Annotated in this window: 190 protein-coding genes, 5 pseudogenes, 2 riboswitches and 1 other annotated feature (1 of these 198 only partly in view); of the genes and pseudogenes, 155 read left to right on the top strand and 40 right to left on the bottom strand. The window is 46.9% G+C overall.

Going from position 1 to position 230,686, the window contains the following annotated elements; genetic code table 11:
- On the bottom strand, window positions 1-389 hold the start of the coding sequence (locus tag C8268_RS09155) for an ROK family protein (protein ID WP_106767377.1). It extends 829 nt beyond the left edge of the window; the window shows 389 of its 1,218 coding nt (coding positions 1-389); the start codon lies at window positions 387-389; its stop codon lies beyond the left edge, outside the window.
- 297 nt (window positions 390-686) lie between these two features.
- On the opposite strand from C8268_RS09155, the gene C8268_RS09150 reads away from it, so the two are divergent.
- Together C8268_RS09150 and C8268_RS09145 are read left to right on the top strand one after the other, a co-directional pair.
- Window positions 687-1,187, top strand: a complete 501-nt coding sequence (locus C8268_RS09150) for a DUF2243 domain-containing protein (protein ID WP_106767376.1) — start codon at window positions 687-689, stop codon at window positions 1,185-1,187.
- A complete protein-coding gene (locus C8268_RS09145; RefSeq protein ID WP_106767375.1) occupies window positions 1,184-1,966 on the top strand; it encodes a cytochrome c oxidase assembly protein in 783 nt (260 codons plus the stop codon). The genes C8268_RS09150 and C8268_RS09145 overlap by 4 nt, the downstream gene beginning before the upstream one ends.
- Before the next feature lie 260 nt (window positions 1,967-2,226).
- Here the strand turns inward: C8268_RS09145 and C8268_RS09140 are convergent, their stop codons facing one another.
- The 6 genes from C8268_RS09140 to C8268_RS09115 form a co-directional block, all read right to left on the bottom strand.
- Window positions 2,227-3,474: an alpha-L-fucosidase gene (locus tag C8268_RS09140; RefSeq protein ID WP_106767374.1), complete on the bottom strand. Its 1,248-nt coding sequence runs from the start codon at window positions 3,472-3,474 to the stop codon at window positions 2,227-2,229.
- Between the two features lie 91 nt (window positions 3,475-3,565).
- Window positions 3,566-4,387, bottom strand: a complete 822-nt coding sequence (locus C8268_RS09135; protein WP_106767373.1) for a carbohydrate ABC transporter permease — start codon at window positions 4,385-4,387, stop codon at window positions 3,566-3,568.
- On the bottom strand, window positions 4,387-5,265 hold the full coding sequence (locus C8268_RS09130) for a carbohydrate ABC transporter permease (RefSeq protein ID WP_106767372.1): 879 nt from the start codon (window positions 5,263-5,265) through the stop codon (window positions 4,387-4,389). Before C8268_RS09130 ends, C8268_RS09135 begins: the two co-directional genes overlap by 1 nt.
- A gap of 95 nt (window positions 5,266-5,360) precedes the next feature.
- Window positions 5,361-6,704 carry an ABC transporter substrate-binding protein gene (locus C8268_RS09125; RefSeq protein WP_106767371.1) on the bottom strand — a complete coding sequence of 448 codons (1,344 nt, stop codon included), beginning with the start codon at window positions 6,702-6,704 and terminating at the stop codon, window positions 5,361-5,363.
- A 232-nt stretch (window positions 6,705-6,936) separates the two neighbouring features.
- The gene (locus tag C8268_RS09120; RefSeq protein ID WP_106767370.1) at window positions 6,937-8,493 is read right to left on the bottom strand and encodes a response regulator; all 1,557 of its coding nucleotides are present in this window, start codon (window positions 8,491-8,493) and stop codon (window positions 6,937-6,939) included.
- The gene (locus tag C8268_RS09115; protein WP_106767369.1) at window positions 8,417-10,306 is read right to left on the bottom strand and encodes a sensor histidine kinase; all 1,890 of its coding nucleotides are present in this window, start codon (window positions 10,304-10,306) and stop codon (window positions 8,417-8,419) included. Before C8268_RS09115 ends, C8268_RS09120 begins: the two co-directional genes overlap by 77 nt.
- 235 nt (window positions 10,307-10,541) lie before the next feature.
- On the opposite strand from C8268_RS09115, the gene C8268_RS09110 reads away from it, so the two are divergent.
- Window positions 10,542-12,149 carry a multicopper oxidase family protein gene (locus C8268_RS09110; protein ID WP_106767368.1) on the top strand — a complete coding sequence of 536 codons (1,608 nt, stop codon included), beginning with the start codon at window positions 10,542-10,544 and terminating at the stop codon, window positions 12,147-12,149.
- On the opposite strand, the gene C8268_RS09105 is transcribed toward C8268_RS09110, so the two are convergent.
- Together C8268_RS09105 and C8268_RS09100 are read right to left on the bottom strand one after the other, a co-directional pair.
- A complete protein-coding gene (locus tag C8268_RS09105; RefSeq protein ID WP_234032712.1) occupies window positions 12,087-13,811 on the bottom strand; it encodes an IS1182 family transposase in 1,725 nt (574 codons plus the stop codon). The two genes, C8268_RS09110 and C8268_RS09105, sit on opposite strands and share 63 nt — an antisense overlap.
- Entirely contained in the window at window positions 13,756-14,802 is a 1,047-nt protein-coding gene (locus C8268_RS09100) for a transposase (protein ID WP_474646569.1), read from the bottom strand. Before C8268_RS09100 ends, C8268_RS09105 begins: the two co-directional genes overlap by 56 nt.
- 532 nt (window positions 14,803-15,334) lie before the next feature.
- Between C8268_RS09100 and C8268_RS09095 the strand changes: the two genes are divergently transcribed.
- On the top strand, window positions 15,335-15,859 hold the full coding sequence (locus C8268_RS09095) for an IS110 family transposase (protein WP_106767366.1): 525 nt from the start codon (window positions 15,335-15,337) through the stop codon (window positions 15,857-15,859).
- Between the two features lie 221 nt (window positions 15,860-16,080).
- On the opposite strand, the gene C8268_RS09090 is transcribed toward C8268_RS09095, so the two are convergent.
- Window positions 16,081-16,698, bottom strand: a complete 618-nt coding sequence (locus C8268_RS09090) for an MFS transporter (protein WP_106767365.1) — start codon at window positions 16,696-16,698, stop codon at window positions 16,081-16,083.
- 253 nt (window positions 16,699-16,951) lie between these two features.
- Window positions 16,952-17,053, top strand: a riboswitch (purine riboswitch).
- A 198-nt stretch (window positions 17,054-17,251) separates the two neighbouring features.
- On the opposite strand from C8268_RS09090, the gene ade reads away from it, so the two are divergent.
- From ade to C8268_RS09055, 7 genes are all read left to right on the top strand, one after another.
- Window positions 17,252-19,057 (top strand): adenine deaminase, encoded by a 1,806-nt coding sequence (ade, locus tag C8268_RS09085; RefSeq protein ID WP_106767364.1) that lies wholly within the window; start codon window positions 17,252-17,254, stop codon window positions 19,055-19,057.
- Between the two features lie 241 nt (window positions 19,058-19,298).
- Window positions 19,299-20,702 (top strand): cytochrome ubiquinol oxidase subunit I, encoded by a 1,404-nt coding sequence (locus C8268_RS09080; RefSeq protein ID WP_106767363.1) that lies wholly within the window; start codon window positions 19,299-19,301, stop codon window positions 20,700-20,702.
- Window positions 20,692-21,705: a cytochrome d ubiquinol oxidase subunit II gene (gene cydB / locus C8268_RS09075; protein ID WP_234032710.1), complete on the top strand. Its 1,014-nt coding sequence runs from the start codon at window positions 20,692-20,694 to the stop codon at window positions 21,703-21,705. Before C8268_RS09080 ends, cydB begins: the two co-directional genes overlap by 11 nt.
- Window positions 21,705-23,456 carry a thiol reductant ABC exporter subunit CydD gene (gene cydD / locus C8268_RS09070; RefSeq protein ID WP_106767361.1) on the top strand — a complete coding sequence of 584 codons (1,752 nt, stop codon included), beginning with the start codon at window positions 21,705-21,707 and terminating at the stop codon, window positions 23,454-23,456. The genes cydB and cydD overlap by 1 nt, the downstream gene beginning before the upstream one ends.
- On the top strand, window positions 23,453-25,219 hold the full coding sequence (gene cydC, locus C8268_RS09065) for a thiol reductant ABC exporter subunit CydC (RefSeq protein ID WP_106767360.1): 1,767 nt from the start codon (window positions 23,453-23,455) through the stop codon (window positions 25,217-25,219). Before cydD ends, cydC begins: the two co-directional genes overlap by 4 nt.
- Window positions 25,220-25,421: 202 nt before the next feature.
- Window positions 25,422-26,810, top strand: a complete 1,389-nt coding sequence (gene fumC / locus C8268_RS09060) for a class II fumarate hydratase (RefSeq protein WP_106767359.1) — start codon at window positions 25,422-25,424, stop codon at window positions 26,808-26,810.
- A 327-nt stretch (window positions 26,811-27,137) separates the two neighbouring features.
- Window positions 27,138-28,196 (top strand): hypothetical protein, encoded by a 1,059-nt coding sequence (locus tag C8268_RS09055; protein WP_106767358.1) that lies wholly within the window; start codon window positions 27,138-27,140, stop codon window positions 28,194-28,196.
- Window positions 28,197-28,271: 75 nt separating this feature from the next.
- Here the strand turns inward: C8268_RS09055 and C8268_RS09050 are convergent, their stop codons facing one another.
- From C8268_RS09050 to C8268_RS09030, 5 genes are all read right to left on the bottom strand, one after another.
- Window positions 28,272-29,612: a hemolysin family protein gene (locus tag C8268_RS09050; RefSeq protein WP_106767357.1), complete on the bottom strand. Its 1,341-nt coding sequence runs from the start codon at window positions 29,610-29,612 to the stop codon at window positions 28,272-28,274.
- 46 nt (window positions 29,613-29,658) lie between these two features.
- Window positions 29,659-29,982, bottom strand: coding sequence for a hypothetical protein (locus tag C8268_RS09045; protein WP_106767356.1), 324 nt, complete (start codon window positions 29,980-29,982; stop codon window positions 29,659-29,661).
- Between the two features lie 378 nt (window positions 29,983-30,360).
- Window positions 30,361-32,229, bottom strand: coding sequence for an LTA synthase family protein (locus C8268_RS09040; protein WP_106767355.1), 1,869 nt, complete (start codon window positions 32,227-32,229; stop codon window positions 30,361-30,363).
- A 278-nt stretch (window positions 32,230-32,507) separates the two neighbouring features.
- Entirely contained in the window at window positions 32,508-33,197 is a 690-nt protein-coding gene (locus C8268_RS09035) for a CidB/LrgB family autolysis modulator (protein WP_420094273.1), read from the bottom strand.
- Window positions 33,197-33,565, bottom strand: coding sequence for a CidA/LrgA family protein (locus C8268_RS09030; RefSeq protein WP_106767353.1), 369 nt, complete (start codon window positions 33,563-33,565; stop codon window positions 33,197-33,199). The genes C8268_RS09035 and C8268_RS09030 overlap by 1 nt, the downstream gene beginning before the upstream one ends.
- A gap of 129 nt (window positions 33,566-33,694) precedes the next feature.
- Between C8268_RS09030 and cidR the strand changes: the two genes are divergently transcribed.
- From cidR to rsgA, 5 genes are all read left to right on the top strand, one after another.
- Complete coding sequence (cidR, locus tag C8268_RS09025) at window positions 33,695-34,585, top strand: cidABC operon transcriptional activator CidR (RefSeq protein ID WP_106767352.1); 891 nt, start codon at window positions 33,695-33,697, stop codon at window positions 34,583-34,585.
- A gap of 118 nt (window positions 34,586-34,703) precedes the next feature.
- A complete protein-coding gene (locus C8268_RS09020) occupies window positions 34,704-35,744 on the top strand; it encodes an oxidoreductase (protein ID WP_106767351.1) in 1,041 nt (346 codons plus the stop codon).
- A gap of 222 nt (window positions 35,745-35,966) precedes the next feature.
- Window positions 35,967-36,707 (top strand): delta-lactam-biosynthetic de-N-acetylase, encoded by a 741-nt coding sequence (gene pdaA, locus C8268_RS09015; RefSeq protein ID WP_420094272.1) that lies wholly within the window; start codon window positions 35,967-35,969, stop codon window positions 36,705-36,707.
- 496 nt (window positions 36,708-37,203) lie between these two features.
- The gene (locus C8268_RS09005) at window positions 37,204-39,516 is read left to right on the top strand and encodes an ATP-dependent DNA helicase (RefSeq protein WP_106767348.1); all 2,313 of its coding nucleotides are present in this window, start codon (window positions 37,204-37,206) and stop codon (window positions 39,514-39,516) included.
- A 386-nt stretch (window positions 39,517-39,902) separates the two neighbouring features.
- Window positions 39,903-40,991 (top strand): ribosome small subunit-dependent GTPase A, encoded by a 1,089-nt coding sequence (gene rsgA / locus C8268_RS09000; protein ID WP_234032967.1) that lies wholly within the window; start codon window positions 39,903-39,905, stop codon window positions 40,989-40,991.
- A gap of 59 nt (window positions 40,992-41,050) precedes the next feature.
- Here rsgA and C8268_RS08995 read toward each other — a convergent pair whose 3' ends face one another.
- On the bottom strand, window positions 41,051-41,482 hold the full coding sequence (locus C8268_RS08995) for a ferritin-like domain-containing protein (RefSeq protein ID WP_420094238.1): 432 nt from the start codon (window positions 41,480-41,482) through the stop codon (window positions 41,051-41,053).
- Between the two features lie 209 nt (window positions 41,483-41,691).
- On the opposite strand from C8268_RS08995, the gene C8268_RS08990 reads away from it, so the two are divergent.
- Window positions 41,692-42,990 (top strand): NCS2 family permease, encoded by a 1,299-nt coding sequence (locus C8268_RS08990; protein WP_106767346.1) that lies wholly within the window; start codon window positions 41,692-41,694, stop codon window positions 42,988-42,990.
- Between the two features lie 143 nt (window positions 42,991-43,133).
- Window positions 43,134-43,586 carry a hypothetical protein gene (locus C8268_RS08985; protein WP_106767345.1) on the top strand — a complete coding sequence of 151 codons (453 nt, stop codon included), beginning with the start codon at window positions 43,134-43,136 and terminating at the stop codon, window positions 43,584-43,586.
- A gap of 59 nt (window positions 43,587-43,645) precedes the next feature.
- Here the strand turns inward: C8268_RS08985 and C8268_RS08980 are convergent, their stop codons facing one another.
- Window positions 43,646-45,199: an FAD-dependent oxidoreductase gene (locus C8268_RS08980; RefSeq protein WP_106767344.1), complete on the bottom strand. Its 1,554-nt coding sequence runs from the start codon at window positions 45,197-45,199 to the stop codon at window positions 43,646-43,648.
- Window positions 45,200-45,555: 356 nt separating this feature from the next.
- Here C8268_RS08980 and C8268_RS08975 point away from each other — a divergent pair, with 356 nt between their 5' ends.
- Window positions 45,556-46,494 (top strand): aldo/keto reductase family protein, encoded by a 939-nt coding sequence (locus C8268_RS08975; protein ID WP_106767343.1) that lies wholly within the window; start codon window positions 45,556-45,558, stop codon window positions 46,492-46,494.
- Window positions 46,495-46,560: 66 nt separating this feature from the next.
- Here C8268_RS08975 and C8268_RS08970 read toward each other — a convergent pair whose 3' ends face one another.
- Window positions 46,561-47,487 (bottom strand): D-alanyl-D-alanine carboxypeptidase family protein, encoded by a 927-nt coding sequence (locus C8268_RS08970; protein WP_106767342.1) that lies wholly within the window; start codon window positions 47,485-47,487, stop codon window positions 46,561-46,563.
- Between the two features lie 192 nt (window positions 47,488-47,679).
- Here C8268_RS08970 and C8268_RS08965 point away from each other — a divergent pair, with 192 nt between their 5' ends.
- From C8268_RS08965 to C8268_RS08940, 6 genes are all read left to right on the top strand, one after another.
- Complete coding sequence (locus C8268_RS08965) at window positions 47,680-48,075, top strand: Fur family transcriptional regulator (RefSeq protein WP_106767341.1); 396 nt, start codon at window positions 47,680-47,682, stop codon at window positions 48,073-48,075.
- Window positions 48,051-48,881, top strand: coding sequence for a winged helix family transcriptional regulator (locus tag C8268_RS08960; RefSeq protein WP_106767340.1), 831 nt, complete (start codon window positions 48,051-48,053; stop codon window positions 48,879-48,881). Before C8268_RS08965 ends, C8268_RS08960 begins: the two co-directional genes overlap by 25 nt.
- Before the next feature lie 147 nt (window positions 48,882-49,028).
- Window positions 49,029-49,850 (top strand): uroporphyrinogen-III synthase, encoded by an 822-nt coding sequence (locus C8268_RS08955; RefSeq protein WP_106769889.1) that lies wholly within the window; start codon window positions 49,029-49,031, stop codon window positions 49,848-49,850.
- A 42-nt stretch (window positions 49,851-49,892) separates the two neighbouring features.
- On the top strand, window positions 49,893-50,531 hold the full coding sequence (locus C8268_RS08950; protein ID WP_106767339.1) for a ThuA domain-containing protein: 639 nt from the start codon (window positions 49,893-49,895) through the stop codon (window positions 50,529-50,531).
- A 124-nt stretch (window positions 50,532-50,655) separates the two neighbouring features.
- On the top strand, window positions 50,656-50,973 hold the full coding sequence (locus C8268_RS08945; protein WP_106767338.1) for a phasin family protein: 318 nt from the start codon (window positions 50,656-50,658) through the stop codon (window positions 50,971-50,973).
- Window positions 50,974-52,644 carry an ABC1 kinase family protein gene (locus C8268_RS08940; RefSeq protein ID WP_106767337.1) on the top strand — a complete coding sequence of 557 codons (1,671 nt, stop codon included), beginning with the start codon at window positions 50,974-50,976 and terminating at the stop codon, window positions 52,642-52,644.
- Here C8268_RS08940 and C8268_RS08935 read toward each other — a convergent pair.
- Window positions 52,549-53,205, bottom strand: coding sequence for a hypothetical protein (locus C8268_RS08935; RefSeq protein ID WP_199794827.1), 657 nt, complete (start codon window positions 53,203-53,205; stop codon window positions 52,549-52,551). The genes C8268_RS08940 and C8268_RS08935 overlap by 96 nt on opposite strands.
- A gap of 167 nt (window positions 53,206-53,372) precedes the next feature.
- Here C8268_RS08935 and C8268_RS08930 point away from each other — a divergent pair, with 167 nt between their 5' ends.
- The 7 genes from C8268_RS08930 (at window position 53,373) to C8268_RS08900 (ending at window position 59,444) form a co-directional block, all read left to right on the top strand.
- Complete coding sequence (locus C8268_RS08930) at window positions 53,373-53,969, top strand: hypothetical protein (protein WP_106767336.1); 597 nt, start codon at window positions 53,373-53,375, stop codon at window positions 53,967-53,969.
- A gap of 132 nt (window positions 53,970-54,101) precedes the next feature.
- Window positions 54,102-54,452, top strand: a complete 351-nt coding sequence (locus C8268_RS08925; RefSeq protein WP_106767335.1) for a DUF3243 domain-containing protein — start codon at window positions 54,102-54,104, stop codon at window positions 54,450-54,452.
- Between the two features lie 239 nt (window positions 54,453-54,691).
- Window positions 54,692-54,991, top strand: a complete 300-nt coding sequence (locus C8268_RS08920; RefSeq protein ID WP_106767334.1) for an antibiotic biosynthesis monooxygenase family protein — start codon at window positions 54,692-54,694, stop codon at window positions 54,989-54,991.
- 21 nt (window positions 54,992-55,012) lie between these two features.
- The gene (locus C8268_RS08915; protein WP_106767333.1) at window positions 55,013-56,077 is read left to right on the top strand and encodes a cobalamin B12-binding domain-containing protein; all 1,065 of its coding nucleotides are present in this window, start codon (window positions 55,013-55,015) and stop codon (window positions 56,075-56,077) included.
- A 44-nt stretch (window positions 56,078-56,121) separates the two neighbouring features.
- Window positions 56,122-57,843, top strand: a complete 1,722-nt coding sequence (locus C8268_RS08910) for an ATP-binding protein (protein WP_234032709.1) — start codon at window positions 56,122-56,124, stop codon at window positions 57,841-57,843.
- A gap of 339 nt (window positions 57,844-58,182) precedes the next feature.
- A complete protein-coding gene (locus C8268_RS08905) occupies window positions 58,183-58,509 on the top strand; it encodes a helix-turn-helix domain-containing protein (RefSeq protein WP_158702701.1) in 327 nt (108 codons plus the stop codon).
- Between the two features lie 38 nt (window positions 58,510-58,547).
- A complete protein-coding gene (locus C8268_RS08900) occupies window positions 58,548-59,444 on the top strand; it encodes an IS3 family transposase (protein ID WP_158702700.1) in 897 nt (298 codons plus the stop codon).
- Window positions 59,445-59,663: 219 nt separating this feature from the next.
- Here the strand turns inward: C8268_RS08900 and C8268_RS08895 are convergent, their stop codons facing one another.
- Window positions 59,664-60,323 (bottom strand): SDR family oxidoreductase, encoded by a 660-nt coding sequence (locus tag C8268_RS08895; protein ID WP_106767332.1) that lies wholly within the window; start codon window positions 60,321-60,323, stop codon window positions 59,664-59,666.
- 371 nt (window positions 60,324-60,694) lie between these two features.
- Here C8268_RS08895 and C8268_RS08890 point away from each other — a divergent pair, with 371 nt between their 5' ends.
- A complete protein-coding gene (locus C8268_RS08890; RefSeq protein ID WP_106767331.1) occupies window positions 60,695-62,056 on the top strand; it encodes an FAD-dependent oxidoreductase in 1,362 nt (453 codons plus the stop codon).
- A gap of 45 nt (window positions 62,057-62,101) precedes the next feature.
- On the opposite strand, the gene C8268_RS08885 is transcribed toward C8268_RS08890, so the two are convergent.
- Complete coding sequence (locus C8268_RS08885; protein ID WP_106767330.1) at window positions 62,102-62,437, bottom strand: DUF4181 domain-containing protein; 336 nt, start codon at window positions 62,435-62,437, stop codon at window positions 62,102-62,104.
- A 120-nt stretch (window positions 62,438-62,557) separates the two neighbouring features.
- Between C8268_RS08885 and C8268_RS08880 the strand changes: the two genes are divergently transcribed.
- From C8268_RS08880 to C8268_RS08865, 4 genes are all read left to right on the top strand, one after another.
- Window positions 62,558-63,169, top strand: coding sequence for a DUF4352 domain-containing protein (locus tag C8268_RS08880; RefSeq protein WP_158702702.1), 612 nt, complete (start codon window positions 62,558-62,560; stop codon window positions 63,167-63,169).
- A gap of 142 nt (window positions 63,170-63,311) precedes the next feature.
- Window positions 63,312-63,911 carry a TetR/AcrR family transcriptional regulator gene (locus tag C8268_RS08875; RefSeq protein WP_106767328.1) on the top strand — a complete coding sequence of 200 codons (600 nt, stop codon included), beginning with the start codon at window positions 63,312-63,314 and terminating at the stop codon, window positions 63,909-63,911.
- Window positions 63,912-64,014: 103 nt separating this feature from the next.
- Window positions 64,015-65,250, top strand: a complete 1,236-nt coding sequence (locus C8268_RS08870) for an MFS transporter (protein WP_106767327.1) — start codon at window positions 64,015-64,017, stop codon at window positions 65,248-65,250.
- A 230-nt stretch (window positions 65,251-65,480) separates the two neighbouring features.
- Window positions 65,481-66,314 (top strand): formate/nitrite transporter family protein, encoded by an 834-nt coding sequence (locus C8268_RS08865; RefSeq protein WP_106767326.1) that lies wholly within the window; start codon window positions 65,481-65,483, stop codon window positions 66,312-66,314.
- A 230-nt stretch (window positions 66,315-66,544) separates the two neighbouring features.
- On the opposite strand, the gene C8268_RS08860 is transcribed toward C8268_RS08865, so the two are convergent.
- Complete coding sequence (locus C8268_RS08860; RefSeq protein WP_106767325.1) at window positions 66,545-67,462, bottom strand: aldo/keto reductase; 918 nt, start codon at window positions 67,460-67,462, stop codon at window positions 66,545-66,547.
- Window positions 67,463-67,775: 313 nt separating this feature from the next.
- Here C8268_RS08860 and C8268_RS08855 point away from each other — a divergent pair, with 313 nt between their 5' ends.
- The 14 genes from C8268_RS08855 to C8268_RS08790 all read left to right on the top strand — a co-directional run bounded on the left by C8268_RS08855 (window position 67,776) and on the right by C8268_RS08790 (window position 88,245).
- Complete coding sequence (locus C8268_RS08855) at window positions 67,776-68,753, top strand: ABC transporter permease (RefSeq protein ID WP_106767324.1); 978 nt, start codon at window positions 67,776-67,778, stop codon at window positions 68,751-68,753.
- A gap of 29 nt (window positions 68,754-68,782) precedes the next feature.
- A complete protein-coding gene (locus C8268_RS08850) occupies window positions 68,783-69,682 on the top strand; it encodes a carbohydrate ABC transporter permease (RefSeq protein WP_106767323.1) in 900 nt (299 codons plus the stop codon).
- A gap of 66 nt (window positions 69,683-69,748) precedes the next feature.
- Window positions 69,749-71,434, top strand: a complete 1,686-nt coding sequence (locus tag C8268_RS08845) for an extracellular solute-binding protein (protein WP_106767322.1) — start codon at window positions 69,749-69,751, stop codon at window positions 71,432-71,434.
- Window positions 71,435-71,614: 180 nt separating this feature from the next.
- Entirely contained in the window at window positions 71,615-73,192 is a 1,578-nt protein-coding gene (locus C8268_RS08840) for a response regulator (protein ID WP_106767321.1), read from the top strand.
- Window positions 73,189-75,033, top strand: a complete 1,845-nt coding sequence (locus C8268_RS08835; protein WP_234032707.1) for a cache domain-containing sensor histidine kinase — start codon at window positions 73,189-73,191, stop codon at window positions 75,031-75,033. The genes C8268_RS08840 and C8268_RS08835 overlap by 4 nt, the downstream gene beginning before the upstream one ends.
- A 203-nt stretch (window positions 75,034-75,236) precedes the next feature.
- On the top strand, window positions 75,237-76,469 hold the full coding sequence (locus tag C8268_RS08830; RefSeq protein ID WP_106767320.1) for an MFS transporter: 1,233 nt from the start codon (window positions 75,237-75,239) through the stop codon (window positions 76,467-76,469).
- Between the two features lie 460 nt (window positions 76,470-76,929).
- The gene (locus tag C8268_RS08825) at window positions 76,930-78,177 is read left to right on the top strand and encodes a sugar ABC transporter substrate-binding protein (protein ID WP_106767319.1); all 1,248 of its coding nucleotides are present in this window, start codon (window positions 76,930-76,932) and stop codon (window positions 78,175-78,177) included.
- Between the two features lie 107 nt (window positions 78,178-78,284).
- The gene (locus C8268_RS08820; RefSeq protein ID WP_199794826.1) at window positions 78,285-79,190 is read left to right on the top strand and encodes a carbohydrate ABC transporter permease; all 906 of its coding nucleotides are present in this window, start codon (window positions 78,285-78,287) and stop codon (window positions 79,188-79,190) included.
- Window positions 79,191-79,231: 41 nt separating this feature from the next.
- Window positions 79,232-80,050: a carbohydrate ABC transporter permease gene (locus tag C8268_RS08815; RefSeq protein WP_106767317.1), complete on the top strand. Its 819-nt coding sequence runs from the start codon at window positions 79,232-79,234 to the stop codon at window positions 80,048-80,050.
- 55 nt (window positions 80,051-80,105) lie between these two features.
- Window positions 80,106-81,110, top strand: coding sequence for a LacI family DNA-binding transcriptional regulator (locus tag C8268_RS08810; protein ID WP_106767316.1), 1,005 nt, complete (start codon window positions 80,106-80,108; stop codon window positions 81,108-81,110).
- A 37-nt stretch (window positions 81,111-81,147) separates the two neighbouring features.
- A complete protein-coding gene (locus C8268_RS08805) occupies window positions 81,148-81,909 on the top strand; it encodes an alpha/beta hydrolase (RefSeq protein ID WP_106767315.1) in 762 nt (253 codons plus the stop codon).
- A 202-nt stretch (window positions 81,910-82,111) separates the two neighbouring features.
- Window positions 82,112-84,277 carry a glycoside hydrolase family 3 N-terminal domain-containing protein gene (locus C8268_RS08800; protein ID WP_106767314.1) on the top strand — a complete coding sequence of 722 codons (2,166 nt, stop codon included), beginning with the start codon at window positions 82,112-82,114 and terminating at the stop codon, window positions 84,275-84,277.
- 37 nt (window positions 84,278-84,314) lie between these two features.
- Window positions 84,315-87,692, top strand: a complete 3,378-nt coding sequence (locus C8268_RS08795; RefSeq protein ID WP_106767313.1) for a GH36-type glycosyl hydrolase domain-containing protein — start codon at window positions 84,315-84,317, stop codon at window positions 87,690-87,692.
- A 52-nt stretch (window positions 87,693-87,744) separates the two neighbouring features.
- On the top strand, window positions 87,745-88,245 hold the full coding sequence (locus C8268_RS08790) for a GNAT family N-acetyltransferase (RefSeq protein WP_106769886.1): 501 nt from the start codon (window positions 87,745-87,747) through the stop codon (window positions 88,243-88,245).
- A gap of 166 nt (window positions 88,246-88,411) precedes the next feature.
- Here the strand turns inward: C8268_RS08790 and C8268_RS08785 are convergent, their stop codons facing one another.
- Window positions 88,412-88,960 (bottom strand): GNAT family N-acetyltransferase, encoded by a 549-nt coding sequence (locus C8268_RS08785; protein ID WP_106767312.1) that lies wholly within the window; start codon window positions 88,958-88,960, stop codon window positions 88,412-88,414.
- Window positions 88,961-89,009: 49 nt separating this feature from the next.
- Window positions 89,010-89,264, bottom strand: coding sequence for a DUF2164 domain-containing protein (locus C8268_RS08780; RefSeq protein ID WP_106767311.1), 255 nt, complete (start codon window positions 89,262-89,264; stop codon window positions 89,010-89,012).
- A 303-nt stretch (window positions 89,265-89,567) separates the two neighbouring features.
- Here C8268_RS08780 and C8268_RS08775 point away from each other — a divergent pair, with 303 nt between their 5' ends.
- Window positions 89,568-91,244, top strand: a complete 1,677-nt coding sequence (locus C8268_RS08775; protein ID WP_234032966.1) for a glutamine--tRNA ligase/YqeY domain fusion protein — start codon at window positions 89,568-89,570, stop codon at window positions 91,242-91,244.
- Window positions 91,245-91,314: 70 nt separating this feature from the next.
- Here the strand turns inward: C8268_RS08775 and C8268_RS08770 are convergent, their stop codons facing one another.
- Both C8268_RS08770 and moaA read right to left on the bottom strand, forming a co-directional pair.
- A complete protein-coding gene (locus C8268_RS08770) occupies window positions 91,315-92,553 on the bottom strand; it encodes an MFS transporter (RefSeq protein WP_420094237.1) in 1,239 nt (412 codons plus the stop codon).
- Between the two features lie 330 nt (window positions 92,554-92,883).
- Window positions 92,884-93,897: a GTP 3',8-cyclase MoaA gene (gene moaA / locus C8268_RS08765; protein ID WP_106767309.1), complete on the bottom strand. Its 1,014-nt coding sequence runs from the start codon at window positions 93,895-93,897 to the stop codon at window positions 92,884-92,886.
- A gap of 384 nt (window positions 93,898-94,281) precedes the next feature.
- Between moaA and C8268_RS08760 the strand changes: the two genes are divergently transcribed.
- Window positions 94,282-94,983: a TorD/DmsD family molecular chaperone gene (locus C8268_RS08760; protein WP_106767308.1), complete on the top strand. Its 702-nt coding sequence runs from the start codon at window positions 94,282-94,284 to the stop codon at window positions 94,981-94,983.
- A gap of 98 nt (window positions 94,984-95,081) precedes the next feature.
- Here C8268_RS08760 and C8268_RS08755 read toward each other — a convergent pair whose 3' ends face one another.
- The 5 genes from C8268_RS08755 to C8268_RS08735 form a co-directional block, all read right to left on the bottom strand.
- The gene (locus C8268_RS08755; protein ID WP_106767307.1) at window positions 95,082-98,357 is read right to left on the bottom strand and encodes an efflux RND transporter permease subunit; all 3,276 of its coding nucleotides are present in this window, start codon (window positions 98,355-98,357) and stop codon (window positions 95,082-95,084) included.
- 40 nt (window positions 98,358-98,397) lie between these two features.
- Window positions 98,398-99,348, bottom strand: coding sequence for a TetR/AcrR family transcriptional regulator (locus C8268_RS08750; protein WP_106767306.1), 951 nt, complete (start codon window positions 99,346-99,348; stop codon window positions 98,398-98,400).
- 167 nt (window positions 99,349-99,515) lie between these two features.
- Window positions 99,516-99,830 carry a DMT family transporter gene (locus C8268_RS08745; RefSeq protein ID WP_106767305.1) on the bottom strand — a complete coding sequence of 105 codons (315 nt, stop codon included), beginning with the start codon at window positions 99,828-99,830 and terminating at the stop codon, window positions 99,516-99,518.
- Window positions 99,830-100,183 (bottom strand): DMT family transporter, encoded by a 354-nt coding sequence (locus C8268_RS08740; protein WP_106767304.1) that lies wholly within the window; start codon window positions 100,181-100,183, stop codon window positions 99,830-99,832. The genes C8268_RS08745 and C8268_RS08740 overlap by 1 nt, the downstream gene beginning before the upstream one ends.
- A gap of 34 nt (window positions 100,184-100,217) precedes the next feature.
- The gene (locus tag C8268_RS08735) at window positions 100,218-100,799 is read right to left on the bottom strand and encodes a TetR/AcrR family transcriptional regulator (RefSeq protein WP_106767303.1); all 582 of its coding nucleotides are present in this window, start codon (window positions 100,797-100,799) and stop codon (window positions 100,218-100,220) included.
- Between the two features lie 251 nt (window positions 100,800-101,050).
- Here C8268_RS08735 and fni point away from each other — a divergent pair.
- From fni to C8268_RS08405, 65 genes and pseudogenes are all read left to right on the top strand, one after another.
- Window positions 101,051-102,115: pseudogene (fni, locus tag C8268_RS08730) on the top strand (type 2 isopentenyl-diphosphate Delta-isomerase); the annotation flags it as partial.
- A gap of 16 nt (window positions 102,116-102,131) precedes the next feature.
- Window positions 102,132-102,404: pseudogene (locus C8268_RS08725) on the top strand (alpha-hydroxy-acid oxidizing protein); the annotation flags it as partial.
- 149 nt (window positions 102,405-102,553) lie between these two features.
- Window positions 102,554-103,654, top strand: a complete 1,101-nt coding sequence (ychF, locus tag C8268_RS08720; RefSeq protein WP_106767302.1) for a redox-regulated ATPase YchF — start codon at window positions 102,554-102,556, stop codon at window positions 103,652-103,654.
- 314 nt (window positions 103,655-103,968) lie between these two features.
- Entirely contained in the window at window positions 103,969-105,036 is a 1,068-nt protein-coding gene (prfA, locus tag C8268_RS08715; protein WP_106767301.1) for a peptide chain release factor 1, read from the top strand.
- Window positions 105,037-105,040: 4 nt separating this feature from the next.
- The gene (prmC, locus tag C8268_RS08710) at window positions 105,041-105,931 is read left to right on the top strand and encodes a peptide chain release factor N(5)-glutamine methyltransferase (protein ID WP_106767300.1); all 891 of its coding nucleotides are present in this window, start codon (window positions 105,041-105,043) and stop codon (window positions 105,929-105,931) included.
- A gap of 99 nt (window positions 105,932-106,030) precedes the next feature.
- Complete coding sequence (locus C8268_RS08705; protein WP_106767299.1) at window positions 106,031-107,224, top strand: FtsW/RodA/SpoVE family cell cycle protein; 1,194 nt, start codon at window positions 106,031-106,033, stop codon at window positions 107,222-107,224.
- A 203-nt stretch (window positions 107,225-107,427) separates the two neighbouring features.
- A complete protein-coding gene (spoIIR, locus tag C8268_RS08700) occupies window positions 107,428-108,099 on the top strand; it encodes a stage II sporulation protein R (RefSeq protein WP_106767298.1) in 672 nt (223 codons plus the stop codon).
- A 480-nt stretch (window positions 108,100-108,579) separates the two neighbouring features.
- Window positions 108,580-109,344 (top strand): L-threonylcarbamoyladenylate synthase, encoded by a 765-nt coding sequence (locus C8268_RS08690; RefSeq protein ID WP_106769884.1) that lies wholly within the window; start codon window positions 108,580-108,582, stop codon window positions 109,342-109,344.
- A 91-nt stretch (window positions 109,345-109,435) separates the two neighbouring features.
- Window positions 109,436-109,996: a manganese efflux pump MntP gene (locus tag C8268_RS08685; RefSeq protein WP_106767296.1), complete on the top strand. Its 561-nt coding sequence runs from the start codon at window positions 109,436-109,438 to the stop codon at window positions 109,994-109,996.
- Between the two features lie 55 nt (window positions 109,997-110,051).
- Complete coding sequence (locus tag C8268_RS08680) at window positions 110,052-110,633, top strand: low molecular weight protein arginine phosphatase (RefSeq protein ID WP_106767295.1); 582 nt, start codon at window positions 110,052-110,054, stop codon at window positions 110,631-110,633.
- Window positions 110,634-110,672: 39 nt separating this feature from the next.
- A riboswitch (ZMP/ZTP riboswitch) is annotated at window positions 110,673-110,754 on the top strand.
- 143 nt (window positions 110,755-110,897) lie between these two features.
- On the top strand, window positions 110,898-111,353 hold the full coding sequence (gene rpiB, locus C8268_RS08675; protein WP_106767294.1) for a ribose 5-phosphate isomerase B: 456 nt from the start codon (window positions 110,898-110,900) through the stop codon (window positions 111,351-111,353).
- Between the two features lie 58 nt (window positions 111,354-111,411).
- The gene (locus C8268_RS08670; protein ID WP_106767293.1) at window positions 111,412-111,999 is read left to right on the top strand and encodes a TIGR01440 family protein; all 588 of its coding nucleotides are present in this window, start codon (window positions 111,412-111,414) and stop codon (window positions 111,997-111,999) included.
- Between the two features lie 67 nt (window positions 112,000-112,066).
- The gene (locus C8268_RS08665) at window positions 112,067-113,317 is read left to right on the top strand and encodes a serine hydroxymethyltransferase (RefSeq protein WP_106767292.1); all 1,251 of its coding nucleotides are present in this window, start codon (window positions 112,067-112,069) and stop codon (window positions 113,315-113,317) included.
- A gap of 388 nt (window positions 113,318-113,705) precedes the next feature.
- Window positions 113,706-114,335, top strand: a complete 630-nt coding sequence (gene upp / locus C8268_RS08660; RefSeq protein ID WP_106767291.1) for a uracil phosphoribosyltransferase — start codon at window positions 113,706-113,708, stop codon at window positions 114,333-114,335.
- Between the two features lie 48 nt (window positions 114,336-114,383).
- Window positions 114,384-115,539: pseudogene (wecB, locus tag C8268_RS08655) on the top strand (non-hydrolyzing UDP-N-acetylglucosamine 2-epimerase).
- A gap of 179 nt (window positions 115,540-115,718) precedes the next feature.
- Window positions 115,719-115,952 (top strand): AtpZ/AtpI family protein, encoded by a 234-nt coding sequence (locus tag C8268_RS08650; protein WP_106767289.1) that lies wholly within the window; start codon window positions 115,719-115,721, stop codon window positions 115,950-115,952.
- On the top strand, window positions 115,945-116,325 hold the full coding sequence (locus C8268_RS08645; RefSeq protein ID WP_106767288.1) for an ATP synthase subunit I: 381 nt from the start codon (window positions 115,945-115,947) through the stop codon (window positions 116,323-116,325). The genes C8268_RS08650 and C8268_RS08645 overlap by 8 nt, the downstream gene beginning before the upstream one ends.
- Before the next feature lie 34 nt (window positions 116,326-116,359).
- Entirely contained in the window at window positions 116,360-117,127 is a 768-nt protein-coding gene (atpB, locus tag C8268_RS08640; RefSeq protein WP_106767287.1) for a F0F1 ATP synthase subunit A, read from the top strand.
- A gap of 97 nt (window positions 117,128-117,224) precedes the next feature.
- Entirely contained in the window at window positions 117,225-117,437 is a 213-nt protein-coding gene (gene atpE, locus C8268_RS08635) for a F0F1 ATP synthase subunit C (protein WP_106767286.1), read from the top strand.
- 94 nt (window positions 117,438-117,531) lie between these two features.
- The gene (gene atpF, locus C8268_RS08630; protein ID WP_106767285.1) at window positions 117,532-118,020 is read left to right on the top strand and encodes a F0F1 ATP synthase subunit B; all 489 of its coding nucleotides are present in this window, start codon (window positions 117,532-117,534) and stop codon (window positions 118,018-118,020) included.
- On the top strand, window positions 118,017-118,562 hold the full coding sequence (locus C8268_RS08625; RefSeq protein WP_106767284.1) for a F0F1 ATP synthase subunit delta: 546 nt from the start codon (window positions 118,017-118,019) through the stop codon (window positions 118,560-118,562). The genes atpF and C8268_RS08625 overlap by 4 nt, the downstream gene beginning before the upstream one ends.
- Before the next feature lie 18 nt (window positions 118,563-118,580).
- The gene (gene atpA, locus C8268_RS08620; protein WP_106767283.1) at window positions 118,581-120,095 is read left to right on the top strand and encodes a F0F1 ATP synthase subunit alpha; all 1,515 of its coding nucleotides are present in this window, start codon (window positions 118,581-118,583) and stop codon (window positions 120,093-120,095) included.
- Window positions 120,096-120,363: 268 nt separating this feature from the next.
- A complete protein-coding gene (gene atpG / locus C8268_RS08615) occupies window positions 120,364-121,221 on the top strand; it encodes an ATP synthase F1 subunit gamma (RefSeq protein WP_106767282.1) in 858 nt (285 codons plus the stop codon).
- Window positions 121,222-121,322: 101 nt separating this feature from the next.
- The gene (gene atpD, locus C8268_RS08610; RefSeq protein WP_106767281.1) at window positions 121,323-122,723 is read left to right on the top strand and encodes a F0F1 ATP synthase subunit beta; all 1,401 of its coding nucleotides are present in this window, start codon (window positions 121,323-121,325) and stop codon (window positions 122,721-122,723) included.
- 92 nt (window positions 122,724-122,815) lie between these two features.
- Window positions 122,816-123,232 carry a F0F1 ATP synthase subunit epsilon gene (locus C8268_RS08605; protein WP_106767280.1) on the top strand — a complete coding sequence of 139 codons (417 nt, stop codon included), beginning with the start codon at window positions 122,816-122,818 and terminating at the stop codon, window positions 123,230-123,232.
- Between the two features lie 1,082 nt (window positions 123,233-124,314).
- On the top strand, window positions 124,315-124,566 hold the full coding sequence (locus C8268_RS08600) for a DUF1146 family protein (protein ID WP_106769883.1): 252 nt from the start codon (window positions 124,315-124,317) through the stop codon (window positions 124,564-124,566).
- Window positions 124,567-125,001: 435 nt separating this feature from the next.
- Window positions 125,002-126,342 carry a UDP-N-acetylglucosamine 1-carboxyvinyltransferase gene (gene murA, locus C8268_RS08595; RefSeq protein ID WP_199794941.1) on the top strand — a complete coding sequence of 447 codons (1,341 nt, stop codon included), beginning with the start codon at window positions 125,002-125,004 and terminating at the stop codon, window positions 126,340-126,342.
- A 580-nt stretch (window positions 126,343-126,922) separates the two neighbouring features.
- On the top strand, window positions 126,923-127,249 hold the full coding sequence (locus C8268_RS08590) for a helix-turn-helix domain-containing protein (protein ID WP_158702701.1): 327 nt from the start codon (window positions 126,923-126,925) through the stop codon (window positions 127,247-127,249).
- Window positions 127,250-127,287: 38 nt separating this feature from the next.
- On the top strand, window positions 127,288-128,184 hold the full coding sequence (locus C8268_RS08585) for an IS3 family transposase (protein WP_158702700.1): 897 nt from the start codon (window positions 127,288-127,290) through the stop codon (window positions 128,182-128,184).
- Window positions 128,185-129,079: 895 nt separating this feature from the next.
- The gene (gene spoIID / locus C8268_RS08580; protein WP_106769882.1) at window positions 129,080-130,039 is read left to right on the top strand and encodes a stage II sporulation protein D; all 960 of its coding nucleotides are present in this window, start codon (window positions 129,080-129,082) and stop codon (window positions 130,037-130,039) included.
- Between the two features lie 59 nt (window positions 130,040-130,098).
- Window positions 130,099-130,833, top strand: a complete 735-nt coding sequence (locus C8268_RS08575; RefSeq protein WP_106767276.1) for a M23 family metallopeptidase — start codon at window positions 130,099-130,101, stop codon at window positions 130,831-130,833.
- A 260-nt stretch (window positions 130,834-131,093) separates the two neighbouring features.
- Window positions 131,094-131,381 (top strand): sporulation transcriptional regulator SpoIIID, encoded by a 288-nt coding sequence (spoIIID, locus tag C8268_RS08570; RefSeq protein WP_106767275.1) that lies wholly within the window; start codon window positions 131,094-131,096, stop codon window positions 131,379-131,381.
- Window positions 131,382-131,677: 296 nt separating this feature from the next.
- Window positions 131,678-132,676, top strand: a complete 999-nt coding sequence (gene mreB / locus C8268_RS08565) for a rod shape-determining protein (RefSeq protein ID WP_199794939.1) — start codon at window positions 131,678-131,680, stop codon at window positions 132,674-132,676.
- A gap of 72 nt (window positions 132,677-132,748) precedes the next feature.
- Complete coding sequence (locus C8268_RS08560; protein WP_106767273.1) at window positions 132,749-133,633, top strand: flagellar hook-basal body protein; 885 nt, start codon at window positions 132,749-132,751, stop codon at window positions 133,631-133,633.
- A gap of 31 nt (window positions 133,634-133,664) precedes the next feature.
- A complete protein-coding gene (locus C8268_RS08555) occupies window positions 133,665-134,480 on the top strand; it encodes a flagellar hook-basal body protein (RefSeq protein WP_106767272.1) in 816 nt (271 codons plus the stop codon).
- A 12-nt stretch (window positions 134,481-134,492) separates the two neighbouring features.
- A complete protein-coding gene (locus C8268_RS08550; protein ID WP_106767271.1) occupies window positions 134,493-134,693 on the top strand; it encodes a DNA-directed RNA polymerase subunit beta in 201 nt (66 codons plus the stop codon).
- Between the two features lie 389 nt (window positions 134,694-135,082).
- Window positions 135,083-135,514, top strand: coding sequence for a 3-hydroxyacyl-ACP dehydratase FabZ (gene fabZ, locus C8268_RS08545; RefSeq protein WP_106767270.1), 432 nt, complete (start codon window positions 135,083-135,085; stop codon window positions 135,512-135,514).
- A 50-nt stretch (window positions 135,515-135,564) separates the two neighbouring features.
- Complete coding sequence (locus tag C8268_RS08540; RefSeq protein ID WP_106767269.1) at window positions 135,565-137,283, top strand: phospho-sugar mutase; 1,719 nt, start codon at window positions 135,565-135,567, stop codon at window positions 137,281-137,283.
- Window positions 137,284-137,568: 285 nt separating this feature from the next.
- Window positions 137,569-139,587: a DUF5693 family protein gene (locus tag C8268_RS08535; protein ID WP_106767268.1), complete on the top strand. Its 2,019-nt coding sequence runs from the start codon at window positions 137,569-137,571 to the stop codon at window positions 139,585-139,587.
- Complete coding sequence (csaB, locus tag C8268_RS08530; protein ID WP_106767267.1) at window positions 139,563-140,840, top strand: polysaccharide pyruvyl transferase CsaB; 1,278 nt, start codon at window positions 139,563-139,565, stop codon at window positions 140,838-140,840. Before C8268_RS08535 ends, csaB begins: the two co-directional genes overlap by 25 nt.
- A gap of 64 nt (window positions 140,841-140,904) precedes the next feature.
- Window positions 140,905-141,600: a WecB/TagA/CpsF family glycosyltransferase gene (locus tag C8268_RS08525; protein WP_106769881.1), complete on the top strand. Its 696-nt coding sequence runs from the start codon at window positions 140,905-140,907 to the stop codon at window positions 141,598-141,600.
- 115 nt (window positions 141,601-141,715) lie between these two features.
- The gene (locus tag C8268_RS08520) at window positions 141,716-142,840 is read left to right on the top strand and encodes a glycosyltransferase family 4 protein (RefSeq protein WP_106767266.1); all 1,125 of its coding nucleotides are present in this window, start codon (window positions 141,716-141,718) and stop codon (window positions 142,838-142,840) included.
- 174 nt (window positions 142,841-143,014) lie between these two features.
- Window positions 143,015-146,902 (top strand): S-layer homology domain-containing protein, encoded by a 3,888-nt coding sequence (locus tag C8268_RS08515; RefSeq protein WP_106767265.1) that lies wholly within the window; start codon window positions 143,015-143,017, stop codon window positions 146,900-146,902.
- 152 nt (window positions 146,903-147,054) lie between these two features.
- Window positions 147,055-147,399 carry a hypothetical protein gene (locus C8268_RS08510; RefSeq protein WP_106767264.1) on the top strand — a complete coding sequence of 115 codons (345 nt, stop codon included), beginning with the start codon at window positions 147,055-147,057 and terminating at the stop codon, window positions 147,397-147,399.
- 381 nt (window positions 147,400-147,780) lie between these two features.
- The gene (locus C8268_RS08505) at window positions 147,781-151,299 is read left to right on the top strand and encodes an Ig-like domain-containing protein (protein ID WP_106767263.1); all 3,519 of its coding nucleotides are present in this window, start codon (window positions 147,781-147,783) and stop codon (window positions 151,297-151,299) included.
- A 151-nt stretch (window positions 151,300-151,450) separates the two neighbouring features.
- On the top strand, window positions 151,451-151,966 hold the full coding sequence (locus C8268_RS08500; RefSeq protein WP_106767262.1) for a hypothetical protein: 516 nt from the start codon (window positions 151,451-151,453) through the stop codon (window positions 151,964-151,966).
- Window positions 151,967-152,072: 106 nt separating this feature from the next.
- The gene (locus C8268_RS08495) at window positions 152,073-152,360 is read left to right on the top strand and encodes an alpha/beta-type small acid-soluble spore protein (RefSeq protein ID WP_106767261.1); all 288 of its coding nucleotides are present in this window, start codon (window positions 152,073-152,075) and stop codon (window positions 152,358-152,360) included.
- Between the two features lie 334 nt (window positions 152,361-152,694).
- Entirely contained in the window at window positions 152,695-153,897 is a 1,203-nt protein-coding gene (metK, locus tag C8268_RS08490) for a methionine adenosyltransferase (protein ID WP_106767260.1), read from the top strand.
- Between the two features lie 385 nt (window positions 153,898-154,282).
- Window positions 154,283-156,982, top strand: a complete 2,700-nt coding sequence (locus C8268_RS08485) for a stalk domain-containing protein (RefSeq protein ID WP_106767259.1) — start codon at window positions 154,283-154,285, stop codon at window positions 156,980-156,982.
- A 44-nt stretch (window positions 156,983-157,026) separates the two neighbouring features.
- Entirely contained in the window at window positions 157,027-158,181 is a 1,155-nt protein-coding gene (locus C8268_RS08480) for a sensor histidine kinase (protein ID WP_106767258.1), read from the top strand.
- A 4-nt stretch (window positions 158,182-158,185) separates the two neighbouring features.
- Window positions 158,186-158,908 (top strand): response regulator, encoded by a 723-nt coding sequence (locus C8268_RS08475; RefSeq protein WP_106767257.1) that lies wholly within the window; start codon window positions 158,186-158,188, stop codon window positions 158,906-158,908.
- A gap of 471 nt (window positions 158,909-159,379) precedes the next feature.
- A complete protein-coding gene (locus tag C8268_RS08470) occupies window positions 159,380-159,808 on the top strand; it encodes a hypothetical protein (RefSeq protein WP_106767256.1) in 429 nt (142 codons plus the stop codon).
- 708 nt (window positions 159,809-160,516) lie between these two features.
- Window positions 160,517-160,843 carry a helix-turn-helix domain-containing protein gene (locus tag C8268_RS08465; RefSeq protein WP_158702676.1) on the top strand — a complete coding sequence of 109 codons (327 nt, stop codon included), beginning with the start codon at window positions 160,517-160,519 and terminating at the stop codon, window positions 160,841-160,843.
- A gap of 38 nt (window positions 160,844-160,881) precedes the next feature.
- Complete coding sequence (locus tag C8268_RS08460) at window positions 160,882-161,778, top strand: IS3 family transposase (protein WP_158702677.1); 897 nt, start codon at window positions 160,882-160,884, stop codon at window positions 161,776-161,778.
- A gap of 1,212 nt (window positions 161,779-162,990) precedes the next feature.
- Window positions 162,991-163,998: pseudogene (locus C8268_RS23605) on the top strand (helicase-related protein); the annotation flags it as partial.
- A 49-nt stretch (window positions 163,999-164,047) separates the two neighbouring features.
- The gene (locus C8268_RS08450) at window positions 164,048-164,929 is read left to right on the top strand and encodes a ComF family protein (RefSeq protein ID WP_106767255.1); all 882 of its coding nucleotides are present in this window, start codon (window positions 164,048-164,050) and stop codon (window positions 164,927-164,929) included.
- A gap of 109 nt (window positions 164,930-165,038) precedes the next feature.
- Complete coding sequence (locus C8268_RS08445; RefSeq protein WP_106767254.1) at window positions 165,039-165,449, top strand: TIGR03826 family flagellar region protein; 411 nt, start codon at window positions 165,039-165,041, stop codon at window positions 165,447-165,449.
- Between the two features lie 92 nt (window positions 165,450-165,541).
- The gene (gene flgM / locus C8268_RS08440; RefSeq protein ID WP_106767253.1) at window positions 165,542-165,826 is read left to right on the top strand and encodes a flagellar biosynthesis anti-sigma factor FlgM; all 285 of its coding nucleotides are present in this window, start codon (window positions 165,542-165,544) and stop codon (window positions 165,824-165,826) included.
- Window positions 165,827-165,837: 11 nt separating this feature from the next.
- Entirely contained in the window at window positions 165,838-166,341 is a 504-nt protein-coding gene (locus tag C8268_RS08435) for a flagellar protein FlgN (RefSeq protein ID WP_106767252.1), read from the top strand.
- Window positions 166,342-166,358: 17 nt separating this feature from the next.
- Window positions 166,359-167,948: a flagellar hook-associated protein FlgK gene (flgK, locus tag C8268_RS08430; RefSeq protein ID WP_106767251.1), complete on the top strand. Its 1,590-nt coding sequence runs from the start codon at window positions 166,359-166,361 to the stop codon at window positions 167,946-167,948.
- Window positions 167,949-167,961: 13 nt separating this feature from the next.
- Complete coding sequence (gene flgL / locus C8268_RS08425; RefSeq protein ID WP_106767250.1) at window positions 167,962-168,891, top strand: flagellar hook-associated protein FlgL; 930 nt, start codon at window positions 167,962-167,964, stop codon at window positions 168,889-168,891.
- A 13-nt stretch (window positions 168,892-168,904) separates the two neighbouring features.
- Window positions 168,905-169,468 (top strand): DUF6470 family protein, encoded by a 564-nt coding sequence (locus C8268_RS08420; protein ID WP_106767249.1) that lies wholly within the window; start codon window positions 168,905-168,907, stop codon window positions 169,466-169,468.
- 92 nt (window positions 169,469-169,560) lie between these two features.
- Complete coding sequence (fliW, locus tag C8268_RS08415; protein ID WP_106767248.1) at window positions 169,561-170,013, top strand: flagellar assembly protein FliW; 453 nt, start codon at window positions 169,561-169,563, stop codon at window positions 170,011-170,013.
- Between the two features lies 1 nt (window position 170,014).
- On the top strand, window positions 170,015-170,248 hold the full coding sequence (gene csrA / locus C8268_RS08410; RefSeq protein WP_106767247.1) for a carbon storage regulator CsrA: 234 nt from the start codon (window positions 170,015-170,017) through the stop codon (window positions 170,246-170,248).
- A 152-nt stretch (window positions 170,249-170,400) separates the two neighbouring features.
- Entirely contained in the window at window positions 170,401-171,558 is a 1,158-nt protein-coding gene (locus tag C8268_RS08405) for a flagellin N-terminal helical domain-containing protein (RefSeq protein ID WP_106767246.1), read from the top strand.
- Window positions 171,559-172,238: 680 nt separating this feature from the next.
- Here C8268_RS08405 and C8268_RS08400 read toward each other — a convergent pair.
- Entirely contained in the window at window positions 172,239-172,586 is a 348-nt protein-coding gene (locus tag C8268_RS08400) for a DUF4181 domain-containing protein (protein WP_106767245.1), read from the bottom strand.
- A gap of 312 nt (window positions 172,587-172,898) precedes the next feature.
- Here C8268_RS08400 and C8268_RS08395 point away from each other — a divergent pair, with 312 nt between their 5' ends.
- The 17 genes from C8268_RS08395 to argH all read left to right on the top strand — a co-directional run bounded on the left by C8268_RS08395 (window position 172,899) and on the right by argH (window position 192,445).
- The gene (locus C8268_RS08395; RefSeq protein WP_234032701.1) at window positions 172,899-173,276 is read left to right on the top strand and encodes a flagellar protein FlaG; all 378 of its coding nucleotides are present in this window, start codon (window positions 172,899-172,901) and stop codon (window positions 173,274-173,276) included.
- 14 nt (window positions 173,277-173,290) lie between these two features.
- Window positions 173,291-174,799 (top strand): flagellar filament capping protein FliD, encoded by a 1,509-nt coding sequence (gene fliD, locus C8268_RS08390; protein ID WP_106767243.1) that lies wholly within the window; start codon window positions 173,291-173,293, stop codon window positions 174,797-174,799.
- A 23-nt stretch (window positions 174,800-174,822) separates the two neighbouring features.
- Window positions 174,823-175,218, top strand: a complete 396-nt coding sequence (gene fliS / locus C8268_RS08385; RefSeq protein WP_106767242.1) for a flagellar export chaperone FliS — start codon at window positions 174,823-174,825, stop codon at window positions 175,216-175,218.
- Window positions 175,211-175,546, top strand: a complete 336-nt coding sequence (locus tag C8268_RS08380) for a hypothetical protein (protein WP_106767241.1) — start codon at window positions 175,211-175,213, stop codon at window positions 175,544-175,546. The genes fliS and C8268_RS08380 overlap by 8 nt, the downstream gene beginning before the upstream one ends.
- 229 nt (window positions 175,547-175,775) lie before the next feature.
- A complete protein-coding gene (locus tag C8268_RS08375; protein WP_009594275.1) occupies window positions 175,776-175,973 on the top strand; it encodes a cold shock domain-containing protein in 198 nt (65 codons plus the stop codon).
- Window positions 175,974-176,345: 372 nt separating this feature from the next.
- Complete coding sequence (gene hpf / locus C8268_RS08370; RefSeq protein WP_106767240.1) at window positions 176,346-176,900, top strand: ribosome hibernation-promoting factor, HPF/YfiA family; 555 nt, start codon at window positions 176,346-176,348, stop codon at window positions 176,898-176,900.
- A gap of 325 nt (window positions 176,901-177,225) precedes the next feature.
- Window positions 177,226-179,733, top strand: coding sequence for a preprotein translocase subunit SecA (secA, locus tag C8268_RS08365; RefSeq protein ID WP_106767239.1), 2,508 nt, complete (start codon window positions 177,226-177,228; stop codon window positions 179,731-179,733).
- A 389-nt stretch (window positions 179,734-180,122) separates the two neighbouring features.
- Window positions 180,123-181,236 (top strand): peptide chain release factor 2 gene (prfB, locus tag C8268_RS08360; protein ID WP_106767238.1). Its coding sequence is split into 2 segments (ribosomal slippage): window positions 180,123-180,194 and window positions 180,196-181,236, totalling 1,113 coding nucleotides; the frame shifts between segments, so codons are not numbered across the junction.
- A gap of 17 nt (window positions 181,237-181,253) precedes the next feature.
- Window positions 181,254-182,147 carry a YitT family protein gene (locus tag C8268_RS08355; protein ID WP_106767237.1) on the top strand — a complete coding sequence of 298 codons (894 nt, stop codon included), beginning with the start codon at window positions 181,254-181,256 and terminating at the stop codon, window positions 182,145-182,147.
- Window positions 182,148-182,814: 667 nt separating this feature from the next.
- Window positions 182,815-183,384, top strand: a complete 570-nt coding sequence (locus tag C8268_RS08350) for a GNAT family N-acetyltransferase (RefSeq protein WP_106767236.1) — start codon at window positions 182,815-182,817, stop codon at window positions 183,382-183,384.
- Between the two features lie 305 nt (window positions 183,385-183,689).
- Entirely contained in the window at window positions 183,690-184,745 is a 1,056-nt protein-coding gene (gene argC, locus C8268_RS08345; RefSeq protein WP_106769879.1) for an N-acetyl-gamma-glutamyl-phosphate reductase, read from the top strand.
- Between the two features lie 16 nt (window positions 184,746-184,761).
- Window positions 184,762-185,988 carry a bifunctional glutamate N-acetyltransferase/amino-acid acetyltransferase ArgJ gene (gene argJ / locus C8268_RS08340; RefSeq protein WP_106769878.1) on the top strand — a complete coding sequence of 409 codons (1,227 nt, stop codon included), beginning with the start codon at window positions 184,762-184,764 and terminating at the stop codon, window positions 185,986-185,988.
- Between the two features lie 194 nt (window positions 185,989-186,182).
- On the top strand, window positions 186,183-187,019 hold the full coding sequence (argB, locus tag C8268_RS08335) for an acetylglutamate kinase (protein ID WP_106767235.1): 837 nt from the start codon (window positions 186,183-186,185) through the stop codon (window positions 187,017-187,019).
- A 96-nt stretch (window positions 187,020-187,115) separates the two neighbouring features.
- The gene (locus tag C8268_RS08330; protein ID WP_106767234.1) at window positions 187,116-188,372 is read left to right on the top strand and encodes an acetylornithine transaminase; all 1,257 of its coding nucleotides are present in this window, start codon (window positions 187,116-187,118) and stop codon (window positions 188,370-188,372) included.
- A gap of 101 nt (window positions 188,373-188,473) precedes the next feature.
- Entirely contained in the window at window positions 188,474-189,430 is a 957-nt protein-coding gene (argF, locus tag C8268_RS08325; protein WP_106767233.1) for an ornithine carbamoyltransferase, read from the top strand.
- Between the two features lie 235 nt (window positions 189,431-189,665).
- The gene (locus C8268_RS08320; RefSeq protein WP_106767232.1) at window positions 189,666-190,898 is read left to right on the top strand and encodes an argininosuccinate synthase; all 1,233 of its coding nucleotides are present in this window, start codon (window positions 189,666-189,668) and stop codon (window positions 190,896-190,898) included.
- 134 nt (window positions 190,899-191,032) lie between these two features.
- Window positions 191,033-192,445: an argininosuccinate lyase gene (argH, locus tag C8268_RS08315; RefSeq protein ID WP_106767231.1), complete on the top strand. Its 1,413-nt coding sequence runs from the start codon at window positions 191,033-191,035 to the stop codon at window positions 192,443-192,445.
- 93 nt (window positions 192,446-192,538) lie between these two features.
- Here the strand turns inward: argH and C8268_RS08310 are convergent, their stop codons facing one another.
- On the bottom strand, window positions 192,539-193,315 hold the full coding sequence (locus C8268_RS08310; RefSeq protein WP_106767230.1) for an alpha/beta hydrolase: 777 nt from the start codon (window positions 193,313-193,315) through the stop codon (window positions 192,539-192,541).
- Between the two features lie 222 nt (window positions 193,316-193,537).
- On the opposite strand from C8268_RS08310, the gene C8268_RS08305 reads away from it, so the two are divergent.
- Window positions 193,538-194,263, top strand: coding sequence for a polymer-forming cytoskeletal protein (locus tag C8268_RS08305; RefSeq protein WP_106767229.1), 726 nt, complete (start codon window positions 193,538-193,540; stop codon window positions 194,261-194,263).
- Between the two features lie 91 nt (window positions 194,264-194,354).
- Here the strand turns inward: C8268_RS08305 and C8268_RS08300 are convergent, their stop codons facing one another.
- Window positions 194,355-195,785 (bottom strand): VanW family protein, encoded by a 1,431-nt coding sequence (locus tag C8268_RS08300; RefSeq protein WP_106767228.1) that lies wholly within the window; start codon window positions 195,783-195,785, stop codon window positions 194,355-194,357.
- Between the two features lie 206 nt (window positions 195,786-195,991).
- Between C8268_RS08300 and ftsE the strand changes: the two genes are divergently transcribed.
- The 6 genes from ftsE (at window position 195,992) to C8268_RS08270 (ending at window position 202,549) form a co-directional block, all read left to right on the top strand.
- Window positions 195,992-196,678, top strand: a complete 687-nt coding sequence (ftsE, locus tag C8268_RS08295; RefSeq protein WP_106769877.1) for a cell division ATP-binding protein FtsE — start codon at window positions 195,992-195,994, stop codon at window positions 196,676-196,678.
- Complete coding sequence (gene ftsX / locus C8268_RS08290) at window positions 196,668-197,585, top strand: permease-like cell division protein FtsX (protein ID WP_106767227.1); 918 nt, start codon at window positions 196,668-196,670, stop codon at window positions 197,583-197,585. Before ftsE ends, ftsX begins: the two co-directional genes overlap by 11 nt.
- Window positions 197,586-197,665: 80 nt before the next feature.
- Entirely contained in the window at window positions 197,666-198,970 is a 1,305-nt protein-coding gene (locus C8268_RS08285) for a murein hydrolase activator EnvC family protein (RefSeq protein ID WP_106767226.1), read from the top strand.
- Between the two features lie 119 nt (window positions 198,971-199,089).
- Window positions 199,090-200,562: a S41 family peptidase gene (locus C8268_RS08280; RefSeq protein WP_106769876.1), complete on the top strand. Its 1,473-nt coding sequence runs from the start codon at window positions 199,090-199,092 to the stop codon at window positions 200,560-200,562.
- A gap of 75 nt (window positions 200,563-200,637) precedes the next feature.
- Complete coding sequence (locus C8268_RS08275; protein WP_106767225.1) at window positions 200,638-201,957, top strand: PDZ domain-containing protein; 1,320 nt, start codon at window positions 200,638-200,640, stop codon at window positions 201,955-201,957.
- A 184-nt stretch (window positions 201,958-202,141) separates the two neighbouring features.
- Window positions 202,142-202,549 (top strand): hypothetical protein, encoded by a 408-nt coding sequence (locus C8268_RS08270; RefSeq protein ID WP_106767224.1) that lies wholly within the window; start codon window positions 202,142-202,144, stop codon window positions 202,547-202,549.
- A 132-nt stretch (window positions 202,550-202,681) separates the two neighbouring features.
- Here the strand turns inward: C8268_RS08270 and C8268_RS08265 are convergent, their stop codons facing one another.
- Window positions 202,682-203,464 (bottom strand): OmpA/MotB family protein, encoded by a 783-nt coding sequence (locus C8268_RS08265; protein ID WP_106767223.1) that lies wholly within the window; start codon window positions 203,462-203,464, stop codon window positions 202,682-202,684.
- Window positions 203,448-204,245 carry a flagellar motor protein gene (locus C8268_RS08260; RefSeq protein WP_106767222.1) on the bottom strand — a complete coding sequence of 266 codons (798 nt, stop codon included), beginning with the start codon at window positions 204,243-204,245 and terminating at the stop codon, window positions 203,448-203,450. Before C8268_RS08260 ends, C8268_RS08265 begins: the two co-directional genes overlap by 17 nt.
- A gap of 201 nt (window positions 204,246-204,446) precedes the next feature.
- Between C8268_RS08260 and uvrB the strand changes: the two genes are divergently transcribed.
- Window positions 204,447-206,438: an excinuclease ABC subunit UvrB gene (gene uvrB, locus C8268_RS08255; RefSeq protein ID WP_106767221.1), complete on the top strand. Its 1,992-nt coding sequence runs from the start codon at window positions 204,447-204,449 to the stop codon at window positions 206,436-206,438.
- 134 nt (window positions 206,439-206,572) lie between these two features.
- Window positions 206,573-209,458, top strand: a complete 2,886-nt coding sequence (gene uvrA, locus C8268_RS08250; protein WP_106767220.1) for an excinuclease ABC subunit UvrA — start codon at window positions 206,573-206,575, stop codon at window positions 209,456-209,458.
- A 131-nt stretch (window positions 209,459-209,589) separates the two neighbouring features.
- Here the strand turns inward: uvrA and C8268_RS08245 are convergent, their stop codons facing one another.
- The gene (locus C8268_RS08245) at window positions 209,590-211,218 is read right to left on the bottom strand and encodes a nitrite/sulfite reductase (protein ID WP_106767219.1); all 1,629 of its coding nucleotides are present in this window, start codon (window positions 211,216-211,218) and stop codon (window positions 209,590-209,592) included.
- Window positions 211,219-211,599: 381 nt separating this feature from the next.
- On the opposite strand from C8268_RS08245, the gene C8268_RS08240 reads away from it, so the two are divergent.
- The 4 genes from C8268_RS08240 (at window position 211,600) to C8268_RS08225 (ending at window position 217,863) form a co-directional block, all read left to right on the top strand.
- Complete coding sequence (locus tag C8268_RS08240; protein WP_106767218.1) at window positions 211,600-211,815, top strand: DUF2759 family protein; 216 nt, start codon at window positions 211,600-211,602, stop codon at window positions 211,813-211,815.
- Window positions 211,816-212,030: 215 nt separating this feature from the next.
- Window positions 212,031-213,128, top strand: coding sequence for a S1C family serine protease (locus C8268_RS08235; RefSeq protein WP_106767217.1), 1,098 nt, complete (start codon window positions 212,031-212,033; stop codon window positions 213,126-213,128).
- The gene (locus tag C8268_RS08230) at window positions 213,125-215,062 is read left to right on the top strand and encodes a stalk domain-containing protein (RefSeq protein ID WP_106767216.1); all 1,938 of its coding nucleotides are present in this window, start codon (window positions 213,125-213,127) and stop codon (window positions 215,060-215,062) included. Before C8268_RS08235 ends, C8268_RS08230 begins: the two co-directional genes overlap by 4 nt.
- 287 nt (window positions 215,063-215,349) lie before the next feature.
- Window positions 215,350-217,863, top strand: coding sequence for a U32 family peptidase (locus C8268_RS08225; protein WP_106767215.1), 2,514 nt, complete (start codon window positions 215,350-215,352; stop codon window positions 217,861-217,863).
- A 140-nt stretch (window positions 217,864-218,003) separates the two neighbouring features.
- Here the strand turns inward: C8268_RS08225 and C8268_RS08220 are convergent, their stop codons facing one another.
- Window positions 218,004-218,744: a MerR family transcriptional regulator gene (locus C8268_RS08220; protein WP_106767214.1), complete on the bottom strand. Its 741-nt coding sequence runs from the start codon at window positions 218,742-218,744 to the stop codon at window positions 218,004-218,006.
- Between the two features lie 254 nt (window positions 218,745-218,998).
- Here C8268_RS08220 and rfbC point away from each other — a divergent pair, with 254 nt between their 5' ends.
- The 7 genes and pseudogenes from rfbC to C8268_RS23115 form a co-directional block, all read left to right on the top strand.
- Entirely contained in the window at window positions 218,999-219,547 is a 549-nt protein-coding gene (gene rfbC, locus C8268_RS08215) for a dTDP-4-dehydrorhamnose 3,5-epimerase (RefSeq protein WP_106767213.1), read from the top strand.
- A gap of 13 nt (window positions 219,548-219,560) precedes the next feature.
- Window positions 219,561-220,583, top strand: coding sequence for a dTDP-glucose 4,6-dehydratase (rfbB, locus tag C8268_RS08210; RefSeq protein ID WP_106767212.1), 1,023 nt, complete (start codon window positions 219,561-219,563; stop codon window positions 220,581-220,583).
- Window positions 220,580-221,449 carry a dTDP-4-dehydrorhamnose reductase gene (rfbD, locus tag C8268_RS08205; RefSeq protein WP_106767211.1) on the top strand — a complete coding sequence of 290 codons (870 nt, stop codon included), beginning with the start codon at window positions 220,580-220,582 and terminating at the stop codon, window positions 221,447-221,449. The genes rfbB and rfbD overlap by 4 nt, the downstream gene beginning before the upstream one ends.
- Window positions 221,450-221,667: 218 nt before the next feature.
- Entirely contained in the window at window positions 221,668-222,357 is a 690-nt protein-coding gene (gene pcrB, locus C8268_RS08200; RefSeq protein WP_106767210.1) for a heptaprenylglyceryl phosphate synthase, read from the top strand.
- A 58-nt stretch (window positions 222,358-222,415) separates the two neighbouring features.
- Window positions 222,416-224,743: a DNA helicase PcrA gene (gene pcrA / locus C8268_RS08195; protein WP_106767209.1), complete on the top strand. Its 2,328-nt coding sequence runs from the start codon at window positions 222,416-222,418 to the stop codon at window positions 224,741-224,743.
- A gap of 52 nt (window positions 224,744-224,795) precedes the next feature.
- Window positions 224,796-226,808: an NAD-dependent DNA ligase LigA gene (gene ligA / locus C8268_RS08190; RefSeq protein WP_106767208.1), complete on the top strand. Its 2,013-nt coding sequence runs from the start codon at window positions 224,796-224,798 to the stop codon at window positions 226,806-226,808.
- 238 nt (window positions 226,809-227,046) lie between these two features.
- Window positions 227,047-227,172: pseudogene (locus C8268_RS23115) on the top strand (MFS transporter); the annotation flags it as partial.
- 180 nt (window positions 227,173-227,352) lie between these two features.
- On the opposite strand, the gene C8268_RS08180 reads toward C8268_RS23115, so the two are convergent.
- Together C8268_RS08180 and C8268_RS08175 are read right to left on the bottom strand one after the other, a co-directional pair.
- On the bottom strand, window positions 227,353-228,111 hold the full coding sequence (locus C8268_RS08180; RefSeq protein WP_106767207.1) for a DeoR/GlpR family DNA-binding transcription regulator: 759 nt from the start codon (window positions 228,109-228,111) through the stop codon (window positions 227,353-227,355).
- 137 nt (window positions 228,112-228,248) lie between these two features.
- On the bottom strand, window positions 228,249-229,484 hold the full coding sequence (locus tag C8268_RS08175; RefSeq protein WP_199794937.1) for an MFS transporter: 1,236 nt from the start codon (window positions 229,482-229,484) through the stop codon (window positions 228,249-228,251).
- Between the two features lie 710 nt (window positions 229,485-230,194).
- Window positions 230,195-230,686, top strand: a sequence feature (23S ribosomal RNA rRNA prediction is too short).

Below are 230,686 nucleotides of genomic sequence, written 5' to 3'. Positions count from 1 at the left end.
GATAAAATCTCAGCTATGACAGCCTCTGAATCCAACGTATTTTTTAAAATTTGCGTTCTTTTGATGATCGGCTTTCCTTGTAAATTGATGACGGCAGTTCTGATTGAAGTAGCACTGATATGTACACCGATCGTATAAAGTCCGCCAGGATTTAAACTGATTAGCATCGGTTTTCTCCCCCGGCTCGAATCATCCAAATAACCTGCTTCCACAATATAACGGTCCTTCATTAAATCATCCACCAGGTTGTTCACTGCCGTAAACGTTAGATTCATCTTGCCCGCAATGTCAGCTTTCGTCAGGCTGCCGAAGTCACGAAGCAGTGCAATAATTCCATTCTTATTGTTTTTTCTAACATCCCTGTTGTTTTTGGCTACTGATTTTTTCATAATCAAACCCCATCTTGTCATAATCTTCTTTAGCATCTGTTATTGCGGATCAGATCATAATTTTATAAACCGCTGAATAATCATTCGAAATTACAGCATACCACATCATCCTTTATTATGGATGTCTTTCCCCATCCTAACCATATCATATAAATCCTGGGTTGCGGTTACAATCGTATACAACATGTAATTCTTTCGTTTTAAGTGTTTTACATATTTTTAACAGAGGGAACACTAAGAAAAAAACGCATTTAAGACATTATATGAAGCCTCCGGCGAATATGAAAGGAGCACACGATGACTAACCATCCTCCAAAAAACAATACAGCTGCACAAAGAAAATATGCTAAACGTAATTTATGGACCGGGATTTTATTCGGTTTTGGTCTCGTAGCCTTTATTGATGAGGTCGTATTTCACCAGCTGCTTCATTGGCACCATTTCTATGACAAGTCCACAAAAGATATCGGGCTGGTATCGGATGGACTATTTCACGCGTTCAGCTGGTTCGCAACTATTGGATCTTCATTTATGCTTGCTGATCTTCATCGCCGACATGCCTTCTGGCCAGCCAAGTGGTTGGCAGGCATTCTGCTGGGGGCAGGCTCTTTTCAGCTGTATGACGGTATTATTCAGCACAAGCTCATGCGGCTGCACCAAATTCGTTATAATGTGAATATTGCGCCGTACGACTGGACCTGGAATTTAATAGCTCTGGGATTGATCATTGCCGGAGTTCTCTTGATGATGCAAACGAAAACAAAGACTTCGTCTTCCAAAAGGAGTACCGCTGAATGATCAATCATCATATGAATCATGAAAACAGCGGCAATATCCACTTTATTTTGATATCAGCTTCTTTAATTGCAATTTATGTTTATATACACGCTGCACAGTTATCCAGTAAAATTTATCGAAAGTGGCCGATTTACCGCTATGGATGTTTTATGGCTGGTATCCTTTGTGTGACTTTAACGATTACCGATCCGCTTGCTGGCCTGTCACATATGGATTTCAGGGCACATATGATCAGTCATTTGCTATTGGGTATGTTAGGTCCGCTGCTTATTGCTTTATCATCACCTCTGACTCTTTTCCTTCGATCCATACATATTTCATGGGCAAGACGAATTTCTCGAGTGCTAAAAAGCAGGTTCTTTCAATTCCTCACTCACCCTGTGACAACAAGTACACTAAATATCGGAGGATTGTGGGTCCTTTATACGACAAATTTATATGTAGCCATGCAGCATCATTTCCTTCTGCACATCATTGTGCATTTTCACATCTTTACTGCAGGCTATCTCTTCACGATTTCTATGATTTATACAGAACCGACACCACACAAACACAGCTTCATGGACCGAGCTGTTGTGATGGTACTGGCATTTGCAGGTCATGGCATACTGTCAAAATATATTTATGCTCATCCTCCAGACGGGGTTTCTCCAGTTCAGGGACAGATTGGAAGTTTGATGATGTATTACGGAGGAGATGTTATCGATCTAGCACTTATTTTCGTGTTCTGCCTTCAATGGTTCTATGCCACACGCCCTCGTTCTTTAATGACAACTTAATTAAAGATCAAGCAAGCCGAATTTGCCTTTCCGGCTTCCTTAACACCTCTGAAGGCGTCTGATCGATCTCAATCAACATTTTGAAAAATGTTTGAATCCTGGGTTGCAATTACAATCGTAACCTGTTGATATATCGGCAAAACGATCCAATTTCAATACAAACAGGCCGCCCGAGAGTTCAACCCTCAGACAGCCTTTTATGACAAACAGATTAAGATTCCCTTCAATCCGTCATGCCGCTTGCTTCACCCTTGTCACTTCTACGTAAACACAGCTTTCGCAACCCGAACGACATAATGGGCGCCGTAAGGATAAGGAGTAGCCTTAAAGTTGAATCGCCCTGAAGAAATATCGTGCGAGAATTCAAGGGATTCCCCGTTATCAAGCCAACGAATATCCGCGATATTCTCATGGGTGCCAGCAAAATGTTTCCAGCCTCCATCCCCGCCATGAACCGTTACATTTTCATTTCCCTTAATCGGAAGATCATGAATGAACAGATATGTTGATCCATCGGGTGCATCCAATGCAAAATCTTTCTCTGATTCACTTTTCAACACACTAGGCTTGCCTTCATATATCGCCTCTCCATTCATTGCCATCCATTCACCCAAGATGTCTAGAAGGGCTTTTTGCATGATCGGAACGCCTCCTTCTGCGGAAGGGCCAATATTTAGCAAATAGTTAGCCCCTACTTTGCGACAGGCACATAAGTTCTCGATCAATTCCTTCGACGACTTATACATCAGATCTCCATACCCTACTCCCCAATGCACATTCATCGTCTCGCACATTTCCGCGGCCACGTATTTGCTCATGCCTTCGCGATTCATCGGCTCCGGACGTCCTTGCTCAAACGTCACGCTGTCGATTTCCGGATGGGCAATCTCCCCTCTGTGATGGATGCCTGAATTATTGATGATCATCGCCTCCGGCTGATGCTTGCGAATGAGACCGTATAGCCGATCATGCTCCCAGTCCGCATCCGGTTTGTCCCAATCGCCGTCGAACCAGAAACCACCGATTTTGCCGTATCGGGTGCATAATATTTCGATCGATTGACGTAAATAATCCAGGTATGCCGGGAAGTCCGTCTTGTAGCTTTCTTGATGCCAATCCAGTGTCGTATGGTAAAATACAGGCAATATATCTTCTGCCTTGCAAGCTTTAACAAACTCAGCGATTAAATCCCGGCCGGCAGGGCTATGCATAACATCAAAATCGCTAAGTCCCCTCGTATCATAAAGCGAAAAACCCTCGTGGTGTCTGGTTGTTATTGTGATATATTTCATGCCAGCCTTCTTGGCCAATTTCACGATTTCTTCCGCATTAAAGTCGGAGGCGGTGAAAGTTTGCTGCAAGGAGGCATATTCCGATTTCGGAATCCCCTCCACAAGCTGAGTCCATTCCCCTCGGCCTAGCTGAGAATACAGCCCCCAGTGAATGAACATGCCAAAAGCCATCTTTTCAAAACGGGCGATTCTTGCCTCAGGTACCGGTGTAGCCATCTGTACATCGACTCCTTCTAATCATGATTTCAAGCGTTGCCCTGCCTCACTCATACCGTCCTGCCGACTGGAGGTGGTAATGGTGGTAATATCAGCCTTTCACAGCACCAGCGGTCATTCCCGATACGATGTACTTCTGTCCCCAGAAGTACACGAGAACGACCGGCAAAGCCGTCAATACAAGATCCGCAAACACAAGATTCCATTCCGACGCATACTGTCCAAAAAAATTATATACGGTTAGCGGAAGTGTCCACTTCGATACAGAATTAAAGAAATAGAGCGGGATCATAAAATCGTTCCAAATCGCCATCGTCACAATAATGACATTGGTGACGAGCACCGGCTGCAAAAGCGGGAGAATGACCCGGATAAACATCCGGTACGGACCACAGCCATCCACAATCGCGGCTTCATCCAATTCACGCGGAACCGATTTGATAAACCCGGTAAATATAAACGTGCTGTAAGAAACATTAATTCCAACGTAAATGAATATGACCCCGATATATGTACCGGACAGGTTAAGCATCTGAATCAGGCTGATGGTAGGCACAACCGAAAACGGTGCAATCATGCCCAGCAGCATAAATCCATAAAGACCTTTTGTAAATCGGGTGCTTTTTCTGGCAAGAACGAATGAGCATAAAGCCGCCATCATCACCGTTAATGCGACACCGAGGATGGTGACAATCAGACTGTTTTTAAATGCCGTGCCCATACCGCCTTCCTTGAACACTGTCACGTAATTTTCAAACTGCCACACTTTCGGCAACTGCAGATTAAAGCTTTGAGCTTCGCCCGACGTTTTAAACGAACCGAGAATCATAATCAGGAGCGGAATCAAAATCAACAAAGATACTAGCAGCATAACAGCTTCTAGAACGAGAAGTTTTGATCTTGACATTTTCATTACATTTCAACCTCCTTTTTCCGCAAAAAGGAGTTCACGCTGATCGCAATGACGGCAATAAAAATGAACAAAGTCAGAGCCATCGCGCTGGAACGCCCGTACAAGCCGTTGGAAAATGCCCGAAACACCTGGGTGTTGATGACTTCCGTACCCGACTGACCATTCGTCAATACGTACACCTGATCGAACACTTTGAATCCGCCAATCAGATTTAAAGTCACGTTGATCGTCAGCGCAGGCATGAGCATCGGCAACGTAATACTGAAAAACCGACGCAAGGTGGAAGCCCCATCGATCATAGCAGCTTCATAATAATCTTTCGGGATCGCCTGCAGTCCGGAAAGGAAGATGATCATCGTAAAGCCGCTCCACTTCCAAATTTCCAGCAAGTTGACAATACTGAAAGCGGTGCGCTCATCGCCAAGCCAGTTAATGGCGAGCTGTTCCAGGCCAATCGCATTCAATAATTGGTTGACGATCCCCTCCATATTAAAAATGGCCGAGAACAACAATCCAATGACGGTAATACTGATCACCGCAGGTACATAGAAGATCGATCGCAAGTAATTCCGGCTATATAAGGGTTGATTCAGCCCGAGCGCCAGAAGCAAGCCGAACAATAGCTTGAAAAAACTTGTTACAACCGCAAAGACCAGCGTGTTTTTCAAAGCTAACATAAAATCTTCGTCCTGGAATAAGTAGGTAAAGTTATCCAGGCCCGTAAACTTGATCGTTGACCAATTCGTCAAATTTTCCGTGTTCCAATTAGTGAATGCGAAATAAAAGCCGAGCAGCGTAGGAAGCACAAAAAACACAGAGTAAAACAGCAATGCGGGAAAAGTAAAGGAATTCGGATATAGCGTTTTGAATTGTCTCATGCAGAACCTCTCTTTCTAAGACGAAGGCGCCAAGCCGTAACGGATGCTGCAAAGACTTGGGTCGGCTGAAGCAAATCTCTGCACAAAATGATTGTTTAGAACCCCGGCTGATCTATCTGATTCATGAAGTCCTCGTATTTCTTGTCCCATGCCTTGACGACATCGTCAGGCGTTTTACTTCCTGCCGCCATATCGACATAAAGCGTCCATAGATCAGGGAAGATCGAACTGGCCGCCGCCATTGGATCGTTAAGCTGATACACATACTTGTTTGTTTTAATGTAGTTATCTTCCAAGGCTTTGATCGCAGGGTGAACGTCTCCCCCGTCAACGTCCGTAAAGCCAGGGAAGCCTGGATTCTCCGCAAAGTATATGTTCATGTAGTCAGGCTGGGACCACAATTCCAGCACTTTTTTCGCACCCTCTACGTTCTTCGCATCCTTTGGTACCATAAACCCTTGTACATATGCACCTGTAGCGATGATGTCCTGATCACCGAACGGAAGTACGAATGCACCGATTTCATCCGGATTCATTTCATTTTTGTTAATCAGATCGCCAACGGTCCATTCTCCATTAAACACCATCGCGGCTTTTCCCTCTGCCAACGCCGCTTTCGCATTATCAAATGTTTGCGTTACATGGTCCTTATTGGTATAGCCTTTTACATAAAGCTCTTGAAACAACTCCATGGCTTGCTTGAACTCCGGGATGTCAGCCCATTTCAGCTTATTGCTCAGCAGCCCTTCCCAAGTCTCTTCCGCCTTGTCGCCAAGCAAAACCGGCAGTGCGGCCGTCACGAAAATCTGCGTTGTCCATGAATCTTTGTTCGACATATAGATCGGAGTAATGCCGTCCCCTTTGCTCTTGATCGTTTCAAGCAGACTCAGAAATTCGGCATAAGTTTTCGGCTCGCTTAAACCGAGATCCTCGAATACTTTTTTGTTATAATAGATCGCTGCATAGAAGCTGGACGACTCTTGCGGCATCGCATATATTTTGCCGTCCTCTGCCTTTAGTAGATTCGGATTGGACAAGCGTTCAACCCATGGCTCGTTGCTCAAATCCTCCATATTTTTCTGAGCGTTCACCGTAACGTATTCCGAAGGAGCATTATGCATAATAATATCGGGAACTTCCTTCATGGATATTTTGGTTTTAACGAGATTGTAGTATTGATCATCAGGTACAACCTGGATTTCTAAAGTGATGTTTTCTTCCGTTTTTAATTTTTCGGCAATCTTCTTATAAGTCTCTTTATATTTGCCTTGCGACGTCATCATCGACACCGTCATCGCCTTCTTCTCATCCGTCTGTGCAGACTCAGATGCTGAATTGTCGCCAGGCTCCGCTTGTCCGTCATTGGAACCGCTTCCACAAGCGACCGTCAATAACATGACCAGTGCCATCGTAACGATCAAAAACTTGTTTCTTTTCATTTCAGTACCCTCCTGTTTGTTCGTAATATTCGATATATCTTCAGTATAGTTAACCAAGAAAATAAGCAAATGGATAAGTTGAAACGCTTCGTTTGGATATTATTAAAAAAGATAACAGATGCTGAAATGTGCATGCCATGTAAACAGCACAAAATAAGCGGCCCTGGTCCTGAAATGTTATAGGATTAAAAGCCGCGAATGTGTCTGCAAACACTCATATGATGAAATTATGCTAGCAACCTTCCGATCCGCCTTTCTCTTTAAATTCAGAAGGATACATCCCCGTTTCTTTTTTGAAAACTCTGCTGAAGTGATGCGGGTCCGGGTAACCGACCATCACGCCGATGTCTTTAAACAACATCTCTGGCTGCTCAATCAGCATTTCTTTTGCTTTCTCAATCCGCAAGTAAACCAAGTATCTCGCCGGAGACATTCCCTTGTAATTGGTAAACAGCTTGCTGAGATAAGAGGGCACAAGACCGAATGTATGGGAAAGCGTTTGTGTATTAATAGCATCCGCCAGATGGGTTCGCAAATAAGTGTCGATTCTTTCCATTAATGAATTCATTCCTGATTTATCGCGCATTCCCCCGGAAATCAATATAAAAAGCAAATCTATAATCTTGCATAAATAAACATATAATTCATCATATGACCGTGAATATGAAATCGCTTTATAAATATCTATTTCTAAAATACTGAAAGAGTAATCCGTTGCAGCAGACAGAGCACTGCGGCAGCTCTGGAACAACTGCTTGACAAGACGCTCCATCGAAACTTGTAGCGGCCTCGTTTCCTTCCATTTCGAAATCAAACTCTGCAGCTCCTCCTTGAATATTTCCGGATTTTTCTGTTCAACCGCAAACTCCAGCTTCCTGAGCATGTGAGAAGGAAGTACGGTTTCGGTAACAGGAGGTTCCTGATGTTGGGCAAGGGAAATTAACTGCGAGACGCCAAAACGAATATTTTTGTACAGCACTGTCCTCATCATAAGCACCTTCAAACCGGTGACCTGAAAATCAGAATATGAGGCCCCGTACACGATCGTAACCATCACTTGCTCTCGCCAAGCCATAAACAGCTTCTCTGCCAGCAGCCGAGGATCGGGAATATTCGAGTTCGTACCTAAAAAAGAAATTTCGACCCATTTTTCCGAATTGGATTTGCCATCTACGACACTGATGATGCATTCTACATTAAGCAAACGTGTTACATAGGCATGTAAGTCAATTTCGTCCCAGAACTCCCCGACCGGATTATCCTCATCCATACTCAACGAATTGAAAGCGCCTACATATAACAAAAAAAGTTGATGTATCGAATAGGTATTCAGAAGCGGTAACTTCGCATCTGGCGAAGCAGCACCTCTATAGATAGACAACCGCACTTCTTCCCTAAGCCGTTGTTCCTGACTGAGTCTCCATTCCTGATATAACTTATCAAGCAATTCCTTGATTTGCAGCGGGGAGATCGGCTTCAGCAAATAATCCTCTACCCCGTATCGCATCGCTTCTCTCGCATACTCAAATTCCTGATATCCGCTAATAACGACAAGCTTAATATCTGGATATTCTTTTTTTACAGCAGATATCAGTTCTAAACCGTTCATCACCGGCATGCGAATATCCGTGAACAGAATGTCCGGTCTCTCCTTGGTCAACAGATCCATCGCAACTACACCATTGAACGCCGTTGCAACAACCTTAAAAGCGCTATGTGTTTCCTCGATCATCATCTTGATGCTTCTCATAATAGGCATTTCGTCTTCTGCGATCATGACATGAATCATCTAGTGCACCCCCTATTGTGACTATCGTTCCCTGAGGAGAACGAGGTTCAATGGCAACAATGGCTTTGTCTGCATACAGCAGTTTTAACCGAACGATCGTATTTGTCAATCCAACTCCACTCGCCGTCCCATCATCCGTTTGAGCCGAGAAGCCTTTGTCCAGTTGATTGGTTTGAGCAAGAAGCCGCTTCAATACAACCGCATCAAATCCGCTGCCGTTATCTTCGATTCTCATCACCCATTGATTCGCGGGTTCCGGAGCCTGTCCGATCTGAACACGAATCTTCCAAGGAGGGGAAACGGATTGAAAGGCGTGGTGAAAACAATTTTCAATCAATGGCTGTAAAATCAAGCGAGGAACTTCGACATGCTTAACCGCTTCATCGATAACCAAATCATATTCGAAATAATCTTCATATCGCTCTTTCATCAGTTCCAGGTAAAGCTCCGCATATTCACATTCATCCTGAATGGTTACATTGCCGCTTTTGTATGATGTAATATAACGAAGCATCATGGATAACTTGTGACAGAGCTCCATCACCTTTGTCACTCCCGCTTGTTGACCCGCCGCACTGATGACGGAAAGAACATTGTACAAAAAGTGTGGATTCATCTGTGACTGAAGCGCATGGAAACGCGCATCAGCTTCAGCGGACTTGGCTTCAATGACCTGATCCACCGACATTCGAAGCCGCTCAAACATTTTATAAAATGCTCTGTTGAGCAGAATCAACTCGTTATGTCCTGCGTCTTTCCCTAAATCGATCGACAAATTGTTTATACTGACTGAACGAACGGAGTTACGAAGCTTCTTCAAGGGCAGCGTCAGCTGTCTCGTAATGATGAACACGACAAACAAAGCAGAAAAAAACAAGCCCAAACTAAGAAAGATTAACAATTTTCCGAGCGATCTTATCGGTTCCAGAAGCTTGTTCTCGTCTGTAATCAAATAAATCATCCAATTGATGTTGGACAATTCCCGAAACGTAACTAACTGATCCGACATCCCATTAGATGGTTCCAATTTGAAATACACGTCGTCAACGGCTTTTGCTTCATCGGTCTTTTCCGTCAATTCAGCCGTATTTAGCATGAGGTCTGTATTGCCGTATACCGTCTCCCCCTTTTCGTTGAGCAGAAGAACTTCAGTATCGGGCAGATTTTCCATATTTAACGTTTTCGCCAATAAGCTGTAAGGCTGCTGCACTTCAATCATCCCGTATGAATCGTATACGTTTCGAAATTCCCGAATCAAGGAAAACAGCTTGTCAGACTCGCCTGACCAATAATCATCATGTGGTAAAGAAAGAAAAACACGGCCTTCGTACTCCTTCATATGATTATAATCGGTTTGAAAAACCTCAGACTGTAACCGCTTTCGAATAACGTCTTCATTTTCCGGTATGGTACCACTGCTTAAATAGTCTCCATAGGAATTAAACAAACTGATTCGGGAAACCGTCAGATTCGGGCCGTTAATCGATGCCAAGATGTCTCTTGCCTGCCGTCCGATATCAAGATGCTGTTCAAAATAATTGCCACTTCGATCTTTATCGTGAAATGCATCTTCGATCATCTGAGTAAGCAACGGGTTGTATACGATTTGCAGCGAAATTTTGTCCATCTCTCGGATCAAGGCATCTACTTGTTCCGAGGTTTTAACCGTAAGCTGACTCTGATTATCCACTGCAGTTTTCTCCATACTTTTCGACTGGAACCAATAGAACGTATAAAACGATATGAAAATCAACAGTGCGATAAATACAGAATAAGCCGCGAATAATTTTGTTTGAAATCCATATTTGCTCACTTCGCTACCTCTCCAATAGGATCAAATTACTATGAAGTATAGATTCAAGATCATGAGAATACAAGGAAAGGGATGCCAAAATAACTGGTTAAATCTAGCAACACAAAGCGAAAATGATAAAAGAACAACCCCTCTGTGAAAAGAATGCGATTTTCATGAACTTTGAAAACCCCATAATTTCTACATATATTTCATTTATTGTAATTTATATCACAGAATATTGGAGGGAAATGATATGAAAGGCATGTTGTTAAAAAGTCTCATTATTGTTGGTTCTATAGCTGCTATAACCGCCGGCTGCGCGAATGGTAGCAGTGATAGCATGGAGAGTATGGATCATTCTACAATGAATTCTGAACCTCCATCAACGACGCAGCCCGATCCTAAATCCATCAAACTTACCTCAGCTTCTGAAGTAACAGATGGCAAAGAATTTACGATCACAGCCCAAGAGAGCAACTTGGAAGTGTCTCCTAATCAGGTACTCCCTGTATGGACGTTTAATAACTCTGTGCCCGGGCCAGAAATACGAGTTAAGCTTGGTGACACGGTTAAAATCAACTTAAAAAACGAGTTGAAAGAACCCGTGTCCATTCATTGGCACGGCTATCCGGTTCCCAATGATATGGACGGGATTCCTGGGGTAACTCAGGATGCGGTTGTTCCAGGTAAAACGTTTACTTATGAGTTTAAAGCAACCGTACCAGGCACTTATTGGTATCACTCTCATCAAGACAGTGTGAATCAGCTTGATAAAGGCTTGTACGGTGCGTTGATTGTTGAAGACCCAAATGAACAATATGACCGTGACTACACACTCATTATGGACGAATGGATAAACCCAGGTGATATGGACAATCAAGAAAATAACAGCACAGACGAAAATACAAATATGGAAGATATGGATCATAGCAATATGAATATGGACGACATGGACCATTCCAATATGGGTGGAATGAATATGGGCGGACATGACATGAGCATGTATAACATTTATACAATCAACGGTAAAACAGGTGATGCCATCGAGAAACTGACGGTAAAGGAAGGCGAAAAAGTAAGAATCCGACTCATAAATGCAGGTTACCTTACACATAATATGCACCTTCACGGCCATGATTTTAAAGTGATGTCCACCGACGGCCAAGTCATTAATGACCCCCAAGTCATCAAAGACCAATTGATAGCCATCGCGCCAGGTGAGCGCTATGATATCGAGTTTACAGCTAACAATCCGGGGTCTTGGCTGCTGGAAGAGCATGGAACCCAAGCCGGGACAGAAAATATGAAAGCCGTTATCCAATATGAAGGGGAAGAACCACAAAGTGATGCTTCAAATGCATCTGAAACTTTGCCAATCTTTGATCTGGCCCAATACGGCACTGTTGCCAAAACTGGATTTTCACTGGATGAAAAATTCGACCAGGACGTTAAGATGGATTTGAATACGGAAATGAAAGACGGCAAAATGGTCTATACGATCAACGGAAAAATATATCCTGAAACCGAAAAAATAAACGTTGAAAAAGGTGAAAAAGTAAAAGTAACTTTTGTTAACAAATCGATGATGGATGATCATCCAATGCACTTGCATGGTCACTTTTTTCAAGTACTAAGCAAGAACGGAAAACCGCTTGAAGGCACGCCTGTCATAAAAGATACACTGAATGTGAAACCTGGGGAAGAATATGTCATCGCATTCGAAGCCGATAATCCCGGTGACTGGATGTTCCACTGCCATGACCTGCATCATGCTTCAGACGGCATGGTAACGGAAATGCTATATACCGATTATAAGAAAAATTATACTCCTGACCCCAATGTCGATAACAAGCCGGAATAAAATATATACGACAAAAATAGAAGGGGCTGTCCAATAAGTCCTCAAAATAAAAAGTTGGACGGAGAAACGCAATGTTTTCCGTCCAACTTTTTGGTGTGTCTGTTTTTGCAGGAAGGTAGCGAGGCGAATGCCTGCTACTTTCAGCAGATTGTGGACTAAGGCCACAACCCCAAATTCCACATGCACCTTTTCCAAGCCACGCAAGGAAAAGCGGCGGAACGAACGATTGCCCTTGATGTGACCAAACACGCTTTCTACCTCCACTTTACGCCGAGCATAAATCGCGGATTTTTCGTCATCCTCAAGGGCTTTTTTGGCCTTTGCCTTTAGTTCTTCCCCTATGGTATTCCAGTGCACTTGGCGGTTTCCTTTTGCTTTCGTACACAAGGACTTGAGCGGGCAATCGCTGCAATCTTCACATTCATAAATCTTGAAGCTTTGCTCCAAGCTAGAAGCTGTTTTTTTCGTTTGGTATTTCTTAAAGCGGACGTACCGGCCATTCGGGCACACAAAGCGATCGTCTTGCTCTTCATACGCCCAGTTGGAAGCATGCCGGATGTCCTTCTTGTAACGCCGAGTTTGCTCCTTCATGTAGTTGCCGTAAGGAATGAGAAAATCAAAGCGCGACTCCTTTTCTTCACCCACTGCATACAAGTAATTTTCCTCGCTGCCATAGCCCGCATCGGCGATCACCGTTTTGGGCATCGGCAAAGAAGACGCTGCAAGTCGCTCCATATGCGGAATGAAGCAGCGCGTATCCGTAGGACGTTGATGGATGCTGTAAAACAAAATGAATTGGTTTTCCGTGGCCATTTGCACATTGTAACCCGGCTTCAACTGCCCGTTTTTCATGTGGTCTTCCTTCATGCGCATAAACGTGGCGTCCGTATCGGTTTTAGAATAGCTGTGGCGATCGCCAAAGCACGCTCTCTGCTGCTCATACTTGGCTAAGCGAGGAAGAAAGTCTTCCCGAATTTGTTTCAGCGGCTTCTTCAAGGCGCTGCGCTCTTTGCGTAAGGCTTGCTGCTGTTGGCTGTCGCTTGCCTGAGCGATCTGTTCGCTTAAGTCTTCGATCTTCTCCCCTAGCTCAGCTGCTGCTTCTTCGAGCTTGGCAGGGAATTCGTCGGGATCTGCCCCCGCGTATTCGCCAGCTTCTTGCTGCGTCAGCGTATGAATATGTGCAAGGGTCGCCTGTACCTTTTCCTTGAGCTTCTCCTCAAAGCGCAGCGTCGCTTTTTTCCACACAAACGAGTACTTGTTAGCGTCAGCTTCGATCTTCGTGCCGTCTAAAAAGTACTGTTCCATCGTGATGTAGTTGTCCGCGATGAGCTTTTGAATCATGGTTTCAAACAGTTCGTCCATGAACGCCTTCATGCGTACCCCGCGAAAGTCGTTCAAGGTCCGGAAGTCAGGCTGTTGCATCGCCGCCAGCCACATAGCCGGGATGTTTTCCTGCAGCAGCTTTTCGATGCCGCGGCAGGAGTAAACCTTTTGCGAGTAGCCGTAAAGGATTGCTTTGAGCATCATTTTGGGATGGTAGGAACTGCGGCCTCCGCCTGTGTAGTGAGCAAACAACTGCTCGTCTGGAATAGCTTCAATCATCTCATCAATGACACGAGCCACATGATGAGTGGGAACATACATCTCCAAATCCAGAATCATCTGAGCCTGTTTGTTGTCGTAAGGTTTGAAGGTAGGGGCAAGATTTCGTTTGGAAGCCGTCNGACGCTGCAAGTCGCTCCATATGCGGAATGAAGCAGCGCGTATCCGTAGGACGTTGATGGATGCTGTAAAACAAAATGAATTGGTTTTCCGTGGCCATTTGCACATTGTAACCCGGCTTCAACTGCCCGTTTTTCATGTGATCTTCCTTCATGCGCATAAACGTGGCGTCCGTGTCGGTTTTAGAATAGCTGTTGCGATCGCCAAAGCACGCTCTCTGCTGCTCATACTTGGCTAAGCGAGGAAGAAAGTCTTCCCGAATTTGTTTCAGCGGCTTCTTCAAGGCGCTGCGCTCTTTGCGTAAGGCTTGCCGCTGTTGGCTGTCGCTTGCCTGAGCGATCTGTTCGCTTAAGTCTTCGATCTTCTCCCCTAGCTCAGCTGCTGCTTCTTCGAGCTTGGCAGGGAATTCGTCGGGATCTGCCCCCGCGTATTCGCCAGCTTCTTGCTGCGTCAGCGTATGAATATGTGCAAGGGTCGCCTGTACCTTTTCCTTGAGCTTCTCCTCAAAGCACAGCGTCGCTTTTTTCCACACAAACGAGTACTTGTTAGCGTCAGCTTCGATCTTCGTGCCGTCTAAAAAGTACTGTTCCATCGTGATGTAGTTGTCCGCGATGAGCTTTTGAATCATGGTTTCAAACAGCTCGTCCATGAACGCCTTCATGCGTACCCCGCGAAAGTCGTTCAAGGTCCGGAAGTCAGGCTGTTGCATCGCCGCCAGCCACATAGCCGGGATGTTTTCCTGCAGCAGCTTTTCGATGCCGCGGCAGGAGTAAACCTTTTGCGAGTAGCCGTAAAGGATTGCTTTGAGCATCATTTTGGGATGGTAGGAACTGCGGCCTCCGCCTGTGTAGTGAGCAAACAACTGCTCGTCTGGAATAGCTTCAATCATCTCATCAATGACACGAGCCACATGATGAGTGGGAACATACATCTCCAAATCCAGAATCATCTGAGCCTGTTTGTTGTCGTAAGGTTTGAAGGTAGGGGCAAGATTTCGTTTGGAAGCCGTCTTTTCTTCCAAATCCCCTAGAGGAAGTGTCATTTGCATGGTATACTGTTCCGTAGTAGTCGTCAGATTACGCATAAAAACCGTCCTTTCTGTAGGTGTGGTTGTGGTGACTTTCATTTTACAGGAAAAGACGGTTTTTTTGTGCACATTTTTAACATTCAACAAAAACGGGGCGTCCAGAAGTCAGCTTTCACTGACTTTCTGGACAGCCCCTTCGTATTATTAGGTCAACCAGAGTTTACTGGTTGGTCTTTTTTATTGGTTGTTTTACGATGGTGGTAGCCGGGAGAACGTGACAGCCCCTGGGGGGGGACCCCGTACAAAAAACAGTTCTCTCACTATCGCCTTCTACCATGTTTGAGCTGGTTGAGGCAAATGACCTCGTATAACAAGCGAAGCTGTGGAGTTGGAACCATTGTGGGATTACCGGCAAATATAATGCGGGAGGAGAAAAATGAAACCTGTTATAGGAATTGATGTAGCAAAAGGAAAATCAGTTATTCAAGCATTTTTAAAGCGAAATGTTCCCTATGGCCGAGATCAATTGATTTTGCATTCACCAAAAGGATTTGAACGATTATTTCAAACTTTAGTGGAATTAGAAGTTAAGACAAATCGGAAGCCCGTTGTTATCTTGGAACCAACAGGGCACTACCATCGTGTCCTTGTTAACTATTTACAAAGCGTAGGATATGAGACCATTCTCGTTAATCCCCTGCAGGCACAACGTGCTCGAAGAACGAATCTACGTAAAGTGAAAACGGATGCATCAGACGCTTGGCATCTGGGGGATTTATACTACCAGGAGGAGAGTTGGCTTGTTCATCCGAGTCCTAAAGAATCGTTAATGGACTTACAGTTCATAACAAGACAACACGAGTTTATTACTAGCCTTTACGTTCAAGCCAAGTTGAATACGCGGACGCTAATCGATCAGGTATTTCCAAACTATGAAGGTGTATTTAANACTGTTCCGTAGTAGTCGTCAGATTACGCATAAAAACCGTCCTTTCTGTAGGTGTGGTTGTGGTGACTTTCATTTTACAGGAAAAGACGGTTTTTTTGTGCACATTTTTAACATTCAACAAAAACGGGGCGTCCAGAAGTTAGCTTTCACTGACTTTCTGGACAGCCCCTTTATTTGACTATAATAAATGGTATCCACAGTTTTAAATTCCCCCGAATATCTTCGCTTTAAGCTCATTTATGGGAATGAATCTGGTTCTCTATCATAACCACTGGACGATCCGGTTCGTCTTTTGGGAGCATAGCTAACAGGAGTGGAACAAATAGAGCCATACTTACTGCAAAAATAATATAAGGAATAGTAGGACCATATGTATCAAACAAAAAGCCACCCAATGCAGGCCCCATGATCATTCCAAGGTTTGAGCCGATTGAATATTTGCCATAGGCATTCCCAGTATGCTCTTCTGCAATCTTCTTAAAAAACATGGCATCGAGAGAAAGATTAAACGTTGAATAGGAGAGGCTAAAAATCATCCACAGCAAAGCAAAAATGCTTAGTCTGAAAGAAAATACAATAGTCGTAATGGTTACTATGGATATAACTACTGAAAAAGTAATAGCCTTACGATAACCTATACGATCCCCAAATTTACCTAAAAGGGAACCTGAAAAAGACGAGACAAGCATCGGCAAGAAAAAAGTAATGGCAATCTCTTTAATGTCCGCATTAAATCTTGCTTGTAGATAGGGTATTAATAAAACGACAATCATACTGGATAACAAACAGTAAAGTACATTAACCAACCAGATTTTTCGCTTTTCCGGAGATAAAACAAATTTATAATCCATGATAACTCTCCTCTATTTTTTAAGAGATTGTTCTATGACGGATTGTCACGCTAAGTACGACAGCTCTTCCATGATTTGGAGTTCACTATAAAATTACTATAATTTTAAATTTTTATCAAAAAAATTTTCTCTCGTAACTTTTTGGGATAAAAGGTGCAATTTCACACATTATTTCACCTGTTTACTGTATGGGGAGTATATGAAAAATCTACCGCTCTATTGACTTACGATGTCAAAGGATTATAATGCTTACAACAACTGAAAAGATTTTTTATGTATATGCCAGAGAATATGGCTCCGGCGTCTCTACCAGGTTACCGTAAATGACTTGACTACATAAAAGATGAGAGAATCGTACTTTAGAACACCGAGATGATACAATACGTTCGCACATGTGCTGAAAATGTATTGATTAGATATGGTTTATTTTGGGGTCTCTTTTCCTTTATGTATAGTAACCCGGGCAGAACGCTGTCCGGGTTTTTCATGTCTTGTCACAAATGAATCTGGGATAAAACCAGTTTTTTATCATCGCGATGGGAGAGTGCTATAAATGAGTTCACAGAAAAGACAGAAGCTTTACGAGGTCAGCTATCCGCTTGGACAAATTGCCATGGGAAAGGCAGCCGCGGAAACGGTGATCAAGGACGGTACACTTGTGAATGTGTTTACGGGAGAGCTGTTGGAGCATGTTGATGTAGCGATAGCTTTCGGAAGAATTGCATATATTGGACAAGCCGATCATACGATCGATGAGCATACAAATGTGATCCAGGCAAATGGTCGGTACATTGCGCCAGGTCTGGTAGACGGGCATATGCATGTGGAAAGCACGATGCTGACGGTAACAGAATTCGCTAAAGCGGCCATGGCAACAGGCACGACTTCTATTTTTATGGACCCGCATGAAATTGCGAACGTATTTGGTTCCGAGGGCGTGCGTTGGATGCACGAAGAGGGGCAGCAGCTGCCGCTGAAAGTATTTACAACCTTCCCGTCCTGCGTTCCGTCTACAACCGATCTTGAAGACGCAGGTGCGGCACTTGGTGTAGCCGATATTGAAGCCGGGTTGAAGTGGCCGGGCGTAGAAGGTCTGGGCGAAGTTATGAACTTTCCCGGGGTCGTATTTGGTGACCCGACGATGTGCGGAGAAGTTGCTGCAACCTTAAAGGCTGGAAAAACGGTGACTGGTCATTTTCCTTCTGATGATGAACGTATGCTGCAGGCTTATATCGCTTCAGGGGCCAACTCCTGCCACGAAACGGTAACGAGGGAGCAGGGCTTGCAGAAGGTTAGACTCGGTATGCATCTGATGATCCGTGAAGGTTCCGCTTGGCATGATGTGAAAGAAGTCATCAAAGTAGTTACGGAAGATAACGTATGTACCGATAATATTTCTTTGGTAACCGATGACGTTTATCCGATGACACTGCTGAATCTTGGCCATTTGAATCATGTGGTACGCCGGGCCATTGAAGAAGGTGTTGATCCGGTGAAAGCCATTCAGATGGGGACGATTAACGTCGCACGGTACTTCGGGCTGGATCAGGAAATCGGAAGCATTGCACCGGGGAAAGCTGCAGATATTCTGCTGATCGATGATTTGAAGCAAATGATTCCGTCGCTTGTTATGGCTGATGGTGAGGTCATTGCGAAATCCGGAAAGATCGTGAAGGAGTTCCCGGTATATGTATATCCGGAGAAAGCTCGCAACTCGGTCCGGCTTCAACGCGCTCTGACCGCTGATGATTTCCTGCTCCATAGCAAAGGAAACGACGGACAGACAAAAGTAAACGTAATACAGGTGATTGAGAACAGTGCCCGGACGGCCAAAATCGTTGCAGACCTTCAAGTGAAGGAGGACATCATCCAGCCGGATATAGCGCAGGACGTTATTCAGCTCGCTTGCATTGAGCGCCATAAAGGAACAGGGCAAATTTCACTGGGCTTCGCAAGCGGATTTCAGTTGAAATCCGGTGCAGTTGCCTCTACGGTTGCCCACGATAGCCACAATCTGCTCGTTATGGGCACCAATCCGGAAGATATGGCCTATGCCGCCAATGAGCTTGCCGCTTGCGGTGGGGGCATGATCGTGGTGCGTGACGGCAAGGTGCTTGCCAAGGTGGAGATGCCGGTAGCCGGATTAATGTCAGATCGACCGCTTGAGACGGTAGCTGCTGAAGTGGTATCCATGGAGAAGGCATGGAAGGAGCTGGGCTGCATGATGAATGCGCCGTTTATGACTTTCTCTCTGATCGCTCTGCCGGTTATTCCGGACATCCGGATTACGAACCGGGGCTTGGCTGATGTATCTGAATTCAAATTAATCGAAACGGAATTGGATGCCGTCACCGTTTAAAAAGTTAAAAAAAAGAGACACTTATCATTGCGAAAAACAGGGTCACCCGTTGAGGTGTGCCCTGTTTTTTTCTATATTTTTCTGGAAACGTGATTTTCGTCACAAATTTATAACTATTTAGCCCCATACACCTCGCTTAAATGTGATAAATATCACAATCCATGTGAGGTTTGTTTGGGAAAATAATTAAAGATCAATTTTAAAAAGTTTCAATATGTGAAGTAAAAGAAAGGGGTATATTATGGATCCGGTTATGCTCGCACGTATCCAATTCGCTTCGACAACCATCTTTCATTTCATCTTTGTTCCGTTGTCCATTGGTCTGGCATTTCTGATTGCCATCATGGAGACGATGTACGTTGTCAAGGGTAATGAAACCTACAAGAAAATGGCTAAATTTTGGGGTAAACTGTTTCTCATTAACTTTGCAGTCGGGGTTGTTACCGGTATTCTGCAGGAATTCCAGTTCGGTATGAACTGGTCCGAGTACTCCCGATTTGTCGGGGATGTGTTCGGAGCACCGCTGGCGGTTGAAGCACTGCTCGCATTTTTCCTGGAGTCTACATTTATCGGATTGTGGATTTTTGGCTGGGATCGCTTATCCAAGAAGGTTCACCTTCTCTGTATCTGGCTCGTATCCATAGGTACATTGATTTCGGCATTCTGGATTTTGGTTGCCAACTCGTTCATGCAGCGTCCTGTCGGATTCGAGATGGTGAACGGTCGGGCTGAGATGAATGACTTTTGGGCGCTGATCACGAATGGTCAGCTGTTGGTTGAATTCCCGCATACAATTTTCGGGGCATTGGCAACAGGTGCTTTCCTAGTTGCTGGGGTTAGTGGATACAAACTGATGAAGAAATTGGACATCGATTTCTTTAAAAAATCGTTTAACATCGCCATCGTGGTTGCTATGATTTCCTCCATTCTTGTTGCTCTCTTTGGTCACCAGCAAGCACAATATTTGGTGGACACACAGCCTATGAAAATGGCTGCGGCCGAGAGTTTATGGGAAACGAGTGAAGATCCGGCTCCATGGACGGTCATTGCCGGAATCGATCCGGATAATCAGACCAATACATTTGAACTGAAAATTCCTTATTTGCTCAGCTTCTTATCTTACAGTAAATTTTCCGGTGAAGTTGTCGGCATGAAGGAGCTTCAGGCGCAATATGAAGAGCAGTATGGTCCTGGTGATTACATTCCACCGGTTCGAACCACATTCTGGAGTTTCCGCATCATGGTTGTTGCTGGTAGCATCATGATTTTGCTCGGATTGTATGGTACATGGTTGACTATGCGCAAGAAAGTAGAGAATGCTGGAAAGTGGTTCATGAAAGCACTTCTGTTCAGTATTTCGCTGCCATTTATCGCTAATACGTCGGGATGGATCATGACAGAGATCGGGCGTCAGCCATGGACGGTATTCGGGTTGTATCAAACACAGGACAGCATTTCGCCAAACGTAGGCGCAGGCTCCATCCTGTTCTCATTGATTGCATTCAGTACGATTTATGCGGTATTGGCTGCTATAACGGCTTATCTGTTCGTTAAAGTTATCAAGAAAGGGCCAAATGCGGAGGAAAAAGAAGATCACCTCGCAGCTGACCCATTCAACAAGGAGGGAATCAGCAGTGTCTCTTAATGAGCTTTGGTTTATACTGATTGCCGTTCTGTTTATCGGATTCTTCTTTTTGGAAGGATTTGACTTTGGTGTAGGTATGTCCACCCAATTCCTGGCCAAGAATGATAGCCAGCGGCGGGTGTTGATCAACTCGATCGGCCCGTTCTGGGATGCGAATGAGGTGTGGCTGATTACGGCGGGCGGAGCGATGTTCGCGGCCTTCCCGAACTGGTACGCTACACTGTTCAGCGGATTTTATATTCCGTTCGTTTTCTTGCTGCTAGCGTTGATTGGACGCGGGGTTGCATTTGAATTTCGCGGTAAAGTCGAGAATACACGCTGGAAAAAGACCTGGGATTTTGCAATTTTCGCAGGAAGCATCCTGCCGCCGTTCCTTTTTGGCGTAGTGTTTGCCGGGCTTATGAAAGGTCTGCCGATTGATGAATCGATGCATCTTCGTGCCGGATTCTTTGATGTCGTCAATCTGTATACGGTGGTAGGCGGGATCACCGTGGTTATGCTATGCTTGTTGCACGGACTTGTGTTTACAACACTGCGCACTACCGAAGATTTGCAGGAGCGTGCCCGGGTGATGGCCCAGCGTCTGTTGATCCCGGTTGCAGCGCTGCTCGTACTGTTCGGAGCGATGACGTATTTCATGACGGATATGTTTGAAGCTCGGGGCGGCATTTTGTCCGTATTATTGATCCTTGGCGTTGCTGCATTTTTGGCCGCCGGTTACTTTATGAAAGTTAAAAAAGACGGCTGGGCATTTGGAATGACCGGCGCTGTCATCATCATTGGGTTTATGTCTGTATTCATCGGGTTATTCCCACGTGTTATGATCAGCTCGATCAACAATGCGTTTGATCTGACGATTCACAACGCTGCATCAGGGCAGTATTCCCTGAAGGTGATGACGATTGTGGCGGTGACGCTGCTGCCGTTTGTATTAGGATATCAAATATGGAGCTACTTCGTTTTCCACAAACGGGTACATGAGAAGGAGCATTTAGAATACTGATGGGTAAAGATCTGCTGGGATACAAAGGAGTTAAGACGGTATTTTTCGTCGTTGCCGTATGTACCCTGGCACAAAGCATGGCCATCATATTGCAGGCAAAATGGCTGGCGGAGGTCATCTCCGCCCTGTTTGCCGGATTCTCCCTGCAGGAACAATACAGCACAATGGTATTGTTCCTGCTTGCATTTCTGGCAAGGCACGCCATTGGTCTGCTGCAGCAGGGTATAGCACAGCGGTTTGCCGAAGAGACGGGCACGGACCTGAGAAAGCAGCTGATGGATAAGCTGTTCCATATGGGACCGAGATTTGTCCGGTCTGAAGGAACGGGCAATGTGGTTACGCTTGTGCTGGATGGCATCGCAAAGTTTCGGAAATATGCAGAGCTGACTATACCGCGTATGATGGGTGTAGCGATCACTCCTGCATTGATATGGCTGTATGTGTTTTATATTGATCGTCTTTCGGCCATTATACTGCTCGTAACGATGCCGATTCTAATCGTGTTTCTCATTTTGGTCGGCTTGGCGGCTCGGACGCAGACGCAGCGACAGCTGCATACGTATCGGATATTATCCAACCATTTCGTAGATTCACTGCGCGGTTTGGAAACATTGAAGTTTTTGGGCCAGAGCCGTAAGCATAGCGAGAGCATTGGGGAGGTTAGCGAAAGCTACCGTAAGGCAACGATGCGTACACTTCGAGTTGCTTTTCTGTCATCTTTTGCCCTCGATTTCTTTACGATGTTGTCTGTTGCTGTTGTGGCAGTCAATTTAGGTTTGCGCTTGATTAACGGCAATTTGGAGCTGCTGCCTTCGCTGACGATTCTCATTCTGGCACCGGAGTATTTCTTACCGGTACGTATGGTGGGAGCTGATTTTCATGCGACTCTGGATGGAAAGCAGGCGGGTGAGGCGATTCAGGAGATCATCCACGATGAGCCGAAGAGTAGTATTGCAAAAGATAAGACGAATGAAGAAGGCTCTAGACCAGAGCCTGTGCTGAAATGGCAAGATCACAGTGTGCTAGAGTTGTCCGGTATCGGAATGCGCCATGATGAGAACGGACCTGCCTCATTGTCTGATGTTAGCTTCAGGCTACAAGGAAAGGGTCGAGTTGGCATTGTGGGCGAGAGCGGTGCAGGTAAATCGACATTGATTGACATTTTGGGGGGATTCCTTGCGTCAACGAGCGGCGAAATAACGCTGGATGGGGTAACGTTGGAGAACACAGCCTCTGAAACCTGGCGTAAAAACATGACCTACATTCCACAGCATCCATATCTTTTTAGCACCACACTTGAAGATAATGTTAGGTTCTATGCTCCGGACGCTTCACGAGCTGAGGTAAAGCGAGCGGTAGAAGCTGCTGGGCTAAGCGATTTGGCGGCATCTTTGCCAAATGGTTTGGATGAATTGATCGGTGGGGGTGGCCGAAGTTTAAGCGGAGGACAGGCACAGCGGGTTGCCATCGCAAGAGCGTTTTTAAGCAAGCGCCCTGTTCTGCTGTTGGATGAGCCCACCGCACATCTGGATATCGAGACGGAATATGAGCTGAAGGAAACGCTCATTTCGCTGTTTGAAGATAAATGGGTGTTCCTTGCCACACATCGCCTGCACTGGATGACGGAAATGGACTTCATTCTGGTCATGGACCAAGGTCGTCTAGCTGAATCAGGTACACATGAACAGCTTATGGCGCGTAAAGGAGTATATTACGGCTTGATCACATCGCAAATGGAGGGAGTGCTTTGAGACAGGAACAGTGGTTTCGCCCGTATGTAACTGTTTATTTCTGGCGTTTTCTACTCATCGTGCTCCTGGGTGCGCTGACGATTTTGTCAGCATCGATGCTTATGTTTACTTCCGGCTATCTGATCTCTAAATCTGCACTTCGGCCGGAGAACATATTGATGGTATATGTGCCGACAGTCGGTGTTCGCACGTTCGGGATCAGCCGGGCGGTTATGCACTATGTCGAGCGATTGGTAGGGCATGACACCATTCTGCGCATATTATCCAAAATGCGTCTGCGTCTTTATCAGCTGCTTGAGCCGCAGGCACTTCGGTTTTCCTCACGCTTCAAGACGGGGGATCTGCTCGGAGTACTGGCCGATGACATTGAATACTTGCAGGATGTATACATTCGCACGGTGTTCCCGGCCATTGTCGCTTTAGTATTGTATGCTGGTGTAATTATCGTCATTGGCGTGTTTGACCCGATATTTGCCTTGTTGATGGCAGCATATATATTTCTGCTCGTGTTCGTACTGCCGATCGTATCGCTGCTGCTTACCAAGCGCAACAATCGTAAAGTTAAGAATGAACGAGCTGCTCTGTACCAGAAGCTGACCGATGCGGTGCTTGGTATGGGAGAATGGTTTATCAGCGGCCGTCAAAAGGATTTTCTTACAGGATATGAACAGGATGAAGCCAGTGTCGACCGTACGGATCGGTCATTGAAACGTTGGGGACGGTTTCGTGGTTTTCTAAGCCAGCTCATCGTAGGTGCTATTGTCATATCCATAATCTATTGGTCAGGACAGCAGTATGCAGATGGTCAAATCGAGGTGACGCTCATCGCAGCATTTGTCCTCGTTGTATTTCCACTTATGGATGCATTCCTCCCGGTTTCCGAAGCCATCGAACGTATTCCACAGTATGAGCAGTCTTTCATCCGGCTGAACGCAATCACGGAGGAGACGCCCGAACAAGTGGATGGGGAAGATCAAGCCGGCATGACGAGAGAGGAAGCTGCTGCTACGGCTCTTGAAGGTGTTTATTTGAAAGTGGACAATGTACGCTTTGATTACGGAGAGCGGGGGGCGAGTGATCGCCCTACAGTAAGCAATCTGTCGCTGGACATTCCGCAAGGAGCGAAGGTGGCTGTCATCGGACGTTCAGGAGCTGGTAAATCGACGCTGCTGAATTTGATCCAAGGTGTGATTACTCCAATGGAAGGCAGGGTCACCATAAACGGTATAGATGCCTGCCAATTCGGTGATGGCATGCCTTCGGTCGTATCTGTATTAAATCAGAAGCCGCATCTGTTCGACACAACACTGGCGAACAATATCCGGCTTGGACGGATGGACGCGTCTGATGAGGAGCTTCAGGCTGCTGTTCAAAAAGCCCGGTTGGGGGAGCTTGTGAACGCTCTGCCAGAGGGTTTGGAAACCCGGATGCAGGAAACCGGGCAGCGCTTTTCCGGCGGGGAGCGCCAGCGTGTGGCGCTCGCTCGTATTTTGCTGCAGGACACACCGGTTGTTATTCTCGACGAGCCGACGGTAGGGCTTGATCCGAAGACGGAGCGCGATCTGCTGTCGACGATGTTCGCAAGCCTGGAGGGTAAGTCATTGATCTGGGTAACGCATCATCTGGTTGGTGTGGAAAAAATGGATGAGATCGTGTTTATGGAAGAGGGCCGCATTGTCATGCGCGGTACTCATGCTGAATTGATGGAGCGTTATCCGCGATATCGCAGCTTGTACGGGCTGGACCGTCCGGTTCAGGTGTAATCCATTGCAGTCGGCTGTTTTTATGTAATTGAAGCCGGGATGGCCAGAGGAAACTCAGGTGGTCCCGGCTTTTTGATGCTTTTTTGAGAATAAATAGATCGACAGTCGGCATTTTCCTTTCCTCAGCCAATTATGCGATAATAAGAGAATATGGAATATAAAGCGCTTTAAAAGCACGTATTGCAAAAGGAGGACAATGAAAATGGACTACCGTATTGAAAAAGATACCCTGGGTGAAATCAAGGTGCCAGCGGATAAGCTATGGGCGGCGCAAACCCAGCGCAGCCTTGAAAATTTTCGAATCGGAACAGAGAAGATGCCCATCGAGATTATCCGGGCTTTTGCCATTCTGAAGAAAAGTGCAGCCATTGCCAACGCCAAGCTTGGCAAGCTGGATCAGATTAAAGCAGATGCAATAGTAGAAGCGGCAGATGAAATCTTGACCGGGGAGCGGGATGATCATTTTCCGCTTGTTGTCTGGCAGACAGGCAGCGGTACCCAGTCCAACATGAATATGAATGAGGTTATTGCCAATCGTGCTAATCAGCTTTTAAAAGAAAAAGGTATAGAACAATCCATTCACCCGAATGATGATGTTAATAAATCACAAAGCTCGAATGACACCTTTCCAACAGCTATGCATATGGCTGCATTGATTGCGATGGAGGATCAGCTATTGCCAGCTTTACAGCGGCTGAAGCATACGCTTGCCGTGAAGAGCGAGGAGTATATGGACTTGATCAAAATCGGCCGTACGCACCTGCAGGATGCGACTCCTTTGACGCTCGGACAGGAAATCAGCGGCTGGCATCGGATGCTGGAGAAGTGTGAGCTGATGATTGCTGCAGCGGTAGAGCCGCTGCGGGAGCTGGCTATTGGAGGTACAGCTGTCGGGACGGGGATTAACGCTCATCCGAAATTCGGTGAAATGACAGCAGCCGAGATCAGTGCTGAAACCGGAAAAAGCTTCTCCACTGCAAGCAACAAGTTCCATGCGCTGACAAGCCACGATGAACTGGTGTATGCCCATGGGGCGTTGAAGGCATTAGCCGCCGATCTGATGAAAATTGCAAACGATGTGCGTTGGCTGGCCAGCGGTCCCCGCTCGGGTATTGGCGAGTTGACGATTCCGGCGAATGAGCCGGGCAGCTCGATCATGCCGGGTAAAGTCAACCCGACCCAGAGCGAAGCGCTGACGATGGTTGTCTGCCAGGTGATGGGCAATGATGCATCTATCGGCTTTGCGGCAAGCCAGGGCAACTTTGAACTGAACGTGTTCAAACCAGTCATTATCTATAACTTCTTGCAGTCGGTACGGTTGCTGGCGGATGGGATGGATTCATTTGACCGAAACTGTGCTTCCGGAATCGAAGCTAATATGGACGTCATTCGCACGAACATGGAGCGCTCCCTCATGCTTGTTACGGCATTGAATCCGCATATCGGTTATGAAAATGCGGCGTTTATTGCGAAGAAGGCACATAAAGAAGGCTCGACTCTGCGGGAGGCGGCTATTCAGAGCGGACTGCTCTCCGGTGAGGAGTTTGATCGGTTTGTGGTTCCTGCAGAAATGATTCGGCCGAAGGAGTAACGAATTGACAGCATGAAGAAACGTTTGATTTTACAATAAAATGTGGCAAGCGTACGTGGAAGACTGGTGTGGTCACTCCCAAAGTGACGAAGCTGTTATGCCTGGTTTTTCTATCATCGCTTAAGAGGGATGTCTTAAAAGGTCTATTGTCTATTGACCTAAAGACATCCCTTCTGTTTTGTTGAAATCAGTCTTGCCTTAAAGAAGAATTGTTGGCCCACTGCATTACCATGCGTTTTGTTCTTTGATTCTATGAAGTCCACTGCTATAATGGGTTTTGGAAAATAGGACATCATTTTCTAGGATTTATAAGGAAGGATGCTAATCTTGAAAAAACATCGGTGGATTGCAGCGTTTTTATCTTTGATCTGTACCGGTCTGGGCATGTTTTACATCGGCACAGCGGGGATGATTGCAGGGGGAACTGTGCTTATGGTTATGCAGGGGACCCTACTTTTTTTGTTTTTTATAACATTGGGTTTTTTGGGACTTGTTTTGGCTCCCTTGGCACTCGGATTACATATCGTTGGATTTATTATCACTATGATCTATTTCAACAACAGAGCAGTCCAAAATCCGCTTCTTGCCCAGAAGAAACAGCGGCGGTTCGCTTCTCCAGGGAAAATCATCGTAAGAACAGCGATGGGGGTAGCCATTTTCATAGGGTCGTTGTATGTAGGCTATACATGGGGGACGGAGCCTTTTACCAAAAGCATAGCAGAGAAGCGGGCAGTCAAGGAAGCAGCTGAAAGCTATCTTGAAGAGAAATACAATGAACCGTTTAAAGTAACAAATGTGAAATACACTTGGGCGGTAGGTACTTACACTATAGAAGCTCATCCGAAGCAAAATCCCGATCTGGTTTTTACTTTAGAGAGCGATAGTGGAAATCCTTCAGTCATTTCAAATGATAATTATCTAAACGAGTTATGGGCAGTGCAGCTTAAGGAGATTCTGACACCTTTGGTCGATGAGTTGTATCCAGATACCGCGGTTTTTAGAGTATGGGTAAATGCCGGGCATAATGAAACACCTGTGAAAAATTATAGCGATTTAACAAATGAGGCGGCAGCGTCGGTCGGCATGCAGCATGTCAGTTTAACCGTGTTTGCTGATCTGGCGGCAAATGATCTTTCCATGGAGCAGGAGCGTGTGATGGAGCTGATTCAGAGAATGCCAGAAGTGATGGCAGAAGGTGAGACGGGGTTGGAAGTAAATTACTATCCGTCTGAGCTGAATACCCCTGGCAACGTAGAGCTGGCGAACAAGGGCAGTTTTAATGAGGATTTTAACATAAATACAAAGACATATATGTTCAGAACGGATAACATAAGTCAAATTACTTCCCCGAATGACATTGAGATCAGGGAGCTTGGAAAGGATTAAAAACGGGATCTACAAAAAATGCTGCAATCAAAAAAGCCCTGCAGAGAAGCTATTCTCTACAGGGCGTCGTTATGTCTAGGATTCAACTTCTTCGGCAACAGCCTCGGTTTCCTGCTGCTCTGCGTCTTCTTTCACAATTTGCAGCTTGGTGTAGCGGTGTGTTTTCTTCTCCAGCACCGTAAAGGTTAATTCACCATAGGTCCAGCTGTCACCTTTAATGAGCTCGGGATTATGTCCGTACAACCATCCGCCGATCGTATCCAGCTCTTCTGTGTCCAGATCGCTGTTCAACAGATCATTCACCCGACTGATCGCTACCTTTCCGTTGACGATAAGACGATTCGGTTCTGGTTGAATCAGATCGCGCTCTTCGTCATTGTCGAACTCGTCGCGGATTTCTCCGACGATTTCCTCCAGAATGTCCTCAATTGTAATCATCCCGGAAGTACCGCCATACTCATCAATCAAAATGGCCATATGTGTGCCTTCCTGCTGCATTTTTTTCAGCAGCTTCTTGATCGGCATCGCTTCAGATACCGTCATGGCCGGATGGATGAGCTTGGAAAGATCCATATTTGAGTTGTCATCGAACTCCAGGAAGAACTGTTTCGTATTCACCATACCGACGACCTGGTCCTTATCCCCGCGAACGACCGGGAAACGGGTATATTGTTCTCTTTTAATAATCTGCAGGTTTGCTGCTAGAGATTTATCCACATAAAGACAGACCATATCGGTACGGGGTACCATAATTTCCTTGGCGAGCAGATCGTCAAAGGCAAAAATACGGCTAACGTAGCCATATTCGCTTTGGTTGATCTTGCCGCTCTCGTAGCTTTCGCTAAGGATCATCCGCAGCTCTTCTTCGGAGTGAGCTTCTTCATGCTCGCTGGCAGGATGAAGGCCGAACAAACGGACAAGTCCGTTGGCAGAGCCGTTCAAGAGCCAGATAAACGGATACATGAGGCGGTAGAACCATATAATGGGATTGGCTGTGATGAGTGTGATTTGCTCCGCTTTTTGAATAGCAAGTGTTTTAGGGGCAAGCTCACCGATCACCACGTGAATAAATGTCATGAAAAGAAATGCAAACAAGAATGACATGGCCCCTGCGAGATCAACAGGGAGTCCGATTGCGTCAAATATGGGATGAAATAGAGCCTCGAATGTGCTTTCCCCCAAATAACCGAGACCCAGGGCCGTAATCGTTATACCCAGCTGACAGGCAGATAGATATCCGTCAAGATTGGACACAACTTTTTTTGCAGCCAAGGAGTTTTTGCGTCCTTCAAGCACCAATTGATCGATTCGACTGGTCCGAATTTTTACAATCGCAAATTCCGTCATAACGAAAAAAGCCGTAAACGCAATAAGTAATGCTACTAAAAATAAATTAAAGCCTATACTGCCAACCAATCAAAACACATCCTTTTTTTTCTGGTCCGAATTTGTTTTCAATAGCTTACTGCAAAGCAAGAGGCAAATATGCATCAGCTCTAACATAATTCGACCTGAACTTCAAAGGTTCGAGAAGCATGTGCTTTAAAATGAGAATAATATGGGCGGTCTTAACGCTGAATTCGGTCATACGGGTGGATATCAGATGCATTACACGTGTTACAACAGATGGAATCTGTTCCGGCAAGGGAGCAGCAGGTAAGGCTGGTGCAGCACGGTTGCTCTTAGCTAGAAGCAATTCCTGAGATGGAATGGAGTTTTTGGACTTAACCTCCCCGTTAACGGGTGTAGTTGATGCCAGAAAACTTAAGCCAAGTGCCAAGTACATGAATCTGCTTATCCTTCGAATGGGGTCCAATTCGTCTATCTCACTCCTATAAAATGTAATGATGTGGCATTGTTGACCTTAATTTGTTATTACTCTGTATTAAACAAAAATATGATGATTGACTATATACTTTTGTAAAGAAAAAACAGGTATATGTTAACTATAATAAGAAAAAGTAAGTGCACATGTCAAATGGAGGCATAGGAAGTGGCTCAAAATAAGCCAGCTGCGGCATAGGAATGATTCCCACTGAAAGAACCGGGATTGTACAAGCCAGGCGAGGTCAAAGTTTCAAATGAAGCAAGAAATGTAATTCCAGCAAAAATAAAGGGCATCTTTCCGAAGATCGAAATGATCTTGGAGATGCCCTTGCTCTTTTTATTGGCTGCTGGTATGTTCCGGCAACTGCATTAAATAGCTGTTCGATAGATGAAGCAGTTTAAGCGCCCGGTCAAACTCGTCTTTAGTCGCTTCTGTCGCCTCCTGTGTCGTATGTGGAAGCGGGTGAAGAGTACCATCATCAAAAGAGTTGCCCGGGATAAACAGGGTCGTGCTGTTAATAAACGAACCTGAAGGCAGATAATAACGTTCCGGCAGCAGGTTGTAATCTTTCTGATTGATCAGGTCCTGACCGAAATGAAGTTGATTTTCCAAGGAAATGCCTGTCAGATTAGCGATTGTTGGTAAAATATCAATTTGCCCGCCGACTTGCTCCATAACCATAGGTTCAATATATCCTTCTCCATAGATCATGAGCGGAATGTTGATCATGTCGGAAGAAACATATTCACGGCCGTATATTTCTTTCATCAGTTCTTTATCGTCATTGTCCAGTGAATAAATCGGCAGACCCAAATGGTCTCCGTATATGATAACGAGACTGTCATCCCATATGCCGTCTTTTTTCAGTTGTTCAATAAACTGACCAAGCGCATAGTCTGCATAGTTTTGAGAGCGGATATAATCGCCCGCAAAAGTTCCTTCATATCTCTCCGGCAGCGTCATCTTGTGCTTGGATTCCGGAATCGTGTATGGATGATGAGCGGTCATGGAGAGGACATGGGCATAAAACGGTTTTCCCGACTCGTTCATCTTTTTCAGTTCTTCTGCCGTTTTTGAATACAGCACCTCATCGGATGAGCCGAAAAATATTTTATCAGGCTCGCCAAAGAAGGATTTGTCGTAATACTTATCAAATCCGATCGCTGTATAAAGCTCCTTGCGGTTCCAGAACTCTACAACATTCGTATGGAATGTGGCAGATTGGTAGCCATCCTGTTTTAACATTTTAGGTAGGCTTGGTACTTGCTTGTCTGCATATTGCTGCGCGGCTGCACCACGCGGCGGGATATAGAAAGATGTGTTTACAACAAATTCAGCATCGGACGTATTGCCTTGACCGACGTTTTGATAGAAGTTCGGGAAATAAAGGCTCTCTTTCGCGAGCTTATTCATTACCGGTGTAACTTCTTGACCGTCCAGCTCCAGATTGATTAAAAATTGCTGGAAGGATTCCATCTGGATCATAATGATGTTTTTACCTTTGGCAACACCCTGATATTTAGGATCAGATACGGGGGTAATGCCTTTCAGTTTATTGATTTCCTCCTGGGTGATGGACTCGGGATCTGCCAGCACTGTATTATCTTGCTCGAAGATAGTGTAAGCCTCGTAATTCAGTATTCCCATCTCCTGAGCTTTGACCGTCTCATTCATGCTGGCACGGTTCGGAATAATTTGAAACAGACAGACGATCAGGGAAATGACAAAGACCATCGATGCAAACGAGCGCTTGCCTCTTGTCGAGTGCTTCTGTTTCCAGGTCTTAAATCGGTCGCTTCTCCAGAAGAGTATGAATAATACGATGATGTCTGTAAAAATCAGTAGAAAATAAGGGTCCATCAGTGAAAAGACGCTGTTGCTTACAGCAGTCACCTGATTTACCTGCTCTAGAGCATGGTAGGTTGGTATGACACCGTAATATTTATGATACATAATAGCTGCGAAAAAAATTGCGGTAACGAGCAGGTTAACAGTCATATAAGCTGCCATCTTGCGCTTGGATGCAAACCATTCAATCAGGCTGAATACCAGCCAGATGAAAGGGATCTCTGTAATAAGCAAACGCCAAGGCATTACATTATCAAAAATGACCATCCAAGCCAAATAACCTTTAAGCAGTAAAATGACGGAGAAAAAGATAAATGGTTTCGTAATGCTCAATCGAAACCTGTTCCTTGCGAACACCAGTACCGCCTTCCTTTCAAGTCGCAAGAGGGTTAGGACAAAACCCTGACCTTACGATTTTTTATAATTTTTGTAAAAGGATGAACAAAGTTATTATGCCTTCTATTGTACACGCTTGTCAAAGAGAGTGTGCATAGTTTCGAATATTTTTCAAAGAATAGATTCATTCATTATAGTTTCTTGCCGTCATACTTTTAGAATATAAGATGGAAACGATCATTGTATGCCATAAAAAAAACCGGCCCAAAAGAGCCGGTGGAGGAAACCCGTGTTTATCGTTAGAACAGAAAAGACATTAAGATCGGTGCAGCACCGAGCGTAAACAATGCGGCAAGGATCATGGAAATGCTGGAAATCGTCCCTGAAAGGGAGCTGAACTCAAATGCTTTGGAAGTCCCTGTACCGTGAGCGCTCGTCCCAAACAATATGCCGCGAGGAATGTCACCTTTAATCTTGAAGAGCTTCATGACAGAAGGGCCAACCATAGATCCGAGAATACCGGTTATAATGACAAATACTGCTGTTATGCTCGGAACCCCGCCGATGACTTGGGAAACGTCCATAGCAATTGGGGTGGTGATCGATCTTGGTATAAGACTGGTCACCAGAGAACTGTCCAAATGAAGCCATTTGGCAAGTATAGCTGATGATAGAATTGCCATGACCGACCCGGAGATGACACTGACCATAATTTCGGCCGCATGTTTTTTTAGGGTTTGAAAATTTTTATATAGCGGTACGGCAAAAGCAACCGTTGCCGGCTGCAGCAGATCGCTGAGCCATTTGGCTCCTTCATTATATGCTTCATAGGATGTTCCGGTTTGCGTCAAAATGACAATAATGACGATCGGAGTAATAAGAAGCGGTGATAAATAAACTTTTGATTTATGATGATACAGTTTTTTAGCTGCCCAATAAATGATTACCGTAAGGGGCAGACCAAACCAAGCAAGCCAGGATAACGTCATCATCCCCTACGCTCCTTCCGTTTTGATATAAATGTAGCCATCAGTCCGGAGCTGACCATAACGATCACCGTACTGAGCAATACAACAATTAATATTTGTATCCCGTCACTCTTGAGCATCGGGAAATAGTTCATAACACCTACAGCAGCCGGAATGAAGAACAATAACAGCTCAGCAAGCAGCCAGTTGGCTCCAAGCTCAATCCATTCCAGTCGGATGATTTTGGTTTCAAGTAGAATAAATACGAGGGCAATACCTAGAATACTGCCGGGTATGCTTAAATGAAGCAGTTCAGCCAATTTATCCATAAGGATGGAAATGAGCATGAAACCGGCCACTTGGAGACTTCCTTTAACAAGTTGTTTCAAGACCGGTCACTCCTTTTCTTTCATCTTTAATGAAAATTTTACATCAATAGCTTTCATAAGTAAAATGAATATATAGAATGATTGTTATTCCGATTTGGAATGTTTGATGCAGGGAAGGAGGATTTTGAAATGGACATTCGGCATTTTCAATATTTTCTGGAAGTCGCTCGTCTTGGCAGCTTTACTAAGGCGGCCGAGATGCTGTACATCACGCAGCCGACGATCAGCAAGATGATCAAGAACATGGAGGAGGAATGGGGAGTAATTCTCTTTCATCGACAAGGTAAGGGAATCGAGCTTACCGATGCCGGGCGGATCATGTACCAGCAGGCACAACAAATGGTGGAAGCTTTTGACCAGGTTTCGAATGAGCTTGAGGACTTAAAGGAGCTAAAGCGCGGGCATATCCGAATCGGGTTGCCGCCGATGATCGGTTCCAGCTTTTTCCCGCAGGTGATTGGACAGTTTCATGATAAATATCCGCAGATTACAATTCAGCTTTTTGAAGACGGGGCCAAAAAAGTGGAGGCAGATGTGGAGAGCGGACAAACTGATATTGGAGTCGCTGTGCTGCCTGTAAACGAGGAAGTGTTTCATTATTATTCGTTCGTAAAAGAAAATTTACAGCTGCTGCTTCACCCGTCTCATCCATTGGCAGGACGTGATTCGGTTTCCCTTGCAGAGTTGGCTGAAGAGCCGTTTGTACTGTTTCGAGAGGATTTTACACTGCATGACCGAATTATTCGGGAGTGTATCGGGGCCGGTTTTGAACCTCGCATCGTATACGAAAGCTCGCAGTGGGACCTGATCAGCGGCATGGTTGCCGCAAACCTCGGTATTGCACTGTTGCCGGAAACGATATGTCGTGAGATCGATGCTTCCAGAGTCACTATCCTTGCGCTGGACAATCCCTCCATACCATGGCAGCTTGGCATGATCTGGCGTAAAGATCGCTATCTGTCTTTTGCCGCCAGAGAATGGATTTCATTCACTCGATCGTTGCTTGGGGAGAAGAAGTAAGGGATTTTGTATTTCTTTGCTGATAGCGGAGCTGTAATGCTAAAATGTGGTAAAGAGGTTATGACAAACTTTGTATACAAGCAGCACAACATACCTTGAAGAAAGTGGTGGTCGATAGATGACAATCCAAGTTGGCATTATCGGTTACGGATTATCCGGTTCTACTTTTCATGCACCTTTTCTTGCTAACCTTCCAGACTATAACATCTACGCTGTCGTATCTTCCAATTCCGATAAAGTTAAGAAAGACTTGCCCCGCGCCAAGGTCGTTGATTCCGTGAATCAGCTGCTGCTCGATGAAGAAATTTCTGTTGTAGTGGTCGCTACTCCGAATGCCACGCATTTTGAATATGCGAAAAAGGCAATCGAAGCCGGAAAGCATGTCGTTGTAGACAAACCGTTCACCGTTACGACGGAGGAAGCGGATGCGCTGATTCGTCTTGCCCGGGAAAAAGAGGTCCTCTTGACCGTGTATCACAATCGCCGCTGGGATAATGACTTTCTAACGGTGCGCAATCTGCTTGAAACGAAAGCATTGGGTAGGCTTTCCTTATATCAAGTGCATTTTAATAGATACCGTCCGCTCGTTCAGCACAGCTGGAAAGAACGGCAAGGACCGGGGGCAGGAGAATTATACAATCTCGGTTCTCATCTGATCGATCAGGCTATACTGCTGTTCGGCAAGCCGAAGACGGTATGGGCAGATATGGGGGCTGAGCGGGATGGCTCGGAAGTGACGGACTACTTTCATCTTGTATTTGGATATGAAAGTCACCGCGTTATTCTCCATGCAGGTTCGCTTGTACGGCAGGCAGGGCCCCGGTTTGAACTGCATGGGGATAAAGGCAGTTTCTTGAAGTATGGACTGGACCCACAGGAGGCACAGCTGAAGCAGGGGATGCTCCCGGGAGATACCGGCTGGGGGGAGGACCATCCGGATCAGTACGGAGAGCTGGTTACGGAGCTTAGCGGGTTGACCGTTCAAGGAGAGATTGAAACCTTGCCGGGAAGATACCAAGCGTTTTATCAGGGGCTTGCAGAAGCGATATTGGAAGGAGCCGAGGTTCCGGTAAAGCCGGAGGATGCGCGTGATACCATTTCCATGATCGAATATGCCATAGAAAGCTACCGCAGGGGCTGTGTTGTTTCGGTCTCCTGATTTTAGACCGCTGTCATGTGGGCATTATACCGCATGCTGAGAACTTCTGTGGGTAAACTTCAGCGGGATACATAACTTTCCTTTATCCGTGGGATAGTATGCTGTAATAGCCCTGTCATAATTAATGATACTAGGGCGACTACACTACGGAGAAGGAGTTACAACGATATGAACAAACGTCGCGTTCTTCAAGTGACGACAATCACTACACTATGTTTAGCAATGCTGCTGGCATTTTCGCTCCCCGCTTTCGCGTCAGGCAGCGGACCGTTTCATTTCGGTTTCAAGCGAAGTGTAAACGGGAAGCTTCCGTCTATTGACGAAGAGGGCTTTAAGGAGCTTTTGAAGAAGCATGGTGCTATTTTTATGGGAGACTCCAGCAAGAAAGAGCTGTATCTAACGTTTGATAACGGTTATGAAAATGGCTTTACTTCCCAAATATTGGATACGCTCAAAGAAAAGAAAGTGCCTGCGACCTTTTTTGTCACCGGTCATTATGTGAAGACACAGACCGAGCTGATGAAGCGAATGGTGGCTGAGGGGCATATCATCGGCAACCACTCCTGGAGTCATCCGGATGTGTCTACGATTTCGGCGGAGAAGCTGAAAGAGGAGCTTGATCGGGTGAAGATTGAGGTAGCCAAGGTAACTGGGCAGAAGGAGATGAAATATTTACGGACGCCGCGAGGGATTTTTGACGAACGTTCACTTGCGGTGAGCAAGGAGCTTGGTTATACGAATGTGTTTTGGTCGCTTGCTTACAAAGACTGGGATGTCAACGCCCAGCGCGGTTCCCAGTATGCATATGAGAAAGTAACGGCACAGCTCCATCCGGGGGCGGTGCTGCTGCTGCACTCCATCTCCCGCGACAATACGGAAGCGCTCGGCCGTATTATTGACGAAGCCCGGAGACAGGGCTATGAATTCAAGAGCCTGGATGATATGGAGATCAAAGCGCCGTAACAGCCAGCTTATAGGAAAAGGCACATTTCATGGTGAAGGAACATCATGGAATGTGCTTATTTTTTTTGTAGTATATCTAAGAAAAAAGCAACTTTTTACACAAAACCATTGTTCATAATAATGTAACTTCCGAAAAATGATGTCTGGAGGTGGTGGCAATTACCTTAATTGATATTTTCACCCCGGCTCTAATAGCCTCTATTATTGTCGTGTTTATCATTACAAAATTTTTTCCTAGAAAACCAATGAAAATGTTCTATTTAAGTATACAGAGTACATTATTAGGCATCAGTTTATTGATTTTAGAAATCATTGCACAAGGCAGTGAGTACTTGCTGATATATTCCGGAATCTTTTTTATTTTTATAGGTTGTTTATTGAGTGCTTTTACTTATTTCTTCAAAATGGATGATTGATATCCCCCATGCCACCTCACCCTTCGGAACGGATGTTTGGTATAATACGGACCAGAAGATTGTTCAAAGGAGACCGACTTATGCCTCATACCATTCAAATATCCGTCAGGCCGTTGGTGGAATATGTCTTTCGCAGCGGAAGCATTACTTCCGGCTTTCGGACTGTGGCAGCACTTACTGAAGGGACGAGAGCGCATCAGCAGATTCAGCGGGAATACGGAGAACAGGATCAAAAAGAGGTTCTGCTGGAGGCTGAAATTCCTTGTGGGGATTTGATGTTTGCTGTAGAGGGACGCTGTGACGGCATCATTAACGGGGAGGGGCCGGTAATGATCGATGAGATCAAGTCCACATCCGGCAACCTTGATGATATCGAGGAGGACACCTATCCGGTTCACTGGGCCCAGGCCAAAATGTATGCGTACATGTATGCGGAGCAGCACGGAGATGAAGAAATGGCCGTTCAGCTGACTTATGTTCAAAACCCAAGCGGGGTTACAAAAAGGTTCCGGCGCACGTTTCGTTTTGAGGAGCTCGAATGTTTTGTACAAGAAGTTGTTGAGGCCTATGCCCCTTATGCCATCCTTTTGCGTCAACATGCTGAGCGAAGGGACAAGAGCATACGTGAGCTTGCATTTCCGTTTCCCGCCTACCGGACAGGCCAGCGCAAGCTGATGGGCGCTGTATACAAAAGTATCGGGGAAGGACGCCGTTTGTTCGCCAAGGCTCCCACGGGCATCGGCAAAACGATTTCTACGCTGTTTCCATCGATTAAGGCGATGGAGGAAGGAACCGTTCAGCGAATTTTTTATCTGACCGCCAAAACGATTACCCGAACGGCAGCGGAAGAGGCGGTTGCACGGATGCAGTCGAAAGGACTGCATATGCACACCGTGACACTGACTGCGAAAGATAAAATTTGTTTCGGTGAGGGAGAAGGATGCGGACAAGAAGCGTGTATTTTTTCGGAAGGGTATTATGACCGGATCAACGGGGCGATTCTTGATCTTCTACAGCACGAGACGATGATCACGCGTCCAGTTATTGAGGCCTATGCACGCAAGCATCAGGTATGCCCGTTCGAATTTTCATTGGATGTCGCTTATGCCGCCGACGCCGTTATCTGTGACTATAATTACGTGTTTGACCCGCGAGTCTCGTTCAAACGGATGCCGGAAGAGATAAAGAAGCGCAGTGTTCTGCTGGTAGACGAAGCTCATAATTTGGTCGATCGGGCGCGGGCGATGTTCTCGGCTGAGCTTAAAAAATCGATGTTTTTGGAAGTGCAGCGGGCTTATAAGGAAACGAATCCCGGATTATATCAGGCTGCGAAGACCGTAAACAACCGCTTTATTGTGTTCCGCAAGGTTAGCGGCGGGGAAGAACGAATGGTTGGTTCGCATCAGCCGGAGCTGATGGATGAACTGTTAGAGAATTTCGTTCTGCAAGCTGAAGCCGAGCTGATGACCGGAAAAAGCGGGGAAGAGGTGGAGCAGCTGCTGGAATGTTATTTTGCCTCTCAGGCTTATTTACGGATTTCCAAGCTGTATGACGAGCGGTTTGTCACCTATGCGGAGATCGAGGGCAGCGAGGTGTTCCTGAAACTATTTTGCCTGGACCCTTCACATTTGCTCCAGCAGGCCGGGAAGAACTACCGCAGTACGGTGCTGTTCTCAGCGACGTTAACCCCGTTAATGTATTACCGGGATATGCTTGGGGCAGAGGAAGAGGACTACAGTCTTTCCATACCGTCACCGTTCTCCCGTGAGCAGCTGGATGTTCGGCTGATGCCTGTTTCCACCCGTTACAAGGATCGGGACCGCACCAAGGATGCTATTGTTCGCATGCTCGATCAGCTCGTTAAGGAAAAACCGGTGAATACGCTCGTGTTTTTGCCCTCATATTCGTACATGCAGGCTGTGTATGATGGCTTCACAGAATTAAGCCCGGATACGCGGACGCTGCTTCAAGGTCATATTATGCGGGAGGACGAGCGGGAGTCGTTTCTGGACTCTTTCCAGGCGGACGCCGAAGAGCCGCTGACCGGCTTCGCCGTAATGGGAGGTATTTTTTCGGAGGGCATTGACCTGAAAGGGGATCGATTGTCCAGCGTTGTTGTTGTCGGTGTCGGACTGCCGCAGTTATCGTTCGAGAATGATATTATCAAGGATTATTTCGATCGCAATGAGAAGAACGGTTACGACTATGCTTATGTTTACCCTGGTATGAACAAGGTGCTTCAGGCCGGGGGCAGACTGATTCGCTCCGAGCAGGATCAAGGAACGCTTGTACTGGTAGATGATCGTTTTCAGAATCGGCAGTATCAAGCTCTGTTGCCAGAGGAATGGAGGCATTATCGAAAGATTTCGCCTGATTTTCATGGAAAATGTTGACACATGGAGATGGCGGTCCTATAATACGAGTATACTTTTAGCAAAAGGAGGCTGATGTCATATGAAAAATGCAATGAAGACTTTTTACATGTTGACGTTGGTCTCTACGGATGAAAGAAAAACAGTCGTTTAATCCATAACCTTAGCATTTGCTCAGGGGTTGTGATTACGGTTGGCCGCAGGAGACCTTATATGGTTTCTTGCGGTTATTTTTGTTGTATAGAGGTTCTCTTTGATATTTCGGACTTGGACTTTCCACGAATGACAAGGGGATAACTTCTAGATGAGAGCTGACCGCAGAACATGTTCTGCGGTTTTTCTAATTTTTTAACAAATTTAATTGGATAAAGGGGTTAATCGATTTAAATATGGAGCATACAAAATTGATGAAATATGGATGGAATGAGCGCTGGCAATCTATAATGGACAGTATGAAGGATCATGGTAAGCCGCTTGTTCCCGCGCGCGTCACCGCCCAGTATTCAAAGCAGTATCGCATTATTACGGAAACAGGAGAGAGAATCGCCGCTGTAACCGGAAAATATGAATTTGAGGCGACGAGCCGCAGCGATTTCCCGGCGGTTGGTGACTGGATACTCGTTGAGCTTCTGCAGGGGGAGCCGAGGGCAGTCATTCATAAGCTGCTTCCGCGCACAACGGCCATGACTCGCAAAGAAGCGGGAGCTGTGCCGGACGAACAGGTTATTGCGGCCAATACAGATACCGTATTTATCGTTGTTGCGCTGAATCAGGATTTTAACGTGCGAAAAATTGAACGATATTTGATTGCGGTGTGGGAAAGTGGATCACAGCCCGTCGTGTTGCTGACCAAAGCAGATGTGTGTGATGATCCGGAACCGTATGTATCACAGGTGATGTCCTCAGCGCCAGGGGTGTCTGTACATGCTGTCAGCTCTGTGATGGATCAGGGAAAGGAAGCGATCTTACCATACCTCATCCCGGGTCATACGGTGGCGATTACGGGTTCCTCCGGCGCCGGAAAATCTACATTGCTCAACTGGCTTTCCGGGGAGGAAATTCAGCGTGTTCAAAGTATTCGGGAGGAAGATGCCCGCGGCAGACATACGACAACACATCGGGAGTTGTTCCTTCTGCCGGAGGGCGCCATTATGGTGGATACCCCGGGGATGAGGGAGCTTCAATTGTGGGAATCGGAGGACGGCTGGGGTGAGGCGTTCTCCGATATTGAAGAGCTGGCGCAGCAGTGCCGCTTCCATGATTGCCGGCATGAATCCGAGGCCGGGTGTGCCGTTCAGCTGGCCTTAACGGAGGGAACACTGGATCAAGGGCGCTTTGCCAATTATAAGAAGACGGAAAGAGAGCTTGCATATTTGGCAAGGAAGGAGAACAGCGCTGCTAAGCGCCAGAAAGACCGCAGCCGGGCCCGCCAATCCAAATCCAGACGAGATAGGAGGGCAAACGGCTACCATTTCTCGTATGATGGAGACGATTAGCCCAGCTTGTTGCAAGCCGTTCTTCTGTTGGAAATATGACGGGTAGCGACGGGTAACGGTTAAGGCAATGTTAAGAACGACAAAAACCATACCGCATGCTGCTGCTCATCTGCTGCGGCCCGTCTGAATAAATCCCGTGTGTTAATGTCGGGTGCGATATCGGACAATCCAAGGTAGAAGTCGACTGTTTTCTGCTCGTCTTGAAATGCAAAATACAATCCTGCCCGGTACTCATTAGGGCAGGATTCCGTAATTTGCGGTGTATGCTGCCGTCCTGTCAGCGACACATACAACTGCGAGAACAAGCGGTAATGTCTGATTTCATCCTGCCGGATTTCATGTATGATGTTCCGCTGCTCGGCCGATGGAGACATTCGTCCAAGCTGCTCATAGCACAATATGGCACTGTATTCACCGTTAATCGCTTGTTCCAGTCCCCGGATGAACTCAGGACTGACGCTTGGTTGAGTATAGGGCATATGAGAATACACTTTAGAAATAACCTCCTTGGTTTCGTCTATATGCTTTCGTTTCAATATCGTATGCAGGATAGACGCCTATGTTCCAACTCAAGCCTGGCCTTTAACGGAGTAGATTGATTATTTTGTGGGAAAATAGGATGGTAAAGCTTTGAAAGTCGTTGTATGTTCTATCCTTTGTGCTCTACAATGGAAAAATCACAGCAAGAAGGGATGTTAACATGTTTAAGTTGAAAGAACGCAATACAACGATAAAAACAGAGGTTCTGGCGGGGTTCACGGTCTTTTTAACCGTAGCCTATATCATCATCGTCAATCCGATGATTCTGAAAGACGCCGGTGTACCTTTTGATCAAAGCTTTACTGCAACGATTGCAGCCTCGGTAATCGGTACCTTGTTTATGGCGCTGTTTGCCAATTATCCGATCGTCATTGCACCCGCTATGGGGCTGAACGCTTATTTTACTTATTCGGTTATTGCAGGACATGATATTCCATATACGGTAGGGTTCTCGGCTGTATTTATTTCGGGCCTTATTTTTTTGTTAATCTCCTTAACGTCATTTCGTACGAAGCTGATCCAAGCGATTCCCGAGAATCTGAAGCATGCCATTGCGGCAGGGATCGGGTTGTTTATCGCTTTTATTGGCATGCGGTTATCCGGTATTATCGCAGATCATGAGACCAACCTTGTTACACTTGGTGACTTTACCGATCCCGGCGTAGCTTTAACATTGATCGGGATTGTTATAACGATCGCGCTGCTTGCCCTGAATGTAAAAGGAGCGTTGTTCGTCGGTATGATTGTTACCGGAGCGATTGCCTGGCTGACCGGGCAGCTGCATTTTGACCAGGGTATTGTTTCCATTCCTAAACTGCCTGAGGGCATTTTGGTGTACAACCCGATCACTTCGATCAGCGAGATTGTTGAATATGGGCTGTACAGTGTTGTGTTCTCCTTCCTGCTCGTCATGCTGTTTGATACGACAGGCGCCATGCTCGCTATCTTGAAGCAAGCAGGTCTGCTCAAAGACGGCAAGCTGGAGCGTGCCGGCAGTGCTTTCGCGGCAGACTCTGTCGGAACGATTCTAGGTTCCATGTTCGGGACAAGCCCAACTGCAGCAACGGTGGAATCGGCAGCGGGCGTTGGTGCAGGCGGTAAAACAGGTTTGACGGGTATCACGGTAGTCGTACTGTTTATTTTGGCGGCGTTTTTCAGCCCTTTGATTGGCTCGTTGTCTGGCGTGGCTGCTATAACAGCACCGAGTCTTATCGTTGTAGGATGCATGATGATCCGCAGCGTTTCGGATATCGAGTGGAATGATTTTGAAGAGGCGTTTCCGGCGTTTCTTGTTATTATCAGCATGCCCTTGACGTCGAGCATCGCAAACGGTATCGCGCTTGGATTTATCTCATATCCGGTGATGAAGATCGCCAAGCGAAAGTTCCGTGATGTACATCCGCTCGTGTATATATTTGCGGTGCTGTTCTTGATTCAGCTTATATTTTTTGCACATTAACAAGTTTGGAAAAGAGACTTAGAAAGACGGTTAGCTACGCAAAACTTTCACATTTTCTGTAAATAACCATCTATTTTCGTTGCATATTTTCAAACGCTTCTCTTATAATGTGAATGTACATTGGATAAGGGAGCCATGATGAATTGAACAAGTCTGTACTGAACCGAATCGTTACAGAATTGCTACGTCGGTCGGGCAGCGGAGTCACGGTGAAGCTGGAAAGGTATTTTCCCGGGGGACGGTTAATTGGCGGAAAATATTCACTCCATACGCACAGCGTGACAATGTATACCGAGGTCATTAAACAACAATGTTTACAGCTGTTTGGTTCTCTAGAGTCTGTTCATGATTATTTTGCCGTTGTGTTTGCACATGAGTTGGGTCATGCGGCTGATCCTCACCTTCAGAAGCTGAGTGATGAACTGGACGGCACTGAAGATGACACGAGACGAAGAGAGATACAGCTTCAAATTGAGGAAAATGCATGGAATTATGCTATGCCATGGATGATCGATATCCATCCGGCATTAGTGAATGTTATTGTAGATTGCTCGCTTGAAGCCTATCGTGAGCAGCTGGAATCGGTCACGGCTTAAGATTAAAAAAGGCAAGCTCATGGGGGTATGAAAGCCCCTTTAGAGCTTGCCTCTTTTTGTTATTCGTGAGGGTCCAGCTTTTTAAGCGGATCGATTGCAGGTCCTTCCAGCACTTCACCCTTATAGCTGTATCGGGAGCCGTGGCATGGACAGTCCCAGGATCGTTCGCCTTCATTCCACTGTGTTTCACAGCCGAGGTGCGTACAAGTCGTATCGAGCAGGTACAGATTGCCCTCCTCGTCCTTGTAAGCACCGGCCCTCTGGCCGTTATGACGGACAACCGCTCCTTCACCAGCCTGCAAATGTTCAATTTTATGATAGGTCATTTCTGTTTTGCCAGAGATGAACTCTTTGGCAACTCCTGCATTTTGAACAATAAATGTTTTTAAAGCCGGGTCAGCCTTGAACCGGGATGGTGTGTACAGCTCGGAATAACGGTTGTCTTTACCCAGAATATAATCTGTCATAACATGTGCGGCAGCCGTACTGTTTGTCATGCCCCATTTCCGATACCCGGTTGCCACCAGAATCCGATCCTGATTGGAAGTTATAGGGCCGATGTAAGGCAGATTATCCAAGGTGATTAAATCCTGTGTGGACCAGCGGTAAGGGATATGACGAGCACCAAGCAGCTCTCCTGCAAACTTCTCTAAGTTCTCGTAATGGGTATGGGTGGATTCACTTTTACCGGTCGGATGATTCTCGCCGCCAGCAATGACGAGTTCCTCGCCGTTATACGTTACAGATCGCAAAGAGCGGCTAGGTTTGTCAACACTCAGATACATCCCGCCCGGATAAGCGGTTTCCGGTTTCACGGCCAAGGCATAAGAACGCTCCACATGAAGTCTGGTGAAATAAAGCCCTTTTCCGTCACAGAAGGGAAAATGGGATGCGGACACGGCGTATTGGCATGTGATGCTATGGTTGCCCCGCTCGGCTTTGATCGTTAGTGGCCCTTTTGTTTCCACTTCTTCTCCGATCGTGGTATTCTCGTAAATTTCGCCGCCCATCTTGAGAAATTCCTCGACCATCCGTTTTAAATAGGCCAGAGGATGGAAACGGTGCTGTCCCGGCATTTTAATCGCTCCGTGAACCGACATGGGAAGGGGAACCGATTCCAACCATTCTCCGGGAATGCCCAGCTTCTCATAAGCCTTGTACTCATTTTTTAATTGCGAGAGCGTGTTGCTCTCATCCTGTGTGTAAATATAGGCATCTTCCTGTTTCCAGTCACAGTCGACGTTCCATTCTTTGATCTGATTTCCAATAAAATTCATCGCTTTATGGTTAACCTCATAATAGAAACGCGCTTTTTCTTCGCCAAAATGGTTGATGAGCTCGTCATAAATCATCCCATGCTGTGCCGTTACTTTGGCGGTTGTAAATCCGGTAGTTCCGTTCATAATTCGCCCGGCATCCAATAAAACGACCTGCTTGCCAGCCTTCGCCAGCAAATAGGCAGTGGTAATACCTGTAATTCCGGCGCCTACTACAGCGACATCGGTCTTTATATTCTTTTTCAGTCTTGGAAAAGTAGGGAGCTCTGTTGTCGCTCTCCACAAAGATTGCGGGTACTTTGGAAGTCCCTGCTCCTTCTGAATATGTTCACCCATTCTATCATGGCCTCCTAAGGTACAAGATTTGCCTCGCCTCATCTGTATGACATTCATTATTACCACGATTGAAAAAAAAGAAACGAGGGTAGGGGATATAGAAAAGACAGGTGCATCTACTTGTTTTAGCTTGATTCGGATCATGGATGAGGGAGTGTGAAAATAGGATATTTAGAGTTTTGCTCATAATTTGAGGGATACATGCATACAACCCCGAAATTTTAACGATGTAAATTACACTTCATACAAGAATCAGATTTTCCGGTTACACACGTTGACGTTAAGCACTATGAATTAGGGAAGATGATGCTAAAATAAAAGGAGGCATCTATCTTGCACAAGGAGGTTGACGAATTGTGGAATTCAGAAGGTTAGGCGGCAGTGGACTTAAGGTAAGCAGCATCAGTTTGGGGAGCTGGTTGACGTATGGCGGTTATGTGGAAAAGGAAAATGCCGTGAAGTCAATCCAGACAGCCTATGGCCTTGGTGTAAATTTCTTTGATACGGCCAATGTTTATGAGCAAGGCGCTGCTGAGATTGTTGTCGGAGAAACATTGAGAGCATTTCCACGGGAATCTTATGTACTGGCCACCAAAGTTTTTGGCAAAATGGGTGACGGACCTAATGATCAGGGGCTGTCCCGCAAGCATATGATGGAGCAATGTCATGCCAGCTTAAAGCGCCTTGGCACGGATTATGTAGATATTTATTACTGCCATCGCTTCAGCTCAGAAACGCCAATTGAAGAAACCCTTCGCGCACTGGATGATCTGGTTCGCCAGGGGAAAGTGCTTTATGTCGGGGTCAGTATGTGGACGGCAGCCCAGATGCAAGAAGCTTTGGCGGTGGCGGATCGTTACCTCCTTGACCGAATTGTCGTCAACCAGCCGCTGTATAATATGTTTGAGCGCAGCATTGAGGAAGAAATTATTCCGCTTGGCGAGAAGAAGGGTATCGGTCAAGTTGTATATTCACCGCTGGCTCAAGGTGTGCTGACTGGCAAGTATGCATCCGTGAAGGATATACCAGCGAACAGCCGCGCGTCTAAACTTGGGGCAGATCGATTGAAAATTAACGAAGATCGTATTAAAAAAGTACAGGCCTTGGGAGGCATCGCCAGCGAGCTGGGGATCAGTGTCTCACAGCTGGCGCTCGCCTGGGTGTTGCGTAAGGACAATGTGGCGAGTGCCCTTGTCGGTGCAAGCCGCCCGGAACAAGTTGAAGAGAATGTACAAGCATCCGGTATCAAGCTATCACCGGACACGCTGACAGCTATTGAGGAGATTTTGGCCTAATATAATCAGAAACGGATCATCCGTAAGGCGATGGGTCCGTTTCTTTTTTTATTTGTTCCTTCGTACTTATCTGCGAAAACCGTAATCCATCAATTTCCGGGTTTCGGTAAATCGTTTGTTGGAATCTTCTGCGCCCATGATGACAGAAATCAGTCTAGTGCCTCCGCGTTCGGCTGTTCCGGTGAAACAGTAGCCTGCCTGCGGCGTATACCCTGTTTTGAACCCGTTGCTACCTTCATATTCGTGAGTTTCGCCCGGAAGCATCAGATTGGTTGTATGCAGAGATATCTCCTTTTGAGGGATATACATATCCTTTTGCTTGGTTACCTCCAGCACTTCCGGGTATTGTTGAATAAGTGTTTTTGTTAAAAGGGCCGTGTCTCTTGCGGTCATCATCGTGTCTACGGAAGAGGCTGCTTCAGGAAATTCTTGAAGATCGTCAGCCGAAAGGCCTGAGGCGTTACCGTATACGGTTTGGAGTGATAGGCCGATATCTGTCGCTTTCTCGTTCATCAGATGTACAAATTCCGTCTCAGTACCGCTCAGATGCTCCGCGATCGCTACAGCGGCATCATTGGCGGAATGAATAACGAGCGCGTCAAACATTTGCTTTAAGCTGTATATTTCACCCGTCTCTATACCGACTTGAGATCCCGGCACTCTTGCGGCGTAGTCACTGACCCTTACCTCATCGTCCCAAGTGTAATTTCCCGAATGAACGGCTTCTAAAACGATAAGTTCCGTCATGATCTTTGACATGCTGGCAGGAGGCAGTGCCTGATCGGCGTTGTGGGAATACAGAACTTTACCGTTGTCGGCGTTAATAAGCACGGCAGCTTGTACCTCCAGTTGGGGCGGGATAAATATTTTAATGATATATAAAGCAACAATAATAACGCTCAGGGAGAGGAACACAAGGTGAAGTTTGAAACGCGATCTTCTATTTTTTCGTCGGGTCCGAGGTGGTATGTTTTCTTTGGATTCTGGCTTCATAGTTGGCGATTCTCCTTTCCTTTGTCTTGGTGATATCTACTAGTGTAGGCAAACAGAATTAAGTGTTTATAAATTGATTCTTAAGAAAAGTTAAAGATTGGCGAAAGGGCGTTTGGAACGGGAATGATTGACGTTATTAAGATTAAGATTTATACTTGATCTAAATATTAAGTTAAAAAAGGGGTGAATTTATTGAAGGCATTAAATTTAACGACACAGCGTCAGGCCGTTTATGATGTGATCAAGCAGTCAAATGATCATCCGACAGCTGCGGAAGTGATGAATCGTCTGATGGAAAAAGGATATAATCTGGCATACGGTACGGTGTATAACTCTCTTCGTTACTTGACTGATAAACAGCTTATTCGGGAGTTAAAGCTAGGCGAAAGTGCGAGCCGTTACGATGCCCGTACCGATGAGCATCAACATATCATATGTGAGGTCTGTGGTCAGGTGGATGAGGTGATGACAGAGGTCCCCAAGGATTGGGAGAAAGCTGTTGCAACAGAGACGGGGTACGCTGTACATCATGCTCATGTCGTGTTCGGGGGGGTGTGTCCGGATTGTCAAACCAAACGCAACAAATGATGGAACGATTAAGCGAAATCGTCCCGTTAAAGGGCTGGCAGACCGCCGCCCCATATGGAAGGCCTGCGTCGGAGACGTCTGCTGTGGATTCTTGTCCGGTCTCTTTATTCCAGGCTGCGATGATCAGCCGTTCTCCAGGCCGAATTCATGAGCTGGTTCGTATTTTGTCAGAGAACTGCTTTGATGTTATGGTATTGCGGAAATGGGAGCCGCGCCTGCAGTCAGCGCTGGATACGGGATTGATCGTAGCTGATATGACTGAATGCAGAGACATAGATCAATTTGAAGCGGAGCGGAATATGCTCATTCCGTCTGCTGCTGGTCTGAATATTCCTGTGATGTATCTCGTAAGTGAAGAGCTGATGAGCTTTGCCAGCAGCAGGCTGCTGCAGGAGGAGATCATGGTATGGCCTCCGCGTTCCAAGGAAACGCTGCTTTATCAGGTACAACGAACGATTCGTGTGCATTCTATGTCGGCTGCTCCCTCTCAAGACTTGGCGGATGCCAGCCAGAACCGGTATAAGGATTTATGGATCGACCGGGATAAAATGCTGGTACAGCGCGGACAAACACCGATACATTTGACAAAGACAGAATATAGCCTATTGGTCCTTCTTCTGGACAATGAAGGTGCGGTGCTCACGCGTGAGGAGCTGATGAGTGAAATCTGGGAGACCGATTTTCTCGGAAGCAGCAATGTGGTTGACGTTCATATCAAAAGCTTGCGGAAAAAGCTCGGTGACAGTGCAAACTCACCGCGTTATATCGCAACAGTTAGAGGAGTCGGATACCGCCTGGCGGATTGAGTCCTCTTTTTTTTGTTTGGATTTATACATTTTTTGCAAGAATGCTTTTTATCCTTTGCTTTATATTCATCGACCGGGCCAGTATACTGTATTAAAATAACAAAACACCAGCAGGAAGAGAAGATGGAAAGCATGGGAGGCGAATTTATGGCAGAAACGATGAAGGGAAAAGTGATTGCGTTGGCTGGTCCCCGCAAGGCAGAGGATATGGCAAAGCTTGTGATAAAAATGGGCGGCACGCCAGTGCTGCGTCCGGCTCAGGGAACGGTATTCCTTGATCATGAGTCGTTGAGTGACTCGATCAAGCTCTGGCTGAGTGAACCGCCGGCCTGGAATGTATTCACGACGGGAATTGGCTTTGAAGCGATCATGTCAGCAGCAGAGCAGATGGGATTGAAGGACAGGTTGCTTGAAGTTATAAAAGGTGCATCGATTGCTGCTAGAGGGTATAAAACAGTAAATGCATTGAAAAAACACGGTCTTTCGCCGATCGTAAGAGACGATGACGGGAGCACGGCAGGGCTGATTCGCTCATTTAAATCACATGATTTGTCTGGAAAACGTGTTATGCTTCAGCTGCATGGAGAATCGGCACCTGTGCTCGTGTCCTGGCTGGAGGAAAACGGAGCCGAGGTCACATCAATTTTGCCTTACAAGCATATCCCGCCTGAAGAGCAGGAACTTGAGCGGCTTATGAATGAGATTATCGCAGCTAAGGTTGACGCGGTCGCGTTTACTAGCGCACCTCAGTTTCGATTCCTGTCAGAATTTGCCCGGAAGCAGGATAAATTTGAGGAACTTGTCCAAGCTTTTAACGGCAGGGTTATCGCGGCAGCTGTCGGTAAAGTAACAGCTCAGGGGTTGCGGGAAGAGGGTGTTGATGTAAAGGTTGTGCCAGAAGAGGAAAGGATGGGCAGTATGATGGTTGAGCTTGGACGGTATTTTGCTCGAACAGATCAGCTCCTATAACAAAATTGCGATTAACATCAATACGTTAGGAGGATGTGAAGAATGGAAAGGAAAAAAGCGCTTCTAATCGGCAGTTATACTCACCCGAAACTTCATCCATTGCAGGGAATTGACTCACAGATCACCTATTTGCTTAACGAGATGTTCACGGTCCAATGTACTGAAAATCATAAAATGTTAAAGGAAAGCAATCTGTATCCTTATGACCTTTGTATTGCTTATAGTGATCTTTGGGACGAAAAAGTATCGCCGCAGCAAACAGCAGGTTTGCTCTCTTATGTGAGTGGAGGCGGCGGATTGCTCGTACTTCATAACGGAATCTCATTGGCCAATCGTTATGAATTGGCCCAGCTTATTGGAGGCCGCTTTAAAGGACATCCACCGATCCGAAAATTAATGTTTACTCCGGCAGCTCCGGAGCATGACATCATGAATGGCATTGAGCCATTCGAGCTGGAAGAGGAACCTTACCGGTTTATCTTTGACCCGTTTACAGACAAAACCGTGCTTCTTGAATACGAATATGAGGGCGAAGTTTTGCCAGCAGCCTGGTGTCATACGTATGGCATTGGAAGGGTTGTGTTTCTCATGCCTGGGCATCATGAGCCTTCGTTTATGCAGCCTCCATTTCGGACCCTGGTCACACAGGCTGCCAAGTGGGCCGCGCGCTTTCCAGGTTAACGCCAGCAGGCAAGGTTGAGTCGTTGCTTTTTTGGTAATGATTGTTTTAGAACCGTTTTTTGTGGAATGTATTCGGGGTATAATGGTGTTTAAACAAAAAGATAACGATCGGGAGGTAAATGTGATGGGTGATCTTTTTAAGAAAGCAATCTCGCTGGGATTAGGCCTTACCGTAGTTAGCAAGGAAAAAGTTGAGAAAGTCGTTGATGATCTGGTCAAACGGGGAGAGCTGGCTCCTGAACAATCCAAGGCATTGGTCAATCGTCTTATTGAGCGGGGAGAGGAAGAACAGTCTCAGATCAAATCATTCATATATGAGCAAGTGAAACGGATTCTAAACGAAATGGACATTCCTTCAAAGGATGATATTTCCAGTCTGGAACAGCGCATTAAAGCTCTGGAGGCGAAAATGACAGAGCTGGAAGGGACACGGTCCGAATAAATGGCCGTCCTCATCAGAAATGCCGGCCGTTACCGGGAAATCGCCATGGCGCTTATGCGTCATGGCTTTGGTTATATGGTGGAGGAACTGGGGCTGTTTCATGTTCTCTCCCTGCCTGTCAGATGGATATCACGGGAGGAACCGGAGAGCATTAAGCTGGGGGAGAGAATTCGCAGAGTACTTGAAGACCTCGGACCGGCCTTTGTTAAATTCGGTCAATTGGCCAGCACACGCTCCGATTTGCTGCCTGATCATATTATCCAGGAATTGGTGAAGCTGCAGGAGCGTGTTCCGCCCTTTTCCTCAGAGAGTGCCAGGGCATTGATTGAGGAGGAGTGGGGTGTTCCTATCGAGCAAGTGCTGCAAACATTCGATGATCGTCCGCTTGCCGCAGCCTCCATTGGTCAGGTTCATGCCGGGGTGTTGAAGAGCGGAGAAGCCGTAGCGATCAAAGTCCAGCGTCCCGGAGTGGAGGCGATGATTGGACGGGATCTTGAAATTCTGAAGGATATCGTTTCTTTGGCTGAGAAACATTGGGATTGGGTAAAACAGTACCGGATCGATCAGATGGTGGATGAGTTTACCCGAGCCGTGATGACCGAAATGGACTATAGTCATGAAGCGAGAAATGCGGAGAAGATCGCTGCTCAGTTCAGCGATAGTGAAGTGATTGGAGTACCGGCCATTCATTGGGAGTTTACAACATCCCGCGTATTGATGATGGAATATGTAGAGGGTATTACGCTTAGCCGCACCAAAGAGTTGGCAGCTAAAGGTCATGATCTAAAGGTGGTTGCCAAGAACTTGATTGAAGGCATGCTGCATCAGATGTTTATCGAAGGCTTTTTCCATGCTGATCCTCATCCGGGCAATTTGCTCGTCAAGGATGATGGGAAGCTGATATTTTTGGATTTTGGTCTTGTCGGTTATTTAAGCGAGGATATGAAGGATCAATTATCAGGTCTTATTATTGCGCTGATGAGGCGGAACACAGAAGGAATGATTCGTGCGGTGCTTCGCATGGGAATTGTGCCGGACGATTGCGATCTTGAGCGGTTAAGGGCTGATCTGGAACGGCTGAGAAGTGAATATTATGATGTACCTTTTGCACAAGTGCGTGTCGGGAAAGCACTTAGCGATCTGTTTGGCGTAACTCAGCGGCACCGGATTGCACTGCCTCCTGATCTGACATTGCTTGGAAAGGCGATGTTAACGCTTGAAGGTGTCATTGAGACACTTGATCCGAAGATCAGCATTTTTGACATGGCAGAACCGTTTGGAAGAAGGCTGCTGAAGGAACGATTCAGCTCGCGGCGCATCGGCCGAAAAGTGTTTCTTGGAGCCACCAATTTTGCGGAGAGTTTGCTTGATTTGCCTGAGCAGGCAAGGCAGTTGTCGTCGCTGATCAGCAAGGGCAAGCTGAAGGTGGAGATCAGTGTGCCGGAGTTGAAGCAGCTTATGCGCAAGCTGGATCAGATCACCAACCGGATTTCGTTCAGCATCGCCCTCCTTGCTTTCAGCATTATTATCGTTGGTTTGATCATCGGTGCATCTATCAATCGTAAATCGACGATGTTATGGAGTTATCCGACGATTGAGATCGGGTTCATCGTGGCATTGCTCATGATCGTGTGGCTGCTGTACTCCATTTTTAAATCGGGAAGGTTCTAACTGGGAATCAGTCATGGAGCGGGTGTGTTTGCGGTGTTGAATCCATGTCTGTACACCGATAAGAATCCATTCGATCATAAGATAGAATATCGCAATGCAGAGAGCCTCAAGCAGTCCATGTATATGAACACCGGGAATAAGCGAGATGACGTACAGAATGATGGTGTCCATGAATAGGGTGACCGATTGCTTGACATATACGGGTACATCCCGCCGTATCAAAAGACGGAGAAAAGCGATGCTGACGGGATGAACAAAGCTTTCGAACAGAATAAATCCGAGCAGCACCAACAGGGCAAAGTGGATCAGGTTCCCTAGATTTTCATAAATTATCATTTGCCCGATATTACCGGGAGCATGAAAAATAAGTTTAAATCCAATGGAAAACAGTACGGTCGGTACAATAATAAATGCGGACAGGGCAGGGATCAGCCACCATTTTAACCGCAGGGGAACAGGCCCCTCACCATCGCGCCGGGTTGTGTAATTGATGGCCATATTGATCATGCCGAACAGAATCATCAGTACGAAGAAGGCGAGTGTAAAGTGATATGCACTCATATCTGAACCTCCTTGAACCCAATAATGAGTATACATTGACATTACCAGATACGGGGGTATTTGTCATACTCGTTTAGGATCCAAGTTACTTTTTTTGTATTTTATATAACTTTTCTGGGTTACATGCGTTTATGTATAGAGAAGAATTAATCCGTGAGGGATGGGTTATGATGAAAAAATATAAAAAAATGTTGCTTGCTTTAGGGATCTTGCTAACGGGAGCTCTTACAGTTGGTGTAATATCATCTTCTGCCACGAAAACGGAAGACAAGGTACTGGTTCAGGTCGGTTCAGACGAAATTACAAATGTTGAACTTTTGACATTCAAAAAAATGAACAGCTTTTCATCGACTGACCTATCTGACTCGGAAATTGTTGAATATATGGTTAAGGAAAAGTTGGTTCTGCAGTTAGCGAAGCAAGTAGGTGTATCGGCAACGTTGGAAGAAGGAAAAATGGAAGCACAAAAACATAGAGAAATACTAGATCAACAACCAAAAGAAGTACAGGACACCCACAAGAAAATCGTTAAGGCGATGGGAATTACAGAAGAAGAGTATTGGGAGGATTATACTCCTTCACAATATCAGGATCTTTTATCCATGCAGAACTTATTTGATAAAATGCAAACAGATAAGGACCTTGCTCAGAAATATGCTATCGATGCGATTCCAAGTGCAAACCAAGTCCTAGAGCAACTATACAAAATGTCACTTTCGAATGGCACCGTCAAAGTGAAGGATGACGCGATTCGTTTGGATTAACGGCGGTGCATTTTACGCCAAAAGTCTTGCGTTGTATTCTAAAGTGTTTATACCGGAAATAATATGTGGAAGGTGACGCTTTTTAGTAAAGTAAAAAAGCTTGCTATTGTCAAAACATTAGGAGGACCTGTCATGTCAGAGCATAATCATGTTGTGAAAAAAGACGGTAAACTGGATATAAGCAAGATGGGGGATGCAATCGGCCGGATTGACGATGGGGAGAAGGATCGGATACTCAGTGATTTTGATTCTTTTAAATCGTATTTGCATAAACGCATTCATCTTGCACAGCGCATTGGTTTGAGCGAAGAGCAGCTGGCTCAAGCGGCCGAGAAAGTTGCCGGATATTTGGCAGCGAATGAAAAGCCACGGAACCGTGAGGAAAAGCTGTTGCAGGAATTGTGGAATGCAGGCACGCAGGAAGAGCAGCAGCATTTGGCTCGTATGCTTGTGAAATTGGCTTCGAAAAGCAATATACAATGAAATATGAACGGTAATCCTTCTTCGGCTAAGTCCGAAAGAAGGATTTTTTGTTTTTTTTTGGCAAGTCTATATCCATTGAGCTCACGCGGGTTTGAGCGATTATATGAAGCTTGTATTTGTTATTTTTTAGCGTTTATTGTTCGAAACCTGAACCAGAATACGTTATAATACAAAAAACGATTAACTTTTAATTTTCTTTTGTCCAAATTTAGTTAAAAATAGGAGGTATCTCCAATTGTATAGTGCAGTCCGTCGTACAGGTACCGGTTGAGAAAACGGAAGAAGTGATAGGGCTGTATAGAAATCGAAGCCGGTCTGTAGATAAACAGCCCGGTTTTCTGTCTTTTCAGCTGTTGCAGAATGAGGTGAAGCCAGGCGAACTGATTGTACACATGACGTGGACAAACAAAGAGAGCTATCTTTCATGGGTTACGAGCGATGATTTCAAGCGTATTCATGAACTCGAAAAGAAGTACCCTGATCAGGAACTGGCCAATATTAAACCGATCGTTAGACGATATACGGTTCGTGCGGATTAAAGCAGCACAGGAGGGACGTATTTGAGTATACAATTCCGTACCGCAGGCGAGACACTTTTGAAACAGGCGGGTGAACTGGCAGAATGGATTACGGACAGGCAGTATGCCCGGCAGCCAGACTTGCTCCAAAGATTTGGGCCGTCTGGAAGAATAAGAACAAAACAGGATACTTTATATAGTTTGAATTATCTAGCGGAAAGTGTACTCGTAAACAGTCCGGCACTTTTCATCCACTATGTATCCTGGTTGAAGGCTTTGCTGGAGGGATACCATGTTACTGCCGAAGATGTAAGAGTGAATCTCGGAGCACTGCGGGAGGCGATTGTTCTCAAGCTTGATCATCCGGATAAAGCCATTGTTTTGGAGTATTTGGATCTGGGGATGAAGGAGCCAGCTTCTTCTATACCTTCTTATATAGACAGTAGTAATCCCCTAGCCATGGAAGCAGAGGCCTATCTCTCAGCATTGCTGGATGGAGACCGGAGACGAGCTTCAACGTTGATCCATGCACTTTTGAATCAGGGAACGGATATTAAATCGCTATATCAGTATATTTTTCAGGTAACACAATATGAAATTGGACGCTTATGGCATAAAGGCTCGATTAGTGTTGCACAGGAGCATTACTGTACGGCTGTCACACAGTCCATTATTTCCGGGCTATACCCGCACTGGATTGGGAAAGGCAATAAAGGGCTGCGTATGGTAGCGGCGTGTGTGGGCAGCGAGCTGCATGAAATCGGACTTCGGATGGTTGCGGATACGTTTGAAATGGAAGGGTGGGATACGTATTACTTGGGAGCCAACGTTCCTGATGATAGTTTGATTCAGGCTATAAATGATCACAAAGCGCATATCATTGCTATATCGGTGACGATGACATTTCATATTCATTTGGCAAAAGAACTTATAACCAAGATAAAGGCTGAACGAGTTGTTAGTGGTGTGAAAATCATGGTCGGGGGCCTGCCGTTTAATTTGGACCCTAACCTATGGAAAGAAATAGGTGCAGATGGGTATGCACCTGATGCTGAAACGACCGTCATTTTAGCGGAGCAGCTGATCGCTTCTTCGACCACTGGTTGATTAGAAATGATGCTTTATTCCGTTACAGGGAAGGGGGAAGACCCTTGCAGAAATCAAGTATTGAGACGGGAAATGATCTACGGAAAATGATTGAATATTTGTCGGATCAGATTGTGCGTTTTCGAGCTCAGGAAGAAAAAGTGTTGAGTGAATTTTCGGCTATGAACAACGAAATGGTTACACTTCAGCGTCAGCTTGCCAAAAGCAACGCTGAACTGAAGGAAGCGCGGTTGGAGGCGGAGCGGGCTAACGAGGCCAAGAGCTCGCTTTTGGCCATGATCAGCCATGAAATAAGAACGCCGATGACCGGAATCATGGGGATGGCGGAACTTATGGATGGACCGGACCTGCCTGCCAAGCACCGGGAATCGGTTAAGGTTATTCATGAATCATCAGCCTTATTGTTAAATATGATTAACGATCTGTTGGATATGTCCAAGATTGACGCCGGTAAAATGGACTTGAAATTAGAGCCGGTTGGTATCCATCATATGATCAATCATATTTCTAAACTGCTGGATAGCAAAATTAAAGATAACGGCAATCGGTTATTCGCTCACGTAGATGACAGAATAGATCGACATCTGATTGGTGACTCTGCTCGCATCAACCAAGTGGTGCTTAATCTATTGAACAATGCGAATAAATTTACGAGCGGCGGTCAATTGAATATTCGGGTGCTTTTGCTCGAAGATTCAAGCCAATATCAGCTGCTGCGATTTGAAATAGAGGACAACGGTATCGGCATTTCATCAGAGGACCAGAAGAAGCTGTTCCAGCCTTATGTACAGACCGATGAGGGAAGCTCCTCGCAGTATGGAGGTACAGGATTAGGGCTTTCGATATGCAAATCGTTCATTGAGCTGATGGAGGGAGTTATCGGATTAGACAGTGAAGAGGGGCAGGGCTCCTGCTTCTGGTTCGAAATCAAGCTTCACAAAGGAGACGTGCATAGTATCGGGACATCGATGAGGACAGCGAACCACAGAACAGGACAAGGTACAGGGACACTGAACGGGCAATGTCTTCATTTGGAGGCTCCCGTGCTTATCGCAGAGGACAATCCGATCAATCGTCAGGTGCTTCTGATGCAGCTTCGGCGGCTAGGCATTGATAATGTGGATGTGGCCTTCAATGGGGAAGAAGCTGTTCTTGCTGCTCAACAAAAACAATACTCACTCATTTTTATGGATAATATCATGCCGAAACAAAGCGGGTTGGAGGCAGCAGCAACGATCCGAAGACTTGAGCAGGAACAGGGTTGCTCACCTGTTACGATCATCGCCCTAACAGGGGATACGAAAGAGAGCAACCCTGAGCGCTTCTTGGCAGCTGGGATGGACGATTATTTAACCAAACCGGTAAATCTCGATTCTTTGTCTGAAGCACTATATAAGTGGCTTCCGAAGGCAGAAGCGCATCAGGTGCTGGATGAATCCGTTCTTCATGATATTCAAGAGCTGAATGATGAAGAGGGGCCGGATTTATTATCTGTTTTGCTTGAAATGTATAAAGAGGAAACCCCATTTAAAATTGCTAAGCTTAAACAGTTCATACAAGCAGGTGATCTGGATGAGATTGCGCTTCTAGCTCATAACCTGAAATCGAGCAGCTTGAGTCTTGGGATCGATAGGTTTTCCAGACTGTTATCCCGAATCGAGACCGCTGCTAAGGATGGCCTTCTGGAACCTATACTTGCTGAGACGGATTCGCTGCTTCCGTTATATGAAGAAGCATGCAGAGAATTGGAAGCATATTTGAAATAAGATGGAACAACCACCGGGAGATAGCTTAGGCTACAATCCGGTGGTTTTGTTTAAATCTAAGAAAGTATAAGTTTGGCACGAACTCTAGTCTTTAACTGCAAAAGAACATTTAAACGAGCTATTTTTTCTCGGTTGGGCAGTTTACCTGCAAAAATACATTTAAATCAGCGATATATTCTCTTTTGGGGCAGTTTACCTGCAAAAATACATTTGATTCCGCACGAAACAAGCTTTTTGGCGAAAAGTTTGAATTTTAACTGTGCTTTCTCCACGGCCCCCTAATTGAATTGGAGTCCACCCCAACAATATATTATTGTATTTCTAGGGGGGATGAACAGGATGAGACGGTCAAGCAAGTTGTACGAGGAAGTGCGTCTCGAGGTGGTGCGCGAAGCCATGTCCGGGATCAAAGTGGGGGTACTCGCCCGAAAGTACAACCTCCACCCGGAAACGATTCGTACCTGGATTCGAACGTATCGGGATCAAGTAGATATTCACGAACTGCCGCCAGCGGATCATCAGTTGCAAGAACTGAAGCGGCTTCAGGTCGTGGAAGAGAAGTACGAAAAAGCGGTGAAGATGCTTGGCGAAAAGGAACTTGAAATTGAAATTCTGCGTGAATTGCTAAAAAAGAAGAACCCTGCTTATCCGAAAAATTCGAAATAGCCGACCACTTTATTAAGCAGGGAAATGCAGCAGTCCTTGTGCTGGGTATCTTAGGCCTGGCAGAATCCACTTACTATGAACGCCTCAAACGCTCGAAGCAGCCCGCAGAGGCTGCTGGTACCATCAGAAGAGGACGTCCTTGTCCCGGGTACTCCCTTACGCTGCAAGGTCACAAGGTAAGTGACGAGCAGATCAAGGAGTGGCTGCTGGAGCTTGTGGAAGGCGAAGAGCACATCTACGGCTACAAGTTGCTGGCTCAGTGTTTGCGCAATGAGCATGACTTGATACTCGGTAAGTCGAAAGCATATCGTCTCTGCAAGGAGTTAGGCATCCTTCAGCAGCAGCGAAAGCCAACGTCCAAGCACCCGAGGAGACTGGCTCGAAACCGACTCGTCACCGGTCCGAATCAGCTGTGGCAAGCGGACATTAAGTATGGATATGTTGCCGGCCGCGACCGCTTCTTTTTCGTTTTCAGCGTGATCGATGTGTTCGACCGCGTCATTGTCGCCTACTACAGAGGCGCCGTTTGCGAGGCCAAGCATGTGTGTCAGGCTTTAGGACGGGCGATAGAGAGTCGATGGCGACCGGGGAAGGAGATGCCCGCGATCCGCACCGACAACGGTCCTCAGTTTGTGAGTGTGCTGTTCGGCGATACTTGTGAAAGCTGGGGAATGCTCCATGAGCGTATCCCGCCGAAGACACCAAACATGAATGCCTACATCGAGTCGTTCCATAGTTTGATGGAGCGCGACCTATTGACCAAGGAAACATTTGAGACCATGGATGATGCGTATGCCGCCGTTGATCGTTACATGGATTTTTACAACAACCGTAGAATGCATGGCAGTTTGAAACGCAAGGCGCCCATAGTATTCAGCAGTTGGGTGATGCAACAGAAGGAAGAAGATCGGGCCAAGTTCCATCGAACGTTGTAAGAATTTGAAAAAATGAGTGTTCATACGACAAACATTATTTTTACGGTGTAGACTCCGGAATTAGGGGGCCTAGCCGCTTTTACAGTTAATTTCTCCCAAAACGGAAATACCCACTTTTTTAATGTACTTTTGCAGTTAAGCATGGCAGGCGACTTCCTATTGAATATACAATCCTGCTCATTGTAGATTAATCTTGGATTTCTTTCGCAAAACGGAAGGCTATTCGTCAAAGACGGTAGAGCTGTTTACGCTTGTTATACGTAATAGCGCCTGTTCAATCGGAATATCACCCTGTATTAGATCAAATGATTCGTTTTCCATCTCCGGCATTGTGAGTGAAAGTACAGCTGCTCGCGCTACATCGTCCCGGGAAATTTCTCCGAAATGTTTCAAATGTCTTGCTGCTTCAACCAAGCCTGTAGGCTTATCATCCGTCAACCTTCCAGGACGAATGATCGTATGCACCAGTGTGCTTTCTTCCAATATCGTTTCTGTTTTTTGTTTAGCAATGAGGGTCGGTTTGAGATCAGGAATACTGCTCTGGTGATTCGTGCCCATGGAGCTGATCATAATAAAGCGCTGAATGCCTTCAATGACACACTGCTCAATGAGTCGTACAGTCCCGACATGGTCAACCTCCTCTGGATCATCATCAATACCGGCTCCGGCTGCGCAGATAACCGCATCGACCCCCTTAAGACAGTCAGAGATATTCCCGTTTAAATCCCCGGATACACTTTTTACTCCCGTGACTTGAAAATCAGGTTGGGGAGCTTCTTGGCGAATGAGACAAATCACTTCATATCCATCCTTGGCCAGAAGCTTTGTGATTTTCTCTCCTGTACGTCCATTGGCCCCGGCCACGAACACGGTTTTCATGACAAAGCCCTCCTCTCTGTGTAAGCGAACTGGACTTTTCAGCCATATTTCAGCTAGAGTCTGTTATCTTTTTTTACCCTTGGAAAGCATAATAAAAACATGTCGATAAAGCGCTAAAAGTCAGAAATGTTGATAAACGCTATTGCGTTATTACGCCGTTGTTAAAAAGGCAATATCTTTTTGCTCACCAAATAAGTGAAAATATGAACAAAGTATGTCGAATATGGCAAAGCTATTGAAATGTAAAATAAATCACACTAAAATAGAAAACAACTCTAAGGTGAAATATTTCACATATCGCCAGGCATGATTTTAGATCAAAAAGATCATCTTAATCAGATAGAGATTCATTTTGAGGAGGAACCTATTTCATGAAAGTCGCAGTCATCGGATGTACCCATGCCGGAACGGCAGCTATTGTAAATACAGCTAAGCTTTATCCTGATGCCGAGATCACCGTTTATGAACGTAATGATAATATTTCCTTTTTATCCTGTGGTATCGCCCTTTATGTAGGAGGCGTTGTTAAAGATCCCGATGGATTATTCTATTCATCACCCGGGAAGCTGGATGAGCTTGGTGTCAAAACGAAGATGCTTCATGAAGTGTTGTCGGTTGATACAGATGCTAAGACGATGAAGGTACGCAATATGGAATCAGGCGAAAGCTTTGAGGATTCTTTTGACAAATTGATTGTTACAACGGGTTCCTGGCCGATTGTTCCAAAGCTGGATGGAATAAAACTTGATAATATATTGCTCTGTAAGAACTATAACCATTCCAATACCATTATTGAAAAGGCGAAAAATGCAAAACATATTACAGTTGTAGGTGCAGGCTATATTGGTGTTGAGCTTGTCGAGGCGTTTCAGATGAACGGCAAGCAGGTGACGCTTATAGACAGTGAGGAGCGAATACTGAATAAATATTTGGACCCGGAATTTAGCGGGAAAATTGAGGAAGCTTTCCGTAACCATGGCATTGAGCTGGCATTGAATCAAACGGTTCAATCTTTCCAGGGGAAGGATGGTAAGGTCAGCAGGGTCATAACGGACAAAGGGGAGATCGAAACCGATCTGGTGATTCTGTGCATTGGTTTCCGCCCCAACACCGAGCTGCTCAAGGGACAGGTCGATATGCTCCCGAACGGAGCAATCATCGTAGACAACTATATGCAGACCAGTAAAAAGGATGTTTTCGCCGCTGGGGACAACTGCTCGGTACACTACAATCCAACAGGAAAGACAGCCTATATTCCGTTGGCGACCAACGCCGTACGCATGGGGACACTGGTGGCGCGTAATCTTGTGACTCCAACGACTGAGTATATGGGGACCCAGGGAACGTCTGGACTCAAAATATATGGGCTCAACATCGGTTCTACCGGTTTGACAGAAGGGGCCTGTGCTGCTGAGAAAATGAATGTGGATACAGTGACGATCACCGATCATTATCGTCCGGAGTTTATGCCGACTTTTGAGTCGGTCATGGTTAAGGTTGTTTTTGAAAAAGACAGCCGCCGGATCTTGGGCGCTCAAATCATTTCTGAGGCCGATCTGACCCAGTCCATTAACACCTTGTCCGTATGTATTCAAAACGGAATGACAATTGACCAGCTTGCATTTATGGATTTTTTCTTCCAGCCGCATTTCAACAAGCCATGGAATTTTCTGAATACAGCTGGACTTGCCGCACTTCCAGAGGTGAAGGCAGGAGAGCCTATTCACTCTTAAGTTCATACAGCCCGTTCTTCATAGAGAAGGCGGGCTTATATTTTTTTAAAGTATAAGCAAAATACAGGTAAATATTAGTGAAGTAGCAGCTGAAATGATTGAAACGATATGGCGTTTTGTTTCCCTGATGTATCTCCATTCCATATAGGCACGAAAGATAAAAGCTAACATAAACAAAAATAAAATAAATGGCTGTGACTGCTCCAGATCTAAAGTCCAAATCGAAACAATCATTGGTATGATTATGATCCATGAACCCAAAAGGTACCATCTATATACAGTTGTATCCGACATTTCTCTTTCATCTCCAACGATAACTTTATTCAGGATAAATTGAAGGAGAATTAAAAAAATCATCGTAAAAAAGTAAAAACCGGTCATGATAACCTCCTTTATTAATGAGTATACATTGCAAATATGGATAATTGGACAAAAAATTCTAATTTTGGTAGTATAACAGCGCGTGTTTTCATTAATGAAAGAATGGAGGATGAGAGAACGATGTCTATTCGAAAATTCATGATTTTGACAGTAGCTTTGAGCAGTCTTCTGCTGATTGCGGCATGTACCAATGATAAAGAACAGGAAGAGGTCACGGATACACTCTCTACAACAGTAGAACAGGACCAAGGTACTGCTGCTGAAAATGAACCGGAAAGCAAACCGGAGAACGAGCCGGAAAAAGAGGCTGAGGAACCTTCAGAAAAGCCAGCTGCCAAGGCCGCTTCCGATCAGCCAGCAAGCATTGGAGAAACGCTGGATTATCACGGCATGATCGTTACCGTTCATTCCGTCAGGGAATCGAAAGGCGATGATTATCTTAAGCCCCAGCCAGGTAACACGATAAAAGTTCTTGATGTTAGCGTAGAGAATACGAGCGATGAAGAACAGGTCATATCCTCTGCACTTTCTTTCAAATTATCAGATGACAGCCAAGAGATGTACATGCCTGTTGTAACTTCAGATATCAAGCAAAGTCTTGACGGCAACTTGGCCCCGGGAGAGACTCTGCGAGGTGAGCTTCCATATGAAGTGAGCCAGAATTCCAAGGATCTGAAGCTAACATTTATGATTCCGCTGAAGGATGGAGAAGCGGTATGGTCGATCGAATAAGGGTGTTTTTCTAGTTAAGGATACCGGATTTACCGGTATCCTTAGTTTCAGTTCTTTACATAGCGATCTGTATCCACTAAAATTAAACCGTACAGTCGGTTTTTTATGGTAAAATGGTTTTTCTTGTAAGGGAGGTTGGCATTTGACTACTGATAAAGCACTCAAAAAACGGGACCTGATCCTTGATAAAGCAAAGGAGCTGTTTATCCAGCGTGGCTACGCAGCGACCTCTATGGATGAGCTTGTTCGCTACATCGGTGTTAGTAAAGGTAGCATCTACTACCATTTTAAAAGTAAAGATGAGCTGTTTATCCAGCTCCTTGCGCGGCAGAATCGGGAGTGGATGGATGCATGGATGGAAAAGAAGAGCCATTTTGCAAGCTTTGAGGCGAAGGTTTATGGCATAGCTGATCATATGGTCGACGACTTTCAGAATCCGCTTGTCAAAGTGGGACAGGAATTTTATATAAGCAACCCGGATAAACAGGCTTTGTTGGCTCAGATTATCGAGATTTTGCAAGCGCCGCGAAAGCTCTATCGTGATATTTTTGCAGAAGGAGCGCGAGAAGGACTCTTGCCTGAAAGTGAAATTGATGAGGTTGCTGTCATTTTTTCCTCTTTGCTGGATGGCCTTTCGACTTCTTATTATGAGCGTTCTGCTGATGAAATGCGTTTATTGTATCGTCGAGGTGTAGAGTATTTTTTGCATGGCGTATTCGGGCATAAAGGGCCTGAAAGCTAACAATTTGATGGAAACAGTATTTCGTTAATACCGGCATACTGTTTCGTCAACGCGAATAAACTGACTAGTCAGTTTAAAATGATGTTTTGAAAGGGGAAGGTTTATGAAGTTATTGCTGACGAATCGTTCATTCGTACTGCTGATGCTGTCTGATTTGTTGCAAAATGCAGGTATCTGGATTCGTAATATGGCGCTGCTGTATTTTGTTATGGAGAAGAGCGACAGTGATCCGGTAGCAGTATCTTTGCTAACTGTAATTGAGTATGCCCCCATATTTCTGTTCTCCATTATAGGAGGCGTTCTTGCGGACCGCTGGCGGCCCAAACGAACGATGCTTTGGGGGGATATTCTGAGCTTTGCCTCTATTCTTCTTGTCTTTCTTGTCGTGATGTCGGGGTATTGGCAAGCTGTATTCGCTGTTACCCTGATTTCAGCAATCGTCTCCCAATTCTCACAGCCCTCTTCTATGAAAATCATTAAACGCTGCTTGCCGGATGAGCATGTTTCATCTGCGATGGCATTGTCACAGACGATGATGTCCCTCTTTATTATCGGAGGTCCGGTTGTGGGAACGGCGATTTATCAGGCTTTTGGACTGGAGGCATCACTGATCGGTTTGCTAGTCATATTCGGTATGTCCGCTATATGCATCAGCTTCATCCCATCCTCCGTGGATCAATCAACAGGTCCGGTGCTTCCATCCGAAAACTCCTTTACGAAAGAACTCCGTGAAGGCTTCATTTATATGAAGGCAAACCGTCTGATTAAAATTATGCTGCTTGTGTATATCATTTTGGCACTCGGTTCCGGATTCGTTCAGCCGCTCGATATTTTTGTCATTACCGAACGTTTGCAGCTGGATATGACGAGTGTACAATGGTTCACTGCATTAGAAGGCTTCGGTATGTTGATTGGTGGTGTTATTGCTGCATTGGCTGCCGGAAAACTAAAGGGCTCGGTAATGATGTTCATCGGACTTGCTTTTCTCGGAACATCTACGTTTGTTGAAGTATTATCCACATGGCCAGTTTTGACAGGAACGATGCGTTTCTTGACTGGATTGCTTCTGGCAATGGCTCAAACCGTCTTGATGGCAGCTATGATCCGTCAAGTCGATGAGAAGTTTGTTGGCAGGCTGAACGGATTTATAACGCCGGTCTTCACAGCCATGCTGCTAATTGGATCAGGGACTACCGGTATGTACATGGCATCCACTTCAATTTTTGTCGTATATTTTACGGCCGGTACTTTGTTTTTAGTTGCTTCTATCGTTAGCTTAAGATTTCCTGTTTCGGCGGAGCCGATGTCATCTGTACCAGATTTGGCCAAGGAAGTGTAAGAAAACCATGCAGCTGTAAACTCTAGCAAGAAGGACCATCAAGCACTTCATCGGTGCTTTAGGATGGTCCTTTTGTACAAAAGGACAAATATTTGTTTGTACTGTCTTCCTCCCTCTGCATCAGAACTGAAACGTGACATATTTTACGTTCGAAAATTTATACTTACGTTACAATTAAATAAAAATAGATCAGTTTTTAGATAAATAGTACAAAGAGATGGGGTAGAGGAATGGCATACTACAAGCCGCAGCAGATTGCGGAGATTACAGTGGAAAATGGGGTTAAGAAAGCGACTAATCCGCTTTTGACCGTGTTGATCCTTGGCTTTTTGGCCGGTGCATTTATTGCTCTAGGTTATTTGCTGGACATACGCGTCATTGCCGGGGCACCTCAGGAATGGTCCGGTGTGGTCAATTTTATCGGAGCGGCTTTGTTCCCGGTTGGATTGATTCTTGTTTTGCTGGCGGGCGGGGAGCTGCTTACTGGTAATATGATGGCGATCTCGCTCGCTAAAGTAGCGAAACGAATCACTTGGGGACAAGCGCTTAAAAATTTGGCGCTCATTACGCTCAGCAATTTTTTGGGCGGCGTCTTTGTAGCCTACTTTTTCGGGCATGTGGTGGGACTGACAGGCAGCGGTATCTATTTAGATAAAGTGGTGGAGCTCGCGGGACATAAACTGGATGCCAGCTTCCTTCAGGCATTTGTTTCGGGGATTGGTTGTAACTGGCTAGTTGCACTGGCTGTATGGCTATGCTATGGCTCTGACCATATGAGCGGTAAAATTCTCGGAATCTGGTTCCCGACGATGGCGTTTGTCGCTATCGGATTTCAGCACGTGGTCGCGAACATGTTCTTGATTCCAGCGGCGATTTTCGAAGGTTATTACAGCTGGGGCGAGTACATCATAAACTTTATTCCTGTTTGGCTTGGCAATATGGTCGGCGGCGGGATATTTGTAGCTGTTGCATACTGGGCTGCCTATTTGAAGGATGGTAACAAGGCGGAGATTAGCGGGCCTAAGGCTTCTAGCCAAAAAGTTCGTGCTAAGAAGCATGCTTAGTCTAGAAATAGCCTAAAACAAGTACAACAAGTGTAAACAGTCTTTATTATATAAACAAATTCGCCATGCCGGTTTCGGGGGAAGAAACAGGGCATGGCGAATTTTTTTGGGAGTGGTCCATGATACGGCAAGAAGAGAAAGGGTCTGGGATTCTCTTTCATGCTCTCGATACGAACTTACCCCGTAATTTGAAGGCTGAAACAGCTAAATAGAAAAAAATTTACAAAACCTTACGGAAGCACATTACCTGCTGCACGATAAATTTCGTACCATTCTTGCCGCGTTAAATAAATATCGCTGGCTTTGCAGCAATCTTTCAGCCGGTCGATATTCATCGTACCGATGACAGGCTGCATCCGTGCCGGATGACGCAGAAGCCATGCGATCGCGATCGTTGTATTGCTGACTTCATATTTTTCCGCAATAGTATCAATCGTTTGATTCAGCTCCGGAAATTTTTCGTTCCCAAGGAATACCCCTTCAAAGAAACCATATTGGAAAGGCGACCAAGGCTGAATGGTAATGTCTTGAAGCCTGCAATAATCCAGAACACCGCCATCGCGGTTTATCGCGGCATCGTTCTCCATGTTTACATTAAACCCGCTTGTAATCATGGTGGAGTTGGTGATGCTTAATTGCAGCTGATTTGCTACAAGCGGCTGCTTCACCGATTTCTTGAGCAGTTCCATTTGAAATGGATTTTGGTTGGAAACGCCAAAGTGGCGAACCTTGCCTGAGGTTTCAAGTATGTCAAAAGCTTCTGCCACCTCTTCAGGTTCAACCAGTGTATCCGGGCGATGCAGGAGCAGCACGTCCAAATAATCCGTTTTCAATCGTTTCAAAATTCCGTCCACCGATTCCAAAATATGCTCTTTGGAAAAGTCGAACATTCCCTGCCGAATTCCGCATTTGGATTGAAGAATGATTTTTTCACGGATATCATCGTTCATATGTACTGCGTCCGCAAATATTTCTTCACAAGCTCCGCCGCCGTATATATCGGCATGGTCAAAGAAGTTCGCACCTTCTTCAAGGGCTGACTGAACAAATCGTTCAGCCTCGGTGTTGTTCAATGAGTTTATACGCATACAGCCGACGGCAACAACAGGCACCTCTAGGGAACTGGTTCCAAGCTTCATCGTTCTCATCGCTTCGTTCCTCCTCATATCAAATTCATGTATATTCATACATATCAATTTTGACATCAAATGAAGGGCTTTACAAGATAAGGCCGTTTGGCTCATCGGATTTTTAAATGTTTTTTTATAATTTTTCGGACGTGTTGATTTATAAACATCCTGTGGAAGTATAAAAAATCGCGGTTTTATTATATAGTTTCAATAATATGGCCGGAGTAGAATGTTCTTAAGTCCAGTGCAAGCGGTTACGCGCAGATGAATGAAGACGTCTTCTATAAGTAACCGCTAGAAATTTATAATTCTTGAACACGGGAGGAAGAACATGCCGCAAGCGACTACAGAACAGCAGCAGCCGCCAGTGTCCCCGCAGCCCAAGCCTCGCAGCAAAAACATATTCATACGCTTTTTTAGGCAATGGGATGTCCAGCTTATGGTTATTCCCGGGATCATTCTGGTTTTCATCTTTTCTTACTTACCTATGTACGGGGTGGTAACCGGATTTATGGATTACAACCTGTTCACAGGCTCAAGGATATGGGAAAATCCCTGGGTTGGATTCAAGCATTTTGAAGCTTTTTTTGCAGCACCAGAGTTTGAGAGACTGATTCGAAACACCATAGTGATCAGCTTATTGAAATTCCTGATTGGATTTCCGGCACCTATCATACTTGCGCTTATGCTGAATGAGGTGCGCCATATGTTTTTCAAGAGAGTAGTTCAGACGATCACTTATCTGCCTCACTTCCTCTCTTGGGTTATCGTAGCGGGGCTTACAATGGCTATGCTTTCTACGGAAAATGGAAGCGTGAACATGATTCTGCAGTCCGTGGGGGCTATAGATGAGCCGATCAACTTCCTTTCGATCAAAGAATACTTTTGGTCTATCCTTGTTTCGGTCAATGTGTGGAAGGAAATCGGATTCGGTTCGATCGTATTTCTTGCGGCAATCGCCGGGGTAGATCCCCATTTGTATGAGGCGGCTGATATTGACGGGGCGAGCAAATTCAAGCAAATCTATCTCATCACACTGCCTTCCATCATGCCGGTCGTTGCCATTTTCATGATTCTTGCGATTGGAAATCTGCTTAACGCCGGATTCGAGGATATCCTTCTCTTGGCTTCAAACCCAGTACTCAGGCCGGTTTCAGATGTAATAGATACTTATGTTTACCGCGTGGGTCTGGGAACACATAGATATTCCTATGCGGTCGCGATTGGATTATTCAAGGCGATTATCAGTATTATGCTGCTTACGATTGCAAACTATATAGCCCGCAAATCCGGTAACAGCTTATGGTAAGGCCGTTTTAGCCCGCAGGAGGTGCATTTATGTTAAAAAGAATCAGCTTTAGCGACAGAATCATGCTTGTCGTCATATATACTTTGCTTGGTTTACTGGCCTTTTCAGCGCTCTACCCATTCTGGAATGCGGTTGCCGTATCGTTCAACGTAGGCGTAGACACCGCTAAGGGCGGAATCACCTTCTGGCCGAGAGAATTCACCCTTGAAAATTACCAAATCATTTTGCAAGATAATCGATTGATCACCGGCTTTATGGTATCTGTTGCCCGTGTTATTGTCGGAACGGCGAGCTCCATATTTATGACTGCTCTATTGGCGTTTGGTATGACACGGACGTACCTGATTGGCCGAAACTACTACATGGTGTTCTTTGTGTTCACAATGTACTTCGGCGGGGGATTGATTCCGACTTATCTGTTGATACGCTCACTTGGCATGATGGATACGTTTGCTGTATTTATCGTCCCTTCCATGATTAGTGTGTGGAACATGATCATTTTCCGGACCTTCTTTAAGGGGCTGCCGGTTGGATTGGAGGAATCGGCTCATATTGATGGTTGCAGTACCTGGGGGATATTCTTCCGAATTATTCTTCCTCTGTCCGGTCCGGTTATCGCAACATTATCTCTTCTGACAGCTGTGGGCCACTGGAATGACTGGTTCTTGCCAAGTATTTATATTACCAACGAAGAATTGATGCCGATCCAGACGATACTGCGTCAAACGTTGAATGCCAACATTGTAAGCGGACAGAGTGCTGTGCTGGATAGTGCATCGGCCGCACTCGTTGAACAGACAAAGCAAGTCACTTCGAAGTCGCTTACGATGGCGATGATGATTGTTGTTACGCTGCCGATTATTCTTGTATATCCATTCGTGCAGAAATATTTTGTTAAAGGCGTGCTGGTAGGCTCGCTGAAAGAGTAGAAATGGGTACGGTTTAAGGCGAATAGCTTTGAACATATATATTCAGGGATGAAAGGGGTTTCGCGAATGAGAAGGATGAGAAGGCCGCTCCTGGTGATCGTGTCATTGTTTCTGGCGATGACGATGGTACTGGCTGGGTGCAGCAAGTCAGAAGAAGGCAGCCCGCCGAATTCTGGAACCGTGAATAACGAGACAGATAAGGATAACAAAGAGCAACCGAATGAAAAATCAGACAGCAAGTGGGTACTTGGTGAAAAGCCATTGGAGTTTTCAGCATATGCTCACTATAACAACACTGATTTTCCTAAGTGGGAAAGCACGCCAATCGGTAAATATCTTAGTGAGGAAAAACAGGTTAAAATCAACATGATCGCAGCATCGGGGGCCCATACTCAAAAATTGAGTGCACTGATGGCTTCAGATGATCTGCCAGATATGATCTGGACGGATCGTAACCATCCGGACATGGAGAGGCTGTATAAAGCTGGAAAACTCGTTGCGTTTGATGATTATCTAGATAAGTACCCTAATCTGAAAGAGTGGATGGGCGAAGACCTGAACATGCTTCGTCATGATGACGGCAAGCTGTATATGTTCCCGAACTGGTATTCGTCGAATCCTTTCGGAAATGCAGGTTACGTCGTTAACAAAAAAATCTACGATGAGTTAGGAAAACCTGCTTTGAAAACAACCGATGATCTTTATGACTATCTCGTCAAAGTAAAAGAAAAGTACGGCGACAGCATCATTCCGTTTGAGCCGCATCGTGCGCAAGATATGCAGGGACTGGGTGTTCTCTATACAGCATTTGGTGAAGGTGCGCTTTATACTTATCTCAATAGCGGGTTACGAGCTATACCGAAGGATGGAAAGCTCACGCCAGTATTCACCGATCCGGTATTTCGCGAAGCTCAGAAATATATAGCCAAGCTTTACAGAGAGAAACTCATCTCTCAAGATGCCTTCAACCAAACGGAAGACCAGGTATTAGAAAAAGTAATGACCGGAAGAGTAGCCGTATTTGCCGGATCTAGTCCGACAACATTTGCTGGTGAAGCTCATCCGGAATTGATCAAGGAAGATCCGGATGGCGGCTATTTCATGATCTGGCCTATCCACAAACCAGGCCTGGATAAGAATAAAATTTATCCAGGTACGTACACGAGCTTTGGATGGAATGCAGCATATATTACAACCGCTGCGGAAGACCCTGAAGCGATCTTTGCTTTCCTTGACTGGTATACAGGTCCTGAAGGCATGAATGTCCAATACTTCGGCCCAGAGGGTAAAAACTGGGAAGGATTTGACGAAGAAGGAAAACCGAACTTTACTGAAAATTACGATCCAAAGGAAGTTGCCGATATTCAAACTAAAAATGAGCCGGTAATGTTTGTAGGAAACACAAGCTATATTGATCCTGCCAAATACAAGTATATGGAAAATCTTCCGTTCGAAGAGCAGGATTGGAGAACAAAATATCAACAAACGATCACTTGGCCTACTCAATATAACGTTACGGAATTTATTAATCTGAACCCAGACCCTGAATCCGAAGAAGGCGTAATTAAGGCTTCCATAGACGAAATGTTCCTGGAGGTTTATGCTAAATCCGTCATGGCTGGAAGTGATGAAGAAGTTGAGCAAATTCTCGACCAGGGCCATAAGGATTTGATGGCGCTTGGTTACGATAAACTCTTGGAGTGGCGTACTGTTAAATGGCAGGAAAACCTGGCTAAAATGAAGCAGAAGTAAAATAGATCATACCTTACGTTTTATCCGATCCCAAAGAATCCGTCTGGATTCTTTGGGATATCTCTATTTATCTAAAATTTTCTAATTTTACAGTTCCTGATATGTGAATAGTCGAGTATTATATTGATAGAATCACGCATGATGAATAGGTTTCCCGACTATAATTTTAGGAGGAGTTCCATGTACAAGGTGCTGCTGGTGGATGATGAGGAGCTTGATTTGGAAGGGATGAAGAGGTTCATTCCCTGGTCTGATCTGGGCATGGAAGTGAAGGGAAGCGTAAATAATGCACTTTCAGCTTGTGAAATTATAGATAAGGAAAACATCGATATTTTAGTGAGTGACGTCAATATGCCTTATATGTCAGGCCTTGAGCTTGCCCGTATCGCGCTGGAGCGAAAGCCTAACATACGGATCATATTCGTTAGCGGATATCAGGAATTCAGCTATGTTCAGCAAGCTTTGTCGTTAAAGGCGTACAACTATGTGTTAAAGCCGATGAATGACCGAGAGCTGGTTTCTTCATTGCTCAAAGTGAAACGTGACTTGGATGAAGAGAACAAACAGCGTGAAGTGGAGCTCGCGTATCAAGAGATGATTCCCATCGTCAAAAGCGATATTCTTATTCGCCTGCTCGAAAGCGAAGGGGAATCGGAAGAGTCCTTATCCCGGTTGGCGAAGTCCTACGGATTCGACCAGATGAATTGGCCGATTCGTGTAGCGGTAATGGAGCTGGACAATTTGCCATGGAGACAAGCTGGAGACTTTACTTCACAGCGTAAAATGTCGAGGATGTTCCTGCAACAAATTCATGAAGCAGTCACAGCACTTGGCATGTTCCACTACTGCAAACTCTCTTCACAGCGAATCGCATTGTTGCTTGAAGACGACCGTACGAATCGCATCGTTCGCCTATTAACTGAAAAAGTGAAGGAACATTTACCGGCATCGATTACAACGGGAATCGGAGAGCCGGTATATGCGATTGATCAGCTGCAGGCTTCTTATCGGCAGGCTGTAGAGGCCGTGGAAGGGAAAATGTTTCTGGGCAAAGGAAGTGTGATTAAGTACGAGGATGTAAGTGCAGAACCGGAGATGCTGGATGCGCGAATGCTTGAGGAGCCAATGCAAGCCCTTCTGCATGCGATGGAGGGGTATGAGCTTGTTCGAATCTGTGATGAGCTTGAGAAGCTATTCGGGTCTATAACGAACCTGCGCTCCCGGTTTACCGTCCATAATATGTCCAACTATATTATTTGGAAGCTGGATCAATATTTAAGCAGCAGAAATGAAGATTTATTTGAGCTGCTGGGCATGGAAATTCATCATTTGGATATTTTGATGCAATTCGACACGGTTAACGACATTCGTTCGTGGTTTTTACAGCGAATGTTTGAAATATCCGAGAGACTGTACGAGAAAACAAATTCGAAGGATAGCAAGTTTATACGAAATGTCATCAGCTTCATGAAAGAGCGAATGAGCGATAATATCACGATTAAAGATATTGCGCAGCATTTTTCTTTTTCACCGGGCCATCTTGGTTTTCTGATTAAAGAGAGGTCGGGAAAGACCTTTAATGAATTGCTTGTACAGCTTCGTATGGAAAAAGCATGCGAGCTGTTAACACAGCCCGGAATGAAAATCTATGAAGTAGCCGATCAGGTAGGATACCGATACCTTCCTTATTTCAGCAGGCAGTTTAAGGAGAAGTTTGGCATGACTCCGATGGAATATCGAAAGAGAGTAAATGAATGAGCAAGCTTTGGGTACTGTTAGGTTTAGCTGACCGAAAGAGGTTGGGGTATTTACCGATCGGATACAAATTGATGCTTACCTTTCTGCTGTTTATTCTATTGCTGGTATCGGCTAACTTCTATATATCGCAGACGATGTATGATGATACCATGCGTAAGCAGACCCGTGTGACCATTCAAGGAACTTTGATACAGATTCGTGATAACGTCGCCTATAAAGTTGATGATATCGTCCAGACATCTGCTACACTTTATGATGATCCTACCTTGATTCAAAGCTTGCGCCGAAAGGAAGACAGCATAAATAAATATAATCGATTGGAAAAGGTGATCATACCGAAACTTGAGAGCGCTTCAAAAGCAATTGGGCTTAACTTAAGACTGTCAGTTTACTTTCATAATGAAACGGTAGGCGAAAGCTACCGGATCTGGGAGCCTGAGAATAATCTCGATTTTACCGAGCAAACGTTTAATATCTATCATATCAGTCATATTCACAACAAGTTCTGGTACTTCACGCTGCCGAAAGAAAGATACAATGTGACGATGCAGTGGAAGCAGGTGGAAGAGGATGAGCGGGACGAGCGAATATCGATGGTCCGCCGGATCGTAGATATGAAAAATCCGCTTGAAATCAAGGAAGTCGGGATTATGAGATTCAGTGTACGGATATCGGAACTGTTCGAAAGCGTGGATTATACGAAGCTTGGAAAAGGCAGTCTGCTATCGGTTGTAGATCCATACGGCAATATCGTATTTCGTTCGGGCAAGCTGGATGAGCAGGATGAAGGCCAAGCCAAAGCAGATAAGGGCTTGAGATCAATGGAATATGATAGACCCCATTTTTTGACGATTGAGGAGGATTTGCCTCAGAAAAACTGGAAGATTGTCGCACAGGTTCCGTTAAATATTATTGAACAGGAAGCCAAACGGGTACGTACGGTTTTTATTATCATTGGTATCCTGTGTGTCGTGCTGTTTACATATGCCGGATTTTTAATCTCTCAATATTTATCGAAACGAATTTTGAAAATCATATCGGTGCTTAATTCATTCCGGGAAGGAAATCTGCATAAACGTATTGCGTATCGCGGGAAAGGGGAGTTCTCTCAAATTGCCAATGCCTTGAACGCTATGGGTGAGGAGATCGAAGCTCTGATCAATAAGGTGTATCTGACCCAGCTGCAAAAAAAAGAAGCGGAGCTTGAAATGCTGCAATCGCAGATTAACCCTCATTTTTTATACAATACGTTATCGTCGATTAACCAGCTTGCCAAATTTGGCGAAAACGAAAAGCTTCAGGACATGGTTGTTCAGCTGGCGCAATTTTATCGTTTAACCTTAAATTCAGGGCGAACGATGATTCCAATCGCGATGGAGATCGAGCAGGCCCAGGCTTATCTGGATATCCAAAAGGTAAAGTACGGCCGCCGTATGGAAGTTGACTTTGATATGGATGTGGACATTTGGCCGTATGAAACGGTGAAGCTGATTTTGCAGCCGTTTATTGAAAATGTGCTAAAACATGCATGGAGCGGTGATCGGATTCACATTCGAGTTTCAGTCAGGAAGGAAGGGGACTCCATTATGTATCGGATTATTGATGATGGCCTGGGCATGAAGCAGGAGAGGATTGATGAAATATTGGATTCGCAGGATGACAGCCATATGGGCTGTGGCATTCGAAATATCGATCAACGTGTAAAACTGCATTACGGTAAAGAATACGGGGTGTCTATTTTTAGCCGGGTCGGGATTGGTACTTCTGTGCAAATTCGTATACCGGCAAAAAGGCGAAAACAACAAGGCGAAAAGCAACGGGTAAACAGACCGGACTTTTGACTTGATATGAAAGTATCCGATGGAGCAATGTGTTTTGGGAAAAACGTCTTCTCCCTTAAAACCAGGGCAGGAAGGCGTTTCTTTTTTATGCTTGTTAATGATCTTTCATCGTTATGGTGAAGCGGCAATAAAAGTGCTTGCCAAAAGACGCTCAATTGAGCAATACTGAAGTTCGAAGTCAGGACGAGTAACGGGAGTGTCAGATGAAATTATTACAGCAATATCCCAAAGAAGTTAAAGGATTTTTGATCGCAAGCCTTGTCAATTCTGCGGGCGGATCATTGATGTGGCCGCTAACAACGATGTATGTATTCGACGAGCTCGGACGCAGTATGCAGGATGCCGGGTTTGTTATTTTGCTTCAATCTGTGGGCGGTATAGCCGGACAATTGTTCGGTGGTGCGCTGTATCATCGAATCGGTGTAAAAAGATTGATTGTCGGTTCTCTGCTGCTGAATGCACTCGGTTTATTTTCGTTGCCCTTTATTAATGGTTACTGGCCGCTGCTGCTTCCCATGATGCTGTTTATCGGCTTCTGCAATGCGGTATCTTTGCCGGCGATCCAGGCCTTTATCGGCTTTCGGTTTTCCGACCGCCGTGGAGAGCTGTTTAACGTTATTTATGTAGCCAATAATATCGGAATTGCTCTGGGGACTGCCATGAGCGGGTTTCTGGCGGAAATTTCATATCATTTAAGCTTTGTGGCGAACGGATTGACCTCCATGGGCTTTGCCATTTTCTTCTTATCCTATTTGTCCCGGCTTGATCAGCCTGGAGATATTATGAAGGAAGATCACCGTCCGAAAGTGAAGACTCCGCTGCCAGCCGGACCTGGTGCATGGGTGCTCTTGGGAAATATTCGGATATACTTGTTCCTGGGATTCGGGTCGCTGTTTATGTGGTTCGGGATGTCGATATGGAATACTGGCGTATCACCTCATATCATTTCAGAGGGGATGTCCAAGGCAGCATTTAGTTATTTATGGACGCTAAACGGCATTCTCATCTTCGCTGCCCAGCCATTAACCACATGGATCAAGCGTTGGTTCGCCCGTACCGAAACGATGCAAATGACGATCAGTGCCGTATTTTATATCGCTGCATATATGGTCGTTGTTTTGATGAACAATTACCCGGGCTTTGTGCTAGCCATGGCGCTGGCAACACTCGGTGAAATGCTGATCTCGCCAGCGATCCCATCATTTATAGCAGATCGTGCGGGAGATGCTGCTCCGTTCTATATCGGAGTCGCGGGAGGTATGGGTTCTGCCGGTAGGGTAATCGGACCGTATGCGATGGGTACGCTTTATGATGGCGGCGGGTTGACACCAGTCGCATGGTTGGCCGTGGGGACGGCAGTGATGTCCTTTTTGTCTTTTGTTATCCATGCCAAGCTTAGCAAAAGCGTTCCCGTTCACGAAAGTATTTCTGCGTAGAAGTACAAATGATTTTCATATAAGAGAGCAATCTATGGAAAAGATATACTGGCTTATGAAGCAGCAAGCGGTTTTTGAAGCGTGCTGCTTTTTTTGTGATTTTTGTGCAAATGATTGAACTGGTTATGCCAGAAAAAGACTGAAAATATTTTAAAAAAGAATATTGAAATCGCTCTCAAGGGGAGCTATAATGAACCTGTCGAAACGTTTCAAAATAATATGCAATTATTTAAGTAATCAAGCTAACAACTAGAATTTAGCATCATTTCCATACGAACTTATATACACGATTTAAGCTTGTTAAGGTGCTTGATACAGGCAATAATTGGACTAAAGGGCTTTGGATCAATTGATTATTCCATGTCTTTATTTTTTCGAAAAAAATCGAAACGTTTCGAAGTAAGTGCTTTCAATTTTCGTTTTACAGGTAAGTAAACATTAAAAACGGGGTGAATGTACAATGAGGAAGAAATCGTTATCACTGATCTTGGCGACACTGCTTGTATTTTCGGTTATTTTGGCCGGATGCGGTTCCAATGAATCCGAAAGTTCAGGCGGAGACAGCGAAGGCGGAACAAAGGAATTGAAGGTTTGGCTTATGGGGGATGAGACAGACAAAACCTTGATCAACGAATTTGAGGAGAAAAACCCAGGAATTAAGGTAAGCGTTCAATCTATTCCTTGGGCCAACGCTCATGACAAGCTTCTTACGGCAGTCGCATCCAAGAGCGGACCTGACGTGGTACAGATGGGTACGACCTGGATTCCAGAATTTGCAGAAGCCGGAGCTTTGCTCGATTTGACGCCATATCTGGATAAGTATCCAAGTTTGAAACCGGAAAATTACTTTGATGGTGCTATAGAGACGATGAGTTTTAATGACAAGGTTGTCGGTATTCCTTGGTATGTAGAAACGCGGGTGCTGTTCTATCGTACCGATATTTTAGCTGACGTAGGCTATCCTGAAGGTCCGAAAACTTGGGACGAAATGAAGGATGCGGGCAAGAAGCTTGCAGCCAGAGGAGAAGGCAACTATGCGATCACAATTGATGCTAAAGATATGAACTATCTGTCCATGTTCGCTTGGCAGAATGGAAGCGAAATCATCGACAAAGATCGCACGCCTCGCTTTAATGAACCGGAGTTTATGGGAGCGATGGAATACTTGAAGAGTTTCTATGACGATGGTTTGACACCGCTTCACAGCGACCTGGAGTTGTTTGCTGCATTTAAAGATGGACAGTTTCCGATGTTTATCAGCGGCCCTTGGATGATTTCGGGTGTGAAGGAGAAAGCGCCTGAGATCGAAGGAAAGTGGGCGACTGCAACGCTGCCAGCCAAAGAAAACAATGCATCCTTCCTTGGTGGCGCTAACATGTCCGTGTTCAGCACGTCGAAGAACCCGGAAGAGGCCGTTAAATTTATCGATTTCATGAGTCAAAAAGAAACGCAGCTGAAGAATTACGATGTGTCTAAAAACCTGCCTGCTGTCAAGAGTGCATGGGATGATGCACGATTTGATGATCCGATCATCGCTACGTTTGGTGAGCAATTGGAAAGCGCAAGACCAGTTCCATTTATTAAAGAGTGGGACGCTGTTTCCCAGGAGGCCATTGGTGCTTTTGAAAGAATTACCGTTGGCGGTGCTGACATCAAGACAGAAATGGATCAGTTAAACACGAAGGCTACCGAGATTCTGACGAAATAATATGAGTTTTCATGCAGTCCCCGGCTTGCTTCGTTAATGACGTAAGCAAGCCTGGCTGCATCGAAAAGAGCTTCGTTTGACTGAAATCATACACTAACAGGAGGTGAATGACAGTGCAGAACTTTATCAAGCGTTTTAACCGCTATAAGTATCCATATATGTTTGTTGCACCTGCGATGCTGCTGCTTATTACGTTCTCGATTATTCCAATCTTTGTTGCGCTTGTCATCAGCTTCACCGACATCGACCTTGCCGGTCTGGCGAATTATTCGAATATTGAAGCTGTTGGATTTGAGAATTACATGAATATATTTAAAGATCCGGTTTTTCTGAAGTCTATGTACAACACTTTGTTCTATGTTATCATCGGGGTGCCGCTCGTCGTGCTGTTTGCCATGGGCGCTGCGCTGCTTCTTAATTATGGTACGGGATGGCTATTCAAGACGTTCCGTATTGTATACTATATGCCTTCTATCACCAATATCGTAGCGGTAGCGGTCGTTTGGGGCTATCTTTATAACAGCCATTATGGCCTGTTTAATTATATTTTGTCCCTGTTTGGAATTCCGGCGCAGCAGTGGCTGACCGACCCAGCACTTGCGAAGCTGTCCCTCATATTACTGGCTGTGTGGAAAGCGATTGGCTTGAATATGATCATTTTTCTGGCAGCGTTGCAGGGTATTCCACGCTCATATTATGAAGCGGCGGAAATCGATGGCGCAAGCAAGCGGCAGAAGCTTATGTACATTACCGTTCCTCTCCTTAGCTTTGCAACCTTCTTCGTTACGATTACAACGTTGATCGGCTGGATTCAGTTTTTCGAAGAGCCGCTGGTCATGACCAAAGGCGGTCCGCTCAACGAAACGATGTCGATGGCGCTCTTTATATACAACAACGGCTTCCAGCTTAGCAATTTCGGCTATGCGGCCGCAGGATCGTTTGTGCTCTTCATCATTATTATCATTGCGACGATCGCACAATTCGCCTTGAAGAAAAGAGATGTAGAGTATTAAGTTCAAGCGAGAAACCCGTATAACTGAAGGAGGTATAGAGCATGGCAGCTAAAAAAATTGAAAAAGCATTCATGACGGCTTTGCTCGTTGCAGGGGGATTGTTAATGATGATTCCATTTATATGGATGATCACTTCCTCATTCAAGCCGGAAAATGAATTTACGGCAATTCCGCCGACGCTCCTTCCGGAGCAGTTTACCATTCAGAATTATGTCGATTTGTTTGTAAGACTGGACTTTTTGATTTATTTTAAAAATACACTGATTATTGTGTTTTTCGGATTTATTGGCTTGTTCCTTAACGCGCTTGCGGGGTATGCATTTGCCAAGTTTGAGTTTCCAGGCAATAAAAAAATGTTCTATCTTGTACTTGCAACGATGATGATACCGGGGCAAGTAACGATGATACCCGTATACTTGATTATTAACAGTATCGGTTTAACGAACACGATGGCAGGTATTGTGCTGCCGGGTTTGGTAGGAGCCTTCGGTATTTTCCTGTTCCGCCAGTTTATGACGACGATCCCGATGGACTTGATCGAGGCGGCACGTCTGGATGGGGCAGGGGAACTAAGGATATTCTTCCAGCTGGTTATGCCGATCACCAAGCCGGTATTTGCGGTACAAGGGATATTGACGTTCATCGGCGGCTGGAACAGCTTTTTGTGGCCCCTTATTATGGCGAACGATCAGGATCTTTACACGCTTTCCGTCGGCCTGCAGCTTCTGAAGGGGCAGCATGGAACAGATTATGGATTGCAGATGGCGGGCGCGGCATTTATGGTCGTTCCGATTATTATTATATTTTCTTTCTTCCAAAAGCACATCATTGAAGGATATACGATCTCTGGTATGAAATAGAAATAGGTAGAGTTTTTTTGAAATTAAAGAAAGTACAGTAGGAGCGAAGATTAAAATGGCAACGATAAAAGATGTGGCGAAGCTCGCTGGGGTTGCATTGTCCACTGCTTCGTATGCGTTAAGCGGCGACAGCAGGGTGAGCGCCAAGACAAGAGCAAAGGTGCTGGAGGCGGCAAGGCAATTGAATTATCGAAAAAACGGCTTTGCCATGGATTTGAAACGGAGCCGCACAAATACAATCGCCCTTATTTTGACCGATCTTTCCGGACCGTATTACTCAGAGCTTATCCGCAGTGTGCAGGAGGTAGCGCTGGACAATGGCTATGACTTGATCGCATGTAGTTCTGTTGGCGGCAGGGATTCCACGGCAGTAAAGTTTTTGCGGGAGAAGCGGACAGATGGTGCAATTATACTCGCGCCTAATATTCGTGATGAAGTACTGATCGAGACCGCTGGCCCTCGTTTTCCGATTGTTATCATGGATCGGAAAATATCCAGCGAATATTTGGTCAATGTGCTTGTTGATGGTGAGCAAGGCGGATATACAGCGACTCGTTATCTGATTGAATCCGGTCATCGAAGTATTGCTTATATCAGCGGCCCGAATGACTCCTATGACAGTCAGCTTCGTTATCAAGGGTATTTGCGGGCACTGTCGGAGGCTGGACTGGAAGAGCAGTCGAAATGGCGACTTAGCGGAAACTTCGTGCGCGAAGGCGGCTATAACGCTACGAAGATGATGATTGTTCAGGGGTCTCTTCCAGAAGCGGTGTTTTACGGTAATGATGAGATGGCGATCGGAGGACTGAAGGCATTTGAGGAAAGCGGCATATCGGTACCGGAGGATATATCGGTGATCGGCTTTGACGATATTCAGATTGCTGAGTATGTGAGCCCGCCGCTCACGACGATCCGTCAACCGAAGAGTGAAGCGGGTTCACTTGCTGCACATTTGCTTTTTCAGATATTGAGCGGCGAAGAGGTAAAACGGGAGTATATGCTGACAACGGAAATGGTAGAGCGCAGCTCTGTGAAAAACATCTCTGTTATTAGGAAATAACGTTCATTAAGAAGTGCCGAATAGGAGGTGAAGAAGTATGGCGTGGATAGCTTGTGATTTTTATGCGGAGACTCTGGGGCTTTCTACGAGTATATACGTATTTTTACCGCAGTCCAGCTTAGGGCGATCCAGCTATCCTTCCAAGCTGCCGGTGCTTTATTTGCTGCATGGCCGGGGAGCGGACCATACGGAGTGGTGGCGTCACTCATCCATTGAAAGGTATGCTGAGCATAAAGGCATCGCATTGGTCATGCCAGGGGCTGGACGAAGCTATTACATGGATATGGCCAATGGATTACCATACTTTACGTTTCTGAGTGAAGAACTTCCCGGGGTTGTTCAGTCATTCTTTCCGATTTCGGATAGAAGAGAGGATACTTTTGTAGCTGGAATCTCGATGGGAGGGTACGGCGCGTTCAAGTTGGCTATGCGTTTTCCGGAGCGTTATGCGGCAGGTGCAAGTCTGTCGGGCGGTATGGATCTTGCCAGTCGTGCAGCCGGACCGGCATTTCAGGAGCATGAAGTCCGTGCGCTTTTTGGCAGTGTGGATCGATTGAAAGGGAGCCGGGATGATCTGTTGTTTCTGGCCGAAACATTTGCAGCTTATGAAGGGCCTAAACCGAAATTGTATCAATGCTGTGGAACGGAGGACTTTTTATACAGAGATAATCAAACCTTCCGCGAGCATGCCAAGAAACTGGGGCTTGATCTGACGTATGAGGAAGAGCCGGGTGGACATGAGTGGGGATATTGGGACTGTAAAATCAAGCGTGTGCTGGATTGGTTACCCTTGCCCTAATTTTTTTATGCATATCTTTTGAAACGTTTCGATTTATGGCTTGTTTCGTGGCGGTTTCTCATATGCAGGAAAAGATATTGAATATTGAATTTTTCTTTGATAAGTATATAATTTTATCGTGTTTTTGAAGTTGGATGATTACAATAAAAACGTTTCGATTTGTAAACGGTAAGTCCGTGCAAGGACAAGAGGAGGTTTAGGAATGGCAGATCAACAACTGATTTCTCTGGTGGAGCGAATGACGCTGGAAGAAAAAATTGCACAGCTTATGCAGCTGGCCGTTCCTTTTTTTGAGGGAGCTGAACAATCCGGGCAAATTACTGGACCGATGGAATCACTCGGGATTACGGAGGAAATCGTTCATAATGCTGGCTCTGTGCTCGGTTTGGCGGGAGCGAAGGAAGCCATCGCTGTTCAGGAAGCTCATCTTCGCAGCAATCGACTAGGTATTCCGCTGCTTCTTATGGCAGACATCGTGCATGGGTTCAAGACGATTTTTCCTGTGCCGCTAGCTATGGGATGCTCCTGGGACATGGAGCTTGCAGAGCAGAGTGCAAAAATCGCTGCCCGTGAAGCTTCCGTATCCGGCATTCATGTCACGTTTGCGCCGATGGTTGATCTGGTGCGCGATCCTAGGTGGGGCCGAGTTATGGAGTCTACCGGAGAAGATCCTTATTTGAACAGTGAATTTGCCCGTGCCTTTGTTCGGGGATTTCAAGGGGACGATCTCAGCGGTGATGTGCACCGGGTGGCGGCTTGTGTCAAGCATTTTGCCGCTTATGGAGCAGGTGAAGGCGGACGCGATTACAATACGGTGGATATGTCGGAGCGGCAGCTGCGGGAGTACTACTTGCCTGCATATAAAGCAGCGCTGGAAGAGGGCTGTGAGATGGTGATGACGTCCTTTAATACGGTCCACGGCGTGCCGGCTACAGGCAATAAACGATTGATGCGTGACTTATTGCGTGGTGAATGGGGCTTTGATGGTGTGTTGATTTCCGACTGGGGAGCGGTTAAAGAGATGATTCCCCACGGGGTTGCTGAAGATGAGGAAGAGGCGGCGCTGAAGGCGATTTTGGCAGGAGTGGACATTGAGATGATGACGCCTTGTTATGTTCATCACCTGCAAGATCTTGTACGTGAAGGAAAAGTGGAAGAGAGACTTATAGATGAAGCCGTGCTGCGTATTCTGTCGTTGAAAAAACGGCTAGGGCTGTTCGAGCGTCCTGTGCGGGGAGCTGATCCGGCATTGGAGCAGGAAATTGTGTTCTGCGATGAGCATCGGCAGGCGGCTCGTGAAGCTGCTGTCAAGTCTTGTGTTTTATTAAAAAACAACTCGGTTTTGCCGCTGAAGTCTGAGAAGCGCGTTGCGCTGATCGGTCCTTTCGCCGCAAGTGGAGATATTCTTGGTCCATGGTCATGGACCGGTTCGAAAGAAGACGCGATAACCGTGGAGCAGGGGCTTCGCTCCAAACTCGCTTCTGACATGCTCCTAACAGCCGAAGGCTGTGATGTGACCTCGGTGACCGAGCAGCAGCTCGATGAGGCGTTGAAGGTTGCCAATGAGGCTGATGTAATCGTGCTGGCGCTGGGCGAAGATTCCGAGATGAGCGGAGAAGCGGGCAGCCGTGCATTCATTACACTGCCGGAGCCGCAGCTTGAATTAATTCAGCATCTCAAACCGCTGCAAAAGCCGATCGTTGTCGTTCTGTTCAACGGCAGACCGCTGGATTTACACGGTGTTTTGGACGAGGCGGATGCCGTATTGGAAGCCTGGTATCCGGGCAGTGAAGGCGGTGCAGCTATTGCGGAGCTGTTGACAGGAGAAGCAAACCCATCGGGTCGCCTTAGCATGTCGTTTCCGTATTCGGTAGGTCAGATTCCGGTATACTACAATCATTTCAACACCGGACGTCCGAAGGATGCTCCCGATGCTCAGGAGCGATATGTGTCGCAATATTTGGACATTCCAAACGAGCCGCTGCTTCCGTTTGGGTTTGGCCTGAGCTACACGGAATTTCAATACGGGAAGATGATGTTGTCAGCTGAGGAAATGACAGCAAAGAGTCCTCTTGAAATTACAGTCTCTGTTACCAATGTTGGAGAAATGGCTGGGGAAGAGGTAGTGCAGCTGTATATCCGGGATATGTCCGGTGAGGTGGTAAGGCCAGTTCAGGAGCTGAAAGATTTTCGCAAGGTTTTGCTTCAGCCGGGTGAACAACAGGATATCACTTTTATTCTGACGGAGGAGCAGCTTCGGTATCACCATTCGGACTTGACCTATAGCAGCGATGCAGGAGAGTTTTGCGTGATGGTTGGTGGAAGCAGTAAGGATACAGAGATTCGGCGTTTTCGACTCAAGAAATAATATATAGATAGTATTTTTACAGATAGGACGTGAGATGATGACAGCCAAGATTGAGAAGAGAAATTCTAAACTAGTTCTCCAGTCGGGTAAGTTGATGTTTTCATTTTTGCCAAGTGGTGATCTTTATCAGGCGACATCCGGCGACATCATGATCAACCAGCTGCTTACCAATTCGATTGACGGGGCCATCAGCAACTTGTTTTTAAGAATTCATACCCCGGGCGGCATTGAAGCCTATCCACTTCTCGGTGTGCAATCAAACAGCGTGGTCACGGTTTCGGAAAACCAGATGATATGGGAAGGAAACGCAAGCGGTGTTGCCTACAAGGTTTTGTTCACACTGACAGATCGTGGGATATGGTTCTGGGATGTTGAGCTTCAAGGTCAAGGGATTCGGGCCGATCTCATGTACGGGCAGGATATCGGGATCGCACATCCGGGTGCTGTCCGAACCAATGAGGCATATCTGTCCCAGTATATTGATCATGCCGTATTTGAAAAGGAAGAGGGCGGATTCGTTATCTGCTCCCGCCAGAATCAGCCGCAGGGAGGTGCATTTCCATACCTGCAGCAAGGTTCGCTTACTCGTGCGGTCGGTTATTCGACAGACGGTTTCCAGTTTTTTGGCCTTTCTTATAAAGAGACGAACAAGGCGGAGGCTCTCTATAAGGAGAATTTGGCTAACGAAGTGTATCAATATGAGTTTGCCTATACTGCTTTACAATCCCCATGTGTAAATCTGGATGGTTCAGCCCGCTTCGTATTTTATGGAATGTACAAAGAGGATCATCCGGATGCGGTCAGTTCCCTGGAGTTTCAGGAGGAGCTTCAAGCTGCATGGAAGCAGGTTGAAACAATGCCTGCACCAGTTACTGGCGAGAAGCTTCCGCGGGTGGAACGTTCCCGGGATCTGGGGGATCTGCTGCGTACCTTGCCGATGACGGAAGAGGAGCTAAATGTGCTGTTTCCGGTGCGTCGTCAGGAGGAGCGCGACGGGCAGAAGCTGCTCTCATTTTTTACAGATACCTACGAACATATCGTTTTGAAGGAAAAGGAACTGCGTGTAGAACGTCCGCATGGCCATATACTGATGAGCGGTAATAACGTCTCGTTTAGAACTCCTGTTGTTACAACAACCTCTTATATGTACGGTCTGTTTAATTCCCAGCTCGTCATCGGTAATACCAATTTCAATAAAATGATGAGCAACGCTCGCAATGCGCTGAATGTGCATAAAACATCCGGTCAACGGATCTATATTGAGATCGACGGGAAATATCGTCTGCTGGGCATGCCATCCATGTTCGAGATCGGTTTCAACTATGTACGGTGGTATTACAAGACTGAAAGCGACATGTTCATTATTACAAACTTTACAGCTGCGTCTGCACCGGAAGTTACGCTGCAGGTTCGTTCCGAAAGCGGAAGACCTTATCGCTATTTGGTGACGCATCAGAACACGATGAATGTGAATGAATATGAAGTTCCTTATCATATGGTTCAGGAAGATGGCGTCCTCATATTCCGGGCAGATCATACTTCACTGAGTGCATCCGTCTACCCGGAGCTTCATTATCGTCTACAAGTGACAGGAGCGGATATGGATGTTGCGGATGAGACCCGGCTGGCGAGCTATGTACGTCCGGGCAGTGCATCTTTAACGGTATTGGAGCTCGGTCCAAGTGCCGACTGGTCCATGACGATCCAGGGAAGTCTTGACAAAGCGGAAGCTCCTTTACAAGTGCGCGATGCAGATGAGGAAATATCAAGCTACCGAGCGTTCTATTCTTCTGTCATGAATGAATTCAACCTGAGCTTTAAGGATAGTCCAAGTGACAGCCTGTTCAAAGTGAATGCTCTCGCTTGGTGGTATACGCACAACATGCTTGTTCATTACTCGGTACCGCACGGGTTGGAGCAATACGGCGGTGCGGCTTGGGGAACGCGAGATGTATGTCAGGGACCGGTGGAATACTTTATGGCCACACATCAATATGAGCAGGTACGGAATATTTTATTGGAAGTATACGCTCACCAGTATGAAGATGAAGGAAACTGGCCGCAGTGGTTCATGTTTGACAAATACGCTCATATTCAGCAGGAAGAAAGTCATGGTGATATTATCGTATGGCCGCTGAAGGTGCTTGCCGATTATTTGGCAGTTACCCATGACTACAGCATCTTGGAGCAAGAAGTTCCTTATACAAGAAGACATCACTTTGATTATACGGACGAATCGTTTACTGTGCTTGAGCATGTGAAGAAACAGCTTGCATATATCCAAACTCATTTTCTTCATGATACACATCTATCTTCTTATGGGGACGGAGACTGGGATGACACGCTTCAGCCTGCCAATGCCCAGTTGAAGAAGTATATGGTCAGCAGCTGGACGGTCGCCTTGACATACCAGACTTTGAATCAGTTCTCGCACGTCATGGAGCGGGTAAATCCGGATATGGCTCAGCATTTGCGAAGCCTGACGGAAGGAATTCAGCGTGATTTCAATCGTTATATTCTGAATTCGGAAGTGATTCCCGGTTTTGTATATATGGAAGATCCGGAACAGAGCAAGTTTCTTCTTCACCCGACCGATCAGGAGACGGGAATCCAGTATCGTCTGCTGCCAATGACGCGCAGTATGATCAGCGAGCTCTTGACACCGGAACAGGCGGAGCGTCATTACAAGATCATCCGTGAACAGCTGTTCTGTCCGGATGGCGTAAGACTGATGAACCGTCCTGCTCAGTATACAGGTGGCGTTAGCACCCACTTTAAGCGGGCCGAGCAGGCGGCGAATTTTGGCCGTGAAGTTGGTTTGCAATATGTACATGCGCATATCCGTTTTGTCGAAGCGATGGCAAAGCTCGGCAAAAGCAGTGAGGTATGGAGCGGACTTGAGCGGATTAACCCGATTGGCATAACCGACGTGGTGCCAAATGCGGAGCTGCGCCAAAGCAATGCTTACTTCAGCAGCTCTGATGGGAAGTTCAATACTCGTTATGAAGCTCAGGAGTCATTTGAAAAACTGCGCAGTGGCCTCGTTCCAGTAAAAGGCGGATGGAGAATTTACTCCAGCGGACCGGGAATCTATATGAACCAGCTGATCTCTAATGCGCTGGGCATCCGTGAAGAGGGAGGAGATCTTATCATTGATCCGGTATTGCCTTCATCCCTGGATGGTCTTCAGTTCCGCTTCCGTTTCTCCGGTATTCCGGTAACGTTCAGCTACCATGTGGACAGCGCAGATCAACCGTTCGTTTCGATTAACGGGCAGCAGGTGTACACCGAGACTCTTCAAAACCGTTACCGTGCAGGAGGCATGCGCATTTCAAGAGCTGACTTTGATCGGTTAGCTAAAGATAGCGAAAATGGCTGCACAGTTGAAATATATTGTGTGTCGGCGCAAAAATAAATGACAAGTTGATATAATAAGGGGGATGGTTATCGAAACGAGGGGTGTGACGATGAAGATCAGTCAACAAACCGTGACGATCCGATTCTCCGAAATGAAGGATGCAGCTCAGCTTATGGAGCTGGACGAACTTGTATGGGACAGATATACGGCGCCTGAGCCGCTTCACTGGACTTCAAGGGAAAGCTATTTGCTGAATTGTCCGCCGGGAACTCAGCTTGTGGCTGTCTGCGGGGATGTCATCTGCGGATATGTTGGATTCTGTCCACCGACAGGACTTGAGAGCAACAGCCATGTGTATGAGCTGAATATAGCTGTACATCCTTTATATCAACGAAACGGGATTGGAAGGCGGCTCATACAAGCGGTAAAGGACTTGGCCCGGCTGGAAGGCAAGACCAAGCTCAGACTGCGGGTTCTCTCGTGTAACCCTGGAGCTATTGCCTTTTACAAAGCTTGCGGATTTCAGGAAGAAGGCCGGCTGGCTCAGGAATTTTATGTGGATGGTCGTTACGTGGACGATATTTTAATGAGTTATTTCATATCAAGATGAAATATATCCTTTATAAATATGATGAGAATAGCCCGGCATATTGCCGGGCTATTTACCAATCTAATAAAGTATAAGTATGGCACGTTTCCTTTAATCTTATATTTTTACGCGAAACGTATGCTGTGCCCGTCAGAAGACGTCAAAGCTGTTTATGCTTGGCGCTTCCCTACCTTATCTTCTTCCATTCGCTTTGAATCATGCCGTATACGGCATGATTGACAAATCCGGCTGGGAGCTTTTCTGCCTCACGAATGACGCCTTCAAGGACAAAGCCGAGTCGCTCCGGAATGGCCCGGCTGCGGCGGTTGGTCGTCGCGCAGCGGATTTCAACACGGTTCAAACCCATACGCATCAGGGCGTGGTCTGTCAAAGCTCGGCAGGCACTTGTCATGATCCCCTGTCCTTGAAACTGTTTATCCAGCCAATAACCGATACCGACAGAGCGGTTGTTCCAATCGATTTCATGATAGGATATTACACCTGCCAGCTCTTCTTTTACCCAAATGCCGGCAGAGAATCCGCCGTTATCCGCAGCCTGTTTCATGGCTGCTGTGATATAGTTGGCGCTGTGTTCCACTTCCGTGACGGAATCCACCCATGGAAGCCACTGGCGAAGACGGTCCCGTGATCGGTCTGTAAGTTCAAAGAGGGCACGGGCATGTTCAGGGGCCAGCGGCCTTAGTTCCACATGATCATCCAAGGTGTAGGTAAACATGATACAACTCCTTTGTCTTTAAGAATATGCGAAAGCACCAGATAAATCCCTAGCGTACCGTTCCCACTGGCTGCTCAAGAGCGTAAATATCGTCCTCCAAGGAGAGCATCCGCTGGGCGACTAACTGTCTGCAGTCCTCCAGGGCTTGGTTATATATGTATGGACTGATCCGGGTCATGAAAAACTCCAGCATGTTGTCCGCAGCCAGATGCCCGAGCGATGCATCGTGTTCTTCTTCAAAATAATCCTGAATTTGCTGGATGATCCTCTCACGCTCTTCTTTTGGGAATTTTATCGGCTTCATTGGTAAAACGGACCTCCTCAATGCTGTTTTCTTCCATGCTACCTTATAAAAAAGACCTAGTCAAAGCTGTTTTTGCCAGTCAGCACACGATTATTTTTACATAGAATTAAACTTTGGGAGTATAGATGGCAGGGGCAATTCTCAAGTGAGGCTGAATCTCTGCAGATTCCTTGAACAATCGCGGAGTAACAGGTATATTTAAGAGAAACACGTTTATACAGGAATAGAGAGAATAAACAGGATGAAAGGTTGATTGACGTGGAGAACCGACCAGCTACACCCTCCAATTTTATAAAAAATATTATGATCGATGACCTTGAATCGGGCAAAGTGAAAGAAGTTGTTACCCGATTTCCGCCAGAACCGAATGGCTACTTGCATATCGGTCATGCCAAGGCGATCTGGATCAATTTCACATTAGCCGATGAATTTGGCGGCAAGACGAACCTTCGTTTCGATGATACGAATCCGGTTAAGGAAGATGCGGAATATGTCAATGCCATCAAGGAGGATGTGAAATGGCTCGGTTTCGATTGGGAGCAGCTGCGGTTTGCTTCGGATTATTTTGAAGAGATGTATAATCGGGCCGTCCTTTTAATCAAGAAAGGAAAAGCGTATGTCGATGATCAATCCCCAGAGGAAATTCGCGCGAACCGCGGCACGCTGACCGAGCCTGGCAAGAATAGTCCTTATCGTGATCGAAGCGTGGAAGAGAACCTGGATTTGTTTGAACGGATGCGCGCGGGAGAGTTCGCTAACGGAGAGCGTGTTCTTCGCGCCAAGATCGATATGGCCTCACCAAATATTAACCTACGTGATCCGGTCATTTACCGTATTTCACATGCGCATCATCACAACACGGGGGATAAATGGTGTATTTACCCGATGTATGCTTTTGCACATCCGCTTGAGGATGCGATTGAGGGCATAACGCATTCGCTGTGCTCGCTGGAGTTCGAGGATCAGCGTCCATTTTATGACTGGGTTATTGCGGAATGCGAAATGCCGAACACTCCGCGCCAGTACGAATTCGGCCGTTTGAATGTGACGCAGACCGTAACGAGCAAGCGTAAGCTGAAGCAGCTTGTTGATGCGAAGGTTGTGGATGGCTGGGACGATCCGCGCATGCCGACGATTTCCGGTCTCCGCCGTCTCGGGTATACGCCAGAAGCGCTTCGAAATTTCGTATATGAGACAGGGATTTCGAAAGCTTATGGACAAGTTGATCGCCAGGTATTGGAACATTTTATTCGTGAGGATCTAAAGTTGAAGGCTCCTCGTACCATGGCTGTACTGGACCCGATCAAAGTTGTCATCACCAACTATCCGGAAGGACAAGTGGAATGGCTTGAGGCGGAGAACAACAGTGAAAATCCGGAAATGGGCGTGCGTCAAATTCCATTCTCCCGTGAAATTTATATTGAACAGGAAGACTTTATGGAGAATCCGCCGAAAAAGTATTTCCGTTTGTTCCCGGGTAACGAGGTTCGTTTGAAGCATGCATACTTTATTAAATGCAACGAGGTCATTAAGGACGAGAACGGCAAAGTGATTGAGCTTCGGTGTACCTATGATCCGGAGACCAAGAGCGGAAGTGGGTTTACAGGCCGCAAAGTAAAGGGTACGATTCACTGGGTTGAAGCGACCCAGGCTGTCCCTGCTGAATTCCGATTGTTTGAACCGCTGTTCAAGGATGAGGAGTCGGATGAGGAAGTGAAGCAGATGGTTGCAGGAGAAGCAGAATCCGAGGAAGCTGGCGATACTTCCGAGAAATCGTTCCTGGATGATGTGAATCCTAATTCATTGCAAATTGCACACGGTTTTGTGGAGCCGAATATGAAAGATGCCAAGCCACAGGATAAATTTCAGTTCTTCCGACATGGATACTTTAACGTAGATTATAAGTATTCCGAGCCGGGACGTCCGGTATTTAACCGGGTTGTATCTTTGAAAAGCTCTTTCCAGCTGCCGAAATCTTAACGAAATAAAGGCCCGAAAGCGGTCGCCTGAGGCGATTCTTTCGGGCCTTTTCTATTCTCTTTGGTGCTTGTTATTTGTCCGGGAATAACTCTTCCCCTATATTCTCATCTGCTTCATGAGCTGACGTTAATGTATATTCCTGCTTGCGCAGCATGTACCACATCCATCCGAAGCCAAGCACACCGACAAGCGCCAGCATCATACCGATCTGATACATCGTCTGAGCGCCAAAATTTTGGAACAGCCAGCCGCCGACGATGCCGCCAATAATACCGGAAATGCCGCTCCAGGAAAGAGTGTAGATAGCTTGTCCAGAAGCTCGGTACTGCTGTGGGACGAACAGCATGGTCAGCTGGGTGCCGACATAGAAATAACCGCCGAAAGTCACGAAATGAAGAGTCTGGATAAAGACGACTTCCAGTGGAGTCGTTGCTTGAGCCATCAGCAGCCAGCGCAAAGAGAAGAGCAAGCTTACAATGGTCAGACAGGCGATCATAACGTTGATCTTGCGCTTCAGGTAACGATCAAACAGCAGGAAGATGACGACTTCAAAGATAGAGGCGAAGAAAATTGCCAATCCGACCATCTGTTTGGTGCCGCCGAGATCAAGTATATATAGGGACATGAAAGTATTGTTCATCGTATTCGGAATGGATACCACAATGCCGAGCAGAATAAAGCAAACGAAATATGGATTCAGAAACAGCTTGCTAAACCCGCGCAGGTTGACTGTGGCCGAGGCTGTCGACTTCTGACTTTGCGGAAGGGACAAGGTAAACACAATCGCGATAACCATCATAATGGAAAAGACCATCGAAATCCGTCCTGATCCTAACCGATCGATGACAGGTCCGGCCACAATAGCTGTCAATGCCCAGCCAAGTGAACCCCACATACGGAAAGCGCCGAACTTTTGCTGTGTACCTTCGATATACCCTAAAATAAGTGTGTTCGTCTGAGTAAACATAGGTGTCTGGAAGAAATAAAATATAATCATCGACATATAAATCATGGCATATGTGCTCGCCTGAAATACGAACTGGACAAGCAATAAAGTCCCCATCATCATAATGAGAAGGATGCGTTTGACATTTTGGGAACGATCAGCCCAATATCCCCAAAAAGGGTTGGCAAAAACGGAGACGAAAGGCGCGATCGCCATCAGGCTGCCGATCTCCACCTTGTCCATGCCGATATCTTGTAAATATAGTTGAAAGAACCCGGTGAATATAACCATGGTTCCATAAATGAAAAAATTAAAAAGTTTTAGTGACTTCAATGATAATGATTCGTTGTTCATATCCTGCAAGTGGGTGTCATCCCTTTCAAACTAAATGCATATAGGCAGCTTATAAAAGCCGAATATCCTCTCTCAATGTATCACGCATTGAAAAGGGATACAAACCATCTTCTAAGTTTTTATCCATATAATTACTATTTTAATAGAAGTGTAATATAGGAAGGGATGATGGCTGAGAACGGCACGAAGCAGCACTATATAGAAGGGAAATTTATGACAGCATCTATTTGAGAGGAAAAGGACGACCCTAAAAAACTTCAACAAAACAGGCTGTACAGACGTGTTGCATTAGCAGAAATGATATAGGCCAGAGCGCTTACGATAGATTTCATTGAGTCATTACCCGCCGATTTGTGACATGCGCCGGCTGGTGGGGATATGGCTTTGTGCTTTCTTCTCGAGAGCCCGTGCCATTTCATGGTTTTGCGGCTTGCTGCCAAGCGCTTTTCGGAACAAGGAAGCTATAGCTTCAGGATCGTGGATCACGCGGCGAACATTCAATTCATCGGACCAGTACAGACATGCTTTAATATGTCCGTCAGCGGTTAGACGCAATCGGTTGCAGGAGTCACAAAAGTGGTCGCTGACCGGATGGATGAGTCCAAAAGTGCCTGCAGCATTTTTGATCTTCATATTGCGGGAAGGACCGTTGCCCGCAGGCCCCTGATCATCCTGGATGCTCCAGCCTGCTTCATGGCAAACTTCCATCACCTGACTGAGCGGGATGTATGTTTTGCGCCATTCGTCTGAAGCCTGCCCGATCGGCATATATTCGATAAAGCGGACGTGCAGCGGACGCTTGATCGTCAGCGCTATAAAGTCCTCGATTTCATCTTCGTTAAAGCCGTTCATCAGAACCATATTCAGCTTGATGGGATCAAGTCCGGCTTCATATGCTGCCTCGATGCCTTCAAGCACTTTTCGCACATCTCCACCCCGTGTAATCTGGGCGTAGCGTTCTTTCTGCAGCGAATCAAGGCTGATATTGATTCGGGTCAACCCTGCTTCTTTTAAAAGGCGGGCCTTAGAAGATAGAAGGAGTCCGTTTGTTGTCAGTGAAATATCTTCAATCCCCTGAATGTCTGAAATCATGGAAACCAATATCTCCAGATCTTTACGGACGAGCGGTTCACCGCCGGTCAGCCGTACTTTGGTTACGCCCATAGGTGCGAGCACTTTCAGCACAGCAGCGATCTCTTCGTAGCTCATGATCTCATCATGCGGCTGAAATACCATACCTTCCTCCGGCATGCAGTATACACAACGCAAATTACACCGATCCGTTACCGATATTCGAATATAGTCATGAATTCGTCCAAAGGAGTCCGTTAAAGGCTCAACCTTCCCATTCATAAGTATTAGCCCCCTTCCAGCTTGACATGGTCACATTGTAGCGATTGCTATAACGGGAGTCAATGGAAGGAGATAATAAATTAAATTTTGAACAATAAAAATTTCAATAAAATACAAGGATTTGTGAACTGTGTCACAGTAAACGTTTTCAACCTTCGTTATACTTTATCTAAAAGGCACATACTCTCCCCTTCAAAGCGTGCCGCCAATAGAAAGGCTGTCCATCTGCAAATAGATGGCAAGCAAGTTTTCATAATGATTTCCGAAATTTTCCGAAACTTTGGAAATCATTTTTTCATAAAATGACCCCATCCTAGAATCTTTTACGATATAATGTGAAGGATATCAACATCCAACAAAGAGATGACCATTAGGAGGTTCGACATGGAGATATCATCTGATCGAACATTGGAGGTACCTGACGTTTGTCACAGGTGGCTGGAAAATCGGGGGATGATTTATCAGCTGCTCACTGAGTTTTTAGGCCATTGGCCTACGCTATCTTTAGTTGCACATTGGAGCCGCAGCAGCGGAATCGGTAAAGCGGCGGAACTGACCTGTGGAGGTCGCGAGTTGATGCAGTATTTAACCGGCCGTTCACCAGAGGAGCTTGTTCGAATTTGCGAAAGAGAAGGAGCAGAGTACCGAAAATTACAGCAGTACTCGAAACAGAGACCGTTTGCGGAATCCAGCTATTCTTCTTATTCTTGCCGTGAACAAGATTTGTCTGATTTTTATGCTTCTGCTGGCATTGCATTTAAAAAGGTTAACGGAGAGCCTGACGATCACATTTCGATCGAGCTTGAATTTATGACGATACTGCATGATCGTATGCTGAACTGTGCTTACAGTGAGGACACGACGCTTCATCTAATAGATAGACAGATAAAATTTCTCGAAGAACACTTGCTTTCCTGGACTCCAGAGATGTGCAGAGTGCTGAGTACTATAACAACGAGTCCACTGTACTTGGCGGTTTCGAGCATGCTGGAGCAATTTTTGGAATATGACTTGTCTATGCTTCGCACCTGGAGGCAGTCTTGTCAGACGGAAGATGAGTCACTCCGTGAAGTTGTGTTGGTGTAGCGGTTCATAATAAAAAAAAGAGGGGCTGTCTTTCACAAGGTCAATTTGATCTTGGAAAGGCAGCCCTTTTCATTTACATATTAGCTGGAGTGTTCGGTTTAATCTTCTATGTGATTTTTCCGGAATTTCATCAGGAACTCGTACACAACAGGCACAACGACCAGTGTAAGCAATGTTGAACTGATCAAGCCGCCGATCACCGTGATGCCGAGTCCGCGAGAAATGATACCAGCGCTGTTTTCCCATCCAAGTACGAGTGGAATGAGAGCTCCGATCGTAGCAAATGCGGTCATCAGAATCGGACGAAGACGTGTTGCCCCGGCTTCGAGCAGCGCATCGCGGGTAGATAAGCCTTCGCGCTCTTTGTGAATAACACGGTCGATCAGTACGATCGCATTGGTTACAACGATACCGATCAGCATCAGCACACCCATAAGTGCGGATACGTCCAGTGTTACCCCTGTAATGAGCAGGGCGATAATGACACCGATGATGATGAACGGAAGCGAGAACAGAATCGCAAATGGTGCGAGCGCACCGCCGAATGTGACAACAAGAATGAAGTACACGATGGCGATAGCTGCGAGCATAGCGAGACCAAGCTGTCCAAACGTTTCATTGATCTGTTCAGTAACCCCGCCGAAGCTGACAGATACGCCTTCCGGAAGTTTCATATCATCCACTTTAGCTTGCAGATTTTTTGAGGCAGTACCGACGTCGTCAGTAATAATATCCGCATCAACGGATACGACCATCTTGCCGTCAATACGCATAATGGAATCAGGAGATGTACCTTTTTCCACCTTGGCGACATCTTTGATTGGAACCTCTATACCAAGCGGTGAAGTGACGGTTTCATTTTGGATGTCCTCGATGCTTTTATACGTTTGACTATCCGCTTCGATATACACTTTGTATGATTTATCGTCGATCTCCACTTCTGTCAATACCGGGCGTTCCCGCACCGGGCTGAGCTTCATGGCCAACTGTCCGGCAGTCAGGCCAAGCGAGCTGAGCTTCTCTTGATCAGCCACAAGCGTGTACTGTTCATACGCTTCAGACAAGCTTGTTTCCGCATTGGCAAAGTTTTCAGTATCCTCACTAATCATATTTTTGACATCTTCAGCTACAGGCTTGATTTGGTCAAGCGTATCACCGAAAACATTAACAGTCAGCTGGCTTCCGCCAAAACCGCCCATGTCCATACTGTTCCATTCGCCTTCAGGAACTTGCTTTTCGAGCCCTTCCACCAAGTCCTTCTTCACATCTTCAAAGTTTTTCGTGTCCGGGTCATACATAACGTAAAACAGTCCTGAATTGGCTGAGCCAAATCCCATTGAGTTGCTGCCGCCGATGGAATACTGCATGCTTTGGACTCCATCTTGTTCCAGAATATATTTCTCAGCTTTCAAAGCACGCTTTTCTACATCTTCCAGGCGTACACCCGGCTCAGGAGAGTAAGTAACCATCGCATATTTGTCCTCTTGCTCTGGCAGGAAGCTGACACCAACGAACTTGGCCAGGATCACGCTTCCGGCAAGAAGAACAACAGCAAGGCCAAAGATGATCAGTTTATGATTTAGAGACCACCTGAGTACAGATTGATATCCGCGGGCAAGAGCGCCCGGCTTTTCATCATGATTACGTTTGTTCTTAAGTCCACTGCGGAACATGGAATGTGCCATTGCTGGTACAAGCGTGATTGCTACAACGAGAGAGGCAAGCAGCGCGAACACCATGGTTAACGCGAATGGAATGAACAGTTCTCCAACCATGCCGCTAACAATAACCAGAGGCAGGAATACAGCGATGGTTACGATCGTTGAGGACATGATCGGTACGGACATTTCGCGAGTTGCTGCACTGATGAGCTCGCGGCCTTTTAATTTTTCGCTTGAAAGCGACAATCTCCGGTAAATGTTCTCGATAACAACAATCGAGTCATCGACCACCCGCCCGATGGCGACCGTCATGGCGCCGAGGGACATCATGTTCAGTGTGATGTCGAACTGCTGCAGGCAGAGTATCGCAATGAGCAGCGATAAAGGAATCGAGATGACCGAAATGATGGTGGAACGGATGTTGCGCAAAAAGAGCATGATAATCAATATAGCGAACAGCGCTCCATATATTGCCTTAAAGAGCATGGTATGAACGGAGTCCTCGATTGGCTTGCCCTGATCCATCATGATCGTTATATCCATGCCCGGATATAGCTCTTGCAGTTCCTCGGCTTTATCTTTAACGAGGTTTACGACTTCCACGGTATTGGCATCATTGGCTTTAATGATCTGAACACCGATGGACTCTTTGCCGTTTGTTCGGGAGATCGATTCCGCTTTACCAACGACTTCAATATCGGCGATTTCGCTCAGCTTCACCGTTGGGATGCCGAAGGATGCAGGCCCGTTTGGCATGCCTGCTCCTGCTTGAGAAGAAGCACCTGCCCCTGGTGTTTGCTGGTTTGCAGCGGATTGGCCTGCTTGTTGCCCGGCATTTCCGGCTGCTGTACTGTCAGCTCCGGAAGCCGATGGATTGTTGCCCCCAGCCTGCGGCATTCCTTCAGCGGCAGATGGAGCTCCTCCAGCGGTAGGTGCTCCGCTACCCTGAGCTTCTGTGCCGCTGCTTGGCATGACGGGAATGGCAATGTTTTTTAGATCATCGATACTGATGATGCCGCCGTCAACGGCAACGGCTTTTTGGGATTTCTCCATATCAAACAGCCCGAGCGGTGCGTATAGTGCAGAGCCCTGAACGATCCCTTTAACCGTATCTTCTGTAATGCCGAGCTCTTCCATTTTCTCGTAGTCAAATTTCAGTTGTACCTCATTGACGTATTGACCGGAAACCTGCACGGAAGCAACGCCGTTTAGATCTTCCAGCTCAGGAACGACATCGTTCTCGGTAATCCGTGTCAGATCATCAAGCGATGTTCCTTCTTCGTTCGCAATACTTAAAGATACGACCGGCATGGAATTCATGCTGAATTTGGAAATTTGAGGTTTCTTCACATCTTCCGGAAGCTGTACCTCGTTGAGTGCCTCTCGCACTGCTGCTGTAGCGTTGTCAAGGTCGGCGCCATAATCGAATTCTATGATCAGATTGGCTGCATTCTCCATGGATGTGGAAGTGACCGTCTTAACTCCGTCTACATTCCGGAGCCGCGCTTCGAGCGGCTTCGTGACATCCTGTACAACCCCTTCTGGCGCGGCTCCTGGATAAACGGCCGTAACGCTCAGAAAGGGAACGTCGATGTTAGGGATGGTCTCTTGTTTCATGGTCATCCCGCTGTACAGACCACTGATCACAATAATGATCGTCAGCAGCCAGATGGCAAATTTATTGCGCAATGAAAATTGGATTATTCCTTTCATAAGGCGATTGTTTCTCCTCTCCCCCATAAAATAAAAATATCTATTTATTTAAAAAGCTTTCCTGAACCCTTGCATCCGATGAAAGATACAGATCCAGGACGCTGCTGATTGTCGCATTCAGTTCCTCGTACAGTTCGTCCATGCCTTCAATCCCCTCAAGATTCAAGAGCATGCCTTTCAGAACGACCCGACGGGGATGAAGGGCGAGCAGTTCTTTTTCCATCAGATCGAGTGAATCCAGAGCATCACGCCTCAGTTCCGGTGCCAAGGGAAGTTCTTTCAGCGCCGTTTTCATCGATTTGATAATCACCAATGGGTGACGCGAAGAATGGAGATCCTCTGGCGGAATGTATTTCAGCCGGCTCCACGCTTCTAATGGTACAAGAGGGTCTGGGCGTCTTTTTAACAGACTCTCTGTAACGTCATCAAGGATGGCAATGAGGTGGTTGGCTAAAATATTGACATTCAGCGGTAGGCCTGGCATGAACAAAAACCGGATGTATGATCCGAGCATTCCCCCGACAAACATACCGATTTCCATCGTATAAGGCGTAATCTCATCACCATATACGGAGGCAAGCTTGTCTTTGAACCAATACAGAGCTTTGCCAATCTCCTGATGGGTACATTCATGATCAAAAGGAGCTTTGCTCGTTCTGGAATGATCATGGAATTGTTTTAGCAAAAACTCGCGAACTTCCAGGAAATGAATGAGAAGCACTTCAGCTTGTTTTCGCAGCTGTTCTTTAGGCGCGAGATGGGATTCCTGATCTACTTTAACGACCTCATCCCGAATCCGTATGGCGATATGTTCATAGATGCTTTTTTCTAATTCCTCTTTAGATTTAAAATGAAGATAAAGACTCCCTTTCGATATCCCGCATACTTCTGCAATTTCCTGCATAGAGGTGGCGGAAGATCCTTTAGTAGAAAAAAGACGCATGGCGGTTAATAAAATCTGTTTTCGTCTTTCAGCCGCTTTATCCGACAATCTGTTATTCACCTCTCTTGAGAACTATGAAGTTCTATAATTGACCCATAAGTCAGAACTAATTATATATAAAAAAAATGACCGTTACAACTTTAGCTGTAGCGGTCATTTAGTAGAGAAATGGCGAGCATGAATTATATAGAAAAATTGTATTTTAACGGGGTAGATTATGTTAATACTTTCAAGCCTACAGCAGCACAGAGAATCATGGAAATAAACAACACTCTGCGCCATTCTTTAGGTTCGCCGAACACAAACATACCTACCAGCGCGCTGCCCACCGTACCGGTCCCGGTCCAGATCGCATAGGCGGTTCCCATCGGAATCCCTGTCATAGCGTAGGAGAGCAGAGAGAAGCTTGCTGTAAAGGAGGCGATCAAAAGAGCAAGGTAGGCCAAACCTTTACGCTGGGAAACACCTTTAATGCCAATAACGCCCGAAACCTCGAAAAGTCCGGCAAATATCAATGCAGTCCAATGCATTAGTTAGCCACCTCCTTACTTTGCCCTGCTGAATCATCGGTTACGAGCTTAAGCCCGATGACACCGGATAACAGAAGGCCGATCAACGCGATTTTGACAATTGAAAACGGTTCTCCAAAAATAAGCATTTCAGTCGTGACGGTTCCGGCTGTGCCGATGCCTGTAAAGACTGCATACACCGTTCCAACCGGCAGGCGTTTAGCAGACTCGACGATAAGATAAAAGCTTATAACAATAGCAACTCCGGTACCGAGCCACTCCCAAATGGAATTGGAACGGCTTAAACCTATAACCCAGACGATCTCGATCAATCCGGCAAATAAAACGTATAACCAATTACGATTACTGTTCATGAACAGATACTCCCTTCATTCGCATTCTTGATGTTTATCTTTCCTTGGCAACGCCCGCCCAATACACGGGCCAAGCCTGTTCCAGTCTACGGAATGAACGTTCCTCGCCCCCGTACAGTATTTCAACATTAATTCCGTCCATCAGCGTCAGAAAGGCGGAGGCAGCTTGCCGGGGATGCCGTACAATTCGTCCTTTGACAGGGCATCCAGCTGCAAAAAGACGAGAAAGATGATCCTCTTGACTGTCGAGAAAAGGATAAAGGAGTCCCATAACCTCGTCATACAATGCAGTTGGAGGGAAGAAGGACATACGCAAAAAGAATTTCGCTTCATCATCGCCAAGGTACTCGTGCTGTCTACGAGTAAGAAAGCCTTTCAGCTGCTCTTCCAGAGGAAGATGTTCGTGTTCCAGGAAATAATGTTTAATCTGATGTTCTTGTTTCTGAAAGACAGTCTTCAGCACTTGCATAAACAGGTCTTCTTTGCTTGAAAAGTGCGAATATATGGAAGGCTTCTTAATACCGCAATCGTCGGCTATATTTTTGAGCGTTGCTCCTTCGTAGCCGTCTCTTGCAAAATGGGTTAACGCCGCCTGCATAATATTCACCGAAGTCATACCGCTACTCACCTCCCTAACGAACGGTCGTTAGGGTTATTTTTTCAAATTTAAATCTATATGTCAAGAGGGAAATTCAAAAAATAAGATTTAATAAACTATGGAGTTATATTGACTATCAAAGACGATAAGGCTGTGTGCGCTTGGACAGATGTTTGACAAAAATGTATAATCGATGTACTTCATTGAAAAATCGTTAAAATCGTTACCAAATATATAATGGATAGTGGTTCATTGAACGGGAGGGACGTATGGATAATCAGGACAGGCACAACGAATCTAATGGTGGTTTAAAGCCTTCAGCGAGTAATGCATTTTCGGGCAACAAGGGCATGCTTCTACCAGATGTGCCTACAGGTGAGCGTAAAACGGAACATGTCAGGCTATGTCTTGAAGAAGAAGTGAATGGCAGGGATGTGACTACGGGATTTGAGCATTACCGGTTTCGCCATGCGGCTCTCCCGGAAGTGGATTTTAATGATGTGAATCTAGCTACTTCGTTTCTCGGATTTACGACTGCAACTCCACTTCTGATCAGCTCTATGACCGGAGGCAGCAAAGTAACTGGAGAAATTAATATGCGGTTGGCCGAGGCTGCGGAGCGTAGAGGCTGGGTGCTTGGTGTCGGTTCCATTCGTGCTGCTGTCGAACGTGAAGAGCTTGCGTATACATTTCGGGTGCGGGACAAAGCGCCGAGTATTCCGGTGATTGCAAACCTGGGCGCGGTACAGCTCAATTACGGCTTCGGCCCGGACAATTGCCGGAGAGCGGTGGATATTGCCGGAGCGGACATGCTCGTACTGCATTTGAATAGTTTGCAGGAAGTGTTTCAGCCTGAAGGCAATACAAGATTCGGCGGGCTGCTGCCTAAGATCGAGGAACTGTGCCAGGTAATTGATGTTCCAGTGGGCATCAAGGAGGTTGGCTGGGGGATTGATGGAATGACGGCACGCTGCTTGTTGGATGCGGGGGCAGCGTTTATTGATGTCGCCGGAGCCGGGGGAACTTCCTGGAGTCAGGTCGAGAAGTTCCGCTGCAGCGATCCGGTTCGCCGGGCAGCAGCTGAGGCGTTCGCGGACTGGGGCAACCCGACTGCTGAATGTATAGCCGAGGTAAGAGAGGCGGCGCCGTCAGCTGTCTTGATTGGCAGCGGCGGGTTGAAAAACGGCGTAGATGCAGCCAAGGCACTGGCGATCGGCGCCGATCTGGCCGGTTTTGGCCGCGGACTGCTCGGCTCAGCTGTGTCCTCTGAGGAAGCGCTCGATCAGAAGCTGGCTCAGGTTGAACTGGAACTGCGTACGGCGATGTTCGGAATTGGNTATAAGGGACAGATGTATAGCCGAGGTAAGAGAGGCGGCGCCGTCAGCTGTCTTGATTGGCAGCGGCGGGTTGAAAAACGGCGTAGATGCAGCCAAGGCACTGGCGATCGGCGCCGATCTGGCCGGTTTTGGCCGCGGACTGCTCGGCTCAGCTGTGTCCTCTGAGGAAGCGCTCGATCAGAAGCTGGCTCAGGTTGAACTGGAACTGCGTACGGCGATGTTCGGAATTGGAGCAGGCAATATATCCGAGCTGAAGAAGACGAATCGTCTCGTAAAACGCAGCTGACTTGAATTCTTTCATTCCGTATTCTTACGCGAAATATAAGCTTTGCCTCATAAAAAAGGCAAAGCTGTTTACGCTTGTTTCAACAAAAGGCTTGATCTGATATAATTAGTAGGATTGTTTAGAGAAACCCATAAGGAGTTGTCACATAAATGGCTTTAAAAGCGGGAATCGTCGGTCTGCCGAACGTCGGCAAATCCACATTATTTAACGCAATTACACAGGCGGGAGCGGAATCGGCGAACTATCCGTTTTGTACCATTGACCCCAATGTTGGTGTCGTGGAAGTGCCGGACGAGCGTCTCGACAAGCTGACCGAGCTGGTAGAGCCGAACAAGACGGTGCCGACCGCATTTGAATTCGTCGATATTGCAGGTTTGGTCCGTGGCGCAAGTAAAGGAGAGGGACTCGGGAACAAGTTCCTTGCCCATATTCGTGAAGTGGATGCGATCGTGCATGTCGTAAGATGTTTCGAAGATGAGAACATTACACACGTGGACGGTAAGGTGAACCCGGTCAGCGACATTCAGACGATTAACCTGGAGCTAATTCTGGCTGACCTTGAAAGTGTAGAGAAGCGAATTGAGCGTGCGAAGAAGAATATGAAGAGCGGCAATAAACAGTTTGCTCAGGAAGTTGAGCTGCTAGAGCGCTTGAAAGAAGTGCTGTACAATGATCAGCCTGCCCGCAGCATGGAGCTTAGTGACGATGAGAAGCTGATCCTTCGTGATTTGCATCTGTTGACATTGAAGCCGGTTCTGTATGCCGCGAACGTGAGTGAAGACGGCGTAGCCGATGCAGACAATAATCCGTATGTGCAACAAGTAAGAGAGTTTGCTGCAGCCGAGAACGCCGCTGTTGTTCCGATCAGCGCGAAAGTGGAAGCGGAAATTGCCGAGCTTGAAGGCGAAGACAAGGCGATGTTCCTGGAGGAACTGGGCCTGGAGGAATCTGGCCTCAACCGTCTGATTAAGGCTGCGTACAGTCTGCTTGGACTCTATACGTATTTTACGGCTGGTGTTCAAGAGGTTCGTGCCTGGACGATTCGCAAAGGAATGAAGGCGCCGCAGGCGGCAGGTGTCATTCACAGTGACTTTGAACGCGGGTTTATTCGTGCAGAAGTCGTTTCCTACGATGACCTTGTGGCAGCAGGATCGATGAATACGGCAAAAGAGCGCGGTCAGCTGCGTCTGGAAGGTAAAGAATACGTCGTTCAAGACGGCGACGTGATGCACTTCCGTTTTAATGTGTAAGCAGCTGTTATGATAACAAAGTAAAGACAGGGGTCTCTTCGTTTGTAAACTGCATCCCATATGTTGGGATGGTCAGCCATTTAAGGTGCAGTTCACTTGCAGAGACGCCTGTTTTTTGTAAATAATAAAAAGTTCGAGTTTTTCCCGGTAGTGTGCGGCTGTTACTCTAGTCAAAATATTTGATTCATGATAAAATAAAAAGTCGTTTATTACAGACTATATTGTAAAAGCAGATAGATGGACCATAGATAATAAATGGCGAGTTTTTGTTCATGATAAATTTTAGGAATATATTTGTAGAGGGGTGAATTCTCTTGCTGGAACGACTACAATCCCTTGCGGACCGTTATGATAAGCTAAGCGAGCTGCTCTGTGATCCCGATGTGGTGAACGATGCTAAAAAGCTAAGGGATTATTCCAAGGAACAATCCGATTTGCAGCCTGCTTACGAGGCCTATGTTGAATATAAAAATGTAATAGAAGAGCTTGACGCCGCCAAGACGATGCTGGGCGAGAAGCTGGACGATGAGATGCGTGAAATGGTGAAGATGGAAATCGAAGAGCTTACCGCACGTCAGCAGACACTTGAAGAGAGCATTCGCGTTTTGCTTCTGCCGAAGGACCCGAATGACGACAAAAACGTGATTGTGGAAATTCGCGGAGCGGCAGGCGGAGACGAGGCGGCGCTTTTTGCTTCCGATTTGTACCGGATGTATACCCGCTTTGCCGATTCCCAAGGCTGGAAGGTTGAACTGCTTGAAGCGAACTTGAGCGATCTAGGCGGATTCAAAGAAGTTATCTTCATGATTAACGGCCGCGGCGCATACAGTAAAATGAAATTTGAAAGCGGGGCACACCGGGTTCAGCGTATTCCGACAACGGAATCCGGGGGACGTATCCATACTTCCACCTCCACCGTTGCTGTGATGCCGGAAGCTGAAGAAGTCGATATCGAGATTCTTGACAAGGATATTCGTGTAGATACGTTCTGCTCCAGCGGTGCAGGCGGACAATCTGTAAATACGACAAAGTCTGCCGTACGTGTCACGCATATTCCGACAGGTATCGTTGCAACATGTCAGGACGGAAAGTCGCAAAACTCCAACAAAGAGAAGGCGCTGCAGGTGCTGCGTGCCCGTATCTATGACGCCATGCGTCAGGAGGAAGAGGCGAAATATTCCGGCGAGCGCAAGAGCAAGGTCGGCACGGGCGACCGCAGTGAGCGGATTCGGACTTACAATTTTCCGCAGAGCCGCGTGACAGATCACCGGATCGGCCTGACGGTGCATAAGCTGGATCAGGTCATGAATGGCGAAATTGAGGAAATCGTTTCGGCGCTGACCCTTGCAGAACAAGCGGAAATGATGGAAAAAGGAGAATAACGCTTTGGAGCGAAAATGGTTTAGATCGACACCGGAGCGCAGCATAAGAGAAGCCCTTGTAGAGGCTTCTTCTTTTTTAAGCAGCTGCGGTGTACTGGAGCCTCAGCACAATGCCCAGCTGCTGCTGGAGTCCGTGCTTGGTTTAACCGGGACGGCTTATTACATGGCGTTGCCCGAGCCTTTCCCGGAGGATCGGCGCGAGGCATGGGATGAGGCTATTACCCGGAAAGCAGAAGGGATGCCTGCCCAATATATTATTGGCGAGCAGGAGTTTTACGGCTACTCTTTTGAAGTGTCGCCTGCCGTGCTCATTCCGAGACCGGAAACAGAGCTGTTGGTGGAGGCGGTGCTGGAGTATGGACACATGCTTTCTCGCCAATTGAACAACGGATTAACAGCGGTAGACATCGGTACCGGAAGCGGCGCCATTGCCGTTAGTCTGGCTTTGAAAACATCTGGTTGGCGCGTGCTCGCGAGCGATATTTCGCCGGAGGCGCTTCAGGTGGCAAAGCGGAATGCACAGCGTCTAGGCGCCAATGTGGAGTTTCGCCAAGGGAATTTGCTGGAGCCATTTGCAGGTCTTGCGCCCGACATTCTCGTATCCAATCCGCCATATATTCCGGCGGGGGATATTGAAGGGCTTCAACCGGAGGTTCGGGATCACGAGCCGCGCACAGCACTTGATGGCGGCATGGATGGTTTGAATCCGTATCGAATCATGATTGACCAGCTTCCTTTACTGGCAGCACCGCCGCGGATCATCGCCTTTGAACTGGGTATGGGGCAGGCGGAAGCAGTGGCGGAGCTGCTGGGTGCGACAGGTCATTGGAACCGCATCGTCAAGGTGCCGGACCTGGCCGGAATAGATAGGCATGTATTGGGAATTTCGCTGTAATTGTCATTCGGTCCTTTTTTTCTTACAATAGGAAGTATGAATTTCAAACTGCCTTCGGGGCACAGGGGAGCGTGAAGCTCCGGTACAGGGGGACCAAGGATGCTTCAAAAGTTAAAAAAAGTTGATTTCGTTATTGTGGCCGCTCTGGTCATGCTGATGATCATCAGCATTACGTCGATATACAGTGTTACGATCGGAGACCCGAAGCTTGATGGCTTCCATATTAAAATGATTCTGTATTATATCGTTGGTTTCATTGCTTTTTTTGCCACGAGCCTATTGGATTACCGACTGCTGATCAAGTATGCAACTTATATTTATGTTGGCGGCTTGGGACTGCTCGCTTTTGTTATGTTTTTTGGAGCAACCAAAAACGGTTCCAAGGGCTGGATTTCGCTTGGTGAACTCAGTGTACAGCCGGCAGAGGTATTCAAGATTATTCTGATTATTTTTCTAACTTACGTTTTAGTCCGTAAGAATAAGCGGCAGCTCTCCTTTACCCGGGATGTCATTCCGGTAGGCTTGCTGGCCTTTATTCCGTTCGTATTTGTCATGGCCATCAATGACTTGGGGAATGCGCTCAGTTATGTCGTCATCCTGCTCGGGCTGCTCTGGATCGGAAATGTGAAATTTTCTCATGCTTTGATCGGGCTTGTACTTGGGGCGAGTGTCGTAGTTGGCGGAGCCATGGCCTATATTCATTTTTACGATGATATTAAAGAAGTCCTGGGCGATGGTCCACGTGCACACTGGATGGGACGGATTGATCCTTGGCTCATGCCTGAAAAGTCGGACCCGGCCGGGGCGGGCTGGCATACCTACAATGCCAAGATGGCGATCGCATCCGGCGGTATGAGCGGAGAAGGCTTTATGGAAGGGACGTCGGTTCAGTCCCAACGGGTGCCTTACACGTATTCCGATTCCATCTTCGTGCAGATTGCAGAAGAATATGGTTTTATTGGCTCATCTGTGCTGCTGCTTTTATATTTTATTTTGATTCACCGGATGATTCTGATCGCGCTGGAGTGCCGGGAACGCGCAGGTCCATTTTTGATCGTTGGTATCGTATCGATGTTTCTGTACCAGATCTTTGAGAATATCGGCATGTTTATCGGTCTGATGCCACTGACGGGGATTACACTGCCGTTTATCAGCTACGGAGGAACGTCACTTGTCATCAATATGGCTAGTATGGGTGTGGCGATGAGCGTGAAGCTGCACGGGAAAGAGATCGATGAAGACCTGCCGGAGCCGAAGACGCAGCGGACCACGGCGAAGCAAAGCCTGGTATGATGCATCACCGATAGCGCGTTTAAACTGCAATAAATAATCTGCTTCCCTCAAGATCAAGAGCAGAAACATGTAAGCCCTTCGGGGCTTTTTTTTCATGAATCTATCTTTCTCATAAAAAATGCTAGATTGCACGTTTATATCTTTTTTGGCCGGACATACTGATAGACATCACAGGTTATCAGAAAGTAGAGGCGAATCGGCATATGAGAAAGCATAGCGAAACACTTCGTACTATTGTCAAACCATTTATCATGCTCTTATCCATATTATTTATGGTTGTTATGTCATGGGAAGGTCAGAAGATTGATGCAGCTGTGGCGGGGGGGCCCATTCCGGAAGAGTCGATCCGACTTCGTATTTTGGCGAACTCCGATAATCCGTCCGATCAGCTCGTGAAGCGCGAAATTCGTGATGTGGTCGTGGAACAAATGCAGCGGTGGGTTATGGAATTGGACAATCCGCAAAGCCTGGAGCAAGCCAGAGAACTAACCCGGCGTCAATTGCCTGAAATCGAGCGTTTGGTGGGGGAAGAACTGTCCAAGCGAGGCATTACTTATGACTATGAGGTGAGCCTCGGAAACGTACCGTTTCCGACCAAGCTTTACGGCGGAACCGTATATCCGGCTGGGGAGTACGAGGCTGTTCGGATTACGCTCGGTGAAGGGACAGGGCAAAATTGGTGGTGTGTACTGTTCCCGCCGCTTTGCTTCATTGATGCAGGCAGCGGAGATGCGGCTGCCCAGCCGGTAAAAGCAGAGGGACAACAGGCGTCTGAGCCGCGTGAAAATGCAGCTTCAAGCGAGCCAGAGGTACGGTTCTTCCTATTGGATTTATTCAGTGATCTGTGGGAATGGATTGTCGGGTTGTTTAGATGACTGGATTGACAGCTCATTTTGAGAGTCTCTTCGATTGTTACAGCAAGTCTATAAGCAGCGATGAAATACTGGCTGTGTCGGTTTTGGGTGATAACTCTTCATCGTCATCGGCCGTGAAATATGATACAATTTCAAGCGGAAGCGTGATTTCTTTCAGGCGCAGGGGGCTGTGATTTCGGCTGCCGGAGCTGGAGGATACAAGCGCTTTTTCTTTTGGACACACAGAATGGTATTTTCATTTTTCGTCTGGTATTTAAGTATGCTGCCAAGACGGGTGATCTATTATATAGAAAGCTTGTGATAACAATGAAACATAGAGAGAACGATAATCCGGAACAGGCTTACCGCGCCGATGACAAAGCTACGAAGTTATGGCAGGTGTATGGTTGCCATCATACTAGCGGAAGTGCTACCGCTGCCGGATTGGAGTCAGGTGAGGGCAATCAACAGCATGTGATTAAGCAGGCGACGCCGGGGTCCATGGATGCCTTGGCTCTGAAGGAGGCCGGCGCGGTGCTTTCAGCTGGCGGCACGGTCGCCTTTCCGACAGAGACGGTGTATGGACTTGGCGCGGATGCTCGCAATACAGCGGCGGTGGAGCAGATTTTTGCGGCAAAAGGTCGCCCCTCCGATAATCCCCTGATCGTGCACATTTCGGATATGTCTCAACTAGACGGGCTTGTTGTGGGTGTGAATGATACAGAGCGGCGGCTGATGGAAGCCTTTTGGCCGGGACCGTTAACGCTGGTTATGCCGGTGAAACCCGGGGCGGTATCTCCGCGCGTCACAGCCGGCCTGGATACGGTGGCGATTCGCATGCCGGANGCCGGGGGCGCTGACAGCCCGGCGCCTCGCTCGCCGGGCATGAAGTACACGCATTACGCGCCCAAGGGTGCGCTCAGCGTGGTTCAAGGGCGGACGGCACAAGCCGTGTCCGCCACAATCCAGGCCGAGCTCGATGCCGCGAAAGCGCGCGGGGAAACGACCGGTGTGCTGTCATTCGACGAGCACATCGACCGGTACCGCGCGGATGTCGCCATCTCGCTCGGCAGTCTGGCCGCGCCGGAGGAAGCGGCCCATCGGCTGTACGCCGGGCTGCGCCAATTCGATGAAGCAGGCGCGACCTTTATCCTGGCCGAATCGTTGCCAGAGAAAGGTCTGGGCGCCGCAGTGATGAACCGGCTGCTCAAGGCGGCGGGCCATCATATTCTAAATGTGACAGATGATGAGCCGGCGAGCAGATAAGTACGTTCGTGTGTAACTCCAACGTTGTTAGCATCATTCACACCTTGTCCGCATATGGTTTACAAGACCATAGGACTTGGGGGAAACCGGCATGATAGAAACGTCTGTTCAGTCGGGGCAGCTTGCCACTATTTTGATGATAGCCGTAGCGCTGGGCCTTGATGCATTTTCACTAGGTATCGGAGTGGGACTCAAGGGCATTCGTCTCAGACATGTGCTGGGCATGAGCCTCTTGATCGCTCTTTTTCATACGTTGATGCCGCTTGTGGGCCTCGTAGCAGGCCGTTATGTCGGTTTTTTGCTCGGACAAGTTACGAATTTCGCCGCTGGCGGGCTGCTGGCTCTGCTCGGTGGACATATGATCTGGAACTCTTTTTGCAAAGAGGAAGGCGTTTCTGTCAATCATACGACGCTGCCTGGAATGCTGCTGTTTTCGCTCGGTGTCAGTATCGACTCTTTTTCAGTAGGGGTTTCACTGGGGATGTTTGTGAACGATATGGTGCTGATTGTAACATCGTTTGGTGTAGTTGGCGGCCTGATGTCGATTCTCGGGCTGATGCTCGGCCGGAAGGTGAGCGGGAGTCTCGGTGAATATGGAGAAATGTTAGGCGGCGTTATTTTGTTCGTATTTGGTTTGATGTTTATATTTTGATACAATGACGGCAGTGAAAAATATAAGGATACACTAAACTGGAGAGGTGGAGACCATGAAAAATATTTTGTTCGTCTGCACCGGCAACACCTGCCGCAGTCCCATGGCAGAAGGGATGCTGCGCAAGCTCGCCCAGGCAAGAGGGATTCCGCTTGAGGTTCAGTCCGCTGGCGTTGCGGTTGCCGAGGGGATGCCGATCTCATGTCATGCCGAAGCGGTGCTTCGCGATCAGCAGATCCATGACGAAATGTCGTCCAAGCCGCTGAGTGCGGAGCTTGTCGCTTGGGCAGATCTGATTTTGACACTAACGTCATCACATAAACAATTTACGATCAACCAGTTTCCTGAAGCGGCGGATAAGGTGTATACGCTGAAAGAATACGTTGAGGATGATGAACAGGTTCTCAAAGATTTGCAGGAAATGGATCGTTTGTATGCAGCTTACGAGATGGCGAAATCTTTAGGGAAAGACCCGGATGATCGGGATGAAGAGCGGTTAATCGAGCTGCAGCTGCGAATTCCAAGTTTTGATATTTCCGACCCGTTCGGCGGTTCGCTGGAAGAATATGAGGCGACAGCCGCAGAGATCCGTTCAGCGCTGTTTCGATTGCTTGACAAGCTGGAAAATAACCATTGATTTTCCTCTTCGTATGCTTTAACATGAAGGGGAAAAATGTAAGACCGGTGTAACTGGCGACAATGTGGACGAAACCACGATGGAGCACCGGGATATACGGCCGGTCGCCTGGGCAAAGAGCATTTCGTGCACATTACACGTGCGGGAGACTGCTCTTTTTTCGTCTTTTGTAAGGCATTTAGGGTATAATGAAACGAGTCATTATATTGAGCATTTGGCAACAGTGCTGAACCAAAAGATGAAACTAAACGAGGGGGCTTTCATATGAAAATCGTTTTGGGCACAGATCATGCCGGCATTCGTTTGAAACAAGAAATTACAGAAGTTATCGAAAAGCTTGGGCATGAGGTAGAGGACCTCGGCTGCAACTGTTTCGATTCGGTCGATTATCCGGACTTTGCGCTTCCGGTATGTGAGAAGGTTGTATCGGGAGAAGCGGAACGCGGGATTCTGATCTGCGGAACGGGAATCGGTATGAGCATTGCGGCGAATAAAGTGCCGGGCATTCGCTGTGCGCTGACACATGATGTTTTTTCGGCAAAAGCGACCCGCGAGCACAATGACAGCAATGTGTTGGCGCTGGGCGAGCGAGTAGTAGGGCCGGGCCTGGCTGCGGAAATCGTTACCGCTTGGTTGGGTACGGATTTCAGCCATGGCGAACGGCATGTTGGCAGAGTGAACAAAATCAAGGCCATTGAAGAGCGCTATCTGAAAAGCTAGGCAGCATGACTTGGATTACGGCAGAAATGATGGATCAAATCTTCGGAGGGCTGAACAGATGACAGATTACTCGGTTGATCATGATTTGAAGAAACAGACTGTAACGATTATGCGGGAGCTGGCTCAGGCAGCCGGACTTGACGCAGGCAAGGTGCTTGTTGTCGGGGCCAGCACAAGTGAAATCATCGGGGAGCGGATCGGCACGGCCGGTGCGCTGGAGACGGCGCAGCAGGTTCTGCATGCCATCGCAGAGGTGCAGGCTGAATTCGGGTTTGATGTAGCCTACCAGTGCTGTGAGCATCTGAATCGTGCGCTTGTTGTAGAACGGAAACTGCTGGATCGGTTGGGGCTTACAGAAGTGGCCGCAGTCCCGGTTTCCAACGCGGGCGGCTCGATGGCAACTGCCGCTTACCGCAGTTTTCAAGATCCTTGTCTGGCTGAGAGCATCTCCGCCCATGCGGGCATCGATATCGGAGAGACGATGATTGGCATGCATCTGCGTCGCGTTGCGGTACCGTTTCGGCCAAGTATCCGGTATATCGGGAAGGCGCGTGTGACCGCTGCATTTACGAGACCGAAGCTCATTGGCGGGGAGCGGGCCGTCTACCGGCTTGAACAGGCCGATGATTCGAATGCATGTCAATAGCGCCGCTTTGATTCATGTGTTTAATTCATAAACATATAAATTATTTTTTATTAGGGAGGATTCGATTATGATGGAACATTTGCGCAAGAGTGATCCGGCAGTGCTGGAGGCCATGAATCTGGAATTGAAGCGTCAGCGCAGCAACATTGAACTTATCGCTTCAGAGAACATTGTAAGTGAGGCGGTTATGGAAGCGATGGGCTCCGTGCTCACGAATAAATATGCTGAAGGCTATCCGGGCAAACGCTATTATGGCGGCTGCGAACATGTTGATATTGTAGAGGATCTGGCACGCGACCGGGCGAAGCAGCTGTTCGGTGCAGATCATGCTAACGTCCAGCCTCACTCCGGCGCGCAGGCGAACATGGCTGTTTACCTCGCAGCACTCAATCCGGGTGATACGGTCCTCGGTATGAATCTGGCACACGGAGGACACCTGACGCATGGAAGTCCTGTCAATGCTTCTGGCCTTTTGTATAATTTTGTAGCGTATGGTGTGCAGGAAGATACCTCTCTAATTGATTATGATGAAGTGCGCAAAGCGGCTTTCAAGCATCGTCCGCGTATGATTGTTGCCGGCGCAAGTGCATATCCGCGTATTATCGATTTTGAAGCGCTGGCTTCTATTGCCAATGACGTAGGTGCCTTGTTCATGGTGGATATGGCTCATATTGCAGGTCTGGTTGCGGCAGGACTTCATCCGAACCCTGTGCCTCATGCGCATTTCGTGACGACAACAACACATAAAACGCTTCGCGGACCACGCGGCGGTCTGATTCTGTGCAAGCAGGCGTGGGCTGCTGCGATCGATAAAGCCGTATTCCCGGGTACTCAAGGCGGACCTCTTATGCATATCATTGCATCCAAGGCCGTTGCTTTGGGTGAAGCATTGGACCCGTCCTTTAAGGAGCACGCCACAAAAGTGGTGAAGAATGCCAAAGTGCTTGCCGACGCACTGATTGCTGAAGGGCTGAACATTGTGTCCGGTGGTACGGATAACCATCTGATGCTGGTCGATACCCGGAATTTGAACATTTCCGGTAGAGATGCTGAGAAGGTGCTCGATTCGATCGGTATTACCGTGAACAAAAACGCAATTCCGTTTGACCCGGCGAGCCCGTTTGTAACCAGCGGCATCCGGCTTGGTACCCCGGCGGTAACATCCCGCGGTATGGACGAGGAAGCGATGGTGAAGATCGGTAAAATCATTGCTATGGTCCTCCATCAACCGAAGGATGAAGATACGCTTGCGAAAGCAGGGCGCATGGTAGCTGAATTAACGGATCAATATCCGCTGTATCCGGAAATGGAATATTAATTTTCGATTGTTCAGAAAAGTCCGGCATAGCCGAGTTGATCTTTTCCGGCCCCGCTTTCAAGGCGGGGCCTTTACCGTTTTTGCAAAAAGAAAAGGTCATGTTTTTTCAACAAAATGGAGACGATAAAGTGATGGCAGGATTTGCTTGTGCTGCCTTACTTTTTTTATCGGAAGAAACGTGACGGGCACAGGTGTAAAATCATCTCCGGGAATGATATAATAGACAAGATTTATGGAGCTGACCTAATTCCATATTGACAAGCAGAAGCGAATTCGTCGTCCTTTCTAGAAGAACGGCGGTCTTTCTGTGAAAAATATAAGAAAGTATAAACCGGATTTTGTACTTTCCTATATTTGAACATACTGTAATCAACCGGAGGGACAAGACATGGGAAAATTGGTGATTTGTGATCACCCCTTAATTCAACACAAACTGACATTTATCCGAGATATGAGGACGAACACGAAGGATTTTAGAGAATTGGTTAATGAAGTAGCCACGCTGATGGCTTATGAGATAACCCGCAACATTCCTCTGGAATCCATTGCTGTGCAAACTCCGGTAGCAGAGACCGAAGGAAAGGTAATTTCCGGCCGCATGCTGGGCTTGATACCGATTTTGCGTGCTGGTCTTGGTATGGTGGACGGTATCGTTAAGCTGCTGCCTGCTGCTAAGGTAGGTCATGTGGGCCTGTTTCGTGATCCTGAGACGCTGAAGCCGGTAGAGTATTACACGAAGCTTCCGACAGACGTAACCGAGCGGGAGCTGATCGTTATCGATCCGATGCTTGCGACAGGAGGTTCTGCTATTGCGGCGATCGACGTTTTGAAGAAACGCGGCTGTACGCAGATCAAAATGATGAACCTCGTAGCCGCACCTGAAGGTGTTAAGGCTGTTCATGAGGTGCATCCTGACGTGGATATCTATGTGGCTTCTCTGGATGAAGGTCTGGATGACCATGGATATATCATTCCTGGGCTTGGAGATGCGGGAGACCGTTTGTATGGAACCAAGTAGCAACTTGCACGTATAGTATGGGATGTAATTAAAAAGGGGGAAGCGAACATGTCTAAAGTGAAAGTGATGACGATATTCGGCGTTCGTCCTGAAGCGATCAAAATGGCGCCGCTCATTTTGGAATTGCAGCGACACCCCGAGCATATTGAGTCGGTGGTCTGCGTTACGGCGCAGCACCGTCAAATGCTCGATCAGGTGCTGGACGTGTTTAAGATCGTCCCGGACTACGATCTTGATGTTATGAAAGACAGGCAGACGTTGAATGAAATAACGATCCGTGTGCTGGAAGGCCTTGAGCCCGTACTGCGGGAAGCCAAGCCGGATATCGTATTAGTGCACGGGGATACGCTGACGACGTTTCTCGCCAGCTATGCCGCGTTCTTGCAGCAAATCCAAGTAGGGCATGTGGAAGCGGGGCTTCGTACATGGAACAAGCTTTCACCGTATCCGGAAGAGATGAATCGGCAGCTGACCGGCGTTCTTTCAGATATTCATTTTGCCCCAACCGAATGGTCTGCGGGCAATTTGCGTAAGGAGAACAAGAACGAGTCAACTATTTACGTCACAGGCAACACGGTAACGGATGTGTTTCAATATACTGTACAGCCCGATTACACACATCCCGTTCTGGACTGGGCATCAGGCAAGCGTCTGGTTCTTATGACGGCACATCGTCGTGAGTCCCAGGGTGAGCCGCATCGCAATATATTCCGTGCAATTAAACGCATTGCGGATGAGTTCGAGGATATCGCGATTGTTTATCCGGTACATCCAAGCCCAGCGGTCAAGGAACCTGCGCATGAAATATTGGGCAATCATCCCCGAATCAAGCTGATCGATCCATTGGATGTGGTGGATTTTCATAACATCTATGCCCATACGCACTTAATCGTAACGGATTCTGGCGGCATGCAGGAGGAAGCACCTTCGTTCGGTGTGCCTGTACTGGTGCTCCGTGACACGACTGAGCGTCCGGAAGGTATAGATGCAGGTACGCTGGAACTGGTGGGGACGAATGAAGAGGATGTTTACCAGCGGACAAAGGCTCTGCTTACCGATAAGGAGCTGTATGACTCCATGAGCCAAGCGGCCAATCCTTACGGAGATGGACAGGCTTCCAAACGTATTGTCAATGCGATATTGCACCATTTCGGCAAGGTGAGTGAGCGGCCTGGAGATTTTTCACAAAATGTTCACAAATTAAAAAAATAAGTTACTTCTGCCGATAATGCTCATAGCATACAGTTGAACTGTACGGTTTGGGCGGTTTTTGTCATGGTCCGGATGCCTGAAACGCTTGATTTTACACGCTAAAATGCGGTTGTCCGTTGATTGACAAAGTCTGGCTGTATTCAGTAAAATGAGTTGGGATTAGAGGTTTATATGAAAAATCCAAATAGTCAAGATAACCCTTGGTTGATTGCACTTTATATCAGTGGTGCCGGAGGAATGCTGGCCGTTTACATCCTGATCGGTTTTTTTGGAGGGAAGTGGCTGGCCGAAACGCTGGACGGGCCTAAGTATTGGATCGCGATTGGAACCGTTACGGGGCTCTTTTTGGGGATTTTGAATATTGCTCTTCTCATTAAAAAGTTTTTGGGGGCGCAAAGTGAATGAATTGACGACATCCATTGTGAACGCTGTAACGAGAGTGACACTGATCTTATTGTCCGCCTTATTTATGGGATGGGCTTTATTCGAAGGCTATCGCCCCATTTTTATAGGACTTATTTTGGGGTTAATCGGAGGCTTGGTCAATGTCCGCTACCTCTCTTTAAAAGTGCGGCAACTGACTCACCTGGTTCTTCATCAGGAGGGCAGACGATTCAGCTTTGGATTTGTTACTAGACTTTGCATCGCTTTTCTGTGTGTGATGTTTGCGGTGAAGTTCGAGCAGGTATCGCTCGGTGCAACCATTTCCGGACTGTTTATCCCCCAACTGTTGACCATTCCAGTCAGCATTACTATTATCTTGCGAAACAAGAATTGATCAAGGCTAATTGGAAAGGGGTGAAAACAATTACATGCATGACTCACCGATTATTAAGTTTGGCGGATTTGATCTGGATCTGTCGGCATTGATCATGCTGCTGGTAAGCGGAGCTATTGTATTTATTTTGGCGCGTTTATCGGTTAGAAATCTTTCTGTAGAGAATCCTTCCAAGTTGCAGAACTTCATGGAATGGGTTGTCGAATTTGTACAGAATTTGATTTCAAGCACGATGGATCTGAAAAAAGGAAAAGCGTACATATCGCTTGGTCTGACATTGATATTGTTCATCTTTGTATCGAATATACTAGGGTTGCCGTTTGCGATCATCACCGATTTGCCGGCTAACTTCGAGGTGTTTGGTAAAACGATTGAAGCAACCATCGGATTGGACCCAGGCCAGTACGCACACGTATTATGGTGGAAGTCGCCTACAGCGGATATATCAGTTACTGCGGGGCTGGCGGCTATCGTTTTCATACTCATGAACTACTTGGGTCTGAAAAAGAATCGCAAGCATTATCTCAAGCATTATCTTGAGCCGTTTCCAATTTTCTTGCCGCTGAACATCATCGAGAACCTGGCGAAACCAGTCGCGCTGGCAATCCGTTTGTTTGCGAACATTTTTGCCGGCGAAGTATTGATCTCGGTTATTCTGAAGATGAAGTTTTTCGGGATTCCGTTTCTGGCAGCATGGCAAGGCTTTAGTATATTCATTGGCGGATTGCAAGCCTTTATCTTCACCATCTTGACGATGGTTTATATTGCACAGACGACCATTCACGAGGAAGAAGCACATTAATAAACTCCAAGAAATTCAGGCGCGTTATAGCGTAGGATTTCAACAGAGCTCTATTATATATAAAATTTTGAACCAATTTTAAGGAGGAAGTTTACAAATGGAATTTATGGCAGCAGCTATTGCAGTAGGTTTGGGCGCCCTTGGCGCAGGTCTTGGTAACGGTATGATCGTAAAAAGTACAGTAGAGTCGATCGCTCGTCAACCAGAAGCTACGAACAAGCTTCAAACAACAATGTTTATCGGTGTTGGTATCGTAGAGGTTGTTCCACTTGCAGCAACAGTTATCGCTTTCTTGATTATGTTCTCTTAATAAATAGTCTCGGTTTGGCGGGGAGGGCGATGCCATCCGCGCCTTCGTTTTGTTATGAACGTAACACAGCAGTAAGTGGAAAGGAGTGACTTCAATGGTTATTTTATGGGAAAATATCGTAATTGCAATGCTGGCATTTGCTCTTCTTTATTTCTTGCTGGACAGATATGCGTTTAACAAGCTGTATGCTGTTATGGAAAAACGTCGTGAATTAGTGAAGAGCCAGATGGATGAAGCGGCTCAGACGAGAGAGCAAGCCATCACTTATGTAGAACAGCAGAAGCAAGCGCTTGAGCAAGCCCGTCAAGATGCTCATGAAATCATCGAGCGTTCCAAGCAGACAGGTGCTAAGCAAGCTGAGCAGATTATTGAGCTCGCGAGTGAAGAAGCAAGCCGCATCAAAACGGAGGCTGTACGCGACATCGAGAATGAGAAGAACAAAGCCGTTTCAGCGCTTCGTGAGGAACTGGGCAGCGTATCTGTCAAGATCGCTTCCAAGCTGATTGAACGTGAAGTGCAGAATGATAACGTACAGGAAGAATTGGTGGATCAATACCTTAAAGAGGTAGGAGGCAGACAATGAGCCAGGATACGGTAGCAGCCAAGCGATACGCGCGGGCGCTGTTCGAAGTGGCGGCTCAACAACAGAAGGGGCCTGAAGTGGAGCAGGAATTGAGAGTGATTGTATCGGCGATTGAGAAAGACGCTGACATTCAGAAGTTCATCTCTACACCGAACATTCCCCGCTCCCTGAAGATGGATGCCTTGAACAAGGCGCTTGAGGGAAAAGTTTCGAAGCCTGTTTTGAACACGATAGAGCTTCTTCTGGAAAAAGGACGCACAGATCTGTTCTCTGAACTGCTGAACAGTTATGTAAAAATTCAGGCAGCAAGCCTTGGAATGGTAGATGCGACGGTATACTCCACATATCCGTTAAATGATCAGGAGAAGGAGAAAGTAGCTGCAGAATTCGGACAGATGGAACAGCGGAAAATTCGCGTGACCAATGTTGTGGACGAGAGTTTGCTTGGCGGCCTGAAGGTCGTGATCGGTGACAAGCTGTATGATGGCAGCTTGGCTGGTAAGCTGGAACGTCTTGAAAAGTCTTTTAACAGACAAGCATAGTAGATAGGGGTGAAAACGTTGAGTATCAGACCTGAAGAAATTAGTACTTTGATTAAGAGTCAGATTGAAGAATATAAATCCGACATCGCTGTCTCTGAGGTAGGCACAGTTATTCAAGTAAGTGACGGTATTGCTCGCGTATATGGCCTGGAGAACGCTATGTCCGGGGAGTTGCTCGAATTCCCGAATGGTGTCATGGGTTTGGCGCTCAACCTGGAAGAGAGCAACGTAGGTGTTGTTATCTTGGGTCCATATACAGACATTAAAGAAGGCGACCAGGTAAAACGTACAGGTCGCATCATGGAGGTTCCGGTTGGCGAAGCAATGCTTGGCCGCGTTGTGAACCCGCTGGGGCAGCCTATTGACGGTAAAGGGCCGATTCAAGCTTCCGAATACCGTCCGGTAGAGAATAATGCACCTGGCGTTATTGAACGTAAATCGGTACATGAACCGATGCAAACGGGTATTAAAGCGATCGATGCGATGGTTCCGATCGGCCGCGGACAGCGTGAGCTGATTATCGGTGACCGTCAGACAGGTAAAACAACGATTGCAATTGACACGATTTTGAACCAAAAAGGTAACGGCGTGAAATGTATTTATGTTGCGATCGGTCAGAAGCAATCTACGGTTGCTCAGGTTGTTGAAACATTGCGTCGTCATGGTGCATTGGAATATACCATTATCGTGACCGCATCAGCTTCAGAGCCGGCTCCGCTGCAATATATCGCTCCATATGCTGGCTGTGCAATGGGCGAATATTTCATGTATAAAGGCGAACATGCTCTGATTATTTATGATGACTTGTCCAAGCAGGCAGCTGCATATCGTGAATTGTCCTTGCTGCTTCGTCGTCCTCCGGGTCGTGAAGCTTATCCAGGTGACGTATTCTATCTGCACTCTCGTTTGCTGGAGCGTGCTGCGAAGCTGAACGATGAGCTTGGTGGTGGTTCATTAACCGCTCTGCCATTCATTGAAACACAAGCTTCTGACGTATCTGCATATATTCCGACGAACGTTATTTCGATCACCGACGGACAGATCTTCCTGGAATCTGATTTGTTCTACTCGGGTCAACGTCCGGCGATTAACGTCGGTATTTCCGTATCCCGTGTCGGCGGATCTGCACAGATTAAAGCGATGAAAAAAGTTGCTGGCGGTATGAAGCTTGACCTGGCTCAATACCGAGAGCTTCAAGCGTTCTCTCAGTTCGGCTCCGATTTGGATAAATCCACATTGGCTCGTCTGAACCGCGGTTCCAAGCTGATGGAAATTTTGAAGCAGGGTGTAAACCAGCCGCTTGCCGTAGAACATCAGGTGGTAAGCTTGTATACGGCGGTGAAAGGTTATCTTGATGATATCGATGTTCAGGATGTGCGCCGCTTCGAGAAAGAATTCCTGGCGTTCATTTCCAGTAACAATCCGGAAATCCTGCAATCGATTCGCGATACCAAGGATTTGGTTGAGGATAACGAGAACCTGCTCAAAAAAGCAATTGAGCAATTTAAACAAGGCTTCGCAGCTTCCGTCTAAATTTCTCAGCTGAGCAGCAGGAGGAAAGGCCGGGCAAGGGAGCCCGGTATCCTCTTTCATATGGAATGGTCCTTGGCTCAGCCAAAGCTAGGTTATGTTTATAAAGTTAGCTTTGGCTTTGTCAAAGTTTAGTATACTTTTATGAAGTAACTTTGGCTGTCGCTAAAGTTAGGTTTTACGCTTACGAAGTTAGCTTTGGCTTCGCCAAAGCTTGGTCTATGCTTACGAAGTAACTTTGGCTCCGCCAAAGTTTTGAGGTGGTGAAAACATGGCAAGAGGATTACGTGACATCAAACGGCAGATCAAGAGTATCCAGAACACCAAGCAGATCACCAAGGCGATGGAGATGGTTGCCGCTGCCAAGCTGAGAAAAGCGCAGGAAAAGGCAACTTCTGCCCTTCCATATTCTGAAAAGCTGAAAGAAGTCGTAGGCAGCATTGCGGCTGGTACAGAAGGAATCAGCCATCCGATGCTGGAGAAGCGCCCGGTGAAGAAAACCGGTTATCTGGTCATTACTTCAGACCGTGGTCTTTGTGGTGCTTCGAATACGAACATTTTGCGAAAAGTATCGACTTTTATTGAAGAACGGCATCAGTCAAAAGAGGAGTATTCCATCTTCGTGATCGGACGTAAGGGCCGTGACTACTTCCGTCGTCGTGATCTCCCGGTTGTGGAAGAACTGACCGAATTGTCTGACAGTCCTACATACGCGGACATCAAGTCTATCGCGAATGCGGCAGTACGACAATATGAGCTTGGTCAGATTGACGAGCTCTTTATTTGCTACAACCGTTTCGTGAACGCGTTGACTCAGGACCCGGAAGTGGATCAGCTGCTTCCTATGGAGAACATTACGGAGGAAGCGACTGTATCAGGCCACGAATATGAGCCATCGCCAGAGGCTGTATTGGCCAACCTGCTTCCGAAGTATGCAGAAACGCTCATTTTCAGCGCGATGCTGAATGCTAAAGCAAGTGAGCTAGGTGCCAAAATGACAGCGATGGGAGCAGCTACGAATAACGCAACCAACCTGATTGCCGAGCTGACACTTACGTACAACCGTGCGCGGCAGGCTGCAATTACGCAGGAGATTTCCGAGATTGTTGCGGGTGCTGACGCTCAGTAATGCAGGCACTTAGAAGATACTGTTACGGCTATGCGGCATGAGGTGCCGCTTACGATAATCGTTCGCTGTATAGGCGGGCGGATAGGAGGGAAAACGAAAAGATGAACAAAGGACGCGTTGTCAGCATTACAGGTGCTGTAGTTGACATTGAATTTGAACGCGGCCAGCTTCCCGAGATCTTCAACGCCATTAAAATTGAAGGCACCGTGGAAGGCGGCCAATCTATTGATCTGACTTTGGAAGTATCCAACCATTTGGGTGATAATCTGGTTCGTTGTATCGCGATGTCCTCAACTGACGGACTCGTTCGCGGTGTGGAAGCTGTAGACTTGGGTGCTCCTATTACCGTTCCGGTTGGTGCCCCTACCCTTGGACGTGTGTTTAACGTACTTGGTGATCCAATCGATAATGCAGGTCCGGTCGAATCCGAGATTAACAATCCGATCCACCGCGAAGCTCCTGCATATGACGAGCTTTCGACACAAGCAGAAATGCTTGAAACTGGCATCAAGGTTATCGACCTGCTAGCCCCTTACCAAAAAGGCGGTAAGATCGGTCTTTTCGGCGGTGCGGGTGTAGGTAAAACCGTTGCGATCCAGGAACTGATTAATAACATCGCTCAGGAGCATGGCGGTATTTCCGTATTTGCGGGTGTCGGAGAGCGTACCCGTGAAGGAAATGACCTGTATCACGAAATGAGTGATTCGGGCGTTATCAGCAAAACAGCGATGGTGTTCGGACAGATGAACGAGCCTCCGGGTGCGCGTCTGCGCGTTGCTCTGACAGGTTTGACGATGGCTGAGTACTTCCGTGATCAGGAAGGAAAAGACGTACTTCTGTTTATCGACAACATTTTCCGTTTCACACAAGCAGGTTCAGAAGTGTCCGCGCTTCTTGGACGGATGCCTTCCGCGGTAGGTTACCAGCCAACGCTGGCAACGGAGATGGGACGTCTGCAAGAGCGGATCACTTCCACGAAGAAGGGATCTGTAACATCCATTCAAGCAATTTACGTACCGGCGGATGACTATACGGACCCAGCACCGGCTACAACATTTGCTCACTTGGATGCAACAACTAACCTGGAGCGTAAAATTTCCGAGATGGGTATCTATCCGGCGGTAGACCCGCTTGCTTCCAGCTCCCGGATTTTGACACCTGAAATTGTAGGGGAAGAGCACTACAATGTGGCTCAAGGCGTTAAGAAGATTTTGGCTCGTTATAACGAGCTTCAAGATATTATCGCTATTCTTGGTATGGATGAGCTTAGCGAGGAAGACAAAGCGATTGTCGCCCGTGCTCGTCGTGTACAACGATTCCTTTCCCAACCGTTCCACGTCGCGGAGCAGTTTAACGGGATGCCAGGTAAATATGTACCTGTTAAAGAAACGGTACGCAGCTTTAAAGAGATTTTGGAAGGGAAGCATGACCATCTTCCGGAGGCTGCTTTCTTGTTCGTCGGTACAATTGAAGAAGCCGTTGAAAAAGCAAAAACAATGTAAGCTAGCACTCCGTGAGCGGCGGACTGTCCGTATGACTTGCGAAGACGTCTGCTAAGCGAGTTTTCTCCCAGAAAACGTGAGGAGGGATGGAAGTGAGTACCTTTTTGTTAGAGATCGTAACACCGGATCGTCTTGTTTATTCTGAGCAGGTCAATGGTGTTACGGTGCGCGGAGTCGAAGGGGAACTGGGAATTCTACCAGGACACGTCCCGTTTGTAACTCCGCTTCAAATTGCACCTTTATATGTAAAGATCGGCAATGATAGAATTCCTTTTTCGGTGCAAGGGGGCTTTGTGGAAGTCCGCAAGGAAAAGGTTGTTGTTTTGGCAGAGAGTGCTGAAAGAGCTCAGGAAATCGATGTGGAGCGTGCTGAAGCCGCGAAGGAACGTGCTGAAACTCGCCTGAATGTGCGCGGACGACAAGATGAAATCGACCACAGACGCGCGGAATTAGCTCTGCAACGGGCTATGAACCGGATTAAGGTATCTCATCTTCGTCAGAAGATGTAATAGAATGATGAAAGGCAGTCTGCTGTATACAGAACTGTACCCTGTGGTTAGGAGCTTTTTCCTAGCATCTGGAGTGCGGAAACAGCAGGCTGTTTTTTTAATCACGATCCTCTAATAATAGTTTCTTTCGCGAAATGAAAAGCAGTGCCCGCCATAGACGGGCGAAGCTGTCTACGCTAGGGTATACATTCATAGGAAAAGGAGCCTTTTTAAGCATGGTTGAATGGGCTAACGCTACCCCCACCCGATCGATGCACTAGGGCAGGATGTATGCACATTTAACTGCAGATGCATTTAAACGAGGGATCTAGTGATATTTTTCTTTTAGATAGTTTAAGTGCAAAACTACATTTAAATCAGCAATATTTTCTATTTTGGGCAGTTTACCTGCAAAAATGCATCTGATTCCGCCCGATTCAACCTTTTTGGCGAAAAGTAAGAATTTTAGCTGTATTCTTACAGTTAATTGTTCTCAAAACGAAATACCCACATTTTTGAATGCACTTTTGCAGTTAAGCATGACAGGCGACTTCCTGTTGAATATACAATGCAAGTGCGGGTGACTTAAGGTCAGCAGTGGCGCCTTTCCGCCGATCACACTCTACAATTTTGAAGGCAAATGGAACTTTAACCGCAGTTGCTCATCCTCGAAGAGCTTCGATAGAAGTTTTTCTGAAAGTATAAGGTGGAACGAAATTTTAATCTTAGTCTCTTCTCGCGAAACGTAAGTAGTGACCATCAAAAACGGCAAAGCTGTCTACGCTCGGTTAGGCTGAAAGTCATAAGTTTCACATCCCTTCGACCTGGCTCTTATTTTCTCGAAAAGAATTTTTTTCTTCATTAATATATCGTGCACTCTTTTGGGTAATAAATAGACTATATCGGTGAGAGCAAACGTATGCATTGATTGAGGTAAAATCCAATAATACACAATTTATATCTATTTTATGGCGCTTTGTGATCAAACTTTTTTATTTCCAGCCAAATCCAAGAGAAAGTACTGGATTCTTAATGCTCTGACAAGTATTATATTAGAGTCGGTTCTTTTGAGGAGATATTCCAAGGTAATGGAGGAGGGAGCAATGAATCAAGGTATTTCGGACACAGTTACTGTAGGCGTAAGCGGATTGTTATCGATTGTCATTTCGCTTGTCTGTATAGCACTGGCGTGGTGGGCATTGCAAACTTTAAAGTTAGATTTGGTGATCCGTAATCCCAAAAGCCCGCAAGGAAAGCTGCTGCATGTGCTGCTTGCGGTGGTGCTCGGGCGTTTTGTAGCCGAATTTTTAATCGACTATGTAACGTGGAGCCAAATGATTCGATATATATTTTAGAATGGATGTTTGAGCTTTGTTTGACGGTTCGTATGAATGGTTAAAGTTCTGTTAGGTTGCTGACGAAAGTTGCCCGAATAAACATTTTTTATTATGTCAACACTGAGAACAAGCAATTGCTACCGGGCGAACCACACGACTTCCGAACTATAAAGTTCCCCCCGATTATGATTTTGTCACCAAGTAGGATATCCGGCATAGACTGCTTATGCAGGGCCAGACTGCTTGTAACAGGAAGTTCTTATAAGAATGACAGGAATAGTCCTGACAACAGAGGTAATTTATTCCTTAGCTTATAATTAGTCCTATCATCGCTTGAATGGTGAAATTTATCAGTGGTAATATGGAAGTTAGTAAATTGGCAATACTCTAATAAATGAGTTATATTATTATAAGTTATATTACAGGAAATTATGGACGCGGAGGGAAACCATGATGAGCAAATTTATCGTCCGCGGTGGCAAAAGACTGACCGGAAGCGTCAAAGTCAGCGGAGCAAAAAATTCAGTACTTCCGATCATCGCTGCCTCACTCTTAGGGGAAGAAGGAGAAAGTGTCATAATCGATGCCCCTCCTCTTGACGATGTAATTACAATCAATAAAGTGTTGGAGTCGCTTGGTGCAGGCGTTACATATGAAAACGAGGTTATACGTGTAAATGCAGAGCACATAACTACATGTGAAGCACCTTATGAATGGGTACGGAAGATGCGCGCTTCTTTTTTGGTCATGGGACCGCTTTTGGCTCGCTGTGGTCGAACCCGCATTTCACTTCCAGGCGGATGCGCGATCGGTACAAGGCCGATTGATCAGCATCTGAAAGGCTTTGAAGCGCTTGGGGCCGAGATCAGCCTCGGGCAAGGATACATTGAAGCGAAAAGTAATGGAAGACTGCGCGGCGCCAAGATTTATCTTGATATTGCCAGCGTAGGAGCAACTGAGAATATTATGATGGCTGCCACATTGGCAGAAGGTATCACGACGATTGAGAATGCGGCTAAAGAGCCGGAAATTGTCGATTTAGCTAATTATCTTAACGGAATGGGCGCCAAGATTCGCGGTGCAGGCACCGGTATTATTCGAATCGAGGGTGTAGAGAAGCTTCGCGGTGTGAAGCATCATGTCATTCCGGATCGGATTGAAGCAGGAACCTTTATGGTTGCAGCTGCAATCACCGGTGGGGATGTGTATGTGGAAGGCGCGATTGCAGATCATCTGGGACCCGTTATATCCAAAATGGAAGAGATGGGTGTTACGATTTTGCCGGATGAGAACGGAATTCGCGTCATTGCGGATAAGCCGTTAAAGGCTGTGGATGTTAAGACATTGCCTTATCCGGGATTCCCAACCGATATGCAATCACAGATGATGGCTCTCTTGCTCGTATCTGAAGGCACAAGCGTCATTACAGAAACGATATTCGAAAATCGGTTCATGCATGTGGATGAGTTCCAGCTGATGAATGCTGAAATCAAAGTGGAAGGTCGTTCGGCTATTGTAACCGGGGGTGCCCGTCTAACGGGGGCCAAGGTATGCTCAACCGATCTTCGGGCGGGTGCTGCCCTTATTTTGGCAGGACTTGTTGCGGAAGGAACGACAGAGGTAAGCGGTACTCATCATATTGATCGCGGATATGTTCATCTGGCCGAGAAGCTTTCCGGACTGGGTGCAGACATTTGGCGTATTTCACCGGAAGAGAAGGATTACGAAAAGGAAACCAAGTCGGCCAAGACCGAAGACAGCAAGCTGTTCAAAATACAGCCGACCTGGGTTTAACAGCTCCCGTGTAGCTTATACGGAAGTTTATATGATGGAACAATGAATGAAATGGATGAGGTCCTGCCGTAATGGCGGGGCCTTTTCTATTTTAAAATTTAAGAAAGTATAAGCTTTGGCACGATCCTCTAACTTAGATTCTTAAGTTGAAACGTAAGCTGTACCCATTAAAGGTGGCATTGGCGCTTAGGCCTGACATATCAGACATTTGTGGTGGGAGGGAGCTATATTTAATAAGCATGGTTGAATGGCATTAACGTTGTCCCCTTCCGATCAATGCACTGAAACGCGAAACATACTCTTTAACTGCAAAAGTACATTTAAACGAGCCAAGTCTTTTTTTGGAGTTTCCTGAAAAATGAAACTAAAGCAGCGCTATCTCTCTTTTGGTCAGTTTAGATGTAAAAAGGCATTTAAACGAGCTGTATTTCTTATTTGAGCGGTTTAAGTGCAAAAGTACATTTAAACGAGCCATATTTTCTCTTTTGGGAAGTTTAAATGCAAAAACTCCACGGCCCCCTAATTGAATTGGAGTCCACCCCAACAATATATTATTGTATTTCTAGGGGGGATGAACAGGATGAGACGGTCAAGCAAGTTGTACGAGGAAGTGCGTCTCGAGGTGGTGCGCGAAGCCATGTCCGGGATCAAAGTGGGGGTACTCGCCCGAAAGTACAACCTCCACCCGGAAACGATTCGTACCTGGATTCGAACGTATCGGGATCAAGTAGATATTCACGAACTGCCGCCAGCGGATCATCAGTTGCAAGAACTGAAGCGGCTTCAGGTCGTGGAAGAGAAGTACGAAAAAGCGGTGAAGATGCTTGGCGAAAAGGAACTTGAAATTGAAATTCTGCGTGAATTGCTAAAAAAGAAGAACCCTGCTTATCCGAAAAATTCGAAATAGCCGACCACTTTATTAAGCAGGGAAATGCAGCAGTCCTTGTGCTGGGTATCTTAGGCCTGGCAGAATCCACTTACTATGAACGCCTCAAACGCTCGAAGCAGCCCGCAGAGGCTGCTGGTACCATCAGAAGAGGACGTCCTTGTCCCGGGTACTCCCTTACGCTGCAAGGTCACAAGGTAAGTGACGAGCAGATCAAGGAGTGGCTGCTGGAGCTTGTGGAAGGCGAAGAGCACATCTACGGCTACAAGTTGCTGGCTCAGTGTTTGCGCAATGAGCATGACTTGATACTCGGTAAGTCGAAAGCATATCGTCTCTGCAAGGAGTTAGGCATCCTTCAGCAGCAGCGAAAGCCAACGTCCAAGCACCCGAGGAGACTGGCTCGAAACCGACTCGTCACCGGTCCGAATCAGCTGTGGCAAGCGGACATTAAGTATGGATATGTTGCCGGCCGCGACCGCTTCTTTTTCGTTTTCAGCGTGATCGATGTGTTCGACCGCGTCATTGTCGCCTACTACAGAGGCGCCGTTTGCGAGGCCAAGCATGTGTGTCAGGCTTTAGGACGGGCGATAGAGAGTCGATGGCGACCGGGGAAGGAGATGCCCGCGATCCGCACCGACAACGGTCCTCAGTTTGTGAGTGTGCTGTTCGGCGATACTTGTGAAAGCTGGGGAATGCTCCATGAGCGTATCCCGCCGAAGACACCAAACATGAATGCCTACATCGAGTCGTTCCATAGTTTGATGGAGCGCGACCTATTGACCAAGGAAACATTTGAGACCATGGATGATGCGTATGCCGCCGTTGATCGTTACATGGATTTTTACAACAACCGTAGAATGCATGGCAGTTTGAAACGCAAGGCGCCCATAGTATTCAGCAGTTGGGTGATGCAACAGAAGGAAGAAGATCGGGCCAAGTTCCATCGAACGTTGTAAGAATTTGAAAAAATGAGTGTTCATACGACAAACATTATTTTTACGGTGTAGACTCCGGAATTAGGGGGCCTAGCCGAAAATACATTTGAATCCACCCGAAACAACCCTATTGGCGAAAAGTTTGTGTTTTAACTGCACTTTTGCAGGTAATCGCTCTTAAAATGGAAAAAACCACTTTTTTAATGTACTTTTGCAGGTAAGGGTGATAGGCGACTTTCTCTTGAATATACGATACTCCTTATTTGTGGCTGAAAACTAATCGTTGTAGATAAAACTAATAAAAAAACGGATATAAGTACCGGCGATATAAGGTTAGCGTTGGCGTTTTTCCGTGATTACCCCAATTTCCACTTTAATATATGGATTTCAGGAAATATGGAGGGGTCAAAGAGTCGAAGTCAAATCGACACCTGACCATTATAGAATTTATAAGTTTTTCGAAACCTAAAGGAGATCATCAAATTTCATTTGGCGATAAAACAACCTATAATGCGTCTGCTCATCTTCGAAGACTTCATATAGAAGCTTTACGAAGTATCGAGGGTCGAGCTTCAATCTTCACTTCAATCTCAATTCTCTCTTAAAAAGGGTTCTATCAACCGGAAGGCTCTCATATGAATGTGTACTAGGAGATGAGAGAAGAAAGAGCATATCTATTTTGTAGATGAAATCAGCTTATGCTCCAATGTACACAGGGGAGGGAGCCAAATGAAAGATTCGAAGGTTCGAATCCAAATCCAGGTCACTTCGGAACAGGAGCGTCAGTCCCGTCATCCGATCCAGGGACCGAAAGAGAATGTGAACGCGGTCAGCGAACTGAAATCGCCCATTCTGGAGTGGAAGTTTCCACCAACTGAGAGGACCGATAGAGTATTTGAAGATAAAAGTGAAGCGGATGACACAGAAATGCCGGCACAAATGGAACAAAGTGAGNGCGCCCGCCCCTTCCGCCGCCGAGCCGCAGGCGGCGGAAGAGCCGATGGTGTCCGTCTACTTAACCGGGACGGACACCACCGAGACCCTCCCGCTGGAAAGCTATGTTACCGGCGTCGTCGCCGCCGAAATGCCGGCAGAATTCCAGCTGGAGGCGCTAAAGGCGCAGGCCATCGCCGCACGGACGTTCATCGTGCGGCGGCTTGCATCAGGCGACAAGAGCGGCGTGCCTGACAACAAGGCGGATGTCACCGATACGGTCAGCCATCAGGCGTACATACCGAAGGAGAAGCTGGAGCAGGAGTGGAAGGCGCTTGGCAAGGAAGCCGAGCTAAAAAAACTGCGCCAGGCGGTGAAAGACACCGAAGGAATCGTGATGACATATAAGGGGGAGCCGATTACGGCTTCTTATTTTTCAACCAGCAATGGGTATACCGAAAATTCAGAGGACTACTGGCAGAACGAGATTCCCTATCTTCGAAGCGTAGAGAGTCCGTGGGATAAGCAGATTTCTCCCAAATTCAAATCTACCGTTCAGATGGAAGAAGATGAATTTATGGAGCGCCTGGGTTTGCCGGATGGAGCCATACCGGTGTCTGCATCTAGTACGGGTTCCGGTTCTTCCAAAGTGATCTCCTATACGGAAGGCAATCGTATAAAAGAAATGAGAGTCGGAGGAAAGAAGTTTACAGGCCGGGAAATAAGAGAGAAACTGGACCTTCCTTCCAGCCAGTTTAGCTGGAAATTGAAAGATGGAAAGGTAGAGATCGTTACCTATGGATACGGCCACGGTGTAGGCATGAGCCAGTATGGCGCAGAAGGGATGGCAAGGGAAGGCTACCAGGCGCAGGAGATTCTGGAACACTACTATACCGGCATTTCTTTTTCCAAAGCTTCAAAGCTTCTGTCTTCAAAAAAATAATAGACATGCACGTATAAAAGAGATTACCCCGGTAACAATGATTACTGAGGTGATTGCAAATGAATGAAGAGAACAAGAATAGTCAACCCCGCGAAGAGTCTCCTAAAACAACTCAAGGAGAAGCGACAACGCCATCTTCGTGGAAAAAAATGTTGTCCAAACGGTGGGTGTTCCCGGCAGCATATCTGGCAGCAGCGGCAATTATACTAACCCTCGTGTGGGTCTACCAGGACGCCAGCCAAAAACCGCTTAACAAGCAGGAAGTGGTAACACAGTCCGGGGAGACCAATCAAACGGGAACAGCGGCAAGCGGTCAGAAAGAGGAAGCTGTTGAGGTTGTTGCAAACGCCCAGAACATGATCTGGCCGACAGCTGATTCAGCACAGGTCAGCGTGGTAAAGCCATTCTTTGATGCCAATGCTTCGGCAGAGCAGCATGAGCAGGCGATGGTTCAATACAACGACACCTTTACGCCGAACCTTGGAGTGGACCTGGCCCGTAAAGACGAGAAGACATTTGATGTCCTTGCTGTACTGGATGGTAAAGTAACCCGAGTAGAAGATCATCCTGTAAACGGAACCGTCGTGGAGATCAGCCATGCCGGAGATCTGAAGACCGTGTACCAAAGCTTGAGCAACGTGAAAGTAGAGCAAGGCAAAGAAGTGAAGCAGGGGGATACCATCGCATCGGCAGGACGCAGCGAGCTTGAGAAAGATCTGGGCATCCACGTTCACTTCGAAGTGTATGAGGGTGAAAACCTCATCAACCCGATGGAGATTCTTCCGAAAAATTAAATTTAAAGTTACACAAAAGCGTGTAACGCAAGTCGAAAGGCAGGATGGATATCCTGTCTTTTTTGTTGATCTGCAAGGCTTTCGATCATTTAGCGCATGGACAAAAACACTTTGAAAAATGGCCCCAAACACTCCAGCAAGCAAGCATGTCCCTAAAATAATTGGGACCAATGGAGCTTGTCAGCCCGTGAAACCGCGAATATCCCGCCACGCCACTCATATAATGTACCAAACTATCCACACAGTAGGGAGGCGGGAGCGTGCACGATTACATCAAAGAGCGGACCATTAAAATTGGACGCTGTATCGTGGAAACGAGGCATACGGTCCGGACGATTGCCAAGGAATTTGGCGTTTCGAAAAGTACGGTGCATAAAGACTTAACCGAGCGTCTGCCGGAGATTAACCCGGACTTGGCGGATCAGGTTAAGAATATTCTCGAGTACCACAAGTCCATCCGTCACCTTAGAGGCGGCGAAGCCACCAAGATTAAATACAAAAAATCAAACAGTGGCAACCGCGAGCCTGTCTCAACTGGGAAATCCTAACTTGTAGGGCTTAAGTCGCTAGAATGACGTTGAATCCCTCCCCTGAAGTATGATATGTTAAAAGATGGTACTAGATACAATGATGAGACCTAGTTGTGCCGAATTGCATCATGTCATGTTGTTATATGTCGAATCTCGGCAGTTAAGTCGTAACCAGCATTTTCGTACCATAGGAAGAAACGCTTGTCGTCTTTTTTAAAGGACGACGGCGTTTCTCGCAGAAATATAAGAAAGTATCCGAGCATGTAATTTACACTTTCTTATATTTTAAAATAACACTTTGGGGGCTTTTCATGATGCTTAGCAAGGATATTGGAATCGATCTCGGGACAGCTAACGTGCTTATTCACGTTAAAGGGAAGGGGGTAGTGTTAGACGAACCTTCTGTTGTCACCATTGAGAGCGACAAAAAAAGAGTCCTTGCCGTTGGGGAAGATGCACGGCGCATGATTGGGCGCACCCCTGGCAACATTATGGCGATCCGCCCGCTGAGGGACGGGGTCATCGCTGATTTTGATATTACGGAAACGATGCTTAAGTATTTTATTGATCGCGTAGGTGCTCGCAGCTGGTACAGTCGCCCCCGCATCCTCATTTGTGCTCCAACCAATATTACGTCCGTGGAGCAGAAATCGATTCGGGAGGCGGCAGAACATAGCGGCGCAAGAGATGTGTTCCTGGAAGCAGAGCCTAAAGCGGCAGCGATCGGCGCGGGTATGGATATTTTCCAGCCTAGCGGCAACATGGTCGTGGACATTGGGGGCGGCACAACGGATGTAGCCGTCCTGTCCATGGGCGATGTGGTCACTGCCTCTTCTATTAAAATGGCGGGGGACAAGTTCGACGAAGCGATCATTAAATACATTAAGAATAAATATAAATTGCTCATTGGCGAGCGCACAGCTGAAGATTTGAAAGTAACGATCGGTACCGTGTGTACGGGCGGCCGTCAAGCGGAGATGGATATCCGCGGCCGGGATATGGTTTCAGGTCTGCCTTTAACGGTGACGGTTACGTCAAATGAGGTGCAGGAAGCGCTGTGGGACCCGATGTCGTCGATCGTTCTGGCGGCCAAATCGGTATTGGAGCGGACACCGCCGGAGCTTTCCGCTGATATCATTGACCGGGGCGTGATATTGACAGGCGGCGGAGCTTTACTACACGGAGTGGACGAGCTGCTAACCGAGCAGCTGCGCGTGCCGGTGCTGATCGCAGAAGACCCGATGCACTGCGTTGTAAAGGGAACAGGCATGATGCTGGACAATTTGGATAAAGTGGTTAAGAAAAAGTTCTGATCTTCCGATATAAATAGGGATAAGAATTTTTCCATGGATTCTGCTATTGGTCCATAAGAAGGGAGTGCCTTCATGTTAAGAGGACTTTATAACGCAGCCGCAGGGATGCTTACACAGCAGCGGCGTCATGATACGATCACGCAAAATATCGTCAATTTGAATACGGTTGGATACAAGCAAACAGACAGCATTCAGCGTTCGTTCCCTGAAGTATTCATTTCGATGATTGGCGGCAATGAGCCGGGCAACCATGAACGTTCACTCGGCAAGCTCAGCACAGGTGTATTTGCGGAAGAAAGCCTGTCGCTGCATAAACAAGGACCCCTTCGGGAAACCACACGGGTGACCGACTTTGCGATTGTTTCCGAGCTGGGATTGGTTGACCCTGCAACCGGACAAGACATCCCATTTGATGCTTCGGGCAAATATATCGATGACAGCGGTGAGATCATTTACCGCCCGGGGGCATTTTTTACAGTTCAGGATGAAAACGGTGAAGTCCGATATACAAGAAACGGTCAGTTTCGCGTAGATGCGGCAGGAAATTTGCTGACATCTTATGGATACCAAGTATTGGATACAAATAACGACCCAATTGTATTGACAGGGCAGGCCGCTAACTTTACAGTGAATGAGCAGGGGCAAATCGTGGATGAAGCCGGCAACCTTACAGGTGTAACATTGGGGATCAGTGTGGTTGAAAGGCCGCATGATCTGGTTCGGGAAGGAAATGGCGTATTCCGTCTGGAAAGCACAGATGCAGACAGCACCCGTTTTCTCGCCTTAGGCGACAATGCGTTTGTTCGTCAGGGCTTTATCGAGGCGTCCAATGTGGACCCTTCACAATCGATGGTTGAGCTGAATGCGGCACTTCGTGCATACGAGACGAACCAGAAGATCGTTCAATTTTATGATAAGTCTCTTGAGAAGGCTGTTAATGAAATCGGCAGAGTATAGAGCTTATATCTACACCATAGGAGGTTAAGGTATGAACAACTCCATGATTAGCGCCATGGTATCCATGAATTCGTTGCAACAGCGGCTGGATATGATTGCTGATAATATTGCAAATGTGGATACGGTAGGTTATAGAAGCAAGGATTCATCGTTTGAAGATGTGCTGACTCAGGTGCAGGGACATCATAAGGACTTCAATTTGCCTGGCAGAGCTACCCCGCCGGGGTACACGATGGGCTTCGGAATGAGGGTGGCATCGGTCGTTGAAAACATGGACCAGGGCTCCCATAAAGAGACGGGCAGACCGCTGGACCTGGCGATTGAGGGCAATGCGATGTTTGCGGTAGAAGGCAGCGATGGTATTGCATATACCCGTGAAGGATCCTTCCATGTATCGCCTGATCCGCAGGACTCTAACTCCGTCTATCTGGTCAACAATCAAGGCTACAGGGTTCTTGACCGTGATAACGGCCCGATCCGTATTCCTGCGAACGCTAAAGTGGCTATAGATACGCAAGGGTGGGTTCATGTCGAAACGGCTGCCGGTCAGGGACCCGTAAGTCAGCTGAAGCTTGCCGAGCTGCAGCGTCCTGAAGGATTGGTGAAGATGGACGGAAACCTGTATGTGCTGGCTACCGGTTTAACGGAAGCCGAGGTATTTGAGCAGGCGGTTGCGGGCCAAGCGCCGCAATCTGAAGTTCACTCCGGATTTTTGGAGATGTCCAACGTGAATTATTCGGAAGAAATGACGAAAATGCTGGAAGTGCAGCGGGCATATCAGCTGGCAGCACGTGCACTGAGCTCCAGTGACACCATGATGAGCCTTGCCAACACTATGCGAGGATAGGTGGTATGAAGCGTGAGCGAAGCTAGTGAACCGGTACGGCGAAAGACACCCGGATGGAAAATCGCGCTTAGAATTATAGTTCCGACCTGCTTGCTCTTGTCGCTGGTCGGTGGAATGGTTGTCGGCTATGCCGTTATCGGCAAAGGCGACATTGCAGAAGCGTTCCAGTGGAGCACGTGGAAGCATGTTTTTGATTTGGTCTTTGCTTCCTAAGCTGAACGAAGATTTCACAAAATGGATGAGCTGAAACTCCCTTTGGGAGTTTTCTTTTTTTACAGTAAAACGGTATAATGGGATGGACTTATTTATCTTGAAAAAAATTTGCAGTTTTGTAGCGGCAACCATGAAGAACGAAAGCCGCCTGTTATCTTAAAGCGTTAAGCATACGTGGCGTAAATAAAAAAGGCCTCCTCCAAGGCGAATATGCCTTAGAGAAAGCCCCTTATCTCAACCTTCATGCCTGCAGTCAGTGAAGGATACCCCTAGTTTTTCCGTATACGCCTTACTTTATGCATCATCTGGCGTAAATCCGGTCCTGTGAAGCAAATTTATGCTTTCACAGATCGTTTTGGTGGGTACGTACATAAGAAAGGAGTTTTTCTGTGCTGAATATCGGACAAATTCAAGAGATTATTCCTCATCGTCCACCGTTCTTGCTCGTGGATAAGATTGTGGAGATCGAGGAGGGTAAACGTGCTGTCGGCATCAAGAACGTAACGATTAACGAGCCTTTTTTTGTTGGGCATTTTCCGGAATACGCCGTTATGCCCGGCGTGCTGATCGCTGAAGCTCTTGCCCAGGTCGGTGCAATCGCCATGCTTAAGTTGGAAAGCAATCGCGGTAAGCTGGGCTTCCTGGCCGGAATGGACGGGTTCAGGTTTCGGGGGCAGGTTGTGCCGGGAGATACGCTTCGCCTTGAGGTGGAAATTATTCGCTTAAAAGGAGCAATAGGGAAAGGCAAGGCTATCGCTAGCGTAGATGGCCGCACTGTTGCCGAAGGAGAGATTATGTTCGCTCTGTCAGACAAACCATAAGGGTGAAAACTCCGAACATTTATTTTTATGGATAAGGAAGGGAAAAAATCATGGCTGAAATGAGTCAAAGAACAATCGATACTGTACAGCGCTGGCTAAATGACCCATACGTGGACGAAGAGACAAAACAGGAGCTGCGCAGCTTTGAGAATGATCCCCAAGAGTTAGAGGAACGTTTTTATCGAGATTTGGAATTTGGAACAGGAGGACTTCGGGGCATTATCGGGGCAGGAAGCAACAGGATTAACAAATACACGGTTGGCCGTGCCACTCAGGGTCTGGCTCAGTATATTAACGAGATTCATGGCAGTGCTGAAGGCAAGCCTTCGGTCGTTATTGCCCACGATTCGCGTCACTTCTCTCCAGAATTTGCGCTTGAAGCGGCGCTGGTGCTTGCAGGCAACGGCATTGTGGCGAAGTTGTATCCGTCACTGCGCTCCACTCCGCAGCTGTCCTTCAGCGTGCGTCATTTGCAGGCAACCGGAGGAATTGTCATTACGGCAAGCCATAACCCGCCGGAATATAACGGCTATAAGGTGTATAATGCAGAAGGGGGCCAATTGGTACCTCATGAAGCAGAGCAGGTTATTGCTCACATTCAGAAAGTGGACTCTTTTGCAGCTGTGAAGAAGTTGACCCGTGAAGAAGCGGAAGCGAAAGGGCTTCTCGTATGGCTCGGCGATGCCGAAGATCAGGCATTTATCGATGCTGTAGCTGATGTAAGTGTGAACCAAGGCGCGATTTCCTCCAAGCTTGGTCAGGACATCAAGATCGTTTATACCCCGCTGCATGGTGCAGGGAACGTGCCGGTTCGTCGGGTGCTCGATCAGCTTGGTTTTAAAAATGTGTTTATAGTGCCGGAGCAGGAGCAGCCGGATGCCAATTTCTCAACTGTAAAGTCGCCGAATCCGGAGGAACGCGAAGCGTTCACGATGGCGATGAAGCTTGGCGAAGAGGTTGGAGCGGATATACTGATCGGAACAGACCCGGATGCCGACCGGATGGGTGCGGTTGTGAAGAACAGCCAAGGGGAATATGTCGTGTTGAGTGGCAATCAGTCCGGAGCGATCATGATCCACTATTTATTGAGCCAGTTGAAGGAATCGGGCAAGCTGCCGGATAATGCAGCCGTCATCAAGACGATCGTAACAAGCGAGATGGGAGCAACGATTGCCGAACATTACGGAGCGACTGTGCTGAATACACTGACAGGGTTTAAATATATCGGTGAAAAAATGACCCAGTTCGAAAAGAGCGGTCAGCACAGCTATGTGTTTGGATATGAGGAAAGCTATGGCTACCTGGCAGGTACTTATGCACGCGACAAAGACGCGGTGCTTGCCTCCATGCTCATCTGTGAAGCGGCTGCTTTTTACAAGGGCCAGGGCAAGACGCTGTATAATGTATTGGAAGAGCTATATGAACAGTTCGGATACTTCCTGGAAAAACTGGAATCACGGACACTGAAAGGCAAAGACGGGATCGCCAAAATCCAGAGCATCATGAGTGACTGGCGTAGTAATCCGCCGAAGCAAATGGGCGGCGCAGTAGTTGAGACCGTGCTTGACTATGCCGAGGGTCTGAACGGCTTGCCGAAGGAGAACGTGCTCAAATACATGCTTGCTGATGGTTCCTGGTTCTGTCTGCGTCCATCCGGCACGGAGCCGAAGATTAAAGTGTATTTCGCAGTCCGCGGTCAATCGCTTGAAGATGCAGAGCAGAAATTAAAGCACCTCTCTGATCAGGTTATGGCTAGAGTCGATGCTTGATTGATATATAGATTGAACTAGATAAACGCAAGGCGTTAACGGAGAAGGCGGAATTATTCTGGAGAAACGTCAGTGGTCGCCTTTGCATCCAGATTTCAACATTGTATTAAATACTTAAAAGAAATCTGGGGGCAACAGCGATCGGAAGAATAATCCGAATTCGTAGTGATGCTCTGAATATAAATGTTTGGTTCAACTTGTATAGATTTAAACAACCGGGATTCTTTCGCAGCTGAACTATTAGAGGCGAAAGAATCCCGTAAGTTCACATGAGGAGGAACTTTCGTGCATCAGAAATCGAAACGCTGGAATGAAGCAGCGCGCAAGTGGCTGTGGGTTCTGGTCATTCTGGGTATTGTGGCTGCCTTGCCTGTAGCCTATGACCGTCTACAAACAGAATCGACATCCAAAAATGTTGAATTTGTGTTTGATTATCGTGACCTGGTCGATATTTCAGCTTACCAGGCGCATCCGCAGGATTACATAGATGAGCAACTTGACCGGCTGAAGGCGGCTGGTGTTGGCAGTATGGCTTTATATGAAAGCACGCTGGATGAGCTTGTCAAGTCACGGCGGATCACCGTTTATGATAGTCAGCAAGCGGCTGATCTGACAGGAGAGGCAGTTTCCCCTAACGAGAACTACACGTATGTTGCCTTTAACAATGAAGATAGCGTCACTCATATCAAGCCTTTGATCGAGGATACGTTCACGAGACTTGGCATTCCGGTTCGTGCATGGACCTATGAGAAGAAGGAAGGACTCATTCTGGAAACCTCGAAATCGGATGCTGTGCTGAAGCCGATGTCACCGGACCCGATTACGGTGAAGATGCTGCGGGATAAGGGCTTTGCTATTGTACCGCGTTTAGTCGATAGTGTTCCGTATGATCAGGCATACATGGAACAGCTGATGGCTTATTTTGCCGATAATGGAGTTAAACGCATCTTGTTCGAAGGCGATTCGGTAAAAGGCTTCAATGATGACGCGGAGATGAAAAGCCTGCAAGCCTTTGGCGACCTGCTGAACAAGTATGACATCGGGTTGACGACGATTGAGAATATTAAGAAGCAGCAAAAAGGTTTTAATAAACTTGCTTATCTGACTGATTACAACGTAGCGCGCATTTACTCCCTTAGCGAGAGAGATGCAACGCTGGAAACGGACGTTATTAGCGACCGCTTTGTATTGGCGTCCAAAGACCGGAACATCCGGATGTTTTACCTGAACGCCGAGCCGCTTCGGGATACAACAATAGCATCGATTACAGACCCGATCGACAATCTGATTGAGAGCCTGACAGAGCCAGGCAATGCAATCAAGGATATTGAAGCTAACGGCTTTACGATTGGACAAGCTGAGGCATTCAAAGTAAAGGATTCCTCTTTGCAACGTTACTTTAAAGGTGTTGCCGTAGTAGGTTCCGTTGCGCTGATTGCACTAATGATTTCTTACTTCATTCCTTTCCTGACTATCGCGGCCTTTGTGCTCGGATTGATCGGATGCGCTGGACTGTATGTACTGCGTCCGGATTTAATGGAACAGGGACTGGCATTGGCGACGGCAATCAGCGGCCCAACGGTAGCGATGATCCTCGCGGTCAGAAAGGTGACCGCAGTCAACCGTACTGCTTCGGATATGAATGCTGGACGACTATTGACACATACGATCGTGCTGTTCCTCAAGACAACGATCCTTTCACTTGCAGCCGTACCGTTTGTCATTGCACTGCTTAATAATGTCACTTACATGTTGGTACTAGAGCAGTTCCGCGGTGTCAGCCTGCTGGCTATAGCACCGATGATATTAACCGGGATATACGTGCTTTTATATCGCGGCGGAAGTGCAACCGTTAAAGATGTGATCAAGCTGCTTAAGACGCCGGTCACTCTGGCAATGGTTATCGCTGCAGCTATTATAGGTGTAATTGGAATGTACTATTTAAGCCGTACAGGAAATGCCGGAAATGTTTCTTCTATTGAAATGGCACTCCGTTCATTCCTTGAAAATACGTTCGGTGTTCGTCCGCGGAACAAAGAGTTCCTGATCGCACATCCGATCATGCTGTTAGGTTTGTTCCTGTCCTTTAAATATCGTCATGCAGCCTATCTGCTAATTATCGGGGCTATGGGTCAACTGTCCATGGTAGGAACCTTCACGCATATTCATACACCGATCTACATTTCAACCGTTCGCACCGTCCTTGGTCTTGTGCTTGGATTAATCATTGGTCTGATTGCTATCTGGGTATGGCAAATCGCAGAAAGGATCTGGACAAGATGGTCACCAATTCTAAGACAATAGTTATTTCCGGGTATTATGGATTTAAAAATAGCGGCGATGAAGCGGTGCTGAAATCGATCTTGACGGCACTGGAGGAAGAGGGCAAGGCGGCAGGCATCAACATTGATCCTGTCGTGCTTTCCATCGACCCGGAATGGACCTCTAAAATGTATGGTGTAAAGTCTGTGCACCGGATGCAGCTGGGCGAAGTCAGACGGGCGATCAAGCAAAGTGACGGTCTCATCAGCGGAGGCGGAAGTCTGCTGCAGGATGCGACCAGTTCGAAGACGATCCCTTATTATCTGGCGATTATCAAAATCGCACAATGGCTGCGCAAGCCGACCTTTATTTATGCCCAAGGCGTAGGTCCGGTAAATCGTAAAATGTTTCATCCGATGATCCGATCCGTATTTCGAAAATGTACTTATGTATCGGTACGGGATGTTCAATCCGGCGAGCTTCTTCAGTCCATGGGACTTCGTGCAGAGGATATTCACATTGTTCCCGATCCGGTGATGGGACTGCCGCTTCCGGAAGATGCCGGTTCATCCGTTCATGCAGGTGCTGGTTCGTTAGAGGAAATAGGCCAACCGCAAAGCAGTCCGATATCCGAAGATATATCGCAAGAAGGCCTGGTTCCTGAAGAATTAGAAGAAGTGTCAGAAGTAACATCAGAAGAGATGTCAGAAGTAAGCCCTGCTGCAAGCTCTTCACCGGAAGAAATTCCAGTGATCGGGATTTCCGTTCGATTCTGGGACCCGGAACGAAGAGAGCTGAACGCTATTGCCGATGGATTGAAAGAGCTGGCGAGAAAACGGCCCGTACACCTTCGTTTCCTGCCCTTCCATCAGCCGGATGATGATGAAGCGTCCCGGTATATTACGGACAGAATGGGTGATATTACTTCATACGGCGGAATCGTGAGCTTTTACCGTGAGGAAGAGCAGCCGCAGGACATGCTTCGTGAAGTAGGAAGATGTCAGTTAATTCTTGGGATGCGCCTGCACAGCCTGATCTATGCAGCCAACCGCAGAGTACCGCTCATCGGGGTATCATATGATCCGAAGATCGATCATTTTCTGAATCGGCTTAATAGTGCGCCGATCGGGAACAGTAAATCCCTCGTTGCCGCCGATCTGACCCGGCATATGAACAGTCTGCTGGACAGCCCGCAATTATGGAAAGAAGAACATGAACCCCAAATTGCACAGCTTAAGCAGGAAGCTCAGCTGCCTGCCCGGCACATCGCCCAATATCTAGCTAACAGAAGGTGATATAGTGAAGCAGAGAACGATCCCGACCGTTCCGATTTTTGGGATACCTTTTTCCAAGCTGAATATGAAGGACACGGTATCTTATTTAACGGAAGCGGTCCATTCCGGCCGCCCGCATCAGGTCATAACGGCTAATCCGATTATGGTCATGACCGCCCTGAATGATCCGCAGTATAAAGAAATGATGCAAAGTGCCGAGCTGATTGTGCCTGATGGCACCGGTATCGTTTGGGCCGCAGGGGTAGGCGGTGATCCGGTTGCAGAGCGTGTTACCGGTTTTGATATGTTACATGAATTGTTCAAGGTTGGAGAAAGCTATAGGTGGAAGTTCTATTTGCTTGGTACAACGCCTGAAGTGATTCAGGAAGCAGCCCAGCGGTTACAAATGCAATATCCGGCAGCTGTGATTGCCGGCTATCGTGATGGTTTTTTTGGACCGGAGCAGGATGACGAGGTCATTGAAGACATTCGAAAAGCGGCTCCTGATATCCTGTTTGTTGCCCGCGGGGCGGACACGCAGGAACCTTGGATTGCACGTTATAAAGAGCGTCTCGGTGTACCTGTCATTATGGGGGTAGGCGGCAGTTTTGATATCATTTCGGGCAAGCTCAAGCGAGCTCCCAAGGTATTTCAAAAACTGCGCCTGGAATGGTTTTACCGTTTGCTTCGGGAACCGACCCGGTTCAAAAGAATGCTTGTGCTCCCAAAATTCGCAATGAAAGTGCTTCGAGAGAAAGAAAATGTGACTAAAACCAGCTAGAATTACACACTTCTTTCATGAGAATTCGGAAATTGACCGAAAATTGGCATTGGTTTTCGGTAGCGAAGGGAGTATAATTCAACACGGTAGACAAAATTGGGGGTTGGATGACTACATGGTAACGATATACATCATCGGGTTTGTCGTGTCGCTGGCACTGGCACTGCTCTTGACACCGCTCGTAAAGAAATTCGCGGTAAAGGTTGGCGCTATGGATGTTCCTGACGCCCGGAAAGTGCATACACGGATCATGCCCCGATTGGGTGGATTAGGTATTTATCTGGCTTTCGTTATCGGATTGATCGCTGTGCTCCCTTTTATTCCTGAAAGTTTGTCACTGCGTGATGCGAATTTTATGAAAGCATTTCTTATCGGCGGCTCTATGATCGTGTTGCTTGGAGCGTTGGATGATCGCTTCCAGCTGTCGGCTAAAGTAAAATTTTTAGCCCAGATCGTTGTGGCACTGGTTGTCGTATTCGGATTTAATATTGTGGTTGATTTTGTAAATATACCTTTTCAGGACGGGTATTCTTCCCTGGAAAGCTGGGTATCTATCCCGCTAACCATTCTATGGATTGTCGGTGTAACGAACGCCGTTAACCTGATTGACGGACTGGATGGTCTGGCTGCGGGTGTATCCGCGATTGCCATCGGAGCCATTCTGGTCATGTCCTTCCTGATGGGCAATACGATAGTAGCATTGATCTGTCTGCTTCTGCTTGGCGCCATTATCGGATTTCTGTTCTTTAACTTTCATCCGGCCAAGATCTTTATGGGAGATGCAGGCTCGCTGTTTCTTGGCTTCAGTTTGGCCATGCTGTCTTTGCTCGGCTTTAAGCAGATCGCGGTGGTCTCCTTCATTACGCCGCTGATCATTATCGGTGTGCCTTTGTCGGATACATTCTTTGCGATCATTCGCCGTAAAATTCAGAAGAAGCCGATTTTTGCCCCGGATAAAGGGCATTTGCACCATTGCTTAAGCGAACTTGGCTTTACCCATCGCCAGACCGTGCTCATTATTTACGGAATCGCTGCGTTCTTTGGTGTGCTGGCTGTCATTCAGTCTTCCGCGGCGATGTATGAAGCGAACTGGGTTACCTTCGTCGTGATCTGTATTATGATGTTCTTCATGCAGATCGGTGCTGAGATTCTCGGCTTGATCGGCAAGACCAAACGTCCGCTGCTCAGTCTCATTAACCGGCTGCGCATGAAGGCGAATACGGAGTCCCGTACGAAATAAGAAATGATTTTGTCATTAGTCTGGTTATTCATCCTATTAATCTTTACGCTAACTTAAATATGTACAAGCAGCCTTGCCCAAATTGGGTGAGGCTTTTTTATAGTTTTACCTAAAATTTGGAGTGTGTGAAGCCGATATAAGACATATCTGACTGTACAGAGGAGAGATGAACGAATGCGTCGAACGAAGAAGCCGATAGTTTGGCTGATGATGGTAGCTTTGGTTATATCGTTATTCCCCGCAGGGCTTACATCGACCGCGTCAGCGGCGAACGGGCAGACTAGTTATTTCACCCCGGATGTAACGGATCTGCGGAATACTGTTGATTTGAAACTGGACGGACCCGATGGATCTGGCAAGCTTAGCCGGGAGACCGTTTACAAGGTAACCGATGCCGAGCAGGTCATTACGGGTACATACCGGATGGTTACCGACTCTACACTGGGAGCAAACGTTCAGTTGCTGAATTGGGATCAGGCCAACAATCGTTGGGTTGAAGATCCGACTCGCGTTGCACCGGGTGTTGTAACCGTCGATCCAGAAAGACCGGATCAGCGCTTTAAAGCTAATATTACACTCTTTCCAGGTATGAACCAGATTACCTTGAAGGGTCAGCAAGGTCAACTTGAACGTTCCGAGACGTTCTATATTTTGTTTGATAAAGTCCCTTACGTCGAGAGACTTCAGGTACTTGGCGGTTCGGACAATCTGGATCTGAATGAAGGCGCTCAGATTGTAGTGAACCGGGAAGAGGTCACGCTTCAGGGTAAAGCGATGAACACGAACAAGGTGACCGTATCGCTCAATGGTGGTCAAGCTTTGGCCACATCCTTATTGCAGGACGGCACTTTCTTCTCGCCTCAACTTAAACTGAATCCGGGCTTGAACACTTTGAAGCTGGTAGCCCAGAACGGTTCGGATACACTCACTTTTAACTATTCTTTGTATTATTACGATGAGAAGAACCCAATCGTGGAGCTCGATTTGGTTGATTCAAGAGGTAATGCACAAAGCATGCTTGATGCGGAACCGACATTTACTGAACTTTCTGCAGATAAAGCAAAGGTTAGAGTGCAGATGCTCGTTCCTAAGGATGACACCATTTCAGGGCCTTTCAGCCAAGAAGCTGAGATTCAGATTAATGGTGAGGTTGTAACGGGGTCTAATTTTAACGAAATTTTGATTCCAAGTATCAAGAGCAATACACCTTCCTATTGGATGGTTACTTTTGATATTGACAACCTGATGTTTAACAAAGATTCAAACGGCCAGATTTTGACGGAGCAGGAACATGCGCTGACTGTCACTTACGGTACGAAGACGATCAGCAAAAAGATGGAATTTAGATATATGGAAGGGCAGACGGTCATTACCGATCTGAAATACCTTAAAGGGTATGATGAGGACAATAAAAACAATCTTCCAGCAGGCGAGCCGCTGAACGGAGCGAAAGTCGATTCCGGGGATTTCTATATTCTCGTTAAAACGAATGAACAGCCTAAGAAAGATCTGATTGCGAACTATCTGCCGCTTGGGACAAGCCCAATCAGTGTAAGATATGTAACTTCGGAATCCGATACAAGTCATGTATACCATATTACGGGCTTCAAGAACGGTAACCATACGATACGTTTTAACTTTGACGGATCTTCCGCATATAGGGACGCAACGATTTCATTTGCTTCCAAGAACTATATTTACGTTGAAAATCTCGTGGATGGACAAACGTATACGATTGATTCTAACGCTAGCAACAAATTAACGGTTACAGGTAAATATGTTGGTTTTGAAGATACGATTAAAAGCGATTATTTTCTTGCTGAAGTCTTTGTAAACGGTGAGAAAAAGGCATCTCGAGAAAATAATGCGAATACAGGCTGGCAATTCGATCCGAATACTGGGAACTTCAGCATTGATTTAAATATTTCGAAAGAAACAGGCCCGTTGGTATTCGGAGAGAACAAGATCGTCTTTACCGGAACAGGAACAGATGAGAAACAGCGGAGCCGGGAAATCAGAAAAGAGCTGCGCATCTATATTGTAGATAACAATGTATCTACCGTCTCTAACTTTCAACCAGCACTGGGCAAGAAACGCCCTGAATTCCCGTCAAAAGACTTGAATTCCAATGATGAGCAGTGGAATCAGCGGTTGAAAGAGATCTTTAACTTAACGCCTGAGTTTATTTATAAAGACAACAAGTATACAACTAGCATGAATACGTACGACCTGGTTATGCGAGGCAGCGGAGCCACCGAGATGAATCTGAAACTGGGCTCGAAGACGATTATGTCTGTCAAAATACCGAAGGATTCAATGGAAAATGCAGATGTTACTTTTTCAGGTGAACGCTACTCGTATGACTTCGCAGGAAATCAGAAAGACTTTGTGATGCGGGTTCACGATTTGAAATCAGATGCACCGGGAACCTATGTGTACTCTTTGGAATTAATCAACGAGACTGGAGCCAAAACGACTCAAAAATTGGAGTTGGTTCGTGAAGTCGGTGCGTATCGCATCCTATCTCCTCAACCAACCGTTGGCGATCAGATCGTGGTGAATAAGAACTTTGTCCGCTTCGATATTGAAGCAGAGGGAGCGACAGAGGTGCTTATAGGCAAGGAGCCGGCTGTGAAACGCCCGGATCTGGGTGAGCACCGCTTCGTATACGATTATGTAGGTTTGAAGCAGGATAAAGTAAACAAAATTAAAATTACGATCGACCGCGCTGGCACCAAAATTACAGATACGATTGAAGTGTTCTATACAGGTACGGTTGATGTCGATGCGCAATTTATGGCGCCAAAGCCATCAAACAAATACAACGTCTTTAATAAGGAGCTTCAACTAACTTTCCCTAAGGGAACTGTAATGCAAAGTACGAATTACCAGGGCATTAACAAGTACTACCCGGATACCAAGCTTCTGTTCGGGATTGCAGACCCGACCACCGGTGTTGTTGAACGCCGCAATGATTATGGGAACGTTATTGGATTCCCTGGAACCGGAGAAGACAGCGGTACTCCAAGATGGAGTATACCGGATGAATATTTGTATAACTTTGGTTCAACGAGCAAGACGAGCAACTTTAGTCCAATTTCTCAGGTATATTGGATTAGCGGAGGATTGGGAGAATACGGAGAGCGGGGAACGAACAGCTACTCACCTGCAACAAACGGATTGCAGCCTTATTCGGTAGAAGCCTTTTTCGGTGATCCGCAGATTCCGCTAGAGCGTAAGATTACTCCATCGAAGCGTGGGGAGCTGACCTTATCCTTCGATCCGAACGTGGTCGATGAAGCTGGCACAACGATAACCGTATTCCGTTATACGTCAGATCGCCAATGGGAGAACATCGGCGGCGAAGTGGACATGAAGAAGCATACCGTAACTGTTCCGTTTGACGAATTCGGTTATTACAAAGTCATGAAGCTGAAGCGCAGCTACAATGATATAACGAATCACGGATGGGCGCGGAATATCCTGAACGGAATGTATTCCAAAGGATTTATGAACAATTTGCGTTTCGAACAGTTTGGTACAGATGACCTGACTACTAGAGGAGAGTTTGCCACGATACTCGTTAAAGGATTGAACCTGCCTATGAACTCGGACGATAATCGCACGTTCGTCGATGTTGTGCCGGGCGCACATTCTGCAACGTGGGATTATGACAGCATCGAGACAGCAGCCAGAGCAGGTATCGTCACAGGTCTAACCGATGGAATATTCGCCCCGGATCAGCCGTTGACACGGGAACAGGCGGCAGTCATGATTGCCCGTGCCCTACAGCTGAAATTACCGAACAACGATACCAAGCTTGAAGCATCATTGGCTAAATCGTTCGTCGATTCCGGCAAAATCGGTAGATATGCTCGTCCTGCCGTTTCCGCTGTGAGCAAAGCGAAGATTATGGAGGGTTCTCCATCTACAATAGCAGGACAGAAAAAGCCGCAGTACAGCTTCAATCCGCAAGGCTATATGACCCGTGCGGAAGCGGGCAAAATTGGCGTGGAGCTGCTGAAGAAGAGCACGAAAGTGTTCCCTAAAAACTTGAGCTAACAACAGATTGTATAGCACTGCCCTATCCTAACGGATAGGGCAGATTTCATGTTTTAGTCAATCATTGCGGTTTACATTTCTTTGTAATTTGATGTAGAATACGCTACAATGGCAAAAGCACATACTATTTTTTAGAGGGTGAATACGAATTTATGAAGCCGATTTTATCGAAAGCACAGCTGGACTACATGAAGGCGAAGACGAAGTTCGAAGATAAAGCGAAGGTAATGGAGAAGAAGATTGAAGATGCTCGCCGTGTCCATGATGAGATCACTCAGGAAATCATGGAAGGTCTGGTTCTGGAGACAGGCTTTCACGACGCTTTCAATGAATTGACGATGGCTGAGAATGCATTGATCAGTTGGTCCCATAGCACGATCAAGCATGAGAAGACTTATCGTGATAATAAAGCTGAGATCGAGATGATGTATGATAAGTTGAATGATGATCCTCAAATGCGTGCTCGAATTGTTCAGCTCGCTATGAGAATTCGCTAGAATACGACAAAGGCGCCGAAAGGCGTCTTTTTTTGTAAATAAAGCTGCAAATTGCCGTTGTTAGCTTCAATTTACGTCTTTTATATAAACTTTTTTAAAAAAAGATAAAAAAATATGGAAACACCCGCAACTTTTTCTGTTGGCGAACGTTTAAGATGTAGAGCCCAATGAGTTAACCAAAATGTACCGATTGAAGAAACTTGTCTATAAATTAGAAAAATGTTCTTTACGGTTCATGAGACTCATTGTATAATACCTAGGTAGGATTGTACGAATCTACTCTAGTTTGTAATGTGCTTATGTTTACCGGTTTCTGTGATACCCGTCACAGACATCATTTATATGATTTCTGCTCAACTCGGGAAAGGAGGTGTACGGCTAATGAGTAACACGAGCTATCATTTTAAAGAAAGTAATCAAGTTATGATTCAAGGAGGAGAAAAAAAGGTTATGAAGAAAATTTTATCCGTGGCACTGTCTACAGCAATGGCATTCTCCATGTTTGCTTCTGTTGCATTCGGTGACTCTGCAAACCTTACATCACAACAAAAGTTTGACGTCCTGAAAGAGGCTGGAATCGTTTCTGGTTACAAAGACGGTTCTGCAGGACTTGAGAAAGATATGACTCGCGCTGAGTTCGCGAAAGTAGTTGCAAACCTTATGGGTCTTGAGCCAGTTAAAGGTCAATATTCTTTCAAAGATAAAGGATATGAGAAGTACTGGGCTGCACCTTACATCGAAGCAGTTTACGCTGCAGGTCTGATGGAAGGTAAGAACCAAACGAAGAAAATCTTCGACTACAGAGGTAAAGTAACTGTTCAAGAGATGGCGGCTGTATTGGTTCGTGCACTGAAACTTGAAGTTCCAGAGAACACGAACAACAACGCATCCAACTGGGCTAAAGGATATGTTCAAGCAGCAATCGATGCTAACATCATCGAAGCTAGCGCGAACCCTAAAGCTAACGCTACAAGAGCACAACTGATGGACACTGCTTATGAAATTTACCTTTCTCAGCAAAAACCAAAAGTTCTCTCTTACGAAGTAAAAGACAGCGGTAAAGTTGTTGAGTTCAAACTTGCTGACAACGAACTGGTTAAAGTAGAACTTGAAACTCCACTGAAAGCAAATGTTGCTACTGAAGTGAAGTTCAAGCACAACAACTTCGATTACACTGAAAGTGTAACTTGGGTTGTAACTTCCGCAACTAAAGTTGAATCCGCAAGCGCCAGCAACCTGAAAGAGGTTGAGGTAGTATTCGACGGTAAAGTTGACAAAGCAACGGCTACTGACAAGAATAACTACGTTGTCGATTCCAACTCCAAAGGAATCAAATCGGTCTCCTTGCTAGAAGATGGTAAAACCGTACGTATCTTGCTGAATAATTCTAGCAAATTTACACAAGGTACTACTTATAAAGTACTTGTGAAAAACGTAAAAGGGGAGAATGGTAACGTATTGCCGCAAGGTGAAGTTTCCTTCACATCTTCCGACAACACTTTGCCTACAGTAACTGAAGTAAAAGGTCTGGGAACTAAAGTTATCAAGGTAACTTTCTCTGAGCCAGTTGTAGCTCCAAGCAGCAGCAACTTCCAGTTGGATGGTAAAGCATACATTGGTGCCGTCACTCAAGGTGCTAACCAAAGAGAAGTAATTTTGAGAGACTACACAGGTACAATCGCTGTTGGCGAACATAAATTGACTACTTCCCTGGTTGAAGACTATGCAGGTCTGAAATCTTTGGCTGACACCAAAGACTTTACTGTTGCTGTAGACAGCGAAGGTCCTAAGGTTACAGAAATTTCTGCTACTTTGGAAAAAGTAACTGTAACGTTTGACGAAGAAATTGATCCAGACACAGTTACAAATGACAGCTTCTACTGGAAGAATGGCGACAGCAAGAAAACAGGTAAAGTTACTCAAATCGCTGCAAATGTATATGAAATTGAGTTCTCTCCAGAAAACCGTTTGCCAGGATATGAGTCGACATTGTTTGTTGAAGTTAAGGACTACTCTGGTAATGCAAATGCTGTGAAAGAACACAAAATCACTGCATCTGTTGATTTGGTTCAACCTAAAGTTGTAGAAGTTTCCTATGGAGCTAATAGAGCTAACGAATTGACAGTGCGCTTTGACAAAACTGTTAAAATCGATAGATATGACAGAAAATACTTCACCATTAAAAAAGGTGATGACGTAATTCCTGTTAAAGAAATCGAAAATGTTGATGGTAAAACATTCAATCTTAAGTTCTACAATGATCTTGAATATGGAACTTACAGCATCAAAATCGCGGGCGTTCAAGACACAACAGCTCTTAAAAATACTCTAGTTGAGTATAACGGTACTTTCATTGCTAGTGATTCCAACGCTCCAGTTCTGAAGGGTGAAGTTGACGCTAACAATGCTACTCGCAAAGTAACAGTGAACTTCGATAGAGACATGGATCTTGCTACACTGAACAATCCGAACAACTACTACTTCACATTCACTAAGAAGGGTTCTAACGTTTCTGAACAACGTTCATTGCCATCTGATGTGAAAGTGAATGCTGTGAATGGTGGTAAATCAGTAACATTGCAGTTCCCTGAGTACATCGATGGAACACCAGTGACCTTTGATGAGAACGGCAGAGATGGATCTGTATCTAGCATTACAGTAACAGGTTTGAAATCTAGAACAGGTCAAAATGTAGCTATCAGAACTTATGAATTTGCAGCTAAAGACCTGAAGGTTAAAGATGTAGTACAAAAAGATGCTAAGACTTTCGAAGTTGAATTTGATCATGTAGTTGCATCTGCTTCAACAAGTGACTTTAGAGTGGGTGGTTATACGCCTTCTTCTGTATCTGTTGATGGAACTAAAGTAACATTGAAAACTAGCGATGAATTCTTATACGGAGCAGAAGTTGTAGTATTGGCTAAGCGCGCTCAAACGTATTCTGGTAATACTCTTGATAGCGATCATATCGTAACAACTAAAGATTCTGTTGCACCTAAGATTGATAAAGCAGCTGGTTCTACTTTGGATCAAGTTGATCAAACTGTAACAATTCCATTTACAGTTGAGCTTGCAACAGAATATAAGGGTAATGATAACCTTGCGAAAGAAGTTGCATACGATTTGATCATTAAGAAAATGGGTGTTAAAGGAACTCCAGAGTTGACTGCTAACGTTGACTATAAAACATCATTTATAAACAACGGAAAATCAATTCTTGTGGAATTCTTGAATACAGATTATCAAGATGAATATTCAATTCAAATCAAGAAGGGTGCTTCCTACATCCGCGCTAAAGCTAATAGCGATAAAGTTGCTGCAGAATCAGAAGTCTTTATGACTAGCAGAAACGACTGGAAAAATGCTGAATTTGTTGAAATTAGTTCTGCAAACTTTGTTACAACAACTGCAGGTGTAAAAGCATCGGCTACTAATGGTGACTTTACAATTACAGCTAAGAATGAAGGCGTGGACGAAAAAGAATTTAAAATCGTAGAACGCTCTCAAAATAACAATGTAGTTCTTGACGATGATACTATCTATGTTAAGGATACAACTACAGTGACATACCAAATGGTGATGGATACTCTTGAAGATGAAGGATTCGCGTATGATGTAGCTGCTGAAGATGCGAATGCTATCGTTAAAGAAGATACCTTCAAACTCGCTGGTGGTGTTGACCCTGTCGGTAATGTCGTTGTTAAATTTAACAAAGATGTTGTTGAAGTTGACAATGTAACTATCGGTGGGAAAGTATATGCATCAGATGTTGCTAAACTTACTGATAAGAATACATTGACAATCAATGTAAACAAAGATGCTGTAGTTAACAAAGAAGTTTTTGTGAAAGTTAAAGATGCTAAAGGTCAAGTTGACACTATTAAAGCAATAGTTAACTAATCATTTATTTTAGTAAAAAGCATCAGGCTTATTGCCTGATGCTCTTTTTTATTTCGGAATCCAATTTTTGGAATAAAAAGAATACTTGTCCCAACTCCTTTTTTTCTCTATAGTAAAAAGAGTAATCATTACCAAAGGAGGAAACACCAACATGAAAACATATTGGAAAGTGTCCCTGGCTGCAATGGCGATTGGAGCTGGTATATGGATTGGGTCGGTATATAACAGCACCGCCATGGGGGCAGGAACAGCCTCACCCGGCACCACCGATGATCCGGTTGTAACCAAAAGCTATGTAGATGAACAAATTCAAAAGGCACTTGGCGGTGGAACGGGAACGAAGCCGTCTGAACCGTCAACACCGACGAAACCATCTCAACCTTCACAAGGTGCGGATGAAGTTAAGGTTGTTAAACTGAATCCGGGCAAAGTTCTGATTGCTGATGCGGGTACAGAAGTGATTGTACGCTCCGGTAATGCTGTTATTTATACGCAAGATGCCGATGGTGTTGCGAACCTTACGGAAGGTAAGGATCTGTTGAATGGACAACCTGCTCCGAAGAACCATCTGCTGTCATTCCCGCGCGAAGGGCGGGGTGTTACGGTGAAAGAAGGACAGAAGAGCAGTCTTGTCCTGATGGTCCGCGGTGGTTATCAGATTAAGTAACCCCTGTTCTTAATTATTGCCAGATGTGACAACGTTTTATACGTGTATCGAAGGCAAAAACCACAAATAATACTCTTGTAATCCACATTGCAGGAGGTGCTTTGAAATGGCTAGTAACCGACGAAACCGACAGGTTGTACCGGAAAGCCGTCATATGCTGAATCAAATGAAGTATGAGATTGCCGCAGAATTTGGATTGAATGTAGGATATGGCAGCGGCTCAAGCGGAGCAGATACTGAATTTGCTTCTGAACTGGGAGCGATAAGCGGAAGCCCGTCATCTCGTCGTCCGGGCTGGGGACACTTGACGTCCCGTGAAAATGGCTCGGTAGGCGGAGAGATTACGAAGCGGCTGGTAAGACAAGCCGAGCAGAGCATGTTTGGTCAGCTGTAATATTTTTTCACAGAGAAGCTGTACTTATTACATGATTATTTCACCATTCGTAATGGAAGAGAAAAATCGGGGAAAACCTTGAAAAACAGCCTGATTGCTGGATTGACACCAGGTTTCAAATAAGTTAATATGCATGTTGAGGATTTGTACATCAAACCTTTTCCAATTGGAAAAGGTTCATTTTTTGTGTGGGACCTCTTTCATAATATAAGAAGGTGTAATATAGAACTTTATGCTTCGCTTATATTTTTTCATTGAAACGCTATCGCCCGAATCAGGACGTTCAAGTCGTTTCTGCTTGTAAACCATACTATCCATACGGGAGGTTGATCTCATGTCTGTAACAGGGCGACGTTTATTTACATCCGAGTCCGTAACGGAAGGACATCCGGATAAAATCTGCGACCAGATTTCCGACGCGGTACTTGACGCTTTTTTGGCCAACGATCCCAATGCGCGGGTTGCATGTGAAGTGTCCGTAGCGACGGGTCTGGTTTTGGTCATTGGTGAAATCAGCACCAAATCCGAATATGTGGACATTCCGTCCATCGTAAGAAATACGGTGAAAGAAATCGGATATACCCGTGCCAAATACGGTTTTGATTCCAACACCTGTGCCGTATTGACTTCGCTTAACGAGCAGTCAGCGGATATCGCGCAAGGGGTAAACGCTGCACTGGAGAGTCGTGACTCTTCCAATATGGATCAGGAAACCGAGAACATTGGCGCAGGCGACCAAGGCTTGATGTTCGGTTTTGCTACGAATGAAACACCTGAATTTATGCCTCTTCCGATCGCGCTTTCTCACCGTATTGCACGCCGTTTGTCGGAAGTGCGCAAGAACGGTACGCTGAACTATCTTCGTCCAGACGGTAAAACGCAGGTGACGATTGAATATGACGGCAACCAGCCGGTGCGTGTAGATACAATTGTTGTTTCGACACAGCACGCAGAAGAAGCGACATTGGAGCAAATTCAAAAAGACATTAAAGAACAAGTGATTCTTCCGGTCGTTTCGGAGGAACTTCTCGATGAAGATACGAAATATTTCATTAACCCGACAGGCCGTTTCGTCATCGGCGGGCCTCAAGGGGATGCTGGTCTGACCGGACGCAAGATCATCGTTGATACGTACGGTGGATATGCCCGTCATGGTGGCGGTGCTTTCTCCGGTAAGGACCCGACAAAAGTAGACCGTTCTGCGGCTTACGCAGCACGTTATGTTGCCAAGAACCTGGTTGCAGCCGGACTGGCTGACAAATGTGAAATTCAGCTTGCGTATGCAATCGGTGTGGCGAACCCTGTCTCGATTAGTGTAGACACATACGGTACGGGTAAAGTAAGCGAAGATACGCTGGTTGAGCTCGTGCGCAACAACTTCGACCTGCGTCCAGCAGGCATTATCCGTATGCTGGATCTTCGTCGTCCGATTTACAAGCAGACGGCAGCTTACGGGCACTTCGGACGTACCGATCTGGATCTGCCTTGGGAACGAGTGGATAAAGCAGAAGCTTTAAAAACTCAAGCAGGGATCTAAGCGGAAGAATAATCCGAATTCGTAGTGATGCTCTGAATATAAATGTTTGGTTCAACTTATTCAGCAATCTTGAAACGCTAATCATAACCCAAAGATAGAGTTTCATATTGTTCAGAGAATGTAAAAATGATTTATAGAAGCTGATATCTGATCTCAGATATCGGCTTTTTTTGTGAAGAAATAAAAAATGAGAATTGGGAGTAAGCGAGGGTGGCGGTTTCTATCCGGAAATGGATGGGTCAAACTATTAAATTTTGTCATAAGTTTTAGTAGAATGTTGGACTTTTTGCGTAACTTTTCCTGTAGTTTGAAGTCTATTAAATAGAGACTGAATACGTTCTGCACAATATTGCCAGGACTAATAGATGGGAGAGTTACAATTCATATGATACGCAAGGAAGTGCTCGATTCGTCACGAAAAGGTTATTTGGGGAAAAAATGGTTGGTTATCACGTTGGCAGGTGTGATTTGGGTTGGTCCGGTACTCGGTAACGGAATCCCGGTTTTGCAGGGACCGCTGTCTCCGTCAGTAGTTGAAGCCGCGTCAGCTTCGGTTAAAAAGCTAAGTGAAGAAATCATTACATCCGGTGCGGTTCTGATGAAATACCAGTTTAAATCAGGTTCTCAGAAATCACTGGCTAACGTCATTCGGGTCGATTTAAAAAATCCCAATGTGAAGCTCGATGTGATGACAGGCAAGGATGGTTATTTTACAACGAGACAAAGTACAGGGGGCATGGCTAAGGAAAATGGTGCAGTTGCCGCGATCAATGGGGATTTTTTCAATACAGGTGCACAGGGTGCTCCGATGGGAGGACAAGTCTCCGATGGAGAACTGATGTCCACACCATCCATGTTGAAAGGTATGTACGCGTTTGCGGTAACAAAAGACGGTACTCCGATCGTTGACGAATTCTCGTTTAGCGGCAGTGTTACGGCGGAGAACGGAGCGACATTCCCGTTGGCAGGTATCAACAAATCGGCCTATGTACCTGAAGGCACGTCTTCGAAATTCAGCCATGTGGATGCAGCTTACATATATACAAGCGCATGGAAGGACTTGGAGCGTCCAACCAAAAGCTCAACTACGCCAACTGAGGTGATGGTCAAGGACGGAGTCATTACGGAAATTTCAGAGAAGGCCAGCATTCAGTCGTCGATCCCGGAAGGCAGTTATATTTTGCGAACCCATGGAAAAGCGACGGATTTTGTCATGAACAATCTGCAAGTTGGAGATAGGATAACAGCGGATTACAGCCTTGTATCCAAGAGCAGCGGGAAACAGATCGACCCGGAATCTCTTGAGATGATGATTGGTGGGCATACGATTCTGGTCAATAACGGGAAGCCAACCTCTTTTTCAAGAAACGTTAACAGTATTGGAGGATATCGTGCCCGTACGGCGGTAGGTTATTCCAAGGATCTTCGGTATGCTTATCTGATCGCAACGGAGAAGCACAGCGGAAGCGCAGGCATGTCGCTCAGCCAGCTTCAGACGTTTATGAGTGAGATCGGTGTATGGAAAGGACTTAACCTGGATGGCGGGGGCTCTACAACGATGGTGAATCGTCCGCTGGCAGAAACGAATACAACGCTTACGTTTAACACAGAATACGGAACAGCGCAGCGTAGTGTTGTCAATGCACTTGGGGTTTTTTCCACTGCGCCTGAAGGTTCGCTGAAGGGCTTCAAGATTAGCGGAGACACATCGCTCTTAATTGGTGAGAAGGCTACCTTTAAGCTGAAGGGGTATGATACGTACTATAACCCGGTCGATATGAAGACGGTGAACCCGACCTGGAAGTCCAGCAACGGCAACATCAAAGTAAACGGACAGACGATCACAGCCGTTTCTCCGGGAACGTCCACGATCACCGCGGTTAGCGGAAATGCGAAAGCATCGACCAAGGTACAGGTGCTCGGAGCTAACGATCTGAAAGCGTTGAAGGTGGGAACGCCGACCGCTCCTTTAGCTGCCGGAACGACCTTTTCTGTACCTGTAACGGCTACGCTTAACAATGGAAAGAGTGTTGAGGTTCCAAGCAGCGCGCTGAAGTGGGAATTTATCGGCTTTAAAGGCAGTGTCAAGGATGGCCGCCTGACCGTTACATCGGTGAATCCGAACACGAAGGTCGGTTACGCGATTGCTCGTTATGATGGATTCAGTACGGTAGCTGTTCTTACCGCAGCTGGAGAGAGCATGTGGGAAAATTTTGAGAATGTAAATTATCCGATTAACTTTACGACGAATGTGTCCGGCGTAACCGGAAAGGCATCGATCGTGAAAGGAAGCGGCAGCCGTGCCAATTCCAATGTGCTGAAGCTGGATTATGATATGAGCGCTGGAGCTGGGCAGAAGATGTATGCGTATGCTCAGTTGAACAATTCCAAAGGCAAGACGATTCCGGCAGCGGCAACTTCTATGAAGCTTGACGTAAACGGGGATCAGAGTATGAACTGGCTCCGCGCAGAGCTGAAAGACAAGAATGGCAAAACGGTATATGTGGATCTGGCCAAAACGATCGATTGGAAAGGCTGGAAAACACTCCATGTTGACCTGAGCGGCTATAACATCGCTTTCCCAGCACAGCTTAAACGAGTATATGTCGTCAATGTAGAGGAAGGTCAGGATGAACGTGAGTTGACTGGATCGGTATCTTTTGACAATATCCGGTTAACGATGCCGTCTGTTTCCAGTGATGCAGGATTGCCGACAGGGACTGCGGTGATGAAAATCGGGCAGAAATCGATGACGATGAACGGTAAGAAAAAAGCGATTGATTCCGCTCCGATTCTGAAAAACGGTACAACCTATGTTCCGATCAAGCATATTTTGGATGCCTTTGGCGGTCAGGCCAAATGGAATCCTTCGGCTCAGCGAGTTACGGTGATCCGTGGTGGAAAACTGATAGATCTTACCGTTGGCAAGAAGGATATCGTGCTGAACGGCAAGCGAATTCCTACCTCGGTCGCACCTATAATTTCCAAAGGAAGGACTTTAGTCCCTCTTCGTGTCGTATCAGAGCAATTGGGCCTTGGTGTAAAATGGGACAAGAAAACGAAGACCGTTACGATTAAATCATGATATGGTATGATGTGTATATGAAACGTTAGAATGGAGTAGAGTGCGTGGATTATCAAGCTGATGCCATCGACCGTGTCATAAAGAACGCCATCCGAGTGATGGATGAAAGCAAATACCAGATGTTTGAAATATTGGAGTCATCGCGCGATGAGCTTGCTTCTCTTAACCAGGAACTGCAGAAGGTTCTGAAAGAAACGACGGAAACCTTGGAAAAGGTGGACCAGTTGGAACTGAATTACCGCCGTTCCCGTATCCGGCTGACAGAAGTCAGCCGGGATTTTGTCCGGTATAAGGAGGAGGACATCAAGCAAGCATATGAGAAAGCAACCCAGCTTCAGCTTGACCTTATGATTTACCGTGAGAAGGAAATATATTTAAAGGCCAGACGCGATGAGCTCCAAAAGCGGGTTCGCAGTGTGGAAAGTTCTGTGGAACGGGCGGAATCCATCGGATCACAAATGGGTGTAGTGCTGGAATACTTGTCCGGTGAACTTGGGCAGGTATCACGGATTATCGAAACCGCCAAGAATCGTCAGGTTATTGGGCTAAAGATTATTTTAGCGCAAGAGGAAGAGCGCAAGCGTATTGCACGTGAAATCCATGATGGACCAGCGCAGCTGCTGGCCAATCTGGTCCTTAGGACGGAAATTGTAGAAAGAATGCTTGCCAAGCAGGAATTTAAGATGGTACAGGACGAAATAGTAGATCTGAAAGGGCAGGTTCGTTCCAGCCTTGAGGAAATGCGAAAAGTTATCTTTAATTTGCGTCCAATGGCACTCGATGATCTGGGGCTTATACCCACACTCCGAAAATACGTGCATGATTTTGAGGAGAAAACCAAAATCCGCATGTTGTTTGAAACACGTGGCAAGGAGCATCGTCTCTCTTCTGCGATGGAGGCGGCCATCTACCGGTTGGTGCAAGAAGCACTAACAAATGCGGCCAAACATGCTTACCCGACCTATGTGCTGGTAGAACTCACATACCAGGCACAAATGATTAAAATCGTCGTTCAAGACAACGGCCTTGGATTCAAGGTGGAATCGTTGGAACAGAAGAGCAAAAGCCACTTTGGGTTAATCGGCATGCGGGAGAGGGTCGAACTGCTCGAAGGGAGAATGGAAATTGAATCTGCCGAGAATCAAGGAACCAAGATTATAATCCATATCCCGACGAACGTAGAAAAGAGAAAGGAGTAACAGGATGGAAAACTTCGAGAATGAAACCCCGGTTATAAAGGTTCTCTTGGCGGATGATCATCAGCTGTTCCGCGAAGGGCTAAAACGCATTTTAAACATGGAGGATGACATTGATGTCATCGGTGAATGTGGTGACGGCATTCAGGTGCTGGAATTCTGTAACCTAGAGAAACCGGATATCGTTCTAATGGACATCAATATGCCTACGGAAAACGGTGTGCAGGCTACCGAAAAGCTGCGCGAGTTGTTTCCGGACATCAAGGTTATTATTCTTTCCATTCATGATGATGAAAGCTATGTGTTTGAGACGCTCCGTAAGGGCGCAAATGGATATCTGCTTAAAGATATGGAAGCTGAATCACTGATCAATGCAATCCGCTCTGTGTTTGAGGGCTATGCCTTCATTCATCCGAAAGTTACGGGCAAACTCATTCAGCAGCTTCGCCGTATGACTTACGTCAATGAAGCCGGAGCGATGGCCGAAGGCGGTACACGTGAAGCTGGCGTTAAGTTCGTTGCTGGTGAGAACAACCCGTTAACACGTCGCGAGGCTGAAGTGCTTCGTCTGATGGCAGAGGGTAAGAGCAATAAGATGATTGGGGAATACCTGTTCATCAGCGAAAAAACGGTTAAAAACCATGTCAGCAGCATTTTGCAAAAAATGGAGGTCGATGACCGTACGCAAGCGGTAATTAACTCCATTAAGTATGGCTGGGTGACATTGTAAGCTGCCGTTTCGAGGCACGATAAAGCAGCTTTAGCATGGGAGAGGAATCGCCAGGAATAGGGCGGTTCCTTTTGCGCTGGGCGTAAAGTATTTATGCCATGATTTATTTATGTCATAAAATATCTTACAAACAGAGGCTGACCGCAAGGTCACCGATCTTTGCCAAAAGGCAAGCGTATGATTTTATATGCGAATGCTTGAAGGCGCTCGCGTTATTCGCCTATGAACATAACACGTCAGCAGCTGTTTTACTGAAATCGAAGAAAGTATAAGTTTGGCACGATCTTTTATTTTATATTTACTTCGGGAAATGTAATCTATCCCGGTCAAAGGCGCAGTAAAGACGCCGTTTACGCTTGGTAAAATCAATGAATGCCGTGACCTCGGGCATACGTGTGGGCTTTAGCGTCCTCCAGTCACCGCTCCCTCCTGTTTGGCATATACTGTCGACAAGAGAAGGAGGTGAGTCTCATGGTTGCCCATTTGCTGTGGATCTTGGTCATATACGGGCTTGCAGCGGGGTTTATACACTTTCTGCACGCTCTTCGTCATCGGAAGGGTTCACGAGCTCGGCGTTCGCTGATGCATTATATCCTCATTACATCCAACCATGAGCGGCAGGTGGAATGGTATTTGAGAGCCCTTTCACTGTACGCCCTGTTTAGCGGGACGAGAATACGCGTTACGGTGCTTGATGATCGGTCTGAAGATGATACGATGAACATCGTACAGCGATTAAAGAATTTGTCTGGCATAGAACTGTATGCTGGCGATTGGAATACACTTGAGTGCATGAATAAGAAAATGCATTCCAAAGTGCTCAGCATAGATGAACGCATCATTCGCCTGGATCTGCGAATATCAAGTGAGGCTGCCCGAATCCCATATGTGCAGGGTTAGCCATCAGGCAAGCGGCTGCGGTTATGCCGCATATATCAATGATGTAATCAGGCTGTATACGTTTTGGCGTGAAGCACACTCCAACCTTAATGAGGAAGAGGAGGGTGCTTTTTTGTGTTTTCAGGGAAGTGATCGCAGGTAACTTATACATGCATGAATGGCGTTAACGTTATCCCCGTCCCAGCCTGATCGACGCACTAAAGCGCGACGTATACTCTTTAGATGCAAAAGAGTATTTAAACTAGCGTTATGTACTTTTTGGGAAGTGTAAGTGCATAAGTACAAATGAGTTAGCGGGTTTTTCTTATTTGGTCAGTTTACCTGCAAAAAGCGCATTTTAAGCAGCTATATATTCTCGTATGGGCAGGTTAAGTGTAAAAGTACATTTGAACTAGCGATATTTGCTCTTTTGGGAAGATTAAGTACATTTGAACAAGGCGTATTTTCTCTTGTAGGCAGATTTAGATGCAAAAGGGCATTTAAAGGAGCTGTATTTTCTTATTTGAGCGGTTTAAGTGCAAAAGTACATTTAAATCAGCCATATTTTCTCTTTTGGGAAGTTTAAATGCAAAAATACATTTGATTCCGCCGGATATAGCCTTTTTGGCGAAAAGTTTGTGTTTTAACTGCACTTTCTCCACGGCCCCATAATTAAATTGGAGTCCACCCCAACAATATATTATTGTATTTCTAGGGGGGATGAACAGGATGAGACGGTCAAGCAAGTTGTACGAGGAAGTGCGTCTCGAGGTGGTGCGCGAAGCCATGTCCGGGATCAAAGTGGGGGTACTCGCCCGAAAGTACAACCTCCACCCGGAAACAATTCGTACCTGGATTCGAACGTATCGGGATCAAGTAGATATTCACGAACTGCCACCGGCGGATCATCAGTTGCAAGAACTGAAGCGGCTTCAGGTCGTGGAAGAGAAGTACGAAAAAGCGATGAAGATGCTTGGCGAAAAGGAACTTGAAATTGAAATTCTGCGTGAATTGCTAAAAAAGAAGAACCCTGCTTATCCGAAAAATTCGAAATAGCCGACCACTTTATTAAGCAGGGAAATGCAGCAGTCCTTGTGCTGGGCATCTTAGGCCTGGCAGAATCCACTTACTATGAACGCCTCAAACGCTCGAAGCAGCCCGCAGAGACTGCTGGTACCATCAGAAGAGGACGTCCTTGTCCCGGGTACTCCCTTACGCTGCAAGGTCACAAGGTAAGTGACGAGCAGATCAAGGAGTGGCTGCTGGAGCTTGTGGAAGGCGAAGAGCACATCTACGGCTACAAGTTGCTGGCTCAGTGTTTGCGCAATGAGCATGACTTGATACTCGGTAAGTCAAAAGCATATCGTCTCTGCAAGGAGTTAGGCATCCTTCAGCAGCAGCGAAAGCCAACGTCCAAGCACCCGAGGAGACTGGCTCGAAACCGACTCGTCACCGGTCCGAATCAGCTGTGGCAAGCGGACATTAAGTATGGATATGTTGCCGGCCGCGACCGCTTCTTCTTCGTTTTCAGCGTGATCGATGTGTTCGACCGCGTCATTGTCGCCTACTACAGAGGCGCCGTTTGCGAGGCCAAGCATGTGTGTCAGGCTTTAGGACGGGCGATAGAGAGTCGATGGCGACCGGGGAAGGAGATGCCCGCGATCCGCACCGACAACGGTCCTCAGTTTGTGAGTGTGCTGTTCGGCGATACTTGTGAAAGCTGGGGAATGCTCCATGAGCGTATCCCGCCGAAGACACCAAACATGAATGCCTACATCGAGTCGTTCCATAGTTTGATGGAGCGCGACCTATTGACCAAGGAAACATTTGAGACCATGGATGATGCGTATGCCGCCGTTGATCGTTACATGGATTTTTACAACAACCGTAGAATGCATGGCAGTTTGAAACGCAAGGCGCCCATTGTATTCAGCAGTTGGGTGATGCAACAGAAGGAAGAAGATCGGGCCAAGTTCCATCGAACGTTGTAAGAATTTGAAAAAATGAGTGTTCATACGACAAACATTATTTTTACGGTGTAGACTCCGGAATTAGGGGGCCTAGCCGCTTTTGCAGGTAATCGCTCTCAAAATCGAAAAACTCACTTTTTTAATGTACTTTTGCAGTTAAGGGTGATAGGCGACTTTCTCTTGAATATACGATACTCCTTATTTGTGGCTGAAAACTAATCGTTGTAGATAAAACTAATAAAAAACGGATATAAGTACGGGCGATATAAGGTTAGCGTTGGCGTTTTTCCGTGCATTATCCTCCAATTTCCACTTCAGTATAGGGATTTCAGGAATATGGAGGCGGGCAAGAGTCCAAGGCAAATCGACACTTAACCATCATAGAATTTATAAGTTTCCGGAATCTGAGGAGATGTTCAAATTCTATTTGGCGATAAAAATAACCTTTAACCGCGGTCGCTTATCCTCGAAAGATTTCGATAGAAGTTTTCTAACATTTTCAGAAGAAGTAATCGCAGACTACACACACATAGTTGAAGCAAAAGGCTGAAAGGAGGGGTACGGGTGCAGGCAGCTTTGTATGCAGTGAGAAGTAAAGGGGCTTGGCAAGTGATGGTATCGCTGGATGTGCGGGTCGATGTGCAGTGGTGGCTGAATGGCTGGGAAGCAGATCCAAAGTCAGATACGAACGGAAGGTTTGATAAAGAGTTTTCATATGGTGGAACTGCTTTGAAGCACGATCCAATTATGGATGATGGAAAAACTGTGGAGCTTGTTCAGATTTCTTACGATAGGGAACAGCATGAGAAGTGGGGGAATATGAGCAGAAACCGGATGGCATCTGGTTTGGAAAAGAGGAGTAAGGGGAGCTTTATCTGTTTAGAGAACAGGCCATTGACGGAGCGGTTTGTTCTTTTGGCCCAGAGTTTGCCGCTTGGGTGGGCCGTTAGCGTCCGTGAGGGATTTCGGGAAGAACGGGGGATGGATCGCTGGGGCTTGAAAGAGTGGAGAGGATATGTGAAGCAGGCTGTAGCTGAATACATAGAAGCAGAGCCAGAAGGCCGGGGGAAGAAGTTATTAGGCAGGCCGGAGGAAATGGCGATATGGACGCCCCAGCAAGGGGAAGGGATATCGACCGGATTTGAGGATGCCGCTCTCCGGGACAGGCTTACTGCCTTGGCGGTGGAGCTGGGGGAGCGCATGGAGNGCGCCGCGCTGCGGTTTTTGGCGGAGCCGCCGAAGGCGCGCTCCGCGGCCTCCCGCTTCCTGATCTGGGCGGTGACGGGCGCCGGGAAGACCGAGATGATCTTCCCGCTGCTTCAAGCCGTACTGGATGCCGGCGGGCGGGTGCTGGTGGCGGCGCCTCGAAGAGACGTGGTGCTGGAGCTGGCACCACGGCTGGCCGCCGCCTTTCCCGGCGAGCACATCGTTACGCTTTACGGAGGCAGCCCGGATCGCTGGAAGCGGGGAAGCATCACCATTGCGACGACACATCAGCTGCTGCGTTTTAGGCACGCTTTTGACCTGGTCGTCATAGATGAGATCGATGCATTTCCGTATCATAACGATCCGATGCTGGATTTTGCCGCGAAGGAAGCCTGCAAGCCGGAAGGCAAATATATTTACCTGTCTGCGACTCCGCCTCGGAAACTGCAGCGTGAAGCTGCAGCCGGGAAACTGCCTCATGCGAAGGTCCCCGCCCGTTTTCACGGGTATCCACTGCCTGTGCCAAAGGCGGTCAAAATCCCTTCTGTTCAGCGCTGTCTTACGCAGAGGAGCCTTCCATCCAGCTTGATACGTGAGCTTAGAGTTTCGCTGAAGCGGGGGGCTCAAGTCTTTTTATTCGTCTCTCGTATTCGTCATATTGATCCGATGCTGCAGCTGCTGCGCCGTTATTTTTCAGAGATTGTCATAGAGGGAACATCTTCAGTAGACCCTGATCGAGCAAACAAGGTGATGTCGTTTCGAAACCGTCATATTCGGCTGCTTGTTACGACAACGATATTGGAGCGCGGGGTTACTGTACCGAAAAGCGATGTGTTTATCGTCGATGCCGACAGTGATCTTTTTGATGAAGCGGCTCTCATTCAAATGGCTGGCAGGGCCGGTCGCTCCAAGGATGATCCTGCCGGGAGAGTTGTGTTTGGCTCTCCGCAGTGGACAAGGTCCCAGCGCTTGGCTATAAGCCAGATTAAGCGAATGAACCGGATCGCAAGGAAGGGAAACTATTTAAAAGTTTGAATATTGCGAAAATCCGTCATCCCCGGTCACTTTAGGAGGTGAATGAATCATGTTCATAGATATGATGGACCGAATGCTGAAGCCGTTACACCGCATGTTAACGGTATCCGGTCAACAATGCCTTACCTGCGGCCAGACCGCTTCTCTGTCACGGGGGTATCTCGGAATATGCAAAACGTGTTATTTATCGATCCCGTGGATTACGAATCCAAAATGTGTGTACTGCGGAAGACTGATCGGCTGCCCGGATTGTACCCGTGAGGACGCGGGGCCTTGGCATTTTGTATGTAATCGAAGCGCAGCGGCCTATAACACGGTGATGAGGGAATGGTTGGCCCAATACAAATATCGCGGGAACGAGTCCTATGCCCCTCTGTTGATCCGTATGATGGAGCGGGCATACCGTCAACTTCAGCGGGAGGTGCATAGAAGACAGCGGTTTTTGTCACATGAGTCTGGTCATCCATCCGGTGTGAACTGGCAGATTCATCTCGTCACTTCCGTTCCGGTCAGCACGGCGAGACTTCAAGAACGGGGGTTTAATCAGGCGGAGGTATTGGGGCGTGGTCTGGCGGCTGCCTGTAAACTTCCCTATGCCGATCTACTTAAGCGTGAACGCCACACCGACAAGCAGAGTTTCAAAAGCCGGATAGCCCGGCTTAAGGATATGGAGGGGGTTTTTCACTGTTTACCGGAGGCAGGCGAAAGGCTGCTTGCCCAGGCGAGACGTACATGTTCGGGATCTACGCGTCGTGCACTCCCGGTATCCTTAGATTCAATCGACAGGGCATATCCGTTCAGAATCCTGTTAGTCGATGATGTTTATACGACGGGCAGCACGGTCAATGCCTGTTCTAAAGAGCTGAAATTGGCAGGCGAATCTTGTGGAATCTTGGTAGAAGTCTACAGTTTGACCTGGGCACGATCTTGATAGAAATAGGAAGAATTACGTATATTTTTCTAGTTCATATAGACGGAAGGCCTATTATAAGTTAATCTATGGGTATCAAAGGTTCTATACGACAGGGAGGTCGGTTTGTGTGAGCTTGGGAAATTGCCCTCGGTGCGGCAAATTGTATGCGATGAACTTCCGGGATATGTGTTCGGATTGTATGAAAGAGATAGAGGAAGAATACCAGCAATGTGCAAAATATTTGCGAGAATCCAAGGGTGCTACCATCCATGAAGTATCCGAAGCGACAGGGGTTACGATTCGTCAGATTACAAAGTTTATTCGTGAAGGGCGGATTTCTATTGCTAATGCGCCGAATATGTCTTATCCCTGCGAAGTTTGCGGAGTATTGATTCGTGAGAATAACATGTGTGACTCTTGCCGATCGCGGCTGACGAAGGAGTTAAGAAGTGCAGCTGCGAGCGAATCTGAGAAAGATGATCAAGATAAAAAGAGTGATTATACCTATAAAGCAGTTGAAAAATTACGCAAATATTAAAACGATACAATCGAACTATTAACTATGTCTCATTTTCGGCCGATAATCTTAGTAAAGGTTATCGGTTTTTCTATTAAAGGAAGGTGAGCGTTATGAAGATTAACGATACCGGACGCGTTGGCGCTGTCCACTCGTACCAACGGAATATGGAGGCCCACCGACAGGAACAGCAACATAAGCCCCGTCGCAAAGACGAGGTGTCTATTTCACCAGAAGCGAAGGAAATGCTTCACGCTCAAGAGCGTGCTGGCGATCCGTCCCGTATAGAGAAGATTCAGGCCCTGAAAGAACAGGTTTCCTCGGGAACCTACCGGGTGAGTGACGAGAAACTTGCAGAGAAGCTGCTGCCCTACTTTAAGCAGTTTCCTGAGAACTAAGGGTGTCTGACATGACCGTACAATTATTAATCGATTCTCTTCAGCGGCTTGAGATGGTGTATAACGATATGTTGACTTTGGCTGATGATAAGAAAAAAGCCATTATCGACAACGACGTAGATGCCATTGTCCAGCTGCTGAACCGGGAATCTAAAGGGATGAAAAATATTGAGCAGCTGGAGCGCGAGCGCGTTCAGGCGGCCTATGCTTTTCTGCAGAGCCGCGGTGTGAAATCCCAGCTGGATTTGACTCTGACCGAGCTGGCACGGCTCGTGTTCGATCCGAAGGAGAAGGCGAATCTGTTGGAAGTGCAGACACGTTTGTCTCACACGCTACAGGAACTGAAGCTGAAGAACGATCTGAATCAGCAGCTGCTGGTACAATCTCTTGAATTTATCGATTTTTCTCTCGACATGCTGACTGGCAAGTCATCGCAAGACGAGGCTATATATCATCATCCGTCTGATCGAGGCGGCAGTTCAGGCCGACCGGGCCTGTTCGATACCCGAGCGTAAACAGGAGGTATATTGTTATGCGATCTACATTTCACTCATTAGAAACAGCCAAGCGGAGCCTGTTTACACAAACAGCTGCACTCGGTACAACAGGCCACAACATCGCGAATGCCAACACGGAAGGATATTCCCGACAAGTCGTGAATATGAAAGCATCCATCCCGATCGAAGCCTACGGTATGCAACGCTCCACTGTTCCGGGGCAGATGGGAACCGGTGTGGAGTTTACCAGCATCGAGCGGATCAGAGAGCAATTTCTGGACGATCAGTTCCGGGGGGAGAACAATTCTCTCGGTGGCTGGATGGTACAGGCCGATACACTCAGCAAGCTGGAAGCGATCATTAACGAGCCTTCCAATACAGGCGTTCGGATGGTCATGGACCAGTTCTTCTCCACTTGGTCCGATCTGAGCAAAAATCCGGAGGACCCGACAGCTCGCAAGGTCGTTGTGCAGGCGGCACAGGCTTTTACGGATGCCTTGAATCATATGAGCGGGCAGCTGGACAACCTGGATACGGACCTGGGCAAGAATATCGATGCGAAAGCGATGGAAATTAACTCTTATCTGGCGTCAATCCAGGATTTGAACCAAGGCATTACACGTATTGAGTCTTTGGGAGACAATGCGAACGATCTTCGTGACCAGCGTGATTTATTGACAGATAAATTGTCCAAGATCGTGAACATTACCGTAACCGAGGGCGAAAACGGCTACAATATTTCAATGGGCGGCCAGATGCTCGTTGAAGGGGCTAACGAACCGGTTAACGTCACCGGCGATTTTTTGAATAATGCGTATGCTACAGGCGATCTTCGAGGCGGCGAAGTGTACGGAATGGTCGTATCCCGAAATGTATACGTGGCTGATTACAAGAACCAGCTGAACAATTTGGCTACTACGATTGTCAGCGGGGATGTTCCGGTGACGATTCCGAAAGGCTCCAGCATTCCGGAAGGGTCTACGTTTGATACAGATATTGAAATATCCGTCAGCGGTACTGTGAGTACGCTCCCGGCAGGACAGCAGGTTCCATCCGGTGCGGTACTGGCTCAGGAAACTACGGTGACCGTGAAAGGGATCAACGGACTCCATCAGCTAGGATATACCATGGATGGGAGCACCAATCCGGGACTTCCATTCTTTATGATGTCTATCGGCGATAACAACAAGCTGAATATTCAGCTTAATCCGGAAATTGCGGCAGATCCGAGCAAAATTGCGACTTCCATGCGAACGGAAGGTTCGGGAACCGCTGAAAAAGTGATTCGGGGGAATAATACGCTGGCTCTTCTAATCGCCGGTTTGAACGTTTCTAAATTTACTGATGCACAGGGGACGGAAGGAACGATCTTCTCGTTTTACAACTCGATGGTTGGACAGCTTGGGATTCAGGCGCAGGAAGCGAATCGCCAAACAAATAACGCCCATACCTTGGTCACACAGGTGGAGAGCCGTAGACAGTCGGTAAGCGGGGTATCCCTGGATGAGGAAATGACGAATATGATCAAGTTCCAACACGCTTACAGTGCTGCGGCCCGTTTTATGACTACTTTTGATGAACTGCTTGATAAACTGATTAATTCCACTGGCGTGGTAGGACGTTAAGGAGTGAATAGCCGTGCTTAGAGTTACATCCAATATGATGAATTCCCAGCTGCTGTTGAATTTGAACCGCAATGCACGTTCGATGAACGAGAACCAGCTGCAGCTTGCTACCGGACGCAAGCTTAACAGACCTTCGGATGATCCAGTCGGCATGACCTACTCGCTTCGGTATCGGACAGAGCTTTCCGCAAATACACAGTATCGGAGCAATGTGGATAGTGCTTTATCCTGGCTGGATTACAATGATACCGTACTGGACCAGACAGGAAGCATTATTCATCGATTGAAGGAGCTGACGATCCAGGCATCCAACTCAACGAATCCGCAATCGGCATTGACCGCAGTCCAGACCGAAGTGGAGCAGCTGAAGGAGCAGTTAATCGATATCGGCAACAGCAAGTTAAACGGGAAATATATTTTTAACGGTCAGCAGTATGACGTAAAGCCTTATGACTTTCCGAAAGATGCTAACAATTTATCCGATACAAGCAGTGCTGGCGATTTGGAAACAGATTCGGGTATCATCAATTATATCGTTGGTGAAAATGTTCTGCTGCCGATCAACTTGACAGGGAATGACATATTCGGCAGCCCGTCTGAGAAAGATGGGGACCACCTGTTTGCAACGATTGATCGATTGATTGAAGGCTTGAGCACCGGTGATTTTGATATGATTTCTGAACAAATCGATATGTTTGATTCTCGCTTGAACAAGGTATTGACAGCTCGTTCGGATATCGGTGCGAAAACGAATCGCATTGAGCTCATGGCTGGCAGGCTTGAAGATATGGAAATCAATCTGACTGAGCTGAAGTCCAGAACCGAAGATGCCGATTATAGTAAATTAATTATCGAATCGAAGATCAATGAGAGCATTTATAATGCCTCACTTTCCACAGGGGCGAAGATTATTTCTACTTCGTTGGTTGATTTTCTGAGATAGGCGGTGAAATTTCGTGAGTTCTCAGTTTCAAATTACCACGCAGCCTGCCCTGCAGGAAATGAGCTCCAAAATGGCAAAGCTGTCGATTCGGCAGCCCCGGCCTGAGTTTCAGATTGAATCTCCACGTGCCAAGATGGACTTCAAACAGCCTAGACCGGGCATGGAGATTGATCAGAGTCAGGCATGGCGGGCCTATAACGGCGGTACTGCGTTTGAGATGAACCAGCAGATCTATTCGGAACTGCCCAGATTGTTTCTGGAGGGTCTGGCCAAGCGAGTGGAGCAGGGGAACCGGCTGGCTGAATTTCATCTTCCGGGCAACTCCATCGCTGAGATTTACGGTTCGGACTGGAAACGCGATCCGTTCGTGGAGTTTCGTGTACCGGCTTCTTACGATAACGTAGATATTCACGTGACACGGAACCCTCCTGAAATTTCTATTGAGCCGATTCCTCCACGTATGTCAGCCAAGACGTATACACCGGAGATTGAGTATCATCCTGGTTTTTTGGAAATTCGAATGAAGCAGTACGGGTCGATCGAGATTATACCACCTCAAATCGACATGACAATGTAATAGTTCAGTATACAAGCTATAGGGGGTGCAACCATCTATAGCTTGTTTTATGATAGGTTTAAAATATTTTAGTACGTTAAGGAGTGCCCATAATGAAGGTAGAAACAGCCCAGTTTGGAGCATTAGAAGTGTCTGATGAACAAGTTTATCATTTTTCCAAAGGAATCCCGGGATTTGAAAATCATTCGAAATTTGCGGTCATCGATGTCGCGGAAGGTCCGTTCTCCTATTTACAGTCCCTGCAGGAAAGTCATATTTCTTTGTTAATGACCGACCCTTTTGTGTTCTACCCTGACTATGAGTTTGACTTGCCAGAATCGGTCGTTGAGGAAATGGAGCTGAGTTCCGATCTGCAGATTCGTTGTATCGTTACGATTCACGAGGATGTAGCGAAGTCGACGATCAATCTGCTGGCCCCGCTCGTTTTCAATTTGGAGAATCGGACCGGAAGACAGGTTATTTTGCATAATTCCGAATACCAATCAAGGCATCCTCTATGGGTATATGTTCAGAAGCCAACTCCATCTGAAAAGGCGGGTGAGTAGTATGTTGGTACTATCACGCAGGAAAGGCGAAGCCGTCATCCTTCAGGATGAGATTGAAATCACGATCCTCGGAGTGGAGGGTGACAACGTCAGGCTCGGCATAAAGGCCCCGAAAAGTGTCGAGATTTTCCGCAAAGAGGTTTACTTGTCGATTCAGGAGGCGAACCGGGAGTCGGCTCATCAGTCTTCGATTGGTGTGGAGGAGCTTTTGAAACATTTGAACAACCCGAAATAATTTTTTGAAAATATTCGAAAAGACTCTTAAATTAAAATCATCTTCTGACGATATATGTATTAGACGCTACTTCGAGGGGCGGCCGACCTTACCGAAAGCAAGCGAAACCACACGGATGTGGGATTAAATGATTTCAAGGAGGAAAATTAAAAATGAGAATTAACCACAACATTGCTGCATTGAATACTCACCGTCAACTTGGTGCTAACACGGGTGCATCTTCTAAAAACCTGGAGAAATTGTCTTCCGGTCTTCGTATCAACCGTGCAGGAGATGACGCTGCAGGTCTGGCAATTTCCGAAAAAATGCGTGGCCAAATCCGCGGTCTGGACATGGCTCAAAAGAACGCTCAAGACGGTATCTCTTTGATCCAAACTGCTGAAGGTGCTTTGACTGAAACTCACAGCATCCTTCAACGTATGCGTGAACTCGCTGTTCAAGCTGCTTCCGATACAAACGAAGGCGTTGACCGTCAAAAGCTTCAAGCAGAAGTTGACGAGCTTTCCAAGGAAATCAAGCGTATTTCCACAGATACAGAGTTCAACAACCAAAAAGTGTTGAACGGTGACTTCAACGATAAAACCTTCCACATTGGTGCAAACTCTGGTCAAAACATCAAATTGACCATCAATGACATGAGCAACGAAAAGTTGGGTGTTGCTGGATTTAAGGGTGTAGAAGAGACTGCCGCAGATGTAGGGGCTAAAGTTACAAACTACAGCGATAAAGATCTCACTATTTCTACAGCTGCTCCTGCTGGTGCTGAAGTAAAAGAGACAACAGTTAAAATTGAGGATGACGGTACCGTTACAATCACACTTGCACAAGATGAAAATGACGTAGTCACAGCAACTAAAGAAGATGTTGTTAAAGCACTTCAAAAGGAATTTGATAAAAAGGGATGGGATGTAGAAATCAAATCCGATGGTACTAATGGTGCGGCTGCGGCAATCGGAACCGCAGTATCTGTTGCTGCAGCTGATCCTACAGTAATTGACGACACTAAAGGTGTTCGTATTTCTACTCAATCAGCAGCTGACAAAGCAATCACTACCATCAACAACGCATTGAACACAGTTTCCGAAGAACGTGCTAAACTGGGTGCGAACCAAAACCGTTTGGAGCACACGATCAACAACTTGGGAGCTACTTCCGAGAACTTGACAGCAGCTGAATCCCGTATTCGTGATGTAGACATGGCGAAAGAAATGATGGAGTTCACGAAGAACAACATCCTTACTCAAGCTGCTCAAGCTATGCTTGCTCAAGCGAACCAACAGCCACAAGGCGTTCTGCAATTGCTTCGTTAATTTGATAATCTTACTAAGAGACCTTGGATTCTATTCCGAGGTCTTTTTTTCTTATGTAGTGTGCCTAGCTAAGCACGTATCCTCTAGTCGATGAAAGGCCCGCATTGGTAGGAGTCAAACCCTGTGTAGTTTGGATTATTTCATATGGAAGAATCTGTGCGTAAAGCGAACCGACAAAAGTACTTATCAGCGTCAGGGTGAAAAAGCGGCAAGTCGTATCATGAATTGAATTCTGTTCGTATCAAAAAGGCCTCGCAAGAGGGAAGAGAGGAAGCCAAATCTGGTTAATATAGACAAAGACTATGTAAGCTGTTAGGAACTTGGAGCGATAGACAGAATCTCCGGTGTAGAGGGAGATTATGACTGGAAATAAAAGCCAAAGTTAGTGAAGAAATAGCGTTGGACCGACTATTACTTTTTATTGTAGATCAATTTCAGCTGGATGTAATGCTTAGAGCAGCAGCTAAAAAAATAGATGCTAATCTTTATTGGTTCTCACAAAATAGTTCAAAATATAACAGAGATCGAATTTGAGGTCGCATACATAATTTATTCATTTTTTGACGCTAAAGCTAGGACTAAGCATTTATTCAATTAGGAAAATTAACTATCTGGCATTAGCCATTATGGTGTTTTGGCACGAATTTCGCCTTTTCAAGCTACAAAAAGCACTATCTTGGCTAAATGATACGAAGTAATATTAAAAGACCAGTGAATATTAGTGACGTAGCAGCCACAGTAAATGAAATTAAATGGCGTCTTGTTTCCCTAATATATTTTGATTCCATAAGAGTTCGAAAACCAAAAAATAATGTTACTAAAAATAAGAGAAATGCTTGTGGCTCGCTTAAACTTAATGTCAATACAGCTATAATAACGGTAACTGCAAGAACTACTAAACCTAAAATATACCATCTGTATACTGTTGTATCAGACATTTTTCTTTCACGATCAGCTAATACTTTTTTACTCATAATAAATTCAATTAAAGTTATAGCAGCAATCATTAAAAAATATAGAGAAATCATTAGAGCTCCTTTAATATTTCCTAAAAAAGAGAAATAATCCTTTTTTGATATTTATAATACAAAAAAAGTCGGGATATAACCAGATAAACAGTTATGACTATGATGTAAGGAGGGCATTCTCGAGTATGGACTTAAAGATCTTCGTTATCGAATAAAAGAGTTGTTTCAAAATAAAGGCTACAATACACTCGCACATATGGCGATTTTGATAAAAAACAATTAAAGATTCTCTGATTCTTTGTAACTTCCTAAAACATCTGAACGGAATACCCGATATATATAACAACAGCAATTATTGCGAAAGAAGGTGCAATGATGAATCTGCAAATTTCGATTACAGGGAATCATGCGACTTCGAATGTAACATATGCTCAGCCACCTAAGAATGAAGTCGACCCTAAACCAATGGTAAATCAGGAGAAAGAGCTGCAGCGAATGGAACGACAGGGGGAGTATGTTACCTTGGGGGAACAGCAGCTGATTCGTTCCATTGATCGGGCCATTAAGGCACTCCAAGGGCCTGAAACGATGCTTGAAGTCAATGTCCATGAGAAGACACAGGCCATTATGATCAAGGTTTTGAATAAAGAAACGAAAGAGATTATTAGAGAAATACCACCGGAGCAGACACTGGAGATTGTGGCGAAGATGATGGAACTTGCAGGTCTCATCATTGACGAACGGAGATAGGAGGAATTATAAGAATGAGAGTATCTGGATTAGCTTCAGGAATCGATATCGATAGTATAGTTCAAGAGATGATGGTTGCCAGGCGCGCGCCACTCGATAAATTAAATCAGAATAAACAGGTATTGGAATGGAAGCGAGAAAGCTACAAAACGGTAAATAGCGCAATCGTTGATTTTCGACAAAATAAACTAGATAAATATAGAATGCCCTCGGAGATGAACGTTTTTACTTCGCAGGTGACAGGGAACAAGGATGCTATTAGTGTAAGGGCAACAACTTCTGCTAATCAGGTTCCTATGTCTGTCGAAGTTGAAAGACTTGCTACTCAAACGACTTTAAAGACAGCGTCATTAGGTGAGGGCACTAGTGTTCATACTAGAATAGGTACTCTGGCTTCAGGTTCAGCCCCGTTTACTTTTGAGGTCACTCGAGGCGGCGAGACCATTAAGGTCGATTTTGATTCGAACGCAACGATAAAGGATGTACTAACGAAGTTAAACAGCGATACCAAATTAGGGGTTGTAGCAACCTTTGACGAGGCAGGAAAGAATATCATCATTAAGTCCAAGGAATACGGAAGCTCTGATGTAAAGTTTGGAGGCACTTTATTAACAGACGCTTTTAAATTTAATCTGACTAACCCCGAAGAATCCACCATCGATATGACGAACCAAGGAGCACAGTATGTAAAAGGTCACAACGCTTCAGTAACGATAAATGGCGCTAAATTTGAGCCTTCATCTAACGTGCTCACCGTCAACGGTGTTGAGATCACGTTACTGCAGCCAACCGGTGATACGAATGCTGAAATTACAACTAAAGCTGACGGCAGCAAAGCAATAGAAACGATTAAGGCCTTCATTGAGGACTACAACACTCTCATTGCTACATTAAATAGTAAGGTCTCGGAGCAGAGATACAGAGACTTTTTCCCGTTATCCGCTGAACAGAAGAAAGAAATGACAGAGGACGACATTAAAAACTGGGAAGCCAAAGCGAAAAGCGGCCTGTTGAGAAATGATGATATCCTGGTTGAAGGGCTCACCAATATGAGAACGCTCTTGTCCACTTCTTACATTAAACATGGAGAGCAGATTATAAACCTGTCATCGATTGGCATCACTACAGGAGCTTATACGGAGGATGGAAAGCTTTATCTTAATGAGGAAAAGCTGAAGCAAGCAATTGAGGACAATCCTGAGCAAGTTATGGAGCTGTTTAGCGGATCATCCGATGGTTCGACCAAAGGTATTTTTGACAATATGTATGACCAGCTATATGGAACTCTAACAAGATTGTCTGATAAAGCGGGAACAAATAAATTTAGTACAGACCTTACAATAGCGTTGAACGAGCAAAGCACCATGGGCAAGGAATTAACGGATCTGAAGGATCGTATAGATGACTTGGGCAAAAAGCTTATAGATATTGAGAACAGATATTACGCCCAGTTTACGGCTATGGAAAAAGCGATTAATCAAATGAATGCCCAATCAGCTAGCTTGGCTGGCTTCATGGCATAATAAAGGAAGAGAGGTGGCGTAACTTGATTTCATCTCCTTATGATAAGTACAGACAATCATCTGTACAAACCTCCACTCCGGCGCAGCTGCTGCTGATGACGTATGATGGAGCAATCCGCTTTTGCAGGGGCGGGCTGGATGGGCTGAAAGCACAGGATTATGAGAAAGCTAATACATTTTTGAACAAGACACAGACGATTGTAAGTGAGCTGATCGTTACGCTGGACTATAATTTTGAAGTGTCGAAAGGTCTTGCATCCCTGTATGAATATATTAATTATTTATTGATCCAAGCCAATATTAAGAAGGACACAGCACCTGCCGAGGAAGCGCTCGGATATTTGGTAGAGCTTCGGGAAACCTGGTCACAGGCTGCGAAGATGGCTTTAGCTGAAGATGCTGAATCGGCCAATGGATGATTTGATATTAAAGCTGGAGAAACTGAGTCAGTCGGTTGTAGAGCGGCTTGAGGAGTCCACATATGAAGAGCTGGTTTCGTTTGTCGAAGCACGTCAACCTGTGTTGGATGAGATGTCGAAACGGATGTCGAATAATAAGCTTAATCAGGAGCAGAAGCAGCGGATTCAGGAGTTGCTGCGTCATGATAAGTTGGTTGAGGCACGGATGAGAGCTCTTAAGCAGGAGGCTTCGGATTGGCTCATTCAGCGTGATGCGGCAAAGATGCAACGGAATGCTTATGAAACGACTTATTATGCAGACAGCTATTTGATGGATCAGAGAAAATAATATATTTTTCGTTTATTTCAAAAAAATGAAAAAAACTTAATAATTTTTTACCCCTTCATTGTTTCATTTTATCCCTAAACGGGTTAAGATCAGATTGACAGCCTTTCCAATTGCTGACTAACGATTCGCTTCAACTCCATTGACATGGATATCTTTGGATGATATAGTCGGAAATGTGGACAAAAGGTGTCAACACACTTTTATTTGATGATGAAGGGAATGTTAGTGCATGCAAGGTAAAGTTAAATGGTTCAACGCAGAGAAGGGTTATGGCTTCATCGAGACTGAAGACGGCGGCGACGTATTCGTTCATTTCTCCGCAATCCAGTCTGAAGGCTTCAAGACTCTGGAAGAAGGGCAGTCTGTAGAGTTCGAAATTGTTGAAGGTGCCCGCGGACCGCAAGCAGCTAACGTAATCAAATTATAATCATCCCGGCTTAGCCGACCTACATATTCGGTAAGATGGTTAACAATTAAAGATTCGGTAGCGTAGACTCCGGTAGAATACCGGGGTCTTTTTTTATTGTTTAATGACCGCATTTTTTCTGCTTCTACCTATAATGGTACTCTCGATGATGCAATGAATGTAATAAATCAAATTCAATAAGGGTACATGTGGATAAGCTAAGTATTATCGATGTTTATTTCCCCTTTACCAAACCAGATTCGAACACCCTCTAAACAGACATTTTCAAGCTTAGAATTAATGCGTTTTCAAGCTTGTGAACATACACAATTTCGTCTTTTTACATGGGCTTAACAAAGTGTTATAATGAAGGTGCAAAAGGAGGAGTGCCCTATGCAATTCAGTATTCGAGGTCAGCAAATTGAAGTGACCGAGGCTTTAAAGGACTACGTTGACAAAAAGCTCAGCAGACTAGATAAGTATTTTGATGCACCCCTTACCTCGGAAGGCAACGTAACATTAAGCGTTGTTCGAGGATTGCACACGGTGGAAGTGACGATTCCGCTGCCAGGCGTTGTCCTGAGAGCTGAAGATCGAAGCGAAGATATGTATGCTTCCATTGATGGCGTTGTGGACAAGTTGGAGAGACAGATCCGCAAACATAAGACGAAGTTGAACCGCAAGTTCCGTCAGGATGGCAGTCTGAAGATGATGTTTGTGGAGGATGGAGCCGCTGTCGGGCCTGTCCCTGTTGACCAAGACGAAGATGAATTTAAAGTAGTCCGCACGAAGCGTTTCATCATGAAACCTATGAATGTGCAAGAGGCCATTTTGCAGATGAACATGGTCGGTCATAATTTCTTCGTATTCACCAACATTGATTCACAGGACGTAAATGTCGTTTACAAGCGTGACGACGGAAAGTACGGTTTAATCGAGAGAGATTAGGCTCACGAACTCTTACCGAAAATGTTGCTGTACACACAACTATATTTACAGCTCAGCATGAAAAGTAGAAGACGAGCCTTCACCCGCTACAGCGGGGGAAGGCTTTTTATATGTTATATAGGAAGAGATTGCTTAATGTGTTGCGGCATCTCATACAAACTGTTACAATTTATGCAAACATGCTTATCCTGAGCGGAGTGTTTTTTTGTCCCGTCAGGTCATGAAAAATTTTCATTCAGTTTCAACGAATCGATTTCATCATAACTGCCCTTTGTCATTTAATGAAGTTGATTCTATCATCTGTTATGCACGAAAGGGGTTAACCATGCTAGGACTTGTCAAAAAGATCTTCGGCGACACCAACGAGCGCGATATCAAACGTCTGATGAAGACGGTGGATGTAATTAATAAGATGGAACCGGAATTTGAGGCGCTCTCTGATGAACAGCTTAAAGCCAAAACCGGGGAGTTCCGTGCGCGGATCGAGAAAGGTGAGACGCTCGATGACTTGCTTCCAGAAGCGTTTGCGACAGTCCGTGAAACCTCCAAGCGGACACTGGGCAAGCGTCATTATGACGTTCAATTGATCGGAGGGATGGCCCTCCATGAAGGAAGAATTGCAGAGATGAAAACCGGGGAAGGTAAGACGCTCGTCGGAACCCTGCCGGTTTATTTAAACGCGCTTCTTGGAAAAGGTGTACACGTTGTCACCGTCAATGACTATTTGGCGACACGTGACAGTGAAGAAATGGGACAGATCTACAATTTCCTGGGGATGTCCGTTGGGGTTAACCTGAGCGGTATGGACCATTCATTGAAACAAGAAGCTTATGCTTGTGATATCACGTACGGAACGAACAATGAATTCGGGTTCGACTACCTGCGTGATAATATGGTGCTTTATAAAGAACAGATGGTACAGCGTCCGCTGTATTACTGTATTATTGACGAAGTAGACTCCATTCTGATTGACGAAGCTCGTACCCCGCTCATCATTTCGGGACAAGCTCAGAAATCAACGGAGCTGTATTATGCAGCTGACCGCTTTGTGAAGCGCCTGGAGCCAGAGGAAGATTACACGGTCGATATTAAAGTCAAGGCCGTCTCTCTGACGGAGAAAGGTGTGGCGAAAGCGGAACGCGCTTTTGGAATCGACAACCTGTACGATCATAACCATGTTACCTTGAACCACCATGTGGTTCAGGCGTTGAAAGCGAATGTCATCATGCGTCGTGATGTGGATTATGTAGTAACGGATGACGAAGTGGTCATCGTTGACGAATTTACAGGCCGTCTGATGGCTGGCCGCCGCTACAGCGATGGACTTCACCAGGCGATCGAAGCGAAAGAAGGCATCGAGGTTCAGAATGAGAGTATGACGCTCGCTACGATCACGTTCCAGAACTACTTCCGTATGTACCGGAAGCTGGCCGGCATGACCGGTACGGCGAAGACAGAGGAAGAAGAATTCAAGAAGATTTATGGCCTGGAAGTGCTGCAAGTACCGACGAACAGACCGAACCAGCGTAACGACATGCCGGATGTTGTGTACAAGAGCATAGAAGGCAAGTTCAGAGCGGTTGTTAATGAAATCGTTGAGCGCCATAAGAAGAATCAACCGATATTGGTTGGTACTGTGTCGATCGAGAACTCTGAGCTTTTGTCGGAAATGCTGAAGCGCAAAGGAGTTAAACATAAAGTACTGAATGCGAAGTACCATGCTGAAGAAGCGGAGATTATTTCCCGTGCGGGTCAGCCTGGCTCTGTGACGATCGCCACGAACATGGCGGGACGCGGTACAGATATTTTGCTGGGCGAGGGTGTACAGGAAGTGGGCGGTCTGCATATTATCGGTACAGAGCGTCACGAATCCCGCCGTATTGATAACCAGCTTCGCGGCCGTGCAGGTCGTCAAGGTGACCCGGGTTCAACCCAGTTCTACCTGTCTCTCGGTGACGAGTTGATGAAGCGTTTTGGTACGGACAATGTTCTGAATATGATGGAACGACTCGGCTTTGAGGAAGACCAGCCGATCGAGAGCAAGATGATTACACGTGCTGTAGAATCTGCTCAGAAGCGTGTTGAAGGCAATAACTTTGATGTGCGTAAAGTCGTCCTTCAATATGATGATGTCATGAACCAGCAGCGCGAAATTATTTACAAGCAGCGCCGTGAAATTTTGGAATCCGAAGATATCAAACAGATCGTGCTCGACATGATCAAGCCGGTTATTGAACGTGTTGTTGAAGCGCACTGCAGTGATGATATTCCAGAGAACTGGGAACTGCAAGAAGTTGCGGATTACATGAACAGCAAGCTTCTCGACGAAGGTGCTGTAACCAAGGATGAGCTATGGGGTAAGGAAGCTGCTGAAATTATCGAGCATCTCTTCGAGCGCGTACTTCAGAAGTATAAAGAACGCGAGGAATCCATTGGTGAAGAGCTCGTGCGTGAGTTCGAGAAAGTCATCGTGCTCCGGGCTGTAGACAGCAAGTGGATGGACCATATCGACGCGATGGATCAGCTTCGCCAAGGTATCCATCTCCGAGCTTATGGCGGAACCGATCCGCTTCGTGAGTACCAGTTCGAAGGTTATGAGATGTTTAATGCGATGGTTGCCAGCATCCAGGAAGAGGTCGCCACATATATTATGAAGGCGCACATCGAGACGAACCAGGAGCGTCAGGCTGTTGTGGAAGAGAGCAAGGTATCCACGAACAGTGAGCCTGCCGAGAAACGTCCTGTTCAGGTTGCGGAGCAAGTCGGACGCAATGAGCCTTGTCCATGCGGCAGCGGCAAGAAGTATAAACATTGTCACGGGCAGAACGCATAAGATATCATATAGAAGTAAATCAGGCGTACCACTTAAACAAGTGGCGCATTTACAGACTCCCTTGAGAGTAAACAAGGGAATACTCGGGTGGCTTTTTTGCACATCTGATATTCCCTTGTGCACCCTTAAGGGAGTTGTTCTGAAAAGAAAGGAAATACGGTGATCGGGAGCGGATTAGGAGATAAGGGTCTTTTGAAACTACACATGGGATGGATGCGGGGTGGAGAAGCGATAGCGCCGCCTTTAAAATCATATTTCTCCAATGAAGTGATAACTCAAAGAAATACGACCTTAACAGCAGGTGAAACCCGTGTTCATACCTTCCGAGAACGTTCTCTAAGTATGAAGGTTATACTGAATCTATAAACGAAAAGAAAGGACGAAGTGTCATGATCGACCCAAGTGTGAAGCAAGATCTGCGTGAAATCAGCAAGAAATTAAATAATCTTAGGGGGTCTCTTTGACTTAGATCTCAAGCATGAAATGATTGCGAACTTCGAAGAGAAAATGGCTGCTCCCGATTTTTGGGACGATAACGAAACGGCACAGAGTGTTATTTCTGAGCTGAATGCTGTGAAAACGAGCGTGGATCAGTATAAGAAGCTGCAGCAGGATTTTGACGATGCTGTTGTTATGATCGAGCTGGCCGATGAAGAGGGCGATGACTCCCTCACTGCTGAAATTGGGGAAACCATTAAGGAAATTTCCAAGCGTGTTGAGGAGTTTGAACTACAGCAGTTGCTAAGTCAGCCTTATGATAAATATAACGCCATTTTGGAGCTCCATCCCGGCGCTGGCGGCACAGAGTCGCAGGACTGGGGACAAATGCTACTTCGCATGTATACCCGCTGGGCGGAGAAGCGCGGTTTCAAGGTGGAAACCCTCGATTATTTGCCGGGGGATGAAGCGGGAATCAAGAGCGTTACGTTGCTCATTAAAGGCTATAATGCTTATGGATATCTAAAAGCCGAGAAGGGCGTTCACCGTCTTGTTCGTATTTCGCCTTTTGATTCCTCGGGCAGACGTCACACTTCGTTCGTCTCCTGTGATGTTGTGCCGGAGATTACGGACGATGTAGATATTGAAATTCGCAGTGAAGATTTAAAAATAGATACCTATCGTGCTAGCGGCGCGGGCGGTCAGCACGTAAATACAACCGACTCTGCAGTACGGATTACGCACATACCTACAGGTGTTATCGTAACCTGCCAAAATGAACGTTCCCAGATTAAAAACCGCGAACGGGCGATGACGATGCTTCGTTCCAAGCTGTATGAGCGCAAAATCGAAGAGCAGCAGCAGCAGCTGGCTGAAATTCGTGGTGAGCAATCCGACATCGCTTGGGGCAGTCAGATCCGCTCTTATGTATTCCATCCCTACAGCATGGTGAAGGATCACCGGACCCAGGTGGAGACGGGGAACGTAGGTGCAGTGATGGACGGCGATTTGGACATCTTTATTGACGGATACCTGCGCAGTCAGATAAAGCAGGATGTAGAGTAAGAGGAGAATGTAACGATATGGTCCAATCTGTACGAACCAGACGGAGAGAACCGCTCATTCCGGTGAATGGTCCGATTCGCCATCTGGTAGATACGTTGTTTATCATTGCGGGTTCATTTACAATGGCGATGGCGTTTAATCTGTTTCTTCTCCCGAATCAAATCGCCTCTGGCGGTGTGTCGGGAATATCAGTTTTGATTAAAGCGGTGTTTGGCATTGAACCTGCCTATACGCAGTGGCTGTTTAACATTCCGCTTTTTGTGCTGGGTGTATGGCTGTTGGGACGAAACTACGGCATTCGATCACTGCTTGGCAGCATCTTGTTACCGTTGTTTGTTTTCATTGGCAAGGACTGGACAGCGCTCACTTCGAACCCTCTGCTGGCTTCTATATTTGGCGGAATTGGTTTGGGGTTCGGAATCGGCCTGGTTTACCGGGGACGCGGTTCTACCGGCGGGCTGATGATACTGGCGCAGATCGTGCAAAAATTTAGCGGACTCAGCTTTTCCTTCTGCGTTGTATTGTTTGACGCGATGGTGATCACTGCGGCGGCACTGGTGTTGTCACTGGAGCAGGCGCTGTATGCATTGATCGGTCTGTACGTCACTGGCAAAGTCATCGATATGATCGAGCTTGGCTTTAACTTTACGAAGGTCGCTTATATTATTTCGGATCATACCGAGCCGATTACGAAGGCGATCTTGCAAGATATGGACCGCGGCCTCACGAAGCTGAATGCCGAGGGCGGATATACCGGAGAGAGTCGAACCGTGCTTATGGTCGTTGTTGGCCAGAATGAAATACAAAGGCTCAAGACATTGGTTCAATCTGTTGATGCGGATGCCTTTGTTATTATCAGCAATGCACATGAGGTGCTCGGTGAAGGTTTTCAGAAGATCAAAGCTTCATAACATGATAAACGGGTCAGTCAAGGTTTTATCTTTGGCTGGTCCGTTTTTTTATTATAAGTTTGTGGAGGGAGTGAGCCCTATCTAAGTAGGGTTGAATGGCGTTAACGTTATCCTCCACCTAAGCGATGCACTTAAGGCGCGAAATTTACTCTTTACCTGCAAAAGTGCATTTAAGCCAGCCATATTTTCTCTTTTAGGGAGTTTACCTGCAAAAATACATTTGATTTCGACCGAACTAAGCTTTTTGGCGAAAAGCTTGAAACTTAACTGCACTTTTACATTTAGTTGCTCTTAAAATCGAAACACCCACATTTTTAAATGCACTTTTGCAGTTAAGCGTGACTAGCGACTTCTTGCTGAGATATAAACAGGTGGCTTAAGGTCAGCATTGCAGCCTTTCTGCCTTCCTGCAGCGTTCCTTATGTCTAATATGCCGAAGGCAAATCGTTTTCTTGGCCAGGTTTCCGAAACCTGAGGAGATCATCGAATTCTATTTGGCGATAAAAATGGCATAAAACAACCTTATAACGGCGGTCGCTCATCCTCGAAAGACTTCGATAGAAGTTTTTCTGAGTTTGAAACCGTAAATTGGTATTCGAGAAATATACTTCTTTCATTTTTACGAGTTATCGATATAATGATAACTAATTTACCTGGGGGTGTTTAAATGGAAATCAGAGAAATTTACGGGAATCTGCCGGAGCTTCAAACGGAGCGTTTGCTTCTAAGAAAGGTATCCATGCAGGATGCGGAGGATATGTTTGCTTATGCATCCGATGAGGATGTGTCCAGATACGTGACCTGGAATACGCATCAGTCGATGGAGGATAGCAAGGGATTCATTCGTTTTATTGAACAGCAATATAACAACGGCGGAGTGGCTCCCTGGGCAATTGAAGATAAGGAAAGTGGACGAATGATTGGGACCGTTGATTTTGTGTTCTGGAAACCACAGTATCAGATAGCGGAGATCGGATATGTGCTGAATAAGGAGTTTTGGGGCAAGGGCTATATGACGGAAGCGACCGGGAAACTGCTGCGTTTTGGTTTTGGGAAAATGGATCTGATCCGTATTCAGGCGTGTTGTTGTGTGGAGAACATCGGCTCACAACGAGTGATGGAGAAGATCGGAATGACCTATGAAGGCACACATCGGAAAGCGGCGAAGATTAAAGGAGTGCACTGGGATTTGAAGATGTATGCCATTTTAAAAGAAGAGCACGAGTCGAAATTATAAGGACAAGTTTATTAGTCCGTACTATGTTTAGATTGAACCTGAAAAAACGACAAGTGATCGCCCGAGCTTTCCGAAGGAAAGTTCGCATCAGGAGCATAAGCTGCCCTCAGACTTTATTTAAAAAAGTCTGAGGGCAGTAGTGATTTTAAGGGGAAACCGGATTCGTAATGATGCGAGAGAGATTTATTTTTATTTGAAATGAAATATACCTGTTGTATTAATATGAATACAATCGTATAATAATACATATTTATGAGACGTGTTGCATAAAATTACCAAACGAGTGGGAGAGAGGGATGGGCATGATGACAGATCACAAAATGTTGAGGGCCGCGATTGTCGGTTCAACCGGATATGGAGGAGTGGAGCTGATCCGATTGCTTCAGCATCATCCTTTGGTGGAGATTACGTCCGTCATTTCCTCTTCCAGTTCAGGCGTGCCGATATCGGAAGCATTTCCTCATTTAACGAATATCGTGGAGCGGAATCTGGACGGTGTTGTGCCGGCGGAAATTGCTGAAAGGGCGGATGTCGTGTTTACGGCAACGCCGTCAGGGGTCAGTTCCAAGCTAGTGCCGCAGCTGCTGGAAGCTGGACTGAAGGTTATTGATCTGTCCGGTGATTTTCGGCTCAAGGATGGCAGCGTGTATGAACAATGGTATAAGCATGATGCGCCAAAGGCCGAAGTGCTGGCACAGGCGGTATACGGTTTATGCGAAATTTTCGTTGAAGAGGTTGCGGATGTGGATTTCATCTCGAATCCAGGCTGTTATCCAACGGCTACGCTGCTTGGTCTGATTCCTGCGATCAGCTCAGGCTGGATTGATCCGACAAGCATCATCATCGATGCCAAGTCAGGTGTATCGGGAGCGGGAAGAGGTACGAGCCTGATGACGCATTATGCGGAAATAAACGAAAATTTTAAAGCGTACAAGGTGAATAAACATCAGCATATTCCAGAGATCGAGCAGCTGCTGAGCCATGTGGCCGGTGAGCAGGTGACGGTCACTTTCACCACACATCTAGCCCCGATGACAAGAGGAATCATGAGTACGATGTATGCCTCTCTGGTGGGCGCATATACGGAGGAAGATTTTGTCGAGCTGTATCGACAGTACTACAAAGGGCGAGGGTTTGTCCGTGTTCGTGATCAGGGAACTTGGCCTGCGACGAAGGAAGTGCTCGGCTCGAATTATTGTGATATCGGATTTTCAGTAGATTCCCGAACGGGAAGAGTTACCTTTGTATCCGTAATTGATAATGTGGTGAAGGGCGCCGCTGGGCAGGCGATCCAGAACCTGAACTTGATGATGGGATGGGAGGAGAGTCTCGGACTTGCGCTTACGCCAGTGTATCCGTGAGGATGGGAAAAACCATATGAAAGAAAATTTATATACCATCGTAAGCGGTGGAACGATCGTTTCGCCGCAAGGGTTTAAGGCAGGAGGTCTCCATTGCGGATTAAAGAAGACAGATCGCCATGATCTAGGCGTCATTGTATGTGATGTGCCAGCGGTTGCGGCGGCAGTGTATACAACGAACCAGATTCAGGCAGCGCCGCTGAAGGTCACACGTGAAAGCCTGCAGAACGGAACGCTGCGCGCGGTAGTTGTGAACAGCGGAAATGCCAATGCATGCACCGGCAAGCAAGGGGAAGTTGACGCATACGCGATGCGTTCACATACAGCTCGGCAATTCGACGTTGCCGAAGAGGATGTGGCGGTGGCCTCCACCGGAGTGATCGGGGAATTGCTGAAGATGGACTGTGTGCGGTCGGGTATAACCGAGCTGCCGTCACAGATTAGCGGTGAGGCAGGAGGGGCCGAAGCCTTTAGCCAGGCTATTTTGACAACCGATCTGGTTAAAAAAGAAGCCTGCGTCACCGTAAAGGTAGACGGACGGGACATTACAATTGGCGGAGCTGCCAAAGGCTCGGGGATGATTCATCCGAATATGGCGACGATGCTCGGCTTTGTCACAACGGATGCTGTCATTGAACAGCAAGCCTTGCAGCAGCTGCTTCGCAGTACAACCCATTTGACGTTTAACATGATCACCGTTGACGGGGATACAAGCACGAACGATATGCTCATTGCTATGGCGAGCGGGTTTGGGGGTAACGATGAGCTGACACCGGATCATCCGGATTGGAACGCTTTTGCAGCCGGGTTTGAATATGTGTGCCGGATGCTTGCCATCGCTATTGCAAGGGATGGTGAAGGAGCAGCGCATTTGATCGAGGTTACGGTGCAGGGAGCGGAATGTGACGATGACGCTCAGGCGATTGCGAAGACGATTATCGGCTCGAGCCTTGTGAAATCTGCCGTATTTGGTGCTGATGCCAATTGGGGCCGGATCATCGCCGCTGTTGGACGTGCGGGCCGGCCGGTAAAGCCGGATACGATAGATATTACGATTGGACCGATTCAGGTACTGAAACAGTCTAGTCCGGTTCCTTTTGATGAAGCTGCCGCACTGGCATACTTGCAAGGAGATACCGTTCATATCGATGTGAATCTTCATATTGGAAGCGGCTGTGCAACGGCATGGGGTTGTGATTTAACTTATGATTACGTTCGGATCAATGCGGCTTACAGGACCTAAGAGGCGGAATTATTTTGGAGAAACGGTAGTGGTCCCTAAGAGCTTTTCAAAGGAAAGCTCACATCGGAAGCGTAGGCAGTCCCTAGATTTCAATGGGTTAAGAGCGAGCGGAAGAATCATCCGAATTCATAATGATGCTAAGGCTAGAATCATTTAGTTCAATATAGAGAGAGTGACATGGGAGGGAAACGGTTATGAAGACGATCACGGATCGTCATACGGAGCGGCCGCAAAGCGCGGCTAGTGTTCATCATTTTGTAATGAAGTGCGGGGGAAGCACGCTGGCGGCGCTGCCTGAAGTTTTTTTTGAAGATCTAAGGGAGCTGCAGCAGAAGGGGATGGCCCCGGTGATCGTGCATGGCGGTGGACCCGCCATTTCAGCCAATCTGGAGAAACTTGGGATCGAGACGGAATTCGTGAACGGTCTGCGGAAAACAACCGAAGAGGTGCTCGATGTGGTGGAGATGGTGCTTGCAGGCAGTATAAATAAGCAGATTGTACGCCGTATTCAAAGTGCAGGAGGGAAGGCGCTGGGGATGTCCGGATCGGATGGTGGCTTGATTCAGGCTAAGCCGGTTGCGGGCAGCGCGGAGGTCGGCTGGGTCGGCGATGTCACCGAAGTGGAATCTTCTATTATCAATGGAGTACTCGATATGGGATATATGCCCGTCATTGCTCCCATCGGGGTAGATGCATCGGGCCAGCGATATAACATTAATGCCGATACGGCCGCAGGGGCGGTTGCTTCTTATCTCGGTGTAGACCGGATGGTCGTCGTGACGGATGTACCGGGCATTATGCAGGGCTCAGGCCGTCAGAAAAAGGTTCTCTCAACCGTAACCGTTCAGCAGATCGAGGATATGATCGCCACTGGGGAAATTTACGGCGGCATGATTCCAAAAGTACGAGCGGCAATTAGCTGCATCCATGGCAAAGTCCGTGAGGTGGTCATCGTTGACGGCAGCGAACCGGGCGTGCTGAGTCGGGTGTTGACCGGAGAGATTATTGGAACGCGAATTGTGCGTATGTAATCATACTATTTTTCATAAATGTGTAACCTCTTAGGTTTATATACATCGGCCGAGTATAACGGCCATGATACGTTAAGGGATAGGAGTGTGGCAGGAATGGGCAATCGCAGTGAAGCACAGTTGAATGGGGGAGCAGGCTGCAAAGGAGGGGCCTTGAATGAAGGAGCTTCGGAGAGTTCGTTGTTTCCCACCTATGCAAGATACCCGATCAGCTTGGTCAAAGGCGAAGGCAGCTGGGTTTGGGACGATAAAGGAAACAAATATTTGGACTTTATGAGCGGTCTGGCCGTTACGAATCTGGGGCATGCGCCGCAGAAAGTGAAGGAAAAACTTAAGGCACAGCTCGATGAGCTGTGGCATGTGTCCAACCTGTTTCACATTCCGGGTCAGGAACAAGCTGCTCGTTTATTGACGGCGAATACGTGTGCGGACGCTGTTTTTTTCTGCAACAGCGGAGCGGAGGCGAACGAGGCTGCGATCAAGCTGGCCCGCCGTTATCATCAGAAGGTGAAAGGCACGGGGCGCTATGAGATCATTACGTTTACGCAATCTTTTCATGGCCGGACAATCGCAACCTTGACCGCTACAGGTCAGGACAAGGTGAAGGAAGGTTTTCTACCACTTCCGGCTGGATTCAAGAGCGTACCGCTCCATGATCTCCCTGCACTTGAAGCGGCAATCAGCAAGGATACCGCTGCCATCATGATTGAGATGGTGCAGGCTGAGGGCGGCGTGCATACCGTGCAGCCGGAATTTCTGAAGGCGGTAGACCAGCTTTGTCGCAAACACGGATTGCTGCTTATCATTGACGAGGTGCAAACGGGCATGGGCCGCACAGGCAAGCTGTTCGCGCATGAGCATTACGGGATTGAGCCGGATATTTTTACCGTTGCCAAAGGGCTTGGATCGGGATTCCCGGTGGGCGCTATGCTCGGCAAGGAGTATTTGCGAGAAGCCTTTACGGCAGGCAGCCACGCCTCGACTTTTGGAGGGACGCCGCTTTCCATGGCCGTGGTGACCGCAACGATTGAGAGCATGCTGGAGGAGCAGGTGCCACAGCGGGCTGCGGAAACGGGGCAATACTTGATCGAGCGTCTTGAAGCGGAGCTTGGCACGCATCCTTTTGTGAAAGCCATTCGCGGCATGGGGCTTTTGATCGGAATCGAGTGTGCCGATCCTGTCGGGGAGCTTGTTCTAGCTGCTCAGCAGCGCGGATTCTTGTTCGTAACGGCAGGTCCGAATGTGATCCGTCTGTTGCCGAACCTGCTCGTGACAAAGCCCGAGATTGATCAGGCTGTGAGCATTTTGGTACAGATTATTCATGAACATACGGCTGCGGGCAGTATGATTTGAAATCGTAGAGAAGCTAAAGGCCAGAATTTTTAGTTCAACATATACAGTTTAAATGAATCGTTAAATGATGAATCAAGCCAATGGCAAGGAGGATACAGATTATGACCCCAGGCGGACAAGTACAGGAAATGACCTTTAAAGGACGCGACATGATCGAGCTGGATGATTATACGACAGAGGAAATTCAGTATTTGCTCGACTCGGCCATCGAGATCAAGCGCAAGCAAAAGAACGGTGAAATATACGAGCCTCTTAAGGGCAAGACGATCGGATTGATTTTTGAAAAATCGTCCACACGGACGAGAGTTTCCTTTGAAACGGGAATGTTCCAGCTGGGCGGGCATGCGCTCTTTCTGAGCAAAAATGATATCCAGCTCGGACGAGGCGAGCCGATTAGCGATACGGCGCAGGTGCTGTCGCGTTACCTCGACGGTATTATGATCCGCACCTTCGGGCACGACAATGTCATCAACCTGGCCCGCCACGCATCGATCCCCGTCATTAACGGACTTAGCGATATGGCTCATCCATGCCAGGTGCTGGCTGATCTTCAGACGATCCTTGAGCACAAGGGTGCGCTGAAAGGTCTGAAGATGGCGTTTATCGGTGACGGAAACAATATGGCGAATTCTTTGCTGATTGGCGGAGCCAAGATGGGGATGCACGTTTCGGTTGCCAGTCCAGATGGATATGAGCCGGATGAGCGCATTGTTCAGCTGAGTCGGGAAATTGCGATCGAGACCGGGGCGGAAATTACGGTAACGCAAGATCCGGTAGAAGCGGCAAAAGATGCAGATGTCATCTACACGGACGTATGGGCGAGCATGGGCTTTGAAGAAGAGCAGAAGCAGCGGGAAGCTGCGTTTGCTAGCTATCAGGTGAATGAGGAGCTGGTGACAGCGGCGAAGCCGGACTATCTGTTCCTGCACTGCCTTCCGGCCCACCGCGGCGAGGAAGTAAGCGAGGGCGTGATTGACGGCGCGAACTCGGTAATTTTTGACCAAGCGGAGAACCGGCTGCATGCGCAAAAAGCGCTGATGGTTGCATTGATGGCTTGAATAGCAGAGGTAGATAGCGATGGCAAGATAACACAGAATTCATTATATAGATTGAACTGAATAAGCGTAAGGCTTCAACGGAAGAAGACGGAATGATTCTGGAGAAACGTGAGTGGTCGACCGAACGATTTCCGTAGGAAAGCTCGCATCGGAAGCATAATCCGCATTCGTAGTGATGATGAGGCTATGAATCTTTAGTTCAACTTATATGACGATAAGAGAAGGGGTTTTAATCATGGCAAAAGAAAAAATCGTACTGGCGTATTCGGGGGGACTGGACACGTCTGTTATTTTAAAATGGCTGAAGGAAACCTACGATGCTGAAATCATCGCATTTACCGCTGATATCGGACAAAAGGAAGAGCTTGACGGCCTGGAGGAAAAAGCGCTGGCTACCGGTGCTTCGAAAGTATATATCGACGACCTGCGTGCAGAGTTCGCCGGGGACTTCATCTATCCGATGTTCCAGGCGGGGGCTCTGTATGAAGGGCAGTACCTGCTTGGCACAAGCATTGCGCGCCCGCTGATCGCAAAACGTATGGTGGATATCGCCCGCGCTGAGGGTGCAACGATGATCGCACATGGTGCGACGGGCAAAGGAAATGATCAGGTTCGGTTTGAGCTTGGCGTAGCCGGGCTTGCTCCGGACATCGATGTGATTGCACCTTGGCGTATGGAGGAGTTCCGCAGTAAGTTCCCGGGGCGTGCCGAGATGATCGCTTATGCAGAAGAGCATGGTATTCCGGTAACCGCATCGGCGGAGAAGTCCTACTCGATGGACCGTAACCTGCTGCACATCAGCTATGAGAGCGGCGTGCTCGAAGATCCGTGGTTTGATGCAAGCGCACCGGAGAGTAAGGACATGTACCTGCTTAGCGTATCTCCGGAAGATGCGCCGGATGAAGCGGAATATTTGGAGCTGGAATTTGAAAAAGGAAACTGTGTCGCTCTGAACGGTGAATCGCTTAGCCCGCTTCAGGTGATGGAGAAGCTGAACGAGCTCGGCGGCAAGCACGGCATCGGCCGTGTCGACATGGTGGAGAATCGTTTTGTCGGGATGAAGAGCCGTGGCATATATGAGACGCCAGGCGGAACGATTTTGTTTACCGCTCATCGCAAAATGGAGTCCATCACGATGGACCGTGAAGTGATGAATTTGCGCGATAGCCTGATTACACGTTATAGCACACTCGTGTATAACGGCTTCTGGTATGCACCGGAGCGTCTGGCTCTGCAGGCGCTGGTGACGGAAAGCCAGAAGAACGTAACGGGAACGGTTCGTGTGAAACTGTATAAAGGCAACATCATCTCCGCTGGTGTGAAAAGCCCGGTTAGCTTGTACAATCCCGATATCGCTACGATGGAAGCGGATCCGACACAGGCTTATGACCAAGGCGACGCAACCGGGTTTATCCGTTTGAACGCACTGCGTCTGAAAGTTGCCGTTGGGGTAGACCAGAACCAATAATAACAACAACTATATTGAAATAGGCGAAGGCCGTTTCATGTCAGCGGATGATACGCAACTTGTCCCTTACAGGGGGGTTCAGCGGCTGTGACGGAGACGGCCCTCTGCCTTAAACGAAAGTGAGGCAAACGGTAGTGAGCAAGTTATGGGGAGGCCGTTTTACCAAGCAGACGAATGCTTTGGTTGAAGAATATACCGCATCGATCGGTTTTGATAAGCAATTAGCTGAAGAAGATATAGAGGGCAGCTTGGCGCATGTATCCATGCTGGGCAAATGCGGCATTGTGCCGCAGGAGGATGTTGAGACGATTAAGTCCGGGCTGAACAAAGTGTTGGACCGGATTCGCAAAGGTGAAATTGAGTTCTCAGTATCTGACGAGGACATCCATATGAACATTGAGAAAAATCTGATCGAAGAAGTCGGACCCGTTGGCGGCAAGCTGCATACAGGGCGCAGCCGGAACGACCAGGTTGCAACGGATATGCACCTGTACTTGCGCAACCGGGTGGTGGAGCTGACGGGAATGCTGCACGAGCTGCAGACGGCGCTGATCGGTCAAGCCAAAGACAATCTCGACACGATTATTCCGGGATACACGCATCTGCAGAGAGCGCAGCCGATTCTGTTCGCCCATCATCTGATGGCTTACGTGTCGATGTTCCAGCGTGATATTGACCGTCTGATCGACAGTTACAAACGGATCAACATTTTGCCGCTCGGGGCAGGTGCACTTGCAGGCACTACCTTCCCGATCGATCGTCATTTTGTAGCGCAGCAGCTTGGATTTGATGGTGTGTACGAGAACAGTCTGGATGCTGTAAGCGACCGTGATTTCATCCTGGAGTTTCTGTCGAATGCTTCCATGATCATGATGCATCTTTCACGGCTGAGCGAAGAGCTTGTGCTGTGGAGCAGCACAGAGTTCAACTTCATTGAGCTGGACGATGCGTTCTGCACAGGCAGCAGCATTATGCCACAGAAGAAAAATCCAGACGTGCCTGAATTGGTTCGCGGCAAAACCGGACGTGTGTACGGCAACCTGATGGGACTGCTTACCGTCCTCAAGTCTCTGCCGCTTGCTTACAATAAGGATATGCAGGAAGACAAGGAAGGCATGTTTGACACTGTAGCTACACTTCAAGGTGCACTACAGCTGTTTGCACCGATGATTGCCACGATGAAAGTGAACAAGGGACGTATGCGTGAAGCGGTAAACACTGACTTTTCCAATGCGACAGATATCGCTGATTTCCTTGTAGGGAAAGGACTTCCATTCCGTCAGGCGCATGAGGTGATCGGCAAAACTGTGCTGTACTGCATTCAGAACAACAAGTTCCTGCTTGATCTGACGTTGGATGAGTTTCAGCAGTTCTCACCGCTGTTTGATGATAGCATTTATCAAGTGCTGCAGCCGGAAACGGTAGTAAACGCCCGTGATGTATACGGCGGTACAGCGATGCCTCAGGTGAAGGCAGCGATCGATCGTGCACAGCAGGCTTTGGCCGTTTCCGCTGATTGGATTCAAGCGCGTTCATCTGGCAGATAAAGAATAAAGGGGAGTAACCGTGTAGATTGGACTACAATGGGTACTCCCCTTTTTACATACTCGAACATTGGAAGACAATCAAAGGTCACATCTTTAGTTTTTACGAAGCGGCAGCCAGTTCAACACATCTTGAATTTTAACATCCCAGTAAGCCCAATCATGGTCGCCGGGGCCTTCATCGTAAGTTAAATCCAAAGATGTTTCCTGACAGGCCTTTAAAAACGTTTGGTTATCATTATACAAGAAGTCCTCTGTTCCGCAGCATTGATACAGTTTCGGCTTCGGTCCTTCGGATTGATCCAGCTGCTTCAGCAGCGACAGAAGATCGTTGTCACTTCCTCCAATCGGGTTGTTTCCAAAGACCAGCTGGATATCGTCAGCAAAAAATTCATTAATAAATTTTCCGGCGATGTCCAGTGCGCCGGATAAGCTGGCTGCTGCTGCAAACATTTCAGGCTTTCGCAGTGCAAGTTTGAACGCGCCGTACCCGCCCATCGACAGCCCAGCTACGAAGTTGTCCTCGCGTTTGTCGGACAGCGGGAAGAAAGAACGAGTCAAGGCGGGAAGCTCCTCACTGATGAAGGTCCAGTATTTGCCGCCGTAAGCCATATCTGTATAGAAACTGCGATGCACCTGCGGCATGACGACCGCTATTCCCATAGAGGCCACATACCGTTCGATGGATGTGCGGCGGAGCCAGATGGAATCGTCATCGGATAAGCCGTGGAGCAAGTATAACGTAGGATGCTTATGTGAGCCTGCAACATTGTTCATCCCGATCTGAGTCGTTGTGTTTTGCGGAAGAATGACCGTCATTTTTGTACTGAGTCCGAGCACTTCTGAGTAAAATTGACATTGCAACAGTGCCATGCGGGAAATCCCCTTTCGATCTTGTAACTCTTCTTTATTTTATTCAGATGATAGCACAAAATGGAGCATAGGTATGTGATGCAGAAGGTAATCATATCCGTCCCCAGATGTAGATGAAACTCCGTCAGGAGAATGTTTTTCGACATATCCTATTATGCTAAAGTTATGAGAAATAGTGTGACGGGTAAAATGGTAATGAGAAGAAACGGAGGATAACGAAGGATGGGACAATTCGCACCGAAACGTGAAGATCTGCATATTGCGGGAGTTGGGAAGTTAGAGGGAGGCGTTTACGGGAAGGTCCGATTGGATGGAGCGGGAAGCATCTCCGGTGATTTGGACTGTGATGACTTTATCGGAAATGGATCGGCCACTGTTAAGGGTTCCCTCACTGCGAGGACGATTCGCATCAATGGTTCGGGAAACGTGGATGGCTCCATGGATGCGCTTGAAGTGAGCGTGGGCGGATCAGCCAAAATAAAGTCCGATGTTCGTGCACGGAAGATGACGGTGGGCGGTATATGCCAAATTTACGGCAAGTTGACGGCCAGTGAAATAGAGCTGGGCGGAAGATTGAAGGCTGAACATATTCAAGTGCAAACCATTAAGGTAAAAGGCGGATTTCATGTAGAAGACACGCTTCTGGCGGAAACGATCGATATTAAGCTGTATGACCGCTGCGAAGCGAAGGAAATATACGGGGATTATATTCGCGTGTACAAGAAAGGAAGGCCTATTTGGGAAAAGCTTACTTTCTCAATCCGTCCGCCTCGATTGTTTGTTCAAGTTCTCGAAGGAAAAAGTGTGGAACTGGAGCATACTGAAGCAGATGTAATTCGCGGAGACCGGGTCATTCTCGGACCAGACTGTAACGTACGGCTGGTTGAATACAGGGAGGAGCTTATTCAGGACCCTTCTGCAGTCGTTGGCGAGGTACGCTTGATTTGAATTTTATAGCCTGTGGGATAATCGTTGGAAAAAAAGGTCGAGTTCAGAGCAACATTTGCTCTTGTACTCGGCCTTTTCGTTTGGATTCGTACTATGGAGTGCTGACCCCATCCTCAACAACGGGAGCCCTAGGGACGTCTTTTGGACCTGGCAGCACACCGCTTGATGGATTCATACCGACGATGGTGCTTTGCCCTCGATAGATATCGCGCGAAACTTTAACACGCTCGGTAACCTTGCCGTTTACCTTTTTGATCCGGTAGGTGTCAACGACATAGCCGGCCTTGCCTTTTTGCACAATTTTGTGCTTGCCGGGCGCAAGTGAGTTGTCTTGAACATATTTGACTGGGGAAGGGATATTTTGTACTGTTTCTGACTCAACCGAATAGACGGTGTCCTTCGGAAAGGTTCCGAAAAACTTGAGTGTCAAGGTTCGTTCGACGACCTCGGCTTGAATCAGCAGGTGTTTGCCGGTGTTGTTGCGGAACCGGAAATTGATGTACCCTTCCGCAAAAGTGGCATCTTGCCCTTTGGGCAAATAATTGACCGGCAGGGAGTGATTTCTGCGCTCTGTAATTTCAAGCCCGGTCAGCAGAGCAGTTTTGTACAAGGTGCTGGATACTTGACAGATTCCCCCGCCAACTCCCGGTACGAGCTTGCCGCTAATAATAACGGGTGCTTCCTTGAAACCGTAATCCTGCTTGGCTTTCTCCACCACTTTAGCGTAGTTGAACTCATCCCCCGGTTTCAAAATCATGCCGTCTACCGCTTTGGCGGCGGCGGTGATGTTGTGTACCCGGCCCGGTCCGCTTGCAGCTAATGAGGTTGAGAACTGAATGATTTTTCGCTCGATCCCTTCGGACTGCAGTGACTTCACCGTCACATCCGGCGCCAACAATGTAAGAGGCAGTTCAACCTGGATGCTCTCTGGCTGATCCGACGGGAGAACGGAGAAATCGCCGGGAATAGCTGCGGCAAGGCGGTCGGCCAGTGCCGTCCAGTCAATCCGGAACGCCCTTTGCTCGGGCTTGTATTGCACACGGTCGTTTGAAATGGTACGTACCGCGTTAACCGGTTCCCCGAATTGTTTTTTCTCCCATTCTGAATTAAATCTTTTCCGTAAAACATCGAGATTCAGATCAGGCTGAATGTTCCAGGTTTTATCGAAACGGTATCGATATAAAGCCCGGTCCCACACATTTCCTTCCGTCAACTTTTTCACTGCTCTTTGAAAATGTTGCGCCTTATACCGCACCCCGGCTTCCTTCAGGCTAAATTTTTCTCCAGCACCGCCTAGATGCTCCCCGGTAAACTGGATTTGGATCGATTCCATAGCTTGTAAGCGATCATCCAGCTCATGTAATACCTCAGGAATAGCTCTTCCCCCGATTTCCCAGCCGGAGAGCACTACATGTTTGGGCAAAGTATTCTGTTTAGCATAAAGGGCTAGTCCGCCATAAAAAATGAGGCCGATAAGCAGCAAATTAATGACAGCGATGAGATAAATATAAATTTTTTTCACGCTAAACCACCTTTTTGCTTCTGATTGATCGGAGTTGAAGCACCTTTTAATGTATATGTCACATTGCCGCTAAACTTTCGGGTACTCAAAAGGTAACAAATTTGTTACAATGGATGAAGTCAAAAGGATTTTTTGTGGATTCTAAAGGTTCTACGTTGTAAAGTGTCGAAAGTATAAGGGCGAATTAAGTAGTGGGAAGTGATGAAGTGATAGAAATGCAAGACATCTGGAAGACCTATCCTAACGGCACTCATGCGCTTAAAGGGGTCTCCGTCATAATCGATCGTAACGAATTTGTATACGTCGTCGGTCCATCCGGCGCAGGTAAATCGACATTTATGAAACTTATTTATAGAGAAGAAATACCTACAAAAGGACAAATTTCAGTTAACGGATTTAATATCGGCAAACTAAAGCAGCGTAAAATTCCTTATGTTCGCCGGAATATCGGGGTCATTTTTCAGGACTTTCGTCTGTTGCCCAAGTTAACTGCTTTTGAAAATGTAGCTTTTGCCATGGAAGTAATTGAGGCGCCAACGCGCCTGATCAAAAAACGTGTTATGGAAGTCCTGGATCTTGTGGGCCTAAAGTCCAAAGCCAATCGTATGCCGGCACAATTATCCGGTGGTGAACAGCAGCGGATCGCTATCGCTCGGGCGATTGTCAACAATCCATCCGTCATTATAGCGGACGAGCCTACAGGCAACCTTGACCCGGAAACTTCATGGGGGATCATGCAGCTGCTCGATGAAATCAATTTCCGGGGGACGACCATCGTAATGGCCACCCATAACAAGGATATCGTAAACTCGATGCGTAAACGCGTTATCGCCATAGAACAGGGACAAATCGTTCGAGACCAGGTGAGAGGGGAGTATGGATATGACTTTTAAAACCTTCCTCCGCCACTTACGGGAAGGGGCCAAAAGCGTATTCCGGAATGGCTGGATGTCCGTAGCGTCAATAACCTCGATCGTAGTGTCATTATTTATTTTGGGAGTTTTTACTTTATTAGTAATGAATGTAAACTCATTGGCCGATAAAGCCGATAGTGAAGTACAGATAAGCACTTATTTGAATTTAAACGTGGATAAGGAGATGGCCGAAAAGATCTCGAAAGAGATCAAAGCCATGCCTGAAGTGAAATCGCTCGAATTTGTTTCGAAAGAGGAAGGAATGAAGGATCTCTCCGAGAGCCTCGGAGAGGAAGGCGCCGAACTGCTTGAAGGGTTTGACGGGAAAGATCAGAATCCTTTGCCGGACGCCATTATTGTAGAAGTGATTGAACCGACAACCGTTCCTTTCGTAGCCGACAAGATCAGTGCGCTCAATGATAAGCATCCTGAAGAGCCGATTATGAGAGTGAAATACGGGGAAGGCACCGTTGAAACACTGTTCAAAATCACTCGCACTGTGCGTAATATCGGGTTTGTTTTTGTTGCTGGACTCGGTCTGATGTCCATGTTCCTGATCTCCAACACGATTCGGGTAACGATACTCGCCCGTCGCCGCGAGATTGGTATTATGAAACTGGTCGGGGCAACGAACAATTTTATCCGCTGGCCTTTCTTCGTGGAAGGGGCCTTGATCGGAGTCGTAGGCTCACTGATTACGGTCGCAATTTTGTTCTTCGGATACGATCGTCTGCATGCCGCAATACAAGACGATATTACCTTGTCCCAAAGCTTGATACCGCTGGGAGACATGTGGCTGCTGCTTGGGGGGTTAATCCTTCTGCTTGGTATGCTAATTGGCATTTGGGGCAGCACGATGTCTATACGTAAGTTTTTGAAAGTATAACTCGATAACTGTTGAGAACGTCAAATGGTTTTATTTATTCGAAATTTTATAAGAAAACTGAAAAGGATGGGGAGCGTAAGTTGAAAAAAATCGCCGCAGGACTAGCCGCCTTTTTACTGGCCGCAGTCGTATTCCAGCCCTCAGTCGTAGAAGCCGATAACAGAACATCTTCCGATGTTGAACGTGAAATCAAAGCACTGCAGGATGAGGTCCAAAAGGCCCAAAGCGAGAAGAACAAAGCTGCAAAGGAAAAGAAAGAAGCGCAGCATTACAAGAATAAAACGAACAAAAGTTTGGAATACGTCATGGATCAGATCGAAATCGTCAGTAATGAGCTTTCCAAAATTACGATGAAAATCGAAGAGACGGAAGATAATCTTCGCAAGACTGCGAAAGAACTGAAGTCAGCGGAAGAGCGAATCAAAGCCCGCGAGAAACTTTTGGAGGAACGAATCCGTTTGATTTATATGGAAGGGGAAGTTTCCTATCTGGAAGTGCTTCTGTCCTCCACAAGTTTTACCGATTTTCTGAATCGTGCAGACTCATTGAAGACGATCGTTGATCAAGACCAGCATCTTTTGGTCCAACATAAACAGGACAAGCAACTTGTCGTAGATAAGAAAAAAGAGCTGGAAAACCAGTACGCTGAGGCAAAGACACTATATGCCCAAATGGAAGAGCGCAAGCAAGACCTGAATGAGAAAGAGAAGGAGAAGAGAGTACTTATTGCAGAGTATGATCAGAAAATTGAAATATCCGATGATATATCGGCTGAGCAGGAACAAATGCTCGTTCAATTGGCTACCAAGCGCTCCGATCTCCTGAAAGAGAAAGACAAGCTTGCGGCGGAGGAAGCGGCAGCAAGAGCGGCCAAAGCCAAGGCAGAGGCGGAAGCAAGAGCCAGAGCAGAGGCAGAGGCAGCGAAGAAAAAGAACACCAGCTCCTCTCCTAAACCTTCCAGCTCCGGCGGAGGGACTTATACGGGCAATGGAGGTCCGTTCGCGATGCCGGTTTCTGGGGCCTACCTGTCTTCCCCATACGGTCCGCGTACTCATCCGGTTACGGGTCAAGTACAATCGATGCATACTGGACAGGATTTTGCGGCGCCTCAAGGTACAGAAATTCGGGCAGCGGAGAGCGGTACGGTCATTTTGGCAGAATGGTGGAGCAGCTATGGCAATGCGGTCATCATTGACCATGGTGGCGGTGTTTGGACGCTTTATGCTCATATTCGTAACGGGGGCATCAAAGTAAGTGAAGGACAGAAGGTAAGCCGCGGACAAAAAATTGCCGAGGTTGGTTCTACAGGACGGAGTACGGGTCCTCACTTACATTTTGAAGTACGGGTGAATGGTTCTGCTGTTAATCCGAACCCGTATCTGTAGTTTGGAAGTAAGAGCCGCTGTATAAATATTCCCGGGAAGTCAATCATATATTAGAATGAGTATAGTGACTGGGAAGCTGCAAAGTAAATGAGCTGATTCATACAAAGGCGGTGAAATCCATATTGAAGAAAAGAACGGTTGTATACCTTATGGTGATAGCTATGCTCACCGGAGGTCTGCTCACGATGGCGTTCACCCAACTACCAAATTTGGCAGATTCGGGTGCTAGCAGCGGGGAAGGTCTGCTGGCCAGCATGAAAAAAGGCGGGCTTGAACAGGATGAAGCGAAGAAGATCGGTACTGCTCTCGATCTGATCGAAGGCAATTATTATGAAGACGTCAATCGGGACAAGCTGATTGATGGAGCAATCAACGGGATGTTGGATTCTTTAGGAGATCCTTATTCTAACTACATGAGCAAGGTGCCAGCAGCTCAATTTGAAGAAAGCATTGAGGGATCGTTCAGCGGGATCGGTGCAGAGGTAACCTCCGTAGATGGGAATGTAGAGATCGTCTCCCCGATTAAAGGATCGCCGGCGGATAAAGCAGGACTTCGGGCGAAGGACATTATTTTATCAGTTAATGGTGAATCGCTGCAGGGAATGGATCTGAATAAGGCTGTTTCCAAGATCAAAGGTCCGAAAGGTTCAGAGGCGGTGCTCAAAATAAAGCGTGCCGGTTCACCCGAGCCATTGGAGTTTGTTATCACTCGGGATAACGTAGATTTGGAAACTGTCACCGCCACAATGGATAGCAATAAAATAGGCTTTATCGAAATCTCACAGTTCTCTCTGAACACAGGCGACCGCTTCAAGGAAGAGTTGAAGAAGCTGGAGCAGGAGGGAATGGAAGGACTTGTGATTGACGTAAGGAATAATCCGGGCGGTGTGCTTGATGTCGTCATTGATATTGCAGAGCAATTCGTGCCGAAAGGCGAATTGATCGTCCAGGTTGAGGATAAGAACAAAAATCGGAAGAAATATACTTCTGATGGAGATTCCAAACCGTATCCTATCGCTGTGCTGATGAATAAAGGCAGCGCCAGCGCTTCCGAAATTTTGGCAGGTGCGCTTCAGCAATCAGCGGGAGCTGTGTTGGTAGGCGAGAATACATTTGGAAAAGGTACGGTGCAGACCAGCTTTGAAAAGCAATTTGGAGACGGAAGCTTGATCAAGGTAACGATCGCCAAATGGTTGACACCTGATGGTTCATGGATTCATGAAAAAGGAATCGAACCTGATATAAAGGTAGCTCAGCCGGCTTACTTCTCGGTTGCGCCGATTGATAAGAAGAAAACATTAAAATATGACATGAACAACGCTGACGTGAAGAGTGCTCAAATCATGCTTGATGCGCTTGGTCATAAGCCCGGCCGGAAGGACGGTTACTTTGATCGATCGACAGAAAAAGCAGTGAAGAGCTTCCAGAAGAGCCAGAAGCTTAAAGCGGACGGAATCGTGAATGCCAAGACAGCGGAAGCGATGGAGACTGCGCTGATCGAGAAGATTCGTGATCCAAAAAATGACAATCAATTGAACCGCGGATTGACCGAAGTTCGGCAGGAAATTGCGGCAGAGGCGTCGAAGAAATAAGAAGGCTGAAACTTGGCCTTCTTTTTTTTAATCGTTTTTGATTAGAAGCCTTGAAGAAAGGAGTGTGGCGAGTTTTTGGAAACAGCCAAAGAGTTGTTGTGGCTTGGGTTGGATGCAGGATTACAGCTGTTAATACAGCCGTTTTATTATATTTCTATCGTTTTCATTGCGCTTTTGTACCGCAGGCAAGTGATGATGGAACGAAAGCTGTTTCACGTACGTGTGAACGGTTGGGGAATTCAGACATGGAGGACATTTCTTGGAGGTCTTGTTGCCGGGACTGCTGTTTCGATCGTTATGGCTTTTCTCGGTACAACTTTGACCTTGGCCGGCGTCATTTGTATATGGGTCACTGCACTAGTGCTTATGTTGTTCCGGATAAGATTTCTATGCTTTGCATATTCCATCGCTGTGCTCGGCATCGTTCAATTCGTATTAAGCTGGTTTCCACATTGGCAGCCTGAAGGTGTTTTGGGAAGCGCGCAAGCTGCGATCAACAGCCTCGATATCCCGTCTTTGCTTGCACTGGCGGCTGTGCTTCATTTTGCTGAAGCGGCGCTCCTTGTTTTGCAGGGCACGAAGTTTTCATCGCCTCTGTTTCTGGAAGGGAAACGAGGAAAGCTGGTTGGCGGTTATAACATGCGAAGTTTCTGGCCGCTGCCCCTATTCTTGCTCATACCGGCTTCGGGCGGCAGCATAACATTGCCCTGGACACCGTTTTTTGGCGCAGAAGGGGTCTGGAGCGGCGGATTCAGTATTATGGTGCTTCCTGTTTTGATCGGCTTTGGCGAAATGACGCATAGCATGCTTCCGAAGCAAAAGGCTGCCATTACATCGAAGAGACTGGTTATTTACAGTTCGGTGCTGCTTATATTAAGTTTGCTTGCTGAATGGTGGTTTCCGCTTATGATTGTTGCCGCTCTAGCAGCATGGATTTTGCATGAAGGACTGACCTGGTACAGTCAATACGAAGAATCTCAGCGCAGCCCTGTTTTTGTGCATCCGCCCAAAGGTCTACGTGTGCTGACGGTGCTCCCGGGAAGCCCCGCTGAGGAGATGGGCATCTTGGCAGGTGAGACGATCCTTAAAGCGAATGGAACCATGGTGCATACCAAAGACCAACTGCATGTTGCCCTCCGTCAGAACCCGGCGTTTTGCAAGCTGGAAGTTCTAAACCACCAAGGGGAGAGCAAATTTATGCAGCGTGCGATTTATGCGGGTGATCACCATCAGCTCGGAGCGATCGTTGCCCCTGATCCGGATGATCATCTGGCGGCGAAGAGAAAGCCGCTCACTGTGTTCGCTCTGCTTGGCATGAAGCTGAATATAATAAACAAGATGAAAGACGAACCAGCCGGCACAGCCCCGAGCAATTCGGAAACGCTTGAAATATAGAGTGTCCGGACTTATGCAGTGATAAATGGTTGCGTTTCGTCTATAAAATATGAATATTTCTTGAAGAAACGCACTTTTCCCGGGTGAATGGGGGATAAAGGCGTTTCTTTTTTTTGCAGTTTATTACTTATTGTAATAAGCTGATCATATACCTTGCATTCAAGTTGCCAGGAAGGAGAATTATATGAATAAGTTAGCCAGGGAGCTTTTTTTTAATATTAGTGTGCCCTCTATTTTACTTAGTGTAGTGTACAGCTATATTGTTGCCAATGTAGATGCTTCTCTTCTTAAAGAAGAAACGGCATATTTAGGTGATCCGGTCGGTTTTGCGGATGTAACCTTTTTGTTTCTGGCGTTTTATTTGCTTCATATCTTGATAAGTCTGTTTCAGTTTTTCATATCCAGGATGGTCGGGAACCGTTCTGCCAAGAAACTCGTTATTTTTAACGTCAGCGGACTGTTGATCTGCGGCTTGCTCTATTTTTACACCAAGGATTTAACCTGGGGCATTCTCATCGCATCCTTTATTCTGTTTTCTATCGTTTCCTTATTTAACAAAACGGAGCAGGAGGAGCAAGGCGAGCTTTCCTGATCGCTTTCCGTGCACGAAAAAAAGAAGTAACCCGCTACAGGTTGATGGCCTGGTTGGGTTACTTCTTTCGGTTTTATCAGAGAAAAGAAATCCTTGTCTCCGATACTGTATTGCTGCGGTCACTCGAAAAGATTACTGCTGCAGCTGTCGGAGCACCGTAATTTCGACTCGGCGGTTTTTCTGCCGTCCTTCAGGGGTGCTGTTATCGGCGGCTGGGCGGGTGTCGGCATACCCTGCATATTGAAATATGTCGGGACTCAGCTTGCTTACCTCAATAAAATAACGGAGCACCGACATGGCGCGAGCACCGGAAAGCTCCCAATTGTCCTTGTAGTAAGGCCCGGCGGGCACGTTGTCGGTATGCCCCTCGATGCTGACGGTCATATTGAGATCACGGAACAGGCTGGCTAGCTTGCCGAGCACCGGAGCAGCGCCTTGTTTCAGATCGGCTTGACCGGGATCGAACAAGAAACGGTCGCTGAGCGTAATCGCTATGCCTTGAGGCTCATCCGAAATGAAAATATCGTTTTCAAGTTTATTATCCTTCACATATTGCTCAATGATATTCATAAATTCCGTCAGTTCTTCTTCCTGCTTTCTGAACGCAAGCTCTCTTTCGCTCAATGGCTCGTTTTCTCCCATAGAGTCTGCCGGGGGATTTTTGTGTCTCTCGGTGTCTTGCGTACCCGTCAAGCCAGAGCCCATCTCTAGGATGGAATCTCCGCTCTGAAAAGTGGATTGCAGCGAATCGCTGACAAGCTTGTACTTTTCTGTATTTGGTGAACTCATCGCATACATGACGACAAAAAAGATCAGCAGAAGGGTGATCAGATCGGCATATGTAATCATCCAACGGTCCCGTTGGTCACCTTGAGCGCTTCGCTTGCGTCGTCTTCTTCTAATCGGCTGTCTCATAAGCCTCCCTCCCCTTTGCTTCCGGTATCAGAGAGAAACGGGTGGAAGCATAGGTAGCCAGCTTTTTGCGTACGAGAAACGGATGTTCCCCGTTTTGTACTGCCAGAACGCCTTCAAGGAGCAGCTCCATTTTTTGAATTTCTTCTTCACCGCGTGCTTTAATTTTGGACGCAATGGGAAGAAAGATAATATTGGCACTTGCAACACCATACAGTGTGGCCGTAAAAGCAACGGCAATAGATGGACCGAGCCGGGTCGGATCTTGAAGGCTGCCGAGAACGTGGATCAGGCCCATGACTGTACCGATAATTCCCATCGTTGGAGCGTAGCCGCCAGCGGATTCGAATATTTTGGCATGGTTTTCGTTTTGGAGTTCTGCGGCCTGAATCTCAAGCTCAAGAATTTGCTGGACGAGCTCGGCATCCGTACCGTCAACAACCAGCTGCATCCCTTCTCGCAAAAAAGGGTCCGGGTGATCGGAGGAAATCTGTTCCAGGGCAAGTACCCCCTGTCTGCGAGCGATGGATGCCATGCTGACAATATCTTCAATGAGGTCTTCAGTGGAATGGGTGCGGCGGCCAAAGGCGACTTTGAGGCCCTCTGGAATTTTGCGCAGCCGGGACCCAGGGAAGCTGATAATGACCGCGGCAATGGTGCCGCCAAATACAATTAGCGCGGCGGCGCCTTGCAGCAGCCCGCTCAGATTACCGCCTTCCCATAAGAAACCTCCCACCAGCGCTATAAGTCCTGCTATAATCCCGATCGCGGTAGTTAAATCCATAGAATTAAATCATCTCCTTATTTATATAAAATGGTTTATCATAGTGTTTGCATAGAAAAAACGAACAGAGTATAATAGTAGGGGAACAAGTATTCTTATTTACTGGATGTTCAGGGAAGAGTTTCCCTTTATATATTATCGGGACCATTCGACAAAACCTTTAATATACCTATTCTAGACGATAAGGGTGATTTTGGACAAATGAGTGATATCGTTGTCAGTACGAAATCCTTTGAACTTAAGTCGGAATTTCAGCCTCAGGGTGATCAGCCCAAGGCGATTGCCGAATTGGTTGAAGGGGTAAAGAAAGGTAAGAAGCACCAGACGCTGCTCGGTGCTACCGGGACAGGAAAGACGTTTACAATCGCGCAGACCATCGCCAAGTTAAACCGTCCTACGCTGGTCATTGCGCATAACAAGACGCTTGCCGCACAGCTGGCAAGCGAGTTTAAGGAATTTTTTCCAAACAACTCGGTTGATTATTTTGTGAGCTACTATGATTACTATCAGCCGGAAGCGTATATTCCTTCTTCGGATACGTACATTGAGAAGGATTCAAGCATTAATGAAGAGATTGATAAACTGCGGCACTCTGCTACGAGCTCGTTATTCGAGCGGCGGGACGTTATTATTGTGGCAAGTGTGTCCTGTATATATGGTTTGGGTTCGCCGCAGGAGTATGGAGAGATGCTGCTCTCGCTTCGGGTAGGTATGGAAAAGCCGCGCAATCAGATTTTGTCGCGGCTTGTTGATATTCAATATCAGCGTAACGATATCAATTTCGTACGTGGTACGTTCCGCGTGCGTGGTGACGTTATTGAAATCTTCCCGGCTTCGAAAGGGGAGCACGCCGTTCGTGTGGAGCTGTTCGGTGACGAGATTGAGCGAATTACCGAGATCGACGTTCTGACGGGCGAGCTGATCGGCGAACGCGAACACGTTGCGATCTTTCCGGCATCTCACTTCGTTACCCGTGAGGAGACGATGAAAGCTGCGCTTGTTAATATCGAGCGAGAGCTGGAAGAGCGGCTCGCTGCACTGCGTTCTGAGGGCAAGCTGCTGGAGGCGCAGCGGTTGGAACAGCGTACGCGTTATGATATTGAGATGATGCAGGAAGTCGGGTTCTGTTCCGGGATCGAGAACTATTCCGGACCGCTGACGTTTCGGGAGCGGGGGGCAACGCCGTATACACTATTGGATTACTTCCCTGACGATATGTTGATCGTTGTGGACGAGTCTCACGTAACATTACCGCAGATTCGGGCGATGTATAACGGTGACCGCGCTCGTAAAACCGTTCTGGTGGAGCATGGATTTCGTCTTCCGTCAGCACTCGACAATCGGCCGTTGATGTTTGAAGAATTCGAATCGAAAATCAACCAGATTATATATGTTTCTGCAACACCAGGGCCGTATGAGCTGGAGCACTGCGACACCATGGTAGAGCAAATTATACGTCCGACCGGACTTCTTGATCCGCTGATCGATGTAAGGCCGACAGAAGGCCAGATCGACGACTTGATCCACGAAGTTCATGAACGGATAGAGCGCGATGAGCGGGTGCTTGTTACTACGCTTACGAAGAAGATGGCCGAGGATTTGACCGATTACTTGAAAGAGATTGGAATCAAGGTTCGTTATTTGCACTCCGATATTAAAACATTCGAGCGGATGCAAATATTGAGAGATCTTCGGCTCGGTACATTTCATGTGCTTGTCGGTATTAACCTGCTGCGGGAAGGCCTTGATCTTCCCGAGGTATCTTTGGTTGCCATATTGGACGCTGACAAGGAAGGCTTTCTTCGGTCCGACCGCTCGCTTATCCAGACGATTGGCCGGGCGGCCCGGAACGCGGATGGCCGGGTAATTATGTATGCTGACAAGATTACCGATTCCATGGACAGGGCGATTAAGGAAACGGAGCGTCGCCGGAGTGTTCAGGTTGCGCACAACGAGAAGCATGGCATTACGCCGCAAACGATCCGCAAGAAGGTGCGTGATGTCATCGAGGCGACGAAGGTAGCCGAGAGCAAGGCGGACTACCTGGCAGGCAATGCCGGCAAGATGTCCAAGAAGGAGCGTCAATCGGTCATTGAGCGGTTGGAGGCGGAAATGAAAGAAGCTGCGAAGAATCTTCAGTTTGAACGTGCTGCAGAGCTTCGCGATGCGCTCCTGGAGCTAAAGGCTGAATAATTCGCTCTCGAATGTATGAAATGCCCTGAAATGATGGAACAAATGCAAGAGAACGGCCGAATGGTCGTTCTCTTTGTAGGGATATAAGAAGAAATTATAGTTTGGCTGAGTAAGCAGTGAGGAGATGATATCTTTTGGCAAGTGAGAATATTGTAATCAAGGGTGCGCGTGCCCATAATTTGAAGAATGTCGACGTAACGATTCCGAGAGACCGCTTTGTTGTGTTGACAGGATTGAGTGGTTCAGGTAAATCATCGCTTGCGTTTGATACGATTTATGCGGAAGGGCAACGCCGTTATGTGGAATCACTGTCCGCGTATGCCCGTCAGTTTTTAGGACAGATGGAGAAGCCCGATGTCGATTCCATCGATGGACTGTCTCCAGCCATATCGATTGACCAGAAGACGACAAGCCGTAACCCTCGTTCCACAGTAGGAACCGTTACGGAAATTTATGATTATCTCCGGTTGCTGTTTGCCCGCATAGGCCACCCTCATTGTCCGGAGCATGGTATTGAGATTACGTCCCAGACGGTAGAGCAAATGGTGGATCGTATTATGCAATATCCCGAGAAGACGCGTTTGCAAATTCTGGCTCCGCTTGTTTCCGGCCGGAAAGGTGAACACAAGAATTTGCTTGCTGACATTGCGAAGCAGGGCTTCGTACGTGTGCGGGTGGATGGTGAGCTGCGGGACCTTTCGGAAACGATTGAGCTGGAGAAGAACAAGAAGCATACGATCGAAGTTGTCGTTGACCGAATTGTGGTCAAGCCTGACGTTGAAGCCCGTTTGGCGGATTCAATCGAGACGGCGCTGAATTTGTCGGGAGGACAGCTTCTGGTAGATATTATCGGCCAAGAGGAGCTGCGGTTCAGCTCCAATTTTGCCTGCCCGGTTTGCGGGTTCAGTATGGAAGAGCTGTCTCCGCGGATGTTTTCTTTTAATACACCGTTCGGGGCATGTCCTGATTGTGACGGCTTGGGTGTGGAGATGATCGTAGACCCTGACCTGCTTATCCCGGATACGAGTAAAAGTATTGAAGAGGGGGCTTTCCAAGCATGGGCTGGGGGAACATCCAATTACTATCCGCAGTTTCTTCGATCTGTGTGTGAGCACTACAACATTCCGCAGGATGTTCCGGTAAGCGAGCTAAGTCCAGATCAGATGGATAAATTGTTGTACGGAACGGGCAATCAGAAGGTGCATTTCAAGTATGAAAATGATTTTGGGCAGCGCAAGGAAGCGTTTGTTACGTTTGAGGGGATTATTCCGAATCTGGAACGTCGTTATCGGGATACGAATTCCGAAGGGATTCGTGAATATATTGAAGGATACATGAGCAACAAGCCTTGTGATGTGTGCAAGGGGCATCGTCTTCGCAAGGAGAGTCTGGCTGTAACAATTAATGATCAGAATATGGCGTATGCTACAAGTCTGTCGATCGGGGAAGCAAGAAATTTCTTTGAAAACCTGAAGCTCTCTCCGAAAGAGCAGCAAATAGCGAATTTGATTCTGAAAGAGATTAACAGTCGCCTGGGCTTTTTGGTTAACGTTGGTTTGGATTATTTAACACTGAGTCGTTCAGCCGGTACGCTGTCGGGCGGGGAAGCCCAGCGTATACGGCTTGCTACCCAGATCGGCTCAAGCCTGATGGGTGTGCTGTATATTTTGGATGAGCCAAGCATCGGTTTGCATCAACGGGATAATGATCGTCTGATCTCAACGCTGGAGCATATGCGTGATCTCGGCAACACGCTGATCGTTGTAGAGCATGACGAGGATACGATGATGGCGGCTGATTACATCATTGACATCGGTCCGGGTGCGGGGATTCATGGCGGTCAAATTATTGCGCAAGGCACTCCGAAAGAGATCATGGAAGACGAGAACTCCTTGACAGGGCAGTATTTGAGCGGACGCAAGTTCATTCCGGTGAACAGCAAGCGACGTAAGACGGATAACCGCTGGCTCGATATCCGGGGAGCGAAGGAGAATAACCTGAAAAATATTAATGTCAAAATTCCGATCGGTGTCTTTAGCGTTGTTACGGGTGTGTCCGGCTCTGGCAAATCGACACTTGTGAATGAAATTTTGTACAAAACACTGGCGCGTGACTTGAACAAGGCGCGGGTTCGTCCGGGGCAGTATCGGGAAATGCGCGGTCTGGAACATATCGACAAGGTGATTGACATTGACCAGTCTCCGATTGGACGGACGCCGCGCTCCAACCCGGCAACCTATACCGGGGTGTTCGATGACATTCGCGATATTTTCTCCCAGACGAACGAAGCGAAGATTCGCGGCTATAAGAAAGGACGCTTCAGTTTTAACGTCAAGGGTGGCCGCTGCGAAGCCTGCCGCGGTGACGGAATCATTAAGATTGAGATGCATTTCCTGCCGGATATTTATGTGCCGTGTGAAGTATGTAAAGGAAAACGGTACAACCGCGAAACGCTGGAAGTGAAGTACAAAGGAAAGAGTATTTCCGATGTGCTGGAGATGACCGTGGAAGATGCGACGGAGTTTTTCATTAACATTCCAAGGATTCACCGGAAGCTGCAGACGTTGATGGATGTGGGGCTTGGTTACATTAAATTGGGTCAGCCGGCAACGACGCTGTCCGGCGGTGAAGCCCAGCGGGTGAAGCTTGCCTCTGAGCTGTATCGCCGCAGCACAGGCAAAACGATGTATATTCTGGATGAGCCGACAACAGGTTTGCATGTGGATGATATCGACCGTTTGCTCACCGTACTGCATCGACTGGTGGACTCCGGTGAAACGGTCCTCGTCATCGAGCATAATCTGGATGTGATCAAGACGGCGGACTATTTGATCGACCTGGGTCCAGAAGGTGGCAGCGGTGGCGGTACCATTATTGCTACCGGGACACCGGAGCAGATTGTACAGGTCCCGGAATCTTATACGGGCCGCTACTTGAAGCCGGTTCTGGAGCGGGATACGCAGCGAACGAAAAGCTTGAATCAAGAAGAAGTGGTGAAAGAGGAGTCAGCAGCGAAGTAAGCTTAAGCTAAGAAGCGATGTGTGACGAGTGATCATACAGAGCTGAAAAGCACTCTATTAACATCAAAGAACCGAAGCCTATGATAGCAAGGGCTTCGGTTCTTTTCTTTTTCACAGCAAGTACAAGATGTTTATAAAGCGACCGCTTCTGAGGCAAGAATCTCGGTCAGTTTCTCCTGAAATGCCGGTACACCGACACGCTGCACGTATTCAAAAAAGCTTTCCTCCTGCGACAGGCGGTTTTCTTTGTAGAACAGCAGTAACTGTGCAAGGACGGGGCCTACATGATCGCCTTTGACCCGGCCCTTCAGCGCCTTATTTAGCTGGGCACCCGGTCCAAGCGAACCGCCAACCGCGATATCGAAGGCGTCCACCATGCCATTGGGCGTTCTGATCAAAGAACCTTGCAGACCGATATCTGCGATATGCTTTTGGCCGCAGGAGTTCGGGCAGCCGATAAAGTGAATGCGCACCTTTTCATCGAGTTCAACATGCTCATCAAGATATTCTGCCACGATTTTTGCACGTTTTTTAGTCTCAACGACTGCGAGGTTGCAAAACTCGTTGCCGGTGCAGGAAACCGTTCGGCTCATGAAATGTTTCGGTTCCGGGGTAAGCCGCTGAAGCACAGGAGCCTGCAGCAGCTTTTCCACCTGATGATCCGGCACTCCGCTCAGGATGATGTTTTGCGACATCGTTGTACGGATTTTTCCATCTCCATAAGAGTCGGCTAGTTCTGCAAGCTGCACGAGCTCATCGGCATTCAGACGACCTACGGGAACATTCAATCCGACATAGTTGAGTCCTTTTTGCCGCTGAGGGTGAACCCCGTCAAAGTAGGCGGCTTGCCAGCCAACCGTTTTGTCTTCTCCGCGCGAAGGCAGCTCGCCAACCAGCTCAATCAGTTTTTCTTTAAACTTGTCTGGCCCCCAATCGGCGACGAGAAATTTGAGGCGGGCATGGTGGCGCTTCTCCCGGTAGCCGTAATCACGGAAGATTGTAGTTATTCCGACGGCAACCTTCAGCGCATCCTCCGGGCGAATAAAAATATCGAGCGGCTGAGCCAAATGAGGTTTGGCGGAAAGGCCGCCGCCTACCATCGCGTGAAATCCGATCACTTCTTCGCCATCGATCAGCTTCACCGCCGGGGTGAGCGCCAGGTCGTTAATTTCAGCGTTGGCGTTGTTAAAGATGTTTGAGGAAATGGAAATTTTATATTTTCGCGGCAGGTTGGAAAAATCTCGGTTCATGAGAAAAAAATTATTGATTTCCTCCACCAGATCGGTGGTATCCATCAACTCATGCGGATCAATGCCCGCCAAAGGGTTCCCGACAATAGTACGGGGGCAATCCCCGCATGCTTCGTAAGAGTACAGGCCGACATCCTCGAGCCTTTGAAAAATATCCGGCAGACTTTCCACGGTAAGCCAGTGAAACTGGATGGCCTGACGTGTCGTGACATCCACTAAATCCCGACCGTATAGCTTGGCGATATCAGCCAAGGCACGAGCCTGATCGGTGGTCATAATTCCCGTGTTGATCCGCACGCGCATCATGAAATGTCCCTTTTTCGGTTTTTGCTGGTAGACGCCGGCCCATTTAAACCGGTCCATATCATCGGCGGGAATGGAATCAAAGCCTTCGACAGCATATTTTTCAATAATGGTTCGGATAACATCCAATCCGTCCTTTTCAAGCTTCAAAAATTCAAATTTATTCAGTTTGTCGGAGTTAGCGAGCCAAATCGGTTCATAAGCCATGGGAATAAACGCCTCCTGCATTATTTTTGGTTTAGGACATAAAATATTTAATTCCGATTCGAATAGTATGATATTGAAAATGATATTATCACACATCCCAATATTCGTAAACAAGAAAATGGATTTATTTATAAAATATGAAAATAAAAAAGAGACACTTCTTCGATAAATATAAGTCAAACCTGCAAAAGAGCATAAGTATTTCTGATGCCTTACAAGGATAAAAGTCACAAATTATATGCATTTCAGGATCATATAGCGAAGAAATAATAACTTTTTTTACTTTTTTTGAGATAAAGGGCTTGCATCCGAAACTAGGCGCGGGTAACATAGAGGAAGATATGTAAAAAAATGCCCGAGAAATCACGAGGAGGTACGCTTATGTTCCTTGCAGCAGCAGCGGCAACCGGTTCCAATTTTAAGACGTTTGATATTTTTATGATTTTGTTTACGATCTTGATTTTTATCGGTGTAGTCCGCTTGATCACTGCCCGCCAGAAGAATAAATTCGCCATTGCCTTCGGTATTGTCAGTCTGCTCGTTTTTCTTTACTCGGATTATGCGATGATTATGAATTGGTTTAGCTCCAGTCAGTAAACGAACAACATACATAAAAGACGCTTTCGCTGGGACTCAGTGAGGCGTCTTTTTTTTGCCTGTTTGCGTGAACAAGAAGGAAAGTATGCATGATGCAAGGAAAATATTAGGGGGGAGGTCAGGTTTCAGAGCAATTGAGGGATTATACTTCTGTGCTACATTAAAAAGACATGAGCCAAAGAAAGGCTGACGTGTGGAGAGGAACAGGTGAGGAAATGAATCATTCGGGGAAGAAGGCTTCAGCAATGCTGCTGAGTCTTACGCTAGTATTAAGCTTGGGGGTATCGTCCATGTCGGTAAACATGGCAGAGGCGAAGCCCGCTGGCAGTGCTAAGGGGAGTGTCAAGAATACATATAAGCAGGATTTGGTTCCACAGCTGATTCAGAAAGTATCGCCATCCGTTGTAGGAATCATCGGCAAGACGTCCGTAGGAAGCGAACAAAGCGGAGAAGACCGCTACAATCTGTCTCATGGAACCGGGGTGATCTATACATCCGACGGCTGGATTATTACGAACGCGCATGTGGTTGACGGATTAACCGGGATTACGGTGGTTACGGCTAGTGGAAAAACATATAAAGCCAAAAAAGTTTTAAGCGATCCTGTCAGTGACATCGCATTGGTCAAAATCAACGCCAAATCACTGACGCCAGCCAAGTTTGCCAAGAGTAGTCAATCCACTCGGGTAGGGGAGAAGGTTGTTGCGATCGGCACGCCTATTTTTTTCACGCTTCGCAATTCCGCAACTGCCGGTGTGGTCAGCGGCCTGGATCGGAAGGTGGACAGCGCGTACCGATTGATTCAGACGGACACAGCGATCAATCCAGGAAATAGTGGCGGACCGCTCTTTAATCTAAAGGGTGAAGTCATCGGCATAAATAGTATGAAATTTTCTGACGTGCAGATCGAGAATATGGGGTTTTCCATTCCAGCGGAAACGGTACGCCATGTCGTTACTCATCTGCTGAAATATGGTGAAGTGAAGCGGGCAGGGCTGGGGCTCGAATTGGAGGAAAGCTGGTCTTCCATCGTCGGTCTTCCCAGTGATGAACCGCTGACAGTCACCAAGGTGCTGTCTCCTCAGGCCATGAGGGCGGGCATCAAGGTAGATGACCTGCTATATTCGATCAATGGGACAAGGGTGTATTCGTTAGTGGATATCAATGAATTGTTGAAGTCATACATGCCGGGGGCGAAGGTAAATGTGCTGATGCAGAACGACGGGGATATCGTTAATCGCAAACTTACACTTGTCAGGGATACCTGGGTAGAAGATGCTGCAGTAGAGAAGGCAGGGGAGGAGCAGGAATGATGAAGGGGAAGAACACGGTTATTCATCACAAAATATGGCGTACATCCGCTGCGTTTCTAGCTGCTTTCGTACTTAGCGCTTCGATATCGCTGCCAGTGTGGAGCGACTCGACAGAAAAACGGGTGCTTACCTTGGAAAATGGAAGCAGTCTAGCTGATGTTAACGGCAAGCTCTATTACAGCGCCAAGCCGATCATCAAGAAAGGAACGGTCATGGTTCCGGTCGGGGTGTTCAAAAAGGCATTCGGCAGCCAGATCAAGCTGGAAGGCAATAGTCGGGTACGGGTTCTCCATGGGCCGCATGCTGTAGTGATGTCCATCGGCAGTACGACCGCTTGGGTGAATGGGAAGAAGATCAAGCTTCCGGTTCAGCCCCAGATGGTGTCTGGAACGCTTATGGTTCCGCTTCGCCCTGTGGCAGAAGGCATTGGAGCCAAAATTCATAAGGGGAATAACGGCAAGCTAAGTGTCAGCATGGATGTAGTTGATAAAGATGAGAAGGTGAAGAATGAGACCGATATCGATATTGATGCCGCTGTAAGCAAGACGCGGATTGGCGACAGCTATTACGAATGGAGCATGAATTACCCTTCAGGTATGATCATCGGAGGGGGCTCGGACAATGAGAGTGTAGCGGTATTTGCTGATGCGACTGGGCGTTATTATTTAGAGGTTCATGCTACCCCCCAGCAGGTGAAGCTGAACAGCGAAGATCTTCTGCACAAGCTGGTGAAGGAGGCCAGACTTCAAGGAGATATCGTTTTGGACCAGACCGTTGTGACAGAAGCGGCAACGCCATATGCACGGATTGTATCACGTGATGCGGAAAGCGTATTGTGGGAAATCCGGGGATACTATGCGAACGATAAAGTGTACAACATTTATTTTGCCGATACGTCAGCTGCGCACTATAAAGATTTGGACAAACATGCCGGATTGCTCAATTCCTTTAAGCCTTCATTTCATGCCGGGGATAAAAATCTGAAAGATCTGTCATCGATTGAAAATGGGCTGCGGCGTGTGATGAACCCGGATTACGGGATTGCGGTTGGTGTTCCGGCAGATTGGCAGGTCAACCATCAGGAGATGTATTATGGTGACGAGGAGAAAGGATATCTATCCATCCGTGTAACCTCTGCGCCCAAGGGGATATCCGGTACACTGAACGGCTGGGTTGATCAGATCAAGGGGTGGTTCGAAGAAGCCTTTGTGTCCGAATCTTATGAAATTGTTGGAGTCACTCCGGTAACGATATCTGATGTCAAAGGTCTAATGCTGGAGGCTCGCTATAACTTTGGCGATGGATGGACGAGAGAATACGAGATTTTGCTGCAAAAGAACGGCTATCGTTATTACCTGGAATATGTCGTGCCAGAGGGTCAAGAAGAGACCGGCAGAGCATGGGAAGATGTGCTGAACTCACTTCATATTGATTATGATGTGGTTCCGGCGAACTTTGGCCGAATCGGTGAAGAAGATCATTTAACGGATAAATCGAAGGTAACCGTCAAGAGCTCGGCTGCTTACAATTACCATGTCGCGATTCCACGCTATTGGACGGCGATCAATGATCGCTTTGAGTCCTCTAAGGTAGAATACGGATTCGTTGGAGGAAGCTTCGAGATCATGGCGGATCGAGAGATAGAGGCGGATTACGTAATCAGTGGACTGAAACAATATTATAAGGAAGCGGCTTCGGGTAGCAGTGAAGTGAAACTGCTCGGAACAGACAACATAACGTTTGCCGGGGTTCCGGCGGTATCGTTCAAGTCGCACCGGGTTAGGGACGGGATATCATATTCGTCCAATCAGATTGTTTTTGAAAGCGGCGGTGTTACCTATACGATCTCTACGGTGCTGAATGATGCGAACGCAACAGATGCGCAGAAACAAGCCATCGAGAAGGCGCTGGCTTCGTTTGAACTGACGAAATAAGCGTCATCCATCAAAATACAAATTAAAAATGCCCTCGTAAATGAGAACTTTTTCTTGTTTCGGGGGTGATTTTTTTCTTCTTCACTATATAAAAGAGACATTCCATAGAAAAGCTTTTAGTATCTTCGCCAATTTGTTAAACTGGTTAAGTCAAAAAATCGACAGCTCTCCAAGGCAGTTGGATCAAGCTGGACCGAGCAGCTGTTGATGATGGATATCCATGTTTTCAGAAAGTTTTAACATATTTACAGTAACCGGCTAACGCTTGCTGGTTTGGGAGGATATACATGAATATAAAAGGGTTGCGAAGAGAAGATGTGGAGCTGCTGGCTCCCGCGGGCGATTGGGACTGTATGCGGGCTGCCGTAGCTAACGGTGCGGACGCGATTTTTTTCGGGGTAGAGAAGTTTAACGCTCGGGCACGCGCCAACAATTTTCGGATGGACGAGCTGCCGGAGATTATGGAGTTCCTGCATAGCTATGGCGTGAAGGGATTTTTGACGTTTAATATTCTGGTGTTCGAGAATGAGCTGGAGGATGCGAAGGAACTTATCGATGCCTGTATTGATGCGGGGGTAGATGCTGTCATTGTACAGGATCTCGGTTTGGTGAAGATGATCCGCGAGATTTCTCCGGATTTCCCGATTCATGGCTCGACGCAGATGACGATTACATCACCGGAAGCAGTGGAGTTTACGAAGCCTTTTCATATGGAGCGGGTCGTGCTCGGTCGTGAAAATAATTTGAAACAGATTCAAAAAATCGGTGAACAGGCGAAGCTTCCTATGGAAGTATTTGTGCACGGGGCTCTGTGTGTCTCTTATTCCGGTCAGTGCCTGACCTCTGAGATGTGGGGCGGGCGATCGGCAAACCGCGGAGAATGCGCACAAGCATGCCGCTTGCCGTATGATCTTATCGTTGACGGCGAGCAAAAGCCGATGGGCGATGTAGCTTACCTGCTGTCTCCTAAGGATTTGGCGGCGATCGATCTTATGCCGGAGCTGATTGAGGCGGGCGTGACGTCCTTTAAAATCGAAGGACGTCTGAAAAGCCCGGAATATGTAGCGAATGTGGTCGGCAAATATCGGACGGCGATTGATCGATATTTTGACGGAGATGATTCGAAGCCGGGCAAGGAAGAGATTCGGGAGCTGCAGCAGAGTTTTTCCCGCGGTTTCACGCACGGTTTTCTGGAAGGGACGAACAATAAGAAGCTGGTGGACGGCACGTTTCCGAAAAGCCGTGGTGTGTACCTGGGCCGAGTCGAGAAAATTATTCGCGACGGTGTAGTGTGTAAGCTGGAAGCGCCGCTCAAGCGTGGCGATGGCATTGTGTTTGACGCTGGTGATCCGACGAAGAAGGAAGAAGGCGGCCGGGTGTACGATGTTCGTCGTAAAGGTGTGAAGCTGGATGTTGACGCGCAAGAGGGCTGGATCGTGGACATTGTGCCAGGCCGCAGCGATGTGGACCTGCGCAAGGTGAAAATCGGCGACCGGATTTGGAAGACGAATGATCCGGCGCTCGATAAACGTCTGCGCCAAACGTACGAGACGGACAAGCCGTACCGGGTATTCCCGGTACATGTGCGGGTGAGCGGCCGTCCCGGGCAGCCGCTCTCGACCTGGTGGACCGATGTGCAGAAAGGCACGACGGTCCAGGTGGATTCGGAGCTGGAACTGGAGATTGCCAAGAAACGGCCGATGAATCGCGAGCTCCTTGAGGAGCAAATTGGCCGTCTTGGCGGAACGGTGTTCCAGCTGGAGCAGATTGACGTCGAGTTGCACGGAGACGTCATCGTGCCGATGCGCGAGCTGAACAGCATCCGCCGCCGTGCGGTGGAGCTGCTCGCTGGCGAGCGTCCGAAGCCGCCCGTATATGTGAAACGGGCGGTGTCGGTTTACGGCGATGCGGCGAAGCCAGCAGCGCCTGTTATGCGCGGTGAAGCGCAGCTTACCGCGCTGTGCCGCAGCCTGCCGCAGGTGCAGGCTGCGCTGGAAGCCGGCGTGGAGATGATATACGCCGACTTCGAGTTTATCAAGCAGTTCCCGGCAGCGGTGGAAGCCGTACACGCCGCAGGCAAGCAGATCGCGCTGGCTACACCGCGCATTCATATGCCGGGCGAGAACGGCTATCATAACAACATTTTGCGCCTTAAGCCGGACGCCGTGCTTGTGCGCAACACCGGTGCGCTGTATTTCTACCTGCGTCACCGGATGGAGAACCCAGACAAGGAGCATCCGCGCCTGATCGGCGATTTTTCGCTGAACATCGCCAACCATAAAGCGGTGGACTTGTTCATCGAAGCCGGATGCAGCCTGGTTACACCGTCGTATGACCTGAACATCCAGCAGATGGTCGACTTGCTTGGCAGAGCGGATACGTCCAAGCTGGAGATCGTGATCCACCAGCATTTGCCGATGTTTCATACCGAGCACTGTGTGTACTGTACGTTCCTTAGTGAAGGAACTGATTATAGGAATTGTGGTCGCCCGTGTGAGGAGCACCGCGCTTCCCTTCGGGATCGAATCGGCATGTCCCACCCTGTTCGCGTGGATGAAGGCTGCCGCAACACGGTATATAACGCCATCGAGCAGTCCGGTGCGGAATATTTGGCTAATTTCATGGAGCTTGGAGTTGCAAGCTATCGTGTGGAATTTCTGGAGGAGACGCCGGAACAGGTGCATGAGGTGATCGACCTCTATCATCGTGCGCTTCGCGGTGAGATCAGCGGTACACAGGTGTGGAAGAAGCTGAAGGCGACCAACCAGCTTGGTGTGACGCGCGGGCAGCTGGTGAAGTAAAGATAAGGCAAGACGGCTATTCATGAAGAGAAAACATGACAGATAATGAAGGGCATACCGGCACGATCCAGGCTGGTATGCTTCTTTTTTCTGTTTTCCGTACATAAGTTTTGCTAAGGAGGCATTTTCGCTAAACTCTGTTAATTGGCCTTATCCTGCTCCATTGCGTAAGTGATACAGCGTTCTACAAAATCAAGAACTTCCTCGGATACCGGATATAGACCCGACTGCTCAGCAGGCTGTTTTCGCACCTCCCAGAACTTGTTCATCAGTTCTTCGTCTCCTTTGAACGTTTCATTCGAAATCTCGATCAGACCCGTAGCAATGTGATAACCTTCCTCCGATTCCGGTGCGATGGACTGATCGATACACCACTCGATCCGGCGTAATAAGGAGACGTATTGCTGGGTCGTTCGGTCGTTTTGGCTTAAATTCGGAAGCGCCTGCTTTAGAAACTGTTGTTCATCCTCTTCGAAATAGTCGATCCATTTTTTAGAGCTCGTTCGGGCGATTTGTACAAGGTGGGATACCTTCTCCCATGACAGCGTTCCTTCCAGATCGATCATATTGATCAAGGTCGTGGTGTTCGAAATGCTGGTTTGCAGTGCCGAAAGCTGTTCATGGAGATGATTGTGATGTGCGATTAAAATGTCACGCAAGGACAGTTTTTCCAGCACATTGCGGATATCTTCAAGTGACAGCGAGAGCGACTTGAGCAGTGTTATTTTTTCCAGAGTAAAAAGATCCTCTTCAGAGTAGTAACGCCGGCCGTTATTATCTTTAAAGCTTGGCGTAAGAAGACCGATTTGATCATAATAACGCAGTGTGCGCACAGAAATGTTGTTCTGCTTGGAAACTTGTCCGGTAGTCCATCGATTCATGCCATCCCTCCTCAAACCTTGCAAGTAACGTATCGTCACCTTTTATAGTGCTGATTATATCATAGAGGATAAAGGAGCATGACGTTGATTACAAGCGAGTCAAACCTGGATCATTTGATCTATGAAAAAGGCTCGTTTGGCTGTTATAATAATCGGAAAAAGGAATATTATTCCACGAGGGCGAATTGATAACATGCTGTGCTCAGCAATGAATTCGGGCGAAGTATCTAATATGAATAAAGGAGTAATCAATGATGATAAGGACTCCACTTCAATTAAACGGCGTCAGTCTATTGGAACCGGTAATCCACCGTGACGATCGGGGCTTTTTTATGGAAAGCTATAATGAGCACGTACTTCGGCAGCATGGGATTAACTATCATTTTATTCAAGATAATCATTCTCTTTCCGCCGAACCGGGAGTGATAAGAGGTCTCCATTACCAGCTTAACCCGAAGGCGCAGGCGAAGCTGGTTCGCGTTCTTTCCGGTGCTATTTACGATGTTGTTGTGGATATACGAAAAAGTTCAAAGACGTTTGGGCAGTGGATCGGTGTTATTCTCAGCGAACACAACAAACATCAATTGATGGTGCCTCCGGGCTGCGCCCATGGATTTTGCACGCTTGTACCGGATACCCAGGTTCTTTATAAAGTGGATGAATACTATTCCCCTGAGCATGACCGCGGTATATTGTGGAGCGATCCTGCATTGGGTATCATTTGGCCAACTTCCAGCCCGATTCTTTCCGAGAAAGATCAGCGTCATCCATTGCTGAAACATGCTGAATTGTTTGATGAATAGGGGGTCTTTTCATATGAAGCTGCTTGTAACAGGTGGTGCCGGGTTTATAGGAAGTAACTTTGTGTTGTATATGCTGCGGAAGCATCCCGATTATCACATTATGAATATGGATGCATTAACGTATGCAGGTAATTTGGAAAATTTAAAGTCGGTTGAGGATGATCCTAACTATTCATTCATTAAAGGCGATATTGCTCATAAAGAAACGGTTGACTCCATTTTTCAGCAGGGGGTTGACGCCGTTGTTAACTTTGCGGCTGAATCTCATGTAGATCGCAGTATTTTGGAGCCGGAGGTGTTTGTGAACACCAATGTATTAGGTACTCAGGTGTTGCTTGATGCGGCCAAGAAATACGGCGTAAGCAGGTTTGTTCAAGTCTCTACGGACGAAGTATATGGTTCGCTTGGAGATAGCGGTCTTTTTACGGAAACGACTCCGCTTGCGCCGAACAGTCCGTATTCTGCGAGTAAAGCGGGAGCAGATCTGCTCGTCAGGGCTTATCACGAAACGTTCGGCCTGCCTGTTAATGTAACCCGCTGTTCCAACAACTATGGGCCCTATCAATTTCCGGAAAAGCTGATCCCTTTAATGATTGCTCGGGCTTTGAACGATGAGCCGCTTCCTGTTTATGGAGACGGCTTAAATGTCAGGGACTGGTTGTATGTAGAGGATCACTGTCGCGCCATCGATCTTGTGCTTCATCAAGGCCGTGACGGGGAAGTGTATAACATTGGCGGGAACAACGAGCGGACAAATATCGATATCGTCAAAACGATTTTAAAACAGCTCGGGAAACCGGAATCCCTTATAACCTATGTTGAAGATCGGCTGGGACATGATCGACGGTATGGCATTGATCCGACCAAGATGGTGAAGGAGCTGGGCTGGAAGCCGGAGCATAACTTTGAATCCGGCATTCAAAAGACGATTCAGTGGTATCTTGACAATAAAGATTGGTGGACAAGAATTCAATCAGGTGCTTATCGTGATTATGTAACGAGACAATACGGCGAGCGCTTGGGCGGTCCCCAATGAAGGTGCTTGTAACCGGGTCTCGGGGTCAGATCGGGCAAGATGTTGTTTCGTTATTTAGTGAGGCAGGCCACCATGTTATCGCTTGCGGCAGGAGAGAGCTGGACATTACCAATATGGAGCACTGTCAGCAGGTGATATCGGTCCATCAACCGGAAGTAATTATTCACTGTGCATCCTATACGGCGGTTGACGCGGCTGAAACGAATGTGGATGAGGCATATCTGGTCAACGCTACCGGAACCGGAAATATGGCGCTTTCTGCGGAGCGCGTCGGAGCCAAGCTGGTATATATAAGCACAGATTACGTCTTTAATGGCCAGAGCCCTCATCCTTATTATGAGTACGATCGTCCGGACCCGCAAAGCATATACGGAAAAACCAAACGGGCTGGTGAATGCCTTGTTCAAGGACTGTGCTCTCAATGGTTCATCGTCCGAACATCGTGGGTCTTCGGTCGTCATGGACAAAATTTTGTAAAAACGATGCTGCGTCTTGGTCAGGAGAGAGAACTCCTTCAGGTGGTAAATGATCAAAAAGGATCTCCTACCTACACGGTTGATCTGGTTCATTTTCTTTTGGAATTGACAGCTACAGAAAAGTACGGAATCTATCACGCTTCCAATAGCGGTGCGTGTACTTGGTATGAGTTTGCGAAGGCTATTTTTGAAAAAGCACAAGAACTCCTCGGTGTATCTTTCAAAGCCAGGTTAGAGCCGTGCAGGACCGATGAGTTTCCGCGCGCAGCTCCAAGGCCCGAAAACTCTGTTTTGGGGCATCTGGCAATCCGTAACAACCAATTTGATGAGTTTCGCCATTGGAGCGAGGCATTAGAGGAATTTTTACCCAGCATGAGGCATAGTTTGTAGCTTGATTGAGAGCAGCAAAGCAGAGGTTGGAAATGTGCGAATCGTACAATGGCTTACATTTAAAGAGAAATCCTTCTTTTCAAGATTGGATTTCTCTTTTTTATACGGGGATACAAAGGTAGAAAATGTTCGTATCCAATGCGAACATAAAATTGACTTGCTTACGCTGCTATCATAGACTTAGTTTAGTAGTAGACCGTTAACGTGGAGGAATGACGTTGAAAGATATAATAAAGCCCTGGAGGCATGTATTTAAGCTCGATCCTGAGAAAGAGATTTCAGATGATATACTGGATAAAGTATGCATGTCAGGGACGGATGCCATTATGTTGGGCGGCTCCACAGGCGTAACCTATGAAAATACGGTGGATTTAATGTCGCGTGTGCGCCGCTATGAATTGCCGTGCGTGCAGGAAGTATCCGATTTAGAGGCGGTTGTGCCTGGTTTTGACCTGTATATGGTTCCGATGGTGCTCAACACGTCTGACCCGACATGGATCGTAGATCGTCATCGTGAGGGAATCGAGCGTTATGGATACATGATTCCATGGGAACTGATCGTTACCGAAGGTTACATCGTATTGAACCCGGATGCTGCTGTAGCTAAACTTACGAAAGCCGAAACCGAGATCAGCGAAGAATCGGTAGCAGCCTATGCCCAGATTGCGGACAAACTGATGAGTTTGCCGATTGTTTATCTGGAATACAGCGGTATGTTTGGCGATATGGATACGGTGCGCACGGTGCGTAGATCATTGGATCACGCCAGGCTGTTCTATGGCGGCGGGATTACAAGTGCTGAACAGGCAGGTGTTGCAGCTTCCATTGCTGATACGATCGTGGTCGGTAATGTAATTTATGATGATTTATCCGGGGCATTGGAGACCGTTAAGGTCGTGAAAGGCTAATGACATGAATGATTTAAATCCTTATTTATTCTATACAAAATAGGAGGCCACTGAACTTATGCAGCCCATTAACATACACGAGGCTATCCAGCGCCTCAATCCCCAGCAGCGGAAAGCGGTTGAAGCGACTGACGGACCGCTGCTTATTATGGCCGGAGCCGGATCGGGTAAGACCCGGGTGCTTACGCACCGGATCGCATACCTGATCGCTACTCGAAAGGCTCCGCCGTGGAGCATTTTGGCGATTACGTTTACGAACAAAGCTGCCCGTGAAATGCAGGAGCGGGTATCCAGGCTTGTTGGCAGTGAGGGCCGGGATATTTGGGTATCCACATTCCACTCCATGTGTGTGCGGATTCTCCGTAAAGACATTGAACGGATTGGGTTCACCTCAAACTTTAGCATTTTGGATACGACTGACCAGCTTTCGGTGATCCGCAACTGTATGAAGCACCTTAACATCGATACTAAAAAATTCGAGCCTAAAGCGATTTTGGCTACGATGAGTGCAGCCAAGAACGAACTTATCTCTCCCCAGCAGTATGAACAGAGGGCCGGGGATTATTATGAAAGTCTTGTTGCCAAGGTATATTTGGAATATCAAAAACGCTTGAAGAGCAACAACTCTCTCGATTTTGATGATCTGATCATGATCACGATCCAGCTGTTTAAGGAAGTGCCTGAAGTACTCGACTTCTATCAGCGCAAGTTCCAATATATTCATGTGGATGAGTATCAGGATACGAACCGGGCGCAGTATATGCTATGCCGTATGTTGGCTGACAGCCATCACCGTATTTGCGTGGTAGGTGACAGCGATCAATCCATTTACCGCTGGCGCGGAGCTGACATCAGCAATATTTTGAACTTTGAAGAGGACTATCCGGAGGCACAGACGATCTTGCTGGAACAGAACTACCGTTCAACCGCGAACATACTGAATGCGGCCAACAAGGTCATCGCTTTGAATACGGGACGCAAGCCGAAAAACCTGTGGACTGATCAGGGGGACGGGCCGAAAATCAAAGTGTTCCGCGGGGATACAGAGCATGATGAGGGGTATTTTGTTACTTCCGAAATTAATAAAAACATAAGAGAAGGCAAGTCCTATCAGGATCATGCTATTCTGTACCGTACGAACGCCCAGTCCCGGGTGATCGAGGAAATTCTGATCAAGTCGGATATTCCTTACCAGATTGTCGGCGGAATTAAGTTCTATGATCGTAAAGAGATCAAGGATATTCTTGCCTATCTCCGGTTGATTTCTAACCCGGATGATGACATCAGTTTGACACGGATTATCAATGTACCCAAGCGAGGCATCGGAAATACAACGGTTGCGAAGCTGGCGGCAGCTGCGGATGAGCGGGGAGTCTCCATATACCGTGTGCTGGAAGTGGTGGACGACCTTGGGTTTGCCGGGCGGACCCGCAATGCGCTTGTTGAATTTTATGATATGATTGCAGCGCTAAACCGGATGACCGAGTTTTTGTCGGTAACGGAACTGACGGAGAAAGTGCTGGAAATGTCGGAATACCGAATAGAGATGCAGACGGAAAATACGATTGAATCCAGATCGCGCCTGGAGAACATTGAAGAGTTCTTGTCCGTTACTCAGGAATTTGAGAAAAATAACGAAGACAAATCTCTCGTTTCGTTCCTTACCGATCTCGCCCTTATCGCCGATATCGATACGATGAACGACGATGAAGAGGATCGAAGCGATGCGGTTGTGCTTATGACGATGCACAGCGCCAAAGGTTTGGAGTTTCCGGTCGTGTTCATCATCGGCATGGAGGAGGGAGTATTCCCGCACAGCAGGACCTTCTCCGATGATGAAGAGCTGGAGGAGGAGCGACGGTTAGCATACGTTGGGATTACTCGCGCAGAGAAGCAGCTGTTCCTCTCTTGTGCGCGTATGCGGACCTTGTTCGGCCGTACGACCGCTAACCCGCCTTCCCGATTCCTGGATGAAATCCCGGATGAGCTGAAGGAAGACACCCAAATGTCTCACGACCGCTACCGCCGCGGTGGTAACGTTGGCGGCTCCTATGGCGGCCGAGGTTTCGGCAGCGGTGGAGGCAGCAACTTTGGAGGAGGATGCTCCAAGGATTTGCCGCGCGGAGGTACAGCGGCTTCTGGCGGCGCAGTTCAGAAAAGCCGCGTGACCGTAACGAGCGGAACGCCTGCACGCCCGGCGGCAGCTTCCGGAAGCGCAGAAGGATTTAAAGCCGGCGATAAAGTTGCCCATGGGAAGTGGGGAACGGGAACAATCGTTTCCGTAAAGGGAGCGGGCAATGACATGGAGCTTCAGATCGCATTCCCGGCACCCGTCGGTGTAAAGCGTCTGTTGGCCGCTTTTGCACCGATTACAAAAGTAGAATAAATCGCATACTTGTTAATGATGGCCTATATGAACGAAGGAGGATGGCCCCGGCATGGATTTTAAGGAAAAGATGGAGAAGCTCGTCGCGGAGCTGAACAATTACAACTACCATTACTACACGCTGGATCAACCGCTTGTAAGCGACAAGGAATATGATGCTCTATACGATCAGCTTGTGGCATTGGAAAAGGAAACCGGAGTGGTACTCTCGGATTCTCCGACACAACGGGTGGGCGGAGAATTGTTAAAGGGTTTTGTGCCGCACCGCCATTTGGCTCCGCTCTGGAGTCTTGACAAGGCTCAAAATATCGAACAGCTTCGCACCTGGCAGGAACGTGTGATCAGGTTGGTTAACGACTATAATACGAAAAATCCGGACCATCCTCTGCCGGTACCTTGTTATGCCCTCGAACTGAAGTTTGATGGACTGACACTGAATCTGACTTATAAGGACGGAAGATTGATTCAGGCGTCTACCCGGGGCAACGGTGTTGTTGGCGAAGGTATACTGGCGCAGGTAAAGACGATTAAATCCGTGCCGTTAACGATCCCTTACAAGGAAGGCACGATAGAAGTGCAGGGCGAGGGGATTATGAATCTGTCTGTTTTGGAGGAGTACAACAAGACGGCTGCAGAACCGCTTAAGAACGCTCGGAATGCCGCCGCTGGCGCACTTCGCAACCTGAATCCGAAGGTGACGGCAGAGCGAAAGCTCAGCGCGTATTTTTACAATGTAGGGTATTCGGACCATATCAAGTTTACCGATCATAAAGAAATGATGGAATTTTTGCGCAACAATCGATTCAAGGTGAATCCGTACATTTTTTATTTCGAGAACTTTGATGATGTTACAGAACAGCTGGCCGATATCGAAGTCCGCCGTTCCGAGCTGGACTACTTGATCGATGGTGCGGTTTTGAAGGTAATGGATATGCGTACCCGTGAAGTGCTTGGCTATACCGATAAATTTCCACGCTGGGCTATTGCCTATAAATTTGAGGCGGAGGAGACGACAACCGTACTTGAATCCGTAAGCTGGAATGTTGGACGAACCGGAAAAATTACACCGCTTGCCCGTGTTGAACCTGTGGAGCTCGCCGGGGTAACGGTGCAGAACTGCACGCTGAACAATGTCGGTGACATCGAACGCAAAAACCTTAAATTCGCTCTTGGAACCCGTGTGTTCATTCGCCGCTCCAATGACGTCATTCCTGAAATTCTCGGAAAGGTAACGGCAGAGAATGACGGGGAAGAGATCATCTATCCGGAGCAGTGTCCCGCATGTGGTTTCCCATTGGAGCAGCGAGGGGCGCATTTGTTCTGTAATAACAAGCTGGGTTGCAAACCGCAGATTATAGCCCGTATTACCCATTTTGCTTCACGTGATGCGATGGATATCGAAACCTTAAGTGACAAAACGGCAAATCAGCTGTACGAGGAACTAAGCGTGCGCGAGCCGGCTGATCTGTATACTTTGTCGTTTGACAGTCTGGTAAAGCTTGAGCGTTTTGGCGAGAAGAAGGCGCAAAATCTGCTGAATGCGATTGAGAAGAGCAAGGAGCGGGATCTTGCATCTTTCCTCTATGCACTGGGCATTCCGAACACCGGTAAATCCACGACCAAAATGCTGGCAGATCATTATCGCGATCTTGATCGGGTAATGTCCGCTACCGAGGAGGAGCTGGTAAATCTGCCGGATATCGGCAGCATCGTGGCGGAAAGCATAGCTGGATATTTTGCTGATCCGTTTGCACGGGCAAGCATTGAGAAGATGCTATCTCTCGGAATTCAGGCCAAGGCGCCGGAAGCACCGCCTTCCGTAAGTACGGATTCCTTTTTCAGCGGCAAAACGGTTGTACTGACGGGGACACTTCATCAGCTGACCCGTGAGGAAGCGAAAGAGCGGCTGGAGCATCTTGGGGCGAAGGTCACTGGAAGCGTGTCGAAGAAGACCGATCTTGTCATCGCTGGAGAAAAGGCAGGCAGCAAGCTGACCAAAGCTCAGCAGCTTGGTATCCAAGTGATTGAGGACGAAGATGAGTTTGTTCGGTTGTTAAAGGAGTAAATAAAAAAATATAGTTACGAAGATGACTTCTGAATTTATTTTCAGGAGTCATTTTTATTTTAGGGCTATGGCCTAGGTTCCGATTTCGACAAAGGAAGATATTGACGAGGCGATAGAGGTGATTTGAATAACAGAACGGAGCAAAAAAGGACCCGTTGGAAAAAAGAAGAGCAATCTTTCACCGGTAACAGAGTTGAAGAATGGATTACTGATCATCCTGACTGCCATGTCGCTGTTTGGAGCCGGGTTGGCCGGCTATGCGCCTCTGTCCGCTCTTGTGCCGATGATGGCTCCTGATCAGAAAGGCGCTGCGACTTCTGCTCTTAATCTGGTCTCGGGGTTACGCAACTTTGTAGGACCGCTTCATTGTAACTGTATTTTTGAAAACACCTGAGGAACTGGATCAGACGAGTTCAGCGAAGGTATCTGCAAGTACGGTATTGTAGCAGTAGGACAAAAGCATTTTTATAATTAAAGGGTGGCAATCTTCTTGAAGGCTGCGCCACCCTTTAATTAATCTCTTTTCTTTATTATTTGGTGTTATTTATAGATTCGTTCCGACATGAACGGAGATGTTATTTTTCTCGCAAAATATAGCATATTCCTCCGTTAAAGGTTCAGAGGTAATAATCCCATCGATTTCTTGTAATTGGGCATATGTCAGCAACGTAGCTTTGCCGAATTTGGAGGCGTCGGCCAATAAATATAATTTACGCGCCTTTTCGGCGATTCTTTTCTTGATTTCGTATTCCAGAATGTCCGAATTGGTTAAGCCGTTGGTTATGGAAACTCCCGTTGCGGCCATAAAAGCTTTGGTAATATTATATTTGTCAAGCAAATGCAGGTCATCGGTACCTACAAATGATTTGGTGCTCCGCTTATAATGATTGCCGATCGTCAGTAAAGTGATATGCTCCAAATTGGCCGCGGCGTTGATAATATCCAAACTGTTCGTTAAAATCGTTAATTTGTTGAAGCGGGGGAGAAAATCAATCATATTTCTTGTTGTTGTGCCTGAGTCAATAAAGATAAGGTCATGATCTTCGACTAATTGGGCCGCACTTTTACTGATAGCGACCTTCTCCTGTTGATTCGTATATCCTCTGTTCTCAAAGGGATCCAATTGGGAGACAGAAGTGACACCGCCATACACTTTCTGAATTGTACCTTTTTCAACAATTTTATCGATATCGCGTCGTATTGTGTTTTTGGATACCTGAAAATGCTCGCATAGTTCATCTATGGACGCTGTCCCGACAGAATGAATATATTCTTCAACATGCTGTAGGCGTTTTTCTTTCATAAAATCGTACTCCTGTTCTGGGTAACAAGTTTGTTAAAATATAACATATCACCAAGAGTTAATCAACACTTCATCTCCTTCGATTCTAGGCCTTAATTATCGGCATTGTTAGCGAAAAGCAAAAGCTTCTTTCTATTTTACTCCTTGGACCATTCGTTAAGCTGTGCATCTCCCGGAAGGAATAAGGCCAGCAAACCGAGTAAAGGAAGAAAGCCAACGGCGATCATTACATTCCCAATTCCCCATGCATCTCCCAGGCCTCCGAGTGCAAGTGAGCCAACACCGCCCATGCCAAATGCAAAGCCGGTAATAAGACCGGAGACGGTACCGATGTTGCCGGGGTACAGCATCTGGGCGTATACAACGGTGACGGAGAAGCTTGAGAGCAGGATGAATCCGCCAACTAACAGCAGTACAGCAGCCCAAAAAGGCGTGGCAAAAGGCAGGGCAATTGCAATCGGTGCGGTTCCGATCATCGAAAGCATGATCAGATTTCGCCGCCCAAAGCGGTCGGCTAACGGGCCGCCGAAAAATGTACCTACAGCTCCTGAAGCTAGAAATAAGAAGATATAGATTTGTGCGTTATCGATAGATATTTTATAAGCATCCATTAAATAGAAGGCATAGTAGCTGCTGATGGCCGCGCCGTACCATGAACGAACAAATACGAGAGTAACCAGGATCAAGGTTGCCATTCGGATGCTTTTACGTCGGGATGGGTCCATGGAGCGGGCGCTGGTTCCTTTTTTGAACGTGTAACCTGCATCCAGCATACCCTTGTACCATCGGGCTACATATGTCTGAACTATAATTCCAGCGGCGGCTATAACGGTAAATCCGAGTGCTCCGATCTGACCGAAAGGAACGAACACATATCGGGTTAACAAAGGGGCCAGGGATTGACCGGCGTTTCCGCCCACTTGAAAAATAGATTGGGACAGTCCTTTGCGTAAACCCGCAGCCATATGGGCAACGCGCATTCCTTCAGGATGAAATGTTGCTGAGCCAAGACCAATCAATACGACTGAGAAAAGAACTAGCATATATGAGTCTGCATACGCCAGGATAAATACACCGACAAAAGTGAAGCACATGCCAATGGGCAGAAGGATCGGTGTTGGCCGCTTATCTGCTGCATAGCCAATAACCGGCTGGATGATCGACGAAGTGAAGTTGATGGCGAACGAAATCCACCCGATCTGTGTAAAGGTGAGAAGCAGATTATCTTTTAGTATCGGAAAAATAGCGGGAATTACCGACTGGATAGAATCATTGAACAAATGTACAAAGCTGATCGCAAGTAATATTTTGTACACCGTCTCCTGCTGGGGGTTGTTTTGGATCGGTTTGGATGAAGAAGCGGCAGGGTCCAGAGTGAGTGGTTTATTTGACAATCAGGTCACCTCATCTCTCTTTAATAATATTAGAAAGAAAAAAACTTTAGTGATGAACTTACCTTAAAACCTTTTTATCTGTAAATCAATTCATTTATTTTTTAAATGTTTTTTTAAATGTGGAAGTTATAGATCAGCAGAAATTTTTTTGTTGAAATGTCTTGATAAATAAGTTCCAGCGTGGTATATTAATTCTTGTCGATTTTGACAGAGTAAAATAGAATGATGCGGAAAATAATACGGAAAAAATTTCGTCGAAAATCGTCGAAAAAGGTATTGACATCATTCGATAAGATCTGATATGATAATATTCCACGCTGCTGAGGCGGTAATGAAAATCACCGAACGAGTAGCGGACAAGTTCCTTGAAAACTGAACAAATGAATCACGTCAATTCAAACAAAGCAACGTTAATTCGTTAGCTTCTANATGTAACGGGGCTAAACACACCACCGAAGCTATGGCTTGAATCGACTTCACTGCTTCTTTGAGGTAGTGAGGGCCCAAGTGTTCATTTTTGTCAGACTTGAGATGAAATCAAGGATGACCAAATGCACTCCGGGGTTAAATACAGGACTTCGAAGCTGGAGTGAAGTCGATTCAGGGGTAGGGGAGCGTTGTATAGGCGTTGAAGGTGTACCGTAAGGAGCGCTGGAGCGTATACAAGTGAGAATGCCGGTATGAGTAACGAAAAGATCAGTGAGAATCTGATCCGCCGAAAGCCCAAGGTTTCCTGAGGAAGGTTCGTCCGCTCAGGGTAAGTCGGGACCTAAGGTGAGGCCGAAAGGCGTAATCGAAGGACAACAGGTTGAAATTCCTGTACCACCGTAAACCGTTATGAACGATGGGGTGACGCAGGAGGGTAGTGACGCGGACTGATGGATGTCCGTCCAAGCAGTGAGGCTGATGTGTAGGCAAATCCGCATATCGATAAGGCCAGGCTGTGATGGGGAGTGAAAATTGTAGTAGCGAAGGTCATGATCTCACACTGCCAAGAAAAGCCTCTAGTCAGGTGAAGGTGCCCGTACCGCAAACCGACACAGGTAGGCGAGAAGAGAATTCTAAGGCGCGCGGAAGAACTCTCGTTAAGGAACTCGGCAAAATGACCCCGTAACTTCGGGAGAAGGGGTGCCCCGGTAGTGTGAATAGCACGAGGGGGCCGCAGTGAATAGGCCCAAGCG

This window comes from Paenibacillus faecalis, from assembly GCF_900289175.1.
In the GTDB taxonomy this organism is placed as follows: domain Bacteria; phylum Bacillota; class Bacilli; order Paenibacillales; family Paenibacillaceae; genus Paenibacillus_AQ; species Paenibacillus_AQ faecalis.
Note: the sequence above shows the minus strand (reverse complement) of the source record. Positions and strands in the feature narration are given on the sequence as shown.

Coding starts and splice junctions, on each gene's coding strand:
- secA (WP_106767239.1), top strand. CDS start 177,226: ATGCTAGGACTTGTCAAAAAGATCTTCGGCGACACCAACGAGCGCGAT.
- pdaA (WP_420094272.1), top strand. CDS start 35,967: ATGCTGCTGGCATTTTCGCTCCCCGCTTTCGCGTCAGGCAGCGGACCG.
- argF (WP_106767233.1), top strand. CDS start 188,474: ATGACCCCAGGCGGACAAGTACAGGAAATGACCTTTAAAGGACGCGAC.
- csrA (WP_106767247.1), top strand. CDS start 170,015: ATGTTGGTACTATCACGCAGGAAAGGCGAAGCCGTCATCCTTCAGGAT.
- C8268_RS08670 (WP_106767293.1), top strand. CDS start 111,412: ATGACAGATTACTCGGTTGATCATGATTTGAAGAAACAGACTGTAACG.
- C8268_RS08265 (WP_106767223.1), bottom strand. CDS start 203,464: ATGAGACAGCCGATTAGAAGAAGACGACGCAAGCGAAGCGCTCAAGGT.
- C8268_RS08320 (WP_106767232.1), top strand. CDS start 189,666: ATGGCAAAAGAAAAAATCGTACTGGCGTATTCGGGGGGACTGGACACG.
- fumC (WP_106767359.1), top strand. CDS start 25,422: ATGGACTACCGTATTGAAAAAGATACCCTGGGTGAAATCAAGGTGCCA.
- C8268_RS08880 (WP_158702702.1), top strand. CDS start 62,558: ATGTCTATTCGAAAATTCATGATTTTGACAGTAGCTTTGAGCAGTCTT.
- C8268_RS08520 (WP_106767266.1), top strand. CDS start 141,716: ATGGTAACGATATACATCATCGGGTTTGTCGTGTCGCTGGCACTGGCA.
- C8268_RS08755 (WP_106767307.1), bottom strand. CDS start 98,357: ATGAAAGGAATAATCCAATTTTCATTGCGCAATAAATTTGCCATCTGG.
- C8268_RS08785 (WP_106767312.1), bottom strand. CDS start 88,960: ATGTTTACCTACACCTTGGATGATCATGTGGAACTAAGGCCGCTGGCC.
- cidR (WP_106767352.1), top strand. CDS start 33,695: ATGGACATTCGGCATTTTCAATATTTTCTGGAAGTCGCTCGTCTTGGC.
- C8268_RS08665 (WP_106767292.1), top strand. CDS start 112,067: ATGATGGAACATTTGCGCAAGAGTGATCCGGCAGTGCTGGAGGCCATG.
- C8268_RS09045 (WP_106767356.1), bottom strand. CDS start 29,982: ATGTACTTGGCACTTGGCTTAAGTTTTCTGGCATCAACTACACCCGTT.
- C8268_RS08555 (WP_106767272.1), top strand. CDS start 133,665: ATGAACAACTCCATGATTAGCGCCATGGTATCCATGAATTCGTTGCAA.
- C8268_RS08450 (WP_106767255.1), top strand. CDS start 164,048: ATGTTCATAGATATGATGGACCGAATGCTGAAGCCGTTACACCGCATG.
- C8268_RS08260 (WP_106767222.1), bottom strand. CDS start 204,245: ATGGATTTAACTACCGCGATCGGGATTATAGCAGGACTTATAGCGCTG.
- cydD (WP_106767361.1), top strand. CDS start 21,705: ATGGGTAAAGATCTGCTGGGATACAAAGGAGTTAAGACGGTATTTTTC.
- C8268_RS08820 (WP_199794826.1), top strand. CDS start 78,285: ATGACAGTGCAGAACTTTATCAAGCGTTTTAACCGCTATAAGTATCCA.
- fliW (WP_106767248.1), top strand. CDS start 169,561: ATGAAGGTAGAAACAGCCCAGTTTGGAGCATTAGAAGTGTCTGATGAA.
- C8268_RS09090 (WP_106767365.1), bottom strand. CDS start 16,698: ATGGATTATAAATTTGTTTTATCTCCGGAAAAGCGAAAAATCTGGTTG.
- fliD (WP_106767243.1), top strand. CDS start 173,291: ATGAGAGTATCTGGATTAGCTTCAGGAATCGATATCGATAGTATAGTT.
- C8268_RS08400 (WP_106767245.1), bottom strand. CDS start 172,586: ATGATTTCTCTATATTTTTTAATGATTGCTGCTATAACTTTAATTGAA.
- C8268_RS08245 (WP_106767219.1), bottom strand. CDS start 211,218: ATGGCTTATGAACCGATTTGGCTCGCTAACTCCGACAAACTGAATAAA.
- C8268_RS08780 (WP_106767311.1), bottom strand. CDS start 89,264: ATGAAGCCGATAAAATTCCCAAAAGAAGAGCGTGAGAGGATCATCCAG.
- C8268_RS09140 (WP_106767374.1), bottom strand. CDS start 3,474: ATGGCTACACCGGTACCTGAGGCAAGAATCGCCCGTTTTGAAAAGATG.
- C8268_RS08845 (WP_106767322.1), top strand. CDS start 69,749: ATGAGAAGGATGAGAAGGCCGCTCCTGGTGATCGTGTCATTGTTTCTG.
- C8268_RS09035 (WP_420094273.1), bottom strand. CDS start 33,197: ATGACGTTATCCTGGCTTGCTTGGTTTGGTCTGCCCCTTACGGTAATC.
- argJ (WP_106769878.1), top strand. CDS start 184,762: ATGAAAGAAAATTTATATACCATCGTAAGCGGTGGAACGATCGTTTCG.
- C8268_RS08355 (WP_106767237.1), top strand. CDS start 181,254: ATGGTCCAATCTGTACGAACCAGACGGAGAGAACCGCTCATTCCGGTG.
- C8268_RS08865 (WP_106767326.1), top strand. CDS start 65,481: ATGGCATACTACAAGCCGCAGCAGATTGCGGAGATTACAGTGGAAAAT.
- argC (WP_106769879.1), top strand. CDS start 183,690: ATGACAGATCACAAAATGTTGAGGGCCGCGATTGTCGGTTCAACCGGA.
- C8268_RS08840 (WP_106767321.1), top strand. CDS start 71,615: ATGTACAAGGTGCTGCTGGTGGATGATGAGGAGCTTGATTTGGAAGGG.
- C8268_RS09120 (WP_106767370.1), bottom strand. CDS start 8,493: ATGATTCATGTCATGATCGCAGAAGACGAAATGCCTATTATGAGAAGC.
- C8268_RS09005 (WP_106767348.1), top strand. CDS start 37,204: ATGCCTCATACCATTCAAATATCCGTCAGGCCGTTGGTGGAATATGTC.
- C8268_RS08705 (WP_106767299.1), top strand. CDS start 106,031: ATGCTTCAAAAGTTAAAAAAAGTTGATTTCGTTATTGTGGCCGCTCTG.
- C8268_RS08745 (WP_106767305.1), bottom strand. CDS start 99,830: ATGCATTGGACTGCATTGATATTTGCCGGACTTTTCGAGGTTTCGGGC.
- C8268_RS08940 (WP_106767337.1), top strand. CDS start 50,974: ATGGCCGTCCTCATCAGAAATGCCGGCCGTTACCGGGAAATCGCCATG.
- C8268_RS08835 (WP_234032707.1), top strand. CDS start 73,189: ATGAGCAAGCTTTGGGTACTGTTAGGTTTAGCTGACCGAAAGAGGTTG.
- C8268_RS08500 (WP_106767262.1), top strand. CDS start 151,451: ATGAAAACATATTGGAAAGTGTCCCTGGCTGCAATGGCGATTGGAGCT.
- C8268_RS08760 (WP_106767308.1), top strand. CDS start 94,282: ATGGAGATATCATCTGATCGAACATTGGAGGTACCTGACGTTTGTCAC.
- C8268_RS08955 (WP_106769889.1), top strand. CDS start 49,029: ATGGCAGAAACGATGAAGGGAAAAGTGATTGCGTTGGCTGGTCCCCGC.
- C8268_RS08475 (WP_106767257.1), top strand. CDS start 158,186: ATGGAAAACTTCGAGAATGAAACCCCGGTTATAAAGGTTCTCTTGGCG.
- C8268_RS08870 (WP_106767327.1), top strand. CDS start 64,015: ATGAAGTTATTGCTGACGAATCGTTCATTCGTACTGCTGATGCTGTCT.
- hpf (WP_106767240.1), top strand. CDS start 176,346: ATGCAATTCAGTATTCGAGGTCAGCAAATTGAAGTGACCGAGGCTTTA.
- C8268_RS08990 (WP_106767346.1), top strand. CDS start 41,692: ATGTTTAAGTTGAAAGAACGCAATACAACGATAAAAACAGAGGTTCTG.
- ade (WP_106767364.1), top strand. CDS start 17,252: ATGAGTTCACAGAAAAGACAGAAGCTTTACGAGGTCAGCTATCCGCTT.
- pcrA (WP_106767209.1), top strand. CDS start 222,416: ATGCAGCCCATTAACATACACGAGGCTATCCAGCGCCTCAATCCCCAG.
- C8268_RS08405 (WP_106767246.1), top strand. CDS start 170,401: ATGAGAATTAACCACAACATTGCTGCATTGAATACTCACCGTCAACTT.
- C8268_RS08650 (WP_106767289.1), top strand. CDS start 115,719: ATGAAAAATCCAAATAGTCAAGATAACCCTTGGTTGATTGCACTTTAT.
- C8268_RS08935 (WP_199794827.1), bottom strand. CDS start 53,205: ATGAGTGCATATCACTTTACACTCGCCTTCTTCGTACTGATGATTCTG.
- C8268_RS08330 (WP_106767234.1), top strand. CDS start 187,116: ATGGGCAATCGCAGTGAAGCACAGTTGAATGGGGGAGCAGGCTGCAAA.
- C8268_RS08270 (WP_106767224.1), top strand. CDS start 202,142: ATGAATAAGTTAGCCAGGGAGCTTTTTTTTAATATTAGTGTGCCCTCT.
- upp (WP_106767291.1), top strand. CDS start 113,706: ATGGGAAAATTGGTGATTTGTGATCACCCCTTAATTCAACACAAACTG.
- C8268_RS08790 (WP_106769886.1), top strand. CDS start 87,745: ATGAAGATCAGTCAACAAACCGTGACGATCCGATTCTCCGAAATGAAG.
- C8268_RS08980 (WP_106767344.1), bottom strand. CDS start 45,199: ATGGGTGAACATATTCAGAAGGAGCAGGGACTTCCAAAGTACCCGCAA.
- argB (WP_106767235.1), top strand. CDS start 186,183: ATGAAGACGATCACGGATCGTCATACGGAGCGGCCGCAAAGCGCGGCT.
- C8268_RS08395 (WP_234032701.1), top strand. CDS start 172,899: ATGATGAATCTGCAAATTTCGATTACAGGGAATCATGCGACTTCGAAT.
- C8268_RS08435 (WP_106767252.1), top strand. CDS start 165,838: ATGACCGTACAATTATTAATCGATTCTCTTCAGCGGCTTGAGATGGTG.
- atpB (WP_106767287.1), top strand. CDS start 116,360: ATGCATGACTCACCGATTATTAAGTTTGGCGGATTTGATCTGGATCTG.
- C8268_RS08540 (WP_106767269.1), top strand. CDS start 135,565: ATGGCTGAAATGAGTCAAAGAACAATCGATACTGTACAGCGCTGGCTA.
- C8268_RS08775 (WP_234032966.1), top strand. CDS start 89,568: ATGATCGATGACCTTGAATCGGGCAAAGTGAAAGAAGTTGTTACCCGA.
- C8268_RS08230 (WP_106767216.1), top strand. CDS start 213,125: ATGATGAAGGGGAAGAACACGGTTATTCATCACAAAATATGGCGTACA.
- flgK (WP_106767251.1), top strand. CDS start 166,359: ATGCGATCTACATTTCACTCATTAGAAACAGCCAAGCGGAGCCTGTTT.
- C8268_RS08885 (WP_106767330.1), bottom strand. CDS start 62,437: ATGACCGGTTTTTACTTTTTTACGATGATTTTTTTAATTCTCCTTCAA.
- C8268_RS08895 (WP_106767332.1), bottom strand. CDS start 60,323: ATGAAAACCGTGTTCGTGGCCGGGGCCAATGGACGTACAGGAGAGAAA.
- C8268_RS08805 (WP_106767315.1), top strand. CDS start 81,148: ATGGCGTGGATAGCTTGTGATTTTTATGCGGAGACTCTGGGGCTTTCT.
- C8268_RS08625 (WP_106767284.1), top strand. CDS start 118,017: ATGAGCCAGGATACGGTAGCAGCCAAGCGATACGCGCGGGCGCTGTTC.
- C8268_RS08240 (WP_106767218.1), top strand. CDS start 211,600: ATGTTCCTTGCAGCAGCAGCGGCAACCGGTTCCAATTTTAAGACGTTT.
- C8268_RS08575 (WP_106767276.1), top strand. CDS start 130,099: ATGAATGAAGAGAACAAGAATAGTCAACCCCGCGAAGAGTCTCCTAAA.
- rfbD (WP_106767211.1), top strand. CDS start 220,580: ATGAAGGTGCTTGTAACCGGGTCTCGGGGTCAGATCGGGCAAGATGTT.
- atpF (WP_106767285.1), top strand. CDS start 117,532: ATGGTTATTTTATGGGAAAATATCGTAATTGCAATGCTGGCATTTGCT.
- C8268_RS08680 (WP_106767295.1), top strand. CDS start 110,052: ATGAAAAATATTTTGTTCGTCTGCACCGGCAACACCTGCCGCAGTCCC.
- C8268_RS08600 (WP_106769883.1), top strand. CDS start 124,315: ATGAATCAAGGTATTTCGGACACAGTTACTGTAGGCGTAAGCGGATTG.
- C8268_RS08925 (WP_106767335.1), top strand. CDS start 54,102: ATGTCAGAGCATAATCATGTTGTGAAAAAAGACGGTAAACTGGATATA.
- csaB (WP_106767267.1), top strand. CDS start 139,563: ATGGTCACCAATTCTAAGACAATAGTTATTTCCGGGTATTATGGATTT.
- rfbB (WP_106767212.1), top strand. CDS start 219,561: ATGAAGCTGCTTGTAACAGGTGGTGCCGGGTTTATAGGAAGTAACTTT.
- C8268_RS08485 (WP_106767259.1), top strand. CDS start 154,283: ATGATACGCAAGGAAGTGCTCGATTCGTCACGAAAAGGTTATTTGGGG.
- C8268_RS08970 (WP_106767342.1), bottom strand. CDS start 47,487: ATGAAGCCAGAATCCAAAGAAAACATACCACCTCGGACCCGACGAAAA.
- C8268_RS08735 (WP_106767303.1), bottom strand. CDS start 100,799: ATGACTTCGGTGAATATTATGCAGGCGGCGTTAACCCATTTTGCAAGA.
- C8268_RS08495 (WP_106767261.1), top strand. CDS start 152,073: ATGGCTAGTAACCGACGAAACCGACAGGTTGTACCGGAAAGCCGTCAT.
- C8268_RS08560 (WP_106767273.1), top strand. CDS start 132,749: ATGTTAAGAGGACTTTATAACGCAGCCGCAGGGATGCTTACACAGCAG.
- C8268_RS08180 (WP_106767207.1), bottom strand. CDS start 228,111: ATGAAAGAAAAACGCCTACAGCATGTTGAAGAATATATTCATTCTGTC.
- C8268_RS08380 (WP_106767241.1), top strand. CDS start 175,211: ATGGATGATTTGATATTAAAGCTGGAGAAACTGAGTCAGTCGGTTGTA.
- rsgA (WP_234032967.1), top strand. CDS start 39,903: ATGAAATATGGATGGAATGAGCGCTGGCAATCTATAATGGACAGTATG.
- C8268_RS08905 (WP_158702701.1), top strand. CDS start 58,183: ATGAGACGGTCAAGCAAGTTGTACGAGGAAGTGCGTCTCGAGGTGGTG.
- C8268_RS08860 (WP_106767325.1), bottom strand. CDS start 67,462: ATGAGAACGATGAAGCTTGGAACCAGTTCCCTAGAGGTGCCTGTTGTT.
- C8268_RS08225 (WP_106767215.1), top strand. CDS start 215,350: ATGAATATAAAAGGGTTGCGAAGAGAAGATGTGGAGCTGCTGGCTCCC.
- C8268_RS08945 (WP_106767338.1), top strand. CDS start 50,656: ATGGGTGATCTTTTTAAGAAAGCAATCTCGCTGGGATTAGGCCTTACC.
- C8268_RS08800 (WP_106767314.1), top strand. CDS start 82,112: ATGGCAGATCAACAACTGATTTCTCTGGTGGAGCGAATGACGCTGGAA.
- C8268_RS08890 (WP_106767331.1), top strand. CDS start 60,695: ATGAAAGTCGCAGTCATCGGATGTACCCATGCCGGAACGGCAGCTATT.
- ychF (WP_106767302.1), top strand. CDS start 102,554: ATGGCTTTAAAAGCGGGAATCGTCGGTCTGCCGAACGTCGGCAAATCC.
- rfbC (WP_106767213.1), top strand. CDS start 218,999: ATGATAAGGACTCCACTTCAATTAAACGGCGTCAGTCTATTGGAACCG.
- C8268_RS09080 (WP_106767363.1), top strand. CDS start 19,299: ATGGATCCGGTTATGCTCGCACGTATCCAATTCGCTTCGACAACCATC.
- C8268_RS08310 (WP_106767230.1), bottom strand. CDS start 193,315: ATGGCACTGTTGCAATGTCAATTTTACTCAGAAGTGCTCGGACTCAGT.
- ligA (WP_106767208.1), top strand. CDS start 224,796: ATGGATTTTAAGGAAAAGATGGAGAAGCTCGTCGCGGAGCTGAACAAT.
- atpG (WP_106767282.1), top strand. CDS start 120,364: ATGGCAAGAGGATTACGTGACATCAAACGGCAGATCAAGAGTATCCAG.
- C8268_RS09105 (WP_234032712.1), bottom strand. CDS start 13,811: ATGATTCTGGATTTGGAGATGTATGTTCCCACTCATCATGTGGCTCGT.
- C8268_RS08590 (WP_158702701.1), top strand. CDS start 126,923: ATGAGACGGTCAAGCAAGTTGTACGAGGAAGTGCGTCTCGAGGTGGTG.
- C8268_RS09110 (WP_106767368.1), top strand. CDS start 10,542: ATGAAAGGCATGTTGTTAAAAAGTCTCATTATTGTTGGTTCTATAGCT.
- C8268_RS09150 (WP_106767376.1), top strand. CDS start 687: ATGACTAACCATCCTCCAAAAAACAATACAGCTGCACAAAGAAAATAT.
- atpD (WP_106767281.1), top strand. CDS start 121,323: ATGAACAAAGGACGCGTTGTCAGCATTACAGGTGCTGTAGTTGACATT.
- C8268_RS08515 (WP_106767265.1), top strand. CDS start 143,015: ATGCGTCGAACGAAGAAGCCGATAGTTTGGCTGATGATGGTAGCTTTG.
- C8268_RS08825 (WP_106767319.1), top strand. CDS start 76,930: ATGAGGAAGAAATCGTTATCACTGATCTTGGCGACACTGCTTGTATTT.
- C8268_RS08510 (WP_106767264.1), top strand. CDS start 147,055: ATGAAGCCGATTTTATCGAAAGCACAGCTGGACTACATGAAGGCGAAG.
- murA (WP_199794941.1), top strand. CDS start 125,002: ATGAGCAAATTTATCGTCCGCGGTGGCAAAAGACTGACCGGAAGCGTC.
- C8268_RS08525 (WP_106769881.1), top strand. CDS start 140,905: ATGAAGGACACGGTATCTTATTTAACGGAAGCGGTCCATTCCGGCCGC.
- rpiB (WP_106767294.1), top strand. CDS start 110,898: ATGAAAATCGTTTTGGGCACAGATCATGCCGGCATTCGTTTGAAACAA.
- C8268_RS09125 (WP_106767371.1), bottom strand. CDS start 6,704: ATGAAAAGAAACAAGTTTTTGATCGTTACGATGGCACTGGTCATGTTA.
- C8268_RS08470 (WP_106767256.1), top strand. CDS start 159,380: ATGGTTGCCCATTTGCTGTGGATCTTGGTCATATACGGGCTTGCAGCG.
- spoIIR (WP_106767298.1), top strand. CDS start 107,428: ATGAGAAAGCATAGCGAAACACTTCGTACTATTGTCAAACCATTTATC.
- C8268_RS08930 (WP_106767336.1), top strand. CDS start 53,373: ATGATGAAAAAATATAAAAAAATGTTGCTTGCTTTAGGGATCTTGCTA.
- uvrB (WP_106767221.1), top strand. CDS start 204,447: ATGAGTGATATCGTTGTCAGTACGAAATCCTTTGAACTTAAGTCGGAA.
- C8268_RS08855 (WP_106767324.1), top strand. CDS start 67,776: ATGCCGCAAGCGACTACAGAACAGCAGCAGCCGCCAGTGTCCCCGCAG.
- C8268_RS08235 (WP_106767217.1), top strand. CDS start 212,031: ATGAATCATTCGGGGAAGAAGGCTTCAGCAATGCTGCTGAGTCTTACG.
- C8268_RS08305 (WP_106767229.1), top strand. CDS start 193,538: ATGGGACAATTCGCACCGAAACGTGAAGATCTGCATATTGCGGGAGTT.
- C8268_RS09135 (WP_106767373.1), bottom strand. CDS start 4,387: ATGAAAATGTCAAGATCAAAACTTCTCGTTCTAGAAGCTGTTATGCTG.
- ftsX (WP_106767227.1), top strand. CDS start 196,668: ATGACTTTTAAAACCTTCCTCCGCCACTTACGGGAAGGGGCCAAAAGC.
- atpE (WP_106767286.1), top strand. CDS start 117,225: ATGGAATTTATGGCAGCAGCTATTGCAGTAGGTTTGGGCGCCCTTGGC.
- C8268_RS08740 (WP_106767304.1), bottom strand. CDS start 100,183: ATGAACAGTAATCGTAATTGGTTATACGTTTTATTTGCCGGATTGATC.
- C8268_RS08375 (WP_009594275.1), top strand. CDS start 175,776: ATGCAAGGTAAAGTTAAATGGTTCAACGCAGAGAAGGGTTATGGCTTC.
- C8268_RS09130 (WP_106767372.1), bottom strand. CDS start 5,265: ATGAGACAATTCAAAACGCTATATCCGAATTCCTTTACTTTTCCCGCA.
- C8268_RS08220 (WP_106767214.1), bottom strand. CDS start 218,744: ATGAATCGATGGACTACCGGACAAGTTTCCAAGCAGAACAACATTTCT.
- C8268_RS08505 (WP_106767263.1), top strand. CDS start 147,781: ATGAGTAACACGAGCTATCATTTTAAAGAAAGTAATCAAGTTATGATT.
- C8268_RS08815 (WP_106767317.1), top strand. CDS start 79,232: ATGGCAGCTAAAAAAATTGAAAAAGCATTCATGACGGCTTTGCTCGTT.
- C8268_RS08850 (WP_106767323.1), top strand. CDS start 68,783: ATGTTAAAAAGAATCAGCTTTAGCGACAGAATCATGCTTGTCGTCATA.
- C8268_RS08810 (WP_106767316.1), top strand. CDS start 80,106: ATGGCAACGATAAAAGATGTGGCGAAGCTCGCTGGGGTTGCATTGTCC.
- C8268_RS09020 (WP_106767351.1), top strand. CDS start 34,704: ATGACAATCCAAGTTGGCATTATCGGTTACGGATTATCCGGTTCTACT.
- C8268_RS08950 (WP_106767339.1), top strand. CDS start 49,893: ATGGAAAGGAAAAAAGCGCTTCTAATCGGCAGTTATACTCACCCGAAA.
- C8268_RS09145 (WP_106767375.1), top strand. CDS start 1,184: ATGATCAATCATCATATGAATCATGAAAACAGCGGCAATATCCACTTT.
- metK (WP_106767260.1), top strand. CDS start 152,695: ATGTCTGTAACAGGGCGACGTTTATTTACATCCGAGTCCGTAACGGAA.
- mreB (WP_199794939.1), top strand. CDS start 131,678: ATGCTTAGCAAGGATATTGGAATCGATCTCGGGACAGCTAACGTGCTT.
- C8268_RS08465 (WP_158702676.1), top strand. CDS start 160,517: ATGAGACGGTCAAGCAAGTTGTACGAGGAAGTGCGTCTCGAGGTGGTG.
- C8268_RS08685 (WP_106767296.1), top strand. CDS start 109,436: ATGATAGAAACGTCTGTTCAGTCGGGGCAGCTTGCCACTATTTTGATG.
- C8268_RS08795 (WP_106767313.1), top strand. CDS start 84,315: ATGACAGCCAAGATTGAGAAGAGAAATTCTAAACTAGTTCTCCAGTCG.
- flgM (WP_106767253.1), top strand. CDS start 165,542: ATGAAGATTAACGATACCGGACGCGTTGGCGCTGTCCACTCGTACCAA.
- C8268_RS08830 (WP_106767320.1), top strand. CDS start 75,237: ATGAAATTATTACAGCAATATCCCAAAGAAGTTAAAGGATTTTTGATC.
- C8268_RS08350 (WP_106767236.1), top strand. CDS start 182,815: ATGGAAATCAGAGAAATTTACGGGAATCTGCCGGAGCTTCAAACGGAG.
- moaA (WP_106767309.1), bottom strand. CDS start 93,897: ATGAATGGGAAGGTTGAGCCTTTAACGGACTCCTTTGGACGAATTCAT.